Origin of the sequence: Pseudomonas sp. F(2018) (assembly GCF_005508865.1) — a bacterium.
Taxonomy (GTDB): Bacteria; Pseudomonadota; Gammaproteobacteria; order Pseudomonadales; family Pseudomonadaceae; genus Aquipseudomonas.
This window is the reverse complement of sequence record NZ_SCOM01000001.1, coordinates 1,178,660-1,392,677: the sequence shown is the minus strand read 5'-3', so window position 1 is coordinate 1,392,677 and position 214,018 is coordinate 1,178,660. Positions and strand designations below refer to the sequence as shown.

The window sequence follows — 214,018 nt, the reverse complement described above, 5'->3', positions numbered from 1 at the left end:
ATCTTGGTCTTGCCGTTCTCGTCGAACGGCACCTTGTCCGACGGGATCAGCGGCAGGCCGCGCCAGGTGAGGAACTGGGCGCCGAACAGGCTGACGGTGGGCGGCGGTACGCCACGGCGGGTGCACTCGCGGCCGAAGGCGGTGATGGCCAGCGGATGGGCGAGGAAGAACGCCGGCTCCTTCCACACCTTGGAGATCAGCTCGTCGAGGTCGTCCGGGGTCGGCGCGCCGGTCAGGGTGGAGATGCGCTGGGTCGGATCGACGCTGGCCAGCAGGCCGTACTCGGGGTTGTTGATCAGCTCGTTTTCCTGGCGCTCCTTGATCGTCTCGATGGTCAGGCGCAGCTGCTCGCGAATCTGGTCGTGCGGGCTGCTGTACAGGTCGGAGACGCGGGTGTGCACGTCGAGGATGGTGGTCACCGCGTTGAGGAAGTACTCGCGCGGCGCCTCCTCGTAGTCGACGAAGGTCTGCGGCAACACCGCCTCGTCGCGCTGGGAACAGGCGACCTGGACGTTGAGCGGGTTCTTCACCTTGTTCAGGCGGAAGATGCCCGCCTCCACGGGCGTCCACTGCAGCAGGTGGACCAACCAGCGCGGGCTGATGGTGGAGAGTTGCGGTACGGTCTTGGTGGCGTTCGCCAGCTGCCGGGCGGCGCTGTCGCCGAGGGCCAGGCGTACATCCTGATTGTCAGACATGATTCACTCCAAATGTCGTTTTTGTTCCGCGCACGGCCCAGCCGGCCGCCGCGATGGCAGCCATGAAAAATCGTCGCGTAGGGTTGGCCGCAGGGCCGCCGTGGTTTACCCGGCGGTGCCTGCCTGGTGTTGCAAGCTCGCCTGGGTGACGTTGCTGCCGGGTGGCACGCTGCGCGTCAGCCAGACGTTCCCACCGATGGTGGAACCTTTGCCGATGGTGATGCGGCCGAGGATGGTGGCCCCGGCATAGATCACCACATCGTCTTCGACTAGCGGATGGCGGGCCTGGCCCTTGTGCAGCTGGCCCGTCTCGTCGGCGGTGAAGCGCTTGGCGCCGAGGGTCACCGCCTGGTAGATGCGCACCCGGTTGCCGATCACCGCCGTCTCGCCGATCACCACGCCAGTGCCATGGTCGATGAAGAAGCTGTGGCCGATCTGCGCGCCGGGATGGATGTCGATGCCGGTGGCGGAATGGGCGATCTCCGCGCCGATGCGCGCCAGCAGCGACAGGCCGGCGCGATACAGGTGATGGGCCAGGCGGTGGTGGATGACGGCGAGGATGCCGGGGTAGCACAGCAGCACCTCGTCCACGCTGCGCGCGGCCGGGTCGCCGGCATAGGCGGCGATCACGTCGCTGTCGAGCAGGCGGCGCAGGCCGGGCAGCGCGGCGGCGAAGTCGCGCACTATCTGCACCGCGTCGGCATCGCTGCCCTCCTCCGGCTCGCCGCGCTGGCGGGCGGCGTGGCGCAGCTCCAGGCGCACCTGACCGAGCAGGCTGTTCAGCGCGCTGTCGAGAGTGTGGCCGACGTAGAAGTCCTCGCTCTCCTGGCGCAGGTCGCTGGGGCCGAGGCGCATGGGGAACAGTGCGCCGCAGAGGTCGGCGAAGATCACCTCCAGGGCCTGGCGCGACGGTAGCTCGCGGCTGCCCAGCTCGCGGGCACGGCCGGTGCTGCTGCGCCATTCGGCGCGGGCCGCGCGCAGTTGTTCGACGATCTGATCGAGCTGCCAGTTGACCGGGCGCGCCACGGCCTCGGCCGGGGTCTGGGTCAGGTCATGGATATCGGCGGAAAGCTTGTTGGACATACGGATTCCTTGCCGGCCGCTATCGCGACCCGCCCGTGAGTCTGAGGGAATTGTCTGGGTTCAGTCCTGCAACCAGGGCAGGCCCCAGTGGCGCCAGCCGCCGGAGTCGCCGCGCTGCTGCTGGGTGTCGAGGTCGCCCTCGAAGCCCTCCAGCACGTTGAACACCTGGGTGAAGCCGGCCTCGGTGGCGGCCTTGGCGGCGGCGGCCGAGCGCTTGCCGCTGCGGCACAGCAGCACCAGCACGGCGTCGCGGCCGGCGCGGCTCTCCAGCTCGCGCAGGAAGCGCGGGTTCTTGATCATCGCCGGGCCGGTCTGCCAGGCCACATGGGCGCTGCCGGCCACGCGACCGACGTACTTGAGCTCTTCGGCGGTGCGCACGTCCACCAGGGTCACCGCGCCGGCCTCGACCAGGGCCCAGGCCTCCGGCGGATACAGGCTGCCGGCGTAGGCGTTGCCCTGCTCCACGCCACGGGCGCGGGCGCGGGCCAGCAGCTCCTCGCTGGAGACTTCCAGCACGCTGCGCAGGTCATTGGGACGGTGGGTATCGGGGGTGAGTGCAACGGCCGGCATGAGCGAGTCCTCTAGTTGGCTAGTCGGGGCTGGCAGAAGGTCTGCACCGCCGCGTTGAGGGCTACTCTATGCCTCGGCTCATATAACAAAAAAAGAATTAATTATTTTATTTGGCAAACTTAAAGGAATATAAAATAGCCATGCGCTTGTGCCGTGCGCCAGACGCCGAGCCCGGCTTCCCGAGGCTGGCGCCGGCCAGTCACTCAGGCGCGCTTGCTACGCGGGGCCGTGTTGAGCGCCACCGCGGCGCGCACCAACGCCTGCAGGGCCGCCTCGTCGGGGAAGTCACCCTGATGGATGTCGATGGCGCGCCGGGTGTTGCCTTCGAGGCTGGCGTTGAACAGGCCGCCGGGGTCGTCCAGCGCCGCGCCCTTGGCGAAGGTCAGCTTCACCGCGCTCTTGTAGGTCTCGCCGGTGCAGATGATGCCGGCGTGGGACCACACCGGCACGCCCCGCCACTTCAGTTCCTCGACCGCCTCGGGGTCGGCCTGCCTGATCAGCGCACGGACCCGGGCCAGCGTCTCGCCGCGCCAGTCGCCCAGTTCCTGGATCTTTGCATCGATCAGCCGCGAGGCTTCCTGTTCGGTGGTCGGTTCCGTGGTCATGCTGGTCGTCCTCTTCCTGATGGTGGTCGCTGGCCGCAACCAGTATCGCCAACCCCTGGCATTCCTCCAGGGAAAATCGGCGACGATTGGGGCTTTGCGAAAGCTTCGACCAACTGAGTACGCCCAGGTGCCGATCCGGCTAGCGCCTCACGCCACCGGAATCGACGGATCGGCCGCCGCCAGCGCCACCGCGCGGTCCGCTGCCGGCGGGTAGATCCACTGGCTGTTGATCTGCTGCTTGAGCGTCTTGGCCTCGGCGCCGACCAGTTTCTGCTGGCGATCCCAGCCCTCGGTGTACACCGCGCCCCAGGCGCCCAGGTCGAGGCAGGTGACGTACTTGGGCTGGCTGTATACCCGCGGCGCCACGCCGATCAACTCAGCCGCGGCGTTGTTGCCGGCATAGCGGCCCAGGGGGATGGCGTGCTGGCAGGACATCACGCTGAAGTTGCCCAGCTCGTCGGTGGCGGCGCGCGCGGTATCGCCGGCGGCGAACACGTCCTGCAGGCCGGCGACCTTGAGGAAGCCATCCACCTGCAGGCGGCCGCTGGCATCGCGAGGCGCGCCCAGCTGCTCGGTGAGGCCGCTGGCGCGGAAGCCGACGGTCCAGATCACCGTGCCGGCGTCGATGCGCTGACCATCGTCGAGCACCACGCCGCCGGCATCCACCGCGGCCACCGACACGCCCAGGCGCCATTCGATGCCCAGCTCGCGGGAAGCCTCGAGAATCGCCGGGCGAATACCGTCGCCCAAGGTCGCGCCGACCTGGGCGCCGCGGTCGATGACGATGACCCGCACCTTGGCGTCGTCACCGAGGATGGCGCGCAGGCGCTGCGGCAGCTCGGTGGCGGTCTCGATGCCGGTGAAGCCGCCGCCGGCCACCACCACGGTATTGCGCGCGGCGGACTCCGGCTGCTTGGCCAGGCCGAACAGATGCTGTTCCAGGCGCGCGGCCTGCTCGATCTGGTCGACGTCGAAGGCATGCTCGGCCAACCCCGGCACCGGCGGGCGGAACAGCTGGCTGCCGGCGGCGAGGATCAGCCGGTCGTAGCCCAGGCTGGCCTCCTCACCTTCGGCGTTGCGATAGGTCACCCGCCGTCCTGCGGTATCGATATTCAGCGCCAGGCCCTGGACGAAGCGCACGCCGGTCGCGGCGAACAGCTCCTGCAGCGGCGCACGCATACTGTGCACGTCGGGCTCGTAGAAGCGCGGGCGGATGCGCAGCTCGGCCTGGGGCGCGAGCAGGGTCACGCGCACATCGCTGCGGCCGTGCTGGTCGAGCAGGCGCACGGCGCTCAGTGCGCTCCACATGCCGGCGAAGCCGGACCCGATGATCAGAATATGTTGTTCCATGATGACTCCCGGCATTCGCCCGCTTCGTTTGACCGAGCCATGCTAGGAGCGAAAGAATCAGTCTCCCATGACAGATAACCCTGAATTTATGCCAGCCCAGCCACGCCGCGTTCTGTTCATCGCCTACCCACGGGTGGGCCTGCTCGACCTGACCGGCCCGCAGACGGTGTTCTGGGCCGCCACCAAGGCCATGCACGAGCGCAATCTGCCGGGCTACGAGCGGTTGACCGTGAGCCTGCAGGGCGGCCTGGTGCAGACCGCCGAGGGCCTGACCGTGGACACCCTGCCCCTGGCCGATTTTCCGGTAAGCAGCGTGGATACCCTGGTGGTGCCGGGCTCGCCGGAGATCGAGGGCGTGGTGGCCGAGTCCGCCGAGCTGATCGGCTGGATCGCCGAGCACGCCGGCCAGGTGCGGCGCACCGCGTCGGTGTGCAGCGGCACCTTCCTGCTGGCCGAGGCCGGGCTGCTGCACGGCAAGCGCGCGGCCACCCACTGGGCCATGTGCGCCCGGCTGGGCGCGCGCTTCCCCTCCATCGAGGTGGATAACGATGCGATCTTCGTCCAGCAGGACAAGGTGTGGACCTCCGCCGGGGTCAGCGCCGGCATCGACCTGGCACTGGCGTTGGTGGAGGCCGATTGCGGCCGTGACGTGGCGATGCAGGTGGCGCGGGAGCTGGTGGTGTTTCTCAAGCGCTCCGGCGGCCAGGCCCAGTTCAGCGAGCTGCTGCTGGCGCAGAGCCAGGACACGGCGGTCTTCGACGAGCTGCACGGCTGGCTGGCCGACAACCTCGCCGCGCCCAACCTGGGTGTGGAGGTATTGGCCGAGCACTGCCACATGAGCCCGCGCAACTTCTCCCGGCTGTACAAGCAGAAGACCGGGCGCTCGCCGGCCAAGGCGGTGGAGATCTTCCGCCTGGAGGCGGCGCGGCGCCTGCTGGAGGACTCGGAACGCAACATCGACCAGATCGCCCAGCAGTGCGGCTTCGGCGACGAGGAGCGGATGCGCGCCACCTTCCAGCGCCACCTGGCGATCTCGCCGCGGGACTATCGCAAGCGTTTCTCCGCTTGAGGCCGCGGCGGCCTATCCCGCCAGTTCCTGCAGGTAGCCCCAGGGGTAGATGCCCTTGTCGTGGCCATCGCTGAACACCAGCTGCACGCCGTAGCCCTGCTGATTGATGGCGCGCAGGCGTACCTCGCTCGGCGCCGCGTCGATGCGCCCATTCAGGCGCGCCGCGCGGCACTGCGAGCAGGGGCAGGCGGCGCGCAGGCGGGCGTGACTGAGCTGGCTGAGCCGGCCGTCCGGCCACTCCAGGCGCAGCTGGCCGGCGGCGCTGCGCAAGGTGCTGGGCGCGTTCATCGCGCGGCGCCCTGCAACTGGCCGAGGGCAATGCGCACGGCCTTGCGCACTTCGGGGTCGCCATCGTTTTCCGCCGCCTGCAGGGCCGGCAGTGCGGCCGGGTCGGCCAGCTCGCCGAGGGCCAGGGCCGCTTCCTTGCGCAGGTTGCTGATGCTGTGGCCGAGCAGCTCCACCAGCGCCTCCAGCGCACTGGCGAAACGCAACTTGCCCAGCGCTCGGGCGGCGCGCAGGCGCACCTGCCAGTAACCATCGGCCAGGGCCTCGACCAGCGCAGGGCCGGCCTCAATCTGGCCGACCTTGCCCAGGGTAGTGGCGGCTTCCTCGCGCACCTGCCATTCGCGATCGCGCAGCGCAGCACGCAGGGCCGGCAACACGCTGGCATCGCTGGCCAGGCCGAGGGCGCCGGTGGCGGCGCGACGTACTTCGGTGTCCGGGTCGCGGCTGGCCAGGTTGGCCAGGGCCGGCAGCGCGTCGGTCTGTTTCAGCCAACCGAGAATGCCGACCGCCTCGCGGCGGACGAAGGCATCGCTGTCGTGCAGCGCGCCCAGGGCCAGCGGCGCGGCCTCGGCCAGGCGCAGCTCGCGCAGGGCACGCAGGGCGCTGGCGCGGACGAAGGCATCGCCATGGGCGGCCCAGGGCAGGATCACCCTGCCCGCCTCGGCGCTCTTCAGCTCGGACAGGCTCTGCGCGGCGGCGGCGCGCACCTCCTCGTCGGCATCGGCCAGGGCGGCGCACAGGGCGGCGACCACCTCGGGCTCCTCCCAGGCTTCCAGCAGGCGCGCGGCCTCGGCGCGCACCTCGGCGGCGGGGTCATCGCCCAGGGCCTGGGTCAGCCAGGGCAAGGCGTCGGGATCTTCCAGGTCGGCCAGTTCGATCAAGGCAATGCGGCGCACGCCGGCGTCGGCATCGGCCAGGCGCGGCTGCAGGTCGAGGATGTCCGGGTTATCGGTAATAAGAGAAGTCATAGGGCGATTCGCAGTGGCGGATGTTCGGTGGTGGGCAGGCCCAGCGGGGTGAGGCGTGGCAGCTCGCGGCCGTCCTCGTGGCGCAGCAGTTCCAGGCAGTGGCGCTTGAGGTGGACGAAGCCGGGGCTGGTCAGCAGGCTGGCATTGCGCGGGCGCGGGAAGTCCAGGCGCAGGTCCTCGATGAAGCGGCCCGGGCGCGGGCTCATCACCAGGATGCGGTCGGCGAGGAACAGCGCCTCGTCGATATCGTGGGTGACGAATACGACTGTGGTGCGGATGCGCGTCCAGATATCCAGCAGCAGCTCCTGCATGCGCGCACGGGTCTGCGCATCGAGAGCGCCGAACGGCTCGTCCATCAGCAGCAGGCGTGGGCGGTTGATCAGCACGCGGGCGATCTCGGCGCGCTGTTGCATACCGCCGGACAGCTGGTTGGGCCAGCGTGTGGCGAAGTCCTGCAGGCCGACCAGGCGCAGCATCTCGGCGGCCTGGCGACGCCGCTCGGCGCGGCCAATGCCCTGCATCTTCAGGCCGAAGGCGACGTTGTCCAGCACGCTGCGCCAGGGCAGCAGGGTGTGGTGCTGGAACACCATGCCGCGCTCCGGCGACGGGCCGGCCACTGGCGCGTTGTCCACCAGCAGGCTGCCGCCAGCCGGACGCAGGTGACCGGCCAGGGCGCCGAGCAGGGTCGACTTGCCGCAGCCAGACGGACCGAGGATGCAGACGAACTCGCCGGGCTCGACAATGAAGTCCAGCGCCTGCACCGCCTCGAAGGCCTCGCGGCCCTGGCCGAGGCGGATGGACAGCTGGCGGCCGTCAATGCGGCCGGGTTCGGGGGCTTTTTCGTAGACGCTCATCGCTGTGCTCCGCTGCGGTACCAGGGCGTGGCCAGGCCGCCGAGGCGCTTGACCAGGCCGCTGCTGGCCATGCCGAGCAGGCCGATCAGCAGCATGCCGACGACGATGTCCGGGTAGTTCTGGATGGTGTAGGACTCCCAGGTGTAGTAACCGATGCCGAACTGGCCGGAGATCATCTCGGCGGTGACCAGGCAGAACCACGAAGTGCCCATGCCGATGGCCAGACCGGTGACGATGCTCGGCGCCGCACCCGGCAGGATCACCTCACGCAGGATGGCCAGGCGCCCTGCCCCCAGGCTGCGCGCCGAGGCGATCAGGCGCGGATCGACGCCCTCCACGCCATGGATGGTGTTGAGCAGGATGGGGAACAGCGCGCCGGTGAAGGTGATGAACACCATCGACAGTTCCGACGAGGGGAACATCAGGATGGCCAGGGGAATCCAGGCCACCGCGGGAATCGGCCGCAGTACTTCCAGCGGAGGGAGCAGGCTGTCCTCGGCCCATTTCGAGCGTCCGATGGCCAGGCCGAGCAGCACACCGATCACGGCGGCGCTGAGGTAGCCGGCGAACACTCGGCCCAGGCTGCTGCCGAGGTGCGCCAGCAGCTGGCTGGAGTGCAGCAGTTGCCAGGCGGCGTCGAGCACGGCGCTGGGCGTGGGCACGTAGGTGAAGGTGAGCAGGCCCAGGTCCAGGCGCGCGGTGGCGGCCAGCTGCCAGAACAGCAGGCAGGCGGCCAACGAGGCGAGGCGCAGGGGCCAGCGGTATAGATGGCGCATAGAAAATCTCCGGATCAGGGTTGCTCCCCTCTCCCTCTGGGAGAGGGGCCGGGGGTGAGGGATTGGCAGGCCGCTACGAGTTGCCTACGGCACCCTCACCCCAGCCCTCTCCCAAGGGGAGAGGGAGCACACGCCAGATGCCTCCTTAAAGGCTGGCGACGGCCTGCTGGTTGGCGCTGACGAAGTCCAGCGCGGTGCCGCCGTGCTGCTGGGCGTAGGCCTCGGCCTGGTCCTTGAGCAGGAAGGCGGAGAGCTCACCCTTGCCGTTGCGCACGAACCAGGCCTGGTTGGCCAGCAGCTTGATGCCGCTGTCGGTGGCCTGGGCGTAGATGGCGCGGATGTCCTTGCCCTCCTGCTCCAGCGTGACCAGGGCCTTGAGCGCGGCTTCCGGCGAGCTGTAGTGGCGCACCTTGTCCTCGCCGCGCACCCAGATCTGCGCCAGGCGCGAGACGTCGGTGATCGGCTTGCCTGTCAGCGCGTCATTGGCCTTGAGCGGCAGCGGCTGGTAGTCGGCCAGGGCCTTGTCGTAGTCGCGGCCGGCCTGCTTGAAGGCGGCGCGGATGTACTGGTCGTCGACGAACTTGTCCACGTCCAGGCCGCGGTCGGTCTTCTTCAGCAGCTTGAGGGTGTCGATGGAGGTGGCCAGCGCCTTGCGGTACTCCGGCTTCCAGGTCAGGTCGCGGGTCTGCAGACCCAGCGGGCCGTGGAACAGATAGTTCACCTCGGCCTCGATGCCGGTGACCTTCTCGATCAGCTCGCTGTACTTCTCCGGCGACTCGGCGAACAGGCGGTCGGCCTCGAGGCTGGCGCGCAGGTAGGCGGTGACCACTTCCGGATACTTCTTGGCGTACTCAGCATCGACCAGCGCACCATGGAAGGTCGGCGCGTTGGCCTGCGAGCCGTCGTAGATCTTGCGGGCGAAGCCACGGTTAGGGAACAGCTCGGCGAACGGCACGAAGTCGGCATGCGCCTCGATGCGGTTGCTGCGCAGGGCCGAGCCGGCGATCTCCGGCGGCTGGGCGATGATGCGCACGTCCTTCTGCGGGTCCCAGCCCTGCGCGGCGACGGCTCGCAGCAGCATGCCGTGGGCGGTGGAAGCGAACGGCACGGAGATGGTCTTGCCCTTCAGCTCGGCCAGCGACTGCACGTTGGAAGACGCCGGCACCACGATGCCGTTGCCGCTGCCGCGGGTGCTGCCGGACAGCACGCTGAGGAACAGGCTGCGCTTGCCGGCGTCGAGGTGGGCGACGCCGTTGAACGAGCCGGGGAAGTCGGCCATGGCGCCGAAGTCCAGCTTGCCGGCGACCATCTCGTTGGTCAGCGGCGCGCCGCTGGTGAAGTTCTTCCACTCGATCTCGTACTTCACGTCCTCGTACTTGCCGTCCTTCGGCAGGTACTTGTCGAGCAGGCCCAGCTCACGGATAAGCAGACCGCCGGTGGCGCAGTTGATGGTGGTGTCCTGGGTGCCGATGGCGACGCGGATCGTCTCGGCATTGGCATGAGCGGTGGCGATGGCCAGGGCGAGGCCGGCCAGGGTAGTACGCAAGCGCATGGGTGTTTCCCCTCGAATCATGGTTTTTTGAGTCGTCTCCGCCATGCGGTTGGCTGGTGGGAAACGAGGGGGTTTGCAAGCAAGGCGTCCGGGGTCTCCGGATGGCGGTTTTTCTCTGTCTTTGTAGGAGCGAGCTCTGCTCGCGAAGCTTTTGCGCGATGTTTTTCGCGAGCAGAGCTCGCTCCTACAGGGTGTGATCGCTCAGCTTGGTAGGGCGGTGAAACCCGCGCGGGTTACACCAGCCCTACTGCTGTTCAGCGCAGCAGGTAAGGAATTTCCACCTTCACCGCGCCGGTCGGGCAGTCCTTCTCGCAGGGCATGCAGTACCAGCACTCGTCGAAGGCCATGAAGGCCTTCTGCGTGGCCGGATTGATCGCCAGCAGGTCCATCGGGCAGACCTCGACGCACACGGTGCAGCCCTTGTGGGCGATGCACTTGTCCTCGTCGATGGTCACCGGCGCATTGCTGCGAAAGAAGATTTCCTGGGGCTGGTAGGCCATGTCACGGTTCCTCGGAGCCTGTGGCTCTCTCGTTTCTGCGGCCCCGTTCGGGGCCTTGCACGCAAGTGTGGTCAGGCGGCGTCGCTACGCACCCGCAGGCGCTGGTAGGCGTGCTGCTCTTCGTCGTCCAGCGGAATCAGGTACGGCTCCACCGGCTTCTTGAAACTGGTCATCTCGCCGTCGTCGCCCTTCTTCAGGTGGCAGTGGGCGAACCACTCGGCGTCGTTGCGCTGCGGGTGGTCGACGCGGTGGTGGTACAGGCCCCAGCGGCTCTCGGCGCGGAACAGCGAGGCGCGCGCGGCCATCTCGGCGCAGTCGCGGATCACGCTGACCTCCAGGGCGCGCATCAGCTCGTGCGGATTGTTGGCCTTGAGCTGGTCGAGGTCGCGCTGGATATCGGCGAAGCGGGTCAGGCCGATTTCCATCTTCTTGGTCACCTTGGGCGGCTGCAGGTAATCGTTGACCATGCGCCGCAGCTTGTACTCGACCTGGGCCGGCGGCAGGCCGTGCTCGCGGTTGAGCGGCGCATACACCCGCGCCTGCTCACGCTCGACCTGCTGCGTGTCCACCTCGGTGAACTCACGCCCGGCGATGTACTCGGCGGCATTGACCCCGGCGAACCAGCCGTAGGTGAAGGCGCCAAGCATGTAGTTGTGCGGCACCGCGGCCATGTCGCCGGCCGAGTACAGGCCCTTCACGCTGGTCTCGGCCTTCTCGTTGACCCACACGCCCGAGGCGCTGTGGCCGGAGCAGAAGCCGATCTCCGAGATGTGCATCTCGACCATGCCGGTGCGGTAATCGGTGCCACGGTTGGCGTGGAATTGGCCACGGCTGGGCCGCTCGTTGCTATGGAGGATCTCCTCGATGTTCTGGATGGTTTCCTCGGCCAGGTGATCGAGCTTGAGGAATACCGGGCCGTTGCCGCCCTCCAGCTCCTGGTGGAACTCCCACATCATCTGCCCGGACCAGTAGTCGCACTCGATAAAGCGCTCGCCTTTGTTGTTGGCGGTGTAGCCGCCGAGCGGGCCGGTGACATAAGCGCAGGCCGGGCCGTTGTAGTCCTTGATCAGCGGGTTGATCTGGAAGCACTCCAGGTTCGCCAGCTCGGCGCCCGCGTGGTAGGCCATGGCGTAGCCGTCGCCAGCGTTGGTCGGGTTCTCGTAGGTGCCCATCAGGTAGCCCGAGGCCGGCAGGCCCAGGCGCCCGGCGGCGCCGCAGGCGAGCACCACGGCCTTGGCACGGATCAGGTGGAAGTCCGCGGTGCGGCAGTCGAAGCCCATCACCCCGTTCACTGCGCCGTCGGCGTCGGTCAGCAGGCGAGTGGCGATGACCCGGTTGGTGATCTCCACCCGTGCACGCTTGAGCTGGCGGTAAAGCACTTTCTTGATGTCGTGCCCCTCGGGCATCGGCAACACGTAGGCGCCCATGTGGTGGACCTTCTTCACCGCGTAGTCGCCGGTCTCGTCCTTCTCGAACTTCACACCCCAGCGGTCGAGCTGCTCGATGGTCTCGAAGCTCTTGGTGGCGTAGGCGTACACCGCCGCCTGGTTGACGATGCCGTCGTTGGCGATGGTGATTTCCTTGGTGTACTGCTCCGGCGTGGCGTGGCCGGGGATCACCGCGTTGTTCAGGCCGTCCATGCCCATACTGATGGCGCCGCTGCGCTTGACGTTGGCCTTGTCCAGCAGCAGCACGCGCAGCTCGCGGTTGGCCTCCTTGGCCTTGATCGCGGCCATCGGGCCGGCAGTGCCGCCGCCGATCACCACCAGGTCGTATTCGCGTTCGATCGTGTTCATGCGTGAGAGCCCTTCTGGCGGTCGATGCGCAGGCGGTACTGGAAGGCGTCGCCGCGGTAGTAGAGGTATTCGAAGTCCAGTGGCGTGCCATCGGCGGCGTGGGTCAAGCGCTCGATACGCATGATCGGCGCGCCCTCCTCCACGTTCAGCGCACGAGTCAGGTCGGCGTCGGCCAGCACCGCGTCGATTGCCAGGTCGGCATGGCCGAGGGCGATGCCGCAGTCGTTCTCGATGATCAGGAAGATGTCGCGGGCCACCAGGTCGGCCTTCTCCAGCTTCTCGCCGACGGCGCGCGGCACGTAGGTGACCTCCAACGACACCGGCTCTCGGTTCACCAGGCGCACGCGCTTGATCTCGGTCACCGGCGCGCCCTCCTCCAGGCCCAGCCGCTCGGCGACACGGGCGCTGGCCGGCAGGTGCTTGAGGCTGTGCAGGCGGTTGATCACCTCGTACCCCATCTGCGACATGGACTCGGCCAGGCCCTGCAGGGTGCTGACGTTCTGGAACGCCTTGGGCTTGGCGACGAAGGTGCCCTTGCCGTGGATCTTGAAGATCAGCCCTTCCTTCTGCAGATCCCCCAGCGCCTGGCGTACGGTGATGCGGCTGACACCAAACGCCTGGCCCAGCTCGCTCTCCGAGGGCATGCGGCTGTGCGGCGGATAGGTACCGTCGAGGATGCGACCACGCAGCAGCTCCTTGAGCTGGCTGTACAGCGGCACGGGGGACAGGGGAAGCAGTTCGGCCATGTTCTCGTCTCTGATCTCTACTTGTCATAACAAGCTGTGACGAGAAGATAGCGAGTATAAGAGCGGATCAGGAAATACTTTTATTGCATAAGGTTATGAAGCGATGGAGGTCGTGCGCCGAACCGACCTATTCGGCTCATGACAGCAGTCTCGCCATTTGTGATGCTTGCACTGAAAGATGGCCACTCCGTTAGAATCCAAGCCTTTCTCGTAGTCGGAGCAGTACCGTGATGGAACACCTGGATACCTTCCTCGCCCGCTGGAAAAACGCGGGCGGTAGCGAGCGCGCCAACTACCAGTTGTTTCTCACCGAACTCTGCAGTCTGCTCGGCCTCCCTCTGCCGGAACCAGCCGGCGACGACACCCGCGACAACGCCTACGTATTCGAGCGCCGCGTCGTCATCAATCAGCCAGACGGCAGCAGCAACAACGGCTTCATCGACCTCTACAAGCGCAGCAGCTTCGTGTTGGAAGCGAAGCAAACCGGCAAGACCCTCGACAGCTCCGGCTGGGACAAGGCCATGCTCAAGGCCCACAACCAGGCCGACCAGTACGCCCGTGCGCTGCCCGCCGAGGAAGGCCGCCCACCGTTCATCCTTGTGGTGGACGTGGGCCGTAATATCGAGCTGTACGCCGAATTCAGCCGTTCCGGCGCCACTTACACACCCTACCCGGACGCCCGCAACCACCGCATCCGCTTGGAAGATCTGCGCAAGGAAGATGTTCGCGAGCGCTTACGCGCCGTCTGGCTTGATCCGCTCTCGCTCGACCCAGCACGCCGCTCGGCCCGCGTCACCCGCGAAATTGCCGACCAACTGGCCAAACTGGCCAAGTCGCTGGAGGCCGTCGGGCATTCACCGCAGCTGGTTGCCAGCTTTCTCATGCGCGCTCTCTTCACCATGTTCGCCGAGGACGTAGGTCTGCTCCCCGAACGTGGCTTTACCGAGTTGCTGCAACGCCTGAAGAACAGGCCGGACACCTTCGCGCCGATGCTCGAACACCTCTGGCAGACGATGAATAGCGGTGGCTTCTCGCCGATCCTGGAAAGCACCCTGCTCAAGTTCAATGGTGGCCTGTTTGCCGAAGCCCAGGCGATTGCCCTCGACCGCGACCAGATGGAGCTGCTGCTCAAAGCCTCCGAGGCCGATTGGCGCTATGTGGAGCCGGCGATCTTCGGCACCCTGCTGGAGCGTGCCCTGAACCCCCGCGAGCGACACAAACTCGGCGCTCACTACACCCCCCGCGCCTACGTCGAGCGCCTGGTACTGCCCACCGTCATCGAGCCGTTGCGCGCCGAATGGAAGGAAGTGCAGGTTGCCGCGCTCACCTACGAAGGTCAGGGCAAGCACAAGGAAGCTGTAGCCGAGATCCGCGCCTTCCACCGTCACCTGTGCGAAGTGCGCGTACTCGACCCAGCCTGCGGCAGCGGCAACTTCCTCTACGTCACCCTGGAGCACATGAAGCGCCTGGAAGGCGAAGTACTCAACCTGCTGCACGATCTAGGCGAATCTCAGGGCCTGCTGGAGCTGGAGGGCGTCACCGTCGACCCGCATCAGTTCCTCGGCCTGGAAATCAACCCACGCGCCGCGCGCATCGCCGAAATGGTGCTGTGGATCGGCTACCTGCAATGGCACTTCCGCACCCATGGCAAGGTCAACCCGCCCGAGCCGGTGCTGCGTGACTTCCATAATATTGAACACCGCGACGCCCTGATCGCTTACGACGCGGTAGAACTGCTGCGCGACGAAACCGGCAAGCCCATTACCCGCTGGGACGGCATCACCACCAAGACCAGCCCCATTACCGGCGAACAAGTGCCGGATGAATCGGCCCAAGTCGAGCAGTACATCTATCGCAATCCGCGTAAGGCCGAGTGGCCACAAGCAGAGTACATCGTGGGGAATCCGCCGTTTATTGGTAACAAGCGCATGCGGACGGCGCTGGGCGACGGCTATGTCGATGCAGTGCGCGGCACTTGGCCGGAGGTGCCGGAGTCGGCGGACTTCGTCATGTACTGGTGGCATATCGCTGCCGAAACGGTGCGTGTTGGTCAGGTCAAACGTTTCGGCTTCATTACTACGAACTCCATTTCTCAAACATTCAATCGATCCGTAATACAAAACGCTCTGGATAAAGGGGTTGGCCTGCGGTTCGTCATACCCGATCACCCATGGGTCGACAGCTCCGATGGAGCGCAGGTACGGGTAGCAATGAGCGTCGCCGATGCCTCTCAGGATGCGGGTAGACTTTTGCTTTCAAAACGTGAATATGCCTCCGATGAGGACGCAGTGGACGTGCGGTTTGATACTGACGATGGCGTGATTTTCTCCGACCTGACTATTGGAGTTAATACTTCTGCACTGATTGTTTTGAAAGCAAACACAGGCTTGGCGTGCCCAGGAGTCCAGCTCTCTGGACAGGGCTTTTTAGTCGACGCTAGTGCAATTCACACATTCCAAGCTTCAACGATCTCCAAGCTGATAAAACGCTACATAACAGGCCGAGACTTGGCTCAAACCATGCGAGTCCAGTACGTTATCGATACCTTTGGCGTTCCGCTTGACGACTTGAAGCAGAGCTTCCCAGATGCTTTTCAGTGGCTGTACGACCGAGTAAAACCTGAACGGGACAAGAACCCGCGCGAAAAATACCAACGCGATTGGTGGCTTCATGCAGAACCAAGAGGGCGGTTTCGAGGGGCTCTTGTCGGACTCGGCCGAATCACGGTGACCTCGCGCACATCAAGGCATCGGGTCTTCCAGTTCCTTGAAGCATCTTTTTTGCCGGAAACTAAGGTTCTGGTCTTTGGGTTTGAGGATGCTTTTCAGCTTGGCGTGCTGTCCTCACGCCTTCATGTTTGCTTCGCAAATCGTGTTGGTGGTTGGCTGGGAGTGGGAAATGACTCGACGTACAACCATTCAGACTGTCTCGAGAAATTCCCCTTCCCCTCCGCCAGCCCCGAGCAGCAACAAACCATCCGAGATCTGAGCGAGCGCCTCGATACCCATCGCAAGCGGCAACAGGCCCAGCACCCCGAGCTGACCCTAACCGGCATGTATAACGTGCTGGAAAAGCTGCGCAGCGAAGAGCCGCTGACTGCCAAGGAAAAAACCACCCATGAACAGGGCCTGGTTTCGCTGCTGCGCGAACTGCACGACGAGTTGGACCGCGCCGTATTCGCTGCCTATGGCTGGAATGACCTGGCCCCGCAACTGATTGGCAAGCCTGGTGCCACTACACCGCTGCCAGACAAACCCGAGGCTCAGGCCGAGGCCGAGGAAGAACTGCTGCGCCGCCTGGTGTCCCTCAATGCCGAACGCGCCGCCGAGGAAGCCCGTGGCCTGGTGCGCTGGCAGCGCCCCGACTACCAGCACCCCAGTGCGCAAACCTCCCCACAACAGAGCGAGGCCGAGCTGACGGACACAACGGATTCCGAATCTGCTCCCGAGGTCACCATAGCTACCGGGAAGCTCACCTGGCCCAAGCAGATGCGCGAGCAAGTTGCTGCCGTGCGCCAGGCCCTTACCCAAGGCCCGCTCCCGGCCGAAGCCATCGCAGCTCAATTCAAGCGCTCACCGAAAATCGCTGTGCAAGCCGTACTGGGCGCTCTTGAGGAACTTGGCATGGTCCAGCAAGCGGAGAACCAGTACCGACTAGCCAGCTGATCAATTGCGCCAAGGCTCGCGCCGTGAGCCGGATAGCCGAGTTATTCGGCTCACGGCTACTGATGACAAGAGCCTGGGCTAACCACTGCAGAGGACATTGGAAATGGATTTCTCACCCATCATCGCGCAGGTCTGGGGCACGCTGGGCTGGTTTATTCCGGCTGCACTGCTGATCGGCTTGCTCAAGTCGCCCTGGGCTAAGGGCCATATTGGCGAACTCCTGGTGCGGCTCTTCGCCCATTGGCAGCTGGACAAGCAAACCTACCGCCGCCTGCACAACGTCACCCTGAACACTCCAGACGGCACCACGCAGATCGATCACGTATTCCTCTCGCCTTACGGCATCTTCGCGCTGGAAACGAAGAACATGAGCGGTTGGATATTCGGCAGCGAGAAGCAAGCGCAGTGGACGCAGAAGCTCTACAAGCGCACGTTCAAATTCCAGAACCCGCTGCGGCAGAACTACAAGCATCTCAAAGCCCTGGAAGCCACCCTTGGCGTTAACCCGGAGCACCTGCACTCGGTCATCACCTTTGTCGGCGGCAGTACCTTCAAAACCGAAGTCCCGGCCAACGTCACCCAGGGCATCGGCTTTATCCGCTATATCAAGTCATTCGAGCAGCCGGTATTCAGTGAGACTGAAGTCGACACAATGCTAAACACACTGCAAAACGGACGCCTCGCTCCAACCCTAGCCACTGAGCGTAAGCATGTGCAGCACCTCAAGCGGCGTAACGACCCGACCGCCGAGCGGCTGTGTCCCAAATGCGGCAGTGCTCTGCTCGTACGCACCGTGAAGAACGGCCCCAAGGCCGGTCAGCAATTCTGGGGCTGCAGCGCCTTCCCCAAATGCCGCACTATGCAACCCTTAACCTGATTTCCACACTTACAGCAGGTAGCAAGGATGTCCCTACCCACCTATGACCAGTTCATCGAGCCCATCCTGCGCTTTCTCGCCAGCCGCCCGGACGGTGTACTAGCCCGCGACGCTCATGAAGCAGCCGCCCGGGCGCTCCAGCTAAGCGAGGGACAGCGCCAGGAAACCATTGCTAGCGGTCAGGCCACTTATAAGAACCGCGCCGGTTGGGCTCATGATCGCCTTAAGCGCTCAGGACTCTCCAGCAGTGCCAAACGCGGCTTCTGGAAACTCACCGAAGCCGGCCAGGCCTTCGCCCAAGCGCACCCTGCTCCACTCTCCGCCGAGCAGGTCGAGCATCTGGCCGTGGATTTCATGGACGTGAAACTGAAAACCGCCAGCGACGCGGTGGCTCTGGACACGGAGCCAGACACCCCAATCGCCACCAGCGCCGCCACCGCTAGCCCCGAGGAGCGCCTGGAGCAGGCCCTGAAGGAGCTGCGCGCCAGCGTCGCAGGCGACTTATTGGACAACCTGCTGCAGGTCAGCCCGGCACGCTTCGAAGTCATAGTGCTGGATGTGCTGCATCGCCTCGGCTACGGCGCCAACCGCGAAGACCTACAGCAGGTCGGTGGTAGTGGAGATGGCGGCATTGATGGCGTGATCTCGCTGGATGCTCTGGGCCTGGAGAAGGTGTACGTACAGGCCAAACGCTGGCAGAACACTGTCGGACGCCCGGAGCTACAAGCCTTCTACGGCGCCCTGGCCGGCCAGAAGGCCAAGCGAGGCGTATTCATCACCACCTCTGGCTTCTCCGCCCAGGCCGTGGACTTTGCCCGTTCGGTCGAAGGCATGGTGCTGGTTGATGGCCAACGCCTGGTCAACCTGATGATGGACCACGAAGTCGGCGTGACCTCGCGCCTGCTCAAACTGCCACGCGTGGACAGTGACTACTTCGACGAGGAGCTTTAATCGCGTACTTGCATGGGGTGCAAGTGCGCACAAACAAAAAGGCCAGTCATTTCTGACTGGCCTTTTTGTTAGGGTTATTTGGTCGGGACGGAGTGATTCGAACACTCGACCCCTTGCACCCCATGCAAGTGCGCTACCGGGCTGCGCTACGCCCCGACGATGCTTCCGTGTTACCGGAAGCGGGGAGGACTTTACAATAAGCTGCTGAATTGTGGAAGTTTTTTTTACCGCTGCGGCTTACTTGCGAAGCACCAGCAGAACATCCTCGAGCTCGACAATCATCTGCCGGATCAGCTGCTTGTACTGGGTGGTGTCGTCCTTGGCTTCGTCGCCGGAGAGGCGCTGGCGCGCCCCGCCGATGGTGAAACCCTGGTCGTACAGAAGCGCTCGGATCTGGCGGATCATCAGCACGTCTTGGCGCTGATAGTAGCGACGGTTACCGCGCCGCTTCACCGGATTGAGCTGGGGAAATTCCTGCTCCCAGTAACGCAAAACATGAGGCTTGACGGCGCAGAGGTCGCTGACTTCGCCGATGGTGAAGTAGCGTTTGCCAGGGATAGGCGGCAGCTCGTCGTTATGACTTGGTTCCAGCATATGCCTCTACTCTGGCCTTCAATTTCTGGCCCGGACGAAAGGTGACAACACGGCGAGCCGTGATCGGGATTTCTTCGCCTGTCTTGGGATTTCGACCTGGGCGCTGACGTTTGTCGCGCAGGTCGAAATTGCCGAAACCGGACAATTTGACCTGTTCGTTGTCTTCCAGCGCGTGGCGGATTTCCTCGAAAAACAGCTCCACCAACTCCTTGGCTTCCCGCTTATTCAGGCCAAGCTCTTCATACAGACGTTCCGCCATCTCAGCTTTCGTCAGAGCCCCCATACGCTACTTCCTTAACGTGGCGTTGAACCTTTCTTCCAGCGAGGTGATGATGTTTTGCGTAGTTGTATTCACCTCATCGTCATTAAGAGTGCGCGATGGATGTTGCCAGGTCAAGCCAACGGCCAGGCTTTTTCTATGTGGATCAATGCCTTTACCGTGATACACGTCAAACAGTCTGAGGTCCGTCAGCCACTCGCCAGCAGCCTCGCGGATGGTGGAGAGCACGGCTTCGGCCGGCTGCTCGCGACCCACCAGCAGGGCCAGGTCGCGGCGCACCTCGGGGAAGCGTGACAGTTCGCTGAACGCCGGCATGCGCCCGGTGGCCACTTCGGCCAGTACCAGCTCGAAGAGGAACACCGGCTGATCCAGGCCCAGGGTCTTGGCCAGCTCCGGGTGCATCGCACCGAGGAAGCCGACCAGGCGCCCTTCCCGCTCGATACGTGCGGCCTGGCCCGGGTGCAGGGCCGGATGCTCGCCCGGCACGAAGCTGAAGGCATCCGCGGCGCCGGCATAGCCCAGCAGCGCTTCGACATCGGCCTTGAGGTCGTAGAAGTCCACGCTCTCACGGCCGTTGGCCCAGGCTTCCGGCAGGCGGCTGCCGCTGATCACGCCCGCCAGCATGGCTTCCTGCTTCAGGCCTTCGAGCTGACCGATGAAGCGCAGGCCACTCTCGAACAGGCGCACGCGCGACTGCTGACGGTTGAGGTTGTGCTCCAGTGCCTTGACCAGGCCCGGCCACAGCGAGGAACGCATGGCGGCCATGTCGGCGGAGATCGGGTTGGCCAGCTGCAGCGGCGCCACGCCCGGATTGAACAGCTCGAACAGCTTGGGATCGATGAAGCTGTAGGTGATGGCTTCCTGATAACCGCGAGCGACCAGCAGGCGACGCAGGGCCGGCAGCTCGGCACGCGCTTCGGCCTTGGCCTGCGGGGCCAGGCGCGCCTGCGGGTAGCGCACCGGCAGGCGGTTGTAGCCGTACAGGCGGCCCAGCTCTTCGATCAGGTCCACTTCCAGGCTGATGTCGAAGCGGTGGCTCGGCACGCTGACCTGCCACTGGCCGGCACCCTGGGCGACGGTGCTCAGGCCCAGCGCATTGAGCAGGCGCTCGACCTCGGCGTCGTCCATGTCCATGCTCAGCATCTGGCTGATGCGCTCGGCACGCAGGGTGATCGGCGCGACGTTCGGCAGGTCGGCAGCGCTGGCCACCTCGATGATCGGGCCGGCTTCGCCGCCGACGATCTCCAGCAGCAGCGCGGTGGCGCGCTCCATGGCGTTGCGTGCCAGCTGCGAGTCCACGCCACGCTCGAAGCGATGCGAGGAGTCGGTGTGCAGGCCATAGGAACGAGCCTTGCCGGCCACCGAGATGGTGTCGAAGAAGGCGCTTTCCAGGAACAGGTCGCGGGTCTTGTCGCTGACGCCGCTGTGCTCGCCACCCATCACGCCGGCGATGGCCAGGGCGCGGTTATGGTCGGCGATCACCAGGGTGTCGGCGCGCAGGCTGACTTCCTGGCCGTCCAGCAGAACCAGCTTCTCGCCCTCTTCCGCCATGCGTACGCGGATGCCACCGTTGATCTCGGCGAGATCGAAGGCGTGCATCGGCTGACCGAGTTCGAGCATCACGTAGTTGGTGATGTCGACGGCGGCGTCGATGCTGCGGATGTCGGAACGACGCAGGCGCTCGACCATCCACAGCGGGGTCGGCTTGGACAGGTCGACGTTGCGGACGACGCGACCCAGGTAGCGCGGGCAGGCCTTGGGGGCCAGCACTTCGACCGGGCGCACTTCGTCATGGGCAGCGGCGACCGGGGCGACGGATACAGTCGTTACCGGAGCGGCATAGATGGCGCCGACTTCGCGGGCCAGACCGGCCAGCGACAGGCAGTCGCCACGGTTCGGGGTCAGGCCGATCTCGATGCTGGCATCGTCCAGACCGAGGTAGTCGCGCAGGCTCTGGCCGACCGGGGCGTCTGCCGCCAGCTCCATCAGACCGCTGTTGTCGTCGCTGATCTGCAGCTCGGAAGCCGAGCAGAGCATGCCCTGGGACTCCACGCCACGCAGCTTGGCCTGCTTGATCTTGAAGTCGCCCGGCAGCTCGGCGCCGATCATGGCGAAGGGAATCTTGATGCCGGCACGGGCATTGGGCGCACCGCAGACCACCTGGAAGGTGGCGCTGCCGTTGCTGACCTGGCACACGCGCAGTTTGTCGGCGTCCGGGTGCTGTTCGGCGCTGAGGATCTCGCCTACCACCACGCCACTGAACTGGCCAGCGACCGGGATCACGGCGTCCACTTCCAGGCCGACCATGGACAGGCGGGCCACCAGCTCGTCGCGCGAAACTGCCGGGTTTACCCAGCTGCGCAGCCACTGTTCACTGAATTTCATGCTGTCTGTTCTCCTTAAGCGAATTCGATACGGGGCGTGCGGCTAGCGGAATTGCGCCAGGAACCGCAGGTCGTTATCGAAGAACAGGCGCAAGTCATTGACGCCATAACGCAGCATGGCCAGGCGCTCGACGCCCATGCCGAAGGCGAAGCCCTGGTATTTCTCCGGGTCGATGCCGGACATGCGCAGAACGTTCGGATGCACCATGCCGCAGCCCATCACTTCCAACCAGCCGGTCTGCTTGCATACGCGGCAGCCCTTGCCGGAGCACATCACGCACTGCATGTCGACTTCGGCCGATGGCTCGGTGAAGGGGAAGAAGGACGGGCGGAAACGCACGCCCAGCGGTTTCTCGAAGAACACGCGGAGGAACTCCTCGATGGTGCCCTTGAGGTCGGCGAAACTGATGCCCTCGTCGACCAGCAGGCCTTCGACCTGGTGGAACATCGGCGAGTGGGTGATATCGGAGTCGCAGCGGTACACACGGCCGGGGCAGACGATGCGAATCGGCGGCTGCTGCGATTCCATGGTGCGCACCTGTACCGGCGAGGTGTGGGTGCGCAGCAGCATGTTCGCGTTGAAATAGAAGGTGTCGTGCATCGCCCGTGCCGGGTGGTGGCCGGGAATGTTGAGCGCTTCGAAGTTGTGGTAGTCGTCTTCGACTTCCGGACCCTCGGCCACGTTGTAGCCGATATGGGTGAAGAACTGCTCGACGCGCTCGAGGGTGCGGGTGACCGGATGCAGGCCACCGGAGGCCTGGCCGCGGCCAGGCAGGGTCACGTCAATACGCTCGGACGCCAGCTTCTCGGCGAGCAGAGCCTGCTCAAGCACGGATTTGCGGGCGTTCAGGGCGTCCTGAACCTGATTCTTGGCAGCGTTGATCAAGGCGCCAGCCTGCGGACGCTCTTCGGCCGACAGCTTGCCCAGGGTCTGCATCAGGGCGGTCAATTCGCCCTTCTTGCCGAGATACTGAACCCGGAGCTGTTCCAGGGTGTTCACGTCTGCGGTGTTTTGCACGGCCTCAAGCGCTTGCGAGACCAATGCATCCAGGTTTTCCATGTACGGACTCCAGATACGAAATAGGGGAAGAGCTTGAAGGCTCTTCCCCTATCTTTGACGTTGCCACCGGGCGAACCCGGTGATTGTCGGGGGACTTAAGCCAGAACGGCCTTAGCTTTCTCGACAATCGCAGCAAACGCCGCTTTTTCGTTCACTGCCAGATCGGCCAGAACCTTGCGGTCGATTTCGATCGACGCTTTTTTCAGGCCAGCGATCAGACGGCTGTAGGACAGACCGTTGACGCGAGCACCAGCGTTGATACGAGCGATCCACAGAGCGCGGAACTGACGCTTGCGCTGACGGCGGTCACGGTAGGCGTATTGGCCTGCCTTGATCACAGCCTGCTTGGCAACGCGGAACACGCGCGAACGCGCGCCGTAGTAGCCTTTGGCGAGTTTCAGGATTTTTTTGTGACGAGCACGAGCGATAACGCCACGCTTAACACGAGCCATGAGTAATTACCTCTAAAATATCTTGACCGAATTAACGAACGCGCAGCATGCGCTCGACTTTTGCCTTGTCCGACGGATGCATCAGTTCGCTACCGCGAAGTTGACGCTTACGCTTGGTGGACATTTTGGTCAGGATGTGGCTCTTGAAAGCGTGCTTGTGCTTGTAGCCGGCAGCAGTTTTCAGGAAACGCTTAGCCGCGCCGCTTTTGGTTTTCATCTTTGGCATGTTTGGTACTCCGCATTCATTAACAACTGATAACCATCAGGCCTGCCAGTGCCCGGGAGGTTATTTACGCTTCTTGGGAGCGATGACCATCATCAGCTGGCGTCCTTCCAGCTTAGGATGCTGTTCTACGGTGCCGAGTTCGGCGAGGTCGGATTCGACCCGCTTCAACAGCTCCATACCCAGCTCCTGGTGGGCCATCTCACGACCACGGAATCGCAAGGATACCTTGGCCTTGTCCCCTTCATTAAGGAAACGTACCAGGTTGCGTAGTTTTACCTGGTAATCCCCTTCTTCCGTCCCTGGACGAAACTTGATTTCTTTAATCTGCTGCTGGTGCTGGTTCTTCTTCGCGATAGCAGCTTGCTTCTTCTTCTCGAACAGGTGCTTGCCGTAGTCCATGATGCGGCAAACTGGCGGGACTGCGTCAGCGGAGATCTCTACCAGATCCAGCTTGGCTTCTTCAGCCACACGCAGTGCCTCATCAATCGAAACAATGCCAACCTGCTCGCCGTCTGCGCCAATCAGGCGGACTTCACGTGCGGTGATGTTCTCGTTGATCGGTGCCTTTGGAACGGCCCGCTTATCCTGTCTCATTTCACGCTTAATAATGATTACTCCGAATCTTGGCGACCACGCCGGGAAACCGCTTGCTTGAGCTGTTCGGCGAACTGTTCCAGAGGCATAAAGCCCAGGTCGACACCTTCGCGGGTACGCACAGCAACGGATCGTGTCTCAACTTCCCTGTCGCCAATAACCAGGAGATAGGGAACCTTGAGCAAAGTATGCTCGCGGATTTTAAAGCCGATTTTTTCGTTTCTCAAGTCGGACTTGGCACGGAACCCGCTTTGGTTGAGAGTTTTCTCGACTTCCAGGGCAAAATCGGCCTGCTTGTCAGTGATATTCATGATCACCGCCTGGACCGGAGCCAGCCAGGACGGGAACGCACCGGCGTAGTGCTCGATGAGCATACCGATGAAGCGCTCGAAGGAACCGAGAATGGCGCGGTGCAGCATGACCGGACGGATACGACTGTTATCTTCGGCGATATAGCTGGCATCGAGACGCTCCGGAAGGTTCGGATCGTACTGCAGGGTACCGCACTGCCAATTACGACCCAGGCAGTCCTTGAGGGTGAATTCGATCTTCGGACCGTAGAAGGCGCCCTCGCCCGGCTGGTATTCCCACTCCAGACCGGACTCGTTCAGCGCATCCGCCAGAGCACCTTCGGCGCGATCCCACAGCTCGTCGGAACCTACACGCTTGGCCGGACGAGTGGACAGCTTCATCGAGATATCGGAGAAGCCGAAGTCGGAATACACCTGCAGGGTCAGCTTGATGAAGTCGGCCGCCTCTTTCTTCACCTGATCTTCGGTGCAGAAGATGTGCGCATCGTCCTGAGTGAAGCCGCGCACGCGCATGATGCCGTGTAGCGCGCCGGACGGCTCGTTGCGGTGGCAGGCACCAAATTCGGCCAGGCGCAGCGGCAGGTCGCGGTAGGACTTCAGACCCTGGTTGAAGATCTGCACATGGCACGGGCAGTTCATCGGCTTCACCGCGTAGTCGCGGTTTTCCGAATTGGTGGTGAACATGTTCTCGGCGTAGTTCGACCAGTGACCCGAGCGCTCCCAGAGGATGCGGTCGACCACCTGCGGAGTGCGCACCTCTACATAGCCATGCTCGCGCTGCACCTGGCGCATGTACTGCTCGAGGACCTGGTAGACGGTCCAGCCGGCCGGATGCCAGAACACCATGCCAGGGGCTTCTTCCTGCAGGTGGAACAGGTCCAGCTGCTTGCCGATGCGACGGTGATCGCGCTTCTCGGCCTCCTCGATACGCTGGATATAGGCAGCCAGCTGCTTCTTGTCCGCCCAGGCGGTGCCATAGATGCGCTGCAGCTGCTCGTTCTTCGAGTCGCCGCGCCAGTAGGCGCCGGAAATCTTGGTCAGCTTGAAGGACTTGAGGAAGCGCGTGTTGGGCACGTGCGGGCCGCGGCACATATCGACGTATTCTTCGTGGAAGTATAGGCCCATGGCCTGTTCGTCCGGCATATCGTCGATCAGGCGCAGCTTGTATTCCTCGCCACGCGCCTTGAACAGCTCGATGACCTCGGCACGCGGCGTCATCTTCTTGATGACGTCGTAATCCTTGTCGATCAGCTCGGCCATACGCTTTTCGATGGCGGCCATGTCTTCAGGCGTGAAGGGACGATCGCTGGCGATGTCGTAATAGAAGCCTTCCTCGATCACCGGCCCGATCACCATCTTGGCGTTCGGATAGAGCTGCTTGACCGCGTGACCGACCAGGTGCGCACAGGAGTGGCGGATGATCTCCAGCCCCTCTTCGTCCTTCGGCGTGAGAATCTGCAGAGTTGCGTCGTTTTCGATCAGGTCACAGGCGTCTACCTGCTTGCCGTTGACCTTGCCAGCCAGGGTGGCCTTGGCCAGACCGGCACCGATGGACTGGGCCACCTCGAGCACGGAAACGGGACGATCGAACGAACGCTGACTGCCGTCGGGAAGAGTAATGATGGGCATGGCGCCTCCTCTCCTAGTGGTGACCCCTACCAAAGGTCACGTGGGTTGGGATGAGCCAGGAAGCGATCCGGCGATATGCCTGCCAGACGATGGCAGGAGCCTTGCGGCAAACCGGGACAGACCGCAGTCACTGGAGGTAAACGAATCGCGGATGCTTCCAGAAAGCCGTAGCCCTGACAAGCAGCCAATAAAAAAGGGGTCGTATGTACGACCCCTTTCGGATTTGGTAGGCACAATTGGACTCGAACCAACGACCCCCACCATGTCAAGGTGGTGCTCTAACCAACTGAGCTATGTGCCTGCAATGGAGGCGCATTTTAGGGAGATCCGCCGGAGTGTCAACATCTTTTTCGCTAAGCCTCTGAATAAACGGATTTTTTGCTGCACAGTCAGGCGTTAAAAATTTTGCACGGAGGCTAGCCGGCGCTTTTTGACTCGGGTAGGATCGGCTCATTCCGTAAAAAATAAAGAACAAAGGTTCAAATATGGCGCACACACCCTACCCCCAGTCCTACTACGCAGCCTCGGCCAATCCTGTTCCGCAGCGCCCGGCACTGCAGGGCGAGACCGAGACCGATGTCTGCATCATCGGCGCCGGCTATACCGGCCTCTCCACCGCCCTGTTCCTGCTGGAGAACGGCTTCAAGGTCACTATCGTCGAGGCCGCCAAGGTCGGCTTCGGCGCCTCCGGCCGTAATGGCGGCCAGATCGTCAACAGCTATAGCCGCGACATCGACGTGATCGAACGCACCGTCGGCCCGAAACACGCCCAGCTGCTGGGCCAGATGGCCTTCGAAGGCGGCCGCATCATCCGCGAGCGTATCGCCAAGTACGACATCCAGTGCGACCTGAAGGATGGCGGCGTGTTCGCCGCCAACACCCCCAAGCACATGAAGCACCTGGAGTCGCAGAAGAAGCTGTGGGAGCGCTACGGCCACACCCAGCTGGAGCTACTGGATGAGAAGCGCATCCGCGAGGTGGTGGACACCGACAGTTATGTCGGCGGCATGCTCGACATGAGTGGCGGCCACATCCACCCGCTCAACCTGGCCCTGGGCGAGGCGGCAGCCGTGGAGTCGCTGGGCGGCATCATTTACGAGCAGAGCCCGGCGGTCCGCGTCGAGCGCGGCGCCAACCCGGTGGTGCACACCCCGGAAGGCCGGGTGAAAGCCAAGTTCGTGGTGGTCGCTGGCAATGCCTACCTGGGTACCCTGCTGCCGGAGCTCGCCAGCAAGTCCATGCCCTGTGGCACCCAGGTGATCACCACCGAGCCGCTGTCAGACGCGCTGGCCAAGAGCCTGCTGCCGCAGGACTACTGCGTCGAAGACTGCAACTACCTGCTCGACTACTACCGCCTGACCGCGGACAAGCGCCTGATCTTCGGTGGCGGTGTGGTCTACGGCGCCCGCGATCCGGCGAACATCGAGGCGATCATCCGGCCGAAGATGCTCAAGACCTTCCCGCAGCTGAAGGACGTGAAGATCGACTTCGCCTGGACCGGCAACTTCCTGCTGACCCTGTCGCGCCTGCCGCAGGTCGGCCGCCTCGGCGACAACATCTACTACTCCCAGGGCTGCAGCGGCCATGGCGTGACCTACACCCACCTGGCCGGCAAGCTGCTGGCGGAAACCCTGCGCGGCCAGGCCGAACGCTTCGACGCCTTCGCCAGTCTGCCGCACTACCCGTTCCCCGGTGGCCGTCTGTTCCAGGTGCCGTTCAGCGCTCTGGGCGCCTGGTACTACAGCCTGCGCGACAAACTGGGCGTGTAACCTCGCCACAAACGAAAACGGCGCCCCAGGGCGCCGTTTTTTATTCCGCTATCAACTCACAAGGCGAGGATGGCCTGGGCCAGCTGCATGTCGTTCACCTGCAGCTCTGGCAGCTTGCCGCGAATGTGCTGGAAGGCCGCCTCCAGGTGAGCGCCACGAATGTCGCCCTGGCTGGCGACGAAGCTCGCCGCATCGTCCTTGGCCTCGCGCACTACCTTGTCGTCACCGAACGAGGATGAGGTGACGTCGCTGGTCCCTTCCACTGAGTTGACGATACCGTCGGTGGTCACCACGAAACTGGTGGCGGCCGCCTGCAGACTGAAACCGAGGGCCAGCGCCGCCAGCCAATATTTGCTTTGCATGAGTGTCATCTCCCTATCGAACCGAAACCCTGAACTCAGGATAGCAGCCGCCCGGATCGACTGTCGCCAACTGCGGTAGAATGCCGGCCGTTTCCACATTCACGCAGCGCCCCATGTCGACCTCCCCGCAACGCCCAGCACCCTCCCGCCGCTTCTCCGTGGCCCCGATGATGGATCGGAAATAATCATCTAGCCCCGCCAGAAACGACAAGGCCCGCAGGGTTACCCCGGCAGGCCATGTACCAAATCCGTACCAGTCACCCTCGCCAGCTAGCCTCCAGCGACCGCTTCAGCGCCGTGTTGCTCGGCTTGGTCACCCCGGCCGCCTTCCGGTAAAGGTCAACCGCGGCGCGCACCTTGGTCAGCTCAAGCGGCGTAGCCCCCAGCACCTGCATGGCCACATACAGCAGCTCGTCGCACCGGGCCCTGGTGATCGGCACGGGCCGGCCATCGACGGTCAGCGACAGGTATTCACACAGCTGGTCGTGCATGACGTAGGCCTGGCCCAGCTTGCCCCAGGGCGAGACGACGTTCTGCACCAGACGCGGGATGGTTCCACCGTCAGACAGAATGCCGGCCGGTACGTCCGCCCACTGCCGCTCGCTGAGCATCAGCCGGAACCGGCCCAGGTTGCGCCAGTGGTCCTTGCCCAGTGCGACGCTGGCTTTCCGGTCATACCGGGTGTCGAGCGGGCCGTCGAAGTACGGGAAGGCGTTCATACCAACGCCTCAAGTGCCTGCGCATAGAGCGTGTCCCAGGTCTTGCGGTGAGGCCTTCCCGGCCGCCAGGTGCGCAGGTAGTAGTCCCAGGCCTTGCCGCACTCCCCAACCTTGGGCAGCGGCGCCGGATCGGTAAACAGCAGCAGGCGGGCGAAGGCCGCGGCCAGCACGTCGTCGAACTCCAGGCGCTGATAGACCTGCTCGGCCACTACCGGCACATCGCGCTCATCGCAGACAGTCACAGCCTGCAGGCGGGTCGATGGATGCCGCAGCACGCCAGCAACGCCGCCAGCTCGCTCGAACTGCCAGAAGCCGCGAGCAGGGCCGCCGATCTGCCTGCGATGGGTGAACCGGCTTTCCTGCAGGCCAATGGCGAGCAGCAGCACCGTGGCGCCCTGGCTTTCCATCTTGGCCGGCAGGAGCTGATAAGCAGGCTCGACGGCCTGCTGCAGGATCTCGGACAAGAGCATCAGTGCCCCCCCTTGCCCGGATCGTCACCGGAGACGGCACGCTGCTTTATTTGGGTGGCTACGACGATGGCAAAGCCCAGCGCGCTAGAAATCACCTTATAGGACTCGATCGATATCACATCCTTCAGTTCTGGAAGCGCCTCGCGCAGGATGCCGAGCAGGGGAATGGCCAGCGCCAGCCAGGTGCTGTAACGCTTCCACCAGTTACGCCAGTGCGGTACAGGCCTCATGATCCGAGCCCCTTCATAAGCAGCGGCCAGAACTTGTCGAACATCACCATGATGGTGGCAGCAGCGCCGAGCCCCCAGGTGATCTTCGCGCCCATATTCTCAACCGCGGCGTTGATCTTGCTGATGCCCTCTTCCAGGTGATCAAGTTTGTCGGCCTGGTTCTCAAACTGCTGTTCAAGCTTGGTCAGGCGTTCTGGCGAGTGCTCATGCCGGCGGTCCCACTGGTCAAGCCGATGCTTAACGACTTTCATGTCTTGCTCCAACGCGCCTATGCGGTCGCCCTGGTTACGGCTGGCTTCTGATGCGTGCACGGAATGGGTCCTTATAGAGTCGCGGCGGTGATAAAGAGCTGGTCGATGTCGGCCGTCGAGAGGCCAACGGCCTGGCCGAGCTGATCAACCCAGGGGTTGGCGCGCTCCCAAGTCGCGTTCTCGTACTCGATCTGGGCGGCCATCTGTTGGACCGGATCGGCGATGGCTGCAATAGCGGACTCGACGGCAGCGAGTTTTCCGGCGTGCAGCAGGGCTAGACGGGCTTGGCGCCGGCTGACTGCGTTGGGAATGGTTGGCGGCACTGCAGACCAGCCCGGGAATAACCAAACTTGACGAGCATCGGCAGGTGCAACGGGCACCTCGACGGAGCCAGGCGGCGGCGCCGCTGCGCTTAGGAGCGACTCCTGGTCCCATGCACCAAGATACGAGCCGCCTTCATTAACGAAGTGCTTCATGTCCAAGCCCTCAAGATCAGGCGCCAATTGGCGGCAGTCACAGTTGACGACGAGCCGGACGCGTTGTGGACGACACAGCCTGATCCACCACAGACCGCTCGGATGTTTGTGGTGTTTGCGCCATAGCCGTAGTTGTAACTTGAGGCCGAGGCCACCAGAGCCTCGATATTGACCTCGTCGTTCACCGACCAGCCGTGCTCGGCGGTCTTGCATACGAGATAAGCCCTCACAAGCTTGGGCTTCACCCCTAGGCCGTGCGCTAGGGTTACCACCCCGCCGGCTGTAATGGTCTGCTCGGCGCTGACGTACTCTTTAGTGAATGGCCGCAGTGGGGTGCCGTAGCTCAAAACCTCCACCACGTTGCTCGCCGTCGCCCGCAGGATGCAGGTGTCTCCTGCTTGGGCGAGGATGTCGGCGCCGCTCTGAGTCACGATGCTTGCGTTGTTGGTCAGGGTCGTGGCCGCGTTGAAGCGGACGAAGTAGGTCTTGCCGGCGGCGATCGTGAAGCCGGTAATCGTCACCCCCCCGGTCAGGTTGATGTGGCGAGTGTCGGGAGCCAGGGTGTTCAGGTTGACCGTGGCGGCAGTGGCCACGTCGATACGCAGGGCGTTCAGGTAGTCGGCGCTGTTCTGGTTCTGCCAGCTCGCACCGTTCCAGACACGGAACAAGTTGCTGACGGTGTTCCAGTAGATGGCGCCGGTGAGTAGTGCACTGCCATCGTTGTCGAGCGCGGGGTCAGCGTTCTTGGCGCCCAGGTAGCGGTCGTCGAACGCGTCGTAGGTGTTTGCCGCCGCCAGCGCTGCAGCTGCTGCGTTCGTCTCGCTCGTTGCGGCTGCCGATGCACTACCAGAAGCAGCCAAGGCTGATGCGGCTGCAGCTGCCGCTGCCGCTGCTGCGACCTCCGGTTGCTCCTCCAGCTCAGCCAGGGTCAGGTTGGATGGAATTGGGGCTCCAAGGGCATCGAAGGCAAGGACCTTCTCTGAGCGGATCGCTGCTACCGGCAGCGGCGGGATACCCTCTGGCTCCAGCGGATCGACGGCGAGTGCCCGGCCGTCGTCTCGGCGAAGCTCTTTGGCCGCCTGCCACAGCCTGTCGAAGTCGTTGTTGACAGTGCTGGCAAGGAAGTCGCCGTTCTCCTGGTAGTCGTCCAGGCGCTCGAACGGGATCACCAGCTGGAACAGCAGATCGCCCAGAGGGGCGACGTCGAAGGTGCAGACGCAGCTGGGATTGCCTACCCCGGTCAGCGTGAATCCGGAAGTGACCAGAACGCCGTCGAGCGTGATCTGCAGGTCTTCTGCTTCGATCAGCAGGAAGGGAATGGCGTAGACCGTCGCGATGCCGTTGGCTGCGTAACGCTTGTACGTTGGTCCGGATTGAACTGACATGACTAGCCCTCGGCGCTGGCGGGCTAGTAGTCGACCTGCACCTCGTGCACGCCCGCATCTGGGCGCCAATCGTCACGCCTCTGCTCGGTCGGTTTCCCGACTATCTTGCCGATGCGCACCGGGGTCTGGCTGATGGCGCCGGCGCCGGAGTCGAGGAAGTCATCTGGCTGGTTGCTGATGGCCGGGTTGAAGTCGCGCATCTGGTCCCAGAGCGGACCGCGCAGCACGTCGACATGGGCCCACAGGAAGCGGGCCGACAACGGCGACTCCAGGGCATCGAGGATGCGTTTCTGCTTGTTGACGGTGCTGTGCTCTTCCCCTACCCCGCAACCGGTGCCCTTCAGCGCCTGACGCAGGATGTTTGGCACGAAGCCGCCGGGGCCGTTGGTTTCGACGATCACCCGTGGGATCTGGTAGCGCACCACCAGGTCGCGGACCTGCACGACCTGGCCGCCGATGATCCGGTCCTTCGCATCGAACTCGGCCAGCTCGCCGACCAGCCCCTCGCAAACGTGCCAGTAGAGCTGGCCGCGCGCGTCGGTGAAGATCAGCGACAGCGCCGAGGCGTCGCTCTTCACCTTGCCCAGCGAACAGTCCCAATAGGCCACGGCGCCGACGATCTGCGTGCTGCCAAGGAACAAGCCGACCTGGCCGTTCGCCTGCCGGACAACCGGCTGCACGTCGTAGGGGATGATCTTCGCCGGATCGAGTCGCACCTCGGTGACCGGCTTGCTGTGCAGTTGATACTGGCTGTCCCATTCGTTGATCGTTCTGGTCTCGCGGCGGCGTCGTTCTAACTCGGCGGCATCGAAGCGATCTGGCCAGGCGCTGCCGGCGTAGCAGTCCACCAGGGTGCCGGGCGGTTCGCTGAAGGCGATCCCGTGTTTGGTGAGAATGTAGTCGCGCCCCTCCACCAGCAGGCGGGCATGCTTGCCGATGCCGGCGAAGACAACGTCCGGGCGGAACGGCACGTCATTGGCTGTCTCGGTAGCGGCATCGATCCGATGCTCGAGCTCGAACATGCGGATGGTCAGGCAGTCGGCGCCCATGCTCTCGACCTCGTCATAAAGGCTGTCGTGGGTGTGCGGCGTGCCGATGTACAGCTTCGAGCCACCGGGCACCAGGATGTGCGTCTGCTCGCCCAGGCGGTACCGGAGCTTTTCCCGCGCCTCAGGCGTCTGGATGTTGCGCGGCACTTCGACGTCATCGTTCTGGCACTCGTCGGCACGGGCAGAAGTGACGTTGGAGAGAATGCCCTTGGCGAACATCGAGGCATTTCGGAAGTCGGCGGCGCCCTCGACCCACCACTGCTCTACCGTTCCCTGGTTGGGTGGCAGGAGGTGCCGGGTCAATGGGTGGTTCCGGATTACGTTCTGCGTGTCGCGGCTGGTCTTGTAGGCGGTCGGGTCCGACTCGGACTGGTGCAGGATGCGAAACGTCGGGTCTTTGTAGTACCGCCAGGCGTTGTAGATCGCCAGCAGCGTCGACTTACCGAAGCCACGGAAGCAGCGCAGGACGGCTAAATTGCCCTTTCGCTCCAGCCAGATCAGCGCCTTGACGTGGATATCGGGCACCTGCCACCGCATGCGCCTGGCCCACATCATGAAGAAGACCAGCAGTGAGACCTTCGGCGGCTCAGTGGACATTCTGACCCTTTTGCATGCGGTCGATAATGGCCTGGGCCTCGCGCTCAGCGGCAGCCAGCTCGGAGTCCAGCTCGCCGACGGTATGGCCAGCATCCGGCGCCGGCCGCTGGCGGTTCAGCATGCCGGCGATGTTCACCACCTTCAGCAGCAGGGTCATGGACGCCGCGGCGTTCTTCTTGCACCAGTAGCGGTCGCCGCGCTCCTGCTGGGTCAGCTCGGCCAGCGGCGTGCCGTGGCCTGGCCAATGGTGCGGGTCGACTTCCTCGATGACAACTTCGCCGAGCCGTTCGCTCAGCGCCTGCAACCTGGTGATCTGGTCGTCTCGCATATCAGCGGCCTCCTACTGCGGCGCCCAGGTTCGGCGCACGGTCTGGCGTCTGGTCGCCCGGCTCCCACCAGAACGACTGGTTGAACTCCTGCCGCGCGCGCTTCTGCATGCGGCGCAGGTAGCCCGGAGAGAAAAACTCCTGCATCTGGTTGAACACCAGGTGATCGGTGGCGGCCTTGGTGTACCAGAGGTTGGCGAACGGGGTGTGACTCTTCGCCAGCCTGATCAGCTTGGCGCCGGTCTGGTTGACCTCCCCTGCTGCAGCGTTGTCTTTCAGGCCCCACAGCGCCTCTGCATCACCCGCTATTGGGCCGAGGAACGAAACTACGGCTGACTGCCCGCCCTGGGTCGAATTGCTGAACAGGAAGTCGGAGTAAAGCCCCAGGGCGCCGCCCTTCATCATCGAGGCGATACCGAAGCGCAGGCCGGGCACGCCGAGCGTGCCGTCGTCGGTGATGTCCTTCGGGTCACGGCCGGCGGCCAGCTCGCCAAGCTGGATGGACAGGCCGCCCAGCACCGTGGTGGTGGCGATCAACGCACCCAGGTACTTGGCCTTTCCCCATCCTGGCTGGGCCATCGCCCTGGCCCAATGCCGCATGATCATCGACACAGAGAAGCTCTTGAACTGCCAGAACGATCGCATGAGTTCCCCAGGGTAGGTGCCCCTTTCGAAGCGACCATGCATGAAACTCCGCTCCCGGGCGCCCGGCTCGATGATCGCCATATTGGTTTCGTCCAGCACCGTGCCCAGTAGTTTGGTGGCGGCCTGGTCGCGTAGGCGCTGCGGGGTGGTACCGGCCAGCCTGGCAAGGCCCTGCAGCTGCTGGTCCGTCAGCTTGTAGATGCTGCCGGCGGTCAGCACCGTGTCGCCAGCGCCGCGCCAGTCTTCCGGCTCGGCTAGGCGCCACACCTGCCAGTCGGTCTCGGTGACGCCCTTCCCTTCCAGGCGCAGCCGGTCGGCCTCATCCATGGCGCGCATCGAATCGAAGCGGCGCGACATATCGCCGATGGTGTCCATGAAGGTGGCGCCGAACGCCCGCTGCAGGCCCGACGTCATGGCGTTCATGCCAGAGGCCTGCATCACCTTGCTGGCCGCCGTCTGCGACCACTTCGAGGCCCGCCCGGATATCGCTTCAGTCGATCCCAGGCCATCGGCGCCGAACCGGTTCAGGCTGCCGATCAGCTGGTTAAGGCCCAGGCCGGCACGCATGGCCAGGCGCCGATCACCGGCGTCTGCTGGGTTGAGCATGCGCAGCTCGTTGGCGAACACCTTCATCACAGGCATGCCGTTCATGGCCGCGGTCAGCGCCAGCGTGCCCTGGTCGGTGACCGAGGTAAGTACCGCCGAGCCCAGGCGGGCCGAGACATTCAACGCCCGGTAGGTGTCGAAGCCGTTGGCGATGGCTGCCGATGCGGGCGGCGGGCGTGTGCCGGCCACTTCCTCGTAGAGGTATTCGATGCGGCGCCGCTGCTTCGCCGCCAGCTCGGCGGCCTTGGCCTGCTTCTTCCCGCCGGCGCCCAGCGCTTTCTCGACCTGCTCCTTCTGCCCCTGGTCGAGGAAGTAGCGCATCACGTTGGTCGGATTCGGCCCCAGGTTCTCGACCAGGGCGATGTCCCGCGCGGCCCGGTCGATGTGGCCGACCAGCAGCTCGAGCAGGGTGCGCTCGCCGTACTTCTGCTGGGCGGCAATGAACGACTCCGCGTCCTTGTAGTGGATCTGCCGCGACTCGTTGCCGTGGTTGGCCGTCGACGAGCCGACCGGCGCCCGTCCGGGCTCCAGCTTGTTGACGCCGCCGGTGGCCAGGGTCGTCCAGGCGTGCTCGAGGAACTCGCGCAGCTCCACGTCGTTCATCGGTGAGCCGTCTTCCTTGACGTAGCGGGAGCGGTCCGCCCAACTCAGGTGGTCGCCGACCCAGTCGCTCTGGCTGCGCGCGACCTTGATCTGCGAGTGATCGCGCGGCATGGCCCAGTCTTCGAGGAAGCCGACGTCGCCGCCGGCCCGGTTGAATCGGGTTCGCAGCGCCTCGGCCGTCTCGCGGAAGGCCTTGGCCGCCACCTTTGCCGCCGGCACCCCGCTGTCCTCGCCGTGCAGCTCGCGCACGAGCGCCAGGTTGCCGGCCTGGTCCTGCAGCAGGCCGAGGAACTTGCCCTTGGTCAGGTCGATGACATCGAGCATGCGCGACAGCGAGTCGTCCCGGATCGCCCGGGTGGCCGACTCGATCGACTGAATGCCGCTCTTCCCGTCGGCGCTGAACGCCAGCAGCCGATCCAGGCCTTCGAGCGGCCGGTCTGGGAAGCGCTGCATGTAACTGCTGATGCGGTCGTGCGCCATGATGGTCAGCGCAACGCGCTTCTTCTTGAGCTGCTGCTCGGCGACCAGCTCCTGGCCTGCCTTCTGGGCGGCCTCGGCCAGACGGTCGGCGGTGGTCTTGGTCTGCCAGGTTGGGTCGGACTGGGCGAGCTGGCGCATGTTGCGCCGCAGGCGGTCCTCGATGCCCTTTAGCTCTGGCTGGGTGAGGGATCGGCCGATCGCCTGGGCGACGGCCATGGCGCATTCTGGACGCATGGCTTACCTCCGATGTGTGGAGGCAAGCCTATGGGGGGTCGGTAGTCGGTTTCCCGACTATTCACGCTCCGCGCTGCAGGAAGCAAGCAGCCGCTGCCGCGAATCCATTGGACTCCTGCTGGGCGCGTTGAATGTCGGCATCGGCATCGGAGAGCAGCTGGCGGGCGGACACGGTGACGGGCTTTCCATCGGCATCGATGGCGCCGGTGGGCAGTTGCATGTCGTCGACCCTGGCCATGATCTCGTCGACGACGGCAAGCTCTGGATCTGCAGCCCGCGCGCCAGCCTCTGGCGATGCACTATCGGGCGTGGTTGATGCACCTTTCGCCCCATCCGTTGCACTTTCCGCCGGTTCTGATGCGGGTTTCGCCGTTTTCGATGCCGAGGTGACTTCCGGTTTTGCCACACCCTTTGAGGCGCCGATATCCAGAGGCCTGGCCACCAGGGTCGGCTCTGCGCGCTCCAGGTCGTCGAGGATGCGGATGATCTCCTGCTGCGCCACCTCGCGCATGCTCAGCCTGGTATTCCCCTCTGCCACCTGGTTGGCCAAAGGCCGGCGCTGGAAACCCTGCTCCATCTCAGCAGCCCTAGCGGTAACCCGCTCCTCGAAGCGCGCCGGCAGCTCGCCGCGATCCATCGCCGCCAGCTCGCCCCTGGCCTGCTCGGCGGCACGGTTGCCGTCAAGCTGCTCGGTGATGGCCTGCTGGCGCTGCTCGACCTGCGCCCGCTCCTGCTGGATGGCCTGCCGAGCCTGAGCTTCCGCCTGCTTGCGGCTGGCGCCCTGCTCCTGAAAAGCCTTGGCCCGCTCGCGGAACGTGGCGTCGAGCCCGTCTACCGTGCGCCGCAGGCCGGCCAGCTCGGTTTTCAGGTCGCGGACGTTGGGCACGGCAAGGGCCGCCTGCTGTTCTAGCTCGGCGCGGATGATCGGCAGCGCCTCGGCCCGGGCACTGGCCTCGATATCGGCGCGCGGTGGGCGAATCGGCGGCAGCTCGTCCGCAGAGCGCAGAAAATCCACCGTGTGGATGCTGTCCGGCAGGCTGACGGGCTCCCCACGGGTTACCTGCTCGATCGCCATGCGCAGCGCTTCCTGGTGCGCAACGGCTGCACGCGGAGTGGTCGGCGCACCTGGCGCGGTGTCGATATCGGCGTGCACCGCCTGGCGCTCAGTGAGGGCGGCGTCGATCTGCTGGGTGTTCGGCCGGCGGACGCTGGCACGACCAAGGCCGAAGAACGCGGCGCCCAGCACGGCGTCGGTCAGCACGGCGGTGCCATCCATTGCCCGGTACTGGGCGGCCTGGGCGGTGTAGCCGTTGCTCTCCAGCAGCGAGGCCGTGGCACCGCGACTGGCCATACCGATGGCGACGTTGGCACCGACGGCGATAGCGGCATCGCCGAGAATGGGCTTCACGAATCGGGCAGCCGGCAGGCCTGCGCCAACGGTGGTGGCAACGCCCTCGATCAGGCCCTGCGCGGTTGCCGTGGCGTCATCGACGCCATCGGCCTTGGCGACCTGCGTGGCGGTATATCCTGCTGGTGCACCTGCAGCCAGAGGGCCGGCGACGATGCCGGCGGGGCCGGTGAGCAGCGCGGCAGCTGCAGTGCGCGGCAGGACCTCGGCGGCGGTGTTGAGTATCTGGCCGGCCACGCCGACGGTTCGCGGGTCTGCGCGCAGCTCCTGGACGGCCTCTGCGGTGTCCTTGCTGAGCCGCTGTTGCTCCTGCTGCTGCGCCTCAATCTGTTCGTCCGCCTCATCGGGGAAGTACAGGCTGCTGATCGCCAGGTCCTGCTCGAAGGAGGCAGAGCCTGCGGCCTGCATCATGTTGCTGGCCGAGATACCGCCGAGCTCCAACGCATCACCGAAACCGGTGCCGAAACCTTGCCAGACGCCGGTCTGCGGCCCTTCACTGGTGAACTCGATCCGCTGCGCCTGGCTAGCCAGTTCGGCTTCGTCTACCCCATCATCTAGCCAGGTCATCGCGCTTTCACCACCATCGGTTGATTGGTCTTCGGATCGATCTGTGCGCGACCGCCGTTCATGAGGTAGTAGGCGCCAGACTGGCCAGGCACAGGCATCAGCGGCATATCCTCCAACTGGTCGAGCGGGAAGCCGGACCGCTCGGCCAGGCCCTGCAGCTGCGAATCGACCAGGCCATCGAACTGCTCGTCGCTCATGCCATAGGGCTTGATCACCTTGGCGCCGGCACGCTCGCCGATCCCGCCGGTGGCCAGCAGCAGCGCCTCGCTGGCCAGATCGTCGTCGACGCCCTTGTCGGCAGCGTCCGTACCGGTCAGGCCGCGCGGCTGAGCCAGCCCGGCGTACAGGGTGCGGAACGCGGTATAGGCCTGCTCGCGCTGTGCGGTGCCAGCGGGCAGCGACGCGCCAATGCCCTCGTCGAAGGCCAGGCGCATGTCCTTCTCGGCCGGCAGCTGAAACGACTTGTCGGCCAGCACCTTTCCGCCGACCAGCAGGGTCTTGGCCACATCTACATACTGGCCTGTCTTGGCGTCGGCCGGGCCCTTCAGCCCTGCATGTTGGGCCATGCCCGCCAGTTGGGTGACCGGCTCATCGGCGGAAACCGCCTGCAGCACCGCCTTGTAATCGGAACCCGACGGCGATGCCGCGGAGAGAACGCCCAGAATCTGCAGCTTCGCGGCGTCGTCGGCCTGGCTGAGCACTGCCTTCAGCATATCCGCCTCCTGGGGGAGCAGCGGCATACGGGCCACCTGCGGGCCGTACTGCTGGCGCATGGCGTTGACCGTGTCGAAGCGCTCGGCGATCTGGCCGGCCAGAGCCGCCTGCCCTTCCGGGCTGGTGATCGCGGACATATCCAGCGGAGCAACACTGCTCCCGGTGCGAGCGGCGTTGAACAGCAGGGGCTGGTCGCGCATCAGCTGCATGTTCGCCGTGACGGCCCGGTCGAGGCGATCGAGGTTCGCCACCTCGGAGACGCTTGCGCCGGTCTGGGCGATCTGGGCGCGCTTCTCCTGGATGTACGTCTGCTGGGCGCCGAGCGGCATGCGCAGCACCTTCTGCACCTCGTTCATCTGCTCGATGCGGGCGTTGTACTCGCCAGCCACCGACGTGCCGGCCAGCGAGGCCTGCCAGATCTTCTGCTCCGCAGGACTCGGCGGAATGCCGGTGGCGGCCTGCCGGTCCATCTGGTCGAGCACGCGCATGGCCTTCATCTCGCGCATTTCGGCCTGGCGCTGCTGGTGCTCCTGCACCTGGTAGATGCGACCGGTGACGGTGTTCAACAGCTGGTTGCGCTTGTTGGGGTCCAGCTTCTGGGCATAGAAGCCGTCCTCGGCGGTAAGGTCGTGCTCGATCTGTTTCAGGTCGGCCAGGCCCTCGCGGGCGCCGATCACCCGCTGCGTCGCGTGGGTGGTCCAGTTGTCGTCCTTGAACTCCTGTTTCTTCTGGTCCCAGGCCTCGCCCCAGGCCATGCGGCCGGCGATGTCGATGTCTTCGGCATCCATCCGGGCATTGATCTGGTCGATGTTGGCACCAGGCAGGGCAGCGTCCTTGCCCAGCAGGTCCATACGGCTGGTGATATCGGAACGGGCGGAATCGATGCGGGCGCCGGCAGCAGCCTCGCGCACACGGTCCAGGCCGCTGATCTGCAGGCGCTTGAGTGAATTGCCCACTTCGCCGGCGGCAATCTCATCAAGACCGGGAGTATCCAGCGGGGTGAGCTTGGACGCTGCCGAGTTGTACGCCTCCTCGGCCTTCTCCCAGCTGAGCTGCCCGGTGCGCATCTTCTCGCTGATATCGGCGCCGATGGTCTTCAGCTGGGATTCTCGATCGATCAGCGCGTTACTCGCCTTCACCCGCGCCAGCGCCTGGTCCTCGCGGTTCTTCTGGTCGATGACGTTCATGGCCGCACCCTGCACGGCACCGGCCATGGCCAAGGCGCCGCGGTTGCTGGCGTCAGGCGTAACGACGCGCCCCTGCTCTGGGGCAGGGACGGCACGAGGGGCGACGAAGTTGCCCATTGGGATCTGTGCCATTACGCGGCCCCTCCCTGGCGAGCTGCCGAGCCATTGGCGCCGGCGCTGCCCTTCCAGCCGCTGTAACCCTGGGCGGCGCTGGCCAGCAGCGTCGCGCCTGCTTGGCCGTTCGCGTTGGATCTGGCCTGCGAGCCGGCCAGCCGGTAGTTGCTGGCGTCGGTGTTCAACCGCTGGGCCTTGTTCGCCCCACCGAAGACGGTGAGCGCGGCATCTTCCTCGGCGTTCTGGTAGATCTCGCGGTTGATGTTCAGGGCGGTACCCTCGCCCACCTCAACGCCAGAAGCGGCCAGCGCGGCATTGGCCTCGCTCGCCTGAATGCGTGCCAGCTTGCGGATGCGCTCGGCCTGCACCATGGCCGCGCTCTTCTCGGTCTTGGCATCGGCATCAGCCTGCTCAGCCTGGGCGCTGGCGTTTAGCTGCTGCTGTTTGCCCGACTGTACGGTGGTGTAAGCGCCATAGACCGCCGATGCGGCCGCAACGCCGTAGGCTACTGCTGCTGTGTATCCAGACATATGGCTACTCCTTTCGGGGCCGGCGCGAGGCCAGCAAGTCGGATTCGTGGGTGAACTCTGCTTCCGCTTCCTCCACCGTGGCGGCGCTGGTGGCGAAGAGCATGGACAGGTCGGTATCGGCATGCGCCCGGAACACCTGCTTGCGCCCGGCCTGACCCGGCAGGACGTGGTAGCCGGCCAGCTCCATCGACTCGCCTCCGATGAAGACGGTGGCATGGCCAGAGAGGATCAGCAGCGTCGGGATACGGATAAGCGCGCCAGTGATCACCACACCGGCCGGAATGCGGATGGTGCGGGCATATAGTCCGGCATGCAGGTGGTGGATGGTTTCGATCTCCACCTGCGGCAGCTGCAGCAGATAGTCCTGCAACTGGGCGACGTGGGCGACATCGTCCCGACTCATAGCGGGCAGGCCTTGGGCCGCCGGCAACACCTGGCTCATGCCAACCCCCTGATGAATACTCGGTTGGCCTCGCGGTAGCCGCTACGCGGCAGCACCACGGCAAGGCGGCCAGCAGCAGGCGCGCTGACCATAAGCGCGGCGGCACCCAGCTCGCGTGCCAGGTGTTCCGCCGCGCGCAGCAGCTTGAGCCCGGCGCCGCTTCTGCGGGCCCCAGGCGCCACGAAGAATGACTCCATGGCGCACACCCGGCGACCGGCATAGTGCGGTAGGCCGTAGACCAGCACGGATGCCAGGCCGACCAGCTCAGGGCCGAACGCTCCGATGATGTGCAGCGCACCCGCAGCCTCCATGGCCCGGTAGGTCTCGAAGCTGGCGGACACCTGGCCGAGCTCAGGCATGCTGGACTCGGCGCCGTACTCGGCCAACAGCAGCTGCAGGGTGCCGGCGGCCTCAACCTCGGCGACAGTGCATGGACGAATCAGGACAACCATGGTCATAGCTCCTTCTCGAAGAACCGGCCCGCGTCAGAGAAGCCGTTGGCCCGATAGAACCGAGATGTTCCCTCGACATTGATGCCGGTGGTGACGCCGATCTGCAGATACTTAGCGCCACGAAGCTCTGCCCAGGTCGTCAGGGCATTGACCAGGCGCATCGAGATGATTCCGTGACGGGCGCTTGGCTCGATGAAAAAGGCATACTCGAACGCCAGCAGGTCGGTGGAAAACCATTGCTCGGTGATGCCGCCCAGCAGGGCGCCGATAACAACGCCGTCGCGCTCGGCGACAAACACGACACCGCTGCCATCGATCAGCTCCTGAAGCGACCGACCGACCACCTCGTCGTCATAAGCGTGATTGGCGTAGCGGCTGGTCCTGTGCAACAGGCGGCCCAGCTCGATGATGCGCGGGATATCGCCCGCAGTTGCCGCTCGGATCATGGTCGCCTCAGTCGTTGAAGGTGATTTTCTTGATGACGCACAGCAGGTGGAACGGCAGCGGCTGGTCCTGCTCGATCAGCAGCTGCGCGCGACCGCGTTCCCAGCCCAGGTTCTCCATGCGGTGATCACCGGTGAACAGCGCCGGCGGCTGGTCGAGCACCTGCTCACCCATGCCGCGGAAAGCCACGGTCTGGCCGTTGATCTTGCAGCCGATGGTCTTGTAGAACCGCAGGGTGATTTCGCCGATGCGCATGCTGTTGCCCTGCATGCTGCCGCTGCTGCCCTGCACTTCCGGGGTGAGCGTCTTGATGGTGGTCTTGTAGTGCAGGCCGATCTGGACCTCGTAGGCCTTACGCGGGAGCGTGATGGAGCCACCGGTCACGGTCATCGGCTGCATCGGCACGCCGTCGGCGACGATGTCGACGAGCTTGCCCTCGAGATGACCGAGTCCGGACCAGGTCTCAGCACCCGGCCCGCTGCTGCCGACGATGCCGCAGTCAACGTGCACGCCACTGGTGAAGCGCTCGACGTAGCGCTTCTCGACGCCGTTGATGGTCCGCTTGACCAACACCCACACCTGTTCGCCGTCGGATGCCGGGATCGACGCCACCGATTCATAGGCGCCGTCGGTGATCTGCCGGGCCCAGCCGACCACATCCTGGTCCCGGTCGGCTGTCAGGGTGGCGAGCACGCCATCGGCCCGAACGAGGAACAGCAGGGACTCGCGTTCCTGCTGGTAAGCCATGTCGACGACTCCGCTCTCGGTGATGTGCTCGGACAGCACCGACATATCGGGCGAGCCGTAGGCGTCGGAGTCGTACTTGTAGGCCATGGCCCGGAGCTTGCGGTTGGCGCGCTGCATGAAGTACAGCTCGTTGCCGATGCGTACCGGGCGCACGGGGTTGCAGCCGTATACCGATTGGTTCTTGACCTGGATGTTGGTCGGGGTGATCGGCTTCTCGACGCCGCCGGAGAGCGTGAACTCGCCACCGTAGGTCAGGGCGATCAGCGTCCGGACCTGGCCCATGTGCACGATGGGGTTGATCTGGTCACTGGACACGGTGAACGACATGGCGTCGTCGTCCTTGGTCCCCAGCTCGAAGTTCAGGTATTCGCCGATGCGCGACATCCAGACTGTTTGCGGGAACTCGGGCGAGCCAGCGCAGACGAGCCGTTGCTCGTGCAGAGTGACCGCGCCCGGGTAGCCGTTGGCGACACTCCACACCGACCCTTCCAGCGACCAGGCGCCAGAGATCGAAGCGATTGCCGAGTCGAGCGCACTGGTGATGATCCCGTTGGCCACAGTGGCCGAGGCGATTGTCGTGATCTGCACGATGCCGCGGTTGATGCGCACGTACTTTCCAGCGTCCTCGGCCCGCCAGCCAGCAAGAGCGAGGGTCAGGGTAACGGCTGCACCGACGGGGTCCTTCGCGCTGGGCGTGCAGTTGGCCCGCGGACTTCCAGTCAGGCGCCAGGCACCGGATGGAATAGCCGTGGTGTTGAATGCGGTGCTGATGGTCACCGTTGCACTGGTGCCGCTTGCCACCGCGGTGATCGTGGCGATGCCGGGGCCATACCAGATCTCGCGGCCAACGTCGGCAGCCAGGAACACTGACCCGGAGGCCGTCACGGCAACGCCAGCACCGACGCCAGACGAGGCCAGGGTCAACGAAACGGCCGGCTTGTGGCCGGTCTCGTCGAAAGGCTGGGCAACGAACGGCACCTGCGACAGGGTCCATTCGGTGTTGCTGACGCGGCGCAGCCGATACATCGGCATGGACTGGTGCGCGAGGAACATGGTGTCAGCGCCCTGGACGTAGCCGATCCCGAATAGCATCGCCTCGGTGTAGGGGCTGACCAGTTCCAGCGGCACGCCTGGGCTGCTCTCGATCTGGGTGCCGTCCGGGTAGTAGAACCGCACGTAGAGGTCGCCGAACTCGACCATGTAGGCCTGCGAGCGATTGAACACGTAGGGGATCAGGCGGGCTCGCTTGTTGTCGTACTTCGCCGCTGCACAGAACAGCGTTCCGTCCCGTCGCACACCACCGCCGTGCACGACTGGCCAGCAGTTCTCCATCGTCTCGGCACCGTTCTGGTAGCGGGCGATATCAGTCCGGCCGAGCATGCGCGGGGAGATCTCCCCCGCGGTGAAGTTGGTTTGAACCAAGGTCAGGCGAGGCATTACCAGCCACCTCCGAGACGGGCCGACAGCAGGCGTTCGTCGCCAAGCGTCTGCGGTGGCTCTTCCTGGCCATCGACGGCCTTGGCCACGCGCAGCGCCATCTGGAATTCTTGGGTGCGGGTCTGCTCCATCGAGGCCGACTGGGTCACGGCGTAGGCGATCCTGGCCGCCATGGCGAGCGTCGCCAGGTTGACCAGCGACTCGTCCCAGCTGTTCTCGTCGGTGTTGAGGAACACGTAGCGCAGCTCAAGCGACGTAGTGTCGGCCTGGATCTGGCGCCCTTCGAGCAGGTAGTCGATCTGCTGGCCGCCAGCCGTCACCTCCAGCACGCGCAGGCAGTCGGTCGGGAGCTGGAACTGCTGGCTGTAGCCAAACGCAGGCGGGGTGCTGTCTGGCGCCAGGAGCATGCGCTTGATGGCGCAGTTCCAGGGGTGGCTGCGCAGCAGGTCGTTGCGGACCGTCGGGTACAGGTTCGCGCAGAGCTTCGCGCGATCGAGGTTGGCCGCATCGTTGAATGAGTTGATCGTCTGGGCGCCGAGCATTAGCAGCGCGTTCGAGCAGATGGAAACGGCGGTGGTCATCGTTCGCGCTCCACATAAAAGAACCGGGGCACATGGCCCCGGCTGTCAAATGCCATCCCTGGCGCCCTGTCAGTTCCCGTCGCTGTAACGCACCTTGAGTGCCACGGTGCCAGCGGAGCCGGCTGCAGCGGTCAGGGTGACGGCGATGTCGTACTGCTTGCCCGGATCAGCGGCCAGGCCCAAGGCCTGCCACAGCGGCTTCTCCACATCGGCCAGGCCGAAGCCAGCGCCAGCGTCAGCGGCATCCGCTTCGTGGGTCACGTCCTGGTTTACCAGGGCGCTGGCCAGCGACTGGGCAGAGGCGAAGAAGTCAGCGTCGACGACCGCGCCAGAGTTGACCGCGGGGATGTCGTAGATACCGACGTCGCCAGCGCAGGTGGTGATCGCATCGCAGGACAGCAGCACCTGAGAGATGCGGTCAGCGGAGTCCACGCGCACCAGGCGGTAGACAGAGGCGATGGAATCGCCGCTGACCGCCTCGATCACGCCGAGGGACTCGCGCAGACGCCCGCCGTGGACCTTCTGGGATACCAGGCTTTGCGGGAAGGCATCGCCTGCAGTGCAGGCGGTGGATTTGGTGGTGACTACGGCCATGATGGTTCTCCTGAATTCGTTGGGGTTGGAAACCGCAACCGAGCCTTACGACTCGGTGCAGGCGATCTCCACGACCTTCTCCTCTTCCACGCGCACGGAGCCGAGGCTCTGCTTGGCGTAGATGCGGACGTTGAAGCCTTTGCCCGGGTCCTTGCCCACCTCGGTGGTGATTTCCTTACCCTTGCCCAGAACGACGCCGGACTTGGCGTAGGCGTACAGGTAACGGGTGGTGCTGGCCTTCGGCAGGCGCTCGCTGGGAATCCAGGTAAAGCCCATCCATTTGCCCTTGAGGGAACCCTCCTGCAGCATCTTGCCGGCCAGGAAATCGGCACTGGTCAGGGTGGTGTCGGCCAGGATGTCGGCCAGCGACTGGGCGCTGTAGATCATGAACAGCTCTTCGCCGTTCTCCTCGTCCGCTTCGTTCAGGCGGAAGATCTTCTTGGCCTGGATGATTTTGGTCTTGTTCAGACCAGTGCCACCGACCGCGATCTTCTGGCTGGCCGGCAGCACGATGTTGCCGGTGCTGGAGCGCGAGTTGCCACCCAGGGAGGTGATGATCACGTCGTCCTTGGCGCGGTTCATCGAGGACACCATCGCCTTGACGTAGTCGGACGTGGGGTCGACCAGCATGCGGATCTTGTCCTGATCGTCGACCATGTCGCCGTCTTCCCAGTCGAACAGGTCGACGTAGCGGGTCGAGTGCGGTTGGTCGTTGATCGGGGTATCGCCGTGGCGCTGGGTGCGGCGCTGGGCGGTACGCTGGCCAAGGCGGTTGATCGACTTGGACATGCCGACGATGTTGGGCTCGATGGTGACAGTACCTTCGAGGCGGGATACTTGCTGTTGCGCGACGTGCTTGAAGTTATCGGCGAACTGCTGCACGAACGCTTCGGTAATCTGCTGGCTCATCTGGATGCACTCCAAAGCGAAAGGATTCGGGTTGGTTGCCTGCAGGGTGTCCGCGTGGGCGGGCCTGTGTTCCTGGCGTGCATCGGCTTTGCTTCGCCTCGGGGCTCTCCGGGTATCTGCGCGCCACCGCAGGCCGGCCCATTTCTGGGATGCCTGCGATGGTGGGTCAGCAGTGCGGTCGGTTTCCCGACCATTTGCGGGGGTGTTAAGCGGGGGCTTTGGTGTTGAGGCGGGACGCGGGCTGGTTGTAGCGGGAGGCGTACATGGCATCGAGCTGCGCCTGGATGCCGGGGCGCTTCGGATCGTGGGCCGGCAGGTCCTGCAGCTGCTGGCGCAGCTCGCTGGTCTTGACCGCGAAGTCCTGATCGGTGGCCGGGTTGCCAGCGTTCACCGGCACGTCCTCGTTCAGCTCGCGCCCGATGTTTGCCGCGAACGCCACGAAGTCCGGATCGTTGCCGTACTTGGCCATCAGGTTGTTGAAGCTGCCGATGCCGTCGCCCTCGCTGGCGAAGGCCTGCACGGCGCGATAGGACGCCTTGACGTTCTGCTGCATGTCCTGGTCGGTCTTCCAGACCTCGCGCAGCGCGGCGGTGGCCTCCTGCTGGCTGAGCACGGCATTGCCCTCGAGCAGGCCTGGCGCCGCCTTCAGGTACTCCCCGATGACGAACTCGACCTGGGCATTGGTCAGGCCCTTGGCGTGGGCACCCTTGAGGAACGACTGCGAGGCCTCATCGGCCTTGAACTCGTCCCAGTTGAAGCCCTCGACCTCGATCTTGGGGGCGTACTCGTCATGGGTCTTCGGCGGGGCATCGCCGCTGCCCAGGCGCTTCTCCAAGCTGCCATAGGCCTCGGCCAGCTTGCGGCTGGACTGGGCCAGGTCGAGCGCCCCGTCGGCACCGTTGACGCGGTACTTCTCGGGGATAAAGTCGGTGGTCGCGCCCTGGCTGAGCAGGCTGCCGCCTTCGGCAGGAGGCGTGGCCGGTGGCTGATTGCCGCCGCCCTGCCCGCCATCCGCTGGCGCTTCGGTCTGCAGGTAATGGCCCAGACGGGCATGGACGAACCAGCTCATGCGGCACCCCCGTCAACGATTGCCCAATCGGTCGCCAGCATGTCGGTTTGCGACGCCAGCCAGCCGGGCTGCATCTCGCCGGTTGCGGTACGCATGTCGATATGGCCGTTGATGGTGAAAGTGCCGGTGATCCCGGCCTTGTCGTAGACGCTACCCGGGCGGGCCTCGCTGACGACAGACCCCGGATCCAGCACCAGCCACATGCCCGTTCCGTTCCAGCCAGCGCGGGCGACCTTGTGGCCCTGCTTCAACGCGTAGACGGCCTGGCCGAAGTCCAGACCGCTGACCGCGTCAGCCTCGGGAATGTACTGGTCCAGATCGCGTAGCAGCGCCGAGGCCTGGGTCACCGCCTCAGTGAGCTCAGGCGATGCCCCGCACTTCTCGATAGCCAGGCACACGCAATAAGCCTGGTTCAGCAGTGGGTGACGGTTGATTTGGGTCATGGCTGTTCGTCCTCGTCGGGTTGGTCGGTGGTCACGCCGTTGGCGCGGTTGATGCGGAGCAGAATGTGGTCGAGCACCTCGCGGTGCCCGGCCTGCATGTAGGTCTTGAGGATGGCGTCGATGCCGCCAGTGGTGACGGCATTGCGGGCGAAGCGCTGAATCAGCAGCTCGAGAGCTATCCGCCCTTCGTGGTGATCCTCAAACACCCGCTTGAAGAGCGCGTCCTGTTGCTCGTTGGTCAGCTCGCTCATGCGGCACCCGCCTGTTTCGTGGCGGCCTGGACAACCTGCTGCTGAATGGCGGCCTGCTGCTGTTGCTCGATCGCCTCCTGCTGCCGCTGCTCGCGCTCTTCACGCATGGCGGCAACGTCGGCCTTGCTGCGGATAACAGCGCTCGGCACGCCCAGGGCTTCGCCGCGAATGCGCTGGGCCTCGTCGAGATTGACGTTGTCCATCACGGTCGGATCGATCTGCGCGGCGACGACAGCGCCCTGCACGTACTGGTCGATGGCCGTGACCTCTTCCAGCTTCTGCGAGCGGGCCAGCGGGCTGACATAGCGGATGCTGTAGTTCCGGCCGGCCAGCGACTCTGGGGCCTGGCCGAGCACGCCAGCGCGGTAGGCGATGCCGAAGCAGCGGGTCACCAGGGGTTGCAGGTATTCGGCCTGCAGGCGGCCATACACCGGGCCCAGCAACTGGCGGATCAGCGCCACGCGCACGTGCACTTCGGTCGCGGTCATCGCCGGGCCGTCCTGGGCCTGCAGCTGATCGGCCATCAGTATCTTGCGGATGCTGGCCTGCAGCCGGGCGATCTTGGTCTCCGAGTATTCGAAGTTCGCGCCGGTCTGCAGCGGCTTCATGCTGTCGACGCTGTTGGCGACGATGATCTTCCGGGGGCCAACCTTGACCGTGCGCGGGTTGAGCACGCCGTCGTCTTCGGCAATCCACATGCCAGCAATGGCCAGGTCACCGGCGGCCAGGTCCATGCGGCACAGCTCGTTCAGCGTACGGGCGTCCGGCAGCGCATCCATGACAGGCCCGACGGCATAAACGCTGTCGGGGATCAGCATCCAGCGCGGCACAACGACGGGCATCTCGTGGTAGCCGGACTCGCGAACCATCTTCTTGGCCACGACCTCGACCTGGCAGGAGGCGATCGGCATGTTCTTCGCCATCCGGGCGCCGACCATGTAGGTGCTGCGCGGGTAGATGGCGTGCACGAACTCGACCAGCTCCTGCGGCTTTTCGCGTGCCAGCTTCTGGGTGGTCTCGCTGAGCTCGGTGCCGAACTCGTTCACCGCCTGCTCTGCGGTCAGCTTGTAGCAGCGGTAGACGGTGTCGATGATCCCGCCAGCCTTGGACGCCGAGCAGTAGACGCTGGAGATCGGCCACAGGTCGAAGGTGTAGCCGCCCTTCTCCCGGTCCGAGTCGATGTAAAGGGCGAACCAGCCCGCATCCACGCAGTCGATCAGCCCCTCGAATCCGGCCGAGTCGAAGTTGCTGGCGTGGATGTTTTCCCAGATGAACTGGCTGGCGTCATCGAGCCAGCGCCGCTCCTCGTCCGATTCCTGGCCCACGTCCAGGGAGAACCACAGGGAGTTGGCGGGCGTCATGCCACCCATAATGGCGGAAGCCAGCACGCGGCTGGCATCAGTGGTGGTCGAGTCGATCAGCCTGGCCCGGCGGCGCAGGGCCTCGTCGGCGCTCATGATGTCCGAGTAGAACCCAGAGCCACGGATCGGGTGGGTGTAGTCGTAGCACTCCCGCCAGACCGACTCATGCGGATTGCGCAGCGACTTGAGCGTGCCCAGCGTTTTGACGATCTGGTCGGGGTTCATATCAGGATCCGAGAGTGGACTTGCCCTGGGACAAGACGGTGATTCCCTGCGCGCCGCCGGACGACAGCAGCGAGCTCTCCGCCTTGCGCTTCTTGCGCACGGCCGTCTCTTCGTTGGCCTTGGCGGCTGCGGCATCGGCAGCCTTCTGGGCCTCGACCTGCGGGTCAGGCTGCTGCACGACCTTCGGCTTCTTCGGCTTGCTTCCCATGGGTCAGCCCTCCTGCTTCGGCGCCGGGCACAGCCAACCGTCAGGGGTCAGCACGGGCTGCTTGAGGGTGGTGGGGTCGATGGCGTCTGGCTTGGCCGCGGCCGCCGGCGTGGCTGGTGCCTGCTCGACCTGGGCGGCCTTCAGCGGCTCGCCGCCTGCGGCCAGGCGCAGAGCCTCAGCTTCCGCCTCGGCCTTGGTGCCCTTGAAGTCGCCGACCACGGCGCCGGCAGCATCGACAACGACATGCTTGCCGCCGCCCTTGTGCAGGGTCTTGAACACAGGCGCGGCCGGCGGGGTCTCGGTAGTCGTGGTGGATTGCTGCGGCGCCTGGCCATTGGTGGTGGCGCTCGGATCAGCGGCCGCCGGCGTGGTGGCGGTCTCGCCGGGGGTCTGCGGGGTCAGGGTATCGGGGGCGGGCATTGGTCTGTCCTCGGTTGATGGGGTTCAACGGCGAGGACAGCATCGGTGTGGGGGTTGGTCGGTTTCCCGACTATTTGGCCCTGGCGTGGTATGCCCACCAGTCATCCGGGCCAACCATCGGCAGCAGGGCGCGCTCCCGGCACGTCTGCTGGCACCAGAACGCAACCAGGCGCTCGCCCTCGCTATACCGAGGCTCGGCGCCCTGCTTCCAGCCCAGCAGGGTTGACTTGGGCACGGCCACAGCATCCGCCAGCGACTGCGTGCTGTAGCCATGCCGGCTGATGTCGGCAATGACCTGGAACCAGTCGACCCGCATCGGCTGGGCGGCCTGCATGGTCAGTCCCCAAACGCGCACGCGCGCGATGCTGCGAGTGGCTGGGCGACCATCGCCGCCCTCTGCTGCATTTCGGAGATGACCAACCAGAACGCCTCCGGGTCCTCGTCGAAGTTGAACGGGTGCACGGCGTAGCGGATGCCAGCCATCGCCTCTGGCGCGTAGTCCTCGGCCAGGTACACGTCGACGGCGAGCATTACCCAGCCGTCCTGCAGCTCTCTGCAAGACCAACGCATCACGAACACTCCCCCACCAGCGGAACAACGCGAACAGCAACGCCTGGGGTCTCCCCGAAGCGCTTCGACATGGAGACGTTCACGACCTGGACGTCGTCGCGGAAGACGATGCCGTTGATGCCGTCGCAGATCGCCTTGAGCACGTTGTCGGCGTCCGGCTTCTTGGTCGGCATCACTTCGCCAGCGAGCGCCGCGGCGGTCTTTTTCTTCGACCAGGACGGCGCCACCGGCAGAACTATGCGCAGCTCCATCAGCACGGGGCCTGCGAGCAGCTCGCGCTCGGCCATGGCCTGCTGAGCAACCACGGCGATCAGGCTCTCGTAGTTGGCCGTCTTCTTCGGCGTGAACAGCCGGGCATGGTTGCCCACCTTGCCGACGCGGGGACGGCCTTTGCCGATCGGCTCGCCTGGCACCACGAACGAAACCGGCTTGAGGTCATGCATGGTTGTCTCTCCGTTTGATGCCCAGCATCGCCAGCAGATGGGCGCGTGCTGCCTTGCCATCGGTGGGCAGGCCCTGGGCGGTGATCAGGTCGCGGGCGGTCTGGTGCATCGAGGCCAGCTGCTGCTGCATCGGGCTCTTCGACTCGTGGCCGATGCCCTCGGCGATCTTGTCGTCCAGCGGCTTGCCCATCACGGCGCGGGCTCGAACGATGGCGAAGTTGCGGTTGAAGCGGTCGCGCAGGCCCTTGTCGTTGAGCTTGGCCGTGCGCAGGTCGAACGTGCCGGTGGCCTCTGCTGCCACCCTCACCGCCTCGTGACCGTAGTCGGCGCGCAGCGCCTGGTCCCATGCCTCGGCCTCGCTGGGCAGACCAGGGACGTGCAGGCACATGGCACGGAACTGCGTAGCCGAAGGCGGAAACCGCTTGTCCTCGAGGTCGTTCAGCTGCGACAGGCCGTTGGCGATCTGCCGGCCGTTCAAGCCGCTCAGGTGCTTTGCCCAGGCGTGATCAGGCCTCGGGCAGTCGCCGAAACTCGACGTCCAGCGGTGGCCGAAGGTCTCCACCATCGTCACCCACAGCTTTTCCATCAGTTCCATGCGCAGCGGCTCCACCGCCTTGCGCGGCTCGCTGCTGCTCGATGGATTGCCGGACTCGGTCTGGAGCTGAGAGAGAACGCTGCTTGCCAGTTCCGGTGCCGGAGCTGGTGCTGAGTCCGTTGGCTTGTGCATAGCGATTCTCCCGCTTGAGCTTCTGCGCCAGTTCGTGTTCCCACTGGCCTTGGGATTGGTACTTGTCGGGGCGGTTGATCCAGTACGAACGAAACTCCATCAGCACATCCGCGCTGATGTTGATGGCGCCTAGGCCATTGCGAAGCGCTGTGGCTTTCCAGCCAGTGCTGGTGGGCAGCCAGTCGTCGTGCATCGGGAAGCGGTCGTTTTGCTCGTGCGCGCGGTGACGTGACGTAGGAAGAACTCCGGATAACGGAGGTAGGTTGCTGATCGGCGCGTCCGGTGTTTCTGATCCGGTTGCTGATCCCTGCCCGTCCTCGCTAGAAGCACCGTTATTGCTGGGTTCTGGCTGTGTCTCGGGTGGTTGCTGATCTGGTTGCTGATCTGGTTGCTGATCGGTTGCTGATGTTTCGGGCAGACCATCCCTACTCGCGAGCGGCAGCTGGTAGACCATGGGGCCTATAGGGCGGATTGCATCGAGGGTCACCAGGCGATCGAGCACCGACCTGACGCGCTGGCGGGTGGGTGATCCGGCGTCGTGCCGGCCCCTGGTGGGCGCGATGTACAGCACCTCGCGAAGCATCTGCTCGCTGAGGCGACGGCGAATGCCGGCAATGCCGGTTGCGTAGTCCATGTATCGCCTGATCGAGCAATACAGCAGGAACACGTCGCCTGGCTCTTCAACCAGGGCGGCCCACTCTGCATCGTTGATCTGGAACGCCGGCATCGTCAGTCGAACTCCAGCTGGTCGATGCCCTGGACGTGGTCCATCCAGCGCTTGGCCTGGTGCAGGATCGTCTCGATGTCGCGCTCGTCGAAGCACTTCATGGTGCTCGGCACCACCTTCAGGTCGAGCACGGCCAGGATCTGGCACAGCTGCTCGAACTTCTCAGGCTTCATCCGGCTGATCGTCGCCTCGTCGCAACCGACTGCAAGCGCAACCGGTGCATTGCCTATCGACGCAAGGCGCTGCATGAGAACGGCGTAGTTCTTGCGGGCCCTTACCGTCTGTTCCTGGCTCAATTGCTCCGTGTTCATGATCAGGACGCCAGCTGTTGAGCACCGCTATCGCCGCGCTTCACCTTTCCTTTGGTGATCCGCTCGATCTGGTACTGGCGCAGCTCCGGGACCTCGTCACCCCACATGGTGACGGCGCTCGGACTGATGCCAAGCGCCTCGGCAAGCTTCTTCTTCGAGCCGAAATGATCGGCTGCACATTTGGTTTTCATCACGCACTCCTCTGGCGGAATGCAGTGATTTCAGCATGCTTAATTTAAGGGGTCAAGCCGTGTCTTCAGCATACTGCATGCTTAACTTCAGCTCGCTTAATGTCAGCCGCATGGAAAGACACGAGCGTATAGCCCGAGCCATCGAGCTCAGCGGCAAGAGAAAGGGCGAGATCGCTGCCGCGTGCGGCGTTGCCCCCTCATCCGTTACCCAGTGGATCAGCGGCGAGAGCAAAAGCCTCAAACCGGAGAACCTGTTCGCCCTGGCGAAGGCCACCGGCTTCGCTGCTCAGTGGCTCGGGATTGGCGAGGGCCCTGAGCGGGAACAGATCGACGAGCATGGGAACATCGCCCCTGCCCTGCAGCCGCATCGATCACCCAAGCACTACCCGCTGATCAGCTGGGTTGCCGCCGGAGAGCGCGCAGAATCACCAGACAATCACTGCCCAGGCGACGGGGAGGAAATGATCGAGTCGACAGAAAATGCCGGCCTGTATGGATATTGGCTTACAGTCAAAGGGCTCTCCATGAAGTCAGACGGCACCCCCAGCTTTCCCGAGGGGATCAAGATCCTGGTGCGCCCAGAAGGCTTCGACGTGATCAGCGGCAAGTTCTACATTGCTAAACACCGCGACGGCGAAACCACCTTCAAGCAGTACGTCCGCGATGCCGGTACTGAGTACCTGGTGCCGCTGAATCCGACGTTCAAGACGGTTGAAATGGATGGCGAGTGGCGGCTAATCGGCCGCGTCGTGGACGCGAAGATCACGGGGCTTTAGTCCAACAGGAGGTTGACCATGACGAGCACATGGCGAAACGTCGCACTGCTCTCTGTCGGGGTGTTGATCTTTGCGGCTGCAAAGGTGTACTTCGACAACCGCAGCAGAAGTAGCGCTGGCCACGAACTTGCACTAAAAATTGCCGCCGAGATAAACAAAACTGCCCCGAGAACAATTGATGAAGTAACGGTGCTCGATAGAGCAACTGCAGGCTCAGGCTCTGTAGTAATAACCCACTACACCATCACGGGACTATCAGCGGCAAATATCGATCGCGAAGAGCTAGCCAAGATAAAGCCTGCCGTTGTCTCACAGCTATGCGGTGGCGACTTAAACAAGGCACTTGGGGCGGGTATCGCCTTTGAATATCAGTATCGAGACAAGACGGGGAATTTGATCACCGCCATTACGGTGTCTAGGGCCGACTGCGGATGAGCCTCCGCTCCCTCCTCTACTGGATCGACCGCGCCTTTAACGGCGACCGTAGACCAATATGGTTCGCGGGGTGCTGGCTGTTGATGGTGCTTGTTATTGCGATGGGGATGTTCATGTATGAGCGATGATAGTAAAGAAGATCAACCGAAGGATTTTGTAGAATTAATCGGCCAGAACATTGGCCAACTGTTTGTGATTTCAATGTTTCAGGCTAGGGCAACGCTGACATTGGCCAATGCTATAAAAGAAGACCCTGCCGTATCAGCAGAGACAAAAGAAAAAGCTGAAGAATCGCTGCAGATCATCGACAAGATTATCGAGCAGATGGAAACAGCGTTACCAAATCTCACTACGCCAGTAACTATCAGGGAGTTGTTCGGGAGGGGCCATGAGTAACGTCAATACGAGCGTTCAGGAAGCTCTCACCGTGCTGAAGAACGCCAGGGAGCAGGCCAGGAAAGGCGGTGACAATGGCGGCGGTGGCGACCATACTGGAGGTCATGAACCACCTGGAGGCAACGGCGTGGAAGCGCGAGTAGCGAAGCTCGAAAGCGACGTCGAGTACATCAAGCGCGACGTTGGCGAGATTGCCCACTCGATTAAGGTCATTCAAGGCGACGTTGGCGTCTTGAAGACCCAATCGGCTGTTCTCATTGAGCGCACCGATACCATCAAGTCCGACATGGTCACCAAGGCTCAGCTCGCTATGTACGCTGCTGGAACCCTGGTCGCCATCGTTGCTGGCACCTGGTGGATCGTCCAGCAGTACCTGGCCCCGATCCTGGTTGGCCTATCCAAACTGCCCACGACCTAAACCAGTTCACCTCATAGAAGCCCGCCTCGAGCGGGCTTTTTTGTGCCTGCAACATTCAGCATTCTGAAATTATTCATTCAGCATGCTTGACCTTTAATTTCAGCTTGCTTAAATTTACCCCATCGCCAGCCACAACCGGCCAGCGATGGGCAGCGATGAACCGGCCCAGACGGTTCAGAGGGGATGCCTCACCCCGGGCGTGCAGCGTAAAGCGCCAGAAGTCGAGAGTCGGCAGCCAACCCAGCGTGGCCGACTGTTGGGCCCACAGGGCCCCCGAGAGCCGAAAGGCAGCCAAGGCCACCGTGGCTTAACGGAGCCCATGAGATACCGATTTTCTTGATGCCCTTGGCGACAGGGGCATCCGGAAAGGCTGGTTCGACTCCAGCTCAATCGCAGAGGTTCGGTGAGACGGGGGACGGTTCGATTCCGTGATGTGTCGCTGGGCGACAAAGGCGTGACAGTCGGGAAAGACCGGCCCATCCGCGCGAGCGGATCGGGGAGTGATCTGAGGCGTGGAAGCTGGACCAAGCCCTTAGGCTTGGCCCTTGAACACGCGGGAAGCGCGGGAACAAGCGCGCATGTGGGCGGCTCCGGCCGCTGAAGTTCCGGGCATCGGCACAGTCACCGCGGACGCGGCAATTACCCGAGAAGCGCACCGATGCCGCAGCCAGGGTCGCGCCTGGCCAGATCACTCCCCGATGCGCTCCCCGCATCACCTGCACGCAACTTGCCCCGGTCCGCCGGGGCCTTTTTATCCACGCCTCTTTCCGCATGAGCCCTGGCCCACTCCTTGGTCAGGGTGCGCTTCACGGCTGCCAGGGCTCAGCCGGAAACAGGCGATCAGCGAGGACAACGCCATGAAGACCCTGCACGACATCGAGCAGATCGTTCACGCCGGCATCGAGAACGGCGACCCCGACACGCTTGACCAGTACGTCGAGCACTGCGCCGACAACCTCGACCCGGTGCACGTCTGCGACCTGATCAAGGCACTGATCTGCGGCGACAGCGCCGGCAAGCACCTGGCGCTGATCAAGATTGAAGGCCGCATTGACCGCCAGCGCGCCGAGTTCACTGAAATGGAGGCGCTGCGCCGTGCTCGCCTCGCTGATGACATGGAGGCAGCAGCATGAAACCACAAGAGTTCGCCGGTAAGACCCTATCCCAAGCCCGCGCCCTGGCGGCGCGCTACGGCTTCACCGAAGGCGGCTTCGTCTACATCAGCGGCGGCCTGTGCGTGCTGCGGTTCGAGGTGAAGCCATGAAAGACGCCGTCGGCTATCTGTGCCTGACCATCCTGGTGATCCTCTTTGTCGGGCAAGACCCGTTGATCGATCGCATCGGCCGCCAGCCTTCGTACTGCCAGCCCTCTGCGGCTCGCTGACCACTTCCTGCTTCGCCTCCCTACCAACCCTATTCGCTGCGCCAGCGCGCGGCGGGAGAAAGTCATGTCCGATTTAGCCCTCAAACAAACCTTCAGCCTGATGCCGCAGAACATCGACGAGGCGCTGCGCTTCGCCGAGCACCTGTCCCAGGCAGACATCGTGCCGAAGGACTACCACCGCAAGCCGGGCAATGTCCTGGTTGCCATCCAGTGGGGCATGGAGCTCGGCCTCCAGCCGATGCAAGCCATGCAGAACATCGCCGTGATCAACGGACGCCCGTCGCTCTGGGGTGACGCGGTGATCGCCCTGGTCCGTAGCTCGCCGCTCTGTGAATACATCTACGAGAGCGACGACGGCGAGACGGCCACTTGCCGGGTGAAGCGCCACGGCGAGGAAGAGCAGTTCCGCACCTTCAGCATGGTCGACGCCAAATTGGCCGGCCTGGCCGGCAAGCAAGGTCCCTGGAGCCAGTACCCCAAGCGGATGCGCCAGATGCGTGCCCGCGCCTTCGCCCTGCGCGACGTGTTCCCAGACGTGCTGCGCGGCATGCCCGTCGCCGAAGAGCTGATGGACACGCCCACCGAGCGCGAAGTCGGCCCGGCCCGCCAGGCCGAGGCGCCCAAGGAGTTGCCGCCCTACCCCGACAGCAAGCTCGACGACAGCCGCGAGCAGTGGACCGGAATGATCGCCGCCGGCAAGACCAACCCCGAGCATCTGATCACCACGATCAGCAGCAAGTACACCCTCAGCGACGCGCAGAAGGACAAGATCCGCGCGCTCGCTCCTATCGAAGGAGAAGCCACCGATGCAAGTGCATAACGTCCAGCAGGGCACGCCCGAGTGGCACGCCCTTCGCGCCAACCACTTCACCGCTTCCGAGGCGCCCGCGATGATGGGCGCCTCGAAGTACCAGAGCCGCACCGACCTGCTGACCCAGAAGAAGACCGGCATCGTGCCGGAGGTCACCGCGGCGCAGCAGAACCTGTTCGACCTGGGTCACGCCACCGAGGAAATGGCCCGCCCCCTCGTCGAAGAGCTGATCGGCGAAGAGCTGTTCCCCATCGTCGGCACCAGCGGCAACCTGCTGGCCAGCCTGGATGGCGCCACGATGCTGGGTGACACCCTGTTCGAGCACAAGCTCTGGAACGAGAAGGTCGCCTCCCAGGTCCGCACTGGCGAGCTGGAGCCGCACTACTACTGGCAGCTGGAGCAGCAACTGCTGGTCAGCGGCGCCGAGCGGGTGATCTTCGTTTGCTCCGATGGCACCCGCGAGAACTTCGCATCCATGGAATACCGCCCGGTCCCTGGCCGCGCCGAGCAGCTGATCGCCGGCTGGAAGCAGTTCGAGGAAGAGCTGGCCGAGTTCGTGCCGCAGGAAACCAAGGTGGAAGCGGTCGGCCTGGCGCCGGAGCAGCTGCCGGCGCTGCGCGTCGAGGTCACCGGCATGGTGAAGGCGTCCAACCTGGACGAGTTCAAGCGCCACGCCCTGGCCGTGCTGGGCAGCATCAACACCACGCTCGAGAGCGATCAGGACTTCGCCGACGCCGACAAGACCGTGAAATGGTGCGGCGACGTCGAAGAGCGCCTGGAGCTGGTGAAGCAGCAGATCCTCGGCCAGACGACCGACATAGACCAGGTATTCCGCACCATCGACGAGATCAGCGCCCAGACCCGCGCCAAGCGCCTGGAGCTGAACAAGATGGTCGAGAGCCGGAAGAAGTCGATCCGCGAAGAGATCGTGATCAGCGCGACCAAGGCCCTGCAGGACCACATCGACCAGATCAACGCCACTCTCGGCGGCAAGATCCGCATGCCCAGGGTGCCGGCCGACTTCGCCAACGCCATCAAGGGCAAGAAGACGGTGGCCAGCCTGCAGGAGGCCGCCGATACCGAACTGGCCCGGGCCAAGATCGAGGCCAGCCGGATTGCCGATGGCATCCGCGCCAACATCGCCAGCTTGAACGAGCTGGCGCGCGCCCATGCCTTCCTGTTCCACGACGCCCAGGACCTGGTGCTGAAGGCCAACGACGACCTGGTCGCTCTGATCAAGCTGCGCATCAGCGAGCACGAAGCGGCCGAGGCAGAGAAACGCCGCCTTGCTGCAGAGCAGGCCGAGCGCGAAGCCGAAGCCGAGCGCCAGCTCCTGGCCCAGCAGCAGGAACCAGCGCCGGTGCAGGTCCAGCAGGTCGAGCAGATCTACTCGCCGGAAGAGGCAGCGCCAGCACCGGTCGCCGCAGAGGTGACGCAGGTCACCCAGCCGGCGGCCGACGACGGCCAACGCATCAAGCTCGGCGACATCACCGCCCGCCTCGGCTTCACCCTGACGGCGGACTTTCTGCTGTCGCTGGGCTTCGAGCCAGTCGAGCAGGAGCGCGCCGCCAAGCTCTACCGCGCCAGCGACTTCCCGCGCATCTGCGCTGCCCTGATCACCCACATCCAAGGCGTACAGCTGAACCAGGCTGCCGCCTGAGTCCGGAGCTCCTATGGCCGCGATCACCGTCGAAGAAACCTACGACCACGTTGAAGAGTTCATCGCGCTGCTCGCAGCTGCCGAGCTGCATGCCTCGACGGCATGGGAAATCAACTTCACCGAAGACATGCGGGCCAAGTTCAACTGGCACGGCCCGCGCACCAACCTGAGCGCTGCCCAGCGGCAGACGCTTGAACGCATCGCCAAAAGCTGAGGAATCTACCCGATGAAAGTTGCACACGCCGCAATCATTAAACGCGCCGAGAGTGAAGGCCTGTTCCCTGCCGAGATGGCCAGCGAGCTGCTGGAGCACGACCTGGTACAGCTCACCCTTGACCAGCTCCAAGGCCAGACGGCCGTCTATGGCAGCTTGAGTGAGCAGGGCCAGCAGGAAGTCATCGAGCGGGTCACCCTGGGAGTGAAGGCCGCTGTGAAGATGGCGATCCGCATCATTGCCGCCAACGGCGCCGCCGCGGTGCCGGTCGACGTGAAGCGCGTCCAGGTCGACGAGAAGAAGCTGACGGTCACCCTGTCGGTCGACGGTAAGGACCCGCGCAAGCACGACCTCGTCGATAGCGCCGGCCGCCTCTGCATGCTGGTGATGGCCCCGGACGAGTACGGCGAGGGCCTGGATGGCATCACCCCGGACCGCGACCAGAAGGAGCTGCCGCTGTCTGCGGCTGAGCTGGCGGCCGGTATGGGGTTGACGGGCAGCCAGCAGCCAGAGCAACCGGAGAGCGGCGGCGCAGGCAACATGCTCGACGACCTCAACAGCCTCAACGACCCGACCATCGAGGACGTCACCCGCCTGGTGCGTGAATCGGGCGGCAGCATCGACCTGACGTTCCTGCAGCAGCACCTGGCCGTCGACAGCAGCAAGGCCACTTCCCTGCTGTTCCAGCTGGTCGAGGATGGCGTCATCGCCGTGGAGAACAGCGATGCCGCGAACAGCGCCGATTACACCTACAAGGTGCTGCCGCTCGCCGACGCCAGCTGATCGCCGCCCGCTAGACCATAGCCGCCTTCGGGCGGCTTTCTTTTCCCCAAAGAGAGCCCCATGGCTGCCTACTACAACGAAATCGACCCGTATGCAGCGCAGTGGCTCCGCAACCTGATCAAGGGGGGGCACATCGCGCCCGGCGACGTGGACGAACGCTCGATCGAGGATGTGCACCCAGATGACCTGCGCCCCTACACCCAATGCCATTTCTTCGCCGGGATCGGCGCCTGGTCGCTCTCCCTTCGCCGCGCCGGCTGGCCAGACAGTCGACCTGTTTGGACCGGTTCCTGTCCGTGCCAACCTTTCTCCTCGGCAGGCCAGGGCGCTGGGTTTGATGACGAGCGGCACCTCTGGCCGGACTTCCATTGGCTCATCCGCGAGCGCCGCCCTGTGCTCGTCTTTGGTGAACAGGTTGCGAGCAAGGACGCAGACCCTTGGGTCGACCTTGTACAGGCTGACCTGGAAGCCATGGGTTACGCCTTCGGGGCAGTCCCGTTTCCGGCTGCGGGCGTCGGTTCCCCGAACATCCGCGACCGGCTCTACTGGGTGGCCGACTCCCGTGGTGCGCGATTTACGGAACAGCTGCGGATCGGAGACGAACGACAGCCGACATGCGGGCCGGGACTTGCCGCGCTGCGCGGGGCTGACTCGCATGGATCAGCCGGCCCGGTTAACGGTCTCTGGACTGATGCTGACTGGCTCTTCTGCCGGGATGGAAAGTGGCGGCCAGTTGAACCCGGCACATTCCCGCTGGCTGATGGGGCTGCCTCCCGAGTGGGACGCCTGCGCGCCTACGGAAACGCCATCAATGCTGAAGCGGCGGCGCAGTTCATAGGCGCCTACCTGGACGCCACGGCCTGACGAAATGCTATGGACGGCACCGGTAGGCAGCCGCAGAATACTGGTTGCACATACAGTATTTCTGCAGCCATGCATTTCGAGATCATCCCCATCTATGAGCGCGGCGTCAGGCGAGACTGGAAGGTTCTGCACAAGCTCCCCCGAATAAGCGCTGACATCCATATCCGGAAAGATCAGTTCGGCCCTCTCGGCCGAGAAAGCCTGACGGCCTACCTGCACAGCGCCTCGCTGCCCAGGAGCGTGCATCAGCACCAGGAGCCGCAGGATCTTCCACCGCTCTGGGACGTTCGCCTTGAAGGGATGGCCACCCTCGCCTTCATCATCGAGGGCGTCGAGTTCATCGGCGGGCAGATGTACCAGCAGGCCTGGCACTGCAAGGTGTCAGACCACAAGATCCAGGTGCCCTGGACCATGTGCCAGCGGTCGACGCTGAATGAGCTGATCTAGCAGAGCATGGACAGCGCCTGCAGGGCCGCCGCCAGAGAGGCTGTTCCAGCTGCAGCAGTGTTCCAGCGGGCTTGGCTTTTCAGCGTTGCGAGAATGTCATTGCCGTTACCGTCACCGAGAACGAGCCCGCCGGACAACCCGGAATTGTCGGGTCGATCATCTTGCTTGGTCTTCACCAAGGCCGAGACGAGCCATAGAACTGCAGAAACCAGGGCGGCCACCGCAGCTGCCACCTGAAGCCAATTAGTCGCGCAAGTCATCAAGCCTCCTGATCCGGCCGATTGCCGTTTCGCTTGAACCTACCCCACCCCCATTCGCCACGCCACCCGGAGCGATGAACAACATGCAACTCGAACCCGAGGATCACCCGATCTATCGGGCGGGCCACGCTGCGCGCCTGTCTGGCGCAAGCCGGCTCGCCTGCCCTCACGGACTGCACGACATGCGCCAGCACTGCCTCTGGCTTGCTGGGTGGCACGACGCCGACATGGAGATATCAGCATGAGCGGCATGACCGAAAGCGCAGCCGTGAAGCGGATCAACGCGCAGTGCAGCAAACCCAAGCCCAGGACCGCCAAGCACATCCCGACCAATCACCTATTCGAGGTGGTGCTGGAGATCCCCGGCGCCGGCGTCGAGCTGGTGGACCTGGAGGGACGTGCCAAGTACGCCACCTGGGCGGCCTGGACCGACGGAGACCTATGGAGGGTGATGCCGTGACCTACGACCCGCGCCAACAGCTCGACAGCGAAGAACGCGCCGAGCTCGAACGCTACGCCGGCCCGTTCTGGCCGCTGATATCCATTGCCCTGCTGCTGGGCCTACTGATCTGGAGCATGTCATGAGCAACGACCACAACGCTGACGAGTGCAAGCGGTTTGCGGGGGAGCGGGAGGCGTTCGAGGCGCGATTCAAAGAATGCATGTCGATGCGGAAAGACGAGCGTGGTCGATATAAGGACCAAACAACGGTAACGGCATGGTTCGTCTGGCAAGCCCGCGCCCCGCATCCTGCGCCGGTAGTGCCGGAGAAGATCGAATCCATCCGGCTCTGGTTCTTCCGTGACCTGTCCGACTCGCAACGGCTCGGCCTGTTCTCGATTTGCGGTTGGCCAGCTCATGAGCTGACGACGCATTCGGCTCAAAGTCTGGTGCTGCGCAAGCTGCTCGCCGCCGCGCCAGCGCAAGGGCAGCAGGTGGAGCATCCGTCGTTGTTCGCCCGCCTGGTTGAGCAGGAGAAGGAGATTGGCGGGCTGCGTGAAGAACTCGCGGCGCTCAAGGCGCAGCAGGCAGAGCAGAAGCCGGTGGCAGAGTTCGGCAGTGACTGCATATTCAACTTGCGCAAACAGCCTAGCGGAGAGCGCTGGCCCGTGGGAACCAAGCTCTACACCGCCCCGACCCCGCAGCCGGACGCGGGCGGGCCGGTGGATGCCGTAGACCGAGCCATTGAGTGGCTTGATTGTCAGGCAATGGCCGAGTCCGAGCCGGTTGACGAGGCACTGCGCGCCTTCAGCGAGGATTCAACCCTGGATAACGCCACGGCTCTGGTCATGGCGGTGCGCGCCGCCCACGACAAGCAGAGCGGGGAGACCAGCCATGACTGAGAACAAAGAGAAAGAGGTCTGGGTCGTCTGGCAGAACACGGACCTGACCGAAGGCCGCGGCCATGAAGTGCCGATACTGGTCTGCGAGACAAAATCAACCGCGCTGCGGATGGCCAAGAAACAGGGCGTCCAAGGCTCCGATGCTTCTGTCACCTCGTTCAAGGCAACGCACATCAACGGCCACTGGTGCGCACCCGTGGTGATCGTCAAGGCAACCAAGGCAGACCAGGCCGCCGAGCAAAGCCGCATTCAGTTCGAGAGCGTGCTGGAGAAGGCCAAGGCCCTAGGCCTTAGCCCGGAAGAGCTGCAGATCATCGCGAGACCCAAGCCGTGACGCCGATCTTCTGCCGCGACACCCGCCAGCCCTACCCCTGCAGCTGCTCACGCTGCCGCCCGAACTGATCCAATCTAACCCATCAACGCGCCGGCTCACTCGGCGTGGAGGCGAAGCCATGAACACCACTTTCCTGCTGATGGCCCAGTACAACGGCGCTGCCATCATCCCGCTGGAGCGCGTCTGCGCGGACTACTTCAGCCACCTGACCCCCGAGAAGTTCCAGCAGAAGGTGCTGGCCGGCGCCATCGATCTGCCGATCGTGCGCATGGAGGGCAGCCAGAAGTCCGCCAAGGGCGTGGCGCTGACCGACCTGGCCACGTACCTGGACAACCAGCATCTGCGCGCCAAGGCCGAAAACGACAAGCTGCACGGCCGGCACATCAAGCGCGCCAGCTGATGGGGAGGTGCTACATCTCCCCCTTCCTCTCTATCCGCGCGCCCAGATCGACGGGCGCCGAGACGATCCGCTCCAGCCAACTCCACCCCGCATAGGGGTCCCCTCTCCCTCGCAGGTGCGTATAGCGCCGCAGCGAGTTCCAATCCCGGTGGCCCGACACGCTGGCCACGCGCGGAATATCCAACTCCATCTCGAATAACCGGCTCACCCCGTCGTGCCGCAGGTCGTGAAAGTGAAGATCCTCGATCCCGAGGAACTTGCACGCCTTCCGCCAGGCCGTGCCGATGGAATCACCGTTGTACGGGAAAATCTCCGGACAGGTCCGCGGCATCGATTCGATGATCCGCATGGCCTCGTCCGGCAGGTGGCACCACACGTCGTTGCCGATCTTCTGGCCGGGGTTCTTCATGTCCCGCACCAGCACCCGCTGGCCTGCAGTGTCGAGGTCATCCCAGCGAATGCGGGTGATCTCTTCCTGGCGACGGGTCGAGAAGATGGCGAACGCCATGACCTTGGGCATGTGGATGGCCGTCGGCTTCCACTTGAGCATGTCGAAGAAGTGCTCGAGCAGCCTGTCGAGTTCCCCGGCCTCCGGCCGCCGGTCGCGCTCTTTGCTGCGGCTGACGGCACCGAGCTTGCGTAGCACCTTGCGTGCGTCGCCAACGGCATGCGGGTCAATCTCGTAGCCCCAGGCCGGCCGGGCCACTGAAAGCACCGCGCCCAGGTGGGCCAGGTCGTTGCCAACCGTCTGCGGCTGGATGCCGCCGCCTTCCGACCCCATGCGCCATTGGGCAAACTCCACCAGCTTCTGGCTGGTGAGGTCGCGGTCGGCCACCTGGCCGAGCCAGGTCTTGCCGATGGCTTCTAGGCATTGCCGCTTGGTCTTGCCCAGCGGCCGGATGCGTTCGTACTCGTCCAAGTAACGATCGATGATGTCGGCGAGCAGCTCGCCCTGGCGGTTGGCTCTGGCGATGGCGCCTGGCTCTGCCAGCTCAGCCTCCCGCCGAGTGGCCCAGGCCTTGGCCGCCTGCTGCCGGTCGAATGTCTGGCTTTCCTGATAGACTTGCGCCCCATCGCGCATGATCCGGATCTGCGCCGTATAGCCGAACGAGCCGTCCTTGCGTTTCCGCTTCCTGATTGTCGCCATCGATTTGGTACATGAGTTATCGGGGTTGGTACGATGTACCAGCGACACGATGAAAACAAGCGGAAACGGTGGAAAACGGCGGTAAATCAGAAGTACCGCAATGCCCATAGAATCAGCATCAACACCAGCAACCACGCGACATACGGTGTCCCGCCGCTTCTCCGTGGCCCCGATGATGGACTGGACGGATCGTCACTGTCGTTACTTTCTGCGTCAGTTCTCCAGCCAGGCCCTGCTGTATACCGAGATGGTCACCACCGGAGCCCTGCTGCACAACGATGCCGCGCGCTTCCTGCGCTACGACGACTGCGAGCATCCGCTGGCCCTTCAACTGGGCGGCAGCAATCCGGCCGACCTAGCGGCCTGCGCACGCATGGCCGAGGAGCATGGCTACGACGAGGTCAACCTGAACGTCGGCTGCCCCAGCGACCGGGTGCAGAACAACATGATCGGCGCCTGCCTGATGGGCCATCCGCAGCTGGTGGCCGACTGCGTCAAGGCCATGCAGGACCAGGTGCAGATTCCGGTCACGGTCAAGCATCGCATCGGCATCAACGGCCGCGACAGCTATGCCGAACTCTGCGACTTCGTCGGCACGGTGCGTGACGCCGGCTGCACCAGCTTCACCGTGCATGCACGCATCGCCATCCTCGAAGGCCTGTCGCCCAAGGAGAATCGCGAGGTACCTCCGCTGCGCTACGAGGTGGCCGCGCAGCTCAAACGGGACTTCCCGGAACTGGAGATCATCCTCAACGGCGGCATCAAGACGCTCGAAGAGTGCCAACAGCATCTGCAGACCTTCGACGGCGTGATGCTGGGCCGCGAGGCCTATCACAACCCCTACCTGCTGGCCCAGGTCGACCAGCTGCTGTTCGGCCAGGACAAGCCGGTGATCAGCCGCGCCGAGGCCCTGACCCGCATGCGCCCCTACATCGAGCGGCACATCGCCGAGGGCGGCGCCATGCATCACATCACCCGCCATGTGCTGGGCCTGGCGCAAGGCTTTGCCGGTGCCCGGCGCTTCCGCCAGCTGCTATCGGTGGACGTGCACAAGACCCAGGATCCGCTGGCCCTGCTCGACCAGTCCATAGAACTGCTCATCGGCCACTGAAAAGCCCGCGCCAGACGTTGAAGCGGCCCGCTCGGCTCGGGTAAGGTCGAGGTCATGTAACGACAGGGCCTCGTCATGACCTCCAAGCTGGACCAACTCAAGCAGTTCACCACCGTGGTCGCCGACACCGGCGACCTCGACGCCATCAGCCGCCTCAAACCGGTCGATGCCACCACCAACCCTTCGCTATTGCTCAAGGCCGCCGCCCTGCCCCGCTACACCGAGCTGCTGGACCAGGCGGTCGGCGGTTGCGCCGGCGATCTTGGCCTGGCCTGCGATCGCTTCGGCGTGGCTGTCGGCCAGGAGATCCTCAAGGTGATTCCGGGGCGCATCTCCACCGAGGTGGACGCGCGCCTGTCCTTCGACACCCAGGCCACCCTGCGCCGCGCCGAGCGCATCATCGGCCTGTATGACCAGGCCGGCGTCGGTCGCGAGCGCGTGCTGATCAAGATCGCTTCGACCTGGGAAGGCATCCGCGCCGCGGAACAACTGGAAAAGGCCGGCATCCAGACCAACCTGACCCTGCTGTTCTCCTTCGCCCAGGCCGTGGCCTGCGCCGATGCCGGCGTGTTCCTCATCTCGCCCTTCGTCGGCCGCATCTACGACTGGTACAAGAAGGCCGAGGGCCGCGACTTCGTCGGCGCCGAGGACCCGGGCGTGAAGTCCGTCTCGCGCATCTACCAGTACTACAAGGCCAACGGCTATCCGACCGTGGTGATGGGCGCCAGCTTCCGCAACCTGGGGCAGATCGAGCAGTTGGCCGGCTGCGACCGCCTGACCATCAGTCCGGAGCTGCTGCAGCAGCTGGCCGACGACCAGGGCGAGCTGCCGCGCATCCTCACCGCAGGTTCCGGCGAGGCACGCCAGCCGCTGGACGAGAAGGGCTTCCGCTGGGCCATGAACGAAGACGCCATGGCCACCGAGAAGCTGGCCGAGGGCATCCGCCTGTTCGCCCGCGATCAGGAAAAGCTGGAAGCACTGCTCTCCGCGCGGCGCTGATCCGGGCGACAACGAAAAAGGGCGATCTCCCTGCGGATATCGCCCTTTTTTATGCCTCAGTGAATGCTCAGCTGCGTTCCAGCGCATTCACCAGATCATGGAAGGCCTCGCGGTTGGAGTCGTTGAGCCCCATGAGGATACGGTGCGCTTCCAGCACCTTGGCCTTCACCACCTCTTCCGACTGGTCCTGCGAAGGCAGGTCGCTCAGGCACTCCGGGCACGGAATCGGGCGGTCGACGATATTGAACACCTGATCGAAGCCCATCGACTGCAGCAGGCGCGTGATGTCCTCGTGGGTAGTGACCACGGTGGGCAGCAGGCCGATCTTTTGCCGGGACAGGATGGAGAGCTTGGCCAGCAGGCCAAGGGTGGTGCTATCGATACTGCGGGTTTCCGTCAGATCAATGACGATCGCCGAAAAATTCAACGCCGTGAAGATTTTCTCGATCGTTGCATCCAGCGCCGAACACAAGGTCAGGCGGACTTCACCGACAAACTTCAGGACGAAGGTACCGTCCTGCTCGGCGAACTGGATCCTACCGGGGCTATTCCCAGGATTCATGCAAGGTTCCTGCTCAACACCAGCAAGGCAATATCATCCGGCATATCACGCAGATTGGCCAGCCCGAACACCTGGCGCAACCCGTCGAGAGTGCCTCCAGCCTCGCTGATCAGTCTGGGCAGCGCGGCTTCCTTGTCTTTGAGCGTGTCGCCGGGCAAAAGGTCCAGAATACCGTCGGACATCAGACTCAGACTGAAGGACTGCGGCAGCTGCATGACCAGATCGCTGTAGGTGGCTTCCTCGAACAACCCCACCGGCAGGCCGCGGCCTTCCAGGTAGCTCGCCTGGCCTTCGCTGTACAACACCGGCAGGGGCAAATGGCCGCCAATGCTGTAGGTCAGCGTGCCGCTTTCCTCGTCGATCACGCCGCCGAGCATGGTCACGTGCTTGCCCAGCTTGCAATTGATCAGGCCGCGGTTGATATGCCCCAGCACATCGGAGGGCTTGAACTCGGGGAGGATGCCATTGCGCCGCCACTCGTAGAGCAGGCGCGTGGTCATGAACTTGAGCAGCACGGTGACGAAGGCCGAGGATGCGCCGTGGCCGGAGACATCGGCCAGATAGAAGGCGACGCGGCGCTCGTCCACCCGGAAGTAGTCGACAAAATCGCCAGACAGATACAGCGACGGGATGATCTGGTGGGAGAACTCCAGGCCATCCACCTGCCAGGGCGTCACCGGCAGCATGTTCATCTGCACCTGGCGCCCGGCGTTCTGGTCTTCCTGCAGCAGGTGCAGACTGGCCTGCAGCTCGCGGTTGGCGGCTTCCAGCTTCTCGCGGTAGCGCTGGTTCTCCAGGCGCAGCTGAGAGCGGTCCAGGGCGCGGCGAATCGAATGCTCGAGTACGGCCAGGTCTTCCAGCGGCTTGATCAGGTAATCGGCGGCGCCCAGGCGCAGGGCCTCGACCGCATCGCTCATCACCCCGGCACCGGACACCACGATGACCGGAACTTCGCTGTTGATCACATTGATCCGGCGAATCAGCTCGAGGCCGTCGATCTGCGGCATGCGCAGGTCGCAGATGATCACGTCGGGCTGTTCGCGCTCGAACACTTCCAGCCCTTGCAGCCCGTTTCCGGCCTGCAGGACCTGGAAACCGCTGTCGTCGAGGTAGGCCGCGAGACTCGCTCGCACCACCTCGTCATCATCGATAATCAGCAGCTTGGCGCTGGGTTTATGCATGGGCCATCCAGGCAAACGACGCCGGAGAGAAATTGAATTTGGCGTCCGGAACCAGGCAAAACACCTGTACTCGGACGATTCAAGGCGCAGACGGTACTCCCATCCGCCAGGCGATTCAAGCAGCCTGCCGATTGTCGCCGGGTGCCTTTACACCTCAAATCGACGGGGGTTATAAGACCCTCGGGGAGCGCCTTTACAACAAGAGGATAGGGTCCATGAGCCAGAACGATCGTGCCTACAGCGAGAAACGTGACTTCATCCGCATGCGACTGGAAACCCCGGTCATCCTTCACCACGCCGGCAAAGAAATTCCGGCCCAATGCCTCGACCTGTCCAGCACCGGCATGCAGGTAGAGGCCGACTGCCAGGTCGCCATGGGTGACCAGGTGAAAGTCCACATTCCTTCCGATCACAGCGAACTCAAGGGCCTGGAGGCCCAGACCGAAGTGGTGCGCATCATTCCACTGGAAAACGGTCGAACCTCCATCGGGTTGGCCATCCTGTCGATGAGCTGAGTCCGGTGACGGAAACGAAAAAGGCGGCCCAGGGGCCGCCTTTTTTCATGGCGTGAGGCGACTCAGAAGTCGTCCACCACCTCGCCGTCCTTGACGCGGAACTCGCGGTTCTGCAGGTAGGCGTTGCGGATGAAGATGTACTTGTCGCCGGTGACCATCTTCTCCGCCGACAGCAGGCTGGCACGGGTGTCGATCACATTGACCGCACGGGTGACGTTGCGGGTCGGCACGTGGTCGATGTAGGGGTACGGGCCGAGGTAGCCGTCCGGGATCTTGGCGCCGGCGTCACGCACGGTGCTCGGGCCGAGCAGCGGCAGCACCAGGTACGGGCCGCTGCCCAGGCCCCAGGCGCCGAGGGTCTGGCCGAAGTCCTCGTCGTTGCGTTGCAGGCCCATCTCGCTGGCCACGTCGAAGAAGCCGAGCAGGCCGAAGGTGGTGTTGAAGATCAGGCGGCTGCCATCGACACCGGCGTCATGCACCTTGCCCTGCAGCAGGTCGTTGGCCAGGTTGCCGACGTCGCCGATATTGCGGAACACGTTGTGCACGCCGTCCTCGAAGAACTGCGGGGTCACCGCCTGATAGCCCTTGGCGACGGGCTTCAGCGCATAGGTGTCGAGAGTATCGTTGAAACGGAAGATCGGGCGATTGAAGCCTTCCCAGGGATCCTCCTCCGCGGCCTGCGCCGCCAGCGGCAGTACGGCCAGCGCGGCGCAAGCGCACAGGCGGCTAAGGCGATCGAGCCACTCGATCATTCGCATTTGCAGTCTCCTCATCGCATCAGTAGTGTGGCGGCCCCGCGGCCGACCGAGAATTCGTTTAGGCCGCGCAGTATAAACATCGCCGCCTCGTATGGCAGCAGCATAGCGGACTCCAGCATGTCGGATAAACGCCTCCTCCATACCGCTCATATCCCCGTGCGCTGGGGCGACATGGACAACTACGGCCACGTCAACAACACCGTCTACCTGGAATACGTCCAGGAAGCACGGGTGGATTGGTTCGCCAGCGTCGGCATCGACATCGACCACGCCCCGCAGGGCCCGGTGGTGCTGCAGACCCTGCACACCTACCTGAAACCGGTGGTGCACCCGGCCACCCTGGTGGTCGAGCTGTACGCCGGCGCCGTGGGGCGCAGCAGCCTGGTGGTGGAACACCGCCTGAGCACCCTGGAAGACCCGCACACCTGCTATGGCGAGGGCTACTGCAAGCTGGTGTGGATCGACCACGGCAGCAATACCTCGGTCGCCGTGCCGGACGACGTACGCCAGGTAATGGGCGCATAAGCCGTCACCGGAACGTCACAGGCGCTCGCTACCCTGCCCCGAATCCGTAGGGAAGCGAGTCTCCATGCCTGAGCCACAGTTCACCGCCCTGCTCTTCGGCCTGACCGGCTGCCTGGTCGACCACGGCGCCCGTACCCTACCGATCGCCCTGCAACACAGCGGCATCGCCGACCCACAGGATCCCGGACTGCTGCCCGCCCTGCTAGCCAGCGCCGCCGAGCGCGCGGAAGCCTTGCCGGGCGTGACCGAGCTGCTGCAGCGCCTGCACAACCAACGCGTGGCGCATGCCTGGCTGGACGAGCTGCCCGCCGAGGTGACTCGCCAGCTGGCCGGCGCCCTGCCCCCGACGATACCCGTCGCCGATACCGGCAATGCGCGCCCCTGGCCGGCGCCGGACGCCATCTGGCAGGCGCTCGGCCAGCTGCGGGTGGAACGCCTGGACGGCTGCGTGCTGATCGCCAGCGAGCCGCGCCTGTTGCAGGCCGGGCTGAACGCCGGGCTGTGGTGCATCGGCCTGGCCACCTGCGGCTCGCTGTGCGGCCTGGCCCTGGGCGACTGGCAGGCGCTGTCCGCCATCGAGCGCGAGAAGCTGCGTGCCCAGGCCACCCTGGAGCTCTATCGCCTTGGAGCCCATTCGGTGATCGACCACCCCGGCGAGCTGCCGGCCTGCCTGCGCGACCTGGCCGTGCGCCGCAGCAAGGGCGAAAAACCCTGACACCCAAAACTTGCCCTGGATCAGGCAGGGCGCGGCGGCCTGGATTAACCTTCAGCTAGAGGGAGCGAACCCGGGCGCCCTGCTCGGGTCAACTCTGCGGTAGCCAAGAAGGAGACGACCATGTCCGTACGCCTGCAGCAACACTTCCAGCAACTGCGCGAGGAACTTGCCATCGAGGGCCCGCTGGACGCGGATGACCGCGCCGCGCTGCTCGAACTGATGCAGGAGATCGACCTGAAACTGGCCCAGGAACTGGCCAGCGACCCCGACGCCACCCTGGTGGACGGCGTCAACCTGGCGGTGGAGCGCTTCGAGAGCCAGCACCCGACCCTCACCGGCACCCTGCGCAATATCCTGCAGAGCCTGGCCAATATGGGCATCTAGCCCCGCAGAATGAAAAAAGCCCGCATTACGCGGGCTTTTTCGTTACTGGCGAACCAGTCGGCGATTGTCCGGGCTGACCGGCCCGGTGCTGCGGTAGGGGTTGATATCCAGCCCGCCGCGGCGCACATAGCGGGCATGGACGGTCAGCTTCGCCGGCTTGAGCAGGCGCTGCAGGTCGAGGAACACCCGCTCCACGCACTGCTCGTGGAAGTCCTGATGCTGGCGAAAGCTCACCACGTAGGCCAGCAGGCTGGCCGCATCCAGACGCGGGCCACTGTACTCGACCACCAGGGTGCCCCAGTCCGGCTGACCGGTGACCGGGCAGTTGGACTTGAGCAGATGGCTGTACAGGGTTTCCTCCACCGCCTCATCGACGTCGCAACGCAGCAGCTCCGGGCGCGGATGGGCATAGTCGCTGACACTGACTTCCAGATCGTCGACGCAGCGCCCCGCCAGCACGGCCATGCCCTCGGCGGCCACCTCGTCCAGGCCGCGCACGCGCACCACTACCGGCGCGCTGGCGCAGGCCGACAGGTCGCGCGCCAGCACCGCCTCGACCTCGGCGCGGTCGGCGTAGGCGGTCTGGTTAAGCGAGTTGAGGTAGAGCTTGAACGACTTGGACTCGATGATGTTCGGCGAATCGGCCGGAATGGCGAACTCGCCGATGGCCACCACCGGCTTGCCGGAAGGGGTCAGCCAGGACAGCTCGTAGCAGTTCCAGAAGTCCACGCCTTGGTAGGGCAAGGTGCTGGCCGTCAGCCCCAGTTCGGCCCACTTGGTGGTGCGGGAGATGGGGAACAGCAGCTCGGGAGCGTACTGGGAAACGTATTCGCTGGACTTGCCCAGCGGCGAGTGTTCGGCGGGGTGCTGCATAAGGGCGGCCTGGAAAGCGGAAAAACGGCGGGCATTGTACCCCATGCTCGCCGCCCTCTCGTCCCCCGTAGCCCGGATGCAATCCGGGAGGCAGGCAACTCCGCTCCCGGATTGCATCCGGGCTACTTGGCCCTCTCCCTTAGTGGAGAGTCGGCTCACAGCCAGAACTTCAGGCCCAGCACCCAGGCGCCCTCCTCGTCGTGCTCGCCATCGGCGCGCAACCAGTCACCCGAGCGGCCATAGGTCTTCTCCCAGACATAGCCGGCATAAGGCGAGAACTGCGGACTGACCCGGTAGTGCAGGCGCAGCCCGGCCTCCAGGGTGCTGCCGCCGGCGCCGATGCCCAGGTCGCGGTCATCGTCCAGCGCCAGGTCGTACTCCAGCTTGGGCTCCAAGGCCCAACGCTGGGTCAGCAACAGCTCGTACTCGGCCTCGACGCGCAGCGAGGCGTCGCCGCGCTCGCTGAGAAACAGGTTGGCGTCCAGCTCGATCCACTGCGGCGCCAGGCCCTTGAGGCCGAGCACCGCATAGCTGCGCGCCGGCCCCGGCTGGTCGTCGTGGCGCAGACCGGCCTGCCAGTCGAAGAACTCGGAGGCCATGCGCCGATACAGCAGCTGGGTCTCGCTGGAGTCGGTCGGCCCGCCGTCGGCGCGTTCACCGCTACTTTTCAGCACCGCCTTGTGCAGGTCGTTGCCGTAGGTGGCCTCCAGCTCCCAGGCCAGGGCCTGGTCGTCGCCGTCGAAGCGTTGCTCCAGGTGATCGACGGCCAGCTTGGCCACCGGCATGGCGTCCATATGCTGTTCCATGGCCAGCGCCGGAGTGGCGAATAGCAGACCGAGGACGATGTTAGTGGTGCGCATGTTCGCTCTCCTTGGCAGCCGGCTGCTCGTTGTAGAACGGCTGGGCGCTGCCATCTGCCTGCTCCACCACGATCTTGCGGAACATGCCGCTGGCCATGTGGTAGATCAGGTGGCAGTGAAAGGCCCACTCGCCCATTGCATCCACCGGCACATCCACTTCCAGGCTCTGCCCGGGCGCGACGTTGACCACGTGCTTGAGCGGGTTGAAGCGGCCGTTGCCCTTGTCCAGCTGCATCCACATGCCATGCAGGTGCATGGGGTGGTTCATCATGGTCTGGTTGACGAAGCGGAAGCGCACCCGCTCGCCGTACTTGAGGCGGATCGGCTCGGCCTCGGAGTACTTCACGCCGTCGAACGACCAGAAGTAGCGCTCCATGTTGCCGGTCAGCTTCATCTCGATGGTGCGATCCGGTGCGCGGTAGCCGGAGGCCGGACGCATGGCCTTGAGGTCGCCGTAGACCAGCACGCGTCCGCCATCCACCGGCTCGGGGGCTATGCCACTGCCGGCCGCATAGTCCGGGTTGCCGGCAGGTGCCATGGCCGAATGATCCATACCGGCCATCGAGGAATGATCCATACCCGCCATCTGCGAGTGATCCATGCCCTTCATGGCCGAATGGTCCATCCCCGCCATCGCGCCGTGGTCCATGCCTGCCATGTCGTGGCTCATGCCCATGTCGGCCATGCTCAGCAGGCGCGGCGCCCGCAGCGGCGGCGCCTCGGCGCGCATACCTGCACGCGGCGCCAGGGTGGCCAGGGCCTGGCCACGGCGGTCCATGGATTCGGCGACCAGGGCGTAGGCCTTGTCTTCCTTGGGCTGGACGATCACGTCGTAGGTCTCGGCCACCGCCATGCGCAGCTGGTCGACCACCACCGGCTGCACGTCGTTGCCGTCGGCCTGCACCACGGTCAGCGGCACGCCGGGAATGCGCAGGTCGAAATAGCTCATGCCCGAGCCGTTGATGATGCGCAGGCGCACCCGCTCCCCCGGCTTGAACAGCGCGGTCCAGTTCTGCTCGGCGTCACGGCCGTTGACCAGGAAGCGGAAGCCGCCGACATCGGCGATATCGGTCTTGGCCATGCGCATGTTGCCCCAGTCCCAGCGGTCCCTGACCGTGGCTCCCAGGCCGTCGCGGGCCACATCGCGGAAGAAGTCGCCCACCGTCTGCTGCTGGTCGTTGTAGTAGTCGGCCTGCTTCTTCAGGTTGGCCAGGGTGCGCTCGGGCTTCTCGTCCTGCCAGTCGAACAGCAGCACCGTGTACTCGCGGTCGTAGCGATACGGCTCGCGCCCCTTGGGCTCGATGATCAGCGGGCCGTACAGGCCCTCCTGCTCCTGGAAGTCGGCATGGGCGTGGTACCAGTAGGTGCCGGACTGGTTGAGGGTGAAGCGGTAGGTGAAGGTCTTGCCCGGCGCGATGCCGGGGAAGCTGATGCCCGGTACGCCGTCCTGGGTATAGGGCAGGATGATCCCGTGCCAGTGCAGCGCGGTCATGCGATCCAGTTTGTTGGTGACGGCGATCTCGACTTCCTCGCCTTCCTTGAAGCGCAGCTCCGGCGCCGGGCTCTGGCCGTTGATGGTCAGCGCCGGGCGGCTGCCGTCACTGAAGCGCACCTCGCCCTCGTCGATCACCAGCTCGTAGCGCCCGGCCTGGGCGCCCAGGCTCAGACCGAGCAGCGCGCACAGCAGCAGGCGCCTCACGGCTGCACGTCCAGCTTGCCAGCCATGCCAGCCTGGTAGTGACCCGGCAGGTTGCAGGCGAACTCCAGACCGGTGGCCTGCTTGAAGGTCCAGGTCAGCTCGGCGCTCTTGCCGGCGGGGATCATCACGGTGTTGGGGTCGTCATGGGCCATCTTGCCGTGGTCCATGCCGGCCATGTCCTGGCCCATCTTCGAGTGATCCATGGCCTGGATGCCGTTCTCACCGATCATGCCCATCTGCTGCATCATCAGCATGTGCTTCTGGTGCTCGGCGTGCATGGCGGCATCGCCCAGGCTGAACTCGTGGAGCAGGCTGCCCTGGTTCTTCAGTACGAAGCGCACCGTCTCGCCAGCCTTGACCTGCACCGAGGCTGGTTCGTAATACATGTCGCCAAGGATGATCTCGACGGTGCGGCCGGCCTTGGCCGCGTCGGCCGGCTGACCGAAGGCGAAGTGGCCTGCGTCGGCCAGGGCCGGCAGGCTGAAGGCACAGAGCAGCGGCAGGAACAAGCGTGCGGACATGGTCAAACTCCCTCGTGGTGGTGTCGCCACTCTAGAGGGCCGCCGCTGGCGCTAAGCTGACGCGAAGATTACATCTTTGTCAGCTTGGCCACGCCCACCCCTGTCCTGACGTATAAAGCCGACTGTCGATGCCGCGAGTCCCCAGCTGTGAGCCCCACATGAAACTGCTGATTGTCGAAGACGAACCCAAGACCGGCCAATACCTGCGCCAGGGCCTGGCCGAGGCCGGCTTCACCGTGGAACTGGCCCAGGATGGCCTGAGCGGCGAGCACCTGGCGCTCTCCGGCGACTTCGACCTGCTGATCCTCGACGTGATGCTGCCCGGTCGCGACGGCTGGCAGATCCTGGCCGGCGTGCGTGCGGCAGGCCTCGGCGTGCCGGTGCTATTTCTGACCGCCCGGGACGCCGTGGAAGACCGGGTGCGCGGCCTGGAAGCCGGCGCCGACGACTACCTGGTCAAGCCCTTCGCCTTCACCGAACTGCTGGCGCGGGTCCGCAGCCTGCTGCGGCGCGGCAACGGCGCGCCGCAGGAACATCAGCTGCAGCTGGCCGACCTGTCCCTCGACCTGCTGCGCCGCCGCGCGGAGCGCGCCGGCAAACGCATCGAGCTGACCGCCAAGGAGTTCGCTCTGCTGGAACTGCTGCTACGCCGCCAGGGCGAGGTGCTGCCCAAGTCGCTGATCGCCTCGCAGGTGTGGGACATGAATTTCGACAGCGACACCAACGTCATCGAGGTGGCCATCCGCCGCCTGCGCGCCAAGGTCGACGAGGGCTTCTCCGCGCCGCTGATCCATACGGTGCGCGGCATGGGCTATGTGCTGGAGGCACGCACCTGATGTCCCTCGCCAACCGCTTAGCCCTGCTGTTCGCCGCCTGCGCCGCCGCCGTGGCGCTGGTCGCCGGCGCCTTGTTCACCCGCGCCAGCGAGGCGCACTTCGTCGAGCTGGATCAGCAGCAGCTGCAGGGCAAGCTGGCGGTGTTCGCCGAGCTGCTGCAGGGTGTGACCGATAGCGAGAGCCTGGCCGCGCGCCGACCACAGCTGGAGCAGGAGCTGCAGCGTCACCCCGAGCTGGCCCTGCGCATCCAGGGCGCGGACGGCCAGCAGTGGTTCACCAGCCAGCCACTGCTCGCCCATCTGCCGCAAGGCGACGCACAGATCGGCCGCTGGCAGCACCAGGGCACCGATTTTCGCGTGATCGAGGAGCGGCTGGAGGGCGGTCTGCGCCTCAGCCTGCTGCTGGACATCACCCACCACCAGCACTTCCTGGCCCGGATGCAGCGCCTGATCTGGTTTTGCGTCGGCCTCTCGGCCCTGGCCACCGCCCTGCTCGGCGCCTGGGTCGCCCGCCGCGGTCTGCGCCCGCTGCGGCAGATGACCGATGTGGCGCGCCAGGTCTCGGCGCAGTCGCTGACCGCTCGCCTGCCACTGGAGGGCATTCCCAGCGAACTGAGCGAGCTGGGCGAGGCCTTCAACGCCATGCTGGCGCGCCTGGAAGACGCCTTCGCGCGGCTCTCGGCCTTCTCCGCCGACATCGCCCACGAGCTGCGCACGCCGTTGTCCAACCTGCTAACCCAGACCCAGGTCATCCTCGGCCAGCCGCGCGAGCTGGAGGAGTACCGCGAGGCCCTGCACTCCAACCTGGAGGAATTGCAGCACCTGGCGCAGATGGTCGGCGACATGCTCCTGCTGGCCAAGGCCGATAACGGCCTGCTGCAGACCCGGCTTGAGCCGCTGCAGCTGGAAAGCGAGCTGGCGGCGCTGGCCGACTACTTCGCGCCGCTGGCCGAGGAGGCCGGCGTAAGTATCCAGATCGAGGCGACCGGCAGTCTCACGGCCGACCGCCTGCTGCTGCGCCAGGCCCTGTCCAACCTGATCGACAACGCCCTGCGCTTCACCCCGGCCGGCGGCGAGCTGCGCCTGAGCGCGACGCCGACGCGAACCGAGGTGGCCAACCAGGGCGCGGAAATCCCCTTTGATCTGCGCGAGCGCCTGTTCGACCGCTTCTACCGCGCCGACCCGGCCCGCCGCGAGGGTGGCGCCGAGCACGCCGGCCTGGGCCTGGCCATCGCCCGTTCCATCGTCCAGGCCCATGGCGGCAAACTGCACTGCGAGTCAGCGAGCGGCTGGACGCGCTTCATCATCGAGCTGCCGCGCTAGTCGGCCACGCAGCCCACCGTCAGCTGCAACGGCGCGCTGGGGTAACTGCCACTGCTGTGGGTGGCGGTGCAGATCACTGGCGGCAGAGTGCGCAGGAAGTCCGGATCGGGCTGCCCCTGCACCGGCCCGCTTAGCGGCAGACTGAGGCTGATGTTCTCCCCGGGCCCCAGGCGCAGCGGACTGCCGTTGACGTTGCCGACCACGGTGAAGCGGTTGGGGTTGCGGATATCCAGCAGGCGCAGGGTCGGAGAGGCGCCGGCGAACAACTCCTCCAGGCGCATGCCCGGCCAGCTGGGCCGGCCCTGGCACTCATAGGCATTGGCCAGGGTACGGCTCAGGTCGGGGTTGACCACCGTCACCTGGCGGTCCAGGTCGATGCGGCCGATGGAGCCGGCCACCCCGGCCCGCTCGCCGTCGGTGTCTATCACTTCGCTGCGGAAGGCGATGGTGCTGGTCTGCTGGATCACGAAGCTGCGCTCGCCCTCGTGCTGGAAGATGCCGGTGGCGTCCGCCAGCGGTGGGTCGGGCTCGGGCGTGACCTGGATGCGCGCGCTCAGGCTGGGCTGGCAGCCCTGGTTGCTCGGCGCCGCGCACTCGGTGAGCCGGCGGCGCTCGTCGGCGATGGCCCGGCAGTCGTTGCAGAAGCCGTCCAGGCAGATCGCCCCGCCTCCACCGCACTCGGAGCTCACAGTGCAGCTCTGCAGCGCCGGCGTATTGCCGTTGGCGAAGCGACAGAAGCCCGGATGGTGTGGCCGTCGGGTGTCCCAGGCGATCACCACGGTGTCACCGGGGCAGGCCAGGCTGGGCTCGGCGCTGAGCACCGCGCCGGGCATGCCGGCGATGGCAGAGCGGTCGAGGGTGCAGCCGTGCAGGGCGAACAGCCCAGCGGCGAGAAATGGACGAAGCGAGCGCGGCGTCATGGTCGGTGCCTCCCTGCGGGCGATGCCTACTTCTAGGCATAGCTGCACCCGAGCAGGGCGCAAACCGGCGTGACCGGCGGTACTCAGGCGGCGCCGACCGCGCCCTCCTCGGCCTGGATCGGCCGCCAGCGGCGCAGCAGGCTGTACAGCGTCGGCACCACGAACAGGGTGAAGAAGGTGCCCACCAGTAGGCCGCCGACTATGACCATGCCGATCTGCTGGCGGCTTTCGGCGCCGGCCCCCGTGGCGATGGCCAGCGGCAGCGAGCCGAGGACCATGGCGCCGGTGGTCATCAGGATCGGCCGCAGGCGCTGCACCGCGGCCTCCAGCACCGCCTCGCCCAGTTCGCGGCCCTCGCGCAGCAGGTGGTTGGCGAACTCGACGATGAGGATGCCGTGCTTGGTGATCAGCCCGATCAGCGTCACCAGGCCCACCTGCGAGTAGATGTTCAGGGTGCCGCCAAACAGCTTGAGCGCCAGCAGCGCACCGGCCATCGACAGCGGCACGCTGAGCAGGATGATCAGCGGGTCGAAGAAGCTCTCGAACTGCGCCGCCAGCACCAGGAAGATGAACACCAGGGCCAGCACGAAGATCAGCGCCACGCCACTGCTGGAGTCCTTGAAGTCGCGCGAGGTGCCGGTGTAGTCGAACTGGGTGTCGGGCGGGAAGATGCCCCGCGCCTTCTCCTCCAGGTGGTCCAGCGCCTCGCCCAGGGTGTAGCCAGAACCGACGTTGGCAGTGACCGTGACGGCGCGCAGTTGGTTGAAGTGGTTGAGCTCGCGCGGCGCCACCGTCTCGCGCACCTCGATCAGGTTGGAGAGCTGCACCATGTTGTCGCCCCGCCCGCGTACGTAGACCCGATTGAGATCGTCGGGGTTGCTGCGGTCGACATCCTGCAGCTGCACCAGCACGTCGTACTGCTCGCCGTTCTGCTTGAAGCGGGTCACCTGGCGGCTGCCGAACAGGCTCTCCATGCTGCGGCCGATGGTGGCCACGTCGGTGCCCACCGCCACCGCCTGCTCACGGTTGACCGTGACCTTGAGCTGCGGCGTGTTGAGCTTGAGGTCGGTGTCCAGGCTCTCCAGCCCCGGATAGCCGCGCACCTCGGCCAGCAGCTCGTCGACGTACTGTTGCAGTTCGGCGTATTCCAGCGAGGAGCGAATGACGAAGTTCACCGGCTGGTTGCGCGCGCTCTGCCCCAGCGGCGGGCGGTTGATCGGGAAGGCGCGTACGCCGGGAATGTCCTGCAGCTTGGGCAGCAGCTCGTCGCGGATCTCGAATTGGCTGCGCTCGCGCTTGTCCCAGTCCTCCAGCTTCATGAACGACAGGCCCTGGGCCACGGTGGGGAAGCCAACGATGACCATGTAGCGGTTGGCCTCCGGGATCGAGGCATAGGCCGCCTCCAGCTGCTTGGCGTAGCGGCTGGTGTAGCCGACGGTGGCGCCATCCGGACCGTTGATCGAACCGACTATGGTGCCGGTGTCCTCGGTCGGCGCCAGTTCGCTGCGCAGGCTGCCGAACAGCCAGGCGCAGAGAATCAGGATGCCCAGCAGCAGCGCCACCACCAGCCACCAGGCGCGCAGCACCCGCTCCAGCAGGTGGCGATAGTTGTAGGTCAGGCCGTTGAGGAAGCCCTCGATCAGGTTGTACAAGCGGCTGTGCTTCTGCTGTGGCACATGGGCCTTGAGCAGGTGGCCGCACATCATCGGCGACAGGGTCAGAGCGACGAAGCCGGACACCAGCACGGCGCCGGCCAGGGTCCAGGCGAACTCGGTGAACAGCTTGCCCGAGGTGCCCTGCATGAAGCCGATCGGCGCGTACACCGCGGCCAGGGTCAGGGTCATGGCGATCACCGCGAAGGCGATCTCGCGGCTGCCGACAAAGGCCGCCCGCATGGGGCTCATGCCCTGCTCGATGTGCCGGTGGATGTTCTCCAGCACCACGATGGCATCGTCCACCACCAGGCCGATGGCCAGGACCATGGCCAGCAGGGTCAGGGTGTTGACCGTGAAGCCCATCAGCGCCATCAGCGCGCAGGCGCCGATCAGCGACACCGGGATGGTCACCAGCGGAATCAGGGTGGCGCGCAGCGAGCGCAGGAACAGGAAGATGATCAGCACCACCAGCACCACCGCTTCCCAGATGGTGGCGTAGACGTTCTTGATCGACTCGCGGATGAACAGCGAGTTGTCGTTGGCCACCGCCATTTCCATGCCTTCGGGGAGCAGCTCGCGCAGCTCCGGCAGCGCCTGATTGAGGCCGTCGGATATCTCCAGCGGGTTGGCCGTGGCCTGCTTGACCATGCCCACCGCCACCGCCGGGCGGCCCTTGAAGCGTACCACGGTGCGCTCGTCGGCGGCGCCGATCTCGGCATGGCCGACGTCGGACAGGCGCAGCAGATAGCCGCGCGAGTCGTCGAGGATCAGCCGGTTGAATTCGTCCGGGGTCTTCAGGTCGGTCTCCGACAGCACGCTGAACTCGCGCTGCACCGACTCGATGCGCCCAGCCGGGATCTCCACGTTCTGCCGGCGAAGGGCGTCCTCCACGTCCTGCACGGTGAGATCATGGGCGGCCAGCTTCTCCGGATCGAGCCAGATGCGCATGGCATAGCTGCGCGCACCGCGGATCTGCACCTCGGACACGCCGGGGATGGTCTGCAGGCGATCCTGCACCACGCGCTCGAGCACGTCGGTGATCTCCATGGCGGAGAAGCGTTCGCTATAGAAGGCCAGCCACACCACCGGCTGGGCGTCGGCCTCGACCTTCTGCACCATCGGCTCGTCGATCTCGTCCGGCAACAGGCTGCGCACCCGGCCCAGGCGATCGCGCACGTCGTTGGCGGCCTCGTCGGAATTGCTGCCGAGGCGGAATTGCGCGGTGATCTGGGTATTTTCCGAACGGCTGATGGAGCTGACGAAGTCCAGACCCTCGATGCCGGACAGCACGTCCTCGATCGGCTGGGCGACCTGGGACTCCATGATCTCCGGGCTGGCGCCGGGATAGATGACGTTGACCGTGACGATCGGCACGTCGATGTTCGGGTACTCGCGCACCGCCAGGCGCTGGTAGGCCAGCAGGCCGAGCAGCACGATGATCAGCGACAGCACGGTGGCGAACACCGGCCGGCGGATGCAGATGTCGGAGAGAGTCATGCGCCGTCCCCACGCTGGACGGTGCGCACCTCGTGCCCGGGGCTGACCTTGTGCCAGCCGGCGCTGATGATCGTCTCGTCGCCCTGCAGCCCCTCCACCACCTCGGCGCGGCCGCGCAGGCGCTGGCCGATGCGGATCTGCCGGCGCTCGATCTTGCCGTCCACCACCAGGTTGACGAACAGCAGCTGGCCCATGGGCATGACCGCCTCTTCCGGGATCACCAGCGCCTGCGGCCGCTCGGCGAGGATCACCGAGACCTTGACGAACTGGCCAGGCTTGAGCCGGTGATCGCCGTTGGCCACCTGGGCGCGGATCGCCTGGCTGCGGCCGATCTCGTCCAGGCGCGGGTTGAGGGCAATGATACTGCCCTGGAAACGCTCGCCGCCGTAGGTATCCAGCGACAGCTCGACGGCCTGGCCGACCCGTACCTGGCTGACGGCCTTCTGCGGCACACGAAAATCCAGCTTGAGCGGGTCGAGCACTTCCAGGTTGACGATGTCGTCACCGGGGCTGAGGTAGTCGCCGACGCTGACTAGGCGCAGGCCGAGCACGCCGTCGTAGGGTGCGCGGATCTGCGTCTTGTCCAGGCGCGCCTGGGATAGCGCCAGGCTGGCGCGGGCGGCCTGCTGCTGGGAGCTCGCCTCGTCGAGGGCCTGGGCATTGCTGGCGCCGCGCTTGAACAGCATCTGCGCGCGGGCGAAGCTTTTTTCGGCGAGATCGAGATTGGCGCGGGCCTGGGCCAGTTCGGCGCGGGCGATGGCATCGTCGAGACCGACCAGCAGGTCGCCGGCCTTCACCGCCTGGCCCTCCTGAAAATGCAGGGTGGCGACGCGCCCCTCGACTTCCGGGCGGATCATGGTCGACTCGTCCGAACGCAGCGAGCCGAAGGTGATCAGCTCATCGCGCACCAGGGTGCGCTCGGGCTGCGCCACTTCCACCAGAGGCTTCTGCTCGGCCAGCACCAGGCCACTGCCGAGCAGGCCCAACATCAGGGGCCACAGCATGCGACGGACAATCATCCCACTTGCCTCTTCGATTTGGAGTTATCGGGAAAGTCTACCGATTGTGCCGTCGTCGGAATGTCAGTAGCGGGTAAAGATGGTGCCAGGCTGTGACCCCATGTTTCCAGCTACTGACGCATGCCGCGGCCGCTCTTCAGCAGGCGGATGCAGACGATGTAGAGCACAGTGCTGGCCAGCAGCATCATGCCGATGGCGATGCCGATATTGATGTCCGACACGCCCAGGATGCCGTAGCGGAAGGCGTTGACCATGTGCAGGATCGGGTTGACCAGCGACACGTGCTGCCAGAACTCCGGCAGCAGGCTGATCGAGTAGAACACCCCGCCCAGGTAGGTCAGCGGTGTCAGCACGAAGGTCGGGATGATCGAGATATCGTCGAAGTTACGCGCGTACACCGCATTGATGAAACCGCCCAGGGAGAAGGTGATGGCGGTCAGCAGGATCACCAGCACCGTCACGCCCAGGTGGTGCACCTGCAGCTGGGTGAAGAACAGCGATAGCAGGGTGACGATGAAGGCCACGGCCAGGCCGCGCAGGGCGCCACCGATGGTGTAGCCGATCAGGATGGTGTGCGGCGATACCGGCGACACCAGCAGTTCCTCGACATTGCGCTGGAACTTGCTGCTGAAGAAGCTGGATACCACATTGCTGTAGGAGTTGGTGATCACCGACATCATGATCAGCCCGGGCACGATGAATTCCATGTAGGAGTAGTCGCCCACGCCGCCGACCTGGCTGCCGATCAGGCGGCCGAAGATGACGAAGTACAGCGCCATGGTGATGGCCGGTGGCAGCAGGGTCTGCGCCCAGATGCGCATGAAGCGCCGCACTTCGCGGCGCACGATGGTCTGCAGGGCGATCCAGTTGGAGGCGAGTTCCGGGCTCATTTCGCCACCTTCGCCAGATTCTTCTCGACCAGGGACACGAACAGCTCCTCGAGACGGTTGCTCTTGTTGCGCAGGCTCAGCACCTCGATGTTCTGCGCCGCCAGCTGGCGGAACAGCTCGGTGATGCCCAGGCTCTTCTCCACCTGCACCTCCAGGGTGTGGTGGTCGACCAGCGTCGCCGGATAGCCCTGCAGCTGCGGCGGCACCAGTTGCGACTCCTTGAGGTCGAGCAGGAAGGTCTCCACGTGCAGGGTCTTGAGCAGCGCCTTCATGCTGGTGTTCTCGACGATGCTGCCGTGGTCGATGATGCCGATGTGGCGGCACAGCTGCTCCGCCTCTTCCAGGTAATGGGTGGTGAGGATGATGGTGATGCCCTTCTGGTTCAACTCGGTGAGGAAGCTCCACATCGAGCGGCGCAGCTCGATGTCCACGCCGGCGGTGGGCTCGTCGAGAATCAGCAGGCGCGGCTCATGCACCAGCGCGCGGGCAATCATCAGCCGGCGCTTCATGCCGCCGGAGAGCATGCGCGCGGCCTCGTTGTGCTTGTCCCACAGGCCGAGCTGGGTCAGGTACTGCTCGGCGCGCTCCTTGGCCACCTTCTGCGGGATGCCGTAGTAGCCGGCCTGGGTCACGACTATGTCGAAGACCTTCTCGAACTGACTGAAGTTGAATTCCTGCGGCACCACGCCGAGGCAGCGCTTGAGCCCGGACGGATCGCGGTCCAGGTCGTGGCCGAACACTTCCACCGAGCCGCCGCTCTTGTTCACCAGGGTGGAGAGGATGCCGATGGTGGTGGACTTGCCCGCCCCGTTGGGGCCGAGCAGGGCGAAGAAGTCGCCTTCGGCGACGTCGAGGTCGATGCCCTTGAGGGCCTGGAAGCCGTTGGCGTAGGTCTTGGTCAGTTGCCGGATGGACAGCGCGGAACTCATAAGAGATAGCTACTCAGCAAGGGGAAGGCTTAGATAAGGCTCGGGAGAGGTAATTGCAACCATTCATTGCAGGGTAGCCTGCCCGCCCCGAGCGCAGGAAAAAAGCCCCGCCGCCTCGATGTTAACTATCGAATTCCTTTATGGCGGCGACCTCCGCCTGCAGATCGCCACGCAGGAAGGCCGAGCCTTCCTCGAACAGATGCGGGTAGCACTGGCGCAGGTGGTTAAAGAACAGCTCCAGCGGCAGGTCGTCGAACTGGCCGTGGTCGGCCAGGTATTCCATATAGCGCGCCCCCTCGGCATTGAAGGGATGGAACACGCTGTCGCTGCACCCATCGAACTCCAGCGGCGCCACCTTGAACATCTGGCACAGCGCCAGGTTGAACGCCGGCGTGGCCTTGACCCATTTGCCCTCGAGGAACAGCTCGGTGTAGCCGTGCATGGCGAACACTTCGCTGCGCAGCATCTCGATCAGGCGTGGGGTGGACAGGTGGTTGCGCACATCGGCCAGGCCGATGCGCGCCGGTATCCCGCAGTGCCTGGCGCAGGCCGCCAGCAACAGGGCCTTGGGCACGCAGTAGGACTCGCCCGCCGCCAGCGCGTGGCTGGCCTTGAGCGTCTCGGGATCCGGGCTGAACACGTAGGGGTTGTAGCGGATCTGGTCGCGCACCGCGTAGTACAGGCTCATGGCCTGCTCGCGCGGGTCGCGGCTGGCGCCGCGCGAACGTTCGGCGAACTCGACTACCCTGGGGTGGTCACTATCCACGAAGCGGCTGGGTAGAAGGCTGGACTGCATCAGGGTTCTCCAGGGGGTTGCCCCCAGTCTATCCAGCCCTATCGCGCCGGGTGCACGACGATCCGGCCAAGCTCGCCGGCCTTACCGCCACGGCCGGCCTCATGGAGGATTGCGCATGCTCGCTGTCTGGTTGCTGATTCTGCTGTTCGGCGTCGCCTACCTGGCCTATTCCCGCATGGCCGCCCTGCCCGCCCTGGGCATCGTGGCCGGTTACCTGATCCTGCTCGGTCTGTTTGCTGGTGCACCGGACTGGCTGGAGCTGCTGCTCTGGCTGCTGTGGCTCGGCGCGGCCATTCCCCTCGCACTGCCGGAGCTGCGCCGCAAGCTGATCACCGGCCCGCTGTTCGGCTGGTTCCAGAAGGTGCTGCCGCCGATGTCGGATACCGAGCGCGACGCCATCGAGGCCGGCACCGTGTGGTGGGACGGCCAGCTGTTCAGCGGCCGCCCGGACTGGGACGTGCTGCTGGATTACCCCGCCGCCAGGCTCAGCGACGAAGAGCGCGCCTTTATCGACGGCCCGGTGGAAGAGCTGTGCGCCATGGTCAGCGACTGGGAGATCGGCCAGCAGCTGGACCTGCCCGAGAAGGCCTGGCAGCACATCAAGAGCAACGGTTTCTTCGGCCTGATCATTCCTCAGGAATACGGCGGCAAGGGTTTCTCCGCCTATGCCCACTCCCAGGTGGTGATGAAGCTGTCGACCCGCTCCGGCGACCTCGCCTCCACAGTGATGGTGCCCAACTCCCTCGGCCCAGCCGAGCTGTTGCTGCACTACGGCACCGATGAGCAACGCCAGCACTACCTGCCGCGCCTGGCCCGCGGCGAGGAAATCCCCTGCTTCGCCCTCACCGGCCCGCTGGTCGGCTCCGACGCCGGCGCCATGCCGGACACCGGAATCGTCTGCCGCGGCCAGTGGAACGGCGAGGAAGTGCTCGGCCTGCGCCTGACCTGGGAGAAGCGCTACATCACCCTGGGCCCGGTCGCCACCCTGCTCGGCCTGGCCTTCAAGGCCTATGACCCGGACCACCTGCTGGGTGACCAGGAAGACCTCGGCATCAGCCTGGCGCTGATTCCCACCGACACCCCCGGCGTGGAAATCGGCCGCCGCCACCTGCCGCTCGGCGCGGCCTTCATGAACGGTCCCAACTCCGGCAAGGACGTGTTCGTGCCGCTGAGCTGCCTGATCGGCGGCCAGGAATACCTGGGCAAGGGCTGGATGATGCTGATGAACTGCCTGTCCGTCGGCCGCTCCATCTCCCTGCCCGCCGGCGGCACCGGCGCGGCGAAGATGTCCAGTCTGGTCAGCGGCCAGTACTGCCGGGTGCGCGAACAGTTCGGCGTGCCGCTGGCGGCCTTCGAAGGTATCCAGGAGGCGCTGGCGCGCATCGGCGGCAATGCATGGATGATGGATGCCGCGCGCACCCTCACCGCCAGCGCGGTGGACCTGGGCGAGAAGCCCTCGGTGCTGTCGGCCATCCTCAAGTACCACCTGACCGAACGCGGCCGCGAATGCATCGGCCACGCCATGGACGTGCACGGCGGCAAGGCGATCATCATGGGCCCGAACAACTACCTGGCCCGCGCCTGGCAGGGCGTGCCGGTGTCGATCACGGTCGAGGGCGCCAACATCCTCTCACGCAACCTGATGATCTTCGGCCAGGGCGCCATACGCTGCCATCCCTTCGTGCTGGACGAAATGGCCCTGGCCGGCCGCGAAGACCATGAGCAGGCCCTGCTGGAGTTCGACGATCTGCTGCTCAAGCACGTGGGCTTCGCCGTCGGCAACGCCGCCGGCGCCCTGCTGCATGGCCTGACCCTGAGCCGCTTCGGCAACGTGCCCGGCGACAACCTAAGCCGCCCGTACTTCCGCGCGCTGAACCGCCTGGCCGCGGCCTTCGCCTTGCTGGCCGACAGCAGCATGATGCTGCTCGGTGGCGAGCTGAAGCGCCGCGAACGCCTGTCCGCACGTTTGGGCGACGTGCTCAGCCACCTCTATCTGGGCAGCGCCGCGCTCAAGCGCTACCACGACCTGGGCAATCCCGAACCGCTGCAACCGCTGCTGCGCTGGGCGCTGGAGGAAAACCTCGGCCTCGCCGAGCAAGCGCTGGACGATCTGCTGGGCAACTTCCCCAACCGCCTGTTCGGCTGCCTGCTGCGCGTCCTGGTGCTCCCGCTGGGTCGCCGGCACAAGGGCCCGGACGACGAGCTGGACGCCGAGGTCGCTGCCATTCTCGGCCGCCCTCGCGGCGACCTGGCGCTGGAGAGCCTGCTCGACGGCTGCTATCGGCCACAGGGCGCCAACGATCCAATCGCCGCCCTGCAGCAGGCGGTCGATCTGCTCGACGGCGTCGCAGCGGTCCGACAGAAACTGCACAAGGCGCTCAAGGCTGGCCTGCAGCTGCAGCCCGGCGAGCATGAAATAGAGGCCGCCCTGCGCCAGCAGCAGCTGACTGCCGAGGAGGCCGAACAGCTGCGCCAGGCCGAAGCGGCGCGGCGCAAGGTGATCGATGTGGACGACTTCGCCAAGGACGACATCAAGCTGAGCGACGGCAAGGTCCGCTGAGCCCCCACTCGGGACAGCACGGGCGCGGAGCCTTATACTCCGCGCCCGTTTTCGTTTTACAGGACATCCCTCATGGCCACTGCCTACCTCGACCACCACCTCGCCCTGCTCGCCCATCTGCGCGGCATCCTGGTCGCCCTGGGCGAGGCCGAGCAGGTGGAAGACGACACCCACGCGCTGTTCCTCGAGCGCTTCGACGAGCTGCTGGCGCAGCTGCCGGCAGATCCGGAGAGCAGCCAGTACCTGGGCCAGGACATCATCAGCCAGGTGTTCCACCGCTACCCGCAGATCGCCCATCTGGTACCGCGCGATCTGCTGTGGTTCTTCGGCGGCGACTGCCTGCATTTCATGCCGGATGAAGAGATCGAACTGTTCCAGCGCCTCGACGAGCGCCGCTTCGAGGCTGAAGAGAACGACGAGCCCTTCGACTGGAACCGCGAGAAGCAGCTGCTGGCCCTGCCGGACGACAGCGCCAAGCACTGAGTCGCCAGTAAACGAAAAGGCCCGCACGGCATCACCGGCGGGCCTTTTTTCATGGCTGAATCGCGCGCAAACGAAAACGCCACCCGATTGGGTGGCGTTTCGTGAATTTGGAGCGGGAAACGAGACTCGAACTCGCGACCCCGACCTTGGCAAGGTCGTGCTCTACCAACTGAGCTATTCCCGCGTGCTACTTGGTACAAAAATGGCGTCCCCTAGGGGACTCGAACCCCTGTTACCGCCGTGAAAGGGCGGTGTCCTAGGCCACTAGACGAAGGGGACGTGGCCCGGAGCTTACAACAGCTTCCCGGTGTTTCCAGCCGATGTTACCACCGACCTTGTAACTCTAATCAAAACGCCGCTCGGTGAGCGGCGCTTCGTAAACTGGAGCGGGAAACGAGACTCGAACTCGCGACCCCGACCTTGGCAAGGTCGTGCTCTACCAACTGAGCTATTCCCGCAATGGCGTCCCCTAGGGGACTCGAACCCCTGTTACCGCCGTGAAAGGGCGGTGTCCTAGGCCACTAGACGAAGGGGACGTGGCCAGGAGCTTGTAACAGCATCCCAACTTTCCTCGGATCGGCTTTCGCCAACACGCTGAAAGTGGCGCGCATTCTATGGAGCCTTGGCCAGAGCGTCAACCCTCAATCAAAACTTTTTCTAAATCAAAGACTTCGCTTCAGAAACTCATACAGTGCTATCAGCATGATGGCTAACGCACTACACTCGGGTAAATAAGAAGCGTACGGGAGTTTTCCAGGTGTCCCCAATCGTCATCACTGCGCTAGTAGTCGCCGGCATCGTGGTGCTGTTCCTGATCGGTTACATCAACCATATGGTCGAGAACAGCAAGCTGGAGAAAGCCCGCCTGAAGGCCGATCTCAATGACCGGGTACGGCGTAGCCGTGACGTTTCCGAGAACATGCCGGGCCAGTTGATGAGCCCTGCGCTGAAACTCCTGCTCAGCCGCTTCGAGCTGCAGTTCGGTGAGCGCCTGCTGCAGCTGGACAAGCAGAACGCCAATCTGAAGAACCGTCTCACCGAGCTGCGCGAGGCGGTGGCCAAGGGCGAAGCCATCCCGGTGCGCAACCCGCCACAGCAGATACTGACCGAGGCCAAGGCCAAGGACATCCGCTTCCTCCTGGAAAACTTCCACAGCCAGATCACCCGCGCCGCCCAGGAAAACCTGCTGCCGGCCAACGAGGCCAAGCGCTGGCTCGGCGAGATCCGCCACATGCTGGTGCAACTGCACTTCGAGTTCTTCAGCAACCTCGGCCAGCAATCCATGCAACAGGGCCAGCCCGGCCAGGCCCGTCTGGCCTATGAGCGTGGCGTGCAGTACCTGCGCAAGCAGTCCGACCCGGCGCGTTACCAGAACCAACTGCAGCAACTGGAAGAGCTGCTGGCCCGCGCCAATGCGGTGGTACTGGAAAAGGCCAAGCCCGCCGAGGAAGCCAGCGAGCTGACCGAAGGCCTCAAGTCCCTCGGCGAAGACGAGTGGAAGAAGAAGAACGTCTACGACTGATCTGCCCCCTACAAGGAATCCCATGAGTCTGATCGTCTACGGCGCGCCGCTATCTCCGTTCGTGCGCAAATTGCGCCTGTGCCTGATCGAGAAGGGCCTGGACTACCAGCTGGAGATCGTCACTCCGTTCGGCCAGCCCGACTGGTATCGCGAGCTCAACCCGCTGGGGCGCATTCCCGCCTTCCGTGACGGCGACCTGACCCTGGCCGACTCCAGCGTGATCTGCCAGTACCTGGAAGAACAGTACCCGCAGCGCCCTGCCCTGTTCGGCCAGGGCGCCGCACAGAAGGCCAAGGTGCGCTGGCTGGAGAAGTACGGCGACTACGAGCTGGCGACGCTGTGCACCTTCAGCGTGTTCCGTAACCGCCTGCTCAAGCCCATGCTGGGCCAGAGCTGCGACGAAGACGCCGTGCTGAGCACCCTCCATGCCAAGCTGCCAAAGCATTTCGACTACCTGGAACAGACCCTGGGCGATGCCCAGTACTTCGTCGGCGACGGCCTGACCCAGGCGGACCTGGCCATCTACACCCAGCTGCAGAACATGGAGCACGGTGGCGAACCGCTGAATGACCAGCGCTGGCCACGCCTGGCCGCCCACTACCGGCGCATCCAGGCACGCGAATCCGTGCAGAGCATATTGCCCGGCGAACGCAAGGTGATCGCCAAGATGACCGCCAAGGCCTGATTCACCCGTCCACAAAAAAGCCCGGCCAGTGCCGGGCTTTTTGCTGAGCGCGAAAGGTCAGCACTCGCTCAGACGCAGGAAGATCGCCGCCAGTCGCTCGATGCCGAGCTGATCCTCCACGGCGAAGCGCGCCAGGCGCGGACTGTCCAGATCCAGCACGCCGATCAGCCGACCGTTTTTGACCAGCGGCACCACCAGTTCGCTGTTCGAGGCGCTGTCGCAGGCGATGTGCCCCGGGAAGGCATGCACGTCCTCGACCCGCTGGGTCTGCCGGCTACTGGCCGCCGCGCCGCATACGCCGCGGCCGAAGGGAATGCGCACGCAGGCCACCTTGCCCTGGAACGGCCCCAGCACCAGCTCCTCGCCCTTGTTCAGGTAGAAACCGGCCCAGTTCAACCCTTCCAGCTCATGGAACAGGAAGGCGGCGAACTGCGCGGCGTTGGCGATGAAGTCACGCTCGTCGGCCAACAATGATTCCAGCTGGGCCGCCAGCAGGTCATAGCCTTCGCGTCCCTGCCCGGCCTGTTGCAGATCGATCATGGCGCCACCTCCAGCAGTTGCTGGCCAACCCAGCTGCGGGCGAACTGGTAGGCGCAGCGGCCGTTGCGATTGCCGCGCCCCAGAGCCCAGCGAATGGCGAGGATTTCCAGCTCGTGGCTCCACTGCCACTGCAGGCCAGTCTGGCCCGCCAACACCTCGATCCAGTGGCGCACCACGGCGAGGAAATGATCCTGGGTAAAGGGGTAGAAGGAGATCCACAGGCCGAAGCGATCGGACAGCGCGATCTTGTCCTCCACCGCCTCGTTGGGATGCAGCTCGCCGTCGACCATCTGCCAGTGCTCGTTGTCGCTCTCCTTCTCCGGCACCAGGTGGCGGCGGTTGGAGGTGGCGTACAGCAACACGTTGTCCGGCGCGCGCTCCAGGGAGCCATCGAGTACGCTCTTGAGCACCCGGTAATCACCCTCGCCGGACTCGAACGACAGGTCGTCGCAGAACAGCACGAAGCGCTGCGCCAGCCCGGCCAGGGCCTCCACCACCCTGGGCAGGTCGGCCAGGTGATCGCGCTCGATCTCGATCAGGCGCAGGCCGGTGTCGGCGTGTTCGGCCAACAGTGCCCGCACCAGCGAGGACTTGCCGGTGCCACGAGCGCCCCACAGCAAGGCATGGTTGGCCGGCAGGCCGGAGACGAACTGGCGCGTATTGCGCGCCAGCTGCGCGCACTGCGCATCCACCCCGACTAGGTCGGACAGCTGCAGATCGAGGCTGACCCGCAGCGGCTGCAGATAACCGGTGCGCCCCTCGCGCTGCCAGCGCGCGGCGATCACGGTGTTCCAGTCCAGCGCCACCCGCGGCGCCGGCAACAGGGGTTCGAGGCGCTCCAGCACGGCATCGGCGCGCTGCAGAAAGCTGTTCAAGCGAGAATCCACGACTTACTCCTCATATCCGCCACTGCCGATCATCCGGCGCTATGGGCTATGCTTGGCAAGGCCAGAAACCAAGGACTCAGCTGCCGCACCGATGGATATTTCCCTGACCCATCGCCTGTCGTACAAGCAGGCCAGATTGACGGTGCTGGTAGCCTTCATCCTGGGTACCCTGCTGAGCCTGATCCAGGTCGGTCTGGATTATGCCAGCGAAGACGCCTCCATCGACCGGGAAATCCACTCCCTGCTGGAAATCAGCCACAACCCGGCGGCGCGCATCTCCTACAACATCGACGCCGAACTGGCCCAGGAGCTGGTGCTCGGTCTGCTGCGCTCACCGGCGGTGATGCGCGCCGAGATCATCGACAACAGCGGCCTGGTGCTGGCCTCGGTGGATCGCCCACCGGCAAAGAGCCGCTACCGGGTGTTCAGCGACTTCATGTTCGGCGAGCGCCGCCACTTCGAAGATCCGCTGTTCGTCAACCACGCCCCGGAAGAATCCCTCGGCATCCTGCGCCTAGAGGTGGACACCTACGCCTTCGGCAGCCACTTCCTGCGCCGCGCCCTGCTCACCCTGGTCACCGGCTTCGCCCGCAGCCTGCTGCTGTCGCTGATCCTGCTGGTGCTGTTCTACGCCATGTTGACCAAGCCGCTGGTAGGCGTGATCCGTGCCCTCAGTGACCGCGACCCACGCCGCGACTTCTCTCCCGTGCCCTGCCCGCCCGGCCATGAGCGCGACGAGATCGGCACCCTGGTGGCGGTAACCAACCAGCAACTGACCAATACGCACCAGGAGATCAGCCAGCGTCGCGAGGCCGAGGACCGCCTGACCCAGTACCTGGCCGAACTGGAGAACATCGTCTCGGCGCGCACCGCCGAACTCAAGGCGACCAACGCCCGCCTGACCCAGTCCAACCGCGAGCTGGAGCAGGCCCGCAGCACCGCCCTGGAAATGGCCCAGGCCCGCGCCGCCTTCCTGGCCAACATGAGCCACGAGATCCGCACCCCGCTCAACGGTCTGCTGGGCATGCTTGCACTGTCGCTGGACGGCCCGCTCAACAGCGAGCAGCGCCAACAGCTGTCGATCGCCCATGACTCAGGCAAGGTGTTGGTCGACCTGCTCAACGACATTCTCGATCTGTCCAAGTTCGAGGCCGGGCAGCTGGAGTTGGAGCGCATCCCCTTCGATCTCGGCGCCCTGGTCGAGGAAACCGCCAGCCTGCTGTCGCAGAACGCCGGCCCGCACGTGGAGCTGACCTGCCTGATCGACCCGCAGCTGCCGGCCCTGGTGCTCGGCGATCCGACGCGGGTGCGCCAGGTGGTCAGCAACCTATTGTCCAACGCCCTCAAGTTCACTCGCCAGGGCCGCGTCGACCTGCGCGTCACCCCCAGTGCCGGCGGCGTGCGCATCCTGGTCAGCGACACCGGCATCGGCATCGCCGAAGATGCCCAGACCCGCATCTTCCAGCCCTTCACCCAGGCCGGCGCCGGCATCGCCCGCCAGTTCGGCGGCACCGGCCTGGGCCTGGCCCTGACCCGGCGCCTGTGCGAAGCCATGGATGGACAGCTGACCCTGAGCTCGCAGGAAGGCGTCGGCAGCCAGTTCAGCGCGACCCTGCCGCTGCCGACCCATGCGCCCGCCGCGCGGTGGCCGGCGCTGCCGGGACAGGTCGTGGCTTTCTGCGCGGCGGGCAGCGGCCTGGCGGAGCTGCTGGACAGCTGGCTGCCGGCCTGGGGGCTGGGTTATCGGCGCCTGGATGAAAGCGCCATCGGCGCCGAGCTGCAGGCCGACCTGCTGATCTGCGACGACCCGAAGCACCTGCCGCGCCTGCGTGAGCAGCTCACCAGTCCGCTGCTGCTGGTCTCGGCCTACGGCACCTTCATCTCCGGCGAGCAGGCTGGCGCGCTGATCCCCTTCGAGCAGCTGCCGCGCCCGCTGGCCCGCGCCGCGCTGTATCAGGCCCTGCAACGCCTGCTGGCGCCGCATCAGACGCAAGGCGTCGAGCCGGCCGCCAAGGTGCCGAGCCGCCCGCACCAGGCCCGCGTGCTGCTGGTCGAGGACAATCAGGTGAACCAGATGGTGGCCAAGGGCATGCTCAGCAAGCTGGGTTGCGAGGTGGCCGTCACCGCCCACGGCGGCGAGGCCATCGCCTATCTGGAGAAGCACCCGGTGGACCTGGTGCTGATGGACTGCAACATGCCGGTGATGGACGGCTACGAGGCGACCCGGCGCATCCGCCAGAGCGGTCGCTGGCCGAGCCTGCCGATCATTGCCCTGACCGCCAACGCCCTGCCGGACGAGCGCGAGCGCTGTCAGGCGGCCGGCATGAACGACTACCTGGCCAAACCCTTCCGCCGCGAAGACCTGGCTGCCCTGCTGGACAGCTGGCTGCCGCTCACGACCGAGCCGTGACCAGCGCCAGCAGCTGACCCAGGCTCTGCCGCATACCCTCCAGCTCGCCCAGATCGACGCCGTGCTCGCAGAGCAGCCGACTCTTCAGTGGCAGCACCCGCTCGCGCAACGCCAGCCCGGCCTCGCTCAGGGCCAGACGCAGCTCGCGCTCGTCGGCGCTGGAGCGGCTGCGCCGCACCAGGCCGAGCTGCTCCAGACGCTTGAGCAGCGGCGTCAGGGTGCCGGAGTCGAGCATCAGCCGCTCGCCCAGGGCCTTGACCGTGGCCTGGTCCGGCGGCGCCGCCTGCCATTCCCACAGCACCAGCATGGCCAGATACTGCGGGTAGGTCAGGCCGAGCTCGTCGAGCATCGGCTTGTAGGCGCGGATCACCGCCCGCGAGGCGGCGTAGAGCTTGAAGCACAGCTGGTTGTCCAGCAGCAGCTGCGCCTCGAGGTCGTGCGATACGGTCATTTCAGCAGCGCTTCGATCTCGGCGGTCAGCTCTTCCGGCTTGGTGGTCGGGGCGAAGCGCTTCACCTCGCTACCGTCGCCACTGATCAGGAACTTGGTGAAGTTCCACTTGATGCCCTGGCTGCCGAGCAGGCCCGGCGCGCGCTTCTTCAGCTGCACGTAGAGCGGGTGGGCATCGCTGCCGTTGACGTCGATCTTCTTGAACAGCGGGAAGCTGACACCGAAATTCAGCTCGCAGAACTCGCTGATGGCGCCCTCGTCACCCGGCTCCTGCTTGCCGAACTGGTTGCAGGGGAAGCCCAGCACCACCAGCCCCTTGTCCTTGTACTGCTGCCAGACGCTTTCCAGGCCCTTGTACTGGGGGGTGAAGCCGCACTTGCTGGCGGTATTGACCACCAGCACGGCCTTGCCGCCGAAGTCCTTGAGGGTCTTCTGCTCGCCCTTGATGGTGGTGACGGGGATATCGAAAAGCTTGTCGCTCATGGTCTGCGGCTCCGTTGCGGATTGAAAGTGAGGCGAATATAGCGAGCAATTAAATTGCACACAATTTATATGCAGCAAAATAAGGCCCGCTTGTCGGCGGGCCTCGCTTTGGTCGGGGAGCCTGGCCTTACCTGGGCACCAGCTTCAGCGATACCGAGTTGATGCAGTAGCGCAGCCCGGTAGGCCGCGGGCCGTCCGGGAAGACATGCCCCAGATGGGCGTCGCACTTGCCGCACTTGACCTCGATGCGGTGCATGCCGTGGCTGAAGTCCTCCTTCTCGGTGATCACCTCGCCGCTCACCGGCTGGAAGTAGCTAGGCCAGCCGCTGCCGGAATCGTACTTGGCGTCGGAGTCGAACAACGCCTCGCCGCAGCAGGCGCAGTGGTAGATGCCGGGCACCTTGCTGTCGTGATATTCGCCGGTGAAGGCACGCTCGGTGCCACCCAGACGGCAGACATGGAACTGGGCGTCGGAGAGCTCGTCGCGCCAGGCTTCCAGGGGTTTATCGATCTTTTCCATGGAGCACACCTCATGGTCAGAAAAAAGCCCGACCTGTACCTTTTCCGGGCATCGGGCCGCACGTATCATGCGTCCCTCTTTGGACGCCAGTCTTTATGCCGCGTTACAGCCGGCAAGGACGAATTTTCCCTGCGCCGCCAGCGGCATCTTCACATCGGGACACAGCATCATGCAGGTCAGCAAATCGAACAAGCTCGCCAACGTCTGCTACGACATCCGCGGGCCGGTGCTCAAGCACGCCAAACGCCTGGAAGAGGAAGGCCAACGCATCCTCAAGCTGAATATCGGCAACCCGGCGCCGTTCGGTTTCGAAGCCCCGGAGGAAATCCTCCAGGACGTGATCCGCAACCTGCCCACCGCGCAAGGCTACAGCGACTCCAAGGGTCTGTTCAGCGCGCGCAAGGCGGTGATGCAGTACTACCAGCAGAAGAACGTGGAAGGCGTCGGCATCGAGGACATCTACCTCGGCAACGGCGTGTCCGAGCTGATCGTGATGGCCATGCAGGCCCTGCTCAACAACGGTGACGAGGTGCTGATCCCGGCGCCCGACTACCCGCTGTGGACCGCGTCCGTGGCCCTGGCCGGCGGCAAGCCGGTGCACTACCTGTGCGACGAGCAGGCCGGCTGGTTCCCCGACCTGGCCGACATCAAGGCCAAGATCAGCAGCAATACCAAGGCCATCGTGCTGATCAACCCGAACAACCCGACCGGCGCCGTGTATTCCAAGGAAGTGCTGGAAGGCATCGTCGAACTGGCGCGCCAGCACAACCTGGTGCTGTTCTCCGACGAGATCTACGACAAGATCCTCTACGACGACGCCCAGCACATCTGCACCGCCTCCCTGGCGCCGGACGTGCTGTGCCTGACCTTCAACGGTCTGTCCAAGTCCTACCGCGTGGCCGGCTTCCGCTCCGGCTGGGTCGCCATCTCCGGGCCCAAGCACAAGGCCACCAGCTATATCGAAGGCATCGACATCCTGGCCAACATGCGCCTGTGCGCCAACGTGCCGAGCCAGCATGCGATCCAGACCGCCCTCGGCGGCTACCAGAGCATCAACGACCTGGTGCTGCCGCAAGGCCGCCTGCTGGAGCAGCGCAACCGCACCTGGGAGCTGCTCAACGACATCCCGGGGGTCAGCTGCGTCAAGCCGATGGGCGCGCTGTACGCCTTCCCGAAGATCGACCCCAAGGTCTGCCCGATCCACAACGACGAGAAGTTCGTCCTCGACCTGCTGCTCTCCGAGAAGCTGCTGGTGGTCCAGGGCACGGCCTTCAACTGGCCGTGGCCGGATCACTTCCGCGTGGTCACCCTGCCCCGCGTCGACGACCTGGAGCAGGCCATCGGCCGCATCGGCAACTTCCTCAAGTCCTACCGCCAGTAAGTCGCATGGACCTGCAGATCGACGAGTTCTACAAGGATGCCGCCAGCGGCATGCTGGCGCTCTATCAGGCCTTCCCGCGCAAGGTGGCGCTGTATGTGGAAGACCTGATCGGCCGCGAGGAACCCGACGAATTCGGCCTGCCCAGCAAGCGTCACCAGGCGTGCCTGGGCGCCCTGCTGTGGCTGGCCGAGGAAGGCTATGTCCGCTTCGAGTCGACCATCGCCTATGACGCCCTGGACCAGGCGGTGCTCACCGAGAAGGGCTTCATGCGCCTCTCCCGCGGCATTCCCCACGCCCTGCCGGACGGCGAGAGCCAGACCGCCAGCGTCCGCCGGGTACGTGGCACCCTCGCCTGGCAGCTGCGCGAAGCCCTCGGCCAGCACAACAGCGAAAAGGTCGCGCGCCTGACTCGCCTGCTCTTCGAAAGTGCTCTCAATCAGACCAGCGACATAGTTTGAAATAGAGCCTCGGTTGAAGGCGGTGCGAGCGAACCTTATATAGCTCGCATACTTAGAACGTCTCTCGCCTGAGGAGAAGCTTCCTACCATGATGCGTATCGTGTTGTTCCTGGCCACCAACCTGGCGGTGCTGCTGATCGCCAGCGTTACCCTGAAACTGCTCGGGGTGGATCGATTCACCGGCCAGAACTACGGCAGCCTGCTGGTCTTCTGCGCCGTATTCGGCTTTGTCGGCTCCTTCATCTCGCTGTTCCTGTCCAAGTGGATGGCGAAGATGAGCACCGGCACCGAGATCATCACCCAGCCGCGCACCCGCCACGAACAGTGGCTGCTGCAGACCGTCGAGGAGCTGTCGCGCAATGCCGGCATCAAGATGCCGGAAGTCGGCATCTTCCCCGCCTACGAGTCCAACGCGTTCGCCACCGGCTGGAACAAGAACGACGCCCTGGTGGCCGTCAGCCAGGGCCTGCTGGAGCGCTTCTCGCCGGATGAAGTGAAAGCCGTTCTGGCCCACGAGATCGGCCACGTAGCCAACGGCGACATGGTCACCCTGGCCATGATCCAGGGCGTGGTGAACACCTTCGTCATGTTCTTCGCGCGCATCTTCGGCAACTTCGTCGACCGCGTGGTGCTGAAGAACGAAGGCGAAGGCCACGGTATCGGCTACATAGTCGCGACCATCTTCGCCGAGTTGGTCCTGGGCATCCTGGCCAGCATCATCGTCATGTGGTTCTCCCGTCGCCGCGAGTTCAAGGCCGACGACGCCGGCGCCCGTCTGGCCGGCACCGGCGCCATGATCGCCGCCCTGGAGCGCCTGCGCGCCGAACAGGGTGTGCCGGTGCAGATGCCCAGCAGCATGACCGCCTTCGGCATCAACGGCGGCCTGAAGAACGGCCTGGCCGGCCTGCTGATGACCCACCCGCCGCTGGAAGACCGCATCGAGGCCCTGCGCCGCCGCGGCTAAGCGCCACCGCTTCACGAGAAAGGCAATCTCCGGATTGCCTTTTTTGTTGCCCACGAAAAACCTCGAACCTTGGCCGACCGACACCAGTCGGAACCTGTAAGCCCAACGCCTTCGGGAGAATCGCCATGGCCGTGTACCACTGGGACCTGATCGAACGCCTGCTGCACGAGGCGCAGAACTCCGCCGGCAAGCCCTTCGCCCCGCGTCACTACGCGGAAGAGCTGGCCAGTGAACTGGGACGTGCCGGCGAGCAGGTGGAGAACCTCGACCACTTCCGCGCCGAGGCCACCCGCTATGAGTCGCTGCTGGTGGAGAACGGCTTCATCGTCACCCGCCCCGAGGAAGAAGGCGGCAACGGCGAGAACTTCGTGCTCACCCCGCGCGGCGCCCAGCTGCTGAGCATGCTCGACAGCAGCATCCCGGGCAGCGAACACCCGCGCGAGGTACTCGACGCGGCCGGCGAGGCGGCGCTGACCCCCGAGGTGTTCGACGATATCGCGCCCAAGGCCAACCTCGAGACCGAGTGATCGAACGAGCCAGTCGATCGATATCACCTGAAAGTTATATTGGATATCGATCGGTTGGCCGGTCACCATGGCGGCATCACCCGGAGGAATCCTCGATGCTGCCCGCCCTGTTCATCTCCCACGGCTCGCCCATGCTCGCCCTTGAGCCCGGCGCCAGTGGCCCGGCTCTGGCTCGTCTGGCCGCAGAGTTACCTCGGCCCAGGGCGATTCTGGTGGTATCAGCGCATTGGGAGAGCGACGAACTGCTGATCGGCAGCTCGGCGCAACCTGCTACCTGGCACGACTTCGGTGGCTTCCCCGCCCCGCTCTACGCCGTGCAGTATCCCGCACCGGGCGCCCCGGACATCGCAGAACAGGTGCAGCGCCTGCTGGCCGCCGCCGACCTGCCCAGCCGCCTCGACCCGCAGCGCCCGCTGGACCACGGCGCCTGGGTGCCGCTGTCGTTGATGTACCCGCAGGCCGATATCCCAGTGCTGCAGCTGTCGCTGCCCAGCCATGCCGGCCCGGAACTGCAGGTGCGAGTCGGCCGGGCGCTGGCGGCCCTGCGCGAACAAGACGTGCTGCTGATCGGCTCGGGCAGCATCACCCACAACCTCGGGGAGCTGGACTGGCGCGCCGGGCCCGACGTGATCGAACCCTGGGCCGGCGAGTTCCGCGACTGGATGGTGGCGAAGCTGCAGGCCGGCGATCACGCCGCCCTGCTCGACTACCGTCGCCAGGCGCCCCATGCACAGCGCAGCCACCCCAGCGACGAGCATCTGCTACCGCTGTACTTCGCCCTCGGTGCCGGCAACGCCTTGCGCATCGAGCACAGCGGCTTCACCTATGGCGCTCTGGGCATGGATATCTACAGATTCGCCTGACCCGGGTCGCCTGCGAGCACGAACTCACGGGCCCAAGGAATCCCGCTGCGCTTTGCCCAGCCAGCCGTTAGAGTAGCGATACCCTCTCAACAAGGACTGTTGCATGCTCGCCAAACTGCTGGTCACCGTGGGTATCGCCTTCTACGCCGTCGTGGTGCCGATCTTCGAGATCAACGCCAGCCACGTGTTCAACCCGGGCTGGGAAGCCCACGCCCGCCTGCACGAGGTCTGGCAGCTGGCCACCAACTGCGCGCTCGGCGCCTTCAGCCTGTGGCTGGTCTGGTGGCGGGGCGAGATCCGCCTGAGCAGCCTGCTGACCCTGTTCGTCACCGGCGGCTTCCTCCTCGCCTACGCCCTGCGCGACAGCTACGGCGGCTCCATGGTGCTGTCCGACGGCTCGGAGAAGATGGTCTTCGGCATCAACCTGGGCCTGTTCGCCTACAGCCTGGCCATCGCCCTGGCCGCCGTCGCGGTGCTGCTCGACAGACGCCACACGAAACCCTGAACCGGCAACGAAAAAGCCCCGCAAACGCGGGGCTTTTTCTGATACGCGACGATCAGTCTTCGCGGTAGCGACGCAGCTTCAGGGCCTTGCCGGCGACGCGAGTGTCCTTGAGCTTGCTCAGCAGGCGCTCGAGGCCGTCTTCCGGCAGTTCGATCAGGCTGAAGGTCTCGCGGATCTGGATGCGGCCGATGGCATCGCGCTGCAGGCCACCCTCGTTGAGGATGGCGCCGAGCAGGTTCTTCGCGGCGATACCGTCACGCGCGCCCAGGGCGGTGCGGCAGCGGGCCTTGCCTTCGCTCGGAGCAGCCATCGGACGGCGCTCGCGGACTTCGCCACGGTCACCACGGTCGTAGGAACGCTCGGGACGGTCGCCGTCACGCTCGCGACGCTCGCGCGGGGCACCGACGCTCGGCACCAGCGGCTGCTCGCGCTCGACGCTGGCCAGATCCAGGGCCTGGCCACCGGTGGCCTTCTTCAGCAGGGCCGCGGCCAGGGCGCGCGGGCTGCAGCCGATGTCGGCGATCAGGCGGTCCAGCAGGGCACCGTGGCTGGCTTCGGCATCGGCGGTCAGCGGAGTGAGGCTGGTAGTCAGCTTCTTGATACGGGCGTCCAGCACCTGCTGCGGGCTGGGCAGCTTGACCTCGCCGACCTTCTGCCCGGTGACGCGCTCGATCACCTGCAGCATGCGGCGCTCACGCGGAGTCACCAGCAGCAGGGCGCGGCCATCGCGACCGGCACGGCCGGTACGGCCGATACGGTGCACGTAGGACTCCGGGTCGTACGGCATGTCGACGTTGAGCACGTGGGTGATGCGCGGCACGTCGATACCACGGGCGGCCACGTCGGTGGCAACCACGATGTCCAGACGGCCGTCTTTCAGCGATTCGATCACGCGCTCGCGCTGGTTCTGGGCGATGTCGCCGTTCAGCGCAGCGGCCTTGTAGCCTTTGGCTTCCAGGGCGCTGGCCAGATCCAGGGTGGCCTGCTTGGTGCGCACGAAGGCGATCAGGGCGTCGAAGTCCTCGACTTCCAGCAGGCGGGTCACGGCGTTGATCTTCTGATCGGCGTGGATCATCAGGTGCGCCTGCTCGATGCGCGACACGGTCTGGGTCTTGGCCGCGATCTTGACGTGCTTGGGCTCGCGCAGGTGCTTCTCGGCGATCTCGCGGATCGAGTGCGGCAGGGTCGCGGAGAACAGCACGCTCTGGCGGGTGGCCGGCATGGCCTGGAAAATCACTTCCAGATCGTCCATGAAGCCGAGCTTGAGCATCTCGTCGGCCTCGTCCAGCACCAGGTGGCGGATGGTCGACAGCAGCTGGTCGTTGCGGCTCAGGTGGTCGACCAGGCGGCCCGGGGTGGCCACGATGACCTGGGCGCCCATGCGCAGGGACTTCAGCTGCGGGCCCATGGGCGCGCCGCCGTAGACAGCCACCACGGACACGCCGGGCATCTGCTTGGAATAGGTTTCGAAGGCGGTGGCCACCTGCAGGGCCAGCTCGCGGGTTGGCGCCAGGATCAGCGCCTGCGGCTCGCGCTTGGCCGGGTCGATCTTGGACAGGATCGGCAGGGCGAAGGCGGCGGTCTTGCCGGTACCGGTCTGGGCCTGGCCGATCATGTCGTGGCCGGCCAGGATCATCGGAATGGCCTGGGCTTGAATGGGGGACGGCTCTTCGTAACCGACTGCGGTCAGCGCAGCGAGAATGGAAGGATGAAGGCCGAGATCGGCAAAGGTGCCGGTTTCCTGAGTCATGGGTCTGCCTCTATGTGCATCCGCAAAAACCCAGGAACAAAGGCTGCACGCGCCGTGAAGGACCTTGTGGGTCACCCTGGCAGCCAATCAGCGGGTAGTTGCGAAAACGTGATGAATGAAACGTCAAGGGTAGTCCGCATGGCGGACCAGCAGCGAAGCCGTGCTTCGTGAATTGACGAGGCCAGTTTTGGCCGGGCGCGAATCATACAGGAAAAGCCGAACCGCTGGGCAGGTTTTTTGCTAGAAACGGGCGACGGGCCGTCGCGAGATGCCCGAGCGCCCATCACCCGCCTGAGCTGCCCATCTCTCGGGTGCCAAAACTACGGAGCCTCAGCTGGCCGGACGCAGCTCATCCAGCAAAGGCTGCAGTGAATAACCCAGCCGCGGGGCGAGTGCCTCGGCGCGGGCCTTGAGGCCGTCGAAGTCGAGTTGCTGGTCAAGGTCGGCCGGTACCAGCAACGTGACGTTGCCCTCCTTCACCGGAATCTCCCAGTAGTGACGGTGGTACAGCCCGCGCAGCAAGGCGGCGCCGAGCGGCCGGCCGTCGTCGGTGCCCCACTGGTTGATCACCAGCCAGCCACCGGGGTTGAGACGTTTCTGGCAGTTTTCCAGAAAGCGCCAGGCCAGGTGGCCGGCGGCCGGGCCGGTGTCGGTATAGAGGTCGACGAAGATCAGGTCGGCGGTCTCGGCGCTGTCCAGCAGCTCCAGGGCATCGCCGATACGCATGGTCAGGCGCGGGTCGTCGGCCAATCCCAGATACTGCATGGCCAGGCGCGGCACGTCGGGGCGCAGCTCGATGACTTCGACGTCATCCAGTTCGAGGAACTTCAGGCAGGCCTGGGTCAGGGTGCCGCCGCCCAGGCCGAGGAACAGTGCCGACTCCGGCGCCTCGTGGCACAGCGCGCCGATCAGCATGGCGCGGGTGTAGTCGTACTCCAGCCAGGCCGGGTCGCGGGTATAGGTGCAGCTCTGCTCGATGGCCTCGCCGAACTCGAGGAAGCGGTAGTCGCCGATTTCCAGCACGCGGATCACGCCCCAGGCGTCGCGCACCTCCTCCAGGAGGATTTCCTCGTGATCCAGGTTCATCCGTCCAGCCCCTGGCGGAACTGTCCCGGCGTGGTGCCGCTCCAGCGGCGGAAGGCCTTGGCGAAGGCACTCTCGTCGGAGAAGCCGAGCCGCTCCGCCACCTCGGCCAGGCGCGGCGACTCGCGCAGCAGCTGTTCGGCCATCTGGTACAGCACCTGGTCGCGCAGCAGCTTGAAGCTGGTGCCCTCCTCGGCCAGCTTGCGGTTCAGGTGGCGACCGCTCAGCTCCAACTGCTCGGCGATGCGCTCCTTGCCCCAGCGCGGCTGGGCGCGCAGCTGCTGCTGCACGCGCACGGCCAGGCTCTGCTGGCCGAGGCGCTCGAGCAGGCTGTCGGCCAGGCCGCGCAGGTGCTCGCGCATCGGCGCGTTGGCCTGGATCAGCGGCATGGCCAGGTCGGCGCTATCGAACAGCAGGCCGTTCTCGCCGGCGGCGAATCGCAGGCGGCAGCCGAGCAGCTCGATGTAGCGCGCCTCGGCCGCACGCGCCGCATGCTCGAAGCGCAGCTCCAGCGGCTGGATGCGCTCGCCGGTGATCCAGCGCGACAGGTGCACCAGGCTGCCCAGCACCGCCTCCACCCGTTCCTCGCGGCGCGTCTGGTAGTGCGGCTGGTAGGCCAGGCACAGCTGGCCGCCCTCGTCACGCAGGGCGAACTCGCCGCCCTCGCCGACAATGGGGTAGTACTCCAACAACGCCTCCAGCGCCTCGCCCAAGGTCTCGCAACTCATCAGCAGCGCGCCGACCATGTCCAGATGACCGACCTGCAGGGCGTTGCCCAGGCGCAAGCCGATCAGCGGGTCCTGGGCGGCGGCGCAGAAGGCCTCCCACAGGGCGTCCTGACGGGCCAGGGGAATGCGCGCGTCCTGGCCCAGCTGGCGCAGTTCGGCAGGCAGCGGCAGAGCCAGGCGCTCGGCGGCCTGGAGGATGGCCTGGGCGTAGTGGACGGTGACCGACGGGGTACTGCTCATGGAGTCCTGAATTAACCGGAAGTGGTCCTGTTTGAGCCGTTACGGCATGCAGGGGGCTGCATATGCTTGCGGAACATAACCAGAAAGACAAACCTTGCATGCATGCCATCATCGGAGCCGGCCCCATGGGGCTGGCTGCTGCACGCCAGTTGCAGCGCCATGGTATCCCTTTCGTCGGCTTCGAACTGCATAGCGATGTCGGCGGACTGTGGGATATCGCCAACCCACACAGCACCCTGTACCAGTCCGCGCACCTGATCTCCTCGAAAGGCACCACCGCCTTCGCCGAACTCCCCATGCCGGACGCGGTGCCGCCCTACCCGCACCATAGCCAGATCGGCCAGTACTTCCGCGACTACGCCGAGCACTTCGGCCTGCGCCAGCACTACCAGTTCAACACCCGCGTGGTGCGCCTGGAACGCCTAAGCCAGGGCTGGCGCCTGGTCAGCGAGCAGGATGGCACGCTGCGCGAGTGGCAGTTCGAGGGCGTGCTGATCGCCAACGGCACCCTGCACACGCCCAACCAACCGGCGCTGCCCGGCCGGTTCACTGGCGAGCTGCTGCATTCCTCAGCCTACAGGAGCGCCGAGCTGTTCGCCGACAAGCGCGTGCTGGTGATCGGCTGCGGCAACTCGGCCTGCGATATCGCGGTGGACGCCGTGCACCGGGCCAGGTCGGTCGACCTGTCGGTGCGCCGCGGCTACCACTTCCTGCCCAAGTTCATCCTCGGCAAGCCCACCGACACCTTCGGCGGCGCGATCAAGCTGCCACGCCGGCTCAAGCAGCTGGTCGACGGCCTGCTGGTGCGCGCCCTGCTCGGCAAGCCCTCGCAGTACGGCCTGCCCGACCCGGACTACCGCCTGTACGAGTCGCACCCGGTGATGAACTCGCTGGTGCTGCACCATATCGGCCATGGCGATATCCAGCCGCGCGGCGATATCCGTTCGGTGGACGGCAAGCGGGTGACCTTCGTCAACGGCGACAGCGCCGAGTACGACCTGATCCTGCAGGCCACCGGCTACAAGCTCGATTATCCCTTTATCGACCGCGCCGAGCTGAACTGGCCGCTGGAGGTCGACGCGCCACAGCTGTACCTCAACGTCTTCCACCCGTTGCACGACGACCTGTTCATGCTCGGCATGATCGAGGCCTCGGGCCTGGGTTGGCAGGGCCGCGCCGAGCAGGCCGAGCTGGTGGCGCTGGTGATCGCCCAGCAGCAGCGCAACAGTGCCTCGGCCAGGCGTTTCCGCGACCTCGTGCTGGAGCGCGCCGGCCAGCGCCTGGACGGCGGCTTCGCCTATCTCAAGCTGCCGCGCATGGCCTACTACGTACACAAGGACAGCTACCGAGCCGCACTCAAAGCGCATATCGCCGAGCTGCGCCGCGACCTCACCACCACCCCGACCGAGGAGCGGCTCGATGTCCAGCGTCAATCTTGAGTTCTCGCCCACGGCGATGATCGCCCTCAACGCGATCATCGCGCTGATGATGTTCGGCGTGTCCCTGGAGCTGCGCGCCGGCGACTTCAGCCGCATCCTGCGCTCGCCCAAGGCGCCGGTGATCGGCATGCTGGTGCAGTTCCTATTGCTGCCGGCGGCCACCTGCGGCCTGACCATACTGCTGCCGATCGAGCCGGAGCTGGCCCTGGGCATGGTTCTGGTCGCCACCTGCCCGAGCGGCACCTTCTCCAACATCATGACCTGGCTCGCGCGCGGCAACGTCGCGGTGTCGGCCAGCGTCACCGCCGTGTCCAGCCTCACCGCCGGCATCTTCACCCCGCTCAACTTCGCCCTGTACGCCGGACTCAACCCCGACACCCGCGCCCTGCTCACCGAGATCCATGTCGACCCCATGGAGCTGCTGGCCATGGTGGTGCTGGTGCTGATCCTGCCGATGCTCGCCGGCATGGCCCTGGGCAAGCGCCGTCCGCAACTGGCGCGCAAGCTGGAAAAACCGCTGCGGCACTTCTCCCTGCTGGTGCTGCTGGCCTTCGTCGGCGGCGCCTTCGTGAAGAACCTCGACCAGTTCATCGAGCACTTCCACCTGTTCTTCTGGCTAGTGGTCACCCTCAACGCCATGGCCCTAGTGCTCGGCTACCTGTGCGCCAGGCTGTGGCGCCTGAGCGATGCCGACGTGCGCGCGGTGACCCTGGAGAGCGGCATCCACAACTCGGCCCTGGGCATGGCGCTGATCTTCACCTTCTTCCCGCAGTCCGGCGGTATGCTGCTGATCGCCGCGTTCTGGGGTTGCTGGCAGCTGCTCGCCGGCCTGGTCCTGGCCCTGCTCTGGGGGCGCCGCGCGCCGGCCGTTGCCATGGCCGAGGTGGCGCGATGAAAGTCACGCTGATCACCGGCGCCGCCAGCGGCCTGGGCTGGCAACTGGCGCGCGCCTGCCATGCCCGTGGCGACGCCCTGTTGCTCACCGATATCGACGCCGCCGGCCTGGCCGCACGGGTCGCCGAGCTGGGCGGCGACCGGGTCGAAGGGTTGTCCGGCGACATCACCGACCCGGCGCTGCATTACCAACTGATCGAGGCCTGCCGCGCCGTATTCGGCCGCCTGGACCTGTTGATCAACAATGCCGGCATCACCCATCGCTCGCCCACCACCCGCACCGCGCCGGAAGTACTGCGCAAGGTCATGGCGGTGGACTACCACGCGCCGCTGGAACTGACCCTGGCCGCCCTGCCGCTGCTGCGCGAGAGCCGCGGCCAGGTCGCCGCCATCGGTTCCATGGCCGGCTGGATGCCGGTGCTCGGCCGCGCCGGCTACTGCGCGGCAAAGAGCGCCCTGGCCCAGGCCTTCGAGGTGCTGCGCGCGGAAGTCGCCCGCGATGGCATTCATACGCTGCTGGTCTACCCGAGCTTTCTCGACACGCCTATCGAGCGTAACGCCCTGGGCGGCGACGGCCAGCCGGCCAACCACCCGCGCTCGACCGTCGGCCGAGTGCGTGGCGCCGACTGGATGGCCGGGGAAATCCTCAAGGCTCTGGAAGGTGGCCGCCAGCGCCTGTTCCCGGATCGTGGCAGCTGGCTGGCCAGCCTGCTCTGGCGCGTCGCCCCGGCGCTGTATTACCGGCAGATGAGCAAGCGCTTCGCCGGAGAACTGCCACCGGCCGGCGCGCCCACTGCCATCGTAGGAGCGAGCTCTGCTCGCGAACCGATCCACGCGGATGCCTCTTCGCGAGCAGAGCTCGCTCCTACAGATCGGGCCGAGGGCCAACCATGAGCGCGACCTACGCCCTCGGCGCCTTTATCCTGCTGGCCTACACCCTGGAGGCCGTCACCGGCTTCGGCAGCATCGTCATCGCCCTGTCGCTGGGCGCGCTGCTGCTGCCCATCGAGCAGCTGCTGCCGGTGCTGGTACCGCTGAATATCGGCATGACCGGCTACCTGGTGTGGCGCCACCGTGCGCAGATCGACCGCCGTCTGCTGCTCGGCACCATCCTGCCGGGCATGGTCGCCGGCACCCTGCTCGGCTACTGGCTGCTGCCCTATCTGGACGCGGCGCTGCTCAAGCGTGGCTTCGGCGTGCTGATCCTGTGGTTCGCCGGGCGCGAATTGTGGCGCCTGCGCCATGCCGCCACGCTGCCGGTACGCCCGCAGTGGCTGACCCGCCTGCTGACGCTCGGCGCCGGCCTCAGCCACGGCCTGTTCGCCTCAGGCGGGCCGCTGCTGGTCTACGGCCTGGCCGGCACCACGCTGGACAAGGCGCGCTTTCGCGCCACCCTGGTCAGCGTCTGGTTCACCTTGAACAGCCTGCTGACCGTCGCCTTCCTGATCGACGGCCGCCTGCAACCAGCCCTGCCCCAGGTGCTGGCCTACGCCCCGCTGTTGCTGGTCGGCCTGTGGCTGGGCGAACACCTGCATAGGCGCTTCGACGAACGCCACTTCCGTATCGCCATCTACGCCCTGCTGCTGGTCACCGGCACGCTACTGCTGGCACCCTGGAGCCTCGCATGAGCTACGACATCATCATCAAGAACGGCCTGTACTTCGACGGCAGCGGCGCACCCGGCGCGCTGCGCCATGTCGGCATCAAGGCCGGCAAGGTCGACGCGGTCAGCCTCAGCCCGCTGGACGAGAGCGGCTGCAGCGAGGTGCTGGACGCCGCCGGCAAGTGGGTCACGCCCGGCTTTCTGGAAATCCACTCGCACTACGATGCCGAGGTGATCGCCGCGCCGGCGCTGAAGGAGTCGGTGCGCCATGGTGTGACCAGCGTGACCATCGGCTCCTGCTCGATCAGCATGGTGCTGGCCGATGCCGAGGACTGCTCGGACCTGTTCACCCGTGTCGAGGCGGTGCCGCGCGAATACGTGCTGCCGATCCTGCAGGAGAAGAAGACCTGGCGCGACGCCGCCGGCTACCGCGCCTTCTACGACCAGCTGGCGCTGGGCCCCAACGTCAGCTCCTTCCTCGGCCATTCCGAACTGCGCGTGGCAGTGATGGGTCTGGAGCGCGCCACCAGCGAGGTGGAGCCAACCGAGGCCGAACTGCAACGCATGGAGCAGCTGCTGGAAGAAGCGCTGGACGCCGGCTGCATCGGCCTGTCGGTGATGACCACGCGCCTGGACAAGATGGACGGCGACCGCGCCTGGTCCAGCCCGCTGCCCTCGACTTTCGCCAGCTGGAAGGAGTTCTCGCGCCTGTTCGCCATCCTGCGCCGGCGTGGCGCGGTGATGCAGGGCGCGCCGAACGCGGTGACCAAGGTCAACGTGTTCGCCTTCCTCTGGCAGGCCCATGGCTGGTTCCGCACCCCGCTCAAGTGCTCGATGCTGACCGCCCTAGACCTCAAGTCGCAGCCGCTGCTGCACCGTTTCACCCGCTTCTCCGGCTGGCTGGCGAACAAGGTACTGCGCGGCAACTTCCGCTGGCAGACCCTGCCGGCACCGTTCACCCTGCGCCTGGAAGGCCTCAACGTGAACGCCTTCGAGGAGTTCGGGGCCGGCGAGATCCTGCGCAACATCAAGGACCCCGACGAGCTGTACGCCAAGGTGCTGGAGCCGGAGTTCCGCGCCCTGTTCAAGAAACAGGTCAAGGCCGTGCTGACCAAGGGCCTGTGGCACCGCGACTTCTCCGACTGCTGGGTGACTGAGTGCCCGGACTCGTCGATGGTCGGCAAGAACTTCAAGCAACTCGGCCAGGCCCGTGGCCTGGACGCGGTGGACGCCTACTTCGAGCTGGCCTGCCAGTACCGCGAGGCGCTGAAGTGGACCACCTGCTACGGCAATCAGCGTCTGCCGGTGATGCACAAACTGCTGTCCAGCCCCTGGACCCAACCGGGCTTCGCCGATTCCGGCGCGCACCTGCGCTCCATCGCCCAGTACAACTTCCCGCTGCGCTTCCTCAAGTACGTGCGTGACGCGCAACTGGCCGGCACCCCGTTCATGGAGCTGGGCCAGGCGGTGCGCCGCTGCAGCGGCGAGCTGGCCGACTTCATCGGCGTGGATGCCGGCTATATCCGCGTCGGCGACCGCGCCGACCTAGTCATCGTCAATCCCGCCGGGCTGACCGACGAGCTGGATGACATGAGCGAGGCACCGATGGAAGTGCTCGGCCTGGAGCGGGTGGTCAAGCGCAACGATGACGCGGTGGACGCCACCCTGATCAACGGCCGCATCGCCTATCGGCGTGGCCTGGAATACCCGGGCGAGCTGGGCCAGGTCCAGGGCTACGGGCGCTTCCTCTCCGGCCGCGACGTGCTGCCGCGCGCCGAAGCGGTACGCGCCTTCCAGCCCGCCACGGCCTGATCCGTACCGCGCAGCGCAATGTGCGGGTTTCACCCTCTCTACGCGCTGACGTAGCCCGGATGCAATCCGGGAAGCAGGCGGCTCCGGTCCCGGATTGCATCCGGGCTACGACGCTGAACCATCCCCTCTCCCGTTTAGTGGGAGAGGGTTAGGGAGAGGCCCCTCCTCATTCATCAGGTGCCGCCAAGAGCATCGTTCCAAGGGCAAGCGCTGTCCCAGCCAGGCTTTCGGGACAGCCGCGCTCGCTTCGCATCCGCTCGTGGCCGCCGTGCCGGCAGCCGAGTTTTCGCCGGCAGGCCGGCCGCGACGGATGCCCCTTCCCTTTCTATTCGCTCGTTCTATGAGGCTTATCGGCTGACCTGCCGTGCCCCGCGGGGTTAACATGCCGGCACAATCCGAATCAGCCGAGCGCAGAGAAGCCCGATGTCCGCCTGGAGCCCCGATAGCTGGAGAGGCAAGCCCATCCAGCAGCAGCCGCAATACCCCGATGCCGCCCACCTGGCCCGCGTGGAGCAGACCCTGGCCGGCTATCCGCCGCTGGTCTTCGCCGGTGAGGCCCGCGAGCTGCGCCGCCAGTTCGCCGAAGTGACCCAGGGCCGCGCCTTCCTGCTGCAGGGCGGCGACTGCGCCGAGAGCTTCGCCGAGTTCAGCGCCGCGAAGATCCGCGATACCTTCAAGGTGATGCTGCAGATGGCCATCGTCATGACCTTCGCCGCCGGCTGCCCGGTGGTGAAGGTCGGGCGCATGGCTGGCCAGTTCGCTAAACCGCGCTCGGCCAACGACGAGACCATCGGCGGCGTGACCTTGCCGGCCTACCGCGGCGATATCGTCAACGGCATCGGCTTCGACGCCGCCAGCCGCGTGCCCGATCCGGACCGCCTGCTGCAGGCCTACCACCAGGCCACCGCCAGCCTCAACCTGCTGCGCGCCTTCGCCCAGGGCGGCTTCGCCGACGTGCACCAGGTACACCAGTGGAACCTGGACTTCATCGCCAATTCCGCTCTGAGCGAGAAGTACCACCAGCTGGCCAACCGTATCGACGAGACTCTCGCCTTTATGCGCGCGGTCGGCATGGACAGCGCGCCGCAGCTGCGCGAAGTCAGCTTCTTCACCGCCCACGAGGCGCTGCTGCTCGGCTACGAGCAAGCCTTCGTGCGTCAGGACAGCCTCACCGGGCGCTGGTACGACTGCTCCGCGCACATGCTGTGGATCGGCGACCGCACCCGCCAGCTGGACGGCGCCCACGTCGAGTTCATGCGCGGCGTGGAGAACCCCATCGGGGTCAAGGTTGGCCCGAGCATGGACCCGGACGAACTGATCCGTCTGATCGACATCCTCAACCCGGACAACGATCCGGGCCGCCTCAACCTGATCGTGCGCATGGGCGCCGACAAGGTCGAGGCCAACTTCCCGCGCCTGCTGCGCAAGGTGAAGGAAGAAGGCCGCCAGGTGCTGTGGAGCTCCGACCCCATGCATGGCAACACCATCAAGGCCTCCAGCGGTTACAAGACCCGCGACTTCGCGCAGATCCTCTCCGAGGTGAAGCAGTTCTTCCAGGTCCACCGCGCCGAAGGCACCGTTGCCGGCGGCATCCATATCGAGATGACCGGGCAGAACGTCACCGAGTGCATCGGCGGCTCCCGTCCGATCACCGAGGACGGCCTCTCCGACCGCTACCACACCCACTGCGATCCGCGCATGAACGCCGACCAGTCCCTGGAGCTGGCCTTCATGATCGCCGAGACGCTGAAGCACGCGCGCACCTGAGGCAACGCCGGTAAAACGACGGGGCCTGATGGCCCCGTTGTTGTTCCTCCCCGCACATTCTCGAACGGCGGCGCTTCCCTTTCCTGAGCAGGCGGCGTTTCATCGACTTCCTTCGAACATTCCTCCGCACGGACGCACCGCATGCTCTCCCTAAGTCGCATCCTCGCCCTGCTTCTGCTTGCCGGCCCGACGGCCTGGGCCGCCGGCGGCAGCAATGAATACGAACTCGACTGGCCGCAGCAGGATGAGACGCTGATGTACCGCTCCTGTGGCTGCGGCGATGCCTGCTGGGTAGCCGAGGTGCGTGAGCGCAGCAGCCAGCGGGTCAAGGCGCGTCTGCGCTGCGACTGCAGCGAGCTGAGCTACAGCGCCGACGGGGCGGCGGAACAACCGCTGGCCGAGTCCTGCGCCGCCATCAACGCCGGGCCGGACAAGGGCGCGCTGATCGGCGCCAAGCTGCGCGAACTGCACGAGGCGCAGCGCTAAGCGGCTACGCCGCCCCGTACTGCGACCCGCTTCACGCCCTCGCCCGCCTCAATCGCCGAAAATGCCGCGCCGGCCGGATGCCGACGCCTCTGGCCACCCACTGCCTCACCTTCAAGGACGATGACCATGAAACTGCAGTTCTCCCTCTCCGCCCTCGCCCTCGCCACCCTGCTGAGCGGCTGCCAGAACATGAGCCCGGACGCCATGCTCAGTACCGGCATGCAGGCAATGCAGGCCGCCACCCTGAGCGACGCCGAAGTGAAGGCCATGGCCGACGAGGCCTGCGTGCAGATGGACGCCGAAGCCCCCATCGCCCCGGCCGACAGCGAATACAGCCAGCGCCTGGAGAAGATCGCCGCCAACCTCGGCCACCAGGTCAACGGCACCCCGGTCAACTACAAGGTCTACCTGACCGATGAGGTCAACGCCTGGGCCATGGCCAACGGTTGCGTGCGCGTGTACAGCGGCCTGATGGACCTGATGAACGACAACGAGGTGGAAGGTGTGCTCGGCCACGAGATGGGCCACGTCGCCCTCGGCCACACCAAGAAGGCCATGCAGGCCGCCTACGCCACCTCGGTGGCACGCGGCGCGGCAGCCTCCTCGGGCAACGGCGCAGTCTCCGCGCTGTCCAGCTCGCAGCTCGGCGACCTTGGCGAGGAACTGGTCAACGCCCAGTTCTCCCAGTCCCAGGAAAGCGACGCCGACGACTTCTCCTTCGACCTGCTGAAACAGCGCGGCATCCCGCTGGACGGCCTGGCCAGCGCCTTCGACAAACTGGCCCAGCTGGGCGGTGGCGACAGCAGCATGTTCGACTCCCACCCGGGCTCCGCCGACCGCGCCGCGCATATCCGCCAGCGCATCGCCGACGAGAAGTAAGCACCCGAGGGGCCGCAATAGCGGCCCCTTCTGTTTTCAGGAGCCATCTCATGCTCAGCCTGCGCATCCTGTCGATCTGCTTGCTGCTGCCATTTGCCTTACAGGCAGCCGCCGATACGGAGGACTTCTCCGCTCGCTATGACAATTGCCTCAAGGCCAATCAGCCCCTCAACAACAGCGTGGTGGCGTCCTGTGCCGACGAAGCCTCGCAGATGGCGAAGAAGGAAATGAACCGCGTCTATCAGCGCCTCTATCTCAAGCTGCAGCAGACCTCGCAAGAGGATGCTCAGCAACTCGAAGACGCGCAAAAGGCATGGATTGTCTATCGCAACGCGCATTGCGACATGCAGGGCAAGCATGTCGGTTCTCCGATGTACCACACCTGCCCGATGGAACTGAACATCGGTAGAGTCGCCGAGCTGCAATTCCTGCTCGACAATGGCAGCTAGGGCTCCAGCCCGTGGCCTGCTACCGCAGGCCCGAGCCAAACTTCGTCTAAACCCAGCCACTGCGCCAGCGCACGCAACTCGGCGGCCAGCGCCAGCAGTGCCTCCTCGCTCAACACCGCGTCCTCCAGATGCACGGCATGCACCGCCAGGCGCCCCTGCGCCCGCTCGCTGCGCAGGTCGACCCGCGCCAGTAGGCGCTCGTGGTGCAGGAATGGCAGCACGTAGTAGCCGTACACCCGCTTGTCCGGCGGCGTGTAAATCTCCAGGCGATAGCGGAAGCCAAACAGCCGCTCGGTGCGCTCGCGTTCCCAGATCAACGAATCGAAGGGCGACAGCAGCGCGCTGGCCCGCACCCGGCGCGGGATGCTCGGCTCGCCGCGGCAGTAGGCCACCGGCTTCCAGCCTTGCACCGCGACCAACTGCAGCTCGCCGGCCTCGACCAGTTCGGCGATGCGCGCCTTGGCGTCAAAGGCGTCCAGACGGAAGTAGTCGCGCAGATCGCGCTCGGTGGCCACGCCGAGCGCATCGGCCGAACGCAGCAACAGCTGGCGCTGGGCCTCGGCCTCGTCGAGTTCGGGGTGATTCAGCAGATCGGCGGGAATCACCCGCTCCGGCAGATCGTACAGACGCTCGAAACCACGCCGCCCGGCCACCGTCACCTGGCCGGCAGCGAACAGCCACTCCAGCGCATGTTTTTCCGCACTCCAGTCCCACCAGGGCCCGGCGCGCTCGGTGCGGGTGCTGAGGCTGCCGGCACCCAGCGCGCCCTGCTCGCGAACCGCCTGCAGCACACGCTGGATCACTGCCTGCTGCTGAACGCCGAACTCGGCCAGCTGGCGGTAGATGCCCTGGCCATTCGCTGCGCGCTGCATGCGCCAGCGCAGCAGCGGATACAGCTCCAGCGGCAGCAGCGAGGCTTCGTGGCCCCAGTATTCGAACAGGCTACGGCGCTTCGGCTTGCCCCAGGCCAGGTCGTCCAGCAGCTCAGGCTCGTAGTGGCCCAGGCGAGAAAAGGCCGGCAGGTAGTGGGAGCGCACCAGGGCGTTGACCGAGTCGATCTGCAGCACACCGAGGCGCTCGATCTGAGTCTGCAGCTGGCGGTGGCGAATGGCACCGCGCGGCGCACGGGCGAAGCCCTGGGCGGCCAGGGCCAGGCGACGGGCTTCGGCAAGGGACAGTGTGAGCGTCATGCGGCCAGCCTAGCAGGCTGCCTGCAAACCTAGGCAACCTCCTCTTTCGGCGCGGCGAAGGCATGGCGGAAGCTGAAGGCATGGGCGCTGGCGCCATGCTCACGGAAATGCGCCAGGCGCTCGGCTGCCTCGTCCACGCTCGGCAGATGGCCGGCCGGTACCCACCAGAGCACCATGTGCGCCTGCTCGACCTTGTCGAACCACTCGCGGCGGCGCTTGAGCATCTCGGTGTGGGCGGACTTGTAGACATAGTCGCTGAGCGACTGCACGTCGGCCCACAGCGACATGTTGACCAGCACATCGTCGCCGAACGGGCGCAGCGCGGTAGCATCGCCCGCCTCGTCCTGCAGGCGCCAGACATAGCCGGGCGAGGCCTCGGCCAGGGCGTTGATACGCTCCAGGTTGTTGACGAAATCGGCCATGCCGGGCGACTCCAGCGGCTCGCGCAGGGTGGCGATATTGAGCTGGGCCAGGTGGTAACGGGACATCGGAACTCCTTGTAATACTGCCATCTTCTTTGCATGCCGCACGGACAAGCACCGGCTAAACTGGCGCCGCCCGGGCCGCAGCCCGGCGGCGCACGCTGCTCAACGCTGCAGCGGATCATCCCAGAACGGCCGCTCGCTCTCCTGCAGGACATCGGCACGGCTCAGGCCGATATCCTTGAGCGCCGCGTCGTCCAGCATAGCCAGCTGCTGGCGTTGCCTGGCCAGCTGCTGCCAGCGCTTCACGCGCAACCACAATGCCTTCAGGTTGATGGCCGGCAGCGGCCGATCGAAAGACACCGACCGAGCGATTGCATAACCTTTTTGACCTTTCATCATCACGCCCTCCCTGTGGGGTTGGCGTCAGTTTCGGTTCGCGCTTAAGATCAATCCAACGAATGTTTCTTATGCAAGGCATCTTGGAGATTGATGAATGGCCCACTACCCCAGCATCGACACCGAATTGCTGCGCAGCTTCGTCGCCATCGCCGATAACGGCGGCTTCACCCGCGCGGCGGAAGCGGTCAACCGCACCCAGTCCGCCGTCAGCATGCAGATGAAGCGCCTGGAGGACGACGTGGTGCAGCGCTCGCTGTTCGAGCGCGACGGCCGCCAGGTACGCCTCACGCCCGAGGGTCAGGTGCTGCTGGGCTACGCGCGGCGCATCCTCAAGCTGCACGGCGAAGTCCTCAACACCCTGCGCGAGCCGCACATGGTCGGCTCCGTGCGCATCGGCACGCCGGACGACTACGTGATGCGTTTCCTGCCGGACATCCTCTCGCGCTTCGCCCAGGCCTACCCGCTGGTACAGGTGGAAGTGCACTGCGAAACCTCCGGCCAGCTGCTGCAACGCCAGGACCTGGACCTGACCATCGTCACCCGCGAGCCGGGCAAGGAGATCGGCCAGCTGCTGCGCCAGGAGCGCTTCGTCTGGGCGGAGGCGCAGGGCTTCACGCCACACGAGCAGAACCCCATGCCGCTGGCCATGTTCAACTCCGGCTGCTTCTGTCGCGCCTGGGCCTGCAACGCGCTGGACGCCATGGAGCGGCCCTACCGCATCGCCTATACCAGCCCCAGCCTGTCGGCGATCTTCGCCGTGGTCGGCGCCGGCCTGGCGGTCACCGCCCAGCTGCGCAGCCTGATCACCCCGGACATGCGCATCCTCGGCGAGGCCGAGGGCCTGCCCACCCTGCCGATGACCAGCATCGTTCTGCTGCGCCATCCACAGCGCCAGTCGCAGGTCATCGATACGCTGGCCGAGCACATAGTCGAAGGCTTCCGTCTGTAGAGGCGGGCTCGGCCGCGGGCCCTACTCCAACGCCAGCAGCACCGCGCAGAGCACCAGGAATCCGCAGAACAGGCCGCGCAGCACCTTCTCCGGCAGCGCGTGGGCCAGCTTCACGCCCCAGCTGATGCTGAGCAGTCCGCCCACCGCCAGCGGCAGACCCATGGCCCAATCGACGTGGTCGTGCTGGGCGTAGGTCAGCAGCGTCACCCCGGTGCTGGGCAGCGCCAGGGCCAGCGACAGACCTTGGGCCACCAGTTGCCCGGCGCCGAACACGTTGGTCAGCACCGGCACCGCCAGCACCGCGCCGCCCACGCCGAACAGGCCGCCCAGCGCGCCCGCGGCGCCACCCAGCACACCGAGCCAGGGCCAGGGGTGGCGCAGCTCCTTGGATACCGGCGCATTGTGCATAAACAGCCGCGCCAGGTTGTAGGCCGCCAGCACCACGAGGAAGCCGACGAAGGCCAGGCGCATGCTCTCGGCATGCAGCTCGACCGCATATAGCGAGGCCAGCCAGGCGCAGACGAAGCCGCAGGCGCTGAGCAGCAGCGCATGCCTGGGTTCGATGCGGTTGCGCTGGTTGTAGCGCCACAGCGCCAGCACCACATTCGGCACCACCATCACCAGGGCCGTGCCCTGGGCCAGCTGCTGGTCCAGGCCGAACAGCACGCCGAGGGCCGGAATCGCCACCAGGCCGCCGCCGATGCCGAACAGGCCACCCACGGTACCCAGCACCAGGCCAAGCAACAGGTTCAACAACAGATCGAATGGACTCATGAAACCTCCGCCGGGATGGCCGCATGCTAGTCAGGCTTGTCTGGAACGGAAACGCATAGCCGCGCACAATGGCTTTGCATAATTCGCACAGGCAGCCCCATGAACCCAGATGCCCTTACCGATCAGCTCAGCCTCTACCTGGATGTGCTGGAGGCCGGCAGCTTCTCCGCCGCCGCGCGGCGCCAGCCCCTCACACCCTCGGCCGTGGCCAGGCGCATCGACGCCCTGGAGCGTGCCATGGGCTGTGCGCTGGTGGTCCGCAGCACCCACGCGGTGCGCGCCACGCCGGCCGGCCTGGCCTTCGCCGAACGGGCCCGGCGCATCCTCGCCGAGCTGCACCAGGCCCGCGCCGAAGCCGTGTCGCTGACCAGCGCCCCGGAAGGCCTGATCCGCATCGACGCGCCGGCGCCGTTCGGCCGCCGCCATCTGGCCCCGGCCATTGCCGACTTCCTCACCCTGTACCCCGGCCTGGACGTGCAGCTACGGCTGATCGACAGCTTCGTCGACATGCAGGGCGAGCACCTGGGCGAGGTGGACCTGGTGCTGCGCATCGGCCCGCTGGCCGATACCCGCCTGGTGGCCACGCCGCTGGCGCCGATGACCCGGATACTCTGCGCCAGCCCCGACTACATCCGCCGCCGCGGCCTGCTGCGCGACCCGCGCGAGCTGCCGGAACACGACGGCCTGGACTGGGATGCCCTGTCGCCGCCACATGCCTGGCGCTTCGAGGTCGGCGGCCGCCTGCAGCTGCTGCGCCCCGGCCGCCTGCGGATGACCGCCAACAACGCCGAGACTCTGCTGTTCAGCGCCCTGGCCGGCCTCGGCATCGCCCACCTGCCGACCTGGCTGATCAGCGACTACCTGTTGCGCGGCGAGCTGGTGCCGCTGCTGTGCGACGACGGCCTGCCGCCGGCCGAGCCCAGTGGCATCTACGCCCTGCGCCTGGCCAGTGACGCCAGCTCGCGTTCGCGCCTGCTGCTGGAGTTCCTCAAGCAGCGCTTCGGCCCGATCCCGCCCTGGGACCTGGCCCTGCAGCGCGGCCTCAAGCGCAACTGACGGGCAACAAAAAGCCCGGCACTTGGCCGGGCTTTCTGGGTATCGCGGTACAGGGCGTAGGCTTAGGCCGACGGCGCCTGGGTACGGCTCTTGTAGGAACCGTCGCGGGTATCGATCTCGATCCAGTCGTCGATGTTGCAGAAGTCTGCAACCTTGACTTCGGTACCGTTGCTCAGCTTGGCCGGCTTCATGACCTTGCCGGAAGTGTCGCCACGGGCGGAGCCTTCGGTGTAGGCGATCTTGCGCACGATGGTGGTCGGCAGGTCGACGGAGATCACTTTGCCTTCGAAGAACACGGCTTCGCAGACGTCGGTCATGCCTTCTTCGATGAACGGCAGAACGCTTTCCAGGTCTTCGGCGCGCAGCTCGTAGGAGTTGTACTCGGTGTCCATGAAGACGTAGTCGTCGCCATTGATGTAGGACAGGGTCACTTCCTTGCGCTCAAGGATGACCGGCTCCATCTTGTCGTCGGCCTTGTAAACGGTCTCGGTCTTGGAGCCGTTGATCAGGTTCTTCAGCTTCATCTTGACGATGGCGCTGTTACGGCCGGACTTGGTGAATTCGGCTTTCTGAATCAGCCACGGGTGGCCGTCGATCAGAGCCACGCTGTTGGGCTTCATTTCTTGTGCGGTTTTCATACGAGTATCCGGATTTGGATGGAGGTACAAATTTCTAGGCCGCGCATGATAGCCAATTTCGGTGAAACAGCACCAGAGCCGCGGCAAGATCAGGACGAGAGGCCTGTTCCCGGCACCAGTTGCCGGCGTGTTGTTCCAGCGCGGCGGCCTGTAGCTGCACGGCATTCCAGGCCGCAGCCATATCGCCACGCCCGTTCCAGGCATGCCACAGCGCCGTCAATGCGCCGGCCGCGGCCGCCGGCAGATCCGCCTGATAGAGACCGAGGAAGGCGTCCAGCTTGTCCCAGTGCGCGCCCTCCTCCTGCTGGTAGATATGCCAGAGCAGCGGCCGCCCGGCCCACTGGGCACGGACGAAGGAATCCTCGCCACGAATGGCGTTGAAGTCGCAGCTCCACAACAGCCGGTCGTAGTCGGCCTGGCTGAGGAACGGCAGCAGATGCACCTGCAGGTTGCCGCGGCGCCAGCTCCCCCCCTCCTCCAGTTCGGCCACGCCCAGCCAGCGCTGCACGTCAGCCTCGATGCGTCCGCGCGGCACCAGCAGCTGGGTCGGCGTGGCTTGCTGCGCCAGTGCATCCAGCCAAGCGGCCAGCGCCGGGTTCTCGTAGGCGAACAGGGAAATCAGCCGAGCGCCTGGCAGCAGCGCCACGCCGATCTCGGCGAGAAAGGCCCGACGCGCCTCGACATCGGCCTGGAAAGCCTGGCGCCGCTTGATCAGCCCGGCCTCACGCAGCAGGCCACCGGTGCCTTCAGTGAAGCCGGGGAAGAAGAAGAATTTCTGCAGCCCGCCAGGTTGCGGCGACGGCAGGCCATGGCAGCCGGCGACCCAATCCTCGGCACTTAGGTATTCCAGGTTCAGCCACAGCGGCTTCGCCGGCCGCGCGCCCATGGCCGCGACATAGCTAGCCGGCAGCGTACAGGCGAAGGCCTCGATCACCACGTCGGCCGCCTCCACCGCCGGGAACTCGCCCAGCCAGTGGCAGACCTCCACGCCCTCGACGCGCTGGCTCGCCAGCGCCGCATCGGCCTGCGGGCACAGGCGCAGGAAGGCCGCCGGCTCGTCCACCCACAGGCGCACGTCCAGGCCATGCTCGGCCGCCAGCTGGCGCGCCAGGCGCCAGGTCACGCCGATGTCGCCGTAGTTGTCCACCACGCTGCAGAAAATGTCCCAACGGGCGCCCATGAACCGCTCCACTCAGTTTGCTGCCGCGGATGTTACGTCATGCGCCTCGCGCACCAGGAAATCGATCAGCACCCGCGAGGCCGGTGACAGCTGCCGGTGCGGCGGATAGATGATCGAGAACGGCCGGCTGCGCCCCTCCAGCGCCGGTAGCAGACGGACCAGGCGGCTCTGGTCGAGCTTGTCGCGCAGAATGAACTCGTACGACTGGCAGACGCCCAGCCCGGCCTCGGCCAGCGACACCGTGCCCAGCACATCGTCGGTGACCAGCACCCTGCCCTTGGGCTGCCAGTCCAGCTCGCGGCCCTGGTCGAGGAATAGCCAGGGCGCCACCTTGCCGCTGCTGGGCATGACGAACGGCAGACAGGCGTGCTGCGCCAGCTCGTCGAGGTTCGTGGGGGTGCCCGCCCGTGCCAGGTACTCTGGCGCCGCCACCAGACACAGCCGCGCATCCTCCAGCTTGCGCCCGACCAGGCCGCTGTCCGGCAGGCGGCCGAGGCGGATCGCCAGGTCGTAGCCCTCGGCCACCAGGTCGACATTGCGGTTGGCGATGCTCAGCTCCACCTGCACCTGCGGGTACTGCCGGGCGAAACCGGCCAGCAGCGTCGGCAGGCGGAAGTGGCCATAGGTGGTCGGCGCGCTCAGGCGCACCAGGCCGCTGACCTGATGGGCATCGCCCTGGATACGCCGCTCGGCATCGTCGATCAGCGCGAAGGCGGCGCGGGCCTGTTCCAAATAGAGCCGGCCGTCCTCGGTCAGGCTCAGGCGCCGGGTGGTGCGGCGCAGCAGCTGGGTGCCCAGGCGTTGCTCGAGACGGGCGATGGCCCGGCTGATCACCGAAGGCGTGGTGCCGAGCGCCACGGCAGCGGCGCTCAGGGTGCCCTTCTCCAACACGCAGAGGTAGGCCTCGACATCGCCGAGGTGATCGAAGCGCCGCGCCATTCTTGCCTCCAGAGAACAGATCATTTCCCTGGCAGCGAGTTTATCGCTACACCTGGCAGCAATACAGTGCGCTCACCCCAGCGCTCAAAGGAGCAGAACCATGCATACCTTCGCCAAGATCATCCTCGCCAGCGGCATGCTGGCAGCCAGCCTCGGCGCCCAGGCGGCCAATGTGCTGGTCGTGCTGTCCGATGCCGACCACCTGGATCTCAAGGACGGCAAGGTCTACCCGACCGGCTTCTATCTCAACGAACTGATGCAGCCGACCAAGCTGCTGCTGGACGCCGGCCACAGCCTGACCTTTGCCACCCCCAGCGGCCTGGCGCCGACCATGGATGTGACCTCGGACGCGGCCCAGTACTTCGGCGGCGACGCCGCCAGCCTGGCCGAGCACAAGGCACTGCTGAGCAAGCTGAAGCTCACCGATGCCAATAGCTCGCCGGTGATCAGCCTGGCCCGCGTCGAGCAGATCGGCTACCGGCACTTCGACGCCCTGTACGTGCCCGGCGGCCATGCGCCGATGCAGGACCTGCTGCAGAGCCCGCAACTGGGCAAGCTGCTGCGCGCCTTCCATGCCGAGGGCAAGACCACCGCGCTGGTCTGCCACGGCCCCATCGCGCTGCTCTCCGCCCTGCCCGATGCGCCGCGTTACGTACAGGCTCTGGAGCGCGACAACGCCGTCAAGGCCAGCCAGGACTGGATCTACGCGGGCTACAGGATGACGGTGATCAGCAATCAGGAAGAGGAGCAGGCCAAGCAGGCGCTCAAGGGCGGCGAGATGAAGTTCTATCCGCAGACCGCCCTGCAGCAGGCCGGTGGCAGCTACAACAGCAACAGCTCGCCCTGGGCCGCCAACATGGTGATCGACCGCGAGCTGATCACCGGGCAGAACCCGGCGTCCGCCCTACAGGTCGGTCAGGCGCTGTTGCAGCGCCTGAAATAACAGCCTGCGCGGGGCCGATTGCCGCCCGAGCAAGGGCCGAGCGGCTATCCGCCATAGGGCGGATACTGCTCACCCGGCGCGCGCTTGACCGCTGCGCCGTTGCACTCCGGAATGCGCGCCGGCCATGGCGGGTCGATCTGCGGATCGCCCAGGTCCGGCGAGTCGGGATCGAAGCCCAGCTCGCGCTGCACTTCGCTCTCGCTCAAGCTGCTCTCCCGCCCCGGATAGCCCGGCAGGCCGCGTGCGTCGTTCGGCGAATCACGCCTGCCCCACAGTGTCAGCAATCCCATCTCGCCTCTCCTCTCAATTGCCAATACGACTGAGAGGGGTGCAGGCGGCTATGAGTTCGCTCTATTTCACCGCAGCGGCAGACCGATCGTCAGCCGGCTTCACCTCGGCCGGCCGAGCCGGCTTCAGTCGCGCCACGCCGAACAGCACCAGTGCCAACCCCACCACCTGATACAGCGATACCGACTCGCTCAGCACCAGCCAGGAAGCGAAGATCGTCAGCACCGGCCCCAGGTTGCCGATGGCCGCCGTGTGCGCCGCGCCCATGCGCTGCACGGCCAGCGCCATCCAGTAGATCGGCAAGGCGGTGGACAGCACCGCCATCAGCGCCGCATACAGCCAGATATCCCCAGAAAGGCTCGCCAACTGCGCCGTATCGCCGGTCACCGCATAGTGCTCCAGCACCATCAGTGCCGAGGCGCCGCCGGCCAGCCCGGCCAGGCGCATGGAGCCGAGACGCTGCACCATGACGCCGGTGCCGAAGTAATACAGGGCATAGGTCACGGCACTGGCAAACACCCAGGCCGCGCCGAGCATCACCTGCTCGCCGCCACCCACGGCGCTCACATCGTGGAAGAAGGCCACCGCCAAGCCGCAGTAGCAGATGCCCATGGCCAGCAGCATCTGCCGGCTGGGCCGCTGGCGCGTGGCGGCGGCCTGGAGCAGCAGCACCAGGGTCGGGTAGGAGAACAGGATCAGCCGCTCGAGGCCGGCGCTGATGTATTCAAGCCCATAGAAGTCGAACAGGCTCGACAGGTAGTAGCCGAGCATGCCGAGCAGCAGGATGCGCAGCACGTCCACGCCACCCAACCGGGCGCTCGCCTCGCCGCGGCTCAACCACACCAGCCAGAGAAACAGCGGCAGCGCCAGGCCCATGCGCAGCGTCAGCAGGGTGATGGCGTCCACCGGTCCCGCCGCATAGGCGAGCTTGACGAAGATGGCCTTGAGGCTGAAGCCGGCCGCGGACAGTACCGCGAACAGGCGACCATCGTTCAGGCCGCGCCGATAGAGGGAATACGAGGTGTTCATGGCAATCCAGGCAGCAGGGCGAGGCCTTATTCTGAAGATAACGCCACTTCGCTAGAATCGCTTTTTAACGAACGAAGCCTTCTATAAAGGAGAAATCCTGTGCATTTCGATCTGGCCGATCTGCGCCTGCTGGCGAGCATCGCCGCCACCGGCAGCCTAAGCAAGGCCGCCGCCGCAGTGCCGGTCGCCGTGTCCGCGGCGAGCACCCGCCTGCGCCTGTTCGAGCAACGCTGCGGCCTGACGCTATTCACCCGCAAGGCCGACGGCATGCGCCTCACCCCAGCAGGCCGGCTGATCCTTGAGGGTGCGCGCAGCGTGCTCAGCGAAGCGGAGAAACTCAAGGAAACGCTCAAGGAGCTCTCCGGCGAACGGCGCATCGCCCTGCGCCTGTCGGCCACCACGGTGGCGAACAGTACCTTCCTGCCCGCCACCCTCGGCCCCTTCCTCGCCGACTACCCGGAAGTGGACCTGCAACTGGTGGAGCAGAAGAGCAGCGAGGTACTGCGCGCCGTGCAGTCAGGCGAGAGCGAGATCGGCGTGTACGACGGCAACCTGTCTACCGGCGGGCTGCTCTCCCTGCCCTTCCGTGACGACAAGCTGGTCATGCTGGTGCCCCGCGACCATGCGTTGGCCGACCACCAGGTGACCCAGCTGCGCAATGCGCTCGGCTTCGCCTTCGTCTGCCTGCCCGCCGAGCGAGCCATGCAGCGCTTCATCGAGGAGATGGCGACCAAGTACGCCATGCCGCTGAAAGCGCGGGTTCGCGCCCCGAGCTTCGATGCCATCGCCCAACTGGTGGCCCAGCGCGTCGGCATTGCCCTGCTGCCCGAGGCGGCCGCCGTACGCTTCGTCCAAGAACTGCCAGTGCGTATCGTCGCGCTCGAAGACGCCTGGGCCACGCGGGAGCTGCGCATCTGCATCCGGGACTGGGAGTCGCTGTCATCCCACGCACGGCAACTGGTGACCTTTCTGTCGAGCCGTTGAGGCTGTCACAGCGCGGCGCGGACGATGCCATTCACAGCGAATTCATCTGATCGCAAGTTGCCGAAACAAAAGGGAAATATCGATGGTCTAGCTTTCAGGCTCCTCAGTGAAAGGTGAACCATCTTGTCCCGCACGGCCCGTACCACCCGCAAGACCATCGATGTCATCGCCTCCCACAACGAGGACGCCGCCCTGACCGTGATGCGCGCCGCCGAGCGCATGAGCGACGAACTGCTCAAGCAGCAACTGTTCAAGGTCATCCACCGCCTGAACCAAGACGCCGCCGAACTGCGCATGCTGCGCGAGACTTTGCCGTTTGAAGAACCAAAGCGGGCTTGAAGCAGGCAGCCCGAGTGAGCTAACCATTCCCTGTCTGCTAGCCAGGCTCTGAAAACCCACAACCCGAAAAGCAAAAAAGCCCCGAGAACTTTCGCTCTCGGGGCTCTTCAGGGTCTGGCGGTGAAGGTGGGATTCGAACCCACGATACGGTTTCCCGTATACACACTTTCCAGGCGTGCTCCTTCAACCGCTCGGACACTTCACCGGATCTCGGCGAACCAGTCTGGTCCGTCGAGGCGCGCTAATGTAGCCGAACGTCCTTTCGAATGCAAAATTTTTTTCAGGCGATTCATGTGCTTATGCAGAGCTGCCGGTTTCCCCGTCGCCGCCGAAGCGCCGGCCTCCGCATAGAAGGAAGCCGAGGGATATGAACAGGCTGAACAGGAACAGCTGCAGCACGCCGGCCGGGCTGTGGCTGGCGGGGCTGGTGGCGAACAGGGTCAGGCCTATCAACAGCAACAGCGGGCCGAGACGCAGGACGATGTGGGGCAGACGCATGAAGGGCACTCCTCAGGTTCGCGGCTAACCTAAGTCACTGCTCGGTATAGCAGCCAATTGAGCCTGCCGATGGCGACGATAGACCGGCAGCGACGGGCGGATGACCCTCCGGTCAGCCAAAGCGCTTTACCCATGGCCTCGCGCTGGGTAACGTCAGCGCCACTTTCCGCAACCCTGGACTAGGACTTCCGCCATGAGCGACCTGATCAGCTACCAACTCGACGACGGCATCGCCACCCTGACCCTCAACAACGGCAAGGTGAACGCCATCTCCCCGGACGTGATCGCCGCCTTCAATGCCGCTCTGGACCAGGCCGTGCAGGATCGCGCCGTGGTGATCATCACCGGCCAGCCTGGCATCCTCTCCGGCGGTTACGACCTCAAGGTGATGACTTCCGGCCCGCAGAACGCCGTGGCCCTGGTCACCGCCGGCTCGACCCTGGCCCGTCGCATGCTCAGCCACCCCTACCCGATCATCGTCGCCTGCCCGGGCCACGCCATCGCCAAGGGTGCCTTCATCCTGCTGTCGGCCGACTACCGCATCGGCGTGGAAGGCCCGTTCAACATCGGTCTGAACGAAGTACAGATCGGCATGACCATGCACCACGCCGGCATCGAACTGGCCCGTGACCGTCTGCGCAAATCCGCCTTCCACCGTTCGGTGATCAATGGCGAGATCTTCGATCCGGCGGGCGCCGTGGATGCTGGCTTCCTAGACAAGGTGGTGCCGACCGAGCAGCTGCAGGCTGCCGCCCTGGCCGCCGCCCAGCAGCTGAAGAAGATCAACATGACCGCGCACAAGAACACCAAGCTGAAAGTGCGCAAGGCCCTGCTGGAGACCCTGAACAAGGCCATCGAGCTGGACCAGCAGCACCTGGGTTGATCACCCGCGCCGCCCCGAGAAGCCCGGCCCAGTGCCGGGCTTCTGCTTTTAAGGGAAAAGTCGTCAACGCCGTGGAAATGCCCGGTAATAACCTCTGATCGGCGTCAATTGCCGAAAGAAGTGCACACCCGTACACTGCGCGCCTTTTTGTCTGCCTGAAGGCTCACCGATGCTTTTCCTCGCGCGCATGTTGTTGATGGGGTTGCACTTCATCATTGCCGGAACCCTTGGACTGATCCTTGGCCTGTGTCGCCCGTTCAACCCGGACAACAGCCGCCTGTGCGCGCGCCTGTATTCCCTGCCGGCCCTGTGCATGCTGCGCCTGCGGGTGAAGACCGAGGTCAGCAGCCTGTTCGGCCACGACCGGCCCTGCGTGATCGTCGCCAACCACCAGTCCAACTACGACCTCTACGTGCTCGGCCGCGTGGTGCCGCCGCGCACCGTGAGCATCGGCAAGAAGAGCCTGAAGTGGGTGCCGTTCTTCGGCCAGCTGTACTGGCTGGCCGGCAACGTGCTGATCGACCGCGGCAATGGCCGCAAGGCCAAGCAGGCCATGCTGCAGACCACCGAGACCCTGCAGAACCGCGACACCTCCATCTGGGTGTTCCCGGAAGGCACGCGCAACCTGGGCAAGGGTCTGCTGCCGTTCAAGAAGGGCGCGTTCCAGATGGCCATCGCCGCCGGCGTGCCGATCATCCCCGTGTGCGTCAGCAGCTATGCCGGGCGTCTCAAGCTGAACAGCTGGAGCAGCGGCAAGGTGCTGATCAATTCGCTGCCGGCCATTCCCACCCTGGGCCTGACCCTGGACGACCTGCCACAACTGATGGAACGCTGCCAGCAGCTGATGCGCGAGTGCATCGAGCAGCTCGACCAGCAACTGGCCAAGGCCTGACCGCCCACCGCCTATGGGTTAAGCTGCGGCATCGCCACGCAGAGGACAGCCCATGGGTCAGGTCGTTGCCGCCGTCGCTTACCACAAAGGCAGGAAAGTCGCCGATATCGCCCTGAACGAGGGCTGCCAGTGGGCTACCAAGCCCGACCATTTCGTGTGGATCGGCCTGCGCGACCCCGACAGCGAGCTGCACACCCTGCAGCAGCAGTTCAACCTGCACGAGCTGGCGATGGAAGACGCCATCGCCCAGCACACCCGCCCCAAGCTGGAAACCTTCGGCGACGCCCTGTTCATGGTGCTCTACTCGCCGATCCGCCAGGGCGAGCGCCTGGAGTTCGTCGAGACCCAGATCTTTGCCGGTAACGGCTACGTGATCAGCGCCCGCTATGGCGACTCCGCGCCCTACTCCACCGTGCGCCAGCGCTGCGAGGCGCGGCCGTTGCTGCTGGAGCACGGCGAAGACTTCGTGCTGTATGCCCTGCTCAGCTTCGTGATCGAGAACTACCGGCCGCTGCTGGACTGCGTCCACACCGAACTGGAAGACATCGAGCAGACGGTGCTGGACCGCCCGCTGACCCAGGGCGACGTGGAGCGCATCCATGGCCTGCGCCGCGATCTGCTGCGCCTGCGCCGCCAGGTGGCGCCGCTTTCGGAGATCTGCCAGGAGCTGCAGCAGCTTGACTTCCCCTTCATCGACAAGCACATGCGCCCGTACTTCCGCGACATCACGATCCACGTCAATCGCCTGCTGGAAGACCTCACCGGGCTGCGCGAGATGGCCGACCATGCCATCGAGATCGGCCTGCTGCTGGAGTCCTCGCGGCAGAGCCTGACCCAGCGCAAGTTCGCCGCCTGGGCGGCGATCCTGGCCTTCCCCACGGCGGTGGCCGGCATCTACGGGATGAACTTCCAGAACATGCCGGAGCTGACCTGGCACTACGGCTACTTCGGCGTGCTCGGCGTCATCGGCCTGGGCTGCGTGGCGCTGTTCGCCAATTTCAAGCGGATGGGCTGGCTTTAACGGTCGGCGCGGCCGGCGCGACGCCTCCGCTTATCCTCGTACATGCGCTCGTCGGCCAGGGCCAGCAGGCTGTCCAGCGAGGCCTCGGCGCACTCCTCCAGCTCGGCGCAACCGAGGCTGGCGGACAGGGCGAAGGGCTGCGCGGCGCTGCCGTTGAAGGCGCCGATGGCCTGCTGCAGACGCTGCTGCAGGGATTTGCCGGCATTCCCCAGCGCCACCACGCAGAACTCGTCGCCGCCCATGCGCGCCGCCACATCGGCCTCGCGCAGGGTGCGGCGGAGAGTCTCGGCGGCCTGGCGGATCATCGCGTCGCCGGCCTCGTGGCCGAGGCGGTCGTTGATCTGCTTGAGCCCGTCCAGGTCCATGAACATCACCGTGCAGCCACCGCCGTAGCGGGCCGCGTGCAGCAGGGTCTGCTCGGCCAGCAGGTAGAAGCCGCGGCGGTTGGACAGGCCGGTGAGCTCGTCGGTCATCGACAGGCTGTGGATGCGGTCGTAGGCCTCCTGCAGCTCGCGGGTACGCTCCTCGACGCGCTGTTCGAGGCTGCGGTAGAGCTGCACGTTCTCGATGGCGATCGAGGTGGAGTCGGCCAGGGCCTGCAGCAGCTGCACCTCCTCGGCACAGGGATGGTGGTGCTCGGCCCAATAGTTGCCGATGGCGCCGATCGGCTCGCGGGTGCGGATCGGCACCATCACCAGACTCTTCACGAAGGTCGGCCGGTAGGCGTCGTGGGGGATGCGCGGATCGACGTAGATATCCGGAATCACCGCCTGCTGGCGGTTAAGCATGGCCCAGCCGCTGATGCAGGTCTCCAGGGGAAAGCGCTTGCCCTTCCACAGCGGGCCGACCGCGTCTTCGTCGGCGTAGTGGCAGAACGGGCCGTCACGCAGCACGAAGGTCGCCCCGTCGCAGCCAGTAAGCCGGCGCGCGGCGTGGCGGACGATCTCCTGCACGGTGGCCAGATCACGCGCCAGCGACAGTTCCTGGACCACATGCAGCAGGTGCTGCATGCCCTGCTGGTAACGCTCGCTGCTCCACGGCCGCGCCGTGACGTGCAGCACCGGGGGCTCGCTGCTGATCTCGCTGTACATGGTCCTGTCCGCCGTGGCATGTCCGCCGCACGATGAAGAACGCGGCCGCACGCGGCAATCGGTAAAGTCGGGTAGTTGGATGGCTGAATGGCGCGACCGGGCGATGCCGGTGCGCGCCATCAGGATGCTCAGGCGCCCTTGCCCTGGGCGACGAAGCGCATCATCCACTCGGCCACGGTGGCGCCCTGGTGGTCATGCACCAGGCTCTCCACGGCCTTGCTGTAGACCGGCTCGCCGATGCACTTCTGGCGGATGTCGAGCAGCGTGCGCGAGTAGTCGTGGATGAATTCCGGGTGGCCCTGGAAGCACAGCACCTGGTCCTCGATGCAGTACGCGGCCACCGGGCAGAACTCGCTGGAAGCCAGCAGCGTGGCCTTCTCCGGCAGCGCGGTGACCTGGTCCTGGTGGCTGATGAGCAGGGTGAACTGCTCCAGCGCCGGGCTCATCCACTGGGGCTGCTGCTTGATCTCGTAGTGATGGATGCCCACGCCCCAGCCCTGGGTCGCTCGCTCGGCACGCCCGCCCAGCAGCAGCGCCAGCAACTGGTGGCCGAAGCAGATGCCGAGCAGCTTGTCGCCGGCCTCGTAGCGCTTGAGCAGGTAGGTCTTGAGCGTCTGGATCCACGGATCGCTGCCGAAGGAGTCCGCCTTGCTGCCGGTCACCAGGTAGGCGTCGTAGCGCTCCGTGTCGGCCGGGTAGTCGCCCTGCACCACATTGAACACCTCGAAGCTGGCCGCCAGCGGCTGCTGGGCGAACAGGCGCTCGAACATGCGGCCGTAGCCCTGGTATTGGTCGATCAGTTCGGGGCGGAGTACATCGGTTTCCAGAATGCAGATACGCAATGACATGGAGCGGATTACCTGAGACAGCAAGGGTTGCAGGAGAGGTCGTTAGCGTGCCTCGAAGCGGCACCGGACGCAACAGCGGCGCGGCCCGCAGAGCCATTCAGGCGATATCCGGCAACCATCAGCGACATCGATACCTACCATGCTCAGCCTTCACTTCTGTCGATGGAGCGGCTCGGCAACTATGCAGCCACCGGGTTCACACCCATCCCAGCCAGAGGAGCAACACCATGAGCAGCTTCGCCGCCATCGCCAGCCTGATCGCCGCCTCCGCCTTCCACAGCGTGCCGGCCACTCCCCAACAACCGCAACAGGCCCGTCCCCGCCAGTAAGCCACTGGCGGCAACCACTCTCGGAGGATCAGCCATGTCCATCACCGAAGCCTTCGGCAACACCGCCACCTACGGCGTCACCTACGTCAGCCTGAGCGACTCCGGCCTGCACTTCGAGTCCGAAGCCGCCGTGCACATGGAAGACGGCAGCCTGCTGACCCTGCGCATGCCGACCCGGCAGAGCGAGAAGATGGCGATCCACAGCGTGGTGTGCATGCAGAACGGCTGGTGCCTGGTCGCCTGAAAGCCCGTCCGCGGGATGATGAACGCCCGCCACCGATCAGGGCGCGCTCAGGCGCACGGCCAGGTCGTCGCCCAGGTGCCGGGCGAGGATGCGTCGCCAGCTGTCGTCGGCGTGCATGGCCACGAAGGCCTGCTGCATCTGCGCGCCCAGCTCCGCGGCATCTTCCAGCACCGGACTGCCGGCAATGAAACTGTGCGCCGAGCCCACCGAGCGACCGGCCTGTAGCTGGTCCGGCGCGTAGCCCAGGCGCCGCCATAGATAGTGCACGCGCAGGTCGATCTCGTACCAGGCCAGCACCCGGCCGCCCTGCAGCATGCGCGCCGCCTGCTCCGGGTCCGTCACTTCCACCACCTTCTGCCCTTCGCGCTTCAGCGCCAGCGCTTCCAGCGCCCGTGGCGTACCGCCCATCACCACCACCGGACCGGCGGCCAGGGCATCGCCCAGGCTGTCGAAACGCTGCTTCGGACTGGCCAGCACATAGGACGTGGAGACCACGTCGAGCAGCCAGACGAAGCCCTTCTCGCGCTCGGCCGTGCGCCCCAGGTTGAGCACAATGCCGTGCGGGTCGCCGGCCACCGCCAGCTGCACGCGCTTCCATGGCACGCTGTGGTAGCGGCACTCGCGCTGCAGGCGCTTGCACAGCTCGTCCATCAGGTCGCCGAACAGGCCACGGTTATCCGCTTTGTCATCGGCGAAGGGCATCTGGCCCTGGCCGATATAGATATTGAGGGGTTCGGCCGCGCTGGCAGGCCCCAAGGCCAGCAGCAGAGTCGCCGCCAGCAGCATCGATACGATTGTTGGATTGGTCGTCACGCGCCTCTGCACTCCCCGATAGCGCTGGGGGAAGAGACTGCCAGAAAGGCTCTGGAAAGCAAAACCGGCCACGAGGGCCGGTTCTGTTTGTAGCGAGGCGCGATCAGAAGCCCTCGCCCTTGGCCGCCTTTTCCAGCAGCAGGGCCGGCGGCAGGAAGCGCTCGCCGTACTGCTCGGCCAGGTACTGGGCGCGGGCGATGAAATCCTTCACCCCGTACTGGTTGATGAACTGCAGCGCACCGCCGGTCCAGGCGGCGAAACCGATGCCGAAGATCGAACCGATGTTGGCGTCCGCCACCGACTTCAATACGCCCTCTTCTACGCAACGCACGGTCTCGATGGCCTGGATGAACAGGATGCGATCACGCACGTCCTCCTGGGAGATCTGCGCATCGGCCTTCTCGAAGCGTGCCTTGAGCTCCGGCCACAGATGCTTCTTGCCGCCCTCGGGGTACTCGTAGAAGCCGCCACCGGCAGCCTTGCCCGGACGCTTGTACTCCTTGAGCATCAGCTCGATGACATTGAACGCCGGGTGCTGCGGGATCTGCTTGCCCTCGGCGGCCAGGTCGGCGACGGTCTGCTGGCGAATGTGCTCCATCAGGCTCATCGACACTTCGTCGCTGATCGCCAGCGGGCCCACCGGCATGCCGGCCTTGCGCGCCTCATTCTCGATCATCGCCGCGCTCACGCCCTCGCCGAGCATGGCGATGCCTTCATTGGTGAAGGTGCCGAATACCCGCGAGGTGAAGAAACCGCGGCTGTCCTCAACCACAATCGGGGTCTTCTTGATCTGCAGCACGTAGTCGAAGCCACGTGCCAGGGTCTCGTCGCTGGTCTTCTCGCCGCGGATGATCTCCACCAGCGGCATCTTGTCGACCGGGCTGAAGAAGTGCAGGCCGATGAACTTGTCCTGCTTCTGCACCGCGGTGGCCAGGCCGGTGATCGGCAGGGTCGAGGTGTTGGAGGCGATTACGGCATCCGGCAGCGCGGCGGCCTCGGCGGCGGCATTGACCTTGGCCTTGAGGGCGCGGTCCTCGAACACCGCCTCGATGATCAGGTCGCAGCCTTCGAGGTCGGCGTCGCTGGCGGTCGGCTTGATGCGGGCGAGGAAGGCGTCGCGCTTCTCAGCCGTCATGTGGCCGCGGCTGACCTTCTTGTCGAGCAGCTTGGCCGAGTAGGCCTTGCCCTTCTCCGCCGCTTCGATGGACACGTCCTTGAGCACCACCTCGATGCCGGCGGCTGCCGACACATAGGCGATGCCGGCGCCCATCATGCCGGCGCCGAGCACTCCGACCTTCTTCGTTACGTACTGCGGGATGCCCTGCGGACGCGAGCTGCCGGCGTTGATCTCGTTGAGCTGGAACCAGAAGGTGCCGATCATGTTCTTCGCCACCTGGCCGGTGGTCAGCTCGGTGAAGTAGCGCGCCTCGATGATCTGCGCGGTGTCGAAGTCGACCTGGGCGCCCTCGACGGCGGCGCACATGATCTTCTCCGGCGCCGGGAAGCAGCCCTTGGTCTTGTCACGCAGCACGCTCGGCGCGATGGCCAGCATCTGCGCCACGGCCGGGCTGCTCGGCGTACCGCCGGGGATCTTGTAGCCCTTCACGTCCCACGGCTGCGCAGCGCTCGGGTTGGCGGCGATCCAGGCGCGGGCCTTGCTCAGCATCTCCTCCGGGGTGGCGGCGAGATCGTGGATCAGGCCAGCCTTGAGCGCGGCGTCCGGGCGCACCTTCTTGCCTTCGGCTAGGTACGGCAGGGCCTTTTCCAGGCCGAGGATGCGCACCATGCGCACCACGCCGCCACCGCCCGGCAGCAGGCCGAGGGTCACTTCCGGCAGGCCCAGCTGCACGCTCGAATTGTCCAGGGCGATGCGATGGTGGCAGGCCAGGCAGATTTCCCAGCCGCCGCCCAGCGCGGCGCCGTTGATCGCGGCCACCACCGGCTTACCCAGGGTCTCCAGGCGGCGCAGTTGGCCCTTGATGCCCAGGACCATGTCGTAGAACGGCTTGGCGTCGGCCTTGGTGACCTTGATCAGTTCGTTGAGGTCGCCGCCGGCGAAGAAGGTCTTCTTCGCCGAGGTGACGATCACGCCGGCGATGGAATCCTTCTCGGCCTCCAGGCGCGCGACGGTGGCGCCCATGGCTTCGCGGTATACCGCGTTCATGGTGTTGGCGCTCTGGCCGGGCATGTCGATGGTCAGGACGACGATATTGTCCTGGCCCTTTTCGTAACGGATGGCGTCAGTCATTTTTCTAATCTCCGCCTCAAACTCTTTCAATAATCGTCGCGATGCCCATGCCGCCGCCGACACACAGCGTGGCCAGGCCGTAGCGCAGCTCGCGCTTCTCCAGCTCGTCGAGCAGGGTGCCGAGGATTGCGCAGCCGGTGGCGCCCAGCGGGTGGCCCATGGCGATGGAGCCGCCGTTGACGTTGACCTTGTCCTCGCTGACACCCATGTCCTTCATGAACTTCATGACGACGGAGGCAAAAGCCTCGTTGACTTCGAACAGGTCGATGTCCTCAACGGACAACCCAGCCTTGGCCAGGGCCTTGCGCGTGGCCGGCGCCGGGCCGGTGAGCATGATGGTCGGGTCGGTACTGGTCACCGCGGTGGCGACGATCCGCGCACGCGGCTTCAAGCCCAGTTCCTTGCCCTTGGCCGGGCTGCCGATCAGCATCAGCGCCGCGCCATCGACTATCCCTGAGCTGTTGCCTGGGGTGTGTACGTGCTCGATGCGCTCGACATGGCTATACACGCGCAAGGCGGTGGAGTCGAAACCCATCTGCCCCATCATCTCGAAGCTCGGCTTGAGCTTGCCCAACCCCTCAAGGGTGGAGTCACCACGAATGAATTCGTCGTGGTCGAGGATGACGATGCCGTTCTGGTCGGTCACCGGAATCAGCGATTTGTTGAACGAGCCGTCGGCGCTGGCACGCGCGGCCTTCTGCTGCGAGCGCAGGGCGAAGGCGTCCACATCGCTACGACTGAAGCCTTCCAGGGTGGCGATCAAGTCGGCGCCAATGCCCTGCGGCACGAAGCTGGTGTGGATATTGGTTTCCGGGTCCATCACCCAGGCGCCGCCATCGGAGCCCATCGGCACGCGCGACATGGATTCCACGCCGCCGACCACCACCAGGTCCTCGAAGCCGGAACGCACCTTCATCGCACCCATGTTCACCGCTTCAAGGCCCGAGGCGCAGAAGCGGTTGAGCTGCACGCCGGACACGCTGACGTCCCAGTCCGCCACCATCGGCGCGGTCTTGGCGATGTCGGCGCCCTGATCGCCAACCGGAGTCACGCAGCCGAGCACGATATCGTCGACCTGACGGGTATCCAGCGCATTGCGCTCCTGCAGCGCGCGCAGCAGGCCGGCCACCAGATTGACTGGCTTGACGCTGTGCAGCGCGCCGTCCTTCTTGCCCTTGCCGCGCGGCGTGCGCACGGCGTCGAAAATATATGCTTCGGTCATGACGTCCCTCGGAACATGGCAGCGGCGGATGCCGGGTCGCATAACCTTAATTGCCTGCCCCGAGGACTCAATGACCGATTCGCTCAGGCCTATTGACCGTTGGGCCCAGACGAATGGTCGCCTGCGCTCGGCCCGTTTCGCTGCAGGCCGCGGTGCGTCTGGCTCAAGGCGCGGCGCCTCATGGAAAGCCCCGAGGCAATAACTACGCGATTCTGCTGATGCCTTTGTAGAAGCGAAGTTGTCTAAGCTGCAAGTGACGACACCCCTAGGATTAACCGTGCAAGGTGCCGCCGCCGGGTTTTGCCGGGGCGGCTTTTTTGTCCGCGCCACGGTGTGGGGGCTCGTCCTGCGACGCAACTGCAGGCCACTGGCCAGAACACCAACAAGAACAAAGGCAGTAGCATCATGTTCAAACAAGCCAAGTATCGGCAGGCGAGTCTCATCGTCCTTGCCACCACCGTTATCCTGATCCTGCCCAACGTGACTCGTCTGGTCGGCTGATCGTTCTTTCCCCGCCGTGGCCCGATGCCGTAGCGCTCGGGCCGCGGAACAACCCCTCCTGCAATCCACCCTTCCTACTCTCTGCCGCAGACGCCGCTGTGCTAGCGTGGAATTCCGTCCATGCCTGAGGCCATCGCCATGCGTACCCTGCTGCTCAGCCTGTGCCTGTGCCTGCCACTCGCCGCGCAGGCCGGCGAAATCGACCAGCCCGCCGCCCTGAAAGCCCTGCAACGCAGCGATGCCGTGCTGATCGACGTACGCACCGAGGATGAGTTCGTCAGCGGCGCCCTACCCGGTGCCCATCTGATCCCCCACGAACAGATCGCCCAGCACATCGCCGCCGTGGCGCCGGACAAGAACGTCCCCATCGTCCTCTACTGCCGCAGCGGCCGCCGCTCCGGCATCGCCCAGGACAACCTGCAGGCGCTGGGCTACACCCAGGTGATCAACGCCGGCGGCTACGAACAACTGCAACCCGCACTCAAGGACTGATATGCGCAACCCGCTCAAACACTTTGTCCATCTGCCCCTGCTCGCCGCCCTGCTGGCACCCGCCGCCTGGGCCGCCGAGCTCAAACTGGAGCTTGCCGGCGGCAGCCGCAGCTGGAGCACCGCACAGCTTCTGAGCCACCCGCAGGCGCAGAAGATCGAGATCCCGGCCGACGTGGCCTACAAGCGCGACATGACCTATCGCGCCGTGCCGCTGGCCACCCTGCTCGACGGTGTGCAGCCCGGCGACCATCTGCAGGCCGTGGCCCTGGATGGCTTCGCCGCCGAACTCCCCGCCGCCCCGCTACTCAGCACCCAGGGCGCCCGCGCCTGGCTGGCGGTGGAAGACCCGGCCCAACCCTGGCCCGCACTGGCCACCGGCAAACCCAGCGCCGGGCCCTTCTATCTGGTGTGGCAGAACCCGGAAGCCGCGCAGATCGGCCCGGAGCAATGGCCCTTCCAGGTTTCCCACATCCGCCTGCTCAGCCCAGTCGCCCAACGCTTCCCCGCCCTGCTCCCGGCAGCCGACGCCAGCGCCGAAGTGCAGGCGGGTTTTGCGGTATTCCAGAAGAACTGCCTGGCCTGCCATCGCCTGAACGGCGCGGGGGATTCGCACTTCGGGCCGGACCTGAATATTCCGCATAGCCCGACGGAGTATTTCGCGGGGGATTTTTTGCGGCAGTACATTCGTGATCCGCAGAGCCTGAGGAAGTGGCCACAGGGGCGGATGCCGGGGTTTAGTGAGGAGGTTTTGAGTGATACGGAGTTGGGGGAGCTGATTAAGTACTTAACTCAAATGGCGGCAAGGAAAAACAACTGAACCCACTTTACCATCTGACTCACCTTGAGGTAGGTTTCACGAAATGGCCACATGACATCACCACAACGATGGCAGCATGTTGAGCCATAGAGTGTTCTTCGCTTAACAAGCAATGGAGGCAACAATGGCATCGAAGCCGTTAATATTCGAGCCCGAGATAGATACTCTTGCAACCCTCGTCGAAGAAGGCGCCAGAGCATCCTCACATAATATCTCTCGATTCATTGAGCCTGCCCCAGGAACACTTCGTCGAGCAAAATCCAAAAGGCATCACTTAATTTTCGGTCGCCGTGGGTCCGGCAAAAGCAGCCTCCTCCTAAAGGCCGGCGATGAGCTAGAGAGGGCTAATCATCCAATTGCCTTAGTCGATCTAGAACCATTCAAAGGCATCATTATCCGGACCTGCTTCTCTCTGTACTAATTGCAACATTAAAAAAATATGAAATTTGGCTCAAAGATCACCGACGGGATAACTGGCTAAAGTCACTCTTCACGAAACTACACTTCTGGAAACGTAGCGAGATCACCACCAAATCCCTCCTCCTAGACATACAAACAGCAATTAAAAATCTAGAAGAACAACTGCATCTTACCGACGAAGCCAACATAAAGAAAACCACCTCCGACGATCAGAGCCAGCAACTCGACAAAAAGCAGAGAGCCTCTTTAGGTTTAAACAGTGAAACCATCGCTCCTTCCATTGAAGAAGAAATAGCAGCTAGAGTTACCGCGCAATCATCCAGAGAAATAATCGAAGAAACAAAAAGATCCAAGAAGGATTATCTTCTAAGGCAAATCCTAGAGTACCAAAAAATATTTCGAGAGCTCTCTAACCTTACCGGCTATGCCAGCTATCTTTTTCTTGATGATCTTTACCATCTACGCCGCGACGATCAAGCCAGCATCCTTGACTACTTCCACCGAGTAGCCAAGAACAACAATTTATGGCTAAAAATCGGAACAATAAAGAATCGCTCAACTTGGTATGTCCACGGCCCTCAGCCCATGGGATTAAAGATTGGAGATGATGCAGACGACATCAACCTCGACTTAACACTGGAAAAATTCTCATCCGCGAGAGACTTCCTACTTAAAATCCTAGACTCTTACTCCAACGATGCAGCAGCACCTAAAATCACCAAATTCGTGGCAGATGGTGGAGTTGATAGACTGGTGATAGCCTCCGGAGGCGTAACCCGAGACTTTCTTGGGATTTTCCGGAGGTCTATTAATGAAACAAGAGAGCGTCTGAGTCAAAATCCTGGCCATCCAAGAGGTCCGAAAATCGGAGCAGAAGATATAAATGTAGCTGCTGGCAGCTACGGAGACACAAAAAGAGAGGAATTTGAAAGAGACACACTTGAAGACAGAAAAAGACTGGAGGACATGTTCGACAAGATCAAAGCATTCTGCCTTGAAAAAAACAAAGCTAATGTTCTGCTTGTTGACCAAGAAGCAAGCGATGCAGAGCACGACACCATTCAAGAACTTGTAGACCTTCGCCTAATCCATCAAATCAGATCGCGAGTCACAGAAAAATCAAGAACAGGAAATATATTTAGAGCACTCCTCCTCGACATAAGCCAATACACTGGCGAGCGCACACGAAGGGACATCAACATGATCGAATTCTGGCGACCAGAGAACAAAGAAATCTTAAGAAAATCTAAATATATATTTGACCCTGCCATGACCGTCGAAGAGATCCAAAAAGCAAGCAAAGCGATTAGAGCTACCGAAAGCGCATCGGCAGACAAAAAGAAACCTGCAAATCAACTCGACATAGATTTCTAGCAGTAGGGAAAAGACCACGCCTTGTGGCCTAAGTAGGCGCTAAATCGCCACACTTTCCTCGGCCCCATCTGCAATTTCGCCTTGCACGGCGAGTCACTTTCTCTTGTTTGCCCAAGAGAAAGTAACCAAAGAGAAGGACACCCGGCATCCAGGTTTCGCTACGAGAAACTTCCCTCCCTCCGGTGCCGGGCTTGCAAGGGCCATCCATGGCCCTTTAAGCCTTTCGCCGCATCCATGCGGCTCACCCCTCTGCGCAACACCTCCACTCGGCCTCCTGACGGGGACTTGGGCTCCGAGTTGCCTGATGCCTTTCGTGTTGATCGCTCCCGTGTTGTGGGGAGGTTATGGGTATGGCACAGGGAGGGAGGGGCCGGAAGAAGCCGGGGAACGCCGGAAGAGGCCGGATGGCGCGGGTTTGCGGTGGGTACTCGGTGCCAAACGGGCGCAAGGTAAAAACAGGCCGGTCTGCGTGCCGGCCGTCGAAATTCGCGAGCAGTTTGGCATCAGGTCAGACAAGAGCGAGCCCTAGACCATCCATCCGCCCGCCCAAACAACGCGGCCGATGATCTGTAATTCGGCAAGGCGGTCCCTAGGCACCGTTAGCTCTTTGTATTCCTTGTTGTGGCTAATGATGAGCACAGATCCATCGAACTGGCGCTGCAGGCGCTTGGCGTACAGGTGGTCATCGAGCATAACCACATAGACACCCTCGCCCTCTAGGGTATTGCGGCGCTGGTCGATCATGACCGTGTCGCCATCATCCAGAAGGCCCAGCATCGAGTCACCATCCACGCGTAGGCAAGCCAGTTCGGATGGGGTCAGCCCCTTCTTACGCAGGCTGTATCGGGTGAAGGACAGATGCACTAGGACGCGCGAGCGCTCATTCCAGGAGCCACTGCCCGCGCTACAGCGCGCGTCATAAAGCGGTATGTAGGCGTACGGATCATCCTCATCAGCAGGCGCGGATGCGGACGTGCCGAAAGCCAACCACATGGAATCCGCCTTGGCTGCAGCAGCTATCTGCTCCAGCCTGTCCAGCGTTGGGTACGTATCCCCCTGCAGATAACTGCGCAGCGTTGCTTCTGAAAGCCCGCAGTCGCGAGAAAAACTGCGAAGGCTACGTCCAGCAAACGCTGATTTCAGCCTTTCCTTGAAACATCCGATTCCTTGGGTAGGAATCGGATGCTCCTGCTTTTCCGCATCCGAATCGTCCGATTCTCTGTAACCCATTGATTTCATTCCGCTTGCAAGGTTTTCCGCGCACGCATCCGTGAAAAAACTAATCGGATGCGAATATTTCTGTTGTTGTGCGTATATTTTCTAGCTATTGTCTATCCGGAACCGGTCGTTAGATGGCCGGCCATAACCACCCGCCAAGATGGTTTCTAGATGGACGTTATCGATATCCCTGCAGACCTTGAGCAGCGCTGGGAGTGGATCAAGTACCAGCTGCGCATCAATGACTGCTCAACCGCTGAGCTTGCCCGCCAGTTGAGCGTGACGGATCGAGCTATCCGCAACGCCAAGCTGCGTCCCTATCCCCGTATAGAGCGAGCCATCGCCCAAGCCCTAGGCATAGACCCATGGCGCCTCTGGCCGGAGCGCTGGAACGCCGATGGAACGCCGCACAGGCAGCGCCCCAACCGGGCCGAAAGTTTGTATTCCAGTACAAAAACGGAATTGCGAAAGCATAACGCAGCGTGTCCGGTTGGACACCGTAAAAAGGCTATGGAGGCTTGAACATGCGTCACGGAAAAGACCATCTGACCCTGGACTTGTTCTTCACCATCCCTCAACCGACCCACGCTGCGCCTGGGCAAGGCAACTACTCCGCCCAGGTCAGCCAGATCGTTAGCGACATCCTCAAGGCTTCACCTCTGGATCGCGACGAAGTTGCTGCTCACATGACAGCTCTTTCTGGAGATCACATCTCCACAGCGATGCTCAATGCCTGGTCCAGCCCAGCTCGGCTCGACAATAACCTTCCTTTCTATAGGGCAGCCCTGATTGAGGAGGTGTGCTCCAGCCATCTGCTGACTGATTGGTTGGTCAGTGTGCGGGGTGGCCATGTGGCTTATGGGCGAGATGCACTGAACGCTGAGCTGGGCCGTCTGGAGCGTCAGCGCGACGAGGCTGCGCGCCAGGCTCGCGAGCTGAAGCGTCTGCTTTCGGGTGGCAAACATGCGTAGCTGGTACACCGCCCAAGAGCTTGCTGGTCTGCCGGGTATGCCGGGCACTGACCGCAACGTCCGGCTCATGGCCGAGCGCGAAGGCTGGGAAGGCCAACGTCGCCTCGGCTCTAAGGCCATCGAATACGGTTTTGCTGCCCTCCCGCCGGAGACCCAGGCCGCGCTGCTGACAGCCTCGGTCGGTGTCGAGAAGGCAGAGCTCGCCACAGTTCAGGATCAAAAGCTTGCATCGCGTGACGCGGTTCCGGCGTCACGCCTTACAGACGATCAACGCGACGTGATGACTGCGCGCCTGGCTTTCGTTCGTGAAATTGAGCGGATGAGCCAGTTGGTCAGCCAGCAGCGGGCCATCATGACCCTGGTTGGCCTGGCCCGCGATGGTCAGCTCAGCCCTTACCTTGCAGCCCGCGTCGAGCGCGCCAACGACCGCAAGACGGCCGACCGCTCGCTGTCCGAGCGCACCCTCAAGCGCTGGCTGGCCGACTACCGCAAGCATGGCGAAGCCGGCCTGGCGCCTGCCCGTCGCAAGGCAGACCTGAGCGTGCCGGACTGGGCGGCGGACTTCCTGCGCTGCTACCAGCGCCCGACCAAGCCAGCGGTCGAGCGAGCCTACGCCGAGTTCTGCACCAAGTTCCGGGGCAACACCCCGAGCATCCACCAGGTGCGTCGCTTCCTGGAGAAGCTCAGCCCGGAGGCCCGCGAGCGTGGTCGCTACAGCCCGCAGGAACTAAAGGCCTTCCAGCCGTTCCGCCGGCGCACCACCAAGAACCTGCTGCCCGGCGACGTGTACACCGCCGACGGCCACAAGTTTGACTCGGAGGTGATCAACCCCCACACCGGCAAGCCGCACCGCCCCGAGATCACCACAGTCCTGGACGTGGCGACCCGGCGTGTCCTGGGCGTGTCCATCGGCGAGGCCGAGAACGCCATCGACGTGATGTTCGCCCTGCGCGATGCCATCCAGCGCGGCGGCATGTTCGCCCTGTTCTATGTGGACAACGGCAGCGGCTTTGCCAACGAGGCAGTGCGCGAGGTGGTTGATCGCCTGGGCGGTGAGATGGTGCATGCGCTGCCCTACAACAGCCAGGCGCGTGGCCTGATCGAGCGCGCCCACCGGACCATTTGGGTGGCGGCGGCCAAGAAACTGACCAGCTACATCGGCGTCGACATGGACAAGCACGCTGGCACCAAGGTGCACCGCATCAGCCGCCAGCAGCTGCGCGACCAAGGCAGCACGCGCCTGATCCCGACCATGGCCGAGTTCATGGCTGCCGCTGAGATCGAGATCGAGGACTACAACAACAAGCCGCACCGTGCGCTGGCCAAGATCCGCGACGCCGGTACCGGCCGCATGCGTCACATGAGCCCCAACGAAGCCTGGGAAGCGGCACGCGGTACCGGCTGGGAGCCGATGCTGGCGCCGGCCGAGCTGGTCAGCGACCTGATGCGACCGCAGGTGGTGCGCCGCACAGTGCGCGGTGAGATCACCTGGGACGGCAATCGCTACTTCCTCAATGAGCTGCGCCACATCCACGGAGAGGACGTGCGCATCGCCTACGACGTGCGTGACGCCAGCCGAATCTGGGTGCGCACCATGGATGGCGAGCTGATCGGCGAGGCCCTGCTTGATGGCAACGCCAGCGACTACATGCCACTGAACCGCATCGAGAAGGCGCGCGACCGCCGAGCCCAAGGCCAGCTCAAGCGCGGCATCGACAAGCTGGAGACCCTGACCGGGGCGCGTGTCGAGCTGGTGGCCTCGACCACCGCAGCCAACGCCAACCTGGAACCGGCCCTGCTGGAACAGGCCCAGCACTACGCCGAGCTGGCCATGGAGCGCCAGGCGGCCGAGTTCGAGGTGCCCGGCGATGCGATGGCCCGCTACGACCTATGGCAGCGGCTGGATGCACGCCAGAAAGCAGGCGAATCGCTGAGCCAGGACGAAGCCAGCTGGCATGCCAGCTACCCGCGCCACATCGACTTCAAATCCATTCAACGCATGTACGACTTCGCGGCCGAACAGGCCCGCGCTTGACCAGGGGAGCAACACCTATGAGCGTTTCAAAAATCGTCCCTCTCACCAACGTCGGCCTGCTGTCGGCTGCCATCGACCGCGCCCTGCAGCGCCCCATCGGCTTGCCTGGCCTAGTGGTCATGTACGGCCCGAGCGGCCTGGGCAAGTCGGTAGCTGCTGCCTACGCCGCCAACCTGCACCGTGCCTACTACGTCGAGTGCCGTGACACCTGGAGCAAGAAAGCCCTGCTGCAGGCGATTCTGCGCGAGATGGCCGTGAGCCCGGCCCGAACCCTGTCGGAGATGGTCGACCAGGTAGCCGAGCAGCTCAGCCGCAGCAACCGTCCACTGATCGTGGACGACGTGCAATACCTGCTGGAGAAGTCTGTCGCCAACGTCCTGACTGACCTCTACAACGCCAGCCAGGGCACCATCGTGCTGATCGGCGAGGAAGGGGTGGCCGCCAGCCTGGGCAAGCTGGAGCGTCTGCACAACCGCGTGCTGGAGTGGGTGCCGGCACAGGCTGCAAGCCTTCCCGACGTTAAGCGCCTGGCCTCCGAGTGCTACCCGAAACTGCAGCTGGCCGATGACTTGCTGTCCGACCTGGTCAACTCGGTGCGCGGCTGTCTGCGCCGCGTTGCCGTTAACCTCTATCGAGTGAACAGCGAAGCCACCGCCACCGGCCAGACGAGCATCGACTTGGCTACCTGGGGCAAGAAAGGCTGGTTTACCGGCCAGGCCCCGGCACGGAGGGCCGCCTAATGCGCTCCGGCAAGAAACCCGTTCACCTGGCCATGACCGGCGGAAAGCTGCCGCGCCAGCGCATGTGGGAGGCCATCCGCGAGCTAGCAACGGGCGCTGGCGAGCTGAGCACCTACAACGTCTCCCGCCGCGCGGGCCAGGACGACGAGGCCGCGCGTGATTACCTGCGCGCCCTGGCTAAGGCCGGCATCGTTCGTCAGCTCAATGCGCGTGACCGCGACGCCACCTGGGAGTTGCTGCAGGACGAGGGCGTCGAAGCCCCGCGTGTCAACAAGCGCGGCGAGCGTATGCCGCCGGATGGCGTCGAGTGCATCTGGCGAGCCCTGCGCATCGTGGGCGAGCTGAGTGCCTCCGAGGCTGTCGAGCAGGCACGTGCCGGCGGCGCCAAGATCACCGAAGACGGCGCCCGCATCTACCTGCAGGGGCTGGCCCTGGCCGGCTATGTCACCCGCGATGGTGGCACCGCAGGCAAGCCCTCGGTCTTTCGTCTGCTACCCGGTCGTAACAGCGGCCCGCTGCACCCGATCTACCAGCGCAACACCTATGCCCAGGTCTACGACCCGAACCTGAATCGTGTGGTTTGGACGAAGGGCCAGGGCACCGAGGTCGAGCGCCTGCGCGGCCTCCTGCGCGAGTGGCTAGGAATTGACGACTGGCAGGACGAAAGCATCGCCTCCGCTGGCCTGGTCAAGCGTACCCGCAAGGAGGTGCAAGCATGAGCCAGGCCGCCCACGTCGACCTGTCCGCTTGGGGCAAGCAGCCCCCCCTGTTCGTGACCCTGCTGGCGCGCGAGGTCGAGCAGAGCAACCGCACCAAGGCAGGCGAGCGCATCGGCATGAGCCGAACCACCGTGACCCTGATCCTGCAGAACCGCTACCCGTCGCCCACCACCAGAGGCGTCGAGCGGCGAGTGCTCGATGCGCTCGGGCGTATCGAGTGCGTTGCTATCGGCGAAATCGTCACCGCCGAGCAGTGCCAAACCTACCGCGAACGCAAGGCCCCCACCCACAACCCGATGGCCATGCAGCACTGGCGCGCCTGCCAGCATTGTCCGAACAACCCTAGCTGCAACGCACAGGAGCAACGCCATGTCCGCCACTGAGCAACGCCCGCTGAAAGTGCTGACCGCAGACCATCGCGCCAAGGTCGCCAACTTCAACCAGGCCTGTCGCGACCTGCAGCGCCTGGGCATCCGCCTGCATCGCGTCGACCTAGTCGAGAACCGCCTGGCCGTCGACCACGTGGCCGGCCGCTTCCTGGTGCAAGAGCGCCATGTCGTCGGGCTGACCCGGCGGCCAACGGCCGGCAGCACCTTCTACACGGCGCAGTTTCAAGGCGTGACCCTCGAATGGCGCGAGCCCATCAGCCACACCCGCCCGAGCGAATACGCCGGCCCCACCTTTCACTGATTAGGAGTAGATCCATGTACGGAACCCCCGAAATTCAAGCCGGTTTCTGGCAGGACGCCCAAGGGCGCTTGGTGCCGGTCGGCATGATCAAACCCATCGACCAGGAGCGTGACCGCCTGGTGCGTGATCTGGTTAAGAGCGCCATCGAGCTGAACAGCAAGATGGCCAGCTTCAAGGCCACTGCCTTCGGCGACGTTCGCGCCTTCATCGAGATGAGCTTCGAGGAGTACGGCGCCAAGGTCGGCGGCAAGAAAGGCAACGTCACCCTGCTGACCTACGACGGCCGCTACAAGCTGCAGATCGCTGTCCAGGACTCGATCAGCTTTGACGAGCGTCTGCAGGCGGCCCGCGCCCTGATCGACGAATGTCTGGCCGAGTGGACCGAGGGCGCCCGGCCTGAGGTGGTCACCCTGGTCAACGATGCCTTCCGCACCGACACCAAGGGCGAGATCCGCACCGCCCGCGTACTGGCCCTGCGCCGACTCAAGATTGAGGACAAGCGCTGGAAGCGTGCGATGGACGCCATCGGCGAAGCCTGCCTGGTCACCAGCTCGAAGGAATACATCCGCCTCTATGAGCGGGTGGGCGACAGCGACGAATACCTGCCGATCAGCCTGGACATGGCCAGCATCCGCATGCCGGAAGAGCATGCCCCGAAGGCTATGGAGGTGCACTGACATGGCCGCCACAACCATCGCCTATTGCTTCGCTTCGGGGCACATCCAGTTCGGTCCGTCTGTGCCAGACGGAGCTATCGGTATTGCAAAGGGCGAAGCCCAGAAGGTGCGAGACGTGATCGAGGTAACCGCACGCTTGTCGGTGTATGACAACGAAACGCTGTTCGTGCCGGGCATCCCTGAGGCAGCAAGCCAACGCGATGGGATGGTCGCGCTTGCGCGCTACATCCAGTTCCTGGGCGAGCGTAATGGGCCCGGCTTCCGGGCAATGGGGGCCTGACATGCAGCGTTATCACGACACCAGCACCGACCCCCTACCGATTCGCTCGCCATACCACGAGCAGGAGCGGCAACGCCTGGAAGAGCTGACTGCCGAATTTCTGGCCAAAGGCGGCCAGGTTCAGGAGGTCGGCTTCCAGATGCGCGACAAATACACCTTTGTGATCGCACCAGAAAAGACGCCGATTTACTCACACCTGTTTGTCCGGCCGGAGGCCGGGCCGCTGCGCGCCAAGGCGCAGCCGGCGCCCGCATGCGCTCCGGCCAAGCCGGACATCGAGATCGAGCAAATGCAGGACGAGCAATCGGAGCAGCTCCAGGTCGTCGAGAAGGACCGCTGCTCGGACCTGACTACGCCCCAGCTGGCTGCCCGCCTAATGGTCCAGGCCAAGCTCGGCGCCTCGCCGATGGCGGCCGCCGAAGCTGTCGGCGTCACTGAGAAACAGGCGCGCCAGCTGGCCCGTGACTTCCGTTTCACCTTCAACCGCCAGCGCTAGGAGACCCAGCACATATGGCCAAACACACCATCACTGTCAGCGACATGGAGGGAGGTATTTCTATCCGCGTAGAGGGCGATGGCGCTCTGGAAAGCACTGCTTCCGGGCGTGTCGTCAAGACATTGGTAGAAGTCGCCGGGCGCGTAGTTGCGCTCCAGGCTAGCGACTGCAACTGCCCGAAATGCCAAGCCAGACGCGGAGCCGAAGGCCAGGCCAACCCCGCCGAATCCAAACCCACCCTGCACTAAGCGAGGAGCAACACCATGAGTCTGACCCAAAAAGAACTGATCGAGACCATCCGTAATGACCTGGGCGTGGGCGGCACTCCTATCAGCCTGACCCAGGTTGAAGCGGTGCTGCGCTACTACGGCACTGTAGCTGCGCGCGCCCTCAAGGAAGACGGCGAAGTGCCGCTGCCGGGCCTGGGAAAGCTCAAGGCCAGCCAGCGTGCCGCCCGTACCGGTCGCAACCCGGCCACCGGCAAGCCCATCGAGATCCCGGCCAAGACCACCGCCAAGCTGGTTGTCGGCAAAGGCCTGGACGAGGCCCTTAACCAACCCTAAGCGAAACCACCCCGGCCTGGCCGGGGCTGGTCTGCCCAGCGTGGTGGCTGGGTACTGATGAGCAGCCACGAATGAGCATGAAACCCAGAACCGACCGAGTCCGCCAGCAGGACACAAAGCGCCAGCAGAACAAGCGCGACCGCGATGCCGCGCATGCTGAGCGGGTCGGCGCCGAGAGAACCAAGATCACCACCTACCGTGGCACCCGAGCCGATCTGGAGCTGATGCAGCAGGTCGGCGGCTACGAGGAACGGGACGAGGTGATCACCCTGACCATCCGCTACATGGCGGGTCTGGCGCGCCGCGATCCGGCCGCCTTCCGGGCCGCTATGGACCCGAGGAACCCAGCATGAGCAGCGCCGCGCTGAAGAAGATTCACATTGCCCGCCGCGACATGGGCCTGGATGACGATGTATACCGCTCGATCCTGGCCCGCGTGGCCGGCGTGCGGTCTTCCAAAGAGCTGACGCCTCACCAGATCGGCCGCGTTCTGGCCGAGTTCGAGCGCTTGGGGTGGGTGGCCAAGCCGGCCGCCAAGCGCGCGACCAAACGCACCGGCCGCGTGGCGCCGAACCCATCGGACGAGCGCCAGGCCCTAGTCGGCAAGATCGAGGCGCAGCTCGCCGAAGCTGGACGCCCGTGGGAATACGTCGATTCCATGGCCCGCCGCATGTACAAGGTCGAGCGTGTCGAGTGGTGCGACCCGACCCAACTGCGTGGCGTGGTGGCAGCTCTGACCAAAGATGCCAAACGCAAAGTGAGGGCTGAGTGATGAACCTGGAGCAAGTCCGCTCCCTGTTGCCACAGCAGATCCAGGACATTGTCGAGGCCATCGGCTTTCCGGCTACCCAACGCCTGGTGGAAGAGCTGGGCGGCACGACCTGGCCTGTGGCAAAAGGCGTTCGCCGCTTGGGAATCATCCGCCATGAAGCGCTCAAGGAAGTGGTAGGCGAGGACGCGGCGAACATCATGGCCAAGCGGTGGGCGAACGTGCCGTTGTATATTGCGAAGTGCGATGCTCCATTGCGCAGGCTTCGCGATATGGAGATCAACCGCCAGTTCGAGCAGGCCGTGCGTGAAGGCGTTAGCGCCAACGTGGTCGTCAACGAGCTGGCCCGTACATTCGGTCTCAGCGACCGGTGGATTTGGGCGATACTCAAACAGCCATCGCCCGAGGCGACTGGAGACCTGTTCCATTGAAGGAGGGAGCAATCATGTGGCGTAACTGGATAATGGCCGGGGCGCTGTTGGCAGCCTGCGGAGTGTCGCATGCACAGGCATCGACCGACCCGCTGACGGATATGGCGGTCACCGAGTTCCGTGAAGCAGCCGCCCAGGCCGCCAGCAATGACGGCACGCTTGCCCAGCAGGCCGCCTATCTCATGCAGGTAAAGAACGGGCTGTCTCTGTACCGTGATGGCGCGCTTACGAGCCAGGACGCCGAGCTGCTAGCCCACTTGGTGGATCAGCAGCAGCAGGCCGCCAAGCAAGCCAGATCCTCGGGCGGTCTGAGTAAGCAAGACCTGCAGCTTGCCGAGCTGATGCAGAAATCAGCCGCGCTAGCCAAGGAAATCCTAGCGCTCGACCGTACCGGGAAGGCTTACCAGCAGCGCATGGAGAGCTTCCACAACGGCATAGGGTACGATGCCTATCGATACGCCCAAGACCAGGGAATAGAACAGCTCTGACCCGCCACCGAAGCCCCGCACCAAGCGGGGCTTTTGCTATCTACTGAACCCCTTCCAGCTAATCCCGCGTGCCGCCAGGCTTGAACATGGCGGCATGAAAACTAAAGCCGCTCATCGCACTCTCACTTCGCCCCGCGACTACGCGGCGGCAGTGCTCGCCGAGCCTTCGCTGGAGCGGCGCCAGGGCCTGATGGAGCGTTGCCCGGCAGATTGGCGCGAGATGGTCGAAGAGCATGTGCGCTCGGCCTTTCCCAAGGTCAACGCCTATCGCCGCCACCAGCGCGAACGGGCCGAAGGCTCCAAGCAGAAGCCCCCGGCAGCCCCGCGCCGTCAAGACACCCCCAACGTAACCCAGCACCGCAAGAGCGAGCCGGAGGTCGGCAACGCCGCTCTGGCGCGGCTGCGTGCGTCTGTACAGGGAGTCCAGTAGATGGGCATCAAGACGCGCCTACTGGTGGCGACTCTCAGCGTGGCCACGCCTGTGGTCGGCTACTACGAAGGCCGCAGCCTGCTGGCCTACGTTGATCCGGTGGGTACGCCAACCATCTGTGACGGCTGGACCCGAGGGGTCCGCTTGGGCGACCAGGCCACCCCGGCACAGTGCGACGCATACACCCGCCAGGGCCTGGAGGAGGCAGCCGCCGTGTTTGAGCGGTGGGTGCCGGACAACGTGGCCAACAGCCTGACGCCCAAGACCCTCGCCGCCTTCCTGTCCTTCATCTACAACGCCGGCCCTGGTGGTAAGGGCGTGAAGGACGGCTTTGTCTGGCTCAAGAAAGGCGGCCACTCGACCATGCTGCTGCACCTGCAGGCTGGCCGGATCGCTGAGGCCTGCGCGCAGCTTCCCTACTGGAGCAAAGCGGGCGGGCGCCAGCTGCGCGGCTTGGTCCTGCGCCGAGAGGCTGAGCGCAAGCTCTGCGAGGAGGGCCTGCAGTGACCTGGCTTAACCACCTCAGCAAGCTGGCTCCCTTGATCGTGACCATCGCCCTGGTGGTGGGGTGGAACCTCGCCATTGAGCATTGGAAATCGGCCGCCTACGAAAAGGGTTACGCCAAGGCCACTGACGAGGGCGCCCTAGCCCTTGAGAAGAAGAGCGGCGAGTACCAGCAGCTGGAGCTTGTGCGCGCCCAGGCCGCCGAGGCCAGTGCCAAAGCTGCCACCAAACGCTTGCAGGAAGAGCAGGCCCGCAACAACCAGCTGGCGGCCGACCTGGCCGAGCAGCGACGCACCCACCGCCAAACCACCGACCGACTCTCTGGGGAGATTGCCCGTGTCAACGACCTCTACCGCAAGGCGCTCGACGCTGAGCCTGAGCCTCTGCCTGCTTGCGTGTTCACTCGTGGCTGGGTGCGCGTTTACGACGAAGCCACCGGAGCCCGACCCGCAGTGTCCGAAGCCGCAGATCCCGGCCGAGCTGCTGCGCAAGGCGCCGAAAGCCAAGCCCTTGACCAGCTCGATGCAGGCATCGGCCGCACCGAAGTCCTCGCCCATCACGTCCACTACGCCGAGCAGTGTCGCAACGTGGCCGACCAGCTGGACGCTCTGATCGACGCCGTGGAGGGCCACTGATGCAAATGGATTTTACCGAGGCTGTGGGCTGGGCCATCTCGCTGCTGGGGATCTTCAGCGGCTTGGTGTTCAGCCTGGTCAAGTTGCTGCTGAGCCAGATGGAGAAGCGCCTGGGCGAGCGCTTCGCCGCCCAGGACAAAGAGATCGCCAAGCTCGCAGAGCTGGAAAAGGACTTTCTGCGCTTCCAGGCAGAGTTGCCTCTGCAATACGTCCATCGCCAGGACTACGTGCGCAACCAGACCATCATCGAAGCGAAGCTCGATGGCCTACGGGACAGGCTTGAAGTCGTCCAGATCAGAGGAGCTAAAGAATGATTGACGCCGCCAAGATTCGCCGGGAGTCCATGCGCTGGTACATCCTGCTTACCCTGAACAACGCTCGCCCGGTGGACCCGCACGAGGCCCTGGTCCTCTCTACCATCCAGGGCATCTACACCGATGCTACCCAGCACGAGGTCCGCCGCGAGCTGGACTACCTGGCCGACCGTAGCCTGGTGACCCTGAAGAAAGAGCCCAGCGGCGTGTGGGTCTGCGGTTTGACGCACTACGGCGTGGACATCGCGGAGTACACCATCGAGTGCAATCCGGGTATTGCACGCCCGGTGCGGGGCTGAGCCATGCCGCCCCGTGGCAAGGTCGCCCAACTACCGCCAGAGCTGAAAGCCTGGCTCGACCAGTACCTGGTGGAAAACAACTTCAGTGGCTATGAGGTGTTATCGGCAGAGCTGGCCACCCGTGGCATCAGCATCGGCAAGTCGGCTCTGCACGCCTACGGTCAGAGCTTCGAGGACCGTCTCTCAGCCTTGCGCATGGCCAGTGAGCAGGCGCGAGCGGTGGTTGCCGCCGCGCCCGACGAAGAAGGCGCGGTAAACGAGGCGCTCATGCGCTTGGTGCAGGAGCACCTGTTCAAGCTGCTGATGGCGGACGGCAAGCAGATCGACCTGCCCAAGGTCGCTAAGGCAGTTGCCGAGCTTGGGCGCGCCGCCGTAGTACAGAAGAAGTGGCAAGCCGAGGTGCGCTCCAAGGTTGAGGCCGCAGCCCAAGCTGTCGAGAAGATCGCCCGCAAAGGCGGCCTCAATGTGGACACTGTGTCTGAGATCCGCCGCGAGATTCTTGGGGTGGCGTCGTGATCGAATTATCGCGGCCTTGGCACATGCGGCTTCAGAGCAGCAACTCGGACGCCATATTTGCACGCGGGGCAAGTGAGCAGGTCTCCACGGTCGTAGGCGTGCAGCGTTACATGCGTACCTTTCTCAAAGCACAAGCTACACAAGAAGTGGTTGGCCTCGCCCTGGGCATTTTCGCCGCGCAACTGATAGGCAAAATTGCCAGATGGAAACTGTCGACGCTCGTATTTGTCGTCCTTCATTCGGGCTTCAGAAAGCTCAGACAGCTCTTTCTTGGTCCTGGCCAACTCATCCAAAAGGCTCATCTGCTCACGCTGCCCCTGAAGCATCTGCTGCTGGAGATCAGCCAACACAGTGTTCAATTCAAACACCCGAGCCTGAATCAGGCTTTCATCCCGAATGGTGACCATTGCCTTGGTTATTCCATAGGCAGCTTTCGTGCTCTCAATGGCACCGGAAACCCACTCCATCATTGCCGTGCTCCTTCGCGCTTCAATTGGCCCCGAAAGGCTACCACTGACTCGGGGGAAGCATGAACACCGGTCCCCAAGCCAACCCCGCTAAGAAGATATCCCCGCTGGCTGAGGCGGTATCTGAAAGCGCAGAGGTTGAAGCGCCCTCTGTCCTGCTCACATACCAGCAACGGTGGGTCGGCCTTCGTGCACCGCTCAAGGTCGGCGAGAAATCGCGCCGTATCGGCCTGACCTGGGCTGAGGCAGCGGACAACGTCCTGGTAGCGGCAAGCTCGACCAAGGCCGGGGGCATGAACGTCTATTACCTGGGCTACAACCAGGACATGACGGTTGAGTACATCCAGGCCTGCGCCATGTGGGCACGGGCCTTCAACTACGCGGCCGGCGAGATCGAGGAAGGCATCTGGGCAGATGAAGACCCAGACAAGCATATCAAGACCTTCACCATCACTTTCCCGTCAGGCTACCGAATCGTTGCCTTGACCAGCCGCCCCAGCAACCTGCGCGGCCGCCAGGGCGTGGTCGTTATCGATGAGGCCGCATTCCACCAGGACCTAGCCGAGCTGCTCAAGGCGGCTCTGGCGTTGCTGATCTGGGGCGGCGAGGTGCATGTCATCAGCACCCACGATGGCACCGATAACCCCTTCAATGAACTGATCCAGGACATACGAGCGGGCAAGCGCAAGGGCGAGCTGTTTCGTTGCACCTTCAAGGAGGCTGTGGCCGATGGCCTTTACCGCCGTGTCTGCCTTCGTAAAGGCACCGAGTGGACGGCCGAGGGTGAGAAAGAGTGGATGGAGTCCGTGTATGCCTTCTATGGCGATGCCGCTGAAGAGGAGCTGGATTGCGTGCCCAGCCAGGGCGGCGGCGCCTACCTGAGCCTGGCGCTTCTGGAGAAGCGTGCGAGCCGCGAGGTGCCAGTGCTACGGCTTGCTTACCCCCAAGGCTACGAGACCATTGCCGAGCACCTGCGCCTGGCCGACTCCTTGTCCTGGTGCGAGCGTAGAGTGCTACCCCTGCTAGAGGCGCTCCCAAGCGACCTTCGCAGCTTTTATGGCATGGACTTCGGCCGCAGTGGCGACCTGTCCGTCATCGTGCCCCTGGTCCAGCTCCAGGACTTGAGGCGGCGCCAGCCGTTCCAGGTTGAGCTGCGCAACGTACCGTTCAAGCAACAGGAGCAGATCCTCTTCTATATCGTCGACCGCCTGCCGGGCTTCCTCGGGGGCAAGAACGATGCACGCGGTAACGGCCAGGCCATAGCCGAGGCCGCCGCCGTCCGGTACGGCCACACCCGCATAGACCAGGTAATGCTTACCGAGGGATGGTATCGGGACAACATGCCGCCATTCAAGGCCGCCCTCGAGGACGGGACGCTCGACCAGATCCCGGCCGACAAGGACACGGTGGACGACTACCGGGCAATCACTGTCATCAAGGGCGTCCCGCGAATCCCCGACGTCCGCACCACCGAGAAGGGCGGCGGGAAGCGGCACGGCGACGCCGCCGTCGCGGGCGTGCTGGCCCACGCCGCCAGCCGCACCCCGGCAGCACCCATTGAATACACCGCAGCCCCCACCAGCGCCAGCCGCTGGGATATGGCCGACCACGACCACGACGACCACGCCGGATTTAAGGGCGGCTGGTAGGAGCCCACATGCTTGTAGATATTTTTGGACGCCCCCTGGAGCGTCAGACGCTGAGCGAGCAACAGACAAGCCGCCTGGCTCAGCTCCAAACCGAGTACGCCGAACACCCGTCCAGTGGGCTGACACCGCCCCGTCTGGCGCAGATCCTGCGCGGCGCCGAGCAAGGCGACCTCCGGGCACAATGCGAACTGTTCCAGGACATGGAGGAGAAGGACGCCCATCTGCTGGCTGAGATCGGCAAGCGGCGCCGCGCGCTCACCACCGTTGAGTGGCAGGTGTCACCGCCTCGCAATCCGACCGCTGCCGAGAAGGCCGAAGCCGACTGGTTGAATGAGATGCTCCAGGACCTGGGTGACTTCGAGGATCTGCTGTTCGACATGCTCGATGCCATCGGCAAGGGCTTCTCCTGCATCGAGCTGGACTGGCAGAAGGTTGGACGAGAGTGGATGCCGGGTGCGTTCAACTATCGGGAGTCCTCCTGGTTCCAGCTGGACCCAGAAACCCGTACCGAGCTGCGCCTGCGCGATGGCTCTCCCGCAGGGGAGGCCCTCAATCCGTTCGGCTGGATTGTCCACCAGCACAAGGCCAAATCCGGTTATGTGGCGCGCGCCGGACTGTACCGTGTGCTGGCTTGGCCCTACCTATTCAAGAACTACGCGGTTCGCGACCTGGCCGAGTTCCTGGAGGTGTACGGCCTTCCTCTGCGTCTGGGCAAGTACCAACCTGGCGCCAGTGCTCAGGAAAAGGCGACCCTGCTGCGCGCGGTTGTGAGCATTGGCCACAATGCAGCGGGGATCATTCCCGAAGGCATGGCCATCGACTTTAAGGAAGCCGCGAAGGGAACGCATGAGCCGTTCGACTGGATGGTCCAATGGGCAGAGAAGAGCATGTCCAAAGCCATCCTGGGCGGTACGCTCACCAGTCAGGCCGACGGCAAGACTGCCACCAATGCTCTGGGCAACGTACACAACGAAGTGCGGCACGACCTCCTCAAGAGCGATGCCAAACAAGTCGCAACTACCCTGCGCCAATACCTGCTCTATCCGCTCCTGGTGCTTAACAAAGGCGGTGATCGCGACCCGCGTCGCCTGCCTCGCTTCCAGTTCGACCTGGTCGAGCCTGAAGACCTGGGCGTCTATGCAGAGGCGCTTCCGCAACTGGTCGACGCGGGCCTGCAGATTCCGGAAAGCTGGGTACATGACAAGCTGCGTATCCCTCTGCCTACCGGCAAAGAGCGAGTCCTGGTCCGGCCGGGAAGCGCAGCGCCTGGCTCTGCCGCTGCTCGTGTCGCGGCACTCAAGTCGGAGCAACCCGCCGACCCGTTGGGCGATCTGGCCGACCAACTGGCCAACGAATGGCAGCCGGTCGCCGCACTGGCCGAGCCGGTGCAGCAGTTGCTGGCCAGCTGCAAGACCCTGGAAGAGTTCCGCGACCGGCTGCCGGAGATCATTCCACAGCTCGACGTTGATGATCTGGCGGAGCTGATCGCCCAGGGCATGTTCGCTGCTGGCTTGGCCGGCCAAAGTGGCGCCGTCTGATGATCGAACTGCGCCCGCTGCCGCCCAAGGAAGCCGTCGAGTACTTCCGCCAGAAGGGTTACGCCATTGGCTTCGACCACCGCGACGTCTGGCAATCCCAGCACCAGGCCGCTTTTACGGTGGCCAAGGCGATGCAACTGGACCTGCTCCAGGACATCCGCGCCGAAGTCGACCGCGCGCTGGCCGAGGGCACCACGCTCCAGGACTTCCGGAAGCGTTTGACTCCAAACCTGCAGGCCAGAGGCTGGTGGGGGCGGCAGGTGCAGCGCGACCCGCAGACAGGAGAGGACCAGGAGGTCCAGCTCGGCAGCCCGCGCCGCCTCAAGGTCATCTATGACAGCAACCTGCGTACGGCCCACGCCGAGGGGCAATGGGCGCGCATCCAGGGCAACAAAGAGGCCTTTCCATTCCTGGAGTATGACGGCGCCAACTCCGAGAACCCGCGTCTGCAGCACAGCGCCTGGGATGGCCTGGTGCTGCCGGTAGATGACCCGTTCTGGCAGGCCCATTGCCCGGTCAAGGAGTTTGGCTGCAAGTGCCGGGTCACCCCCCGGTCTGCGCGACAGCTGGAGCGCCTGGGCAAGTCCGTACGCCAAGCACCGCAGGTGCCTACGCGCCCCTATGTGAATCAGAGAACCGGCGAAGTCCAGCAGATTCCGGTAGGGGTACACCCCGCGTTCCACTATCCACCTGGTGGGCGGCGGGCGAGCCTGTCTCGCCACCTAGTGGAGAAACTGGAGGCCGCTCCGCCACCCATAGTTCGCTCCAGCATTGCCGACCTAGTAACCGGCCCGGCGTTCTCCGAGTGGTATCGCAAACCGGCGGGCGCCTTCCCGTTAGCCTATGTGGGCAAGGAGCTGGCCGAGCGCATGGGGGCCAAGACCCAGCTGGTGGCATTTTCCGAGGAGACCCTGGCCAAGCAGCTGCGCGAGCACCCGGAGATCACGCTGGGCGAGTATGGCGTGGTGCAGACAGCGGTAGACCAGGGGGAGCAGATCCTCGATGCCAGAGACGGCTCGGTCATCTTCATCCTGGAAGAAGAGGGATACGTCACCGTGGTCAAGGCGACGAAGAGCGGCAAGGGACTGTTCATGACTAGTCTGCGCAGGCTGAGCAGCCGGCAAGCCTTGAGGGATCAGGAGTTGCGGCGCCTGCGGAAAAAGGCCGATAAGCTAAACCCAAACTAGATCGGCCGATGCCATGCGGCCATGGTAGCTGGGGGCGGAGATGGGCTTAGAGCGCATTTGGAAGCGTGAGAGTAGGAGCAGGCAGAAAAGCAAACTGCGCATAGAGAGGTCAAAAAGAAACTGGCCAATTCACGCGGAGCTGGTCGCTGCGGTATTCGATGACTTTGCTGAGCTTGCGCGCCATGGCGGCGTTGGAATGACGGTGCAGAAGCCGGGTGACGATGGTTACTCATCAGACCGTTTGTTGGGTCAAGAAGCGGTAATTTTGTCCTTTCATTTCCAGCCAACTGGTCACGGGTTCATTGAGGAGACTGAAAGCGGCCCCAGGATGACTGTTGATATCGAGCATGGGGCACAGTTGGTAGTTCACCACTCTTCCGCCGACGGGGTCGTTCAAGTATTTCTTGAGCCTCCCCAGCTAGAGAGCGACCAAGCGAGGGGCGAACAAAGTAAAGAGCTTTTGATCGACTACACGTACAACACTGACGATCTGACAAGGCGCTGGGTAGAAAAACAGATAGCCCGCTTTTTGGTCTTCAACCGAGTTGAAAGCTTGCTGTTGGACCCAAGCCGCCTGGAAAAAGCCAAGGTGCGACTCTGGCGCTTTCTAGAAGTACGCAACCGTCGGGGCTACCTAGATAACTTCCACCATGTGCTCACGCCATGGCAGTTGGTTGTGATAGCGGCGGTTATGGCAGTGGTGGGGATCGTGAAGTAAGGCAGGCGGTGGGGCCTCCCAGTCTGGCCGAAGCCAGGAACCCCACATAGCCCTCCGCAGCAAGCTGCGTGGTACGGCCGGGAGAATATCACCGTGTCACGTCTGCCTTGCAGGCAAGATAGCACAGCCATTCAGACGGTGTTTCAGGTGGTTGGTCGCCTATGAACTGGTGCCCGTCGGCTGCGGTGGACTGGATCTTCGCATGTCCCTTAGAGCTGCTATAAATGGGCTGCTAGCACTTAGGAGTGCCGGTGGCCTGAATTTCTTGCTTTCTCGCAATCTAACGCCGGTCTAACGCGCTTTACGCCTATAAGGAGCACATGGATGGCAACGTTGAAGCTAAATTTTGAGGCGGACTGGATAAAAGCGCTTCGTACAGAAATGAAAACTGTGTGGGGAGACCCAGTCGACCAGATTGATGACAGAGACGTTCCGGTCAGTTTTTTTGACTCATTTCGTAGAGCCATACCAGCACACGCACGTGCAGTAGAGCTGTCTGATGTTTTCACCGTGCCGCCAGAGCTCGATGCCGGCTGGAACAATCTTGCCGGAAAGGTTAAGGCGGGAATCGATCTGCGTCCGCACTTAAGCGGCGGGCATCAACTGCTTAGCAACCTAGATGGGTTGCTGAACGATTGGGGTATTCACCACTTTCACCTCGGGATTAAGCCTGACCACAAGAACGCTGACTTGGTAGAGCGGACTAGGCCACTGGTATTGGCTTACGTGACCGAAGACACGTTCTATGCCATCGGCATCTTTGCCCATACACCCGCGCCGTGGACAAAAAGCGAACTGATCGAGACCCTTCACCGGAACTGGCCTGGCGCAATTGCCAGATTCCGTATGAACAGCAGTTCAGCGAACGACCTTACCGAAGAGCAGCGTGCCCGTGCTCGTGCGATCAAATTCAATCCTTACACGAAAGTCAGCGATGGCACTGTCTATGCTCCGCCAGGTGGGATTATGAGCCGTGCTGGAACGGACATTCAGGCGACGATACAGGCAGATAAATGGCGGGAAGAGATTCGGGCCCTGCAATCTGATTGCCTGAGGCATCAGGAGACGATCCTCGAAGCAGCTGGTCTTTCACACCTGCCTGGTACCGTGGAGGCGCGGCTCCGGTTTGGCGAGGAAGGACACTATCTTCTTCGCTTTCCAGACCATGGCACCATAGTGGAGCTTGTTCCGACACTGCTTAGCTACTGAACCCCTTCAATCTGCAATAGCCCGCTCTAGCCGCCGAACATGGCGGCATGAGCAAACAAGCCCCCCTCCATACTGCCTTCGCCGCCTGCACCTTCGAGCTGCAGGCCGAAGGCGCGGCTATCCAGCTGTTCCCGGCTGGGGCCTTCAAGGCCCGCGACGGTCGCCCGGCTGACGTCGAGGCCGGTCACTGGCTCATCAATGCCGATATCGCGGCCCGCGTGCTGGCCAAGGCTGCGGCCCGCATCACTGACTTCGTCGTTGACTACGAGCACCAGACCCTCAACAGCGAAAGGAATGGCCAGCCTGCGCCTGCTGCTGGCTGGATCAAGGGAATCGACCTGGAATGGCGCGAAGGCCAGGGCCTGTTCGCTACCGCCCCCCAGTGGACAGAGAAAGGCGCCGCCTTCATTAAGGCCCGCGAATACCGCTACCTGTCCCCCGTCTTCACCTACGACACCCGCACTGGCGCCGTCCTGGAGCTGCGGCACGTCGCCATAACCAATGACCCAGCGCTAGACGGCATGGATTCCCTGCCGGCGCTGGCGGCTGCCCGCTTTCAACTGGCCGACCCGGCCGCCCCATCCGCAGAGGAGAACCACAGTGTGAACCGCGAACAACTGATCGCTCTGCTCGGCCTGGCGTCGGACGCCAGTGACGAGGACATCCAAACCGCCCTGAACACGGTCAAGGGCAATTCCGACAAGCTGCCTGAGCTTCAGTCCCAGCTGGCTGCCGCGAAGGCCAACCCCGACCCGGCTCAGTTCGCGCCGCTGTCGGTGGTTGAAGAACTGAAGAAGGACCTGGTCGCGCTCAAGTCCGACCAGATAGGCCGTGACGTGGAGGAACTGGTTCAGGCCGGTCTGTCTGACGGTCGCCTGCTGCCTGCCCAGGAGAAGTGGGCCCGCGACCTGGGGGGCAAGGATGTCGCCGCCCTCAAGACCTATCTGGCCGACACCCCAGTGATCGCTGCGCTCAAGCGCCAGCAGACCGATGGCCGCGTGCCTGTGCCGACCTCCGTCGAGCAGCTGGACGACGAGGCCACAGCCGTCTGCCGCCAACTGGGCGTCGACCCGAAAGACTACCTGGCAACGCTCAAGGCATAAGGAGCCCCCATGACCGCGCTCGTTCGTGACCGCAATACCGCCCAGCAGATCGCAACCATCCTTTCGGTCGCCCTGGCCGCTAACGCCAAGGTCTTTGCCGGCGGCCTCACCGTAGTCAATGCCAGCGGCTGGGGCGTGCCAGGCGGCACCGCAACCAACCTGACCTATGTAGGCCGCGCCGAGGAGACCGTGGACAACACCGGGGGCGCCAACGGCGCCAAGTCGGTGCCGGTGCGTCGTCTGCAGGCCTTCAAGTGGGTCAACGATGGCTCCATTAACCAGGCCCACCTCATGAAAACCGCCTACATCGTCGACGACCAGACCGTCGCGGCGACTGATGGCACCGGCACCCGCTCCCCGGCCGGCCGCATCGTCGGCATCGAGGCCGACGGCGTGTGGGTGGAATAACCGGGAATCACAAGGAGAACACCCGCAATGCTGATTAATAAGCAATCCCTGCAGGCGGCCTTCATCAGCCTGAAGACCATCTTCAACAACGCCTTCGACGCTGCGCCCACCACCTGGCAGAAGATTGCCATGGAAGTGCCGAGCAACAGCGGCCAGAACGATTACAGCTGGTTGAGCCTCTTCCCGAAAATGCGCCGCTGGGTGGGTGCCAAGGTCGTCAAAGCCCTGGAAGCCTACAAATACGTGGTCGCCAACGAAGACTTCGAAGCTACCGTGGAGGTCGACCGCAACCACATCGAGGACGACCAGCTGGGGATCTACAAGCCCCAGGCCCAGATGGCCGGCTACTCGTCGGCTCAGTTGCCGGACGAGCTGGTGTATGAGGCGGTCAACCTCGGCTTCACCAAGCAGACCTACGACGGTCAGTACCACTTCGACACCGACCACCCGGTGGGCAGCGGCGTAGTGAGCAACAAGAGCACCGTCGCGCTCTCCAACGCCAATCTGGCAGCAGCCAAAGCCAGCTACGGAGCGGCCCGCACTGCCATGAAGAAGTTCAAGGACGACGAAGGCCGCTCTCTCAATATCACGCCCAACGTCCTCCTGGTCGGACCTGCCCTGGAAGACATGGGTCGCATGCTGCTGACCGAGGCCAAGCTGGCAGACGGCACCCCGAACCCCTACAAGGGCACCGCCGAGCTGGTCGTGGACGGACGTATCGAGTCGGACACTGCCTGGTTCCTGCTGGATACCACTAAGCCGATCAAGCCCTTCATCTATCAGCCGCGTAAGAAGCCGGTGTTCGTCTCCCAGACCAACCCCGAGGCCGAGGACGTGTTCAACCTCAAGAAGTACAAGTTCGGCGCCGAGGCCCGAGCTGCTGCCGGTTACGGCTTCTGGCAGCTGTCCTTCGGTTCGACCGGTACTGGCGCCTAAGGAGGGCTGAGACATGGCAGTTCAGAAACCTCGCACCAAGCCGCAAACCAAGCCGGTAGCTAAGCCGGCGTCCAAACCGAATGGCGGCAAAGAGCCGACCATGCTGCCGGGCATCTATGTCCGCAGCCTCCCGGAGGTGTTCCGTCGCGCCGGCCACGTCTTCACCCGCGAGGGCCACGGTCTGCTGCTGGAGAACCTGACCGACGAGCAGCTCAAGGCAATCCGCGAGGAGCCGCTGCTGGCCGTCCAAGAAAGCGAGATTCCGGCCACCTCCGAGGACGATGCCCAGCTGCAGCAGCAGGCCGGGTCCGAGACCGGTGCCAATGAGCCCGCGAAAGTGGACGGCGCCACTACCACCGAAACCCCGCCCGGAGGTGCCGCCTGATGTACGCCAGCGCCGCCCAGCTGCTCGCGCGTTACAGCGCCGAGGAGATCGCCCAGCGCGCCGACGACAGCGTGCCCTCCCTGGTGGATGGCCTGCTGCTCGCCAAGGCAGTGCGCGGTGACGACCTTTCCGACTACTCCTCCGAGGAGCAGGCGGCAGCGGCGGCGGCGCAGGCCAACATCGAGCGGTCCCTGCTCGATGCGGACAGCACTATCAACGGCTACCTGGCTAGTCGCTACCAGACGCCTGTCGTGCAAGCGGCCGACGTCCTGGAGCGTATCGCCTGCCAACTGGCCCGCTACTTCCTCTATGACGACGCGGTAACCGACCAGGTGAAGAAGAACCACGACGACTCCATAGCCTTCTTGCGCGACGTGTCGCGGGGCAACGTGCAGCTCGGCCCAGGTGACAGCGGCGCCACTGCACAGTCTTCGGCCGGCGCCGAGATGGTCAGCGAGTCGCTGGTATTCAGCCGCGACAACTCGAAGGGGTTCATCTGATGGCCGTCAGTATCCGCATGGACTCCAACCTGGTGGCAGTGCAGCGAGTGTTTACCAGCATCCGCCGCCTGGGCGCCAACCCGCAGCCGCTGCTGCAGCAGATCGCCTTCTATGGCGAGAACAGCACCCGCGAACGCTTCAGCACCCAGACCGACCCGGATGGCCAGCGCTGGAAGCCAAGCCTGCGCGCCCTGCACAACGGCGGTAAGACGCTGACCAAGGATGGCCACCTGGGTGACTCGATCACCAGCCAGGCCGACAGCGAGGCCGCCGAGTGGGGCACCAACCGCATTTATGCGGCTGTCCACCAGTTCGGCGCCACCATCGCGACCAAGGCCGGCCAGTACCTGCGCTTCGCCATTCCCGGCTTCGGCTGGGTCTCCAAGCGCCAGGTGAAGATCGAGGCGCGTGCGTTCCTGGGGCTCTCGGCCGAGGACAGCAGCGAGATCCTCGACATGGCCGCCGACCACATCACTCAGCTGATCCGCCGCTCAGCGGCTGGGGGTGCCTGATGCTCGGCGACCTCGAAAACCAGCTGGCGCAACTGATCAAGGAGAGTCCGCTAGGCCGGAGGTTAAAGACCGTAGATAGCCTGCCGGACGTGCCAGACAAGGACGTCCTCAACCGCTGGGGCGTGGACGCCCCGGCAGCCTACGTCGTCGCCATGGACGGCACCTTGTCGGACCTGATGGCCACCCCGCGCTTTGTGGTGGTCATGGTCGCCCGCAACGCAAAAGGCCACTTGGAGGCCCGTCACGGTAGCAAGTCCACCATCGGCCTTTACGAGATGGTCGAGGCCGGCGTGGCGTACCTGCACGGCGGCATTACCGACGGCGGCAGCTGGCAGGTGACCAGCTACCAGTTCCAGCAGGACAACGCACTGCGCGACAAGGGGCTGTACGTGTCCCTGCTGGCCGTTCAGTGCAACTGCGACACCCCCGAGCCCGAGCAGCAGAACCTGGGCGACTTCCTGGAGTTCCACGCCGACTTCGACCTGGACCCGCTAACCCAAGATGAGCATCAGCGCTGGCTCAACCAGAACCACGACGCCCCGGCGCCTGACCTGCAATCCAGTATCAACCCTCAGGAGGAGCGATGACTCAACCCAAGCCCGAGTACCTGGTGCCCGCCGAGGGCCTCAAGGTGCGCCACCCACAAGGCGGCTATCTGCCGCCGGAAGGTGACTACGTAGTGCTCGACAGCTACTGGCGCCGCCAGCTGGCGGACGAGTCCGTCCAGAAAGGCCAGCCGCCGAAGCCGGCAAAACCGCCGAAGCCGGAAGGCAAGGAGTAACCCATGGCCGAGAACGTCAGCTTCAACGAAGTCCCGGACAACATCCGGGTGCCGGGCATCTACATCGAGATCGATCCGAGCAAGGCCAATGGCGGCGGCGCCGTCATGGAGCGCCGCCTGCTCCTGGTCGGCCAACGCCTGGCCACTGGCAAGGTCGCAGCCCTGAACACGATTCGCCTGGGTAGCCAGGCTGGCGACCAGGCCGCCGACGCCTTTGGCCATGGCTCCATGCTCCACACCATGGCCGCCGCTGCCCGTGAGGCAAACGAGTACGTCGACCTGTGGGCGATCGCTCTGGATGACGACGGCGACGGCCAAGCGGCGACCGGCAAGGTCACCCTCGGCGGCGCACCAACTGCCAGTGGCACCCTGTGCCTCTACATTGGTGGCAATCGTGTGCGTATCGGTGTGGCGGCTGCCGAGCCGGTTGCCACTCTGGCTAGCCGTCTGGCCGCGACCATCAACGCCACCTCCGGCCTACCGGTCACTGCTGCCGCAACGGCCGGCGAGGTGACGTTGACCTGCCGCTGGAAGGGCGAGACCGGCAACGACCTCGATCTGCGCCTCAATTATTACGACGGCGAGCAGACCCCAGCCGGCCTGACTGTGGCTATCACTGCCATGGCCAGCGGCACTGCAAATCCGGAAGTACAGCCGGTGCTCGATGCCATCGCTGGCAAGCAGTACTACAGCATCGTCTGTCCGTACCTGGACGGCGCCAACCTGGCCGCCCTGGAGGCGGAGATGGTGGACCGCTTCGGCCCGATGGATACCCTGACCGGCCATGTCTTCAACGCCAAGACCGGCAACCATGCCCAGCTGACCACATGGGGCAGCAGCCGCAACTCGCCACACTGCAGCACTCTCGGACTTCACGGTGTACCGACTGCGCCTTGGGTAGTGGCATCGGTCTGGGCGACCGTCGCCGAGTTCTCTGGTGCCAACGACCCGGCCCGCCCATTCCGCAGTCTGGTGCTGCCAGGCGTGCTGCCGCCCGCGGAGAAGCTCCGCTTCATGCGCTCCGAGCGCAACCTGTTGCTGTACGACGGCATCAGCACTTTCACCGTCGACCAGGGAGGCCAGGTGCTGATCGAGACGATCATCACCAACTATCAGACCAACAGCTTCGGCCTGCCCGACATCAGCCTGTTGCGCCTGGAGACTAAGTGGACCGTCGATTTCGTCCGCTTCCGTATGAACTCAGCGATTGCACGCGACTACCCGCGACACAAGCTGGGAGACAAGGCGGTGCCGGGTCAGGCCTACGCGACCGAAACCACGGTGCGCGCCACCCTGGTCGCCGAGGCCGTGAAGCTGCACGAAGAGGATGGGCTGATCGCGGACATCGCGGGCTTCAAGCGCGATCTGCTGGTCAAGCGCTCCAACCAGAACCCCAATCGCATGAACGCCGTGATGCCGCCGAACCTGGTCAACCAGTTCGACATCTTCGCTGCCGCCGTGCAGTACCGCCTGTAAGGAGGCCCTATGCAACATCACGGCCGCGCGACCATCAGCTACAACGGCCAGCGCCTGCAATCCAAGCCGGGCGCCACCCTCAACCTGGGCGGCACCGGCCGTACTCCCGACCCGTTGGATGACGGCACCGTTGGCTACACCGAGGCCACCGTGGCACCTGAGCTGAACTGTGTGGTTCCGCTCAAGCAGGGCCTGGCTGTCGAGGATCTTCGCAACCTGACCGGAGCGAATGTTGTGTTCCAGTCCGACACCGGCATGAGCTGGGTCGTCGCTGAAGCTTTCACCGTGGACACCCTCACCGTGGGCGCTGACGTAGCCCTCAAATTCAGCGGCAAGCCCGCTGTGCAGCTGTAAGGAGCCAACATGGAATTGCTGAAAACCCAAGGCACCCTGCCGAAAGGCATCGTCATCGCTGGAATCACCTACCGCCACTTCCACATGCGCGAGGCCGAGCTGGCCGACATGATCGAGGCCGAGGCCGACTCGGGCGGCGCAGGCAATGCCATCCACTACAACGCCCAGCTCGCCGTGCGCCAACTGATCAAGGTCGACGACGGCGAGGGTCGCGAGTATGGCGGTCCCTTCACCGTGGAGATGATCAAGAAGCGCGGCGACTTCCTGGCCCTTCGCGGCGCACAGATCAAGCTGGACGCGCTGGGAAACGCCGAGCCGAACGCTTCCGGCAGCACTACGACGCAATCCAGCTGATAGCCATTAAGCATGGATGGTCTCGAGAGACCATCCTCGCGCTGCCGCGCTACGAGTTCGATCACTACCTGGCCAACCTGATCAAGACGAAACCATGAATTCCAGCAACCTCGATCTGGCTCTACGCCTGAGCGCTGACCCGGCCCGCCTTATGAGTGGGCTGGCAAAGGGCGAAGGTGGCGTGCGCAAGTTTGGCCGAGCGGCCAAGCAGGAGCTGCAGCAGCTGGGCCACTTCATGGGCTCGGTCGAGGGCAAGCTGGCCCAGCTGGGAATCGGTGTTTCTGCGGTCGCTTTGGGCGTGCAGTCAGCCCGGCTCGACAAGGACCTCAAGCAGCTGCAGTTGACTGCAGGGGCCACGGCTGACCAAGCCAGCCGCCTGCGCCGCGAGCTGATGGGGGCGCAGATCGCCACTGGACAGGGCGCCGACGAACTGAAGGCCGGCGTGGATGCGCTGATTGCGGGCGGCTTGAGCATGGCCGAGGCAACCGCCACGGTTGACCCCATGGCCCAGACCCTGGCCGTGGCCAAGACCAACGCCGACGCCTTGGCCAAAGCCATGGGTGTGGCCAGCAAGCAGTTCGATATCGACCTGAGCCAGACCGAGCAGGCCCGCCTGCTCCTAGACAAGATGGTGGTAGCAGGCCGGGCTGGTAATGCCGAGCTGGAGAACCTACCGGACATCTTCGCCCGTGTTGGCGGTAGCGCCAGATCATCCAACCTCAGCCTTGAGCAAACCCTGGCCCTAGTGGAAACGCTCTCTCTGGTGGAGCCCAACGCCGAGCGCCTGGCCACTCTGACCGATAGCACCTTGCGCGTCTTCACCAACAGCAAGTACATGCGCGACGCGCAGAAGGCTACCGGCATCAAGTTCTTTGACTCCGAAGGCAGCCGCCGCGATGCGCTGGGCGTAATCCAGGAGATTCAGGGCAAGTACTCCAAGCTGGGCAGCGACCAAGACCGCTTCAAGTTCATCTCCAAGGCGTTCGGCAATACCGACCTGGACACGCAACGAGGCCTTAAGGCGCTCTTGGACGGTGATTCCCTCAACAAACTTGACGAAGTGTTCACCCAAGTCAGCGGCGCCAGCGGCACCATTGCCAGAGATTTGCCCGAGGCCATCGGCAACGCGGTCGACCAGACCGGCCGTCTGAAGGGCGCTCTCCGCGAGGCTGCCGATGGCTTCGCCCAGCCAATCAACGACACTCTGTCCGGCCTGATCAAGTGGAGCCTGGACAGCAAGCAGAATGGCGGCCTCGACCTGAGCGGCACCGAGATCATCGGCGGTAGCGCTGCGGCCGCACTTGGCCTGTTCGGGGCGGCCCGTTATGGCGGTAAGGCCATCAAAGGCCTGGCCGGCAAGCTGGGCGGCACTGCTGCAGGTGTTGCCACCGGCAAGGCCCTGGAAGAGGCGGCCGGCGTCACCCCCGTGTATGTCGTCAACATGCCCGACAGTCTTGGCGGCTTGAGCCCCGTGGATGCAATCGCCGGCAAAGGCAATGGCGGTAAGCTGCTAGCGGGTGCTAGCCGCTTTGGGCTGCCCGCGCTCGCCGTTGCCGGCGCAGGCGCTGCTGGCTATGGCGTGGGCACTGTCGCTAATGCCGGCATTGATGCAGGCCTCAGCAAGTTGCATGGCGAGGAAACCAGCCTCGGCAGCCTGCTGTACGCCATGCTCAACGGCGAACGTGACGAGCGCCTGGAAGCCACCAGCACGCTGGCCAAGGGCAGCGCTTGGGTCGCCAACCCGCTGGCCGCCGCCACGGCATCGCTCAGCCAGCAACTCACTGAGGCCATCATCGGCACCAAGGCTGCACCGGTTGAGGTAGGCGGAAAGGTCACCGTCGAAGTCGTGAGCCCGCTGCCGACCAAGGTCACGCAGCTGCATAGCGACAACGGCATCGAGCTGGCTGCAACTACCGGCCGCACCGGGGTAGGTCGCTGATGGCCTGGCGCGACGAATATCGGCCTGGCTCCTTCCGTGGCGTGCCGTTCAACCTGCGTACCAGCTCCCGCACGGGCGGGCGCCGCACCGTCCTGGACGAATACCCGCTGCGCGATAAGCCCAGCACCCAGGACATGGGCCGCTCCGCCCGTAAGTTCACCCTGCTGATGGTGGTGATCGGCGCCGACTACATGGCGCGCCGTGATCAACTGATCGAGGCGCTGGAGGCCAAAGGCCCCGGCACCCTCGTACACCCGTACTACGGCGAGATGCAGGTTGCAGTCCTAGACGGTTACAGCTGCGAGGAAAGCACCGCCGAGGGTGGCCGAGCCACCATCAGCCAGACCTTTGTTGAGTCCGGTGAGGAACCGCGTCCTGACAACAAGCCGCTGCAGGGCGCCCAGGCCAACGCGGCCGCTGACCTGGTCCAGGAAGAGGCTGTCAGCGAGTTCCAGGAAGTGTGGGCCGTGGCTGGTTACGCAAGCTTCGTCGCCGAAGAGGCGGTGGACGTATTGCAGGAAGCCACGGGCTACATCGGTAGCGCAGGCGGCATGCTCTCTGGCGCCTCGGGCTTCGGTTCGCTGGTAGGCCGCCTGACTGGCAGCTTCCAGCAGTTGCTCCTGTCGCCGGGCAACCTGGCCGGCAACATCATCGGCCTGATTCGTGGCATGACATCGACCTCCGATCCGTTCGCCGCCTTCCGTGCCCAGGCCTCGCTGTTCAACCTGGGCAGCAAAGCCAAGCCTGTTCGCAGCGGCGGCTACGTGACCAAGGCCCGCGCCCAGCAAGTCGCCAACCAGGCAGCCGTCTATCGCCTGATTGAGCGCGCCGCCGCCGCCGAGGCCGTGCGTCTCGCCACCGGCCGGCCGCTTGATGCCAACGCCCGGCCGCTACCCGGCATGACCTACGACAATCGCGACCAAGCCATCCAGGTGCGCGACCAGGTCGTCGCCGAGCTGGAGCGCCAGCAGTTAGTAGCCGCTGCTCAGCGCTACCGCGCGCTGGCCGGGCTTAGCTCCAGCCTGGTGGTCGAGCTGCAGCGCAGCGCGGCTGACCTAGCGCCGCTGGGTAGCTACACGCCCCAGTCCACCATGCCGGCACTGCTGATCGCCCACAAGCTCTACGGCGATGCGCGCGAAGCTCAGGACATCACCATCCGCAACCGGCTGACTCATCCCGGCTTCGTGGTTGGTGGTCAGCCGCTGGAGGTGCTGCGCAATGGCTGAAGTCATGCTGATCGTCGACGGCAAGGACTGGGGCGGCTGGAAAGGCTACCGCATCAACCTGGGCATGCAGCAGCTAGCCGGGCGCTTTGATCTGACCCTGACGGAGCGCTGGTCGGGCCAGTCCGTGCGCCGCGAGATCCCCGAAGGGGCGCCGTGCACACTGCACTATGACGGCGAGGTGCTGATTACTGGATACGTCGACCGCGTCGGCCCCACCTATAACAGCCATGACCATAGCCTGACTGTGAGCGGCCGCGACAAGACCGCCGACCTGGTCGACTGCTCGGCGCCTGCCACCCAATGGATCGGGCGCGGCCTGGCCGACGTGGCCCGCGAGCTTTGCGCGCCATTTGACATACGTGTCATCGACCTGGCCGGGGCGAATGCGCCTTTCCGCAGCCTCAAGCCCAACGATGGCGAGACCGTGTTCGAGATGCTCGACCAGGCCGCCCGCATCCGTGGCGTGCTGCTGATTACCGATGGCAGAGGCAACTTGATCATCACCCGCGCCGGCCAATCGCGTGCCCATGACGACCTGGTGCTCGGTGGCAACATCAGCACAGGCGCCCCAAATCGCGACCTGACCGATGTTTTCAGCCACTACACCCTCAAAGGCCAGGGCCAGGGTAGTGATGACTGGTATGGCGAGCAGGCCGCCGCTGTGCTGGCCAAGGCAGAGGACAAGCGCGTCAAGCGCTATCGCCCGCTAACCCTGATCGCCGACGGCCCGCTGGACCCGGCCGCCGCTCGCCAGCGCGTCACCTGGGAGCGCAACGTGCGCTGGGGGCGCTCGCAAGCCATCGACTACACCCTGATCGGTCACCGCCAGAGTAATGGCGAGCTGTGGCGGCATAACACGCTGACTACGGTGTTCGACGAGTACAGCTACCTGCACGGCGCTGAGCGGCTGATCACCGACATGAACTACATCCTGGACGAGCAAGGAGAGCGAGTGGCGCCCACCGTCATGCCGCGCGAGGCCTTCGAGGTGCTCGCCATTCCGGAGCAGGAGGCCACCGATGGCGGGTATTGATCGCCTCCTGAATCCATTGCGCCGAGGGTTGGCCCATATCGTCGCCCGCGCCGTGGTCACCCTGGTCAACGACGCAGCCAAGATGCAGACGCTGCAGATCGGCATCCTCAAGGACGAGGCCATGGATGACATCGAACACTGGCAGGGCTACGGCCTGACAGTTGTTCCACATCCGGGCGCCGAAGCGCTGGTACTTGCTGCCGGCGGTCACCGCGCGCACAGCGTAGTCATCTCTTGCGCCGACCGCCGCTACAGGCTGGTCGGCCTGGAGGGCGGCGAGGTAGCGCTCTACACCGACGAGGAGGACAAGATTCACCTCAAGCGCGGCCGCGTGATCGAGGTCGAGACCATGACCCTCATAGTCAAGGCGGGCACGGGGGTCCACTACGACACCCCGGAGATCACCACCACCGGCCGCATCGTCGCCCAGGGCGACGTGATCGGTTCCGGCGTCAGCCTGAAGACCCACCCGCACAACGACACCCAGCCAGCCGTCGGCCAGCAGAGCGGCCGCCCGATTGCGGAGGTGGGCTAATGGGCGACATCGCGCTCAAGTGGGACGGCACCGGCGCTGACCTGGTGCTTGAAGACGGCGATCTGGTCATAGAGCACGGCCTACAGACTTCTGTCATTGCCAGCCTGTTCTCTGACCGCCGTGCCCGTGCTGACGACATCCTGCCGGATGGCAGCAGCGACCTCCGTGGCTATTGGGCTGACGCTTGGGCTGAGGTGCCTGGCGACCAGCTGGGCTCCAGGCTCTGGCTACTCGCCCGCGAGAAAGAGCTACTCGAGCCCATGCGCCGCGCCCGCGATTACGCCCAGGAAGCGCTCGCCTGGTTGGTCGACGACGGCATAGCCGCCAGCGTCGACGTACAGCCCAGCGTTCCACGCCGTGGCGTCCTCGGCCTGGCTGTGGCCATCAGCCGCCGCGACGGCATCCGCGAAAGCTTTCAATTCGAGATCCTCTGGGAGGCAATGAATGGCCTTTGAAATTCCCAGTCTCGCGGAGACCCGCGAGCTGACGGCCACCGATATGCAAACTTGGTTGCCCGGTACGTCAGCCACGACCCGCCGCACCGCTGTGGGAGTGATCGCCTACGCCCAGGCCGGCGTCGAGCAGGGCCTGCACGCCCACGTCGAGTACCGCGCCCGCAACTTCCTGCCGGACGAACAGGCGGATGCCGAGGGTGTCGAGCGCTGGGCACGTGGCTACGGCCTTTGGTATCTGGACCCGGCCTATGCCAGAGGCCCGGCAATCGCCACGGGCAGTCTTGGCGCCCCGCTCGATGCCGGCACCCGGATGCAGTCCAAGGCGGGCGTCATCTTCATCCTGCAGGAACACCTGGTGCTCGGTGCCGAAGGCGGCGAAGCCCTGGTCCAGGCTGAAGAGCCAGGCGCAGCTGGCAACCTGCCGGCCGGGGCGGTGCTGACCTTGCTCAGCCCAGTGCCGGGCGTACAAGCCAACCTGGTAGTCGGTGCCGCCGGGATTGCAGGCGGCGCTGATACCGAGCAGCTCCAGGGGCTGCTGGCCCGCGTCCAGGACCGGATGCGCAACCCGCCTAAGGCCGGCCACCTGGATGACTATGTTACCTGGGCCAAGGCAGCTCACCCGTCCGTTACCCGCGCCTGGTCTACCGAGCACGAGCAAGGCGTAGGCAGCGTGACCGTACGGATCGTCTGCGATAACGAAGTGACACCGATCCCGACGGCGCCAGTGCTGGAGGCGGCTGCGGCCTACATCGACAACCGTCGCCCCGCTGGCCGTCGCTCCGTTTACGTGCTGCCCCCTGTGGCTGAGCCGATTACCTATGACATTCGGCTCAGCCCCGACAGCGCTGCCATTCGTGCCGCCGTTGAAGCCGAGCTGCGTGATCTACACCGCCGTGAGGCTGTGCCGGGCGGCACGCTGCTACTCACCCACATCCGCGAGGCCATAAGCACCGCACCTGGTGAGCATGATCACCAGCTGCTGGCGCCAGTGGCAAATGTCGTCACCACCACCGGCAAGCTGGCTGTCTTCGGGGGTATCACGTGGGCATGACCGCAGAGGCGTATGGCCGTCAGCTCAGCCAACTGCTACCGCCAGGGCCGGCCTGGACACAGGAGCCCGAGAGCAACCTGCAGCGCACCCTGCGCGGCATCGGCGCTAGCTTCGCCCGTGTCCATCGCCGCAGTGATGACCTGTGGCGCGAGACCGACCCGCGCCAAGCCTACGAGATGCTGGAGCGCTGGGAGACAGCCTTCGGCCTGCCTGATGCCTGCAGCGTCGAGGGTAGCCAGACCGTCCTGGAGCGCCTGCAGGCTCTAAACGCCAAAGTCTTCGCCGTGGGGGGCCAAAGCCGCGAGTACTACATCGCGCTGGCCGCCATTCTCGGCTACCCCAACGCCACCATCACCGAGTACTGGTCCCGCCGCCACGGCCGCGCCCGCATGGGCGAGCCCTACGCCCTGGAGGATTGGGAGCAAGCCTGGCAGATGAACTTGCCAGAGCAGAAGGTAACCCCACGCCGCCATGGCCTAAGCGCCTATGGCGAGGCCTATCGCGCCTGGGGTGACACCTATCTGGAATGCGTAATCAGCCACCAGCGCCAGGGTGGCTCCATTGTTTTCTTCAGCTACGGAGGTAACTGACATTATGGATTGGCCACATTCGGTCCCCGGCGTTTCCCTGCAGGGCGGCAAGTTCACAGACGGCAACCCGCTTCTTGGCATCAAGGCCTCGCTCGATCCGGCGGCCTGGGCAAACCAGGTCACCCAAGAGCTGGTGAACGTGATCACGGCTGCTGGCTTTGCGCCCAGCGAAGAACAAAGCGACCAGCTGTTGCGCGCCATCCGGCGTCTGCGCGGCGGTGCTGCCGCCAACTTTGGCCAATGGGCCTGGAGTGGTTCCTTAGCAGGCAACCCTGGTGCCGGTAGCGTTGCGCTGAATAACGCTACCCCCAGCGCCGCGACCACGCTATTCATCGCTGAGACCAGCGCGGAGGAGGAGAGCTTCGTCCAAAGCCTGTCGTTGCTGCGCAGCGGCGACACCGTCACCTTTCAGGAGCGGTTCGAGCCAACCCTTTCGCACCGCTTCCGAGTGACCGGGCCGAGCGTGGATCACGGCAGTTACCGCTCGGTCCCGGTCGAACACTTGAGCGGTAGCGGTGGCCTGCCAGCCGAGGACACCATTCTCACCGTTTTGCTGACTCAGGCCGGAGCGTCCGCTTCGAGCGTGCCGTTGTTCTCGGTGCAGTGGTGGCCGAGCCGCACCGCAATTCCTGCTGGTTATGCACCGGCTGATGGCCAGGCGCTGCCTCGCGCCACCTGGCCCGATGCGTGGGCGGGTATTCAAGCGGGGAGCGTTCCTACTGTGGCCGAAGCCACCTGGACAGGTACGCCTGCCGAACGTGGCAAGTACACCGTCGGTGATGGCGCTACGACCTTCCGCCTGCCGGACTACAACGGCAAGGCCGCCGGGTCGCTTGGCGCTGTGTTCCAGCGAGGCGACGGCGCGCTATCTGCCGGCGTTTCTGGTGCCATCCAGCTCGACGAGTTCAAGGCGCACAACCACTCGGTAAACGCTGCGTCCGGCGCGGTTACTACCAAGATCGCCTTTACCAATCAGGTTGGCGGTGGCGGTGATGCTGGAGGGCTTTACGCAACCTACGATAAGGGCGGCGCGGAAACCCGCCCGCTCAACGTGACCGGCTGCTGGATCATCAAGCTGCACGGTGCTGTTACCAACCCCGGCAGTGCGGATGCTGCACAGCTGGCCACCGACTACGCCGCCCTGGTTGCTCGGGTAGCTGCGCTGGAGGCCCGCCCGCGCGGCTTGGGTGACGTCCAGTCTTGGCAGCACATGAACGCGAGCCGTGTCTCGGGCACCACCTACACCAACACCACTGGCCGTCCGATCCTCGTGCATGTCTCGATCCAGTCCGGGAATATTTCAGCGGTTTGCCAAGGGGTCACTCTCAACACTAGTGCCTTCCACGCCGCATTCGTTGTGCCTAACGGGGCTACCTATTCCGTAACTCTTTCGTCTGCGGTCAACTTGAATTGGGCGGAGCTGCGCTAATGAAATTTTATCGTGACCCTGATAGCGGAACCGTCTTCGCTTACGAGGCCGACGGCTCCCAAGATGAGTTTATTCCCGGCCACCTGGTGGTTATGTCCGAGGCCGAGATCCAGGCGCACCTCAACCCGGTCAAGCTGCCAACCAGCGCTGACGTAGACGCCGAGCGGGACCGTCGGATCGATGCCGGTGTTGAGTTTCAGGGTGTCCAATACCAGTCCAGAGGCACGGACCGCGAAAACATCGCAGGGGCGGCGCAGCTGGGCTTTATGGCCATCGTGGGTGGAGCTCAACCGGGTGACCTTCGTTGGTCCAACCCTGACCAGGACTTCGCCTGGATCGCCAGCGATAACAGTATGGTGCTTATGGACGCCCCAACCGTGGTGGCGTTCGGCAAGGTAGCGGCCGTGCGTAAGCAGGCGCTGATCTATGCAGGGCGCCAACTCAAGGACATGGAGTCGATCCCGTCCGACTTCACTGACGACAAGTGGTGGCAGTGATGGATCGCTTCCCTTTACCGCTGAAAGCGCAGCTACCTATCCAAGGCGAGCGCGCCGAGCTGCTTTCAGGCTTCCTATTCGAAGACCCGGACTACGGCCTGGTGCAAGTTCCTGCCGGCTTCAACACGGACTTCGCCAGCGTCAAGCCTCTGCGAACCATCGCCTGGCTGCTGCTGGCTCTGGGCCTGCTGGTGGGGTGGTTCTGGTCGGAGGCTGGAGCGGCCATCGGCTCACTGGGCTACGGAGCTTTAACGCTCTATGCAAGCGTGGTCGGCTATGGCAATGCGGCCGCCACGATCCACGACCGCCTGTACGCCACCGCCGAGCTGAGTCGGAAGGTTGCCGACGCAGTGTTCTTCAATGCCTTGCGTGCTAGCGGCCTGGCCCGCTGGCGAGCCTGGCTCATGTGGGCCGGCGTCCGCCTCGGCGGCCACTGGCGCTACAACCGTAAGTAAAAAGAGGGCGGCGATGGTGAGTGCGGGAACACTCAACACCGCCACCAGCCCGCAGACTGTACCTGCAAGCCAGCCAAGGCCCTCCCGCTCGCGCGAGCGCCGGGGAGCCTAACCGAAAGAAGGCAATTTTGCAGGATGTTTGACATACGTTGTGGCGGCTGTGACCGCCTGTTGGGCCGCGCAAGCGGTTGCTACACCCTACAGATCAAGTGCCCGCGCTGCCGGACACTACACCACCAGACAGCCACGAGCTGCCCGAACCCTGAGCGCCACAGAGCGCCTCGCTTCGAGGCTGCTCATGGCAACAAAGAAAGACCATCACCCGGCCCAGCCGGGCAACTACAGCGCACCGTCCACTGACCTGGTCGGCTACTTCAACGGGGAACAGGCGCTGGCGGGCTTCGGCTGCCGCGCCTTTTATGTGGCGCTCATACCCCGCGCCGAGGCGAATCGCATCATTTTGGCCAACCACTACTCCCGCCGCATCGTCGCCAACTCGTACGTCCACCTGGGCTGCTGGGTGGACGGCGTGATGCGTGGGGTTCTCCAGTTCGGCTATGCCCTGAATCCCGTGGCCGGTGCACAGAAGATCGTCGCCGGCACAGAGGTGGATCAGTACCTGGAACTTAACCGCATGTGGTTCGACGACATAGCCCCGCGCAATAGCGAGAGCCGCGCTCTGTCGTATGCCTTCAAGTTCATCAAACGGGCCTGCCCGCGTGTTGCTTGGGTGCAGTCCTTCGCAGACGAGCGCTGCGGGGGCTGGGGCGTGGTCTACCAGGCGGCGAACTTCCTCTACCTGGGGCATCACAAGACGAGCTTCTACGAGCTGGACGGCGAGACCTACCACGAGATGCTGCTGACGACAGGGCGGAAGGGTGGCGGCCGTGGCCAATATCTGCGGGACAACCTGGACCGGGCCACGCGCCGCAGCCTGCTGCAGTTCCGCTACATCTACCTGATCAAGCAGGGTTGGCTTTCGCGCTTTAAGAAGACGCCGCTACCGTTCCCGAAGCCCGGCCATCCGCTACCTGATCGCCGCAGGCTGCGGCAGAGCCGACCGGGAGTAACTACCGTCTAAGCCTGTCGTGACGCCATGCTATCTCCGCCGGGATCAACAACCCCTCGGCGGAGATAGATCAATGTCCGAACCGACTACAGCCAGCGAAGCCATCCAGCAAGCGGAGGCCATGTTGGCCGAGCTTCAGTCCATGAACCCCTTGGTATCCATTCGGGATAGCGTTGCGAAAGCCAACTGCCGAATGGACATCATGGCCCTTACGGGAGCGGTACTGAATGGCCACCTTCCGCCCCAGTCTCAGGCGGAGCGGGACAGGGCCGCTCAGCTCTACTCCCTCGCGTCAGAGATTCGTTAGGTCAGGCATGGCCTAGAGGGGCTAGCGGCTGGATCAGCTGTGAGCCCTGGTTGCGAGAGTTGCCGACCGCCAGGCCCACCTTGTACCACTCGAATTCGTCGGCCGGCTCGCCCTGGTGCAGCACCATTTGCTCGGCGCGCTCCTTAGGTGTTGCATGGTCGAGCCACTCCCAGGCCAATTCCGGCGCCAGAGTTATGGGGCGCCGGTCATGGACATCGAGCATGCCGCCCAGTGCATCGGCTGTGATGCAAGCTGTTCCAGGGTTGGGGGGTGCATCGCCGTCCAGCCCTGGGAAATTGCCGATGGTTGCACAGAGCGTCGGCCTGCCATCACGGCGGCGAATGAAATAGGGCTGCTTCTTCGGCCCGCCCTCATCAACCCACTCGTACCAACCGTCGATAGGGATAATCGCTCGGTGCGGCCAAGCGTTGCGCCAGAAGGCGAGCGTAGCAACGCTTTCCACCCTGGCGTTCTGGTTCGGCTGGCGTGTTGCCCAGTGCGGTTTCCAGCCCCACGGCAGCAGATCGGCCAGCAGGGTGCCTTCCGCGAGATGCAAGGTCGCTACCTGTCCCGTAGGAGCGATGTTGTAATGCTGTAGAGCCTCCAGCGGTAGACGGAACTGTTCGCGCTGCGGCAAGCCGCTGAGCGCATCGACGAATTCACGGATGCCGCTGTACTGAGCAATCCTTCCACACATCGCTGATCCCCCCGACGTGATCTACCTGGTCCACGACGCCACTGCCTAGGCAGGTAGTGCAGTCTTCCTGCGCATCGAACGCACCTTTACAGCTCGGACATCTATCGACCCGACTGTTATCCAGCCTTTGCTCAAGTTTAGTGGCCAGCCTCTGGTCACCGTTTTCTCTAGCGACTTGGTACATGGCTGCTGCCACGCTGTATGCGTCGGCGTCGGTGAGAGCTGGCAGGAACCTCCCTTCACGCAGCCGGCCCTGTTGCACAAGGTGATATTGGCGGCCGCTTTGGTGAAGGTAGAGCCGCCCGATGATCTCCGCGTCATCATTCTTGAGGCCCAACTGCCGCACCCATAAACGCCCATCAGCTTCGAACCATATCTGGCCGATGTTCAGGCCGTAGCAGTTGGGGTTCGGCTTGTGTGGGTGGTAGTTGCCATGCTTGATGTAGCCGAGGCGCTCGCCTCCATCCAGCGGCACAACATCGAGGACGCGCCCCGCGTCCCACCAGGTGACCGCGCGCAGCTCAAGGGCCCAATCCCGCGCTGCTATGAGGAGATCATTCATCTCCAGGAAGTCGGCCTCATCGACCATTCCGCGCTGGGACATTGCTACCAGCTGAGCGCGCAGGCTCTGGTACTCCGCCTCGGGGTTGCGGCCCCAGACCCGGTGATTATTCAGAGACTTCCACCATGCCTGAAGGCCTGAGGGTGGTGCGGATAGCTTGTTCATCGTCTGCCGTAAAGTACTGTATGGGCGAACAGTAAAGGCAGATGCTGGGTGCCGCGATTCTGGCCGACGAGAGGTCGCAGATTGGTAGAGGGCACTGAGATGCCAAAGGGCATGCAAATTTGCGCGGGTGTGATGTCAATTCTGGCGCGAATTTCGGCGTGCTGGATATGCCAAACATCCCACAATGAGATGCCAAATCCGCCGCGCGCTTACACGTGTCTAATCGCTATTTTGGCGGGCCAGCTTTCATCGATGACACGACTGCTGCTCTCGGCTCAGTTGGCATTGGCCGACTGGTTCACGGCGTCATCCACAAACAAGGAGATTCAAGTGGTTACCTGCTACCTCAGATACATCCTCGACCCGCAGAAACTCAAAGAATTCGAGCACTACGGAAAGCTGTGGATACCGCTGGTGGAGAAATTCGGCGGCCAGCACCATGGCTATTTTCTGCCATCGGAAGGGGCCAACAACGTCGGCCTCGCCATGTTCACCTTCCCCAGCCTTGCCGAGTACGAGCAGTATCGGATCAAGTCGGCTGCAGATCCGGAGTGCATTGCCGCGTTCAAATATGCGGCTGATACCCAATGCATCATCAGCTACGAGCGCTCCTTCTTCCGGCCGGTTTTCACCGCCTGAGGTCTAGCAAAGCGCCACCCACGAAAAACTATCAGGCAACACGAACGCCCCTTCAGAAGGGTGAGCGGAATCGTTGCGCAGAGGGGTGAGCCGCATGGATGCGGCGAAAGGCTTAAAGGGCCATGGATGGCCCTTGTAAGCCGACCCTCGGAGCAATGATGGAGGGAACGAACCCGGAGCGAAGCGCAGGGCCGGATGGCGGGGCAAGCGTTTTTGGTTACTTTTTCCGCGACTGGAAAAAGTGACCCGCCCAGCAGGGCGGAACCAATGCTTCCATCAACACGAAAAACGGCCACGCCTCAATCTGTCCCATACTTCAAGCCAATGATGTCAAAAGCCGAGCTGAACCATGAATCGCCGTAAGAAAATCAACCAACTGCTGAAGGCCCACGCCAAAAAGGCCAGCGCCAAGCTCGCCCCCAAAAGCAAGAACAAGTACATCAGCAAAGCCGATCGCCTGAAGCTCGCTGCCGAAGCCGCTCCGGAGTCTGCGACTCCCGAGAGCTAAGCCCGCCAAGAAAAGCAGCGGATCAGCCAGCGGTGGACAACGCTTCGCGGCTGTCCCCCTACCCTGCAGCCTCGGCCCCCGAAGCGATGGCAAGCGCACAGAAGCGCTCCATCTCCCCCGCCCAAGCCGTCATTCGTTCCGGCTCCAACTGCACCAACATCGCATAGCGCCGCCCACCCCAGACGGCCAGATGCAGCGCCTCCAGCGTCGCCACCGACGGTTGCACCGGCAGATCGGCCGAGGCCTGCAGCACCCGTTGCCAGGCGCCGAGCAGGTCCTCATAGGCGCGCCGCTGGTGCTTGCGCTCCGCCACCTGGGACTCCAGCTCCAGCATGTCCGGGTGGAACCAGGGCAGCTCGCCATCCAGGCCGGCCAGCAGCTGCACCAGGCGGCCGAGACGCTCGCGCCAGCTCAGCCCCGCGGGCTGCACCGCCTGCGCCTCGATGCGCTCCAGCAGCGCCTCGATGCAGTGCCGCACATAGCCCGAGTGCAGCGCGTGCTTGCTGGGGAAATAGTCGTACAGCGTACCCACCGCCACGCCCGCCTCCAGGGCGATGGCGCGGGTGGTCAGGCGCTGCCAGCCGTCGCGCTGCCAAATCCGAACATAGGTGTCGAAAATCGCCTGCACGGTGACCTTGGCCCGCGCCTGGGTCGGGCGCTTGAGCGGCTTGGCGCGCTGTTGCTGGGCGGGTGGTTTGCTGGTCATGGAATCCGAACCCGGGGCTGAGGGGCAAAGGCTACAGTCATTTCCCCGTCGACTCACGAGCCAAGGTGCCCAGATGACCCTAATCAGCCAGCTGCAGAACAACAAGGCCGACCTGCAACAGACCCGCATCCACAGCCGCGAGCTGCCGGCGCTCAGGGAGGGCGAGGCCCTGCTGCGCATCAGCCGCCTGGCGCTGACCACCAACAACATCACCTACGCGGCCTTCGGCGAGACCCCGCACCTGCGCTACTGGGACTTCTACCCGACCGGCGACAGCGAGTGGTTCCACATGCCGGCCTGGGGCTTTGCCGAGGTGGTCGAGTCCACCGTCGAGGGGCTGGCCAAGGGCGAGCGCTTCTACGGCTTCTGGCCGATCGCCAGCCATGTGGTCATGCAGCCGGTGCGGGTCAGCGAGCGTGGCTTCTACGACGGCGCCGCCCACCGCCTGGAGCTGACCTCGGCGTACAACCAGTACCAGCGCACCAGCACCGACGCCGCCTACCGCGCCGCCGACGAGCACTACCAGATGCTGCTGCGTCCGCTGTTCATCACCTCGTTCATGCTGGCGGACTTCCTCGAGGACAACGACTTCTTCGGCGCGCGCCAGGTGGTGATCTCCAGCGCATCGAGCAAGACCGCCTACGGCACCGCCTTCTGCCTTCAGGACAACCCGCGCGTGGCGCTGGTCGGCCTGACCTCGGCGAGCAACACCGGGTTCGTCGAACAGCTGGGCTGCTACCAGAGCGCGCTGGACTACAGCCAGCTGGAAAGCCTGGACCCGAGCCGGCCGACCCTGTACGTGGACTTCTCCGGCAACCGCGAGCTGCGTGCACGCATCCACCGGCACTTCGCCGGCACCCTGGTGCACGACTGCTATGCCGGCTCGGCGCAGAGCCACGAGCATATCGGCGGCGCCGACCTGCAGTTGCCCGGCCCGCAGCCGCAGCCCTACTTCGCGCCCTACCAGATCAAGAAACGCAACGCCGACTGGGGTGCGGCCGAGGTCACCCGCAAGTTCAACGAGGCGCAGCTGGCCTTTATCCGCCGCGTGGGCGACGCGCAGAAGCCATGGATGCGGGTGGACCAGCATGTCGGCCTGCCCGCTGCGCAACAGCTGGCCGAGGCGTTGATCGCCGGCGATATCGACCCGCTGGCAGGCAATGCGGTGGTGCTGGACTGAGCAGCAGTCCACGCACGCGGCGCTGCTTAGCTCGGCTTCGGGAAGGGGCTCGAAGTCGAGCGAGGCTGGAGCGGCGATTGGTGTACTGCCTTCGGCGAGTACACCCTACCTGTCCGAGTGCACCCTACCTGTCCGAGGTCACCCTACCTATCCGTGGTCACCCTACCTATCCGAGCGCCCGACATATTCGAGGTCGCCCTGCCTATCCACGGCCATTGCGGTGCTGTTGGTTGGCTATGGGCAGGGCCTGGCTAAGCGCGAAATGAACCGCTGCCCGCGGCGGCGCGGGCTAGCGTTTCCCTTGCGCCATGCAGGACGCACAGAGGAGCCAGGCCAATGGGAATCGTCGAGTCGCTGTTCGAGGTGGGATCGGTACTGTTCAAGCTGCGCGACACGCTTTCCAGCGCGCGCCAGGGCCGCAAGCAACAGGTGGCGGCATTTATCGGCGGCATCGCCCAGACCATCGAGGCCACCAGCGCTGCGCTGAAGCAGGGCAGCTACCCGCATGGCACCTGCCAGGAACTGCTCAGCCATGCCGACCATATGGTCCAGGCCATCGGTGACCTGATCGGCGAGGCCAAAGCCACGGAGCTGGCCGACCAGCTCAAGGAGGTCTGGCAGATCGAGCAGCTGTACGGCCAGTTGCAATCGGAACCGCCCGAGCGGCGCGACAAGAGCCTGGGCATGCTGGACCAGGCGGCCGGACTGTTCCGCGCCACCGCGGCCTTCGTGCTGGTCAGCCCCTAGTCGCCTCTGGTCGGGCTCTGCGGCGCTCGCCTCACTGCTGCTGTTGCGTCTGCATCAACGCCGCCACATTCACCCGCGCATGCATCTGCTCGCCACCACCCCCCCGGCGCATCCCGCGCACCGGGCAGGCATCCAGATAATCCAGCCCCACCGCCAGTTTCAGATGCCGCTCCGGCCGCGCCAGCTCGTTGGTCACATCGAAGCTGTACCAGGCGTCGCCCAGCCAGGCCTCGGCCCAGGCATGGCTGGCCAGATGTCCGCTGTCCTCGGTGTACAGGTAGCCCGACACATAGCGCGCCGGAACCCCCAGGCTGCGGGTACAGGCCAGGAAGGCATGGGTATGGTCCTGGCAGACTCCGGCGCGGCCGGCGAAAGCCTCGGCCGCCGTGCTGTCCACCTGGGTGGCGCCCGGCGTGTAGGGCATCTGCGCATGCAGGCCGTGCATCAGGTCGACCAGGCCGTCGCGGTCGTTGCGCCCGGCGCTGCTGGCCCGGGCGAACTCGCGCAGGGCGTCGTCGGCCTGGGTCAGGCGCGTACTGCGCAGATACGGCAGGGCCGAGCGGCTGTCGCGCTCGGACTCGCAGTTTTCGTCGATCTCCACCTGGCCACGGGCGCCGATCACCAGCGCCTCGTGCGGCTCGTCCAGGGTCAGCACATGCAGGATATTGCCGTAGGGATCGCGCTGGGCGCGCACCGGGCGCGGCAGGTCGAGCTGCCAGCTGATCACCCGCTGGCGCGCGCTCTCCTGCGGGGTCAGGCGCAAGTACTGGATGCTCGCGCGCACCTGGTCGTCGTAGTTGTAGGTGGTGTCGTGGCGGATCGAGAGTCTCATACGACCTCCAGATAGGACGTGTGGATGGAGCTGCCCAACTGACGGACGAGCAGGATGAAATCGGTGAGCCAGGTGTGCAGGCCCTCGTCGAGGACCTCGTCGATGCTGGTGTAGCGCAGGCGCGCGTCCAGCTCGGCGGCCATGCGCTGGGCCGAGCGGCCGTTGTCGCCGGGCAGGCCGGCGAGCATCAGGTTGAGCTCCTCCATGCAGGCGCGCAGCGAACGCGGCACCTCGGGGCGCAACAGCAGCAGTTCGGCGATCTTGTGGGTGCTCGGCGAGCCGCGGTAGATCTCGGTGAAGGCCTCGAAGGACGACAGCGCACGCAGCAGCGCGCTCCACTCGTAGTAGCCGCGGGCCGAGGTGTCGCTGACCTCGTCGGCGGCCTCGCCGAGCATCTCGTAGCGCGCATCGAGCAGGCGCAGGGTGTTGTCGGCGCGCTCGATAAAGGTACCCAGGCGGATGAAGCGGTAGGCCTCGCCACGCATGATGGTGCCGAAGGTGGCGCCGCGGAACAGGTGCGAGCGCTCCTTGACCCACTCGCAGAAGCGGCTGATGCCGTAGCGCCCCAGGCCCTCGGCGGCGATGCCGCGTATCTCCAGCCAGGTGGCGTTGATGTTCTCCCACATGTCGGCGGTGATCCGCCCGCGTACGGCGTGGGCGTTGGCCCGTGCGCCCTGCAGGCAGCAATAGATGCTCGCCGGGTTCTCCGCGTCGAGGGCGAAGAAGTGCAGCATGCGCTCGGCGTGCATCTGCCCGTGGCGGCTCAGGTAGTCGTCCAGGGTACCGGTGATCAGCAGCGGCAGGGCCAGTTCGTCGAGGCCGTCGCCACGGCCGTCCTGCGGCATCAGCGACAGCGAATAGCTGACGTCGAGCATGCGCGCGAGGTTCTCGGCACGCTCCAGGTAGCGCGACATCCAGTACAGGTCGGAGGCAGTTCTACTCAGCATGCTCAGTCCTCCACCACCCAGGTGTCCTTGGTGCCGCCACCCTGGGACGAGTTGACCACCAGCGAGCCCTCGCGCAGCGCCACGCGGGTCAGGCCACCGGGCACCAGGCGGGTCTCGCGGCCGGACAGCACGAACGGGCGCAGGTCGATATGGCGCGGGGCGATGCCGCTCTCGACGAAGGTCGGGCAGGTCGACAGGCTCAGGGTGGGCTGGGCGATATAGGCTTCCGGCCGCGCTTTCAGGCGCTCGCGGAAGGCCTCGATCTCGGCGCGGGTGGCGGCCGGGCCGACCAGCATGCCGTAGCCGCCGGAGCCCTGGGTTTCCTTGACCACCAGCTCGGGCAGGTTGGCCAGCACGTGGGACAACTCGTCGGGCTTGCGGCACTGCCAGGTGGGCACGTTCTTGAGGATCGGCTCCTCGTCTAGGTAGAAGCGGATCATCTCGCCGACGTAGGGGTAGATCGACTTGTCGTCCGCCACCCCGGTGCCGACCGCGTTGGCCAGCACCAGGTTGCCGCTGCGGTAGGCGGCCAGCAGGCCGGGCACGCCGAGCATGGAGTCCGGATTGAAGGCCAGCGGGTCGAGGAAGGCGTCGTCCAGGCGGCGGTAGATCACGTCCACCGGTTGCGGACCGGAGGTGGTGCGCATGAATACCCTGTCGTCACGCACGAACAGGTCGGCGCCCTCCACCAGCTCCACGCCCATCTCGCGGGCCAGGAAGGCGTGCTCGAAGTAGGCGCTGTTGAAGCGGCCCGGGGTGAGTACCACCACGCTGGGACTGTCGATCGGGCTGGAGCTCTTCAGCGTATCCAGCAGCAGGCTCGGGTAGTGGTCGATGGGCGCCACGCGCTGCATGGAGAACAGCTCGGGGAACAGGCGCATCATCATCTTGCGGTCTTCGAGCATGTAGCTGACGCCGCTCGGCGTACGCAGATTGTCTTCCAGCACGTAGTAGGTGCCGTCGCCGTCGCGCACCAGGTCGACCCCGGCGATGTGGGCGTAGATGTCGCGGTGCAGGTCGAGGCCCTGCATCGCCAGCTGGTAGCCCTCGTTGGCCAGTACCTGCTCGGCCGGGATGATGCCGGTCTTGAGGATGCGCTGCTCGTGGTAGATATCGGCGAGGAACATGTTCAGCGCCTTGACCCGCTGGATGCAGCCGGACTCGACGATGCGCCACTCGCTGGCGGGGATGCTGCGGGGAACGGTGTCGAAGGGGATCAGGCGCTCGGTGCCCTGCTCGTCCCCGTAGAGGGTGAAGGTGATACCGGCGCGGTGGAACAGCAGGTCGGCCTCGCGGCGGCGCTGAGCCAGGAGCTCCTCGGGGGTATCCGCCAACCAGCGGGCAAACTCCCGATAGTGCGGGCGGACTGCGCCGCTCGCGTCGTACATCTCATTGTAGAAAGTGCGGGCCATGCCGTACTCCTTGTCACCCGGACAGGAGAGTCATCGCAAGGGCCGTGCCACAGAAATTTATCCAACGATTTCAATCAGTTGAATATTGAAGCGAAGCGCACCGCACCAGCATGGGGCGCTTTGTACGCCCCCTGGCGGGCCACGCCCCACGGCATGGCAGCATTTCTATGAGCGGTATAGGCAGACTCGATTTCCGTGGCGGCAGGCGCGCGGGCAGACTGCGCAGCGTCGGGCGCAAGCCCGGCTCGCTCGGCTCACAAGGCCAGGCGAGCTTGCCCATTGCTCTTCAGTCGGCCTCCCCTAGCCGACTGGCTCCCTGGCCGCCCACGAGGCGGCCTTTTTTATGCCGCCTCAGACCGCCTGGGCCACCGGCTCGCCGAAGGCCAGGCGCAGCCAGTGCTGATAGAAGCCCTCGGCCACCTTGTTCAGCGACGCGATGCGCGCCGGCAGGTCGGCGAGCATCTGCCGCTTGCCCTGCTGGCTGGCCTGGGTCTCGTCGAGCAGGTGCGCCCAGTCCTGCAACCACCAGCGCACCAGACCCTCGGTGACTTCCGGATGCCCCTGCAGGGCCAGCACCTTGTCGCCCCAGGCGAAGGCCTGGTTCGGACACCAGGGACTGGACAGCAACCACTCGGCACCGGACGGCAGTTCGAAGGTATCGCTGTGCCACTGGTAGACGGGGAATTCCTTGGGCAGGTGCGCCAGCCAGGGGCTGCCACTGTCACGCCGCACCAGCGGCTGCCAGCCCACCTCGGTGTAGGGCATGCGGTGCACGGCGGCGCCCAACGCCTTGGCGATCAGCTGGCCGCCCAGGCAGTGACCGATGATGGGGATGTCGCGGCGAATGAAGTGCTGCAGCGCGGCGATTTCCGCCCCGATCCAGGGCAGGTCGTCGTTGACGCTCATTGGCCCGCCCATCACCGCCACCGCGCGGGGGCGATCCAGGTCGTACCCGTCGAGCTCGTCGAGGTCGGTGCGCAGCACCGTGAAGTCGAGGCCCTGCTCGTCCAGAACGGTGGCGAGGTGGCCCGGAGCACAATAATCGACGTGGGTCAGAATCAGGATGTCGGTCATGACTACTCTCCGTTGTCCGCTTGGCAAGGCAAGGCCCGTGCCGATATGCGGGACCATCCTTGTCTGGCGAACTTAATTGTTTGGAGCAGGCTAACCGAGGCGAAGAAGGCCGGCTAGTGCCGGCCCTCTCCCCACCTCCGCAAAGAGGCTGGTGCCTCAGGGAATGCACACCCCCTGCTGGTCGCTCTGCGCCAGGTCCATCAGCTCGCGGCTGGCCACGGTGTACATGGCGTAGTCGGTGCCGGTGGCGGCGCGCAGCTCGGCGAGCATGGCCAGCCAGCGTTGGACCAGGGGCTTGTGCTGCTCCAGCCAGAAGCTCACCCGCTCCTCGATGTCCTTCGGACCGTCGGCCATCTGCAGCACGGCGATGGTGATCGCCCGCTGCTGCCAGTCCAGGTCGTCGCGGAACGCCTCGCGGGCCAGGGCCTGCCAGTTGTTCTCCACCGGCAGGTTGGTGATCTGCTGCAGGTACCAGGACAGTTCCAGCGCCCCGCCGGTGGCGAAGTAGGCGGTGGCTACGTCCGCCGCCGGCTGGCCGGTGACGTCGGCGGCCTCGATGATCGGCAGCAGGGTGTACAGGTGGCTGGTGCCGGCGACCACGCGGGCCAGCTCCTCCGGCGTGCCGGCCTCGACGAAGCTCTGGTAGCGCGCCAGCCACTGCTCGCGAGCCGGGCCTTCGAGCAGTTCGTCCAGGCGCCCGGCCAGCTCGGCCACGCGCGGGGCGAAGTGGCCGACATCGCGGGCGGCGTCCAGGTCCTCGCGGCGGCTGCGCAGGAACCAGCGGGTGGCGCGACGCCCCAGGCGCATCAGCTCGTCCATCAGCTGCAGCTGCAGCTCGGCCGGCACCTTGTAGTCCAGCGCCTCGATCTGCTTCCACCAGTGCGGCAGGCGGAACACGTCGCGCACGATGACGTAGGCGCCGGCGACGTTGGCCGCGCTCATGCCGGTGGACTCCTTCAGGCGCTGCACGAAGGTGATGCCCATGTGGTTGACCAGGTCGTTGGCGATCTGGGTGCTGACGATCTCGCGCTTCAGGCGATGGCGACGCATGGCCTCGCCGAACTTCTTGGTCAGCTGCGCCGGGAAGGCGGTTTCCATCTCGCGGGCCAGGTAGTCGTCGTCCGGCACCAGGGATTTGAGCAGCGCTTCCTTGAGGTCGATCTTGCTGTAGGAGATCAGCACCGACAGCTCCGGCCGGGTCAGGCCGCGGCCATTGGCGGCGCGCTCGTTGAGCTCGTCGTCGGTAGGCAGGAACTCCAGGGCGCGGTCCAGCTTGCCGGCGGCCTCCAGCGCGGCCATCAGGCGCTTGTACTCGGCCAGGCGCTCGCGGGCGCGGCGCTGGGCCAGGGACAGGGCCTGGGTCTGCTTGTAGTTGTTGCCCAGCACCAGGTTGCCGACCGCGTCGGTCATCTCGGCCAGCAGCTTGTTGCGCTGCTTGCCGGTCATGTCACCGGCGGCGACGATCTCGCCGAGCAGGATCTTGATGTTCACCTCGTGGTCGGAGCAGTCCACCCCGCCGGCGTTGTCGATGAAGTCGGTGTTACTGGCGCCGCCGTTGAGGCCGTACTCGACGCGGCCGAGCTGGGTCATGCCGAGGTTGCCGCCCTCGCCCACCACCTTGGCGCGCAGCTCATTGCCATTGACCCGCAGGCCGTCGTTGGCCTTGTCGCCGACGTCGGCGTGGGTCTCGCGACTGGACTTCACGTAGGTGCCGATGCCGCCGTTCCACAGCAGGTCGACCGGAGCCTTGAGCAGCGCGTTGATCAGCTCGGTGGGCGCCAGCTTGTCGGCCTGGATGTCGAAGCGTTGCTTCATCTGCGGGGTGATGGCGATGCTCTTGGCGCTGCGCAAGAAAATGCCGCCGCCTTCGGAGATCAGCTTGGTGTCGTAGTCGGCCCAGCTCGAGCGCGGCAGGGCGAACATGCGCTGGCGCTCGACAAAGCTCTTGGCCGCATCCGGGTTGGGGTCGATGAAGATGTGCTGGTGGTTGAACGCCGCCACCATCTGCAGCTGGTCTGACAGCAGCAGGCCGTTGCCGAACACGTCGCCGGCCATGTCACCGATGCCGATCACCGTGGTCGGGTCCTTCTGCACGTCGATGCCGCGCTCGCGGAAATGGCGCTGCACCGAGACCCAGCCGCCCTTGGCGGTGATACCCATGCCCTTGTGGTCGTAGCCGGCCGAGCCACCGGAGGCGAAGGCGTCGCCGAGCCAGAAGCCGTAGTCGATAGCGATGCCGTTGGCGATGTCAGAGAAGGTCGCGGTGCCCTTGTCCGCCGCCACCACCAGGTAGGGGTCATCCGGGTCGTGGCGCACCACGTTCTCCGGCGGCACCACCTTGCCTTCCTTGAGGTTGTCGGTGATGTCGAGCAGGCCGCTGATGAAGATGCGGTAGCAGGCGATGCCCTCGGCCAGCACCTCGTCGCGGTTGCCGCCCACCGGCAGCCGGCGCGGAATAAAGCCGCCCTTGGCGCCCATCGGCACGATCACCGCGTTCTTCACCTGCTGCGCCTTGACCAGGCCCAGCACCTCGGTGCGGAAGTCTTCCTCGCGGTCGGACCAGCGCAGGCCACCGCGGGCCACGTCGCCGAAGCGCAGGTGCACGCCCTCGACGCGCGGGCAGTAGACGAAGATCTCGAACTTGGGCACCGGCCGCGGAATCTCCGGAATCGCCCGCGGGTTGAGCTTGAAGCTGAAGTAGTGCTTGGGCTGACCGTCGGCACCGTTCTGGAAGAAGTTGGTGCGCAGGGTGGCCTTGATCAGGTCCAGGTAGCGCCGCAGGATGCGGTCCTCGTTGAGCACCGCGACGTTGTCCAGCGCGGCGAGGATGGCCTGTTCCAGCTTCTGCTGCTTGTCCTCCAGGTCCTCGGCGGACAGCTTGCGTGCCAGGTAGAAACGGGTGCGGAACAGGCGCACCAGCTCCTTGGCGATATCGGCATGATTCACCAAAGTCGACGCGATATAGCCGAGGTCGAAGCCCAGGCGGATCTGCTTGAGGTAGCGGGCGTAGGCGCGCAGCAGCGCCACGTCGCGCCAGGGCATGGCGGCGGTCAGTACCAGGCGGTTGAAGCCGTCGTTCTCGGCGGCGCCACCGACTATCTGCACGAAGGCGTCCTGCAGGGTCTCGTTGAGCTGCTGGATATCGACGCTCACCCCTTCGGCGGTGGTGAAGGCGAAGTCATGAATCCAGTACTCGCGGCCATCGGCGCGGCGCAGCTTGTAGGGAAACTCGCCGAGCACGCGCAGGCCGAGGTTCTCCAGGATCGGCAGCACGTCGGACAGCGGCAGCGGCGTGTCGGCGTGGTACAGCTTGCAGTGCAGCTCCTGGTCGCCCTGGGCCAGCGGCTGGTAGAAGCTCATCACCAGCTGGCGCTCGTCGGACAGGCTGAGCAGGTGCTGCATGTCCACCACCGCCGAGTGCGGGGCGAAGCGCTCGGTGTAGCCGGCCGGGAAGCCTTTCGGGAAGTCGGCCAGCACCTGGGTGCCCTGGGCCTCGCCGGAGCTCTCGATGATCAGGCTGGCGTAGTCGTCCTTCCACGAACGGCAGGCCTGGATGACTTCCTTCTCGATGCGCGCCGGGTCGATCTGTACGCGGTTCTTCGGGTCGACCTTGAGGATGAACTGCACCCGCGCCAGCACGGATTCGGAGAAGTAGGTCCAGAACTCGCAGTCGCTGGCGCCCAGGCGCTCCATGAGGATCTGCTGGATCTTCAGGCGCGTCTCGGTGGAGTACACGTCGCGCGGCACATAGGCCAGGCAGTAGGCGAAGCGGCCATAGGGATCGCGGCGGATGAACAGGCGCAGCTTGTTGCGCTCCTGGATCTGCACGATGGCGATGGCGGTGTTGAACAGCTCGTCCACCGGGGTCTGGAACAGGTCGTCGCGCGGCAGCACTTCCAGCACCTGCTCCAGCTCCTTGCCCAGGTGGGCCTTGCGGTCGAAGCCGGAGCGCTCGGAGATCTCCGCCACCTTGCGACGGATATAGGGGATGCGGCTGACGCTCTCGGCGTACACGGACGAGGTGTACAGGCCCATGAAGCGGCACTCCTTGACCACCTTGCCCTTGGCATCCAGCTCGCGGATGGAGACGAAGTCCGGGTAGGCCGGGCGGTGCACGCGGCTCGGCGTGGCGGCCTTGGCGAAGGACAGCAGCACCGGCTGGCGCAGGTAATCCAGGGCCTCCTTCTCGATGTGCAGCTCGTCCTTTTTCAGCCCGCTGCGCAGGCGCTTGGACAGGCCCAGCAGCGAGGCCTCGTCGTATACCAGATGGCCGCCGTCCTTCTCGTCGACCACGGTGAATTCCTCGTAGCCGAGGAAGGTGAAGTGGTTGTCCAGCAGCCAGGTGAGGAAGGTCTTCACTTCCGCCAGCTCGGCGCCGTCGACCTTGAGCTTGGCCTTGTCCAGCCAGGCCAGCAGCTGCTCGGCGCGGGCCTTCATCGGCTGGAAGTCGGCCACGGCCAGGCGTACCTCTTCCAGCACTTCCTGAATGCCCTTCTCCAGGGCACGCAGCTCGCCGACATTGGCGCAGCGGTCGATCTCCAGGTACATCAGCGCTTCGTGCTGCACGTCCTTGCCGCTGCTGCCCTTGCTCAGCAGCTCCTGCAGCTCGCCGCTCTTCTTGCGCTTCACGCTGAACACGCTGTTCTGCAGGGTGTGGATGCTGTAGCCGCGGCGATTCAGCTCCATGCGCACCGAGTCGACCAGGAACGGCAGGTCGGCGTGCAGCACTTCCACCGCGGTGTGGGTGGACTGCCAGCCATGCTTCTCGTAGTCCGGGTTGTAGACGCGCACCACCGGCTTGGCGACGTCGAAGCGTTCGAGCAGGCGCCAGGAGGACAGCGTGCTGCCGGCCAGGTCGGTGAGACGGCGCTGGGTCAGTTCGTCGAGGGAGACGATGCCGAAGAATTGCTCGGCGAACAGGGCCACTTGTGGCAGCGCCTTGTCGCTGACGTGCTGCGCCAGGGCCGCTTGCAGTTGGTGCTGGAAGTCGGCTTTGCTGGCCGCGGTGAAGAACGCCATGTTGATGCTCCACTGGACTTGTTATTCGAGTTGGGCGCGCGACGCCTGGGTTTCCAAGCAGTCTAGGCGATAGGCTGGACTCGGCAGGCGCACGCCGACCATCAGGTCACGGCAAGCTTAGCGACAGCCCATGGCAGCTGGATTGCGGCGGCGCGACATATTCGTTCATCGCCTTGCAGCCGCCCCGCTGCTAAGGTGCGACTCCACGTAGTCCGGCAGGGAAACCATGCAGTCCCCACTCCGTCGCCATCTGCTCCTCCATTTCGGCAACCTGCTGATCACCGCCGTCGGCCTGGCCCTGCTCGGCCTGGCGGCGTGGTTGCGGCCGAGCCTGATCCAGCCGCTGCTGTGGGCCGGGGTGCCGGTCTACCTCGGCGTGCTGCTGCCGCGCTGGATCGGCCGTCGCGAACGCCTGCGCCGCGCCGCCCTGGCCCTGGCTGCGGCCGAGGAGAAGTGGGGTTTTGCCAGCCGCGACCACTGCGGGCCCTGGCTCAACTACATCGACCAGCCCTACCTGCGCCACTGCCCGGAGTTCGCCGGGCGCTACTTCTATGGCGAGTGGCTGGTGATCCACGACGGTCTGCTGATCGTCAATCCGGGGCACTCGACCCTGGACGCCCAGCGCCAGGAAGTTCACTACGACTTCGCCCGGCCGAGCACCTACGCCTGGGACGGCTGCACGCCCAAGGTGCCGTTCTACTGGCTGGCGATCATCGGCGTGCCGGACTGGTGGGAGAAGCCGCACCGGGTGCTGCACCTGCATGGCGGCGAGCTCTGCGAGGCCGACGTGTTCTGGCCGCTGACCCATCCGGCGAGTCTGGTGCACGACGCGCTGTACCAGTACCTGAACGCCGCGCCAGTGGCCAAGCACGAGGCCGACCTGCTGTTCTTCCGCATGCTGCGCGAGGCCGGCATGCTCTGGCTGCCGGCCTTCTCCTATTACCTCGCGGTACGCCTGCTCGGCGCGCCGGATGTGCGTGGCCCGCGCCCGCAGAACAGCACCCTGCGCTGCACCAGCGCCCTGCCCGGCCTGGGCCGGCCCAAGGCTGTGGAGCGGGTCGAGGAGCAGCAGCCCGCTTGAGCCATACCCGGCAAGCGGAACTGGTCGGCAGAGCAGTTCCAGGAGCATGCAAGCGCCCCCGCCGATGCAGTAGAGTTAGCACCCCGATCGGGTGAGTTCGGCAACCCGTCAGTCCCTTTCCAGGAAGATTCTCGATGGAACATCGTGAGGCGCTTGTCGCGCTGCGGCAATTTCTCGCTACCCAGATCCTCGGCCAGGAAAAGCTCATCGAGCGCCTGCTGATCGCCCTGCTCGCCGACGGCCACCTGCTGGTGGAAGGAGCCCCGGGCCTGGCCAAGACCAAGGCCATCAAGGAACTGGCGGAAGGCATCGAGGCCGAGTTCCACCGCATCCAGTTCACCCCCGACCTGCTCCCGGCCGACATCACCGGCACCGAGATCTACCGTCCGGAAACCGGCAGCTTCGTGTTCCAGCAGGGGCCGATCTTCCACAACCTGGTGCTGGCGGACGAGATCAACCGCGCCCCGGCCAAGGTGCAGTCGGCGCTGCTGGAGGCCATGGCCGAGCGCCAGGTCTCCATTGGCCGCAGTACCTATGACCTGTCGCCGCTGTTCCTGGTCATGGCCACCCAGAACCCCATCGAGCAGGAAGGTACCTACCCGCTGCCCGAGGCCCAGCTCGACCGCTTCCTGATGCACGTGAAGATCGGCTTCCCCGACGCCAGCGTGGAACGCAAGATCCTCGCCCAGGCTCGCGGCGATGCGCTGAACGGCGAGGCCAAGCCGGAGCACCGGGTCAGCCAGCAGGCGATTTTCGCCGCGCGCCAGGAGATCCTCGGCCTATACATGGCCGATGCCGTGGAGGAATACCTGGTACAGCTGGTGATGGCCACCCGCACCCCGGCCAAGCACGACGCCGAACTGGCCGAGTGGATCGCCTACGGCGCCAGCCCGCGCGGCTCCATCGCCCTCGATCGCTGCGCCCGCGCCCATGCCTGGCTGGCCGGCCGCGACTTCGTCAGCCCCGAGGACATCCAGGCGGTGCTGTTCGACGTGCTGCGCCACCGCATCATCCTGTCGTTCGAGGCGGAAGCCGCCGGCATCGACCAGGACCGCGTGGTGCAGCGCATCCTCGACGTGGTGGCGGTGGCCTGAGTGCAGCCGCAAGCCGTAGCCCGGATGCAATCCGGGGTTGCCCGCACCTTGCCCCCGGATTGCATCCGGGCGACCGGCTGACCACCCCATGCATATCCAGCCCACACCTCCCGGTATTCGCGTCAGCCTCGCCGAGCTGATCGAGATGCGCCACCGCGTGCGCGAGGTGCAGCTGTTCTCCACCCCGGCCAAGCGCAGCCCGCTGATCGGCCTGCACCACTCCAAGCTGCGCGGGCGCGGCGTCGACTTCGACCAGGTGCGCGTGTACCAGGCCGGCGACGACGTGCGCACCATCGACTGGCGCGTCACCGCGCGCACCCAGGAGCCGCACACCAAGCTGTTCCATGAGGAGCGCGAGCGGCCGATCTTCATCATGGTCGAGCAGAGCCGCCGGCTGTTCTTCGGCTCGGCCCTGCAGTTCAAGTCGGTACTCGCCGCCCAGGCCGCCAGCCTGTTCGGCTGGGCCGCCCTGGCACACAACGACCGCATCGGCGGCCTGGTGTTCGGCGATGCCGAGCACCACGAGATCAAGCCACGGCGCAGCAAGCAGAGCCTGCTGCAGCTGCTCAACCGCCTGACCCGCGCCAACCAGGGCCTGCACCCGGACGCCGCCGGCGAGCGCGACAGCTTCGGCCTGGCCCTGCGCCGCGCCCGCGAGGTGCTGCGCCCCGGCAGCCTGGTGATCATCGTCTGCGACGAGCGCACGCTGAACGACTCCGCCGAACAGCAGCTCGGCCTGCTGGCGCGGCACACCGACCTAGTGCTGCTGCCGGTATCCGACCCGCTCGACCACGACCTGCCCAACGCCGGCCTGCTGCGCTTCATCGAGCGCGGCGCGCAGCTGGAACTGGACACCCGCGGCGACGACCTGCGCGTCGCCTACGGCGGCCTGGCCGAACAGCGCCGTGCGCGCTGGCAGCGCCTGGCGCAGAAGCTCGGCGTGCCGCTGCTGGCGCTGTCCACCGCGCAGGACCTGGTGGAACAGCTGCGCGACCACCTCAGCGGTCCCCAGGCGGGCAAGCGCGCATGAACCCGCTCGACCAGCTGCAACCGACCATCGCTCCGCCACCGGTCTCCTGGTGGCCACTGGCGCCCGGCTGGTGGGCGCTGCTAGTGCTGATCCCGTTGCTGCTCTGGGGCCTGTGGTACCTGCGCCGCTACCTGCCACGCCGCCAGCAGCAGGCGCTGCAGAGTGAACAACCGCTCGACCCCGTGCGCCAGGCCGCCCTGGCCGAACTGGCGCGCCTGGTGCGGCCCTACGATGGCCAGCACGCCGGCCCCTGGCTGCAGCAGCTCAACGCCCTGCTCAAGCGCCTGGCCCGCACCGACTACCCCACGGACAATAGCCACGTGCTCAGCGGCCGTGCCTGGCTGGCCTTTCTCGACAGCCGCTGCCCGGCCGCCGGGCTGACCCGCTGGATGATCCTGGTGGAAGGCACCTACCGCAGCCACTGCAGCCTCGACGACAAGGCCATCAACGGCCTCAACCAGGCCGTCGACACCTGGATTCGCAAGCATGTTTGAGTTCGCCTGGCCCTGGGCCCTGCTCCTCGCTCCCCTGCCCTGGCTGCTGCGACTGCTGCTGCCGGCGGCCGACAGCGGCGAGGCGGCGCTCAAGGTCAGCTTCCTCGGCGAGCTGGAAGGCCTCAGCGGCCGCCGCGCCCGCGCCAACCAGCCGGCCTGGCGTCAGCAGGCGCCCTTCGTGCTGCTGTGGATGTTCCTGCTGTTGGCCGCGGCCCGCCCGGAATGGGTCGGCGAGCCGCTGCCACTGCCGGCCAGCGGCCGCGACCTGCTGCTGGCGGTGGACGTGTCCGGCTCCATGGACCACGACGACATGCAGTGGGAAGGCGACGACATCTCGCGCCTGGAGCTGGTGAAGAAGCTGTTCGGCGACTTCGTCGAGGACCGTCGCGGCGACCGCATCGGCCTGATCCTGTTCGGCAGCCGCGCCTATCTGCAGTCGCCACTGACCTTCGACCGCCACACCGTGCGCACCTGGCTGGACGAGGCGCTGATCAACATCGCCGGGCCGCAGACCGCCATCGGCGACGCCATCGGCCTGGCCGTCAAGCGCCTGCGCCAGCGCCCGGCCGACAGCCGCGTGCTGGTGCTGATCACCGACGGCGCCAACAACGGCGGCGAGATCGAACCCAAGACCGCCGCGCGCCTGGCCGCCGAGCAGAAGGTCAAGATCTACACCATCGGCATCGGCGCCGATCCCGAGCAGAGCGGGATCATGGGCATGCTCGGGCTGAACCCGGGCGTCGACCTGGACGAGGCGACCCTGATCGACATTGCCGAACAGACCGGCGGCACCTATTTCCGCGCCCGCACCAGCGAGGAGTTGCAGCAGATAGAGGAGGCCCTCGACCAGCTGGAGCCGGCCGCCCAGCTGCCGACCCGCGCCCGCCCGGCGCTGGCCCTGTATGCCTGGCCGCTGGCCGCGGCGCTGCTGATCAGCCTGCTGCTGGTGGCGCGCGAACTGTGGCCGCAGCACTGGCAGACGCTGACCTCGCGCTTCGGAGGATCGGCCTGATGGACATGCTCTGGCCGCACTGGCTGCGCCCGTTCTGGCTGCTCCTGCTGCCGCTGCTCGGCTGGCTGCTGTGGCAGCTGTGGCACCGCGAGCGCCGCAGCGGGCGCTGGCAGCTGCTGCTGCCGGCCGCTTTCCAGGCCGTGCTGCTGTCCGGCGGCCGCACGCGCAACAATCGCTTGCCGTGGGTCGCCCTCGGCCTGGCCTGGCTGCTCGCCCTGCTGGCCCTGCTCGGGCCGAGCTGGCAGCGCATGGAACAGGCCAGCCAGAAGCGCGCCGACCCGTTGGTGGTGCTGCTCGAACTGACCCCGGCGATGCTCGCCACCGACGCCGCGCCGAGCCGCCTGGAACAGGCCAAGCGCAAGCTGCTCGACCTGCTGCAGGCGCGCAACGACGCGCAGACCGCGATCATCGTCTATGCCGGCAGCGCCCACACCCTGGTGCCGCTGTCCGACGACCTGGCCACCGCGCGCAACCTGCTGGAGGCGGTCAAGCCGTCGATCATGCCCGAGCCGGGTCGCCGCGCCGACCTGGCGGTGAGCCGCGCTCTGGAGCTGCTCGATCATGGCGCCCAGGGCCGCGGCCGGCTGCTGCTGATCGGCAGCGAGATGAGCGCGGAAGAGCGCGAAGGCGCGCGCCAGGCACTCGGCAGCCGTGGCGAACGCCTGGCCATCCTCGGCATCGGCTCGCCCCAGGGCGCACCGATCCGCGGCGAGGACGGCAGCTTCCTCAAGGACGCCGACGGCGCCATCCTGGTGCCACGCCTGGACAGCGCCGGCCTGCGCCAGTTCGCCAGCGAGCTGGGCGGCCAGTACCGCAGCGCGCGCCTGGACGACCGCGACCTGCAGGCCCTCGATCTGCTGCAAGGCCCGCAGGAGCTGCGCGACGGCGTCGAGCCGACTCAGCTGCAGGCCTGGGCCGATCAGGGCCACTGGCTGCTGTTGCCGCTGCTGCTGATCGCCGCCTGCGCCGGGCGCCGCGGCTGGCTGTTCTGCCTGCCGCTGCTGTTGTTGGTCAGCCCGCAACCGAGCTACGCGCTGGGCTGGGACGACCTGTGGCTGCGCCCGGACCAGCAGGGCCAGCGCCTGCTCGAGGCGGACCAGGCCAAGGAGGCTGCTGGCCGCTTCCGCGATCCGCAGTGGCAGGGCGAGGCGCTGTACCGCGCCGGCGACTACGCCGGCGCCGCCGAGCGCTTCGCCCAGTCCGACAGCGCCATCGCCCACTTCAACCGCGGCAACGCCCTGGCCAAGGGCAACGAGCTGGAAGCGGCGCTGGACGCCTACGAGCAGGCCCTGGAGCGCCAGCCGGAGCTGCAGCCAGCGCAGCAGAACAAGGCGCTGGTCGAGCAATTGCTGCGCCAGCAGAAGCAACAACAGCAACAGCAATCGCAGCAGGGCGACGAGCAGCAGCAGGACCAGCAACAGCAGCAGTCCTCTTCCAGCCAGTCGCCATCCGCACAGCCGCAACAGTCGGGCGACCAACAGTCGTCAGCGCAACAGGGCCAGAAGGACAAGGAAGGCCAGCAGCCGCAACAGCAGCAGGGCCAGGAAGGTCAGAACGGCCAGCAGAACGCCCAGGAACAGACGGCCCAGCCCGGCGAGCAGCAGGCAGGTGCCAGCGACAAGCCGGCAGACGCCACCCAGACCGCCAGCGCCCAGCCGCTGGACGGCGAACAGCGCGATGCGCTGGAACAATGGCTGCGGCAGATTCCGGACGATCCGGGCGAGCTGCTGCGGCGCAAATTCCTCTACGAACAACAGCAGCGCCAGGAACAGTCCCGATGAAACGCCTGCTTTGCGCCCTCCTCCTCTGCCTGATCGGCACCCAGGCCTGGGCCGCCAGCTTCTCCGCCACCGTCGACCGCGCGCGCCTGAACGAGGGCGAGACCTTCGACCTGATCCTCGAATCGGAGGACGTCACCCAGTTCGGCATGCCGGACCTCGCGCCGCTCAAGCAGCAGTTCGAAGTGGTCAGCACGCGCCAGGAAAACCGCCTGTCCTCCTTCGGCGGCAAGGCGCGCTCCAGCACCCGCTGGATCGTCACTCTGCTGCCACTGCAGAGCGGCTACGTGGTGGTGCCGCCGCTCAAGCTGGGCGATGCGCAGAGCCAGCCGATCACCCTGCAGGTGGTCAAGGGCGACGCCAGCGGCAGCGGCAAGCTGGCGCCGATCTTCATCGACGCCAGCCTGGACCAGGAGAGCGTCTACGTGCAGGCCCAGGTGCTGCTGACCCTGCGCATCTACCACTCGGTATCGCTGTACGACGACAGCAGCCTGACCCCACTGAACATCCCCGACGCCCGCGTCGAGCAGCTGGGCGACCCGCGCACCTTCGAGACCGACGTCAACGGCGTGCGCCACGGGGTGATCGAGCTGCGCTACGCAATCTTCCCGCAGCAGAGCGGCCAGCTGACCATTCCGTCCCAGGTGTTCAGCGCCACTCCGGCCGTGCGCGACAACGACTACAACCCCTTCGGCCCGCGTCCGGGTCGCCTGACCCGGGTCCAGTCGCCAGAGATTCCGCTGACGGTCAAACCGCGCCCCGCCAGCTGGCCGGCCGACGCCCCCTGGCTGCCGGCCCGTGACCTGAGCCTGAGCGAGGCCTGGAACCCGGAGCCGAACAAGGCCAGCGTCGGCGACTCGCTGACCCGCAGCATCATGCTGCGCGCCGAGGGCCTGTCCAGCGCCCAGCTGCCCCCCATGCCGGTGCAGGACAGCCCCGGCCTGCGCCGCTACCCGGACCAGCCGCAGCTGCGCAACGAGACCAACGACAAGGGCCTGATCGGCAGCCGCGAGGAAAGCCAGGCCCTGGTGCCGAGCCAGAGCGGACGCATCACCCTGCCGGAAGTACGGGTGCACTGGTGGAACGTCACCGAGGATCGTCTGGAGGTCGCCAGCCTGCCGGCACGCACCCTGGAAGTGGCGGTCAATCCGAACCTGGAAGTAGAGACCCCGGTCGGCGGCCAGCCCACGCTGGCTGGTGACGGCACGCTGCTGTGGCCCTGGCAGCTGGCCTGCGCCCTGCTCGCTCTGACCACCGCCCTGGGCTTCGGCCTGTGGTGGCGCGCCCGCCGCCAGCCGGCGATCCTGCCCACCGCGCAGACCGGCCCCAGCCCGCGCACCCTGCTCGACGATCTCAAGCGCGCCTGCCTGGCCAACGACCCCCACGCCACCCGCCAGGCTCTGGACGCCTGGGCTCGCCAGCAGCCGGAAACCCTGGCGGACATGGCCGCACGCTTCGCCAGCCTGTCCGACGCCCTCGACGGCCTGAATGGCGCGCTGTACAGCGAGAGCGGCCACCAGTGGCAAGGCGAGAGCCTGTGGAAAGCCATCCGCAGCCTGCCAGCCCTGGAAGCCGCGGCCAAGCCGCAGGAAGCCAGCCCGCTGCCGCCACTATACCCACGCTGACCAGACGCCAAGGACGGAAACATGACCCTCAAGGAAGAACTCGCCGCCTTCTACCGGCGCTGCGGTTTCAGCGACACCGCCGACCGCCAGGCCTGCACCGTGCCGGTCTATACCGGCTGCCTGCTGGTGCCGCTGCCGAACATCGAGACGCGCCACATCTACCTCAAGTACCACGACCTGCACCACGTGACGACCGGCTACAGCACCGGGCGTATCGGCGAGGGCGAGGTCAGTGCCTGGGAGCTGGGCACCGGCTCGATGCTGAATTCACCGCTGCTCGGCACCATGAACCTGATCGCCCTCTCCACCGGCCTGGTGCTGGAACCCAGGCGCATGTGGCGCGCCTTCCGCCGTGGCTGCCGCAGCCGCAACCTGTACCCGCTGGCCATGCGCAAGAAGATCGACAACGAGCACTGGGCCGACCTGCCGGCCCTGCGTCAGGAGCTGCTGGAGAGCCGCCGCGACCCGCTACCGCTGCCGCTGCGCGCGCTTGAGTTCGGCGCCTATGCGGCGGTGGCCATGCTGATCCACGCGCTGATCGCCATTCCCGCCGTGTGCACCCGCGTGATCACCGATATCGGTCTGGGCTACAGCTTCTTCCAGGCGGTGAAACCGACCAGGCGCACCGACCTGTTCTGAGTTCAAGGAGCCTTCGATGAGCAACCTGAATACCGTGGAACTCAAGACATTGGTGCCGGCCAAGGACTTCGCCCGCTCCAAGGACTTCTACCAGGCGCTGGGCTTCAACATGCCCTGGGGCGACGAGCAACTGGCCTACCTGCATCACGGCAACAGCAGCTTCCTGCTGCAGAACTTCTACATGCGCGAGCAGGCGGAAAACTTCGTCATGCACCTGCTGGTGGAGGACGTGGACGCCTGGCATCGGCATGTCCGCGAGTCGGGTCTGGCCGAGCGCTTCGGCGTACGGATGGGCGAGCTGGTGGACCAGCCTTGGAAGATGCGCGAGTTCGTGTTGTTCGATCCGAGCGGGGTGCTCTGGCACATCGCGCAGAATATTTAAGGGCCGCCACTAACACGGCGGTGCGCACGTGCGAGCCGATTAATCTAGAAAATCTGCCGGGAGGGTCTTGGCAAATTCTCTTGCCCTCCCAATGAGCTCATCCCATTCGGGTTGAGGCCTGGAGGAAACGCCGCTTTCCACTAGGGCTCGTTCGAACAGGTCCTCCAAGGACCAAACGGCGCGCTTCTCTTCTTCCGTGAAGAACTCATTGATCGGCACGCAGGAAAGCTTGCTGGATAGGATGTCCCACATCATGAGGAGATGCCCGAGTGGAAGTTGGACTTGTACTTCCTTGGATAAATCTACTTTCTGGGTCACCCGACATCTCCCTATTCCACATCGCTAGGACTCGCAGCGGCTCAAACTGCATCCCAAGCTGAGGGGCCTACTCCGGCTGCGGCCCAATCGGGAAGAACTCTCCCCCGCTCCACACCCCGAGCCAGGTCTGGCCATCGATCTGCCGCTCCACCGCCAGATCCACCAGCTGGTAGAACACGTTGCGATGCACCAGTGCCTCCAGGTTGCGCCGCACATGCAGGTAGGGCGCAGGCTCCTGCGTCTTGGGGTCGATCTCGACGCGTAGCGGATGTTCGCTCCCCGCCTCGACCTCCTCGTCGACATTGGTGGTGAAGCGCAGCACCTGCGCCTCGCCCGCCCCGTCCACCTGCAGGGTCACGGCCACGAAGGGCGCGTCGTCGACGATGATGCCAACCTTCTCCACCGGGGTGATCAGGAAGTACTTGTCGTCGTCGCGACGGATGATGGTGGAGAACAGCTTGACCATCGGCTTGCGTCCGATCGGCGTGCCCAGGTAGTACCAGGTGCCATCGCGGGCGATGCGCATGTCGATGTCGCCGCAGAAATCCGGGTTCCACAGGTGCACGGGCGGCAGGCCTTTGCCCTCGCCCTTGGGAATCTGCGCCAGCAGGTCGCCGGCCTTGCCCGGATCGGTCATGCGGTGTGTCTCCTTGTCCAGCCGACAGTATGGCGGTTAGCGCTCGCTAACGCCCAGCAGCGTGCGCGCGTACTGCTCGAACGGTGCGCGCAGCTGGTCGGCGGGTTGATTGTCGTAAAACGTCAGAAAGCCGCCGTGGTTGCGGATACGGGCGGTATCCACCAGGTAGCGGGTGCTGGTCTCGATCAGCATCAGCTGGATCACGCCGGAGTCCACGCCCAGGCGATCCACGGCCTCCTGGTCCTCCCACTCCTCCACGGTGCCGATGCGGTCATCGGCGTCGGCAAAGCGGGTGTACAGCAGGTAGTGGGCACCGGCGACACGCGCCTCGTTCATCGCCTCGTCCAGGCCTTGCGGCTTGCTGGCGCGGCGCACCAGCGGGAAGTATTCGACGAAGGACTTGAAGGCCTCCTCCGCCACCACGTTGGGACGTGGGCGGGCATCACCCGGCGGCACATAGTGAGCCTGAGAGATGAAGATGAACGAGTCGGCCTGCAGCCGCCAGGAGGCGGAGCGGCGAGTTTCGCTGCGGTCGAGCACGCCGGCGTCGCGCAGGTGGTATTCGGTGCCAGCGGCCATGTCGCTGACTTTCATGCAGCCACCGAGCGCGACCAGCGCCAGCAGCAGAATCAGGCTACGCATTGCAGTTCCTCCCTGCCGGTGACGGAAAACCGGCGGATAGAGAGTCATAGCAGCTTCCGCGCCAACCTTGCCTCACAGGCCGCGTTGCCATTCCTGGCGCAGGTGCGCGCTCTGCGGCCGCTCGATGGCCTGGCGCACTTGGGCCAGCAGGCGTGCCTTGTCGGCACCGAGGTTGCCCTTGAGCACCAGGTAGTTGGAAGCATGGTCGCTGCGGAACACCGTGTCCTGCAGCTCCAGGCCCTCCAGCAGACGCTCCACTTCGAGGAACAGTTGCTGCTGGCCGAGCGGCTGGAAATCGGCGAAGCCTTCGCGGAAGCGCTGCTCACCCATGGGAAAACTGACCACCAGGGTAGAGAGGAATTCCGGCTGGGCGGCGTTCATCAGGCGCGCCGAGTTATCAGCGTGCTGCTCGCTCAGGGCCGTGCCGCCGAGGCCGTTGAGGATCATCACCGAGCGGGTGATGCCGGCCTGGCCGAGCTTGTCCAGAGCGCTGATGCTGGACTCGAAGGTCTCGCCCTTGTTGACCCGCGCCAGCACTTCGTCGTCGCCCGACTCACAGCCGACATAGGCCATCTTCAGCCCGGCGTCAGCCAGCTCCTTGAGCTCCTCCACCGACTTCTTGCGCAGGTTGCGCGGCAGGCAGTAGCTGGAGACGCGGTCGACTTCGGGCATGTGCTCGCGGATCGCCTGCAGGATGCCCAGCAGGCGCCGCGTCGGCAGCACCAGAGCGTCACCGTCGGCAAGGAACACCCGCTGCACGATCAGGCGCTCGCCGGCACGACGGACCTCCTCCAACACCTGGTCTTCGTCACGAGCGCGGAATTTCTTCTGCGGCGCCGTGTACATCTCGCAGAACGTGCAGGCGTTCCACGAGCAGCCGTTGGTCACCGGCAGGATCAGGGAATGGGCTTCGCTCGGCGGACGGAATACCGGCTCGATATAGGCGATGGGGAATTCGGCAGACATGGCTTGAGAACGTTAGGTTAACGATGATCTCGCGAGCTAGAGCCAGGCTAGGCGAAAGCAGGCGAGGCAGCGGAGTTTACAGGCGGTAAATGAGCATGCCGAGCCTGCTTTCAACAACGCATGGCCGACGCGCAGCAGATCATTAGCCACCGATGATTTTCATGACGGTGACACCGCCCGCAAAGGCGATGTCCTGCTTGTCGGCAAGTGCCCGCACCAGCAGCCGCTGCAGCGCCGGCAGGGCCTGGTGACGGGGCTTGTCGAGCAGGTCGCCGACATAGTGGCGGTTGCTCGACGACAGGCAGCCGTGCAGCCAGCCGGTGGAGGACAGGCGCAGACGCGAGCAAGTGCGGCAGAACGGCACGCTCTCGTTGGCGATCACGCCGAAGAAGCCGTGGCCGGGAATCTCGTAGCGCAGCGCGGTGGCATCCAGCGGCGCCGGCGCCTGGGCGAACTCGTGGCGCTCGGCGATCGTCGCCAGCAGCTCGGGCATGCCATAGAACTGCTGCTGGAAGCTCGCGCCTTCGCGGGCCAGGTGGCCCATGCGCATCAGCTCGATGAAACGCAGTTCGAAGCCGCGCTCCAGGCAGTAGTCGAGCATGGGCAGTACCTGCTCGTGGTTCTGCCCGCGCAGCGGCACCATGTTGACCTTGATCTTCAGCCCGGCCGCCCGCGCCTCTTCCAGGCCCTGCAGCACGGTCGGCAGGTCACCGCCACGGGCGATGCGCTTGAAGGCGTCGGGGTCGAGGGTATCCAGCGACACGTTGATGCGCTTGAGGCCGCACTCCAGCAGCAACGGCAGCTTGCGCGCGAGCAGCTGGCCATTGGTGGTCAGGCTGATGTCCTGCAGGCCGAGCTGGCTGGTCTCACGCAGAAAATGTTCGAGCTTGGGGCTGACCAGCGGCTCGCCACCGGTGATGCGCAGGCGTTCGATGCCGGCGGCCTCGATCAGATAGGCCACGCCACGCACCATGGCCTCGGCCGAGAGTTCATCCTGGGCCGCCACCAAGCGCTTGCCGTCCGGCACGCAGTAAGTGCAGGCATAGTTGCAGGCGGCGGTCAGGCTGATGCGCAGGTTGCGGAAACGCCGGCCCTGGCGGTCGACGATCATGGGAAGGCTCCGGCAGTGTCTAAACCGGAGTATATGCCCGCCGCCGATGGCAAAGAACGCATCATTGGCGGGCTGAATGGCATCAGGCCGTCGGCGCTTCGCCGTCGCGCTTGCGCTTGTTGCCCATGCGCACGCCGATGTCCATGAGGAACTGGAAGAAGCCGTCCTGATCCTCCAGCACGCTGCTCCAGAACGGCGAGTGGTACAGTGCCACGGCGCCGTGTACCAGCGCCCAGGCGGCGCAGTAGTGGAAGTACGGCGGTACGTCTTCCAGCTTGCCCTCTTCGATGCGGCCCTTGATCAGCAGCGTCAGGCGTTCGAAGTTGGAGGTACGGATCTGGTGCAGCTGCTCGACCATCTCCGGCACCTGGTTGCCCTTGACCACCTTCTCTTCCAGACGGTCGAACAGGCGGTAGCGCTGCGGATCGCGCATGCGGAACTCGAAGTAGGCGCGGGACAGGGCTTCCTTGTCGCGGGCCACGTCTTCGGAGTGGAACAAGGCGTTGAGGTCGCGCTCGTAGTCCAGCATCAGGCGCAGGTAGACCTCGGCCTTGGACTTGAAGTGCTTGTAGATAGTGCCTTTGCCGATTCCGACCGCATCGGCGATCATCTCGACAGTTACGCTGTCTTCACCCTGTTCAAGGAAGAGCTTGAGCGCGGTATCGAGAATTTCCTGTTCGCGACGACGGAATTCACGGACTTTGCGAGGTTCTTTGTTCATAAAGTGACTACAGGATGAAAAATCGAGGCGCGTCATTATGCCTGTTCAGCGCCAAAATGCACGGATCATCGGCCCAATGCTCAATTTAAACGACGAATTTCCTCTAGTTCCCGGTTTGCGCTATCTCAATCACGCCGCCGTAGCCCCCTGGCCCAAGCGCGCCAGCGATGCCGTACGGCGCTTCGCCGAGGAGAACATCAGCCTCGGCGCGCGCAACTATCCCGACTGGCTGAAGGTGGAGAAGCGCCTGCGCGAACGCCTGATGCGCCTGCTCAACGCCTCCAGCACGGCCGACATCGCCCTGGTGAAGAACACTTCGGAGGCGCTGTCCTTCGTCGCCTTCGGCCTGGACTGGCGCGCCGGCGACCAGGTGGTGATCAGCGACGAGGAGTTCCCCTCCAACCGCATCGTCTGGGAAGCCCTTAAACCGCGCGGAGTCGAGGTGGTGCAGGTCAACCTGGGCGGCAGCGACCCGGAAGGCGCCCTGCTCGCCGCCTGCGGGCCGCGCACACGACTGATGTCGATCAGCTCGGTGCAGTTCGCCAGCGGCCTGCGCCTGGACCTGCCGCGCCTGGGCGCCGGGTGCCGCGACAAGGACGTACTGTTCTGCGTCGACGCCATCCAGCAGCTCGGCGCCCAACCGCTGGACGTGCAGGCCTGCGACTGCGCCTTCGCCATGGCTGACGGGCACAAGTGGATGCTCGGCCCGGAAAGCCTGGGCGTCTTCTACTGCCGCAGCGACCTACGCGAGCAGCTGGCCCTGCACGAATACGGCTGGCATATGCTGGAACACGCTGGCGATTACGACCGCACGGAATGGCAACCGGCACGCAGCGCCCGGCGCTTCGAGTGCGGCAGCCCGAACATGCTCGGCGCCATGGCGCTGGAGGCCAGCCTGTCGCTGCTGGAGGAAGTCGGTATGGATCAGGTGGCGGCAAGCATCGAGCAGCGCGTGCTGCAGCTGCAGGAAGGCCTGCAGCGAATCGCTGGCATCCAGCTGCACAGCCCGCTGAACCCGGCCCGCCGCGCCGGCATCCTGACCTTCAGCTGGGATGGCTGGGACAACCAGGCGCTGTTCGCCAGACTCCGGGAACAGCAGGTGATCTGTGCGCAACGGGGCAAAGGCATCCGTTTATCCCCGCACTTCTACACCGATCCGGAGTTGATCGAACAAAGCCTGACGGTGCTGAGCCAGCTGCGACAAGGCTGAGTGCTCAGCAGCCGCGGCGGTATTCCAAATACGTTTAAGAAACCGCCGCGACCAATCTGGACGATGGGGAATCCTGGCTAATACTGGAACTACTGGTGTGCGACATCTCCCCCCAAGTGTCCCGCCAGTCGAGGTACCGTGGATCGCGTACCTTTGTTTTACTCCTAATGGTCTTGACCCGGATTCATCCCCCAGAACCCGGGTTTTTTTTGTCCGCGATTTTTGCGAACCGACCTATCAGGCCACTCGGGCCAGCGGGAACAGGCGCTTGAAATTGGCCGTGGTCTGCTCGGCCAGGGCCTCGAACGACTCGCCACGCACCATGGCCAGGAATTCCGCCACTTCGCGCACGTACTGCGGCAGGTTGGGCTTGCCACGATGGGGAATGGGCGCGAGATAGGGCGAGTCGGTCTCCACCAGCAGGCGGTCGGCCGGCACCTTGCGCGCTACCTCGCGCAGGGCATCGGCGTTGCGGAAGGTGACGATGCCGGACAGCGAGATATAGAAGCCAATATCCAGGGCCGCCTTGGCCATGTCCCAGTCTTCGGTGAAGCAGTGCAGCACGCCGGCCTGGGGCAACGCCGCCTCGCGCAGCAGCGCCAGGGTGTCGGCACGCGCCTCGCGGGTATGCACGATCACCGGCTTGCCGGTGATCTTCGCCGCCTCGAGATGCAGGTTGAAGGACTGCCGCTGCAGCTCGGCCGCCTCGGGTTCGTAGTGATAGTCCAGGCCCGTCTCGCCGATGGCCACCACATTGGGGTGGTTCAGCTCGCCGAGCAGCCAGTCCAGCGCCGGCGCCTCACCCTTCTCCAGATCCAGCGGATGCACACCCACCGAGCAGTCGACATCGGCATAGCGCTCGGCCAGTGCCTTGACCGCACCGGCATTGGCAGCGCTGACGCCGATGCACAGGAAGTGTTGCACGCCGCGGGCACGAGCCGCAGCCAGCGCCGCGTCGAGGGAGCCGTCGTGAGCCGCCAGGTCGAGGCGGTCGAGGTGGCAGTGGGAATCAACCAGCATGGGATTTCTCTGTCTCTGAAATGACGAAGCGCCCATTCCGGGCGCTTCTGCCTTGAAGCCTGTGATGCGACTTACATGGTGTGAGTCGGGCGATCCGACTTCAGCGCACCGGCCAGGTAGGTCTCGATCTTGTTGCGGGCGGTGTTGTCGCCGTCGTTGAACTGCACACCGACACCGGCGGCGCGGTTGCCCTGGGCACCCTTCGGAGTGATCCACACCACCTTGCCGGCTACCGGAATCTTCTCCGGCTCGTCCATCAGGTTGAGCAGCATGAACACCTCGTCGCCCAGCTTGTAGCTCTTGGCGGTCGGGATGAACAGCCCGCCATTGCGAATGAAGGGCATGTAGGCGGCGTACAGCACGGACTTGTCCTTGATGGTCAGGGACAGGATCCCGTTACGCGGTCCTAGGTTCGGTGGCAAGCTCATGCACTATTCCTGGCAACTTTTCCAATTTTTCGATTCTAGCCCGGCCCGGGCAGGCTTGCCCACTGCACCAGCAGGGCTTCGAGAAGCAGAGCACCGTTCAGGTTGGCCTTGCCCAGCACCTTCTGGCGTTGCTGCAGCAGCCAATCCTGCATGGCCAGCAGCTTGTGCTGAGGAGTCTTGTCCGCCAGGTACTGTACGACCTTGCGCATGTCGGCCAGGCCCAGGCCCTCTTCGTCGCGGCTCAACTGGTAGCGCAGCATCAGCTGCGCCCAGTCGCAGAACCAGTCGAACAGCATGGTCATCGGCAGAGTCTTCCAGGCCTCGGCCAGTTGGGTGGCACTGGCCTGCTGCTTGAGCAGCTTCTTCACGCCCTCGACCACCAGAGCACGCTGCTCCAGAACGCCCTGCCCCTGCAGGCGACGCGCCATCAGCGGCGAACCGCCGGCCAGGGTCAACAGCTCGCGGCGCTGCTCATCGCTGCTGTCCGGCAGGGCCTGGGCCAGCCAGGTCAGACTTTCGGCCTGGCTCGGCAACGGGCAGGCCTGCTGCACGCAGCGACTCTTCACGGTCGGCAGCAGGCGGCTGGGCTGATGGCTGACCAGCAACAGCACGGTATCGCCGGACGGCTCTTCCAGGCTCTTGAGCAGAGCGTTGGCGGAGTTGAGGTTCATCGCCTCCACCGGTTCCAGCAGCACCACCTTGCGCCCGCCGAGCTGGGCGGTCTGCACCACGAAGCCGACCAGCTCGCGCACCTGGTCGACCTTGATCGCCTTGTCCGCCTCTTCCGGCTCCAGCACGAATACATCCGGGTGGGTACCGGCAGCCAGCAGGTGACAGGCCTTGCACTGGCCGCAGGCGTCGGCGCCATTCGGTCGTTGGCACAGCAGGCGCGCCATCAGGCGCTCGGCCAGGTCGCGCTTGCCGATGCCGGCCGGACCATGCAGCAGGTAGGCGTGTGCGTGCTGCGGGCGGTTGGCCAGCTGTTGCCAGAGCTGTGCCTGCCAGGGGTAGGCTTCAGCCACGGCAGCGCTCCAGGATTTCCGGCAGCAATGCGTCGATGGAGCGCTGCACCGCTTCCAGCGACTGCGCGGCATCCAGCACGCGATAGCGCGCTGGAGCGGCGGCTGCGCGCTGCAGATAGGTCTGGCGAACGGCCTCGAAGAAGTCCCGACCTTCCTGCTCGAAACGGTCCAGGCGCCCGCGAGCGGCGGCGCGAGACAGGCCGATCTCCACCGGCAGATCGAACACCAGGGTCAGGTGCGGGCGCAGTTCGCCCTGGACGAAACGCTCCAGCTCGGCGATGCGCGCATCACCCAGGCCACGACCGCCGCCCTGGTAGGCGTAGGTGGCATCGGTGAAACGGTCACAGAGCACCACGGCGCCACGCGCCAGGGCCGGACGGATGACCCGCGCCAGGTGCTGGGCACGAGCGGCGAACACCAGCAGCAGCTCGGTATCGCTGTCCATTTTTTCGTCGCTGGGGTCCAGCAGCAGTTCGCGGATGCGCTCGGCCAGCGGCGTGCCGCCGGGCTCGCGACTGAGTACCACCTCGACGCCATTCTCGCGCAGACGCTCGGCGAGGTACTCGCGGTTGGTGCTCTTGCCGGCCCCTTCCGGGCCTTCCAGGGTGATGAACAGACCGCTCACGGGTTTTCCTTATCTGGGCGCGGGGCTGGAGCGATAGTCGCTGCGGCGCTTGAGCTGGTACTCGCGCACGGCACGGTTGTGCTGCTCCAGGGTTTCCGAGAATACATGGCTGCCGTCGCCGCGGGCGACGAAGTACAGACTCTTGCCCGGCACCGGGTTGAGCGCGGCGTGGATCGCCTCGCGGCCGGCCAGGGCGATGGGGGTCGGCGGCATGCCGTCGATCACGTAAGTGTTGTAGGGCGTCGGTTGCAGCAGATGGGCGCGGGTCAGGTTGCCGTTGTACAGCTCGCCCAGGCCGAAGATCACCGTCGGGTCGGTCTGCAGGCGCATGCCGCTGCGTAGGCGGCGGACGAATACGCCGGCGATCTGCCCGCGCTCCTCGGCCACGCCGGTCTCCTTCTCCACCATCGAGGCCATCACCAGCGCATCATAGGGCTTGCGATACGGCAGGCCCTGGGCGCGCTTGTTCCACTCCTCGTCCAGCACCTGATCCAGGCGGGTACGCGCCTGCTTGAGCAAGTCGAGGTCGCTCATGCCACGCACGTAACGGTAGGTATCGGGGAAGAAGCGCCCCTCGGGGCTGACACCGGGCAGGCCCAGCCGCTCCATCAGCGCCCCGTCGTCGAGCCCGGCCAGGCTCTGTTGCAGCGCCTCCTGGCGGGTGAGCGCGGCGCGCACCTGGCGGAAACTCCAGCCCTCGACCAGCGTCAGGCTGTACTGCATCACCTCGCCACGGCGCCACAGACCGAGCAGATCGCGCACGTTCTGCTGCGGGCTGAGGCGGTATTCGCCGCTGTGCAGCGCCTGGTTCGGCAAGTTGAAGCGCCAGTACAGGCGCAGCCAGAAGGCGCCATCCAGCACCCCCTCGCCTTCCAGACGATTGAGCAAACCTCCAGGAGTATCGCCGGGCACCACCTCGATCAGGCGCTCGCTCTCCAGCTTGAGCGGCTGGTTCAACGCGCTGTGCAGGCGCCAGCCGGCCAGGGCCAATGCCAACACGAGCAGCGCCAGGCCGGTGACCAGCAGCAGCAACAACTTGCGAATCACGAATCAGGAATCCAGAAGACTGCGGATAAGGGCCTGCAGTTTACGGGTGAGCGGGCCGGCCGGCCAGACACTGGCCGCCAGTTCGCGTACCGGCCAGATGCCGTAGAGGCTGTTGCAGACGAAGACCTCGTCGGCCGTCAGCAGCTCGTCGAAGAGAATATCGCGCACCTCGCAGGCGATCCCCTGACGCGCGGCCTGCTCCAATACCTCGGCGCGCATCACGCCCGCCACGCCGCAGCGCGACAGCTCGGCTGTCAGCAGCACGCCGTCCTTGATCAGGAACAGGTTGCTGAACACACCCTCGATCACCCGCCCCGACACATCGCGCATCAAGCCTTCGGCGAAGGCGGCATCCTGCCACTCGCCACGGGCCAGCACCTGTTCCAGGCGATTGAGATGCTTTAGCCCGGCCAGCAGGGGCTGCTCGGCCAGCCGCGTGACGCAGGGAAACAGGCGTACGCCTTGCTCGGCATTGCTCGCGGGATAGCTGGGCAGCGGATTGCCCAACAAAATGCGCCGCGGGCTGGGCGGCTGTGGCGGCGCGTAGCCACGCAGCCCGTCGCCACGCGTGACCATCAGCTTGGCCACGCCCTCGCCCAGTTCGGCAAAGAAGGCCGACAACTCGACTTCCAGCGCAGGCAGGTCGAGATCGATGGACAGGCGCTGCGCGCCCTCGCCCAGGCGCGCCAGATGGCGCGGCAGCAGCGTGGCGCGGCCGCCGCGCACGGCGATGGTCTCGAACAGGCCGTCACCATAGGCCAGGCCACGGTCGCCCAGAGGCAGATCCGTGGCCGGGCGGCCGTCGACCCAGCTCAGCATCAGCCGTTGAAGCGACGGAACACCAGCGAACCGTTGGTGCCGCCGAAGCCGAAGGAGTTGGACAGCACTGCATCGATCGCCAGCGGCTTGGCCTGGTGGGCGACGAAGTCGAGGTCACAGCCCTCGTCCGGCTCATCCAGGTTGATGGTCGGCGGCGCCACTTGGTCGCGCAGGGCCAGCACGCTGAAGATCGCCTCCACCGCGCCGGCAGCGCCGAGCAGGTGACCGGTCATGGACTTGGTGGAGCTGACCGACAGCTTGTGCGCGTGCGCACCGAATACCGACTTCACCGCACTGGCCTCGGCCTTGTCGCCGGCCGAGGTCGAGGTGCCGTGGGCGTTGATGTACTGGATCTGATCGAGGTTCAGACCGGCATCGCGCAGGGCATTGCTCATGCAGCGTGCCGCGCCGGCGCCGTCTTCCGGCGGCGAGGTCATGTGGTAGGCGTCGCCGCTCATGCCGAAACCGACCAGCTCGGCATAGATGGTCGCGCCACGCGCCTTGGCGTGTTCCAGCTCTTCCAGCACCAGAGCACCGGCGCCGTCGGACAGCACGAAGCCATCACGGCCCTTGTCCCACGGACGGCTGGCCTTGCTCGGATCATCGTTGCGGGTGGACAGCGCGCGGGCTGCGCCGAAGCCGCCCATGCCCAGGCCGCAGGTGGCCATCTCGGCGCCGCCGGCGACCATCACGTCGGCCTCACCATAAGCGATATTGCGCGCGGCCATGCCGATGCAATGGGTGCCGGTGGTGCAGGCGGTGGCGATGGCGTAGTTTGGCCCCTGCAGACCCAGGTGGATCGACAGGAAACCGGAAATCATGTTGATGATCGAGCCGGGCACGAAGAACGGCGACATGCGCCGCGGCCCCTGCTCGAACAGCGATTTGCAGTTGTTCTCGATATTGGTCAGGCCGCCGATGCCGGAGCCCATGGCCACACCGATACGCTCGCGGTTGGCGTCGGTGACTTCCAGACCGGAATCGCGCATCGCCTGGAAGCTGGCTGCCAGGCCGTACTGGATGAACAGGTCGAGCTTGCGCGCTTCCTTGGCCGACAGATATTCCTCGACATTGAAGCCCTTCACCGAGCCGCCAAAACGGGTGGAGAAGGCGGTCAGATCCATATGCTCGATCAGGCTGATACCACTGCGACCGGCCAGGATGCCCTGCCAGCTGCTGGCAACATCGGTGCCCAGGGGCGACAGCATGCCCATACCGGTAACCACGACGCGTCTACGCGACACTGCACAATCCTCTTTCTCGTTGAAACTTGCTGGCCCGATAAAGAAAAACCGCACGCCTTTGTGGGGCAGTGCGGCTTTTCCTGGGCCGAAAACCGGCGATTACGGGCGCTTAGGCGTGCGCGGTGACGTAATCGATGGCTTCCTGAACGGTGGTGATCTTCTCAGCCTGCTCGTCCGGGATCTCGGTCTCGAATTCCTCTTCCAGAGCCATCACCAGCTCAACGGTGTCAAGGGAGTCGGCACCCAGGTCTTCTACGAAGGAAGCGCTGTTGGTCACTTCATCTTCTTTGACGCCCAGTTGCTCGGCGACGATTTTCTTGACGCGTTCTTCGATGGTGCTCATGTCTAGTTTTCACTCCTAGTGGAAAAATTCCGTGCAGCTGGGCTGCAGTGTATAGAAAGGGTTTTCTAAGTTTCAAGCCGGATCCCCGGCCCCTTCCGAACTGCCGTCTTCCGCCGGTTGCACTTTTGTAACGGACTTTAGACGGCTTTTATGACAGTTTCCCGAAGGTCCGAGTCACATTCAGCTCATGTACATGCCGCCATTCACCGGAACGGTAGCTCCGGTGACGTAGGCCGCGCCGTCGGAGGCGAGGAAACCGACCACCTTGGCGATTTCTTCGGCCTGGCCCAGGCGACCCAGCGGAATCTGGGTCAGCAGCGCCTCGCGCTGGGCTTCCGGCAGCTCGCGGGTCATGTCGGTATCGATGAAACCGGGCGCCACCGAGTTGACGGTAATCGAGCGCGAACCGACTTCACGGGCCAGGGCACGGCTGAAACCTTCCAGACCGGCCTTGGCCGCCGCGTAGTTGACCTGCCCGGCGTTGCCCATGGCGCCAACCACCGAACCAATGCTGATGATGCGCCCCCAGCGCGCCTTGGTCATCCCCCGCAGCACGGCCTTGGACAGACGGAACAGGCTGTTGAGGTTGGTGTTGATGACATCGAACCACTCCTCGTCCTTCATCCGCAGCATCAGGTTGTCACGGGTGATGCCGGCGTTGTTGACCAGAATGGCCACGGCGCCGAAATCCTTCTGGATCTGCTCCAGCACGGCATTCACCGACTCGTCGCTGGAGACGTCCAGCAGCACGCCAGCGCCCTGGATGCCCTGGGCCTTGAGCGCCTCGCCGATACGGGCGGCACCCGCCTCGCTGGTGGCGGTACCGATCACGGTGGCGCCCTGGCGCCCCAGCTCGAACGCGATGGCCTGGCCGATACCACGGCTGGCGCCGGTAACCAGCGCAACCTTGCCTTGCAGACTCATGATGCTCTCCTTGTACTCAGACCAGCGCCGCACGCACGGCGGCGAAGGCGTCCGGGGTTTCCAGATTGTGGGTATTGATACCTTTGACGCAACGCTTGTTGAGACCCGCCAGCACCTTGCCGGGGCCACATTCGACCAGCTCGGAGACGCCTTGCGCTGCCAGATAGGTCACGCTTTCCACCCAGCGCACCGGGCTGTACAGCTGGGCCAGCAGATCACGCTTGAGCACGTCGAGGTCGGCCGGCACGGCGGCGCTGACATTCTGCACCAGCGGAATCTGCGGCGCCTGCCAGGCCAGGCCGTTGACCGCATCGGCGAACTTCTCGGCAGCCGGACGCATCAGCGCGCAGTGCGACGGCACGCTGACCGGCAGCGGCATGGCGCGCTTGGCGCCGCGCGCCTTGCAGGCCTCGATGGCGCGCTCGACGGCAGCCGCGGCACCGGCAATCACCACCTGCCCCGGGGCGTTGAAGTTGACGGCGCTGACCACTTCGCCTTGCGCCGCTTCGGCGCAGGCGGCCAGCACATCGGCATCTTCCAGGCCGAGGATGGCGGCCATGCCGCCCTGCCCGGCCGGCACGGCCTGCTGCATCAACTGGCCACGCAATTCGACCAGCTTGACCGCGTCGCGGAACTCGATGGCACCGGCGGCGACCAGCGCGGAGTATTCGCCCAGGCTGTGGCCGGCGACGAAGGCCGGACGCGCACCGCCCTCGGCCTGCCACAGGCGCCACAGGGCGATGGAGGCGGTGAGAATGGCCGGCTGGGTCTTGTCGGTTTCGTTCAGACGCTCTTCCGGGCCTTGCTGGGTCAGCGCCCAGAGGTCGTAGCCGAGCGCCTCGGAGGCCTCGCCAAAGGTGTCGCGCACCAGCGCCTGTTGAGCACCGAGTTCGGCGAGCATGCCGAGCGATTGCGAGCCCTGGCCGGGGAAGACAAATGCGAGGGAGGCAGACATCGAAACTTTCCCTTATCTAGTCGGAGGAGACGACACGGCGATGCCGAGTCGAGAATTGCAGATTGGATGGCGCGGCCGCGGCGGCGGTCACAGGCCGACTCCGCAGCGTTCAGCCTTGGAGAGCGGCGAACACCAGGAGTTCAGGAGACGGGGCTGCGCAGCGGCAAGACACATCGACCCGCAGCACGTCAGAGCAGCAGGTCCTCGAGGCGACCGTGCAGGCGCTGCGGCAGGTTCTCGCGCACCTCGATCACGGCCCGACGAATGGCGCTCTGGAAACCCTCGACCGTCGCCGAGCCATGGCTCTTCACCACGATGCCCTGCAGACCGAGGAAACTCGCGCCATTGTGCCGCGCCGGCGCCAGCTCGCCACGCAGGCGCTTGAGCAAGGGCATGGCCACCGCACCGGCCAGCTTGGAAACGAAACCTTCGTTGAACAGCGCCTCGATGCGATCGGAGATCATCGACACCAGGCCTTCGCTGGACTTGAGCAGGATGTTGCCGACGAAGCCGTCGCACACCACCACGTCGGCCTCGCCGCGGTACAGGCCATCACCCTCGACGAAGCCGATGTAATTCAGCCCTTCGGCCTGCTGCAGCAGACTGGCCGCCAGCTTGACCTGCTGATTGCCCTTGATGTTCTCGGTACCCACATTGAGCAGCGCCACTCGCGGGCGCGCCATGCCCTGGGCCTCGGCGGCCACAGCGCCCATCACGGCGAACTGATAGAGCTGCTCGGCGCTGCAGTCGACATTGGCGCCCAGGTCGAGCAGATGGCAGACGCCCTTGGCCGTCGGCACAGCCGTGACCATCGCCGGCCGGTCGATGCCCGGCAGGGGCTTGAGCA

245 protein-coding genes, 7 tRNA genes, 1 other RNA gene and 1 pseudogene (2 of these 254 cut by a window edge) are annotated in these 214,018 nt (G+C 65.0%); 128 read left to right on the top strand and 126 right to left on the bottom strand.

Annotated features, from left to right (window positions below):
• From FFS62_RS06935 to FFS62_RS06915, 5 genes are all read right to left on the bottom strand, one after another.
• Positions 1-695, bottom strand: partial view of a family 2A encapsulin nanocompartment shell protein gene (locus tag FFS62_RS06935; protein ID WP_137972038.1) — the 5' portion only. It extends 238 nt beyond the left edge of the window; 695 of the gene's 933 nt are visible here — the first part of the coding sequence; its start codon is at positions 693-695; its stop codon lies beyond the left edge, outside the window.
• 105 nt (positions 696-800) lie between these two features.
• Entirely contained in the window at positions 801-1,778 is a 978-nt protein-coding gene (gene epsC, locus FFS62_RS06930; RefSeq protein ID WP_137972037.1) for a serine O-acetyltransferase EpsC, read from the bottom strand.
• A 60-nt stretch (positions 1,779-1,838) separates the two neighbouring features.
• On the bottom strand, positions 1,839-2,348 hold the full coding sequence (locus tag FFS62_RS06925) for a rhodanese-like domain-containing protein (protein ID WP_137972036.1): 510 nt from the start codon (positions 2,346-2,348) through the stop codon (positions 1,839-1,841).
• A gap of 203 nt (positions 2,349-2,551) precedes the next feature.
• Positions 2,552-2,953, bottom strand: a complete 402-nt coding sequence (locus tag FFS62_RS06920; RefSeq protein ID WP_137972035.1) for a DUF1801 domain-containing protein — start codon at positions 2,951-2,953, stop codon at positions 2,552-2,554.
• 147 nt (positions 2,954-3,100) lie between these two features.
• A complete protein-coding gene (locus FFS62_RS06915) occupies positions 3,101-4,303 on the bottom strand; it encodes an NAD(P)/FAD-dependent oxidoreductase (RefSeq protein ID WP_137972034.1) in 1,203 nt (400 codons plus the stop codon).
• A 67-nt stretch (positions 4,304-4,370) separates the two neighbouring features.
• On the opposite strand from FFS62_RS06915, the gene FFS62_RS06910 reads away from it, so the two are divergent.
• Positions 4,371-5,372, top strand: a complete 1,002-nt coding sequence (locus FFS62_RS06910; protein ID WP_137972033.1) for a GlxA family transcriptional regulator — start codon at positions 4,371-4,373, stop codon at positions 5,370-5,372.
• Between the two features lie 12 nt (positions 5,373-5,384).
• Here FFS62_RS06910 and FFS62_RS06905 read toward each other — a convergent pair whose 3' ends face one another.
• From FFS62_RS06905 to FFS62_RS06870, 8 genes are all read right to left on the bottom strand, one after another.
• The gene (locus FFS62_RS06905; protein ID WP_137972032.1) at positions 5,385-5,660 is read right to left on the bottom strand and encodes a gamma-butyrobetaine hydroxylase-like domain-containing protein; all 276 of its coding nucleotides are present in this window, start codon (positions 5,658-5,660) and stop codon (positions 5,385-5,387) included.
• Positions 5,657-6,625, bottom strand: a complete 969-nt coding sequence (locus FFS62_RS06900; protein WP_137972031.1) for a HEAT repeat domain-containing protein — start codon at positions 6,623-6,625, stop codon at positions 5,657-5,659. Before FFS62_RS06900 ends, FFS62_RS06905 begins: the two co-directional genes overlap by 4 nt.
• Positions 6,622-7,479 (bottom strand): ABC transporter ATP-binding protein, encoded by an 858-nt coding sequence (locus tag FFS62_RS06895; protein WP_137972030.1) that lies wholly within the window; start codon positions 7,477-7,479, stop codon positions 6,622-6,624. The genes FFS62_RS06900 and FFS62_RS06895 overlap by 4 nt, the downstream gene beginning before the upstream one ends.
• The gene (locus FFS62_RS06890; RefSeq protein WP_137972029.1) at positions 7,476-8,255 is read right to left on the bottom strand and encodes an ABC transporter permease; all 780 of its coding nucleotides are present in this window, start codon (positions 8,253-8,255) and stop codon (positions 7,476-7,478) included. Before FFS62_RS06890 ends, FFS62_RS06895 begins: the two co-directional genes overlap by 4 nt.
• A gap of 145 nt (positions 8,256-8,400) precedes the next feature.
• Positions 8,401-9,807 (bottom strand): ABC transporter substrate-binding protein, encoded by a 1,407-nt coding sequence (locus tag FFS62_RS06885; RefSeq protein WP_137972028.1) that lies wholly within the window; start codon positions 9,805-9,807, stop codon positions 8,401-8,403.
• Between the two features lie 254 nt (positions 9,808-10,061).
• Positions 10,062-10,307, bottom strand: a complete 246-nt coding sequence (locus FFS62_RS06880; RefSeq protein WP_137972027.1) for a ferredoxin family protein — start codon at positions 10,305-10,307, stop codon at positions 10,062-10,064.
• Between the two features lie 71 nt (positions 10,308-10,378).
• On the bottom strand, positions 10,379-12,103 hold the full coding sequence (locus FFS62_RS06875; RefSeq protein ID WP_137972026.1) for a fumarate reductase/succinate dehydrogenase flavoprotein subunit: 1,725 nt from the start codon (positions 12,101-12,103) through the stop codon (positions 10,379-10,381).
• On the bottom strand, positions 12,100-12,849 hold the full coding sequence (locus FFS62_RS06870; protein ID WP_137972025.1) for a GntR family transcriptional regulator: 750 nt from the start codon (positions 12,847-12,849) through the stop codon (positions 12,100-12,102). The genes FFS62_RS06875 and FFS62_RS06870 overlap by 4 nt, the downstream gene beginning before the upstream one ends.
• A 230-nt stretch (positions 12,850-13,079) precedes the next feature.
• Between FFS62_RS06870 and FFS62_RS06865 the strand changes: the two genes are divergently transcribed.
• From FFS62_RS06865 to FFS62_RS06855, 3 genes are all read left to right on the top strand, one after another.
• The gene (locus tag FFS62_RS06865) at positions 13,080-16,514 is read left to right on the top strand and encodes a DNA methyltransferase (RefSeq protein WP_137972024.1); all 3,435 of its coding nucleotides are present in this window, start codon (positions 13,080-13,082) and stop codon (positions 16,512-16,514) included.
• A 103-nt stretch (positions 16,515-16,617) separates the two neighbouring features.
• Positions 16,618-17,391, top strand: a complete 774-nt coding sequence (locus tag FFS62_RS06860; protein WP_137972023.1) for a nuclease-related domain-containing protein — start codon at positions 16,618-16,620, stop codon at positions 17,389-17,391.
• A gap of 27 nt (positions 17,392-17,418) precedes the next feature.
• A complete protein-coding gene (locus FFS62_RS06855) occupies positions 17,419-18,342 on the top strand; it encodes a restriction endonuclease (RefSeq protein WP_137972022.1) in 924 nt (307 codons plus the stop codon).
• 79 nt (positions 18,343-18,421) lie between these two features.
• Here the strand turns inward: FFS62_RS06855 and FFS62_RS06850 are convergent.
• The 10 genes from FFS62_RS06850 to FFS62_RS06800 all read right to left on the bottom strand — a co-directional run bounded on the left by FFS62_RS06850 (position 18,422) and on the right by FFS62_RS06800 (position 26,173).
• A tRNA-Pro gene (locus FFS62_RS06850) sits at positions 18,422-18,498 on the bottom strand.
• 81 nt (positions 18,499-18,579) lie between these two features.
• Positions 18,580-18,936, bottom strand: a complete 357-nt coding sequence (locus FFS62_RS06845) for a MerR family transcriptional regulator (RefSeq protein WP_137972021.1) — start codon at positions 18,934-18,936, stop codon at positions 18,580-18,582.
• Positions 18,917-19,219, bottom strand: coding sequence for an integration host factor subunit alpha (ihfA, locus tag FFS62_RS06840; RefSeq protein WP_002553164.1), 303 nt, complete (start codon positions 19,217-19,219; stop codon positions 18,917-18,919). The genes FFS62_RS06845 and ihfA overlap by 20 nt, the downstream gene beginning before the upstream one ends.
• Before the next feature lie 3 nt (positions 19,220-19,222).
• Positions 19,223-21,601, bottom strand: a complete 2,379-nt coding sequence (pheT, locus tag FFS62_RS06835; RefSeq protein ID WP_137972020.1) for a phenylalanine--tRNA ligase subunit beta — start codon at positions 21,599-21,601, stop codon at positions 19,223-19,225.
• Between the two features lie 42 nt (positions 21,602-21,643).
• A complete protein-coding gene (pheS, locus tag FFS62_RS06830; protein ID WP_137972019.1) occupies positions 21,644-22,660 on the bottom strand; it encodes a phenylalanine--tRNA ligase subunit alpha in 1,017 nt (338 codons plus the stop codon).
• Between the two features lie 95 nt (positions 22,661-22,755).
• Positions 22,756-23,112: a 50S ribosomal protein L20 gene (gene rplT, locus FFS62_RS06825; protein ID WP_003243409.1), complete on the bottom strand. Its 357-nt coding sequence runs from the start codon at positions 23,110-23,112 to the stop codon at positions 22,756-22,758.
• A 31-nt stretch (positions 23,113-23,143) separates the two neighbouring features.
• A complete protein-coding gene (gene rpmI / locus FFS62_RS06820; protein WP_021701550.1) occupies positions 23,144-23,338 on the bottom strand; it encodes a 50S ribosomal protein L35 in 195 nt (64 codons plus the stop codon).
• A 60-nt stretch (positions 23,339-23,398) separates the two neighbouring features.
• Positions 23,399-23,950 (bottom strand): translation initiation factor IF-3, encoded by a 552-nt coding sequence (gene infC, locus FFS62_RS06815; protein ID WP_171016291.1) that lies wholly within the window; start codon positions 23,948-23,950, stop codon positions 23,399-23,401.
• Positions 23,950-25,872 carry a threonine--tRNA ligase gene (gene thrS, locus FFS62_RS06810; protein WP_137972017.1) on the bottom strand — a complete coding sequence of 641 codons (1,923 nt, stop codon included), beginning with the start codon at positions 25,870-25,872 and terminating at the stop codon, positions 23,950-23,952. Before thrS ends, infC begins: the two co-directional genes overlap by 1 nt.
• Positions 25,873-26,096: 224 nt before the next feature.
• Positions 26,097-26,173, bottom strand: a tRNA-Val gene (locus FFS62_RS06800).
• A 184-nt stretch (positions 26,174-26,357) separates the two neighbouring features.
• Between FFS62_RS06800 and FFS62_RS06795 the strand changes: the two genes are divergently transcribed.
• Positions 26,358-27,641 carry an FAD-binding oxidoreductase gene (locus tag FFS62_RS06795; protein WP_137972016.1) on the top strand — a complete coding sequence of 428 codons (1,284 nt, stop codon included), beginning with the start codon at positions 26,358-26,360 and terminating at the stop codon, positions 27,639-27,641.
• 56 nt (positions 27,642-27,697) lie between these two features.
• Here FFS62_RS06795 and FFS62_RS06790 read toward each other — a convergent pair whose 3' ends face one another.
• The 33 genes from FFS62_RS06790 to FFS62_RS06630 form a co-directional block, all read right to left on the bottom strand.
• Positions 27,698-28,003 (bottom strand): DUF2388 domain-containing protein, encoded by a 306-nt coding sequence (locus FFS62_RS06790; RefSeq protein WP_137972015.1) that lies wholly within the window; start codon positions 28,001-28,003, stop codon positions 27,698-27,700.
• 257 nt (positions 28,004-28,260) lie between these two features.
• Positions 28,261-28,722, bottom strand: a complete 462-nt coding sequence (locus tag FFS62_RS06785; protein ID WP_137972014.1) for a DUF1353 domain-containing protein — start codon at positions 28,720-28,722, stop codon at positions 28,261-28,263.
• A complete protein-coding gene (locus FFS62_RS06780; protein WP_137972013.1) occupies positions 28,719-29,192 on the bottom strand; it encodes a hypothetical protein in 474 nt (157 codons plus the stop codon). The genes FFS62_RS06785 and FFS62_RS06780 overlap by 4 nt, the downstream gene beginning before the upstream one ends.
• The gene (locus FFS62_RS06775; protein ID WP_137972012.1) at positions 29,192-29,422 is read right to left on the bottom strand and encodes a hypothetical protein; all 231 of its coding nucleotides are present in this window, start codon (positions 29,420-29,422) and stop codon (positions 29,192-29,194) included. The genes FFS62_RS06780 and FFS62_RS06775 overlap by 1 nt, the downstream gene beginning before the upstream one ends.
• Complete coding sequence (locus FFS62_RS06770; protein ID WP_256662127.1) at positions 29,419-29,673, bottom strand: hypothetical protein; 255 nt, start codon at positions 29,671-29,673, stop codon at positions 29,419-29,421. Before FFS62_RS06770 ends, FFS62_RS06775 begins: the two co-directional genes overlap by 4 nt.
• Positions 29,674-29,744: 71 nt before the next feature.
• Positions 29,745-30,149: a hypothetical protein gene (locus FFS62_RS06765; RefSeq protein WP_137972010.1), complete on the bottom strand. Its 405-nt coding sequence runs from the start codon at positions 30,147-30,149 to the stop codon at positions 29,745-29,747.
• Entirely contained in the window at positions 30,146-31,534 is a 1,389-nt protein-coding gene (locus FFS62_RS06760; RefSeq protein ID WP_137972009.1) for a hypothetical protein, read from the bottom strand. The genes FFS62_RS06765 and FFS62_RS06760 overlap by 4 nt, the downstream gene beginning before the upstream one ends.
• A gap of 23 nt (positions 31,535-31,557) precedes the next feature.
• Positions 31,558-33,180, bottom strand: coding sequence for a phage terminase large subunit (gene terL / locus FFS62_RS06755; protein ID WP_137972008.1), 1,623 nt, complete (start codon positions 33,178-33,180; stop codon positions 31,558-31,560).
• The gene (locus FFS62_RS06750; RefSeq protein WP_137972007.1) at positions 33,170-33,508 is read right to left on the bottom strand and encodes a hypothetical protein; all 339 of its coding nucleotides are present in this window, start codon (positions 33,506-33,508) and stop codon (positions 33,170-33,172) included. The genes terL and FFS62_RS06750 overlap by 11 nt, the downstream gene beginning before the upstream one ends.
• Position 33,509: 1 nt before the next feature.
• Positions 33,510-36,074: a hypothetical protein gene (locus FFS62_RS06745; protein WP_137972006.1), complete on the bottom strand. Its 2,565-nt coding sequence runs from the start codon at positions 36,072-36,074 to the stop codon at positions 33,510-33,512.
• A gap of 61 nt (positions 36,075-36,135) precedes the next feature.
• Entirely contained in the window at positions 36,136-38,049 is a 1,914-nt protein-coding gene (locus FFS62_RS06740) for a hypothetical protein (protein ID WP_137972005.1), read from the bottom strand.
• Complete coding sequence (locus FFS62_RS06735) at positions 38,046-40,082, bottom strand: hypothetical protein (RefSeq protein WP_137972004.1); 2,037 nt, start codon at positions 40,080-40,082, stop codon at positions 38,046-38,048. The genes FFS62_RS06740 and FFS62_RS06735 overlap by 4 nt, the downstream gene beginning before the upstream one ends.
• Entirely contained in the window at positions 40,082-40,594 is a 513-nt protein-coding gene (locus FFS62_RS06730) for a hypothetical protein (protein ID WP_137972003.1), read from the bottom strand. The genes FFS62_RS06735 and FFS62_RS06730 overlap by 1 nt, the downstream gene beginning before the upstream one ends.
• 4 nt (positions 40,595-40,598) lie before the next feature.
• Positions 40,599-41,036 carry a hypothetical protein gene (locus FFS62_RS06725; RefSeq protein WP_171016273.1) on the bottom strand — a complete coding sequence of 146 codons (438 nt, stop codon included), beginning with the start codon at positions 41,034-41,036 and terminating at the stop codon, positions 40,599-40,601.
• A complete protein-coding gene (locus FFS62_RS06720) occupies positions 41,033-41,488 on the bottom strand; it encodes a GNAT family N-acetyltransferase (protein ID WP_178084351.1) in 456 nt (151 codons plus the stop codon). Before FFS62_RS06720 ends, FFS62_RS06725 begins: the two co-directional genes overlap by 4 nt.
• A 2-nt stretch (positions 41,489-41,490) precedes the next feature.
• Positions 41,491-41,934 carry a GNAT family N-acetyltransferase gene (locus tag FFS62_RS06715; protein ID WP_137972002.1) on the bottom strand — a complete coding sequence of 148 codons (444 nt, stop codon included), beginning with the start codon at positions 41,932-41,934 and terminating at the stop codon, positions 41,491-41,493.
• 7 nt (positions 41,935-41,941) lie between these two features.
• Positions 41,942-44,116, bottom strand: a complete 2,175-nt coding sequence (locus FFS62_RS06710; protein ID WP_137972001.1) for a hypothetical protein — start codon at positions 44,114-44,116, stop codon at positions 41,942-41,944.
• Positions 44,116-44,697 (bottom strand): hypothetical protein, encoded by a 582-nt coding sequence (locus FFS62_RS06705; protein ID WP_137972000.1) that lies wholly within the window; start codon positions 44,695-44,697, stop codon positions 44,116-44,118. Before FFS62_RS06705 ends, FFS62_RS06710 begins: the two co-directional genes overlap by 1 nt.
• 69 nt (positions 44,698-44,766) lie before the next feature.
• Complete coding sequence (locus tag FFS62_RS06700; protein WP_137971999.1) at positions 44,767-45,291, bottom strand: hypothetical protein; 525 nt, start codon at positions 45,289-45,291, stop codon at positions 44,767-44,769.
• Between the two features lie 45 nt (positions 45,292-45,336).
• A complete protein-coding gene (locus FFS62_RS06695; protein WP_137971998.1) occupies positions 45,337-46,200 on the bottom strand; it encodes a phage capsid protein in 864 nt (287 codons plus the stop codon).
• Positions 46,201-46,405: 205 nt separating this feature from the next.
• The gene (locus tag FFS62_RS06690; RefSeq protein ID WP_137971997.1) at positions 46,406-47,269 is read right to left on the bottom strand and encodes a hypothetical protein; all 864 of its coding nucleotides are present in this window, start codon (positions 47,267-47,269) and stop codon (positions 46,406-46,408) included.
• Positions 47,266-47,712: a DUF2829 domain-containing protein gene (locus FFS62_RS23255; RefSeq protein ID WP_218569272.1), complete on the bottom strand. Its 447-nt coding sequence runs from the start codon at positions 47,710-47,712 to the stop codon at positions 47,266-47,268. Before FFS62_RS23255 ends, FFS62_RS06690 begins: the two co-directional genes overlap by 4 nt.
• Positions 47,709-47,963 carry a hypothetical protein gene (locus tag FFS62_RS06680; protein ID WP_137971996.1) on the bottom strand — a complete coding sequence of 85 codons (255 nt, stop codon included), beginning with the start codon at positions 47,961-47,963 and terminating at the stop codon, positions 47,709-47,711. Before FFS62_RS06680 ends, FFS62_RS23255 begins: the two co-directional genes overlap by 4 nt.
• Positions 47,960-49,549 (bottom strand): portal protein, encoded by a 1,590-nt coding sequence (locus FFS62_RS06675; RefSeq protein WP_137971995.1) that lies wholly within the window; start codon positions 49,547-49,549, stop codon positions 47,960-47,962. The genes FFS62_RS06680 and FFS62_RS06675 overlap by 4 nt, the downstream gene beginning before the upstream one ends.
• Before the next feature lies 1 nt (position 49,550).
• Positions 49,551-49,757, bottom strand: coding sequence for a hypothetical protein (locus tag FFS62_RS06670; protein WP_137971994.1), 207 nt, complete (start codon positions 49,755-49,757; stop codon positions 49,551-49,553).
• 3 nt (positions 49,758-49,760) lie between these two features.
• Positions 49,761-50,177, bottom strand: a complete 417-nt coding sequence (locus FFS62_RS06665; RefSeq protein ID WP_137971993.1) for a hypothetical protein — start codon at positions 50,175-50,177, stop codon at positions 49,761-49,763.
• 70 nt (positions 50,178-50,247) lie between these two features.
• The gene (locus FFS62_RS06660) at positions 50,248-50,532 is read right to left on the bottom strand and encodes a hypothetical protein (protein ID WP_137971992.1); all 285 of its coding nucleotides are present in this window, start codon (positions 50,530-50,532) and stop codon (positions 50,248-50,250) included.
• Positions 50,514-50,708 carry a hypothetical protein gene (locus tag FFS62_RS06655; protein WP_137971991.1) on the bottom strand — a complete coding sequence of 65 codons (195 nt, stop codon included), beginning with the start codon at positions 50,706-50,708 and terminating at the stop codon, positions 50,514-50,516. The genes FFS62_RS06660 and FFS62_RS06655 overlap by 19 nt, the downstream gene beginning before the upstream one ends.
• Positions 50,709-50,746: 38 nt before the next feature.
• A complete protein-coding gene (locus tag FFS62_RS06650; protein ID WP_137971990.1) occupies positions 50,747-51,190 on the bottom strand; it encodes a RusA family crossover junction endodeoxyribonuclease in 444 nt (147 codons plus the stop codon).
• Positions 51,183-51,578 carry a hypothetical protein gene (locus FFS62_RS06645; protein WP_256662125.1) on the bottom strand — a complete coding sequence of 132 codons (396 nt, stop codon included), beginning with the start codon at positions 51,576-51,578 and terminating at the stop codon, positions 51,183-51,185. Before FFS62_RS06645 ends, FFS62_RS06650 begins: the two co-directional genes overlap by 8 nt.
• Positions 51,579-51,696: 118 nt before the next feature.
• Entirely contained in the window at positions 51,697-52,644 is a 948-nt protein-coding gene (locus tag FFS62_RS06640; protein ID WP_137971989.1) for a DnaT-like ssDNA-binding domain-containing protein, read from the bottom strand.
• Between the two features lie 2 nt (positions 52,645-52,646).
• On the bottom strand, positions 52,647-52,955 hold the full coding sequence (locus FFS62_RS06635) for a CII family transcriptional regulator (RefSeq protein WP_137971988.1): 309 nt from the start codon (positions 52,953-52,955) through the stop codon (positions 52,647-52,649).
• Positions 52,956-52,957: 2 nt separating this feature from the next.
• Positions 52,958-53,146 carry a Cro/CI family transcriptional regulator gene (locus tag FFS62_RS06630; protein WP_137971987.1) on the bottom strand — a complete coding sequence of 63 codons (189 nt, stop codon included), beginning with the start codon at positions 53,144-53,146 and terminating at the stop codon, positions 52,958-52,960.
• Positions 53,147-53,256: 110 nt separating this feature from the next.
• Between FFS62_RS06630 and FFS62_RS06625 the strand changes: the two genes are divergently transcribed.
• From FFS62_RS06625 to FFS62_RS06575, 13 genes are all read left to right on the top strand, one after another.
• Positions 53,257-53,922 carry a LexA family transcriptional regulator gene (locus tag FFS62_RS06625; RefSeq protein WP_171016290.1) on the top strand — a complete coding sequence of 222 codons (666 nt, stop codon included), beginning with the start codon at positions 53,257-53,259 and terminating at the stop codon, positions 53,920-53,922.
• Positions 53,923-53,940: 18 nt separating this feature from the next.
• The gene (locus FFS62_RS06620; protein WP_137971985.1) at positions 53,941-54,357 is read left to right on the top strand and encodes a hypothetical protein; all 417 of its coding nucleotides are present in this window, start codon (positions 53,941-53,943) and stop codon (positions 54,355-54,357) included.
• Between the two features lie 117 nt (positions 54,358-54,474).
• A complete protein-coding gene (locus FFS62_RS06615; RefSeq protein ID WP_137971984.1) occupies positions 54,475-54,753 on the top strand; it encodes a hypothetical protein in 279 nt (92 codons plus the stop codon).
• Positions 54,746-55,171, top strand: coding sequence for a hypothetical protein (locus tag FFS62_RS23235; RefSeq protein WP_178084350.1), 426 nt, complete (start codon positions 54,746-54,748; stop codon positions 55,169-55,171). Before FFS62_RS06615 ends, FFS62_RS23235 begins: the two co-directional genes overlap by 8 nt.
• An 857-nt stretch (positions 55,172-56,028) precedes the next feature.
• Positions 56,029-56,304 carry a hypothetical protein gene (locus FFS62_RS06605; protein WP_137971983.1) on the top strand — a complete coding sequence of 92 codons (276 nt, stop codon included), beginning with the start codon at positions 56,029-56,031 and terminating at the stop codon, positions 56,302-56,304.
• A complete protein-coding gene (locus FFS62_RS23400) occupies positions 56,301-56,435 on the top strand; it encodes a hypothetical protein (protein WP_256662124.1) in 135 nt (44 codons plus the stop codon). Before FFS62_RS06605 ends, FFS62_RS23400 begins: the two co-directional genes overlap by 4 nt.
• Entirely contained in the window at positions 56,432-56,554 is a 123-nt protein-coding gene (locus FFS62_RS23395) for a hypothetical protein (RefSeq protein WP_256662123.1), read from the top strand. Before FFS62_RS23400 ends, FFS62_RS23395 begins: the two co-directional genes overlap by 4 nt.
• 64 nt (positions 56,555-56,618) lie before the next feature.
• Positions 56,619-57,374, top strand: a complete 756-nt coding sequence (locus FFS62_RS06600; protein WP_137971982.1) for a recombinase RecT — start codon at positions 56,619-56,621, stop codon at positions 57,372-57,374.
• Positions 57,361-59,025 (top strand): YqaJ viral recombinase family protein, encoded by a 1,665-nt coding sequence (locus tag FFS62_RS06595; protein WP_137971981.1) that lies wholly within the window; start codon positions 57,361-57,363, stop codon positions 59,023-59,025. The genes FFS62_RS06600 and FFS62_RS06595 overlap by 14 nt, the downstream gene beginning before the upstream one ends.
• A gap of 13 nt (positions 59,026-59,038) precedes the next feature.
• Positions 59,039-59,239: a hypothetical protein gene (locus FFS62_RS06590; protein ID WP_137971980.1), complete on the top strand. Its 201-nt coding sequence runs from the start codon at positions 59,039-59,041 to the stop codon at positions 59,237-59,239.
• A gap of 12 nt (positions 59,240-59,251) precedes the next feature.
• Positions 59,252-60,022 (top strand): hypothetical protein, encoded by a 771-nt coding sequence (locus tag FFS62_RS06585; protein WP_137971979.1) that lies wholly within the window; start codon positions 59,252-59,254, stop codon positions 60,020-60,022.
• Positions 60,023-60,082: 60 nt separating this feature from the next.
• Positions 60,083-60,886, top strand: a complete 804-nt coding sequence (locus FFS62_RS06580; RefSeq protein WP_137971978.1) for a DNA cytosine methyltransferase — start codon at positions 60,083-60,085, stop codon at positions 60,884-60,886.
• Positions 60,887-60,955: 69 nt separating this feature from the next.
• Positions 60,956-61,333: a hypothetical protein gene (locus FFS62_RS06575; protein WP_137971977.1), complete on the top strand. Its 378-nt coding sequence runs from the start codon at positions 60,956-60,958 to the stop codon at positions 61,331-61,333.
• Here the strand turns inward: FFS62_RS06575 and FFS62_RS06570 are convergent.
• On the bottom strand, positions 61,330-61,593 hold the full coding sequence (locus FFS62_RS06570; RefSeq protein WP_137971976.1) for a hypothetical protein: 264 nt from the start codon (positions 61,591-61,593) through the stop codon (positions 61,330-61,332). The two genes, FFS62_RS06575 and FFS62_RS06570, sit on opposite strands and share 4 nt — an antisense overlap.
• A 241-nt stretch (positions 61,594-61,834) precedes the next feature.
• On the opposite strand from FFS62_RS06570, the gene FFS62_RS06565 reads away from it, so the two are divergent.
• The 5 genes from FFS62_RS06565 (at position 61,835) to FFS62_RS06550 (ending at position 63,670) form a co-directional block, all read left to right on the top strand.
• The gene (locus tag FFS62_RS06565) at positions 61,835-62,053 is read left to right on the top strand and encodes a hypothetical protein (RefSeq protein ID WP_137971975.1); all 219 of its coding nucleotides are present in this window, start codon (positions 61,835-61,837) and stop codon (positions 62,051-62,053) included.
• On the top strand, positions 62,050-62,178 hold the full coding sequence (locus FFS62_RS23390) for a hypothetical protein (RefSeq protein WP_256662122.1): 129 nt from the start codon (positions 62,050-62,052) through the stop codon (positions 62,176-62,178). Before FFS62_RS06565 ends, FFS62_RS23390 begins: the two co-directional genes overlap by 4 nt.
• Complete coding sequence (locus FFS62_RS06560; protein ID WP_137971974.1) at positions 62,175-62,936, top strand: hypothetical protein; 762 nt, start codon at positions 62,175-62,177, stop codon at positions 62,934-62,936. The genes FFS62_RS23390 and FFS62_RS06560 overlap by 4 nt, the downstream gene beginning before the upstream one ends.
• Complete coding sequence (locus FFS62_RS06555; protein ID WP_137971973.1) at positions 62,929-63,270, top strand: hypothetical protein; 342 nt, start codon at positions 62,929-62,931, stop codon at positions 63,268-63,270. The genes FFS62_RS06560 and FFS62_RS06555 overlap by 8 nt, the downstream gene beginning before the upstream one ends.
• 118 nt (positions 63,271-63,388) lie before the next feature.
• Positions 63,389-63,670: a pyocin activator PrtN family protein gene (locus FFS62_RS06550; protein ID WP_137971972.1), complete on the top strand. Its 282-nt coding sequence runs from the start codon at positions 63,389-63,391 to the stop codon at positions 63,668-63,670.
• A gap of 10 nt (positions 63,671-63,680) precedes the next feature.
• Here FFS62_RS06550 and FFS62_RS06545 read toward each other — a convergent pair whose 3' ends face one another.
• Positions 63,681-64,817, bottom strand: coding sequence for a site-specific integrase (locus FFS62_RS06545; RefSeq protein WP_137972246.1), 1,137 nt, complete (start codon positions 64,815-64,817; stop codon positions 63,681-63,683).
• 100 nt (positions 64,818-64,917) lie between these two features.
• On the opposite strand from FFS62_RS06545, the gene dusA reads away from it, so the two are divergent.
• Together dusA and tal are read left to right on the top strand one after the other, a co-directional pair.
• Positions 64,918-65,928 (top strand): tRNA dihydrouridine(20/20a) synthase DusA, encoded by a 1,011-nt coding sequence (gene dusA / locus FFS62_RS06540; RefSeq protein WP_137971971.1) that lies wholly within the window; start codon positions 64,918-64,920, stop codon positions 65,926-65,928.
• 75 nt (positions 65,929-66,003) lie between these two features.
• The gene (gene tal, locus FFS62_RS06535; protein ID WP_137971970.1) at positions 66,004-66,927 is read left to right on the top strand and encodes a transaldolase; all 924 of its coding nucleotides are present in this window, start codon (positions 66,004-66,006) and stop codon (positions 66,925-66,927) included.
• Positions 66,928-66,994: 67 nt separating this feature from the next.
• Here the strand turns inward: tal and rssC are convergent, their stop codons facing one another.
• The gene (rssC, locus tag FFS62_RS06530; protein WP_137971969.1) at positions 66,995-67,489 is read right to left on the bottom strand and encodes an anti-sigma factor antagonist RssC; all 495 of its coding nucleotides are present in this window, start codon (positions 67,487-67,489) and stop codon (positions 66,995-66,997) included.
• A complete protein-coding gene (gene rssB, locus FFS62_RS06525) occupies positions 67,486-68,670 on the bottom strand; it encodes a two-component system response regulator RssB (RefSeq protein ID WP_137971968.1) in 1,185 nt (394 codons plus the stop codon). The genes rssC and rssB overlap by 4 nt, the downstream gene beginning before the upstream one ends.
• 215 nt (positions 68,671-68,885) lie before the next feature.
• On the opposite strand from rssB, the gene FFS62_RS06520 reads away from it, so the two are divergent.
• Positions 68,886-69,185 (top strand): PilZ domain-containing protein, encoded by a 300-nt coding sequence (locus FFS62_RS06520; protein WP_137971967.1) that lies wholly within the window; start codon positions 68,886-68,888, stop codon positions 69,183-69,185.
• Between the two features lie 62 nt (positions 69,186-69,247).
• On the opposite strand, the gene FFS62_RS06515 is transcribed toward FFS62_RS06520, so the two are convergent.
• The gene (locus tag FFS62_RS06515) at positions 69,248-69,943 is read right to left on the bottom strand and encodes a VacJ family lipoprotein (protein ID WP_137971966.1); all 696 of its coding nucleotides are present in this window, start codon (positions 69,941-69,943) and stop codon (positions 69,248-69,250) included.
• A 117-nt stretch (positions 69,944-70,060) separates the two neighbouring features.
• On the opposite strand from FFS62_RS06515, the gene FFS62_RS06510 reads away from it, so the two are divergent.
• From FFS62_RS06510 to FFS62_RS06500, 3 genes are all read left to right on the top strand, one after another.
• Positions 70,061-70,468 (top strand): thioesterase family protein, encoded by a 408-nt coding sequence (locus tag FFS62_RS06510; RefSeq protein WP_137971965.1) that lies wholly within the window; start codon positions 70,061-70,063, stop codon positions 70,466-70,468.
• Between the two features lie 64 nt (positions 70,469-70,532).
• On the top strand, positions 70,533-71,183 hold the full coding sequence (locus FFS62_RS06505; protein WP_137971964.1) for an HAD family phosphatase: 651 nt from the start codon (positions 70,533-70,535) through the stop codon (positions 71,181-71,183).
• A gap of 120 nt (positions 71,184-71,303) precedes the next feature.
• Positions 71,304-71,567, top strand: a complete 264-nt coding sequence (locus FFS62_RS06500; protein ID WP_137971963.1) for a DUF4404 family protein — start codon at positions 71,304-71,306, stop codon at positions 71,565-71,567.
• Between the two features lie 42 nt (positions 71,568-71,609).
• On the opposite strand, the gene queF is transcribed toward FFS62_RS06500, so the two are convergent.
• From queF to FFS62_RS06480, 4 genes are all read right to left on the bottom strand, one after another.
• Positions 71,610-72,440, bottom strand: a complete 831-nt coding sequence (queF, locus tag FFS62_RS06495; RefSeq protein WP_137972245.1) for an NADPH-dependent 7-cyano-7-deazaguanine reductase QueF — start codon at positions 72,438-72,440, stop codon at positions 71,610-71,612.
• Positions 72,441-72,595: 155 nt separating this feature from the next.
• On the bottom strand, positions 72,596-73,300 hold the full coding sequence (locus tag FFS62_RS06490) for a copper resistance protein B (RefSeq protein ID WP_137971962.1): 705 nt from the start codon (positions 73,298-73,300) through the stop codon (positions 72,596-72,598).
• A complete protein-coding gene (locus tag FFS62_RS06485; protein WP_137971961.1) occupies positions 73,287-74,999 on the bottom strand; it encodes a copper resistance system multicopper oxidase in 1,713 nt (570 codons plus the stop codon). Before FFS62_RS06485 ends, FFS62_RS06490 begins: the two co-directional genes overlap by 14 nt.
• The gene (locus FFS62_RS06480; RefSeq protein ID WP_137971960.1) at positions 74,996-75,520 is read right to left on the bottom strand and encodes a plastocyanin/azurin family copper-binding protein; all 525 of its coding nucleotides are present in this window, start codon (positions 75,518-75,520) and stop codon (positions 74,996-74,998) included. Before FFS62_RS06480 ends, FFS62_RS06485 begins: the two co-directional genes overlap by 4 nt.
• Before the next feature lie 158 nt (positions 75,521-75,678).
• On the opposite strand from FFS62_RS06480, the gene FFS62_RS06475 reads away from it, so the two are divergent.
• Complete coding sequence (locus FFS62_RS06475) at positions 75,679-76,356, top strand: heavy metal response regulator transcription factor (protein WP_137971959.1); 678 nt, start codon at positions 75,679-75,681, stop codon at positions 76,354-76,356.
• On the top strand, positions 76,356-77,678 hold the full coding sequence (locus FFS62_RS06470; protein ID WP_137971958.1) for a heavy metal sensor histidine kinase: 1,323 nt from the start codon (positions 76,356-76,358) through the stop codon (positions 77,676-77,678). The genes FFS62_RS06475 and FFS62_RS06470 overlap by 1 nt, the downstream gene beginning before the upstream one ends.
• On the opposite strand, the gene FFS62_RS06465 is transcribed toward FFS62_RS06470, so the two are convergent.
• The 6 genes from FFS62_RS06465 to FFS62_RS06440 form a co-directional block, all read right to left on the bottom strand.
• Positions 77,675-78,598: a hypothetical protein gene (locus FFS62_RS06465; protein WP_137971957.1), complete on the bottom strand. Its 924-nt coding sequence runs from the start codon at positions 78,596-78,598 to the stop codon at positions 77,675-77,677. The genes FFS62_RS06470 and FFS62_RS06465 overlap by 4 nt on opposite strands.
• A gap of 83 nt (positions 78,599-78,681) precedes the next feature.
• The gene (locus tag FFS62_RS06460; protein ID WP_137971956.1) at positions 78,682-81,750 is read right to left on the bottom strand and encodes an efflux RND transporter permease subunit; all 3,069 of its coding nucleotides are present in this window, start codon (positions 81,748-81,750) and stop codon (positions 78,682-78,684) included.
• Complete coding sequence (locus FFS62_RS06455) at positions 81,747-82,769, bottom strand: efflux RND transporter periplasmic adaptor subunit (RefSeq protein WP_137971955.1); 1,023 nt, start codon at positions 82,767-82,769, stop codon at positions 81,747-81,749. The genes FFS62_RS06460 and FFS62_RS06455 overlap by 4 nt, the downstream gene beginning before the upstream one ends.
• A gap of 110 nt (positions 82,770-82,879) precedes the next feature.
• Positions 82,880-83,659, bottom strand: a complete 780-nt coding sequence (locus FFS62_RS06450) for an ABC transporter permease (protein ID WP_137971954.1) — start codon at positions 83,657-83,659, stop codon at positions 82,880-82,882.
• A complete protein-coding gene (locus FFS62_RS06445) occupies positions 83,656-84,588 on the bottom strand; it encodes an ABC transporter ATP-binding protein (RefSeq protein ID WP_137971953.1) in 933 nt (310 codons plus the stop codon). Before FFS62_RS06445 ends, FFS62_RS06450 begins: the two co-directional genes overlap by 4 nt.
• 121 nt (positions 84,589-84,709) lie before the next feature.
• Entirely contained in the window at positions 84,710-85,384 is a 675-nt protein-coding gene (locus FFS62_RS06440; RefSeq protein ID WP_137971952.1) for a transglutaminase family protein, read from the bottom strand.
• A gap of 115 nt (positions 85,385-85,499) precedes the next feature.
• On the opposite strand from FFS62_RS06440, the gene FFS62_RS06435 reads away from it, so the two are divergent.
• A complete protein-coding gene (locus FFS62_RS06435; protein ID WP_137971951.1) occupies positions 85,500-87,944 on the top strand; it encodes an acyl-CoA dehydrogenase in 2,445 nt (814 codons plus the stop codon).
• 72 nt (positions 87,945-88,016) lie between these two features.
• Positions 88,017-88,427 (top strand): PA2817 family protein, encoded by a 411-nt coding sequence (locus tag FFS62_RS06430; RefSeq protein WP_137971950.1) that lies wholly within the window; start codon positions 88,017-88,019, stop codon positions 88,425-88,427.
• Positions 88,428-88,535: 108 nt separating this feature from the next.
• Here FFS62_RS06430 and FFS62_RS06425 read toward each other — a convergent pair.
• The 4 genes from FFS62_RS06425 to FFS62_RS06410 form a co-directional block, all read right to left on the bottom strand.
• Positions 88,536-88,611: transfer RNA gene (locus FFS62_RS06425), tRNA-Gly, on the bottom strand.
• Positions 88,612-88,630: 19 nt separating this feature from the next.
• A tRNA-Glu gene (locus tag FFS62_RS06420) sits at positions 88,631-88,706 on the bottom strand.
• A gap of 103 nt (positions 88,707-88,809) precedes the next feature.
• Positions 88,810-88,885: transfer RNA gene (locus FFS62_RS06415), tRNA-Gly, on the bottom strand.
• A gap of 2 nt (positions 88,886-88,887) precedes the next feature.
• Positions 88,888-88,963 (bottom strand) — tRNA-Glu (locus FFS62_RS06410).
• Positions 88,964-89,184: 221 nt separating this feature from the next.
• Between FFS62_RS06410 and FFS62_RS06405 the strand changes: the two genes are divergently transcribed.
• Together FFS62_RS06405 and FFS62_RS06400 are read left to right on the top strand one after the other, a co-directional pair.
• Positions 89,185-89,949, top strand: a complete 765-nt coding sequence (locus FFS62_RS06405; protein WP_137971949.1) for a hypothetical protein — start codon at positions 89,185-89,187, stop codon at positions 89,947-89,949.
• A 22-nt stretch (positions 89,950-89,971) separates the two neighbouring features.
• The gene (locus tag FFS62_RS06400) at positions 89,972-90,634 is read left to right on the top strand and encodes a glutathione S-transferase family protein (RefSeq protein WP_137971948.1); all 663 of its coding nucleotides are present in this window, start codon (positions 89,972-89,974) and stop codon (positions 90,632-90,634) included.
• 57 nt (positions 90,635-90,691) lie between these two features.
• On the opposite strand, the gene FFS62_RS06395 is transcribed toward FFS62_RS06400, so the two are convergent.
• Positions 90,692-91,174: a GAF domain-containing protein gene (locus FFS62_RS06395; protein ID WP_137971947.1), complete on the bottom strand. Its 483-nt coding sequence runs from the start codon at positions 91,172-91,174 to the stop codon at positions 90,692-90,694.
• Positions 91,171-92,061 carry an ATP-binding protein gene (locus FFS62_RS06390; protein ID WP_137971946.1) on the bottom strand — a complete coding sequence of 297 codons (891 nt, stop codon included), beginning with the start codon at positions 92,059-92,061 and terminating at the stop codon, positions 91,171-91,173. Before FFS62_RS06390 ends, FFS62_RS06395 begins: the two co-directional genes overlap by 4 nt.
• A 91-nt stretch (positions 92,062-92,152) precedes the next feature.
• Between FFS62_RS06390 and FFS62_RS06385 the strand changes: the two genes are divergently transcribed.
• On the top strand, positions 92,153-94,471 hold the full coding sequence (locus tag FFS62_RS06385) for a response regulator (RefSeq protein ID WP_137971945.1): 2,319 nt from the start codon (positions 92,153-92,155) through the stop codon (positions 94,469-94,471).
• Here the strand turns inward: FFS62_RS06385 and FFS62_RS06380 are convergent.
• The 3 genes from FFS62_RS06380 to msrB all read right to left on the bottom strand — a co-directional run bounded on the left by FFS62_RS06380 (position 94,455) and on the right by msrB (position 95,924).
• The gene (locus FFS62_RS06380; protein WP_137971944.1) at positions 94,455-94,922 is read right to left on the bottom strand and encodes a MarR family winged helix-turn-helix transcriptional regulator; all 468 of its coding nucleotides are present in this window, start codon (positions 94,920-94,922) and stop codon (positions 94,455-94,457) included. The two genes, FFS62_RS06385 and FFS62_RS06380, sit on opposite strands and share 17 nt — an antisense overlap.
• Complete coding sequence (locus tag FFS62_RS06375) at positions 94,919-95,404, bottom strand: glutathione peroxidase (protein ID WP_137971943.1); 486 nt, start codon at positions 95,402-95,404, stop codon at positions 94,919-94,921. Before FFS62_RS06375 ends, FFS62_RS06380 begins: the two co-directional genes overlap by 4 nt.
• Positions 95,405-95,531: 127 nt before the next feature.
• Entirely contained in the window at positions 95,532-95,924 is a 393-nt protein-coding gene (gene msrB, locus FFS62_RS06370) for a peptide-methionine (R)-S-oxide reductase MsrB (protein WP_137971942.1), read from the bottom strand.
• A 169-nt stretch (positions 95,925-96,093) separates the two neighbouring features.
• Here msrB and FFS62_RS06365 point away from each other — a divergent pair, with 169 nt between their 5' ends.
• From FFS62_RS06365 to FFS62_RS06340, 6 genes are all read left to right on the top strand, one after another.
• Complete coding sequence (locus tag FFS62_RS06365) at positions 96,094-97,305, top strand: pyridoxal phosphate-dependent aminotransferase (protein WP_137971941.1); 1,212 nt, start codon at positions 96,094-96,096, stop codon at positions 97,303-97,305.
• 5 nt (positions 97,306-97,310) lie between these two features.
• Positions 97,311-97,763 carry a hypothetical protein gene (locus FFS62_RS06360; RefSeq protein ID WP_137971940.1) on the top strand — a complete coding sequence of 151 codons (453 nt, stop codon included), beginning with the start codon at positions 97,311-97,313 and terminating at the stop codon, positions 97,761-97,763.
• Positions 97,764-97,851: 88 nt separating this feature from the next.
• On the top strand, positions 97,852-98,727 hold the full coding sequence (gene htpX, locus FFS62_RS06355; RefSeq protein ID WP_137971939.1) for a protease HtpX: 876 nt from the start codon (positions 97,852-97,854) through the stop codon (positions 98,725-98,727).
• Positions 98,728-98,852: 125 nt separating this feature from the next.
• Complete coding sequence (locus FFS62_RS06350; protein WP_137971938.1) at positions 98,853-99,254, top strand: transcriptional regulator; 402 nt, start codon at positions 98,853-98,855, stop codon at positions 99,252-99,254.
• A gap of 95 nt (positions 99,255-99,349) precedes the next feature.
• On the top strand, positions 99,350-100,117 hold the full coding sequence (locus tag FFS62_RS06345; RefSeq protein WP_137971937.1) for a class III extradiol ring-cleavage dioxygenase: 768 nt from the start codon (positions 99,350-99,352) through the stop codon (positions 100,115-100,117).
• A gap of 103 nt (positions 100,118-100,220) precedes the next feature.
• Entirely contained in the window at positions 100,221-100,622 is a 402-nt protein-coding gene (locus FFS62_RS06340) for a hypothetical protein (RefSeq protein WP_137971936.1), read from the top strand.
• 52 nt (positions 100,623-100,674) lie between these two features.
• Here the strand turns inward: FFS62_RS06340 and FFS62_RS06335 are convergent.
• The 3 genes and pseudogenes from FFS62_RS06335 to FFS62_RS06325 form a co-directional block, all read right to left on the bottom strand.
• Positions 100,675-102,406, bottom strand: a pseudogene (locus FFS62_RS06335) (DEAD/DEAH box helicase).
• Positions 102,407-102,702: 296 nt separating this feature from the next.
• Entirely contained in the window at positions 102,703-103,458 is a 756-nt protein-coding gene (locus FFS62_RS06330; protein ID WP_137971934.1) for a spermidine synthase, read from the bottom strand.
• Positions 103,455-104,423 (bottom strand): AraC family transcriptional regulator, encoded by a 969-nt coding sequence (locus tag FFS62_RS06325; RefSeq protein WP_137971933.1) that lies wholly within the window; start codon positions 104,421-104,423, stop codon positions 103,455-103,457. The genes FFS62_RS06330 and FFS62_RS06325 overlap by 4 nt, the downstream gene beginning before the upstream one ends.
• A gap of 98 nt (positions 104,424-104,521) precedes the next feature.
• On the opposite strand from FFS62_RS06325, the gene FFS62_RS06320 reads away from it, so the two are divergent.
• The 9 genes from FFS62_RS06320 (at position 104,522) to FFS62_RS06280 (ending at position 113,752) form a co-directional block, all read left to right on the top strand.
• Entirely contained in the window at positions 104,522-105,862 is a 1,341-nt protein-coding gene (locus FFS62_RS06320; RefSeq protein WP_137971932.1) for an NAD(P)/FAD-dependent oxidoreductase, read from the top strand.
• Positions 105,843-106,757 carry a bile acid:sodium symporter family protein gene (locus FFS62_RS06315; RefSeq protein ID WP_137971931.1) on the top strand — a complete coding sequence of 305 codons (915 nt, stop codon included), beginning with the start codon at positions 105,843-105,845 and terminating at the stop codon, positions 106,755-106,757. The genes FFS62_RS06320 and FFS62_RS06315 overlap by 20 nt, the downstream gene beginning before the upstream one ends.
• Positions 106,754-107,650, top strand: coding sequence for an SDR family NAD(P)-dependent oxidoreductase (locus FFS62_RS06310; RefSeq protein WP_137971930.1), 897 nt, complete (start codon positions 106,754-106,756; stop codon positions 107,648-107,650). Before FFS62_RS06315 ends, FFS62_RS06310 begins: the two co-directional genes overlap by 4 nt.
• Positions 107,647-108,384 (top strand): sulfite exporter TauE/SafE family protein, encoded by a 738-nt coding sequence (locus FFS62_RS06305; protein ID WP_137971929.1) that lies wholly within the window; start codon positions 107,647-107,649, stop codon positions 108,382-108,384. The genes FFS62_RS06310 and FFS62_RS06305 overlap by 4 nt, the downstream gene beginning before the upstream one ends.
• Positions 108,381-110,171: an amidohydrolase family protein gene (locus tag FFS62_RS06300; RefSeq protein ID WP_137971928.1), complete on the top strand. Its 1,791-nt coding sequence runs from the start codon at positions 108,381-108,383 to the stop codon at positions 110,169-110,171. Before FFS62_RS06305 ends, FFS62_RS06300 begins: the two co-directional genes overlap by 4 nt.
• Before the next feature lie 423 nt (positions 110,172-110,594).
• Entirely contained in the window at positions 110,595-111,938 is a 1,344-nt protein-coding gene (locus FFS62_RS06295; protein ID WP_137971927.1) for a class II 3-deoxy-7-phosphoheptulonate synthase, read from the top strand.
• A 141-nt stretch (positions 111,939-112,079) separates the two neighbouring features.
• Positions 112,080-112,424, top strand: coding sequence for a hypothetical protein (locus FFS62_RS06290; RefSeq protein ID WP_137971926.1), 345 nt, complete (start codon positions 112,080-112,082; stop codon positions 112,422-112,424).
• 126 nt (positions 112,425-112,550) lie between these two features.
• Complete coding sequence (locus FFS62_RS06285; protein ID WP_137971925.1) at positions 112,551-113,303, top strand: M48 family metallopeptidase; 753 nt, start codon at positions 112,551-112,553, stop codon at positions 113,301-113,303.
• A gap of 50 nt (positions 113,304-113,353) precedes the next feature.
• A complete protein-coding gene (locus FFS62_RS06280; RefSeq protein WP_137971924.1) occupies positions 113,354-113,752 on the top strand; it encodes a lysozyme inhibitor LprI family protein in 399 nt (132 codons plus the stop codon).
• Here the strand turns inward: FFS62_RS06280 and FFS62_RS06275 are convergent.
• The 3 genes from FFS62_RS06275 to FFS62_RS06265 all read right to left on the bottom strand — a co-directional run bounded on the left by FFS62_RS06275 (position 113,749) and on the right by FFS62_RS06265 (position 115,763).
• A complete protein-coding gene (locus tag FFS62_RS06275) occupies positions 113,749-114,942 on the bottom strand; it encodes a winged helix-turn-helix domain-containing protein (RefSeq protein ID WP_137971923.1) in 1,194 nt (397 codons plus the stop codon). The genes FFS62_RS06280 and FFS62_RS06275 overlap by 4 nt on opposite strands.
• Before the next feature lie 29 nt (positions 114,943-114,971).
• Positions 114,972-115,430: a DUF3291 domain-containing protein gene (locus FFS62_RS06270; RefSeq protein WP_137971922.1), complete on the bottom strand. Its 459-nt coding sequence runs from the start codon at positions 115,428-115,430 to the stop codon at positions 114,972-114,974.
• 99 nt (positions 115,431-115,529) lie between these two features.
• Positions 115,530-115,763 carry a DUF1127 domain-containing protein gene (locus FFS62_RS06265; protein WP_137972244.1) on the bottom strand — a complete coding sequence of 78 codons (234 nt, stop codon included), beginning with the start codon at positions 115,761-115,763 and terminating at the stop codon, positions 115,530-115,532.
• A 97-nt stretch (positions 115,764-115,860) separates the two neighbouring features.
• Here FFS62_RS06265 and FFS62_RS06260 point away from each other — a divergent pair, with 97 nt between their 5' ends.
• Entirely contained in the window at positions 115,861-116,715 is an 855-nt protein-coding gene (locus tag FFS62_RS06260) for a LysR substrate-binding domain-containing protein (protein WP_137971921.1), read from the top strand.
• Positions 116,716-116,736: 21 nt separating this feature from the next.
• On the opposite strand, the gene FFS62_RS06255 is transcribed toward FFS62_RS06260, so the two are convergent.
• Positions 116,737-117,489 carry a sulfite exporter TauE/SafE family protein gene (locus FFS62_RS06255; protein WP_137971920.1) on the bottom strand — a complete coding sequence of 251 codons (753 nt, stop codon included), beginning with the start codon at positions 117,487-117,489 and terminating at the stop codon, positions 116,737-116,739.
• Positions 117,490-117,588: 99 nt separating this feature from the next.
• Between FFS62_RS06255 and FFS62_RS06250 the strand changes: the two genes are divergently transcribed.
• Positions 117,589-118,545 (top strand): LysR family transcriptional regulator, encoded by a 957-nt coding sequence (locus FFS62_RS06250; RefSeq protein WP_137971919.1) that lies wholly within the window; start codon positions 117,589-117,591, stop codon positions 118,543-118,545.
• 62 nt (positions 118,546-118,607) lie between these two features.
• Here the strand turns inward: FFS62_RS06250 and efp are convergent, their stop codons facing one another.
• The 3 genes from efp to FFS62_RS06235 are packed head-to-tail and all read right to left on the bottom strand — an operon-like array spanning position 118,608 to position 121,302.
• The gene (gene efp / locus FFS62_RS06245; RefSeq protein ID WP_137971918.1) at positions 118,608-119,183 is read right to left on the bottom strand and encodes an elongation factor P; all 576 of its coding nucleotides are present in this window, start codon (positions 119,181-119,183) and stop codon (positions 118,608-118,610) included.
• Positions 119,184-119,217: 34 nt separating this feature from the next.
• On the bottom strand, positions 119,218-120,363 hold the full coding sequence (gene earP, locus FFS62_RS06240; RefSeq protein ID WP_137971917.1) for an elongation factor P maturation arginine rhamnosyltransferase EarP: 1,146 nt from the start codon (positions 120,361-120,363) through the stop codon (positions 119,218-119,220).
• Positions 120,364-120,375: 12 nt separating this feature from the next.
• Positions 120,376-121,302, bottom strand: coding sequence for a LysR family transcriptional regulator (locus tag FFS62_RS06235; protein WP_137971916.1), 927 nt, complete (start codon positions 121,300-121,302; stop codon positions 120,376-120,378).
• 100 nt (positions 121,303-121,402) lie between these two features.
• On the opposite strand from FFS62_RS06235, the gene FFS62_RS06230 reads away from it, so the two are divergent.
• Positions 121,403-122,245, top strand: coding sequence for a type 1 glutamine amidotransferase domain-containing protein (locus tag FFS62_RS06230; RefSeq protein ID WP_137971915.1), 843 nt, complete (start codon positions 121,403-121,405; stop codon positions 122,243-122,245).
• 44 nt (positions 122,246-122,289) lie between these two features.
• Here the strand turns inward: FFS62_RS06230 and FFS62_RS06225 are convergent, their stop codons facing one another.
• A complete protein-coding gene (locus FFS62_RS06225) occupies positions 122,290-122,535 on the bottom strand; it encodes a DUF6021 family protein (RefSeq protein WP_256662119.1) in 246 nt (81 codons plus the stop codon).
• Positions 122,536-122,596: 61 nt separating this feature from the next.
• The gene (locus tag FFS62_RS06220; RefSeq protein WP_137971914.1) at positions 122,597-123,562 is read right to left on the bottom strand and encodes a DMT family transporter; all 966 of its coding nucleotides are present in this window, start codon (positions 123,560-123,562) and stop codon (positions 122,597-122,599) included.
• A 99-nt stretch (positions 123,563-123,661) separates the two neighbouring features.
• Here FFS62_RS06220 and FFS62_RS06215 point away from each other — a divergent pair, with 99 nt between their 5' ends.
• Both FFS62_RS06215 and FFS62_RS06210 read left to right on the top strand, forming a co-directional pair.
• A complete protein-coding gene (locus FFS62_RS06215; protein ID WP_137971913.1) occupies positions 123,662-124,546 on the top strand; it encodes a LysR substrate-binding domain-containing protein in 885 nt (294 codons plus the stop codon).
• A gap of 123 nt (positions 124,547-124,669) precedes the next feature.
• A complete protein-coding gene (locus FFS62_RS06210) occupies positions 124,670-124,885 on the top strand; it encodes a hypothetical protein (RefSeq protein ID WP_137971912.1) in 216 nt (71 codons plus the stop codon).
• 115 nt (positions 124,886-125,000) lie between these two features.
• Here FFS62_RS06210 and FFS62_RS06205 read toward each other — a convergent pair.
• Together FFS62_RS06205 and FFS62_RS06200 are read right to left on the bottom strand one after the other, a co-directional pair.
• Positions 125,001-125,090: transfer RNA gene (locus FFS62_RS06205), tRNA-Ser, on the bottom strand.
• A gap of 92 nt (positions 125,091-125,182) precedes the next feature.
• Complete coding sequence (locus tag FFS62_RS06200; protein ID WP_137971911.1) at positions 125,183-125,383, bottom strand: hypothetical protein; 201 nt, start codon at positions 125,381-125,383, stop codon at positions 125,183-125,185.
• Between the two features lie 193 nt (positions 125,384-125,576).
• On the opposite strand from FFS62_RS06200, the gene FFS62_RS06195 reads away from it, so the two are divergent.
• The 3 genes from FFS62_RS06195 (at position 125,577) to FFS62_RS06185 (ending at position 128,179) form a co-directional block, all read left to right on the top strand.
• Positions 125,577-126,266, top strand: a complete 690-nt coding sequence (locus FFS62_RS06195; RefSeq protein ID WP_137971910.1) for a crotonase/enoyl-CoA hydratase family protein — start codon at positions 125,577-125,579, stop codon at positions 126,264-126,266.
• A 169-nt stretch (positions 126,267-126,435) separates the two neighbouring features.
• The gene (locus FFS62_RS06190) at positions 126,436-127,158 is read left to right on the top strand and encodes a 1-acylglycerol-3-phosphate O-acyltransferase (RefSeq protein WP_137971909.1); all 723 of its coding nucleotides are present in this window, start codon (positions 126,436-126,438) and stop codon (positions 127,156-127,158) included.
• A gap of 52 nt (positions 127,159-127,210) precedes the next feature.
• Positions 127,211-128,179, top strand: coding sequence for a magnesium and cobalt transport protein CorA (locus FFS62_RS06185; protein WP_137971908.1), 969 nt, complete (start codon positions 127,211-127,213; stop codon positions 128,177-128,179).
• Here FFS62_RS06185 and FFS62_RS06180 read toward each other — a convergent pair.
• The gene (locus tag FFS62_RS06180) at positions 128,176-129,270 is read right to left on the bottom strand and encodes a sensor domain-containing diguanylate cyclase (protein ID WP_137971907.1); all 1,095 of its coding nucleotides are present in this window, start codon (positions 129,268-129,270) and stop codon (positions 128,176-128,178) included. The two genes, FFS62_RS06185 and FFS62_RS06180, sit on opposite strands and share 4 nt — an antisense overlap.
• Positions 129,271-129,398: 128 nt before the next feature.
• Complete coding sequence (locus tag FFS62_RS06175; protein ID WP_137971906.1) at positions 129,399-130,118, bottom strand: amidotransferase; 720 nt, start codon at positions 130,116-130,118, stop codon at positions 129,399-129,401.
• 227 nt (positions 130,119-130,345) lie between these two features.
• Between FFS62_RS06175 and FFS62_RS23535 the strand changes: the two genes are divergently transcribed.
• Both FFS62_RS23535 and ptrC read left to right on the top strand, forming a co-directional pair.
• On the top strand, positions 130,346-130,447 hold the full coding sequence (locus FFS62_RS23535) for a PA2485 family small membrane protein (RefSeq protein WP_289535175.1): 102 nt from the start codon (positions 130,346-130,348) through the stop codon (positions 130,445-130,447).
• 34 nt (positions 130,448-130,481) lie between these two features.
• The gene (gene ptrC / locus FFS62_RS06165; protein ID WP_137971905.1) at positions 130,482-130,691 is read left to right on the top strand and encodes a type III secretion system co-regulatory protein PtrC; all 210 of its coding nucleotides are present in this window, start codon (positions 130,482-130,484) and stop codon (positions 130,689-130,691) included.
• 36 nt (positions 130,692-130,727) lie between these two features.
• Here the strand turns inward: ptrC and FFS62_RS06160 are convergent, their stop codons facing one another.
• From FFS62_RS06160 to FFS62_RS06150, 3 genes are all read right to left on the bottom strand, one after another.
• Complete coding sequence (locus FFS62_RS06160) at positions 130,728-131,504, bottom strand: ABC transporter substrate-binding protein (protein WP_137971904.1); 777 nt, start codon at positions 131,502-131,504, stop codon at positions 130,728-130,730.
• Positions 131,505-131,607: 103 nt separating this feature from the next.
• Positions 131,608-133,752, bottom strand: coding sequence for a 3-hydroxyacyl-CoA dehydrogenase NAD-binding domain-containing protein (locus tag FFS62_RS06155; protein WP_137971903.1), 2,145 nt, complete (start codon positions 133,750-133,752; stop codon positions 131,608-131,610).
• Positions 133,753-133,768: 16 nt separating this feature from the next.
• Positions 133,769-134,974 carry an acetyl-CoA C-acetyltransferase gene (locus tag FFS62_RS06150; protein WP_137971902.1) on the bottom strand — a complete coding sequence of 402 codons (1,206 nt, stop codon included), beginning with the start codon at positions 134,972-134,974 and terminating at the stop codon, positions 133,769-133,771.
• A gap of 639 nt (positions 134,975-135,613) precedes the next feature.
• Here FFS62_RS06150 and FFS62_RS06145 point away from each other — a divergent pair.
• The 3 genes from FFS62_RS06145 to FFS62_RS06135 all read left to right on the top strand — a co-directional run bounded on the left by FFS62_RS06145 (position 135,614) and on the right by FFS62_RS06135 (position 138,578).
• On the top strand, positions 135,614-135,967 hold the full coding sequence (locus tag FFS62_RS06145; RefSeq protein ID WP_137972241.1) for a rhodanese-like domain-containing protein: 354 nt from the start codon (positions 135,614-135,616) through the stop codon (positions 135,965-135,967).
• Between the two features lies 1 nt (position 135,968).
• Positions 135,969-136,784, top strand: coding sequence for a cytochrome c (locus FFS62_RS06140; RefSeq protein WP_137971901.1), 816 nt, complete (start codon positions 135,969-135,971; stop codon positions 136,782-136,784).
• A gap of 1,005 nt (positions 136,785-137,789) precedes the next feature.
• Positions 137,790-138,578 carry a hypothetical protein gene (locus tag FFS62_RS06135; protein WP_137971900.1) on the top strand — a complete coding sequence of 263 codons (789 nt, stop codon included), beginning with the start codon at positions 137,790-137,792 and terminating at the stop codon, positions 138,576-138,578.
• A gap of 525 nt (positions 138,579-139,103) precedes the next feature.
• On the opposite strand, the gene FFS62_RS06125 is transcribed toward FFS62_RS06135, so the two are convergent.
• Positions 139,104-139,808, bottom strand: a complete 705-nt coding sequence (locus FFS62_RS06125; RefSeq protein WP_137971898.1) for a S24 family peptidase — start codon at positions 139,806-139,808, stop codon at positions 139,104-139,106.
• 159 nt (positions 139,809-139,967) lie between these two features.
• On the opposite strand from FFS62_RS06125, the gene FFS62_RS06120 reads away from it, so the two are divergent.
• From FFS62_RS06120 to FFS62_RS06015, 22 genes are all read left to right on the top strand, one after another.
• Positions 139,968-140,318 carry a helix-turn-helix domain-containing protein gene (locus tag FFS62_RS06120; RefSeq protein WP_137971897.1) on the top strand — a complete coding sequence of 117 codons (351 nt, stop codon included), beginning with the start codon at positions 139,968-139,970 and terminating at the stop codon, positions 140,316-140,318.
• Between the two features lie 2 nt (positions 140,319-140,320).
• Entirely contained in the window at positions 140,321-140,767 is a 447-nt protein-coding gene (locus FFS62_RS06115; RefSeq protein WP_137971896.1) for a hypothetical protein, read from the top strand.
• Positions 140,760-142,802 carry a DNA-binding protein gene (locus FFS62_RS06110; protein WP_137971895.1) on the top strand — a complete coding sequence of 681 codons (2,043 nt, stop codon included), beginning with the start codon at positions 140,760-140,762 and terminating at the stop codon, positions 142,800-142,802. Before FFS62_RS06115 ends, FFS62_RS06110 begins: the two co-directional genes overlap by 8 nt.
• Positions 142,803-142,819: 17 nt before the next feature.
• A complete protein-coding gene (locus tag FFS62_RS06105; protein ID WP_137971894.1) occupies positions 142,820-143,542 on the top strand; it encodes an AAA family ATPase in 723 nt (240 codons plus the stop codon).
• Positions 143,542-144,261: a hypothetical protein gene (locus FFS62_RS06100; RefSeq protein ID WP_178084349.1), complete on the top strand. Its 720-nt coding sequence runs from the start codon at positions 143,542-143,544 to the stop codon at positions 144,259-144,261. Before FFS62_RS06105 ends, FFS62_RS06100 begins: the two co-directional genes overlap by 1 nt.
• Positions 144,258-144,644 carry a hypothetical protein gene (locus tag FFS62_RS06095; RefSeq protein ID WP_137971893.1) on the top strand — a complete coding sequence of 129 codons (387 nt, stop codon included), beginning with the start codon at positions 144,258-144,260 and terminating at the stop codon, positions 144,642-144,644. The genes FFS62_RS06100 and FFS62_RS06095 overlap by 4 nt, the downstream gene beginning before the upstream one ends.
• Positions 144,631-144,951, top strand: a complete 321-nt coding sequence (locus tag FFS62_RS06090) for a hypothetical protein (RefSeq protein WP_137971892.1) — start codon at positions 144,631-144,633, stop codon at positions 144,949-144,951. The genes FFS62_RS06095 and FFS62_RS06090 overlap by 14 nt, the downstream gene beginning before the upstream one ends.
• A 14-nt stretch (positions 144,952-144,965) precedes the next feature.
• Complete coding sequence (locus FFS62_RS06085) at positions 144,966-145,628, top strand: DUF3164 family protein (RefSeq protein ID WP_137971891.1); 663 nt, start codon at positions 144,966-144,968, stop codon at positions 145,626-145,628.
• Between the two features lies 1 nt (position 145,629).
• Positions 145,630-145,908 carry a host nuclease inhibitor protein gene (locus FFS62_RS06080; RefSeq protein ID WP_137971890.1) on the top strand — a complete coding sequence of 93 codons (279 nt, stop codon included), beginning with the start codon at positions 145,630-145,632 and terminating at the stop codon, positions 145,906-145,908.
• A 1-nt stretch (position 145,909) separates the two neighbouring features.
• Positions 145,910-146,404 (top strand): hypothetical protein, encoded by a 495-nt coding sequence (locus FFS62_RS06075; protein WP_137971889.1) that lies wholly within the window; start codon positions 145,910-145,912, stop codon positions 146,402-146,404.
• Between the two features lie 263 nt (positions 146,405-146,667).
• Positions 146,668-146,967, top strand: a complete 300-nt coding sequence (locus FFS62_RS06070; RefSeq protein ID WP_137971888.1) for an HU family DNA-binding protein — start codon at positions 146,668-146,670, stop codon at positions 146,965-146,967.
• Positions 146,966-147,038, top strand: an RNA gene (locus tag FFS62_RS06065) — hammerhead ribozyme type II. Before FFS62_RS06070 ends, FFS62_RS06065 begins: the two co-directional genes overlap by 2 nt.
• Before the next feature lie 6 nt (positions 147,039-147,044).
• A complete protein-coding gene (locus FFS62_RS06060) occupies positions 147,045-147,320 on the top strand; it encodes a hypothetical protein (RefSeq protein WP_137971887.1) in 276 nt (91 codons plus the stop codon).
• The gene (locus FFS62_RS06055; RefSeq protein WP_137971886.1) at positions 147,317-147,739 is read left to right on the top strand and encodes a gp16 family protein; all 423 of its coding nucleotides are present in this window, start codon (positions 147,317-147,319) and stop codon (positions 147,737-147,739) included. Before FFS62_RS06060 ends, FFS62_RS06055 begins: the two co-directional genes overlap by 4 nt.
• Positions 147,739-148,167, top strand: a complete 429-nt coding sequence (locus tag FFS62_RS06050) for a Mor transcription activator family protein (RefSeq protein ID WP_137971885.1) — start codon at positions 147,739-147,741, stop codon at positions 148,165-148,167. The genes FFS62_RS06055 and FFS62_RS06050 overlap by 1 nt, the downstream gene beginning before the upstream one ends.
• 14 nt (positions 148,168-148,181) lie before the next feature.
• The gene (locus FFS62_RS06045) at positions 148,182-148,655 is read left to right on the top strand and encodes a hypothetical protein (RefSeq protein WP_137971884.1); all 474 of its coding nucleotides are present in this window, start codon (positions 148,182-148,184) and stop codon (positions 148,653-148,655) included.
• Positions 148,656-148,749: 94 nt separating this feature from the next.
• The gene (locus tag FFS62_RS06040; RefSeq protein ID WP_137971883.1) at positions 148,750-149,085 is read left to right on the top strand and encodes a hypothetical protein; all 336 of its coding nucleotides are present in this window, start codon (positions 148,750-148,752) and stop codon (positions 149,083-149,085) included.
• Positions 149,086-149,592, top strand: coding sequence for a lysozyme (locus FFS62_RS06035; protein WP_137971882.1), 507 nt, complete (start codon positions 149,086-149,088; stop codon positions 149,590-149,592).
• Positions 149,589-150,224, top strand: a complete 636-nt coding sequence (locus FFS62_RS06030) for a hypothetical protein (RefSeq protein ID WP_137971881.1) — start codon at positions 149,589-149,591, stop codon at positions 150,222-150,224. Before FFS62_RS06035 ends, FFS62_RS06030 begins: the two co-directional genes overlap by 4 nt.
• The gene (locus FFS62_RS06025; RefSeq protein WP_218569271.1) at positions 150,224-150,538 is read left to right on the top strand and encodes a hypothetical protein; all 315 of its coding nucleotides are present in this window, start codon (positions 150,224-150,226) and stop codon (positions 150,536-150,538) included. The genes FFS62_RS06030 and FFS62_RS06025 overlap by 1 nt, the downstream gene beginning before the upstream one ends.
• Complete coding sequence (locus FFS62_RS06020) at positions 150,535-150,837, top strand: hypothetical protein (protein WP_137971880.1); 303 nt, start codon at positions 150,535-150,537, stop codon at positions 150,835-150,837. The genes FFS62_RS06025 and FFS62_RS06020 overlap by 4 nt, the downstream gene beginning before the upstream one ends.
• 3 nt (positions 150,838-150,840) lie before the next feature.
• Entirely contained in the window at positions 150,841-151,353 is a 513-nt protein-coding gene (locus FFS62_RS06015) for a DUF3486 family protein (protein WP_137971879.1), read from the top strand.
• A gap of 5 nt (positions 151,354-151,358) precedes the next feature.
• Here the strand turns inward: FFS62_RS06015 and FFS62_RS06010 are convergent, their stop codons facing one another.
• Positions 151,359-151,823, bottom strand: coding sequence for a hypothetical protein (locus FFS62_RS06010; RefSeq protein ID WP_137971878.1), 465 nt, complete (start codon positions 151,821-151,823; stop codon positions 151,359-151,361).
• Positions 151,824-151,882: 59 nt separating this feature from the next.
• Here FFS62_RS06010 and FFS62_RS06005 point away from each other — a divergent pair, with 59 nt between their 5' ends.
• The 28 genes from FFS62_RS06005 (at position 151,883) to FFS62_RS05870 (ending at position 175,221) form a co-directional block, all read left to right on the top strand.
• Positions 151,883-153,469 carry a hypothetical protein gene (locus tag FFS62_RS06005; RefSeq protein WP_256662117.1) on the top strand — a complete coding sequence of 529 codons (1,587 nt, stop codon included), beginning with the start codon at positions 151,883-151,885 and terminating at the stop codon, positions 153,467-153,469.
• Positions 153,470-153,477: 8 nt separating this feature from the next.
• A complete protein-coding gene (locus FFS62_RS06000) occupies positions 153,478-155,007 on the top strand; it encodes a DUF935 domain-containing protein (protein ID WP_137971877.1) in 1,530 nt (509 codons plus the stop codon).
• On the top strand, positions 155,007-156,194 hold the full coding sequence (locus tag FFS62_RS05995) for a phage minor head protein (RefSeq protein ID WP_137971876.1): 1,188 nt from the start codon (positions 155,007-155,009) through the stop codon (positions 156,192-156,194). The genes FFS62_RS06000 and FFS62_RS05995 overlap by 1 nt, the downstream gene beginning before the upstream one ends.
• Before the next feature lie 40 nt (positions 156,195-156,234).
• A complete protein-coding gene (locus tag FFS62_RS05990) occupies positions 156,235-156,912 on the top strand; it encodes a hypothetical protein (protein ID WP_137971875.1) in 678 nt (225 codons plus the stop codon).
• 324 nt (positions 156,913-157,236) lie between these two features.
• Positions 157,237-158,121 carry a hypothetical protein gene (locus FFS62_RS05985; protein WP_137971874.1) on the top strand — a complete coding sequence of 295 codons (885 nt, stop codon included), beginning with the start codon at positions 157,237-157,239 and terminating at the stop codon, positions 158,119-158,121.
• A 47-nt stretch (positions 158,122-158,168) separates the two neighbouring features.
• A complete protein-coding gene (locus FFS62_RS05980; protein ID WP_137971873.1) occupies positions 158,169-159,224 on the top strand; it encodes a phage protease in 1,056 nt (351 codons plus the stop codon).
• Positions 159,225-159,233: 9 nt separating this feature from the next.
• Positions 159,234-159,632 carry a hypothetical protein gene (locus FFS62_RS05975; protein ID WP_137971872.1) on the top strand — a complete coding sequence of 133 codons (399 nt, stop codon included), beginning with the start codon at positions 159,234-159,236 and terminating at the stop codon, positions 159,630-159,632.
• Positions 159,633-159,659: 27 nt separating this feature from the next.
• Entirely contained in the window at positions 159,660-160,568 is a 909-nt protein-coding gene (locus FFS62_RS05970) for a Mu-like prophage major head subunit gpT family protein (RefSeq protein ID WP_137971871.1), read from the top strand.
• A gap of 13 nt (positions 160,569-160,581) precedes the next feature.
• A complete protein-coding gene (locus FFS62_RS05965) occupies positions 160,582-160,953 on the top strand; it encodes a hypothetical protein (protein ID WP_137971870.1) in 372 nt (123 codons plus the stop codon).
• The gene (locus FFS62_RS05960) at positions 160,953-161,453 is read left to right on the top strand and encodes a gp436 family protein (protein ID WP_137971869.1); all 501 of its coding nucleotides are present in this window, start codon (positions 160,953-160,955) and stop codon (positions 161,451-161,453) included. The genes FFS62_RS05965 and FFS62_RS05960 overlap by 1 nt, the downstream gene beginning before the upstream one ends.
• Complete coding sequence (locus FFS62_RS05955) at positions 161,453-161,965, top strand: phage virion morphogenesis protein (RefSeq protein ID WP_137971868.1); 513 nt, start codon at positions 161,453-161,455, stop codon at positions 161,963-161,965. Before FFS62_RS05960 ends, FFS62_RS05955 begins: the two co-directional genes overlap by 1 nt.
• Positions 161,965-162,552, top strand: a complete 588-nt coding sequence (locus FFS62_RS05950; protein WP_137971867.1) for a phage protein Gp37 — start codon at positions 161,965-161,967, stop codon at positions 162,550-162,552. Before FFS62_RS05955 ends, FFS62_RS05950 begins: the two co-directional genes overlap by 1 nt.
• Complete coding sequence (locus tag FFS62_RS05945) at positions 162,549-162,746, top strand: DUF2635 domain-containing protein (RefSeq protein WP_137971866.1); 198 nt, start codon at positions 162,549-162,551, stop codon at positions 162,744-162,746. Before FFS62_RS05950 ends, FFS62_RS05945 begins: the two co-directional genes overlap by 4 nt.
• A gap of 3 nt (positions 162,747-162,749) precedes the next feature.
• Positions 162,750-164,222 (top strand): phage tail sheath subtilisin-like domain-containing protein, encoded by a 1,473-nt coding sequence (locus FFS62_RS05940; RefSeq protein WP_137971865.1) that lies wholly within the window; start codon positions 162,750-162,752, stop codon positions 164,220-164,222.
• 9 nt (positions 164,223-164,231) lie between these two features.
• A complete protein-coding gene (locus FFS62_RS05935) occupies positions 164,232-164,576 on the top strand; it encodes a phage tail tube protein (RefSeq protein WP_137971864.1) in 345 nt (114 codons plus the stop codon).
• A gap of 9 nt (positions 164,577-164,585) precedes the next feature.
• Entirely contained in the window at positions 164,586-164,930 is a 345-nt protein-coding gene (locus FFS62_RS05930; protein ID WP_137971863.1) for a hypothetical protein, read from the top strand.
• Positions 164,931-165,024: 94 nt separating this feature from the next.
• The gene (locus FFS62_RS05925) at positions 165,025-166,869 is read left to right on the top strand and encodes a phage tail tape measure protein (protein WP_171016272.1); all 1,845 of its coding nucleotides are present in this window, start codon (positions 165,025-165,027) and stop codon (positions 166,867-166,869) included.
• Positions 166,869-168,095 carry a DNA circularization protein gene (locus FFS62_RS05920; protein ID WP_137971861.1) on the top strand — a complete coding sequence of 409 codons (1,227 nt, stop codon included), beginning with the start codon at positions 166,869-166,871 and terminating at the stop codon, positions 168,093-168,095. Before FFS62_RS05925 ends, FFS62_RS05920 begins: the two co-directional genes overlap by 1 nt.
• The gene (locus tag FFS62_RS05915) at positions 168,088-169,128 is read left to right on the top strand and encodes a phage baseplate assembly protein (protein WP_137971860.1); all 1,041 of its coding nucleotides are present in this window, start codon (positions 168,088-168,090) and stop codon (positions 169,126-169,128) included. Before FFS62_RS05920 ends, FFS62_RS05915 begins: the two co-directional genes overlap by 8 nt.
• The gene (locus tag FFS62_RS05910; RefSeq protein ID WP_137971859.1) at positions 169,115-169,663 is read left to right on the top strand and encodes a phage baseplate assembly protein V; all 549 of its coding nucleotides are present in this window, start codon (positions 169,115-169,117) and stop codon (positions 169,661-169,663) included. Before FFS62_RS05915 ends, FFS62_RS05910 begins: the two co-directional genes overlap by 14 nt.
• Positions 169,663-170,118, top strand: a complete 456-nt coding sequence (locus FFS62_RS05905; protein WP_137971858.1) for a phage GP46 family protein — start codon at positions 169,663-169,665, stop codon at positions 170,116-170,118. The genes FFS62_RS05910 and FFS62_RS05905 overlap by 1 nt, the downstream gene beginning before the upstream one ends.
• Positions 170,108-171,169: a baseplate J/gp47 family protein gene (locus FFS62_RS05900; protein ID WP_137971857.1), complete on the top strand. Its 1,062-nt coding sequence runs from the start codon at positions 170,108-170,110 to the stop codon at positions 171,167-171,169. The genes FFS62_RS05905 and FFS62_RS05900 overlap by 11 nt, the downstream gene beginning before the upstream one ends.
• On the top strand, positions 171,166-171,759 hold the full coding sequence (locus FFS62_RS05895; protein ID WP_137971856.1) for a YmfQ family protein: 594 nt from the start codon (positions 171,166-171,168) through the stop codon (positions 171,757-171,759). Before FFS62_RS05900 ends, FFS62_RS05895 begins: the two co-directional genes overlap by 4 nt.
• A gap of 4 nt (positions 171,760-171,763) precedes the next feature.
• Positions 171,764-173,188, top strand: a complete 1,425-nt coding sequence (locus FFS62_RS05890; RefSeq protein WP_137971855.1) for a phage tail protein — start codon at positions 171,764-171,766, stop codon at positions 173,186-173,188.
• Positions 173,188-173,685, top strand: a complete 498-nt coding sequence (locus FFS62_RS05885) for a DUF4376 domain-containing protein (RefSeq protein WP_137971854.1) — start codon at positions 173,188-173,190, stop codon at positions 173,683-173,685. Before FFS62_RS05890 ends, FFS62_RS05885 begins: the two co-directional genes overlap by 1 nt.
• Entirely contained in the window at positions 173,685-174,140 is a 456-nt protein-coding gene (locus tag FFS62_RS05880) for a DUF1353 domain-containing protein (protein ID WP_137971853.1), read from the top strand. Before FFS62_RS05885 ends, FFS62_RS05880 begins: the two co-directional genes overlap by 1 nt.
• A 135-nt stretch (positions 174,141-174,275) precedes the next feature.
• Positions 174,276-174,500 carry a Com family DNA-binding transcriptional regulator gene (locus FFS62_RS05875; RefSeq protein WP_137971852.1) on the top strand — a complete coding sequence of 75 codons (225 nt, stop codon included), beginning with the start codon at positions 174,276-174,278 and terminating at the stop codon, positions 174,498-174,500.
• On the top strand, positions 174,439-175,221 hold the full coding sequence (locus FFS62_RS05870) for a hypothetical protein (protein WP_178084348.1): 783 nt from the start codon (positions 174,439-174,441) through the stop codon (positions 175,219-175,221). The genes FFS62_RS05875 and FFS62_RS05870 overlap by 62 nt, the downstream gene beginning before the upstream one ends.
• A gap of 296 nt (positions 175,222-175,517) precedes the next feature.
• Here FFS62_RS05870 and FFS62_RS05865 read toward each other — a convergent pair whose 3' ends face one another.
• Together FFS62_RS05865 and FFS62_RS05860 are read right to left on the bottom strand one after the other, a co-directional pair.
• The gene (locus tag FFS62_RS05865) at positions 175,518-176,213 is read right to left on the bottom strand and encodes an SOS response-associated peptidase (protein ID WP_137971851.1); all 696 of its coding nucleotides are present in this window, start codon (positions 176,211-176,213) and stop codon (positions 175,518-175,520) included.
• Positions 176,176-176,940 (bottom strand): hypothetical protein, encoded by a 765-nt coding sequence (locus FFS62_RS05860; protein WP_137971850.1) that lies wholly within the window; start codon positions 176,938-176,940, stop codon positions 176,176-176,178. Before FFS62_RS05860 ends, FFS62_RS05865 begins: the two co-directional genes overlap by 38 nt.
• A gap of 330 nt (positions 176,941-177,270) precedes the next feature.
• On the opposite strand from FFS62_RS05860, the gene FFS62_RS05855 reads away from it, so the two are divergent.
• Positions 177,271-177,579, top strand: a complete 309-nt coding sequence (locus FFS62_RS05855) for an NIPSNAP family protein (RefSeq protein WP_043311201.1) — start codon at positions 177,271-177,273, stop codon at positions 177,577-177,579.
• A gap of 349 nt (positions 177,580-177,928) precedes the next feature.
• A complete protein-coding gene (locus FFS62_RS05845; protein ID WP_137971849.1) occupies positions 177,929-178,087 on the top strand; it encodes a DUF2986 domain-containing protein in 159 nt (52 codons plus the stop codon).
• A 58-nt stretch (positions 178,088-178,145) separates the two neighbouring features.
• On the opposite strand, the gene FFS62_RS05840 is transcribed toward FFS62_RS05845, so the two are convergent.
• Complete coding sequence (locus tag FFS62_RS05840; RefSeq protein ID WP_137971848.1) at positions 178,146-178,793, bottom strand: TetR/AcrR family transcriptional regulator; 648 nt, start codon at positions 178,791-178,793, stop codon at positions 178,146-178,148.
• 73 nt (positions 178,794-178,866) lie between these two features.
• On the opposite strand from FFS62_RS05840, the gene FFS62_RS05835 reads away from it, so the two are divergent.
• Together FFS62_RS05835 and FFS62_RS05830 are read left to right on the top strand one after the other, a co-directional pair.
• Positions 178,867-179,973, top strand: coding sequence for a DUF2855 family protein (locus FFS62_RS05835; RefSeq protein ID WP_137971847.1), 1,107 nt, complete (start codon positions 178,867-178,869; stop codon positions 179,971-179,973).
• Positions 179,974-180,309: 336 nt separating this feature from the next.
• Positions 180,310-180,720 carry a hypothetical protein gene (locus tag FFS62_RS05830; RefSeq protein WP_137971846.1) on the top strand — a complete coding sequence of 137 codons (411 nt, stop codon included), beginning with the start codon at positions 180,310-180,312 and terminating at the stop codon, positions 180,718-180,720.
• A 31-nt stretch (positions 180,721-180,751) separates the two neighbouring features.
• On the opposite strand, the gene FFS62_RS05825 is transcribed toward FFS62_RS05830, so the two are convergent.
• The 5 genes from FFS62_RS05825 to FFS62_RS05805 all read right to left on the bottom strand — a co-directional run bounded on the left by FFS62_RS05825 (position 180,752) and on the right by FFS62_RS05805 (position 190,004).
• Positions 180,752-181,552, bottom strand: coding sequence for a transglutaminase family protein (locus tag FFS62_RS05825; protein WP_137971845.1), 801 nt, complete (start codon positions 181,550-181,552; stop codon positions 180,752-180,754).
• Positions 181,549-182,499: an alpha-E domain-containing protein gene (locus FFS62_RS05820; protein ID WP_137971844.1), complete on the bottom strand. Its 951-nt coding sequence runs from the start codon at positions 182,497-182,499 to the stop codon at positions 181,549-181,551. The genes FFS62_RS05825 and FFS62_RS05820 overlap by 4 nt, the downstream gene beginning before the upstream one ends.
• Before the next feature lie 2 nt (positions 182,500-182,501).
• A complete protein-coding gene (locus FFS62_RS05815) occupies positions 182,502-183,911 on the bottom strand; it encodes a circularly permuted type 2 ATP-grasp protein (RefSeq protein ID WP_137971843.1) in 1,410 nt (469 codons plus the stop codon).
• A 351-nt stretch (positions 183,912-184,262) separates the two neighbouring features.
• On the bottom strand, positions 184,263-184,985 hold the full coding sequence (locus tag FFS62_RS05810; protein ID WP_137971842.1) for a type 1 glutamine amidotransferase: 723 nt from the start codon (positions 184,983-184,985) through the stop codon (positions 184,263-184,265).
• 156 nt (positions 184,986-185,141) lie between these two features.
• Complete coding sequence (locus tag FFS62_RS05805) at positions 185,142-190,004, bottom strand: NAD-glutamate dehydrogenase (RefSeq protein ID WP_137971841.1); 4,863 nt, start codon at positions 190,002-190,004, stop codon at positions 185,142-185,144.
• A gap of 226 nt (positions 190,005-190,230) precedes the next feature.
• Here FFS62_RS05805 and FFS62_RS05800 point away from each other — a divergent pair, with 226 nt between their 5' ends.
• The 9 genes from FFS62_RS05800 to FFS62_RS05760 all read left to right on the top strand — a co-directional run bounded on the left by FFS62_RS05800 (position 190,231) and on the right by FFS62_RS05760 (position 199,139).
• The gene (locus tag FFS62_RS05800) at positions 190,231-191,085 is read left to right on the top strand and encodes a DUF1353 domain-containing protein (RefSeq protein ID WP_137971840.1); all 855 of its coding nucleotides are present in this window, start codon (positions 190,231-190,233) and stop codon (positions 191,083-191,085) included.
• A gap of 134 nt (positions 191,086-191,219) precedes the next feature.
• On the top strand, positions 191,220-192,179 hold the full coding sequence (locus FFS62_RS05795) for a MoxR family ATPase (protein ID WP_137971839.1): 960 nt from the start codon (positions 191,220-191,222) through the stop codon (positions 192,177-192,179).
• 88 nt (positions 192,180-192,267) lie between these two features.
• Positions 192,268-193,209, top strand: coding sequence for a DUF58 domain-containing protein (locus FFS62_RS05790; protein ID WP_137971838.1), 942 nt, complete (start codon positions 192,268-192,270; stop codon positions 193,207-193,209).
• Positions 193,206-193,703 carry a DUF4381 domain-containing protein gene (locus tag FFS62_RS05785; protein ID WP_137971837.1) on the top strand — a complete coding sequence of 166 codons (498 nt, stop codon included), beginning with the start codon at positions 193,206-193,208 and terminating at the stop codon, positions 193,701-193,703. Before FFS62_RS05790 ends, FFS62_RS05785 begins: the two co-directional genes overlap by 4 nt.
• Entirely contained in the window at positions 193,696-194,715 is a 1,020-nt protein-coding gene (locus tag FFS62_RS05780; protein ID WP_137971836.1) for a VWA domain-containing protein, read from the top strand. The genes FFS62_RS05785 and FFS62_RS05780 overlap by 8 nt, the downstream gene beginning before the upstream one ends.
• The gene (locus tag FFS62_RS05775; RefSeq protein ID WP_137971835.1) at positions 194,715-196,496 is read left to right on the top strand and encodes a VWA domain-containing protein; all 1,782 of its coding nucleotides are present in this window, start codon (positions 194,715-194,717) and stop codon (positions 196,494-196,496) included. Before FFS62_RS05780 ends, FFS62_RS05775 begins: the two co-directional genes overlap by 1 nt.
• Positions 196,493-198,118 (top strand): BatD family protein, encoded by a 1,626-nt coding sequence (locus FFS62_RS05770; RefSeq protein WP_137971834.1) that lies wholly within the window; start codon positions 196,493-196,495, stop codon positions 198,116-198,118. The genes FFS62_RS05775 and FFS62_RS05770 overlap by 4 nt, the downstream gene beginning before the upstream one ends.
• A 21-nt stretch (positions 198,119-198,139) precedes the next feature.
• Positions 198,140-198,757: a hypothetical protein gene (locus FFS62_RS05765; protein WP_137971833.1), complete on the top strand. Its 618-nt coding sequence runs from the start codon at positions 198,140-198,142 to the stop codon at positions 198,755-198,757.
• A 16-nt stretch (positions 198,758-198,773) separates the two neighbouring features.
• Positions 198,774-199,139 (top strand): VOC family protein, encoded by a 366-nt coding sequence (locus FFS62_RS05760; RefSeq protein WP_137971832.1) that lies wholly within the window; start codon positions 198,774-198,776, stop codon positions 199,137-199,139.
• 39 nt (positions 199,140-199,178) lie between these two features.
• On the opposite strand, the gene FFS62_RS05755 is transcribed toward FFS62_RS05760, so the two are convergent.
• The 6 genes from FFS62_RS05755 to FFS62_RS05730 form a co-directional block, all read right to left on the bottom strand.
• The gene (locus FFS62_RS05755) at positions 199,179-199,457 is read right to left on the bottom strand and encodes a hypothetical protein (RefSeq protein WP_137971831.1); all 279 of its coding nucleotides are present in this window, start codon (positions 199,455-199,457) and stop codon (positions 199,179-199,181) included.
• A gap of 67 nt (positions 199,458-199,524) precedes the next feature.
• The gene (locus FFS62_RS05750) at positions 199,525-200,094 is read right to left on the bottom strand and encodes a DUF1285 domain-containing protein (protein ID WP_137971830.1); all 570 of its coding nucleotides are present in this window, start codon (positions 200,092-200,094) and stop codon (positions 199,525-199,527) included.
• 36 nt (positions 200,095-200,130) lie between these two features.
• Positions 200,131-200,736 carry a DUF4823 domain-containing protein gene (locus tag FFS62_RS05745; protein ID WP_137971829.1) on the bottom strand — a complete coding sequence of 202 codons (606 nt, stop codon included), beginning with the start codon at positions 200,734-200,736 and terminating at the stop codon, positions 200,131-200,133.
• 72 nt (positions 200,737-200,808) lie between these two features.
• Positions 200,809-201,702, bottom strand: a complete 894-nt coding sequence (locus tag FFS62_RS05740; RefSeq protein WP_137971828.1) for a radical SAM protein — start codon at positions 201,700-201,702, stop codon at positions 200,809-200,811.
• Between the two features lie 142 nt (positions 201,703-201,844).
• Positions 201,845-202,813: a GTP 3',8-cyclase MoaA gene (locus FFS62_RS05735; RefSeq protein ID WP_137971827.1), complete on the bottom strand. Its 969-nt coding sequence runs from the start codon at positions 202,811-202,813 to the stop codon at positions 201,845-201,847.
• Between the two features lie 82 nt (positions 202,814-202,895).
• Positions 202,896-203,534, bottom strand: coding sequence for a TetR/AcrR family transcriptional regulator (locus tag FFS62_RS05730; protein ID WP_137971826.1), 639 nt, complete (start codon positions 203,532-203,534; stop codon positions 202,896-202,898).
• 76 nt (positions 203,535-203,610) lie between these two features.
• On the opposite strand from FFS62_RS05730, the gene FFS62_RS05725 reads away from it, so the two are divergent.
• Positions 203,611-204,744, top strand: coding sequence for an aminotransferase class V-fold PLP-dependent enzyme (locus FFS62_RS05725; RefSeq protein WP_137971825.1), 1,134 nt, complete (start codon positions 203,611-203,613; stop codon positions 204,742-204,744).
• 237 nt (positions 204,745-204,981) lie between these two features.
• On the opposite strand, the gene FFS62_RS05720 is transcribed toward FFS62_RS05725, so the two are convergent.
• The 11 genes from FFS62_RS05720 to plsX all read right to left on the bottom strand — a co-directional run.
• Positions 204,982-205,764, bottom strand: coding sequence for a TatD family hydrolase (locus tag FFS62_RS05720; RefSeq protein WP_137971824.1), 783 nt, complete (start codon positions 205,762-205,764; stop codon positions 204,982-204,984).
• Positions 205,765-205,835: 71 nt separating this feature from the next.
• Positions 205,836-206,192, bottom strand: a complete 357-nt coding sequence (locus tag FFS62_RS05715; RefSeq protein WP_043310025.1) for a PilZ domain-containing protein — start codon at positions 206,190-206,192, stop codon at positions 205,836-205,838.
• Between the two features lie 35 nt (positions 206,193-206,227).
• Positions 206,228-207,214, bottom strand: coding sequence for a DNA polymerase III subunit delta' (locus FFS62_RS05710; RefSeq protein ID WP_137971823.1), 987 nt, complete (start codon positions 207,212-207,214; stop codon positions 206,228-206,230).
• Complete coding sequence (tmk, locus tag FFS62_RS05705; protein WP_137971822.1) at positions 207,207-207,839, bottom strand: dTMP kinase; 633 nt, start codon at positions 207,837-207,839, stop codon at positions 207,207-207,209. Before tmk ends, FFS62_RS05710 begins: the two co-directional genes overlap by 8 nt.
• Positions 207,840-207,848: 9 nt before the next feature.
• Entirely contained in the window at positions 207,849-208,886 is a 1,038-nt protein-coding gene (gene mltG, locus FFS62_RS05700) for an endolytic transglycosylase MltG (protein WP_137971821.1), read from the bottom strand.
• Between the two features lie 3 nt (positions 208,887-208,889).
• Entirely contained in the window at positions 208,890-209,705 is an 816-nt protein-coding gene (pabC, locus tag FFS62_RS05695) for an aminodeoxychorismate lyase (RefSeq protein WP_137971820.1), read from the bottom strand.
• Positions 209,705-210,949, bottom strand: coding sequence for a beta-ketoacyl-ACP synthase II (gene fabF, locus FFS62_RS05690; protein ID WP_137971819.1), 1,245 nt, complete (start codon positions 210,947-210,949; stop codon positions 209,705-209,707). Before fabF ends, pabC begins: the two co-directional genes overlap by 1 nt.
• Before the next feature lie 109 nt (positions 210,950-211,058).
• Positions 211,059-211,292: an acyl carrier protein gene (gene acpP, locus FFS62_RS05685; RefSeq protein WP_068826648.1), complete on the bottom strand. Its 234-nt coding sequence runs from the start codon at positions 211,290-211,292 to the stop codon at positions 211,059-211,061.
• Positions 211,293-211,472: 180 nt separating this feature from the next.
• The gene (gene fabG, locus FFS62_RS05680; RefSeq protein WP_137971818.1) at positions 211,473-212,216 is read right to left on the bottom strand and encodes a 3-oxoacyl-ACP reductase FabG; all 744 of its coding nucleotides are present in this window, start codon (positions 212,214-212,216) and stop codon (positions 211,473-211,475) included.
• 16 nt (positions 212,217-212,232) lie between these two features.
• Entirely contained in the window at positions 212,233-213,171 is a 939-nt protein-coding gene (gene fabD / locus FFS62_RS05675; RefSeq protein ID WP_137971817.1) for an ACP S-malonyltransferase, read from the bottom strand.
• Positions 213,172-213,359: 188 nt separating this feature from the next.
• Positions 213,360-214,018 carry the 3' portion of a phosphate acyltransferase PlsX gene (gene plsX / locus FFS62_RS05670; protein WP_256662116.1) on the bottom strand. Its footprint extends 349 nt past the window's final position, so 659 of the gene's 1,008 nt are visible here — the last part of the coding sequence; its start codon lies off the right edge, out of view — the gene reads right to left on this strand; its stop codon occupies positions 213,360-213,362.

What these genes read in the sequence shown, in the direction of transcription:
- FFS62_RS06100 (WP_178084349.1), top strand. Translation starts at nt 143,542, where the DNA reads ATGCGCTCCGGCAAGAAACCCGTTCACCTGGCCATGACCGGCGGAAAG.
- FFS62_RS06035 (WP_137971882.1), top strand. Translation starts at nt 149,086, where the DNA reads ATGGGCATCAAGACGCGCCTACTGGTGGCGACTCTCAGCGTGGCCACG.
- FFS62_RS05915 (WP_137971860.1), top strand. Translation starts at nt 168,088, where the DNA reads ATGGCTGAAGTCATGCTGATCGTCGACGGCAAGGACTGGGGCGGCTGG.
- FFS62_RS06395 (WP_137971947.1), bottom strand. Translation starts at nt 91,174, where the DNA reads ATGATCGATCTGCAACAGGCCGGGCAGGGACGCGAAGGCTATGACCTG.
- FFS62_RS06555 (WP_137971973.1), top strand. Translation starts at nt 62,929, where the DNA reads ATGACTGAGAACAAAGAGAAAGAGGTCTGGGTCGTCTGGCAGAACACG.
- FFS62_RS06365 (WP_137971941.1), top strand. Translation starts at nt 96,094, where the DNA reads ATGCAGGTCAGCAAATCGAACAAGCTCGCCAACGTCTGCTACGACATC.
- acpP (WP_068826648.1), bottom strand. Translation starts at nt 211,292, where the DNA reads ATGAGCACCATCGAAGAACGCGTCAAGAAAATCGTCGCCGAGCAACTG.
- FFS62_RS06605 (WP_137971983.1), top strand. Translation starts at nt 56,029, where the DNA reads ATGAAGACCCTGCACGACATCGAGCAGATCGTTCACGCCGGCATCGAG.
- FFS62_RS06580 (WP_137971978.1), top strand. Translation starts at nt 60,083, where the DNA reads ATGGCTGCCTACTACAACGAAATCGACCCGTATGCAGCGCAGTGGCTC.
- FFS62_RS06360 (WP_137971940.1), top strand. Translation starts at nt 97,311, where the DNA reads ATGGACCTGCAGATCGACGAGTTCTACAAGGATGCCGCCAGCGGCATG.
- FFS62_RS06510 (WP_137971965.1), top strand. Translation starts at nt 70,061, where the DNA reads ATGTCGGATAAACGCCTCCTCCATACCGCTCATATCCCCGTGCGCTGG.
- FFS62_RS05730 (WP_137971826.1), bottom strand. Translation starts at nt 203,534, where the DNA reads ATGAACAAAGAACCTCGCAAAGTCCGTGAATTCCGTCGTCGCGAACAG.
- FFS62_RS05935 (WP_137971864.1), top strand. Translation starts at nt 164,232, where the DNA reads ATGCAACATCACGGCCGCGCGACCATCAGCTACAACGGCCAGCGCCTG.
- FFS62_RS06400 (WP_137971948.1), top strand. Translation starts at nt 89,972, where the DNA reads ATGAGTCTGATCGTCTACGGCGCGCCGCTATCTCCGTTCGTGCGCAAA.
- FFS62_RS06150 (WP_137971902.1), bottom strand. Translation starts at nt 134,974, where the DNA reads ATGACCGAAGCATATATTTTCGACGCCGTGCGCACGCCGCGCGGCAAG.
- FFS62_RS05785 (WP_137971837.1), top strand. Translation starts at nt 193,206, where the DNA reads ATGAACCCGCTCGACCAGCTGCAACCGACCATCGCTCCGCCACCGGTC.
- FFS62_RS06350 (WP_137971938.1), top strand. Translation starts at nt 98,853, where the DNA reads ATGGCCGTGTACCACTGGGACCTGATCGAACGCCTGCTGCACGAGGCG.
- FFS62_RS06000 (WP_137971877.1), top strand. Translation starts at nt 153,478, where the DNA reads ATGCTTGTAGATATTTTTGGACGCCCCCTGGAGCGTCAGACGCTGAGC.
- FFS62_RS05845 (WP_137971849.1), top strand. Translation starts at nt 177,929, where the DNA reads ATGAATCGCCGTAAGAAAATCAACCAACTGCTGAAGGCCCACGCCAAA.
- FFS62_RS06295 (WP_137971927.1), top strand. Translation starts at nt 110,595, where the DNA reads ATGTCCGCCTGGAGCCCCGATAGCTGGAGAGGCAAGCCCATCCAGCAG.
- FFS62_RS06710 (WP_137972001.1), bottom strand. Translation starts at nt 44,116, where the DNA reads ATGCCTCGCCTGACCTTGGTTCAAACCAACTTCACCGCGGGGGAGATC.
- FFS62_RS06670 (WP_137971994.1), bottom strand. Translation starts at nt 49,757, where the DNA reads ATGGGAAGCAAGCCGAAGAAGCCGAAGGTCGTGCAGCAGCCTGACCCG.
- FFS62_RS05715 (WP_043310025.1), bottom strand. Translation starts at nt 206,192, where the DNA reads ATGAGCTTGCCACCGAACCTAGGACCGCGTAACGGGATCCTGTCCCTG.
- FFS62_RS05795 (WP_137971839.1), top strand. Translation starts at nt 191,220, where the DNA reads ATGGAACATCGTGAGGCGCTTGTCGCGCTGCGGCAATTTCTCGCTACC.
- FFS62_RS06765 (WP_137972010.1), bottom strand. Translation starts at nt 30,149, where the DNA reads ATGAAGCACTTCGTTAATGAAGGCGGCTCGTATCTTGGTGCATGGGAC.
- FFS62_RS06695 (WP_137971998.1), bottom strand. Translation starts at nt 46,200, where the DNA reads ATGAGCCAGCAGATTACCGAAGCGTTCGTGCAGCAGTTCGCCGATAAC.
- FFS62_RS05925 (WP_171016272.1), top strand. Translation starts at nt 165,025, where the DNA reads ATGAATTCCAGCAACCTCGATCTGGCTCTACGCCTGAGCGCTGACCCG.
- FFS62_RS23395 (WP_256662123.1), top strand. Translation starts at nt 56,432, where the DNA reads ATGAAAGACGCCGTCGGCTATCTGTGCCTGACCATCCTGGTGATCCTC.
- FFS62_RS06865 (WP_137972024.1), top strand. Translation starts at nt 13,080, where the DNA reads ATGGAACACCTGGATACCTTCCTCGCCCGCTGGAAAAACGCGGGCGGT.
- FFS62_RS06480 (WP_137971960.1), bottom strand. Translation starts at nt 75,520, where the DNA reads ATGTCCGCACGCTTGTTCCTGCCGCTGCTCTGTGCCTTCAGCCTGCCG.
- FFS62_RS06565 (WP_137971975.1), top strand. Translation starts at nt 61,835, where the DNA reads ATGAGCGGCATGACCGAAAGCGCAGCCGTGAAGCGGATCAACGCGCAG.
- FFS62_RS06470 (WP_137971958.1), top strand. Translation starts at nt 76,356, where the DNA reads ATGTCCCTCGCCAACCGCTTAGCCCTGCTGTTCGCCGCCTGCGCCGCC.
- FFS62_RS06745 (WP_137972006.1), bottom strand. Translation starts at nt 36,074, where the DNA reads ATGCGTCCAGAATGCGCCATGGCCGTCGCCCAGGCGATCGGCCGATCC.
- FFS62_RS05835 (WP_137971847.1), top strand. Translation starts at nt 178,867, where the DNA reads ATGACCCTAATCAGCCAGCTGCAGAACAACAAGGCCGACCTGCAACAG.
- FFS62_RS06075 (WP_137971889.1), top strand. Translation starts at nt 145,910, where the DNA reads ATGCAGCGTTATCACGACACCAGCACCGACCCCCTACCGATTCGCTCG.
- FFS62_RS06340 (WP_137971936.1), top strand. Translation starts at nt 100,221, where the DNA reads ATGCTCGCCAAACTGCTGGTCACCGTGGGTATCGCCTTCTACGCCGTC.
- ihfA (WP_002553164.1), bottom strand. Translation starts at nt 19,219, where the DNA reads ATGGGGGCTCTGACGAAAGCTGAGATGGCGGAACGTCTGTATGAAGAG.
- FFS62_RS05805 (WP_137971841.1), bottom strand. Translation starts at nt 190,004, where the DNA reads ATGGCGTTCTTCACCGCGGCCAGCAAAGCCGACTTCCAGCACCAACTG.
- FFS62_RS06290 (WP_137971926.1), top strand. Translation starts at nt 112,080, where the DNA reads ATGCTCTCCCTAAGTCGCATCCTCGCCCTGCTTCTGCTTGCCGGCCCG.
- FFS62_RS06315 (WP_137971931.1), top strand. Translation starts at nt 105,843, where the DNA reads ATGTCCAGCGTCAATCTTGAGTTCTCGCCCACGGCGATGATCGCCCTC.
- FFS62_RS05830 (WP_137971846.1), top strand. Translation starts at nt 180,310, where the DNA reads ATGGGAATCGTCGAGTCGCTGTTCGAGGTGGGATCGGTACTGTTCAAG.
- FFS62_RS06520 (WP_137971967.1), top strand. Translation starts at nt 68,886, where the DNA reads ATGAGCCAGAACGATCGTGCCTACAGCGAGAAACGTGACTTCATCCGC.
- FFS62_RS06450 (WP_137971954.1), bottom strand. Translation starts at nt 83,659, where the DNA reads ATGAGCCCGGAACTCGCCTCCAACTGGATCGCCCTGCAGACCATCGTG.
- FFS62_RS06250 (WP_137971919.1), top strand. Translation starts at nt 117,589, where the DNA reads ATGAACCCAGATGCCCTTACCGATCAGCTCAGCCTCTACCTGGATGTG.
- FFS62_RS05970 (WP_137971871.1), top strand. Translation starts at nt 159,660, where the DNA reads ATGCTGATTAATAAGCAATCCCTGCAGGCGGCCTTCATCAGCCTGAAG.
- FFS62_RS06680 (WP_137971996.1), bottom strand. Translation starts at nt 47,963, where the DNA reads ATGAGCGAGCTGACCAACGAGCAACAGGACGCGCTCTTCAAGCGGGTG.
- FFS62_RS05995 (WP_137971876.1), top strand. Translation starts at nt 155,007, where the DNA reads ATGATCGAACTGCGCCCGCTGCCGCCCAAGGAAGCCGTCGAGTACTTC.
- FFS62_RS06740 (WP_137972005.1), bottom strand. Translation starts at nt 38,049, where the DNA reads ATGACCTGGCTAGATGATGGGGTAGACGAAGCCGAACTGGCTAGCCAG.
- FFS62_RS06490 (WP_137971962.1), bottom strand. Translation starts at nt 73,300, where the DNA reads ATGCGCACCACTAACATCGTCCTCGGTCTGCTATTCGCCACTCCGGCG.
- FFS62_RS06630 (WP_137971987.1), bottom strand. Translation starts at nt 53,146, where the DNA reads ATGAAAACCAAATGTGCAGCCGATCATTTCGGCTCGAAGAAGAAGCTT.
- FFS62_RS05885 (WP_137971854.1), top strand. Translation starts at nt 173,188, where the DNA reads ATGAAATTTTATCGTGACCCTGATAGCGGAACCGTCTTCGCTTACGAG.
- FFS62_RS06775 (WP_137972012.1), bottom strand. Translation starts at nt 29,422, where the DNA reads ATGAGGCCTGTACCGCACTGGCGTAACTGGTGGAAGCGTTACAGCACC.
- FFS62_RS05910 (WP_137971859.1), top strand. Translation starts at nt 169,115, where the DNA reads ATGGCGGGTATTGATCGCCTCCTGAATCCATTGCGCCGAGGGTTGGCC.
- FFS62_RS06640 (WP_137971989.1), bottom strand. Translation starts at nt 52,644, where the DNA reads ATGCCGGCGTTCCAGATCAACGATGCAGAGTGGGCCGCCCTGGTTGAA.
- FFS62_RS06015 (WP_137971879.1), top strand. Translation starts at nt 150,841, where the DNA reads ATGCCGCCCCGTGGCAAGGTCGCCCAACTACCGCCAGAGCTGAAAGCC.
- FFS62_RS06600 (WP_137971982.1), top strand. Translation starts at nt 56,619, where the DNA reads ATGTCCGATTTAGCCCTCAAACAAACCTTCAGCCTGATGCCGCAGAAC.
- FFS62_RS05895 (WP_137971856.1), top strand. Translation starts at nt 171,166, where the DNA reads ATGACCGCAGAGGCGTATGGCCGTCAGCTCAGCCAACTGCTACCGCCA.
- FFS62_RS06770 (WP_256662127.1), bottom strand. Translation starts at nt 29,673, where the DNA reads ATGAAAGTCGTTAAGCATCGGCTTGACCAGTGGGACCGCCGGCATGAG.
- FFS62_RS23535 (WP_289535175.1), top strand. Translation starts at nt 130,346, where the DNA reads ATGAGCAGCTTCGCCGCCATCGCCAGCCTGATCGCCGCCTCCGCCTTC.
- FFS62_RS06905 (WP_137972032.1), bottom strand. Translation starts at nt 5,660, where the DNA reads ATGAACGCGCCCAGCACCTTGCGCAGCGCCGCCGGCCAGCTGCGCCTG.
- FFS62_RS06790 (WP_137972015.1), bottom strand. Translation starts at nt 28,003, where the DNA reads ATGCAAAGCAAATATTGGCTGGCGGCGCTGGCCCTCGGTTTCAGTCTG.
- FFS62_RS05880 (WP_137971853.1), top strand. Translation starts at nt 173,685, where the DNA reads ATGGATCGCTTCCCTTTACCGCTGAAAGCGCAGCTACCTATCCAAGGC.
- FFS62_RS06475 (WP_137971959.1), top strand. Translation starts at nt 75,679, where the DNA reads ATGAAACTGCTGATTGTCGAAGACGAACCCAAGACCGGCCAATACCTG.
- pheT (WP_137972020.1), bottom strand. Translation starts at nt 21,601, where the DNA reads ATGAAATTCAGTGAACAGTGGCTGCGCAGCTGGGTAAACCCGGCAGTT.
- FFS62_RS06435 (WP_137971951.1), top strand. Translation starts at nt 85,500, where the DNA reads ATGCTCGCTGTCTGGTTGCTGATTCTGCTGTTCGGCGTCGCCTACCTG.
- FFS62_RS05875 (WP_137971852.1), top strand. Translation starts at nt 174,276, where the DNA reads ATGTTTGACATACGTTGTGGCGGCTGTGACCGCCTGTTGGGCCGCGCA.
- FFS62_RS06285 (WP_137971925.1), top strand. Translation starts at nt 112,551, where the DNA reads ATGAAACTGCAGTTCTCCCTCTCCGCCCTCGCCCTCGCCACCCTGCTG.
- FFS62_RS06330 (WP_137971934.1), bottom strand. Translation starts at nt 103,458, where the DNA reads ATGAACCTGGATCACGAGGAAATCCTCCTGGAGGAGGTGCGCGACGCC.
- FFS62_RS05870 (WP_178084348.1), top strand. Translation starts at nt 174,439, where the DNA reads ATGGCAACAAAGAAAGACCATCACCCGGCCCAGCCGGGCAACTACAGC.
- FFS62_RS05720 (WP_137971824.1), bottom strand. Translation starts at nt 205,764, where the DNA reads ATGCTGGTTGATTCCCACTGCCACCTCGACCGCCTCGACCTGGCGGCT.
- FFS62_RS06120 (WP_137971897.1), top strand. Translation starts at nt 139,968, where the DNA reads ATGGACGTTATCGATATCCCTGCAGACCTTGAGCAGCGCTGGGAGTGG.
- FFS62_RS06020 (WP_137971880.1), top strand. Translation starts at nt 150,535, where the DNA reads ATGATTGACGCCGCCAAGATTCGCCGGGAGTCCATGCGCTGGTACATC.
- FFS62_RS06185 (WP_137971908.1), top strand. Translation starts at nt 127,211, where the DNA reads ATGGGTCAGGTCGTTGCCGCCGTCGCTTACCACAAAGGCAGGAAAGTC.
- FFS62_RS06575 (WP_137971977.1), top strand. Translation starts at nt 60,956, where the DNA reads ATGCATTTCGAGATCATCCCCATCTATGAGCGCGGCGTCAGGCGAGAC.
- FFS62_RS06010 (WP_137971878.1), bottom strand. Translation starts at nt 151,823, where the DNA reads ATGATGGAGTGGGTTTCCGGTGCCATTGAGAGCACGAAAGCTGCCTAT.
- FFS62_RS06300 (WP_137971928.1), top strand. Translation starts at nt 108,381, where the DNA reads ATGAGCTACGACATCATCATCAAGAACGGCCTGTACTTCGACGGCAGC.
- FFS62_RS06515 (WP_137971966.1), bottom strand. Translation starts at nt 69,943, where the DNA reads ATGCGAATGATCGAGTGGCTCGATCGCCTTAGCCGCCTGTGCGCTTGC.
- FFS62_RS05950 (WP_137971867.1), top strand. Translation starts at nt 161,965, where the DNA reads ATGCTCGGCGACCTCGAAAACCAGCTGGCGCAACTGATCAAGGAGAGT.
- FFS62_RS05820 (WP_137971844.1), bottom strand. Translation starts at nt 182,499, where the DNA reads ATGCTGAGTAGAACTGCCTCCGACCTGTACTGGATGTCGCGCTACCTG.
- FFS62_RS06430 (WP_137971950.1), top strand. Translation starts at nt 88,017, where the DNA reads ATGGCCACTGCCTACCTCGACCACCACCTCGCCCTGCTCGCCCATCTG.
- FFS62_RS05945 (WP_137971866.1), top strand. Translation starts at nt 162,549, where the DNA reads ATGACTCAACCCAAGCCCGAGTACCTGGTGCCCGCCGAGGGCCTCAAG.
- pabC (WP_137971820.1), bottom strand. Translation starts at nt 209,705, where the DNA reads ATGCTGAGCTGGGTCGACGGCCGCCCGGCCACGGATCTGCCTCTGGGC.
- FFS62_RS05975 (WP_137971872.1), top strand. Translation starts at nt 159,234, where the DNA reads ATGACCGCGCTCGTTCGTGACCGCAATACCGCCCAGCAGATCGCAACC.
- FFS62_RS06325 (WP_137971933.1), bottom strand. Translation starts at nt 104,423, where the DNA reads ATGAGCAGTACCCCGTCGGTCACCGTCCACTACGCCCAGGCCATCCTC.
- thrS (WP_137972017.1), bottom strand. Translation starts at nt 25,872, where the DNA reads ATGCCCATCATTACTCTTCCCGACGGCAGTCAGCGTTCGTTCGATCGT.
- tal (WP_137971970.1), top strand. Translation starts at nt 66,004, where the DNA reads ATGACCTCCAAGCTGGACCAACTCAAGCAGTTCACCACCGTGGTCGCC.
- FFS62_RS05765 (WP_137971833.1), top strand. Translation starts at nt 198,140, where the DNA reads ATGACCCTCAAGGAAGAACTCGCCGCCTTCTACCGGCGCTGCGGTTTC.
- FFS62_RS06455 (WP_137971955.1), bottom strand. Translation starts at nt 82,769, where the DNA reads ATGATTGTCCGTCGCATGCTGTGGCCCCTGATGTTGGGCCTGCTCGGC.
- FFS62_RS06040 (WP_137971883.1), top strand. Translation starts at nt 148,750, where the DNA reads ATGAAAACTAAAGCCGCTCATCGCACTCTCACTTCGCCCCGCGACTAC.
- rssB (WP_137971968.1), bottom strand. Translation starts at nt 68,670, where the DNA reads ATGCATAAACCCAGCGCCAAGCTGCTGATTATCGATGATGACGAGGTG.
- FFS62_RS05860 (WP_137971850.1), bottom strand. Translation starts at nt 176,940, where the DNA reads ATGAACAAGCTATCCGCACCACCCTCAGGCCTTCAGGCATGGTGGAAG.
- FFS62_RS06080 (WP_137971890.1), top strand. Translation starts at nt 145,630, where the DNA reads ATGGCCGCCACAACCATCGCCTATTGCTTCGCTTCGGGGCACATCCAG.
- FFS62_RS05735 (WP_137971827.1), bottom strand. Translation starts at nt 202,813, where the DNA reads ATGATCGTCGACCGCCAGGGCCGGCGTTTCCGCAACCTGCGCATCAGC.
- FFS62_RS06590 (WP_137971980.1), top strand. Translation starts at nt 59,039, where the DNA reads ATGGCCGCGATCACCGTCGAAGAAACCTACGACCACGTTGAAGAGTTC.
- FFS62_RS06265 (WP_137972244.1), bottom strand. Translation starts at nt 115,763, where the DNA reads ATGAAAGGTCAAAAAGGTTATGCAATCGCTCGGTCGGTGTCTTTCGAT.
- FFS62_RS06110 (WP_137971895.1), top strand. Translation starts at nt 140,760, where the DNA reads ATGCGTAGCTGGTACACCGCCCAAGAGCTTGCTGGTCTGCCGGGTATG.
- FFS62_RS06025 (WP_218569271.1), top strand. Translation starts at nt 150,224, where the DNA reads ATGCAAATGGATTTTACCGAGGCTGTGGGCTGGGCCATCTCGCTGCTG.
- FFS62_RS05790 (WP_137971838.1), top strand. Translation starts at nt 192,268, where the DNA reads ATGCATATCCAGCCCACACCTCCCGGTATTCGCGTCAGCCTCGCCGAG.
- FFS62_RS06650 (WP_137971990.1), bottom strand. Translation starts at nt 51,190, where the DNA reads ATGCATGACCTCAAGCCGGTTTCGTTCGTGGTGCCAGGCGAGCCGATC.
- FFS62_RS06785 (WP_137972014.1), bottom strand. Translation starts at nt 28,722, where the DNA reads ATGAACGCCTTCCCGTACTTCGACGGCCCGCTCGACACCCGGTATGAC.
- FFS62_RS05745 (WP_137971829.1), bottom strand. Translation starts at nt 200,736, where the DNA reads ATGCGTAGCCTGATTCTGCTGCTGGCGCTGGTCGCGCTCGGTGGCTGC.
- FFS62_RS06465 (WP_137971957.1), bottom strand. Translation starts at nt 78,598, where the DNA reads ATGACGCCGCGCTCGCTTCGTCCATTTCTCGCCGCTGGGCTGTTCGCC.
- FFS62_RS06585 (WP_137971979.1), top strand. Translation starts at nt 59,252, where the DNA reads ATGAAAGTTGCACACGCCGCAATCATTAAACGCGCCGAGAGTGAAGGC.
- fabD (WP_137971817.1), bottom strand. Translation starts at nt 213,171, where the DNA reads ATGTCTGCCTCCCTCGCATTTGTCTTCCCCGGCCAGGGCTCGCAATCG.
- FFS62_RS06270 (WP_137971922.1), bottom strand. Translation starts at nt 115,430, where the DNA reads ATGTCCCGTTACCACCTGGCCCAGCTCAATATCGCCACCCTGCGCGAG.
- FFS62_RS06920 (WP_137972035.1), bottom strand. Translation starts at nt 2,953, where the DNA reads ATGACCACGGAACCGACCACCGAACAGGAAGCCTCGCGGCTGATCGAT.
- FFS62_RS05800 (WP_137971840.1), top strand. Translation starts at nt 190,231, where the DNA reads ATGCAGTCCCCACTCCGTCGCCATCTGCTCCTCCATTTCGGCAACCTG.
- FFS62_RS06105 (WP_137971894.1), top strand. Translation starts at nt 142,820, where the DNA reads ATGAGCGTTTCAAAAATCGTCCCTCTCACCAACGTCGGCCTGCTGTCG.
- FFS62_RS06890 (WP_137972029.1), bottom strand. Translation starts at nt 8,255, where the DNA reads ATGCGCCATCTATACCGCTGGCCCCTGCGCCTCGCCTCGTTGGCCGCC.
- FFS62_RS05900 (WP_137971857.1), top strand. Translation starts at nt 170,108, where the DNA reads ATGGCCTTTGAAATTCCCAGTCTCGCGGAGACCCGCGAGCTGACGGCC.
- FFS62_RS06375 (WP_137971943.1), bottom strand. Translation starts at nt 95,404, where the DNA reads ATGAGCGACAAGCTTTTCGATATCCCCGTCACCACCATCAAGGGCGAG.
- FFS62_RS06700 (WP_137971999.1), bottom strand. Translation starts at nt 45,291, where the DNA reads ATGGCCGTAGTCACCACCAAATCCACCGCCTGCACTGCAGGCGATGCC.
- FFS62_RS05775 (WP_137971835.1), top strand. Translation starts at nt 194,715, where the DNA reads ATGGACATGCTCTGGCCGCACTGGCTGCGCCCGTTCTGGCTGCTCCTG.
- FFS62_RS06145 (WP_137972241.1), top strand. Translation starts at nt 135,614, where the DNA reads ATGCGTACCCTGCTGCTCAGCCTGTGCCTGTGCCTGCCACTCGCCGCG.
- FFS62_RS05770 (WP_137971834.1), top strand. Translation starts at nt 196,493, where the DNA reads ATGAAACGCCTGCTTTGCGCCCTCCTCCTCTGCCTGATCGGCACCCAG.
- FFS62_RS06085 (WP_137971891.1), top strand. Translation starts at nt 144,966, where the DNA reads ATGTACGGAACCCCCGAAATTCAAGCCGGTTTCTGGCAGGACGCCCAA.
- FFS62_RS06310 (WP_137971930.1), top strand. Translation starts at nt 106,754, where the DNA reads ATGAAAGTCACGCTGATCACCGGCGCCGCCAGCGGCCTGGGCTGGCAA.
- FFS62_RS06705 (WP_137972000.1), bottom strand. Translation starts at nt 44,697, where the DNA reads ATGACCACCGCCGTTTCCATCTGCTCGAACGCGCTGCTAATGCTCGGC.
- FFS62_RS05985 (WP_137971874.1), top strand. Translation starts at nt 157,237, where the DNA reads ATGGCAACGTTGAAGCTAAATTTTGAGGCGGACTGGATAAAAGCGCTT.
- fabG (WP_137971818.1), bottom strand. Translation starts at nt 212,216, where the DNA reads ATGAGTCTGCAAGGCAAGGTTGCGCTGGTTACCGGCGCCAGCCGTGGT.
- FFS62_RS06910 (WP_137972033.1), top strand. Translation starts at nt 4,371, where the DNA reads ATGACAGATAACCCTGAATTTATGCCAGCCCAGCCACGCCGCGTTCTG.
- FFS62_RS05750 (WP_137971830.1), bottom strand. Translation starts at nt 200,094, where the DNA reads ATGACCGATCCGGGCAAGGCCGGCGACCTGCTGGCGCAGATTCCCAAG.
- FFS62_RS06095 (WP_137971893.1), top strand. Translation starts at nt 144,258, where the DNA reads ATGAGCCAGGCCGCCCACGTCGACCTGTCCGCTTGGGGCAAGCAGCCC.
- htpX (WP_137971939.1), top strand. Translation starts at nt 97,852, where the DNA reads ATGATGCGTATCGTGTTGTTCCTGGCCACCAACCTGGCGGTGCTGCTG.
- FFS62_RS06155 (WP_137971903.1), bottom strand. Translation starts at nt 133,752, where the DNA reads ATGACTGACGCCATCCGTTACGAAAAGGGCCAGGACAATATCGTCGTC.
- rplT (WP_003243409.1), bottom strand. Translation starts at nt 23,112, where the DNA reads ATGGCTCGTGTTAAGCGTGGCGTTATCGCTCGTGCTCGTCACAAAAAA.
- FFS62_RS06175 (WP_137971906.1), bottom strand. Translation starts at nt 130,118, where the DNA reads ATGTCATTGCGTATCTGCATTCTGGAAACCGATGTACTCCGCCCCGAA.
- FFS62_RS06180 (WP_137971907.1), bottom strand. Translation starts at nt 129,270, where the DNA reads ATGTACAGCGAGATCAGCAGCGAGCCCCCGGTGCTGCACGTCACGGCG.
- FFS62_RS06895 (WP_137972030.1), bottom strand. Translation starts at nt 7,479, where the DNA reads ATGAGCGTCTACGAAAAAGCCCCCGAACCCGGCCGCATTGACGGCCGC.
- FFS62_RS06060 (WP_137971887.1), top strand. Translation starts at nt 147,045, where the DNA reads ATGAAACCCAGAACCGACCGAGTCCGCCAGCAGGACACAAAGCGCCAG.
- FFS62_RS06140 (WP_137971901.1), top strand. Translation starts at nt 135,969, where the DNA reads ATGCGCAACCCGCTCAAACACTTTGTCCATCTGCCCCTGCTCGCCGCC.
- FFS62_RS06115 (WP_137971896.1), top strand. Translation starts at nt 140,321, where the DNA reads ATGCGTCACGGAAAAGACCATCTGACCCTGGACTTGTTCTTCACCATC.
- FFS62_RS06625 (WP_171016290.1), top strand. Translation starts at nt 53,257, where the DNA reads ATGGAAAGACACGAGCGTATAGCCCGAGCCATCGAGCTCAGCGGCAAG.
- FFS62_RS06050 (WP_137971885.1), top strand. Translation starts at nt 147,739, where the DNA reads ATGAACCTGGAGCAAGTCCGCTCCCTGTTGCCACAGCAGATCCAGGAC.
- FFS62_RS06220 (WP_137971914.1), bottom strand. Translation starts at nt 123,562, where the DNA reads ATGAACACCTCGTATTCCCTCTATCGGCGCGGCCTGAACGATGGTCGC.
- FFS62_RS06345 (WP_137971937.1), top strand. Translation starts at nt 99,350, where the DNA reads ATGCTGCCCGCCCTGTTCATCTCCCACGGCTCGCCCATGCTCGCCCTT.
- FFS62_RS06735 (WP_137972004.1), bottom strand. Translation starts at nt 40,082, where the DNA reads ATGGCACAGATCCCAATGGGCAACTTCGTCGCCCCTCGTGCCGTCCCT.
- FFS62_RS06730 (WP_137972003.1), bottom strand. Translation starts at nt 40,594, where the DNA reads ATGTCTGGATACACAGCAGCAGTAGCCTACGGCGTTGCGGCCGCATCG.
- FFS62_RS06235 (WP_137971916.1), bottom strand. Translation starts at nt 121,302, where the DNA reads ATGGCGCGGCGCTTCGATCACCTCGGCGATGTCGAGGCCTACCTCTGC.
- ptrC (WP_137971905.1), top strand. Translation starts at nt 130,482, where the DNA reads ATGTCCATCACCGAAGCCTTCGGCAACACCGCCACCTACGGCGTCACC.
- efp (WP_137971918.1), bottom strand. Translation starts at nt 119,183, where the DNA reads ATGAAAACCGCACAAGAAATGAAGCCCAACAGCGTGGCTCTGATCGAC.
- FFS62_RS05980 (WP_137971873.1), top strand. Translation starts at nt 158,169, where the DNA reads ATGAGCAAACAAGCCCCCCTCCATACTGCCTTCGCCGCCTGCACCTTC.
- FFS62_RS06545 (WP_137972246.1), bottom strand. Translation starts at nt 64,817, where the DNA reads ATGGCGACAATCAGGAAGCGGAAACGCAAGGACGGCTCGTTCGGCTAT.
- FFS62_RS05930 (WP_137971863.1), top strand. Translation starts at nt 164,586, where the DNA reads ATGGAATTGCTGAAAACCCAAGGCACCCTGCCGAAAGGCATCGTCATC.
- FFS62_RS06845 (WP_137972021.1), bottom strand. Translation starts at nt 18,936, where the DNA reads ATGCTGGAACCAAGTCATAACGACGAGCTGCCGCCTATCCCTGGCAAA.
- FFS62_RS06880 (WP_137972027.1), bottom strand. Translation starts at nt 10,307, where the DNA reads ATGGCCTACCAGCCCCAGGAAATCTTCTTTCGCAGCAATGCGCCGGTG.
- FFS62_RS06380 (WP_137971944.1), bottom strand. Translation starts at nt 94,922, where the DNA reads ATGACCGTATCGCACGACCTCGAGGCGCAGCTGCTGCTGGACAACCAG.
- FFS62_RS06655 (WP_137971991.1), bottom strand. Translation starts at nt 50,708, where the DNA reads ATGCTCGCCGTCGACGTGTACCTGGCCGAGGACTACGCGCCAGAGGCG.
- FFS62_RS06690 (WP_137971997.1), bottom strand. Translation starts at nt 47,269, where the DNA reads ATGAGCTGGTTCGTCCATGCCCGTCTGGGCCATTACCTGCAGACCGAA.
- FFS62_RS06320 (WP_137971932.1), top strand. Translation starts at nt 104,522, where the DNA reads ATGCATGCCATCATCGGAGCCGGCCCCATGGGGCTGGCTGCTGCACGC.
- FFS62_RS05815 (WP_137971843.1), bottom strand. Translation starts at nt 183,911, where the DNA reads ATGGCCCGCACTTTCTACAATGAGATGTACGACGCGAGCGGCGCAGTC.
- FFS62_RS05955 (WP_137971868.1), top strand. Translation starts at nt 161,453, where the DNA reads ATGGCCGTCAGTATCCGCATGGACTCCAACCTGGTGGCAGTGCAGCGA.
- FFS62_RS06570 (WP_137971976.1), bottom strand. Translation starts at nt 61,593, where the DNA reads ATGACTTGCGCGACTAATTGGCTTCAGGTGGCAGCTGCGGTGGCCGCC.
- FFS62_RS23235 (WP_178084350.1), top strand. Translation starts at nt 54,746, where the DNA reads ATGAGTAACGTCAATACGAGCGTTCAGGAAGCTCTCACCGTGCTGAAG.
- FFS62_RS05905 (WP_137971858.1), top strand. Translation starts at nt 169,663, where the DNA reads ATGGGCGACATCGCGCTCAAGTGGGACGGCACCGGCGCTGACCTGGTG.
- FFS62_RS06550 (WP_137971972.1), top strand. Translation starts at nt 63,389, where the DNA reads ATGAACACCACTTTCCTGCTGATGGCCCAGTACAACGGCGCTGCCATC.
- FFS62_RS23400 (WP_256662124.1), top strand. Translation starts at nt 56,301, where the DNA reads ATGAAACCACAAGAGTTCGCCGGTAAGACCCTATCCCAAGCCCGCGCC.
- rpmI (WP_021701550.1), bottom strand. Translation starts at nt 23,338, where the DNA reads ATGCCAAAGATGAAAACCAAAAGCGGCGCGGCTAAGCGTTTCCTGAAA.
- FFS62_RS06200 (WP_137971911.1), bottom strand. Translation starts at nt 125,383, where the DNA reads ATGCGTCTGCCCCACATCGTCCTGCGTCTCGGCCCGCTGTTGCTGTTG.
- FFS62_RS05940 (WP_137971865.1), top strand. Translation starts at nt 162,750, where the DNA reads ATGGCCGAGAACGTCAGCTTCAACGAAGTCCCGGACAACATCCGGGTG.
- terL (WP_137972008.1), bottom strand. Translation starts at nt 33,180, where the DNA reads ATGTCCACTGAGCCGCCGAAGGTCTCACTGCTGGTCTTCTTCATGATG.
- FFS62_RS06860 (WP_137972023.1), top strand. Translation starts at nt 16,618, where the DNA reads ATGGATTTCTCACCCATCATCGCGCAGGTCTGGGGCACGCTGGGCTGG.
- FFS62_RS06195 (WP_137971910.1), top strand. Translation starts at nt 125,577, where the DNA reads ATGAGCGACCTGATCAGCTACCAACTCGACGACGGCATCGCCACCCTG.
- FFS62_RS06260 (WP_137971921.1), top strand. Translation starts at nt 115,861, where the DNA reads ATGGCCCACTACCCCAGCATCGACACCGAATTGCTGCGCAGCTTCGTC.
- FFS62_RS06135 (WP_137971900.1), top strand. Translation starts at nt 137,790, where the DNA reads ATGGGATTAAAGATTGGAGATGATGCAGACGACATCAACCTCGACTTA.
- rssC (WP_137971969.1), bottom strand. Translation starts at nt 67,489, where the DNA reads ATGAATCCTGGGAATAGCCCCGGTAGGATCCAGTTCGCCGAGCAGGAC.
- FFS62_RS06595 (WP_137971981.1), top strand. Translation starts at nt 57,361, where the DNA reads ATGCAAGTGCATAACGTCCAGCAGGGCACGCCCGAGTGGCACGCCCTT.
- FFS62_RS06070 (WP_137971888.1), top strand. Translation starts at nt 146,668, where the DNA reads ATGAGTCTGACCCAAAAAGAACTGATCGAGACCATCCGTAATGACCTG.
- FFS62_RS05780 (WP_137971836.1), top strand. Translation starts at nt 193,696, where the DNA reads ATGTTTGAGTTCGCCTGGCCCTGGGCCCTGCTCCTCGCTCCCCTGCCC.
- FFS62_RS06620 (WP_137971985.1), top strand. Translation starts at nt 53,941, where the DNA reads ATGACGAGCACATGGCGAAACGTCGCACTGCTCTCTGTCGGGGTGTTG.
- FFS62_RS06780 (WP_137972013.1), bottom strand. Translation starts at nt 29,192, where the DNA reads ATGCTCTTGTCCGAGATCCTGCAGCAGGCCGTCGAGCCTGCTTATCAG.
- FFS62_RS06715 (WP_137972002.1), bottom strand. Translation starts at nt 41,934, where the DNA reads ATGATCCGAGCGGCAACTGCGGGCGATATCCCGCGCATCATCGAGCTG.
- FFS62_RS06870 (WP_137972025.1), bottom strand. Translation starts at nt 12,849, where the DNA reads ATGGCCGAACTGCTTCCCCTGTCCCCCGTGCCGCTGTACAGCCAGCTC.
- FFS62_RS06005 (WP_256662117.1), top strand. Translation starts at nt 151,883, where the DNA reads ATGAACACCGGTCCCCAAGCCAACCCCGCTAAGAAGATATCCCCGCTG.
- FFS62_RS06750 (WP_137972007.1), bottom strand. Translation starts at nt 33,508, where the DNA reads ATGCGAGACGACCAGATCACCAGGTTGCAGGCGCTGAGCGAACGGCTC.
- epsC (WP_137972037.1), bottom strand. Translation starts at nt 1,778, where the DNA reads ATGTCCAACAAGCTTTCCGCCGATATCCATGACCTGACCCAGACCCCG.
- pheS (WP_137972019.1), bottom strand. Translation starts at nt 22,660, where the DNA reads ATGGAAAACCTGGATGCATTGGTCTCGCAAGCGCTTGAGGCCGTGCAA.
- FFS62_RS05890 (WP_137971855.1), top strand. Translation starts at nt 171,764, where the DNA reads ATGGATTGGCCACATTCGGTCCCCGGCGTTTCCCTGCAGGGCGGCAAG.
- FFS62_RS05825 (WP_137971845.1), bottom strand. Translation starts at nt 181,552, where the DNA reads ATGAGACTCTCGATCCGCCACGACACCACCTACAACTACGACGACCAG.
- FFS62_RS05920 (WP_137971861.1), top strand. Translation starts at nt 166,869, where the DNA reads ATGGCCTGGCGCGACGAATATCGGCCTGGCTCCTTCCGTGGCGTGCCG.
- FFS62_RS06505 (WP_137971964.1), top strand. Translation starts at nt 70,533, where the DNA reads ATGCCTGAGCCACAGTTCACCGCCCTGCTCTTCGGCCTGACCGGCTGC.
- FFS62_RS05725 (WP_137971825.1), top strand. Translation starts at nt 203,611, where the DNA reads ATGCTCAATTTAAACGACGAATTTCCTCTAGTTCCCGGTTTGCGCTAT.
- FFS62_RS05740 (WP_137971828.1), bottom strand. Translation starts at nt 201,702, where the DNA reads ATGTCTGCCGAATTCCCCATCGCCTATATCGAGCCGGTATTCCGTCCG.
- FFS62_RS06645 (WP_256662125.1), bottom strand. Translation starts at nt 51,578, where the DNA reads ATGTGCCTGCACGTCCCTGGTCTGCCCAGCGAGGCCGAGGCATGGGAC.
- FFS62_RS06440 (WP_137971952.1), bottom strand. Translation starts at nt 85,384, where the DNA reads ATGCAGTCCAGCCTTCTACCCAGCCGCTTCGTGGATAGTGACCACCCC.
- FFS62_RS06275 (WP_137971923.1), bottom strand. Translation starts at nt 114,942, where the DNA reads ATGACGCTCACACTGTCCCTTGCCGAAGCCCGTCGCCTGGCCCTGGCC.
- FFS62_RS06445 (WP_137971953.1), bottom strand. Translation starts at nt 84,588, where the DNA reads ATGAGTTCCGCGCTGTCCATCCGGCAACTGACCAAGACCTACGCCAAC.
- queF (WP_137972245.1), bottom strand. Translation starts at nt 72,440, where the DNA reads ATGCAGCACCCCGCCGAACACTCGCCGCTGGGCAAGTCCAGCGAATAC.
- FFS62_RS06045 (WP_137971884.1), top strand. Translation starts at nt 148,182, where the DNA reads ATGTGGCGTAACTGGATAATGGCCGGGGCGCTGTTGGCAGCCTGCGGA.
- msrB (WP_137971942.1), bottom strand. Translation starts at nt 95,924, where the DNA reads ATGGAAAAGATCGATAAACCCCTGGAAGCCTGGCGCGACGAGCTCTCC.
- FFS62_RS06460 (WP_137971956.1), bottom strand. Translation starts at nt 81,750, where the DNA reads ATGACTCTCTCCGACATCTGCATCCGCCGGCCGGTGTTCGCCACCGTG.
- FFS62_RS06305 (WP_137971929.1), top strand. Translation starts at nt 107,647, where the DNA reads ATGAGCGCGACCTACGCCCTCGGCGCCTTTATCCTGCTGGCCTACACC.
- FFS62_RS06560 (WP_137971974.1), top strand. Translation starts at nt 62,175, where the DNA reads ATGAGCAACGACCACAACGCTGACGAGTGCAAGCGGTTTGCGGGGGAG.
- FFS62_RS06190 (WP_137971909.1), top strand. Translation starts at nt 126,436, where the DNA reads ATGCTTTTCCTCGCGCGCATGTTGTTGATGGGGTTGCACTTCATCATT.
- FFS62_RS06885 (WP_137972028.1), bottom strand. Translation starts at nt 9,807, where the DNA reads ATGCGCTTGCGTACTACCCTGGCCGGCCTCGCCCTGGCCATCGCCACC.
- FFS62_RS06055 (WP_137971886.1), top strand. Translation starts at nt 147,317, where the DNA reads ATGAGCAGCGCCGCGCTGAAGAAGATTCACATTGCCCGCCGCGACATG.
- FFS62_RS06915 (WP_137972034.1), bottom strand. Translation starts at nt 4,303, where the DNA reads ATGGAACAACATATTCTGATCATCGGGTCCGGCTTCGCCGGCATGTGG.
- FFS62_RS05960 (WP_137971869.1), top strand. Translation starts at nt 160,953, where the DNA reads ATGTACGCCAGCGCCGCCCAGCTGCTCGCGCGTTACAGCGCCGAGGAG.
- FFS62_RS05840 (WP_137971848.1), bottom strand. Translation starts at nt 178,793, where the DNA reads ATGACCAGCAAACCACCCGCCCAGCAACAGCGCGCCAAGCCGCTCAAG.
- FFS62_RS06795 (WP_137972016.1), top strand. Translation starts at nt 26,358, where the DNA reads ATGGCGCACACACCCTACCCCCAGTCCTACTACGCAGCCTCGGCCAAT.
- FFS62_RS23255 (WP_218569272.1), bottom strand. Translation starts at nt 47,712, where the DNA reads ATGACCCAAATCAACCGTCACCCACTGCTGAACCAGGCTTATTGCGTG.
- earP (WP_137971917.1), bottom strand. Translation starts at nt 120,363, where the DNA reads ATGGGCGCCCGTTGGGACATTTTCTGCAGCGTGGTGGACAACTACGGC.
- FFS62_RS06875 (WP_137972026.1), bottom strand. Translation starts at nt 12,103, where the DNA reads ATGAACACGATCGAACGCGAATACGACCTGGTGGTGATCGGCGGCGGC.
- FFS62_RS06230 (WP_137971915.1), top strand. Translation starts at nt 121,403, where the DNA reads ATGCATACCTTCGCCAAGATCATCCTCGCCAGCGGCATGCTGGCAGCC.
- FFS62_RS06500 (WP_137971963.1), top strand. Translation starts at nt 71,304, where the DNA reads ATGTCCGTACGCCTGCAGCAACACTTCCAGCAACTGCGCGAGGAACTT.
- FFS62_RS06635 (WP_137971988.1), bottom strand. Translation starts at nt 52,955, where the DNA reads ATGAACACGGAGCAATTGAGCCAGGAACAGACGGTAAGGGCCCGCAAG.
- FFS62_RS06615 (WP_137971984.1), top strand. Translation starts at nt 54,475, where the DNA reads ATGAGCGATGATAGTAAAGAAGATCAACCGAAGGATTTTGTAGAATTA.
- FFS62_RS06855 (WP_137972022.1), top strand. Translation starts at nt 17,419, where the DNA reads ATGTCCCTACCCACCTATGACCAGTTCATCGAGCCCATCCTGCGCTTT.
- FFS62_RS06900 (WP_137972031.1), bottom strand. Translation starts at nt 6,625, where the DNA reads ATGACTTCTCTTATTACCGATAACCCGGACATCCTCGACCTGCAGCCG.
- FFS62_RS06720 (WP_178084351.1), bottom strand. Translation starts at nt 41,488, where the DNA reads ATGGTTGTCCTGATTCGTCCATGCACTGTCGCCGAGGTTGAGGCCGCC.
- FFS62_RS06125 (WP_137971898.1), bottom strand. Translation starts at nt 139,808, where the DNA reads ATGGGTTACAGAGAATCGGACGATTCGGATGCGGAAAAGCAGGAGCAT.
- FFS62_RS06280 (WP_137971924.1), top strand. Translation starts at nt 113,354, where the DNA reads ATGCTCAGCCTGCGCATCCTGTCGATCTGCTTGCTGCTGCCATTTGCC.
- FFS62_RS06925 (WP_137972036.1), bottom strand. Translation starts at nt 2,348, where the DNA reads ATGCCGGCCGTTGCACTCACCCCCGATACCCACCGTCCCAATGACCTG.
- FFS62_RS05990 (WP_137971875.1), top strand. Translation starts at nt 156,235, where the DNA reads ATGGGCTTAGAGCGCATTTGGAAGCGTGAGAGTAGGAGCAGGCAGAAA.
- FFS62_RS06725 (WP_171016273.1), bottom strand. Translation starts at nt 41,036, where the DNA reads ATGAGCCAGGTGTTGCCGGCGGCCCAAGGCCTGCCCGCTATGAGTCGG.
- FFS62_RS06090 (WP_137971892.1), top strand. Translation starts at nt 144,631, where the DNA reads ATGTCCGCCACTGAGCAACGCCCGCTGAAAGTGCTGACCGCAGACCAT.
- FFS62_RS05760 (WP_137971832.1), top strand. Translation starts at nt 198,774, where the DNA reads ATGAGCAACCTGAATACCGTGGAACTCAAGACATTGGTGCCGGCCAAG.
- FFS62_RS05865 (WP_137971851.1), bottom strand. Translation starts at nt 176,213, where the DNA reads ATGTGTGGAAGGATTGCTCAGTACAGCGGCATCCGTGAATTCGTCGAT.
- FFS62_RS06760 (WP_137972009.1), bottom strand. Translation starts at nt 31,534, where the DNA reads ATGTCAGTTCAATCCGGACCAACGTACAAGCGTTACGCAGCCAACGGC.
- dusA (WP_137971971.1), top strand. Translation starts at nt 64,918, where the DNA reads ATGCCCATAGAATCAGCATCAACACCAGCAACCACGCGACATACGGTG.
- FFS62_RS05810 (WP_137971842.1), bottom strand. Translation starts at nt 184,985, where the DNA reads ATGACCGACATCCTGATTCTGACCCACGTCGATTATTGTGCTCCGGGC.
- FFS62_RS06675 (WP_137971995.1), bottom strand. Translation starts at nt 49,549, where the DNA reads ATGAACCCCGACCAGATCGTCAAAACGCTGGGCACGCTCAAGTCGCTG.
- FFS62_RS05965 (WP_137971870.1), top strand. Translation starts at nt 160,582, where the DNA reads ATGGCAGTTCAGAAACCTCGCACCAAGCCGCAAACCAAGCCGGTAGCT.
- FFS62_RS06255 (WP_137971920.1), bottom strand. Translation starts at nt 117,489, where the DNA reads ATGAGTCCATTCGATCTGTTGTTGAACCTGTTGCTTGGCCTGGTGCTG.
- FFS62_RS06225 (WP_256662119.1), bottom strand. Translation starts at nt 122,535, where the DNA reads ATGGGATTGCTGACACTGTGGGGCAGGCGTGATTCGCCGAACGACGCA.
- FFS62_RS06665 (WP_137971993.1), bottom strand. Translation starts at nt 50,177, where the DNA reads ATGCCCGCCCCCGATACCCTGACCCCGCAGACCCCCGGCGAGACCGCC.
- FFS62_RS06385 (WP_137971945.1), top strand. Translation starts at nt 92,153, where the DNA reads ATGGATATTTCCCTGACCCATCGCCTGTCGTACAAGCAGGCCAGATTG.